Origin of the sequence: Pseudomonas sp. rhizo66 (assembly GCF_031931925.1) — a bacterium.
Taxonomy (GTDB): Bacteria; Pseudomonadota; Gammaproteobacteria; order Pseudomonadales; family Pseudomonadaceae; genus Aquipseudomonas.
In genome coordinates this window covers 1-192,598 of record NZ_JAUJWZ010000015.1, presented here as the reverse complement: position 1 = coordinate 192,598, position 192,598 = coordinate 1, and the positions used below count along the sequence as shown (strand labels likewise).

Here is a 192,598-nt window from a genome sequence, read left to right as displayed (position 1 = left end):
CTATCGAATCACGCAAAAAGCCCCTTCTATATAGACGTAACCGCAACGAATGCGCAGTATATTGCCCAATATCAAAATAAAACCCTGCTGTTCTTACCTTGGACGATGCCACGCAATGAATGACCAGCCACGTTCCCTCGCCTCAATGCTGTTTCCGGTTGGCCTGCTATTAATAGCCATGGCATCGATCCAGTCAGGCGCCTCACTGGCCAAAAGCATGTTCCCCATCGTTGGCGCTCAGGGAACCACAACGCTGCGTCTAATCTTCGCCAGTGTGATCATGCTGTTGATACTTCGTCCCTGGCGCGCCAGGCTGACCGCCAAATCCCTGCGCACGGTCATCGTTTACGGCATGGCACTGGGCGGCATGAACTTCCTCTTCTATATGTCATTGCGCACTGTGCCGCTGGGGATCGCCGTTGCCCTCGAATTTACCGGGCCATTGGCTGTAGCCATTTATGCCTCCCGCCGCGCCATCGACTTTCTCTGGATCGCCCTCGCCGCCGCGGGATTGATGTTGCTGATTCCAACAGGCGCCACCAGCGCCGGAATCGATCTGGTCGGCGCTGGGTATGCACTGGGAGCTGGTGTCTGCTGGGCGCTATATATACTGTTCGGCCAGAAGGCCGGGGCCGATAACGGTGTGACGACCGCAGCACTAGGCGTAATGATCGCGGCATTGTTCGTGGCCCCTATTGGCATCGTGCATGCCGGCGCAGCGCTTTTGACCCCCTCCCTGATTCCGATTGCCATTGGCGTCGCCATTCTGTCTACCGCCCTGCCCTACACACTGGAAATGGTCGCCCTCACCCGCATGCCGGCACGTACATTCGGCACACTGATGAGTATCGAACCGGCTTTCGGGGCCTTGTCTGGCCTGTTGTTTCTGCATGAATTCCTCACGCTGTCACAATGGATGGCGATCCTGTGCATTATTCTGGCGTCCGTAGGCGCAACCATGACCATGGGTAGCGGCGCGAACCCCGCAATCGCGGCTGATTGAAAGAGGTTTTGACGAAGGTCTGGCAATTGGCGCGCATTTAGGCCATGTTTAGACCCGTAACCCAATGCCAGACATGGATTTTTTCGGACAGGGATTTCAAAACGCTTAGAGCGCAAGCGAACACAGGCAAACCCGAGCGTTAGACTCGTGGCCGCTATAAGGACGGTAATGAAACGAATTTTGATACTGATCGCCATACTGGCTATTGCGGGTTGTGCGGCGACTTCGGAAACCAAGGTAAAACGCGGAAAAAAAGGGCTGCACATCAACTGCTCAGGGCTATCGTCCTCCTGGGACAAGTGCTACGCCAGCGCCGCCAGTGCTTGTTTGCCGAAAGGCTACAAGGTCATCGCCAAATCCGGTGACACCGTGGAAGAGCCCGGCGATTACCCGTTCGGTCTCAATCCTGCGGGTTACACCAGTCGCAGCATGATTGTCATCTGCAAATAGATCAGCGTGGCCCGGCGATCTGCCGGCCAATCTCTTCATGGCTGGACTTCAGCACCGCTTGCTGGACGTCCGGCGTGACCAACATACGCGCCACCACCAATGCCCCGACGCATTGCGACAACACTGACCACGCCAGGGTCTCGCTCTCAAGTATCTGTGCCCAGCGCTCTTGCAGCCGACAAATCCATAACTCGGCCTGTTCGCGTACCTGAACATCCGATCGGGCAATTTCTGCACCCAGCGCCGGCAACGCGCAACCGGCCTCAGGTTGCTCAACGTGAGCCAAGCTCAGATAGTGCTTGAGACAGCGCTCCAGTCGCTCACGATCCGGCGCGCCCTCGCCCCCCAGTCGCTCAAGGCTTTGGCCCAACTCGCGCTCGACGATGGCAGTGAACAATGCATCTTTCGACGAGAAGTGGCTGTAGAACGCCGCTCCGCTCAATCCGATAGCCTTCATCAAGCCATCGACGCCCACCGTGGAAAACCCCGAACGCTTGGCCGACAGCGCGCTGCTCTGCAATAACTTTTCCCGGGTTTCCAGTTTGTGGCTGGCGGAATAACGCATGTGTTTGCCCTCGAATCGACTGCCTTGACGTGGTCTGGATCCTAGCATAACGTTCGTTCACTTAACGATCGTTTAATAAAGGGATCTACCCATGAATAACAAGAAGGTCGTGTTGGTGGTCGGTGCTGGCGATGCCACGGGCGGAGCGATTGCCAAGCGTTTCGCCAAAGAGGGATTCATCGCCTGCGTCACCCGGCGCAGCGCCGACAAACTGCAACCGCTGGTGGATTCAATCAAAGCTGAAGGCGGAGAGGCCCACGGCTTTGCCTGCGATGCGCGCAAGGAAGAAGAGGTCATCGCCCTGATTGAAGACATCGAGACTCGACTCGGTCCGATCGAAGCTTTTGTGTTCAACATCGGCGCAAATGTGCCGTGCAGCATCCTCGAAGAAACCGCGCGCAAATATTTCAAGATCTGGGAGATGGCCTGTTTCTCTGGTTTTCTCAATGCCCGCGAAGTGGCCAAACGCATGGTCACGCGCCAGCGCGGCACGATTCTATTCACCGGCGCCACTGCCGGACTTCGCGGCGCTTCCGGCTTCGCCGCTTTCGCTGGTGCCAAACACGGCATCCGCGCCCTGGCGCAAAGCATGGCGCGGGAACTTGGGCCGATGAACATTCATGTCGCCCACGTGGTAGTCGATGGTGCGATCGACACCGATTTCATTCGCAACAGTTTCCCCGAGAAGTACGCGACCAAAGATCAGGACGGCATCCTCAACCCCGAGCACATTGCCGAAAACTACTGGTATCTGCACAGTCAGCCACGGGATGCCTGGACCTTCGAACTGGACCTGCGCCCGTGGAACGAACGCTGGTAAGCCCCCGCCATAACAATAACGACAGAGACGCGAAAATGACTAAAAGCGTGGAGTTCTATTTCGACCTCGGCAGCCCTGCCACCTATCTGGCCTACACCCAATTGCCGAAGATTTGTGCCGAGACCAGCAGTGAGCTGATTTACATCCCGATGCTGCTCGGTGGCGTATTCAAGGCAACCGGCAACGCATCTCCGGCGATGATTCCGGCGAAGGGTCGGTATATGTTCGAGGATCTGGATCGCTACGCGAAACGCTACGGGGTGCCGCTGAGATTCAATCCGCATTTCCCGATCAACACACTGATGCTGATGCGTGCGGTCACTGGGATCCAATTGCGTCAACCAGAACGCTTTCAGGCCTTTATCGATTGCCTGTTCACGGCGCTGTGGGTGGAAGGACGTAGTCTCGACGAGCCGGAGACAGTCGCTGCCGTGCTGAGCGACCACGGCTTCGATCAGCTTGAAGTGCTAGCACTGAGCAACGATGAGTCAGTCAAAGCCGTACTCAAAGACAATACCGAAACCGCGGTTAAACGCGGCGTGTTTGGCGCACCCAGCATGTTTATCGGCAAGCAACTGTTCTTCGGACAAGACCGACTCGATTTCGTTGAAGAAGCCCTGCGCCAGCGCTAAGCGATCATTCAGGCGCTGGTAACAGCGCCTGAATTGCAACCGGTCAGATGGCGGCGGTGCGGGTGTTCAGCCATTCCAGCGCCGCGCCCTCAAGCAACGGGCTCAACCGCTCACGCACTTGCGCATGGTAGGCGTTGAACCACTGCTTCTCTTCCTCGGTGAGCAGATCCGGTAGCAGGCAACGCGTGTCGATCGGGCACAGCGTCAAGGTCTCAAACTTGAGGAATTCTCCGAATTCGCTGCTGCCCGCCTCGCGGTTCATCGCCAGGTTCTCGATGCGCACACCCCAACGGCCCGGACGGTAAGTGCCCGGCTCGATCGAAGTGATCATCCCCGGCTGCATGGCCGTCTGCGGCGCAGGCGCTGCCTGATAGGCAATCACTTGCGGGCCTTCATGGACGTTAAGGAAGTAGCCAACGCCGTGACCGGTGCCGTGGCCGTAATCGACGCTATCGGCCCAGATCGGCGCACGGGCAATGGCGTCCAGCAGCGGCGATAGAATGCCTTTCGGGAACTGCGCGCGCGACAGGGCAATCACGCCCTTGAGCACGCGCGTGCAATCGCGTTTCTGCTCTTCGCTCGGCGTACCGACCGGCACCATCCGCGTGATATCCGTCGTGCCACCCAGGTATTGACCGCCGGAGTCGATCAGCAGCAAACCGTCGCCTTCGATCACCGCGTGCTCTTCTTCGGTGGCGTGGTAATGCGGCATCGCACCGTTGGCGTTGAACGCGGCAATGGTGTTGAAACTCAGCGAGACATAATCCGGACGACGTTCGCGGGCTGCGGTGAGCTTTTCGTCGATGGTCAACTCGGTAATGCGCTCGCGCCCCCAAGCCGATTCCAGCCAGGCGAAGAATTCGCAAAGCGCCGCACCGTCCTGCTCCATCGCTTGGCGAATATGTTCGGCGTCCGCTTCGCTTTTCTGCGACTTGGCCAATGTGGTCGGGTTCAGGCCTTCGACCAGTTTCACAGTGCTGTCGAGGTTATCCAGCAAACCGCTGGTCACTCGCGCCGGATCCACCAACAGACTTGCGCCACTCGGCACGGCACGCAGGGCATCAGCGACTTCGCGGTAATCACGCAGCGTCACGCCATCCTTCTCCAGCACCGCACGCAAATCCGCGTCAACCTTGCTCAGCGCCACGAACAATGTTGCCTGCTGCTGATCGATCAAGGCAAACGAAACAAACACAGGGTTGAACGACACATCGCCGCCGCGCAGGTTGAACAGCCAGGCAATGTCGTCGAGGGTGGCGATGAAATGCCAGTCGGCACCGCGCTCTTGCAGGGTTTCGCGCAGTTTGGCCAGTTTCTCGCCACGGCTGACTGTCGCCTGCGGTGGCAGATGCTGATAGATCGGAGCATTCGGCAGGCTCGGGCGATCGCGCCAGACTTCCTGCAGCAGATCGATGTCGGTACGCAGGCGCGCGCCGCGTGCTTCGAGCTTGCTGCTCAGGGTACGCGCCGATGCCACGGCCATCACCGCACCGTCAACCGCGACCACACCACCTTCCGGTGTCTGCTCGGCCAGCCAGTCCAGCGGGCTCGGCTGACCCGGTTGCAGTTTGACCAGTTCGATGCCACTGCCCTTGAGTTCCTTGGTCGCTTGCTCCCAATAACGGCTGTCGGCCCAGACACCGGCGAAATCAGCGGTGACGATCAGCGTCCCGACCGAACCATGGAAGCCCGACAACCACTGCCGACCCTGCCAGTAACCCGGCAGGTATTCCGACAAATGCGGGTCGGCGGACGGCACCAACAGCGCATGAATGCCTTCGCGGCGCATCAGTTCACGGGTGTGCGCCAGGCGCTGGGGCACCGATCCTTCGGTCGAGGTCTGGGTACTCATCATGTCTCCTGCTAATCACTTCATCGTTATTGTTCGTAGCCGTGAGTCGGCTGGTTTAAAGCCCTGTCGCCCAGAATGCCGGAGCACTGGCGCAGGCGGTCTTGATCAGTTGAACGGCCTTGTCGACATCTTCGACGGTGGTGAAACGGCCGAGGCTCAGGCGAATGGTGCGACCGGCCAGATGCGCGTCATGCCCCAGCGCCAACAGCACGTGGGATGGCGTGTTACTGGCCGAGTTACAGGCCGAGGTCGCGGAAAACGCGATCGAATGGCTCAATGCCGCGCTGTTGAATTCGCCTTCGCCGAAGGTCAGGCTCAAGGTGTGCGCAATACGTTGAGTGGCGCAGCCGTTCAAGCGCACGCCCGGCAAGCTGAGCAGTTGTTCGAGCAAGCGTTCGCGCAGTGCGACGATGGTTTTTTTCTCGGCATCGAATGCCTCGGCGGCCAAAGCAAACGCTGCGCCCATCCCGGCAATCTGGTGCGTCGCCAATGTCCCGGAGCGCAAGCCACCTTCGTGTCCGCCGCCGTGAATCTGCGCCTGCAACCGCTGCTGCGCCCGTGGGCCGACATACAACGCGCCGATGCCTTTGGGGCCGTAAAGTTTGTGCGCGGAAAACGACATCAGATCCACTGGCCATTGCGCCAGATCGATCGCAACCTTGCCGGCCCCCTGCGCCGCATCGACATGGAACAACGCCTCGCGACTGCGCACCACGGCACCAATCGCTTGAACATCGTTGACGGTGCCCAGCTCGTTGTTGACCAGCATCAGCGACACTAGAAAAGTGTCATCACGCATGGCTTCACTGACCGCTTGCGGCGTGATCAGGCCGTTGGAATCCGGCACCAGATAGGTCACGGCGATGCCGGCGTCCTGCAATTGGCGGGCGCTATCGAGGATGGCTTTGTGTTCGATCTGACTGGTAATGATGTGGCCGCCGGAAACCCCGCGCGCCTGCGCCACGCCTTTGAGGGCGAGGTTATTGGACTCGGTGGCGCCGGAGGTCCAGACAATCTGCTCAGCCTGGGCGCCGACCAGTTCGGCGACCTGTCGGCGGGCCTGCTCGACCGTCTGCCGGGCCTGCTGGCCGAACGCGTGGGAGCTGGAAGCCGGGTTGCCAAAGTTACCGTGAAAGCCCAGACACTCGATCATCACCTGGATGACCCGCTCGTCAACCGGGGTGGTGGCGGCGTAATCGAAATACAACGGACGTGTGTTCATAAAAGACTCGCAGAGCGTGTTCCGGGATCAGGAGGCTCGTGTCTGCAAACGGTACGGCGCAGCCTTGTGAGCTGCGCGTCGGTTCGAGAGCGCCATCAATACCTGATCGGATGCCGTTAAAGAAGAACAACTTCATTTAAAAGTGCGTAGGAACGCTCCTGAAGTCGAGCTTAACAGGCATCCGGCCTGCGGTTGAAGCGATGCGTCAGGTAAAGCTTTCGAGAAGTAACGGGTACAGCGAAATCACCAGCAGCGCCGCCATGCCCCAGTTGAACACGCGTAACCAGCGCGGATCCTTCAGCACATTACGCAACAACGTACCGCAGGCTGCCCAGACGCCGACGCTCGGCAGGTTGATGATGGCGAATACCGCGGCAATCACCACGACATTGCTGAAATAGCCCTGCATCGGCGTGTAAGTGCTGATGGCGCCGATGGCCATGATCCACGCTTTGGGGTTGACCCACTGAAACGCGGCAGCGCCGAGGTAGCTGATCGGCTTCGCCTCGCCTTCGGCACTGTCACCGACAGGTCCCGAGTGCGCGATTTTCCACGCCAGATACAACAGATACGCCGCGCCGACATAGCGCAGAACCGTATAAAGAATCGGATAGGTCTGAAACACCGCACCAAGGCCAAAGCCCACGGCCACAACCAGAACAAAGAAGCCGCAGGTAATCCCGAGCATATGCGGGATGGTGCGGTTAAAGCCGAAATTCACCCCCGATGCCAGCAACATGGTGTTGTTCGGCCCCGGCGTAATCGAGGTGACAAGGGCAAACAGGGCAAAGCCCAACAGCAGATCAAGCGAGAGGTTCATGGCAGGCAGTCCATCCGGGTCATTCAGGTGTTGACCCTATCCCACGCAGCCCGGCAAACCCACGGACAGTTGGGTAAAACTTCTACCAGTACAGTTTGTTTTCAGCTTGGGCGACCGTGCAGCTGTACGGCACGTTCAGCACTCATTTCCGCTTTCTTGTCGAACTGCGACTGACCGAGCAATTGCGCTTTTTTAGCGTGGTATTCGTCGAAGGACAAGCCGCTGCGGTTCAGTGCTTCCATCGCCAATTCGCGGGATTCTTCATCGGTATAAGGGCGCAGTTCCGGCGAAACGTGTCCGGCACAACCGGCGAGTACGGAGACAGCGAGCAACAGAGAGACAGTCAGTAAACGATTCATGGGAGCGTCCTGGCGAGCAATGGGGAGTCGATGGACAAAGGCTACGCCCCGGCTCGCTCGCGCAAAAATCAACGCTCTCAATAGTGGCTATCAGGAATTCGACACAAGCTGCCGCATATCTCCCAACGATCTATAAATATCAATTAACGTTCTTTTACGGAATAAAAAACTGCGTTTATAACTCCATCCATGCGGTGAGCACTGTTGCTCCAGCCACTGTTACTCAGCCGATACTGATTCAACAAAGCGCCCTGTCACTCACAGCGGCGACCACCAAGCTAACGCTCAACCCCTGCAAACCGGGGCTTTCAGGAATGGGTACAGCACTTGCTCTGACCCGATGACTTACTCACTGCTCGCTGAGCAACTGTTGAAAAAAGAACTGATCATGTCGCGCCCCCTGAAAGTCGTCGCCCTCTCCGGCGGCACCTGACGTCCGTCCCGTACCGAACTGCTGAAAATCGCCTGAGCGGATCGAGGAATACGCGGACTTGGGCATCTTGCGACCGCCACTGGCGCAACCTGCGCACGCAAACCCTGCACGACCCGCTTGACTACAAACTCCATGAGTTGGGCGACTGGGCGCTGAATCAGTCGCTGCCGGTGCCGACTTTCTATTCCTGACCTGCTTGCATTTGAACTAAAAAGAAGGACGAGCCCATGCAACTGCTGACCCTACCGCCCTCACCCACGCTCGCCACGTCGATCCGCGCCACCGCGCAAGTGTTCGAAGACCCGAAGTCCCAGGCCCTGCTCGCGCATTTGCAACAGGTCGCGCCGAGTGAAGCCAGTGTGCTGATCATCGGCGAGACCGGCACTGGCAAAGAGCTGGTGGCGCGGCATATTCATAACCTCAGCAACCGCCGGCATCGGCCGTTTATTGCGGTCAATTGCGGGGCGTTTTCCGAGTCGCTGGTGGAAGCGGAATTGTTCGGTCATGAAAAAGGTGCGTTCACCGGCGCGCTGAACGCCAAGGCCGGGTGGTTCGAGGAAGCGGATGGCGGCACGTTGTTTCTCGATGAGATCGGCGATCTGCCGATGGCGATTCAGGTGAAGTTGTTGCGGGTTTTGCAGGAGCGCGAAGTGGTGCGGCTCGGCTCGCGCAAAAGCATTGCCATCGATGTACGGGTGCTGGCAGCGACCAACGTGCAGCTGGAAAAAGCCATCAATGCCGGCCATTTTCGCGAGGATCTGTATTACCGCCTCAACGTGGTCAATCTGCAACTGAACCCGTTGCGCGAGCGGCCCGGCGATATCCTGCCGCTGACCCGCCATTTCATCGAGACCTACAGCCAGCGCCTCGGTTATGGCCGGGTCAGCATCAGCCCCGGCGCCGAGCAGAAACTGCGTGCCTACAGTTGGCCGGGCAACATTCGTGAACTGGAAAACGTCATCCATCACACCCTGCTGATCTGCCGCAACGGCGTGATCGAACGCGATGATTTGCGCCTGTCGAACCTGCGCATCGATCGCCCGGACGGTCATCACAGCAGCGCCGATGACTCACCGGAAGCGTTGCTCGCACAGGCCTTTGAAAAACTGTTCGCGCAACAGGCCGGCGCGTTGCAAGAAAAAGTCGAAGACGCCCTGCTGCGCGCGGCGTATCGCTTTTGCCATTACAACCAGGTACACACTGCGGCGCTGCTCGGCCTGAGCCGCAACGTTACGCGCACGCGTTTGATCAAGATCGGCGAACTGGCGGTGAACAAGCGGCGACTTACCGAGAATCTGCAGGGCGATCGCTTGATCCAGTTGTCGATCTAGCCGACCAGGTGGCAGTGCAGCGCATCGTCGTGGCTGCGGGCGATGCTGCTCAGCACCTGAAACGAATTAAAGGTGATGGTTTTCGCCTGATGGGTGTGAATCAGTTGCCAGAAGTCCTGCTCGCCGCTTTCGAAGCTGCGAAACGCCGCCTCCCCCGCCTCGCGGGAACGCCATTGGAGAAAACCCAGCACGCGCCGGCCGTCATCACTGGCCTGCACACTGGCGCTGACAAAACCGTCGTAGCGCTGAGCCAGACGCTCGGTTTGCCTCGCTAGAGCAGTCACCAGCGCCGGTTGTTGGCGTGGTTCGATTTCAAATTCGATCAATTGGGTAAAACTGCGGTTATTCATGGAAAGCCCCCACTCATCGTAAGACGAGCCTTGCGACTCGAAGGCCTGCAGGGTAAAACCTCTAGTTAAGTCAAGGTCAAGAGCTATCTGCAGATGATCAGCAAAGAAAATGTGCACAAGCAGTTAACGGTCGGCGAAGTCGCGGCGCGCAGCGGTGTCGCCGTCACTGCCCTGCACTTTTATGAAGCCAAAGGCTTGATCAAGAGCCAGCGCAATGCTGGCAACCAGCGGCGCTATCCGCGCGAAGTACTGCGCCGGGTGGCGTTGATCAAAGTCGCGCAGCGACTGGGGATTCCGTTGGCGGAAATTGGTGAGGCGCTGAAAACTCTCCCGGATGATCGGGCGCCCACTGCGGCCGACTGGAAAATCCTCTCGCAGCAATGGCGCCGTGAGCTGGATGAACGGATCGAGCAATTGACGCTGCTGCGTGACCGGCTCAATGGCTGCATTGGTTGCGGCTGTTTGTCGATGGAAGCCTGCCCGCTGCGCAATCAGGGGGATGTGCTGGGCGAACAGGGCCCGGGGCCGCACTTTCCCAAAAATTGACTGCTCGTCGGGCAGAAATCTGCTCGGCAAGGACAGTTCTATAGTGAATCTTCCACAAAACCGGTGGAGTCCTGTCCCACAGAACAACAATTCAGGGAGAACGTCATGAGCGTCAAACCCATTCCCGAGGGGTATCACAGCATTACCCCGTATCTCGGCATTCACAAAGCCGCCGAGGCCATCGATTTCTATAAAAAAGCCTTCGGCGCCACCGAAGTCATGCGCCTGGCCATGCCCGACGGCGGCATCGGCCACGCCGAACTGCGCATCGGCGACAGCGCGATCATGCTCGGCTCACCCTGTGATCAAGGGCCTCTAAGCAGTCCCGACAAAGCCGTGTCGGTTGGTTTGCATTTGTATGTGACCGATGTCGACAAATCGTTTCAACGGGCGCTGGAGGCCGGGGCGACGACGGTGTCCGAGGTCAAGGATCAGTTTTACGGGGATCGCAGCGGGACATTGAAGGATCCGTATGGGCATCTGTGGTTTCTTGCCTCGCGCAAGGAGGATCTGACTGAAGAGCAGATCAAGCAGCGGGCGATGGAAATGTTTCAACAGGGTTGAGCATTTCATGGCCTGGACTGGCCTGCTCGCGAATGCGATGGATCAGACAACGGGTGAAGTGACTGAACCAGCGCTTTCGCGAGCAGACTCGCTCCCACAAGGGATTTGTGCTGATCGGGGAATTGGGAAACATTTGCTTTCATATCACCTTTCGGGATTTACCTCGCTCATCCGTCCTATAGAGATGCAGGCCGTTCGCGTAGGCAAAAGCCACGTTCGGCCTTTCGGGGTCTGCCGTGCTGCGAAGCCCGTAGCCACGCGCCCTTTCATCGCTATCAAGACGCGCAATCATGTCGAAGAAATCCCGCTCCAAACTGTGGTTCCTCGTTCATAGCTGGCTAGCCTTACCGATCTGGTTCTTTGTCCTGATCGTCTGTGTCACCGGCACCCTGGCGGTGGTCAGCCAGGAAATCGTCTGGCTGGCCAACCCGCAAATGCGTGCCAGCCAGCCAGCGGACGATGCGCCGTTGCTCAGCTATGACCAGATCATGGCGGCGATCAAGCAAGCCGAACCGCAGACCCTCGTTGAAAGCATCAGTCGCCCCGACGAATCACACTTCGCCCTGGACGTTGCGGTCAGTTATCCGGACGGCCGTTCGCAGACGGTCTACGTCAACCCTTACACCGGGGTGATTCAGGGCCCTGCGCCGACTTTCGATTTCAAGGCTTTCACCCGCGCCCTGCACGGCTGGTGGCTGGTGCCGTTCACCAACGGTTTCAGTTGGGGCTGGTATCTGGTGTCGTTTCTCGGCGTGCCGATGCTGGTGTCACTGATCACCGGCCTGGTGGTTTACAAGCGCTTCTGGAAAGGTTTTCTGCGTCCGACCCTGCGCGTGCGCCATGGCGCGCGGATTTTCTGGGGTGACTTCCACCGCTTGTGCGGTATCTGGTCAATCTGGTTCATTGCGGTGATTTCCATCACCGGGATCTGGTTTCTGATTCGGGCAATCCTGTTCGACAACCAGATCGCCATTTCCAGCGAGCCGATCATTCCGGCCATGTCCCGCGAAAGCGTGCCGATTTCTGCCGCCGGCACGCCACCACCACGGATCAGCCTGGACCGTGCCGTCGAGCTTGCGCAAGAGAAGATTCCGGGGCTGGAAGCCAGTTTCGTCAGCCTGCCGGGCAATGCCTACAGCCACATGAGCGTCGGTGGGCGCGGCTGGTATCCGCTGATGTTCCAGACCGCCACGCTCAACCCGTACAACGGCGACATCGCCGCGTCACGATTGCTGTCCGATCGCTCGTCGCTGGAGTTCGTCACCGAGTCCATGCGGCCACTGCACACCGGCGATTTCGGCGGCGTCTGGATCAAGCTGATCTGGTTCTTCTTCGGTTTGATACTGAGCATGATGATCCTCAGCGGCTTGTTGATCTGGACCAAACGCACTGCACTGGCCACCGCCAATGCATTGAAGCGCGAAGACAAGAAAACCCGCCTCAAGGCACAACCGGCCATGAGCCGTGAAACCTCGGAGGCCAGCCTGTGAGCAAATCCACTACCAAGGCTCAACCCTCTCGACTCGCGCGTCTCTGGCATAAATGGCGCTTCCACATCAACGTCCTGCTGCTGTTGATTCCGCTGGGTTTCATGCCCAAGTACTTCGCCGACGCCTCGCTGTTTCGCGGTGACAGCGGCCTGGGTCAGCACGAAATCGGCACTATCCAGGTCGGCCCATGGAGCCTGCGCCTGGCCGAATTGCGCAACGAGGCGCCGGTGCTCACCGGCCCGGCCGGCTACATGAAGGACTTCAGCGCCGCCCTGTGCGATGCCTGCGTCGAACAGGTCAAAGCTACCTATCTGCGCATCGGCAAGCCACGCAGCCTGCGCGCCGCCGGCAGCATTTTCTTCGGCACGCCTTACCGCATGGGCACGCAAATGCCGTTCCCGGAGAAGACCAGACCCGACGCCGAACTGTGGATCACCATGGAAGGCTGGGACGGCAGCATGCATCAGGCTTCGATCCCTCTGAGTCAGGCCTCCCCCGCCACCTTCGCCTGGCTGAATAAACAAGGAGTCAAACCATGACGTGCTCTCAACGCCCTTCCCGCCTGTGCCTGAAGGTTGCACTGCTGGTGCTGTGCGCCGGTTTCAGTGCCAGTGCGCTGGCTCACAACCCGATGTGTGAATGCAAAGCCATCGACGCCGAACAGATCAAATGCACCGGCGGGTTCTCCGACGGCAGCGGCGCGCCGGGGGTGACCCTTGATGTGATCGGTTACGACGAAACCATTCTGGTGCCGGGCAAGCTCGGCGCCGATTCCACACTGACGTTCAAGAAACCCGGCAGTGAGTTTTACGTGCTGTTCGACGCAGGTCCGGGTCACGTGGTGGAAATCGATCAAGCGGATATCGAAGCCCCATGAGTACGCCGACCCGACAAATCGTACGTCCGGCAGGTGCCGGTCATGAAACCCTCAATGTGCTGCTGTTATGCCTGTTGATTCTGGCGGTCGCAGGTGCCGTGGTCGCGTGGCGCGGGGTTTCCCATGAGCCAGAGCCAGTGGCGACCAACCAGCTCGACGCACGCCGCGACCTCAGTGCTGCCGAGCAAGGCATCTATGCCGACCTGCGGGTGACCCTCGATGAAATCCGCTTGCTGCGCGAAGAACAGCAAGCCTTGCCGACACCGCAGAACCTGGCCGACGAAGGGTTTGCGCCGTTTGCCCAGGACGCAAGTTCGATCAGCCGGGGTGGTCATGCCTGGCAATTGCTCGCGGACACCGCGTATGTCGGTCAGAGCCAGAATCCGACCGTCGCTGGTTCGTTTGTGATGCTGCTGAGTGCCGACGACAAGGCTGCGCCAGACATCTGGCTCAATCGTGATGCCGCCGCTCGAGCCCCAGCGCAACTCAGTGCGGCAGCACTGTCCGCTGCTGGCTGGAAACAGATCGTCGCGCAATACGATGCCGGGGTTACCCGCGAACATCGCCATTGATTCCTCGCCCTCCTCCGAGAGAAGACCGCTTGCCCATGTCTATTTCATCGCCTCGCCGTCCGTTGTTACGTTTGTTTCTCGTGGGCCTGTGTGCCTGCCTGCTGAGTCCACTGGCCAGCGCCGATCAGGGCAAACGCCTGCGCATCGGCATCACCCTGCACCCTTACTACAGCTATGTGGCGAACATCGTCGGCGACAAGGCCGAGGTGGTGCCGCTGATCCCGGCCGGCTTCAATCCGCATGCCTACGAGCCACGGGCCGAGGACATCAAACGCATCAGCGGGCTGGATGTGATCGTGCTCAACGGCGTCGGCCATGACGACTTTGCCGATCGCATGATCGCCGCCAGCGAAACGCCGAACATCAAGACCATCGAAGCCAACGAAAACGTGCCGTTGCTCGCCGCCACCGGGGTTGCCGCGCGCGGTGCCGGCAAAGTGGTGAACCCGCATACGTTCCTGTCGATCAGCGCTTCCATCGCTCAGGTCAACAACATTGCCCGCGAGCTGGGCAAACTCGATCCGGACAACGCCAAGACCTACACCCAGAACGCCCGCGCCTACGGCAAACGCCTGCGGCAGATGCGCGCCGATGCCCTGGCCAAGCTGACTCAAGCGCCGAACGCCGAACTGCGCGTGGCCACGGTGCACGCCGCTTACGACTATTTGCTGCGTGAGTTCGGCCTGGAAGTGACCGCTGTGGTCGAACCGGCCCATGGTATCGAACCGAGTCCAAGCCAGTTGAAGAAGACCATCGACCAACTGCGTGAACTGGACGTGAAAGTGATCTTCTCGGAGATGGATTTCCCGTCCACTTATGTCGAGACCATTCAGCGTGAGTCCGGCGTCAAGCTGTATCCGCTGTCGCACATTTCCTACGGCGAATACACCGCCGACAAGTACGAAAAGGAAATGACCGGCAACCTCAACACCGTGGTGCGGGCGATTCAGGAGTCTGGCGCATGACTTCCAGAGAAAACCTTTCCTGCGAAAACACCGAATCCCCTGTGGGAGCGACGCTGGGCCAGCCAACATCTTTACCGAATGACACACCGCATTCGCGAGCAGGCTCGCTCCCACAAGGATTGGGACCGACTCTGGATTTTGCGGAAGTCTCTCTGACGCTCGGTCGCACGACAATCCTCGACAACGTCACCTTCCAGGTGCAGCCCGGCAGCGTGCACGCCCTGGTCGGCCCCAACGGCGGCGGCAAGAGTTCGCTGATCAAGACCCTGCTCGGGCAAATGCCGCATCAGGGCCAGCTCAGCCTGCAATGGCCCGGCGAACCCGGCACCATCGGTTATGTACCGCAGGCACTGGAATTCGATCGCGGCCTGCCGATGACCGTCGACGATTTCATGGCCGCCATGTGCCAGCGACGCCCGGCGTTTCTCGGCTTGAGCAAGCGTTATGCCGGCGCCATTGGTGAAGCACTGGAACGCGTCGGCATGCAGGACAAACGCAAACGCCGCATGGGCGCGCTGTCCGGCGGTGAGCGGCAGCGGGTGCTGCTCGCCCAGGGCTTGATTCCGGCGCCGCAACTGCTGGTGCTGGATGAACCGATGTCGGCCCTCGATGAAGCCGGGATTCAAGTCTTTGAACGACTGCTTGGCGACTGGCGTGCAGCGGGCATCACCGTGCTGTGGATCGAGCACGATCTGGAAGCAGTCGGGCGTCTGGCCAGCCGCGTCACCGGTCTTAACCGCCGCGTGCTGTTCGATGCCTCACCGCAAGAGGCGCTGACTCCGGAACGCCTGCTGACGCTGTTCTCGACCCATCCACGGAGCGCTGCCTGATGAGTTACGAAGCCTTTCGTTTGATGGTTCAAGGCTGGGCCTCGTCCGGGTATCTGCCGGAAGCGCTGGCCTACGGTTTCGTGGTCAATGCGTTGCTTGCCGGCTTGTTGATCGGTCCGGTGCTAGGCGGCCTCGGCACGCTGGTGGTGGTCAAGCGCTTCGCGTTCTTCTCCGAAGCGGTGGGCCACGCGGCGCTGACCGGCGTGGCCATCGGCATTCTGCTCGGCGAACCTTACACCGGGCCGTATGGCAGCCTGTTCGGCTACTGTCTGCTGTTCGGCATCCTGCTTAACTACCTGCGCAACCGCACCGGCCTGGCGCCGGATACCTTGATCGGCGTGTTCCTCTCGGTGTCGCTGGCACTGGGTGCGAGTCTGCTGCTGATTCTCGCGGGCAAGATCAATGTGCACATTCTCGAGAACGTGTTGTTCGGTTCAGTGCTGACCGTCAATGGCAACGATCTGGCGGTATTGGCCATCGTCGGTTCACTGGTCATGGCCCTGGCCTTGCCGCTGTACAACCGCATCATGCTCGCCAGTTTCAACCCGCAACTGGCGGCGGTGCGCGGGGTGGCGGTGAAGACCCTGGATTATCTGTTCGTGATTCTGGTGACGTTGATCACCGTGGCGGCGGTGAAAGTCATTGGTGCGATTCTGGTCGGCGCGCTGCTGGTGATTCCAGCGGCAGCGGCACGTTTGCTCAGCCAGTCGCTCAAGGGCTTTTTCTGGTGCTCGGTGCTGATTGCCACCGTCAGCACGCTGTGCGGGATCCTTGCGCCAATCGTGTTTGACCTGCCGATTCCATCCGGCGCCGCGATCATTCTGGTCGCCGGCATTGCCTTCGCCCTCGCTGCCATTGCGCGCGGGGTTGTCCCGAGTCTGAAAGGGAATCTTGGATAAATGACTTTTTCACTGCGCAAACTGACCTTGGCCATGACCCTGTGCGGCGTGGTCTGCATGCCGGTGATGGCCGCCGAAAACGCTAAACCGCTGCGAGTGCTGGCCTCGTTGCCAATCACTTATGGCTTGGGCGAAGTACTGCTCAAAGGCACTGACGTCCAGCTCGAGCGTGCGGCACCGGCGAACTTGCCGGGCAGCCGACAGAGCGCTTATTTCACCGGTCGCGGTGCCCCGGCGCTGAGCAAGTTGGCAACGGGCGCCGATGCGGTGATTGGCGTGCGCTCGCTGTGGGCCGATGATCCGCTGTACCCGATCGCCCGCCGCAGCAATATCCGCATCGTTGAAGTCGACGCGGCGCGCCCGGTCGACGGCGCCCTGCCGGGCATTGCCGTGCAACCGGATCTGCAGATTGATGGTCTGAACAGCCAGCCATGGCTGGCGAGCAACAACATGGGGCGCATGGCGGATGTGATGGCGGCGGATCTGGTGCGCCTGGCACCGGGCGCCAAACCTGTGATCGAGGCGAACCTGGCGACGCTGAAGCAGCGCTTGTTGAAACTCAGCGCCGACAGCGAGGCGCGGTTGGCCAGTGCCGACAATCTGAGCGTGATGAGTTTGAGCGATCACTTTGGTTATCTGATCGGCAGTCTGAATCTGGAGCTGATTGGCCAGGACCCACGCCCTGATGCGGAGTGGACGCCGGAGGATCTGAAACAACTGACGGCGACGCTCAAGGACAATGATGTGGCGGTGGTGCTGCATCATCGTCAGCCATCGGAGCCGGTGAAAGCGGCAATTGCCGAGTCAGGCAGTCGTCTGGTGGTGTTGAGTACCGATGCGGCGGATCCGGTGACGGAGCTGGAAGGCAATGTGGATTTGCTGCTCAAGGGCTTGAAGGGCTGAAGATCAAAAGATCGCAGCCTTCGGCAGCTCCTACAGGATGTAAATGCTGCACTGTAGGAGCCGCCGAAGGCTGCGATCTTTTTTGCTGGCATGAAAAAACCCGCTGACTGTCACCAGTCCAGCGGGTTTGTATTTGCCCGGCCGCTTATTGCGCGGCGGCCTGGGCTTCCATCTTCTGACGCAGGCTCAGCGGACGCATGTCGGTCCAGACTTCTTCGATGTAGGCCAGGCATTCCTTTTTCAGGCCGCTCTTGCCCACGGTGCGCCAGCCTTGCGGCACGGCTTTGTAGTCCGGCCAGATCGAGTATTGCTCTTCGTGGTTGACCACGACCTGAAAGAGGATGTCCTCGCGGTCGAATACTGACGTCATGCTGGTTCTCCATCGTTGTAAGGGTGGGCTGCACGCGGGGTGCAGCCGGGTATGTAGAAAGAACGTTTGGCGCGGCGAAAAATTTACAGCGCAGCGCTGGCAGCGGCCAAAGCACGGCCAAAGATTTCCGCCACACGATCGATTTCGGCGGCAGTGATGACCAGTGGCGGCAGGAAACGCACCACCGCGCCATGCCGACCACCCAACTCCAGAATCAGCCCGCGCTTGAGGCATTCGCGCTGGACCAGCGGCGCCAGTCGCGCAAACGCCGGCGGATGACCAAGCGCATCCGGCGTGCCGTTCGGCTCGACCAGTTCAACCCCGAGCATCAGGCCACGACCGCGAATATCGCCCAGTTGCGGGAAGTCCCGTTGCAGGATGCGCAGGTGTTCGCTCAGGCGTTCACCCATGGCAGCGGCGTGTTCGCAGACCTTGTGTTCAACCAGATAACGCATTACCGCAGACCCCGCCGCCATGGCCATCTGATTGCCACGGAAGGTGCCGGCATGCGCGCCCGGCTGCCAGGTGTCGAGCCAGTCGCGATAAACCACCACGGCCAACGGCAGGCTGCCGCCGATGGCTTTGGACAACACCACCACATCCGGGGTGATGCCGGCGTGTTCGAAGGCAAACATTTTGCCGGTGCGGGCGAAACCGCTCTGGATCTCATCGACGATCAGCGCCACACCGGCCTTCTCGGTGATCCGGCGCAAGCCGCGTAGCCACTCGATGTCCGCCGGAATCACGCCGCCCTCGCCCTGCACCGCTTCGACGATCACCGCTGCGGGCAATTGCACGCCGGCCTCGGGGTCGTTGAGCAGGTTATCCAGGTAGCAAAGGTTGGCTTTCACCCCCGCCGCACCGCCGAGACCGAACGGGCAACGGTAGTCATACGGGAACGGCATGAACTGCACGCCATTGCTGAGCAACGCACCCAGCGGCTTTTTCGGTCCCAGGCTGCCCATCAGGCTGAGCGCGCCCTGGCTCATGCCGTGGTAACCGCCGGAAAACGACAACACGGTGCTGCGCCCGGTCGCCGTGCGCACCAGCTTCAACGCCGCTTCCACGGCATCGGTACCGGTCGGGCCGCAGAACTGGATTTTCGCCTCCACCGCCAGGGCGGGTGGCAGCAGGCCGAACAGATCCTGGACGAACTGATCCTTGACCGGCGTGGTCAGGTCGAGGGTGTGCAGCGGTAACTCATCGGCCAACACCTGCTGGATCGCTTCGATCACCACCGGGTGGTTATGCCCCAGCGCCAACGTGCCGGCACCGGCCAGACAGTCAATGAAGGTGCGCCCTTCGACGTCTTCGACATACAGGCCTTTGGCGCGTTTCAGGGCCAGCGGAATGCGCCGTGGGTAGCTGCGGGCGTTGGATTCCTGTTGGGCCTGCCGGGCCAGCAATGGCGATTCATTGAACTGGTACAACGTTTCGGCCGGCGCCGAAGTGACCCGAGCCGACGACTCTTCGATAAGGCTGGTGGCGACTGACATCTCTCGACCCCTCAATACGCTATGGATAGTGACCAAAACAGCACACCGGACAGGTGCGCATTCCGATCACGGGGCGCACTTGCAGGTTTTCCTGTTCTGGAAACGCTTAAGGGTCCTGAGGATTTAGCCTGTGATCGAGTTGTCAGACCGGCGCAGCCAGCAACTTGTGCATGGGCAGTGTCTGCACACCTTGGTATTCAAAGGGCGGCGCAGACTCGCGATAGTCCAGACGGCGGTAAAAAGCGCGGCCGGTGCGCGTACTGTTGAGGTTCGCGTGAAGCACTCCGCGAACCCGCAACCAACCCTCCAGATCGTGCATCAGTGCCCGGCCGACGCCGCGACGAAAAGACTCCGGCTGCACGTAACACAGGGAAATGTCGCCGCTGGCCTGCGCCATGCCGGCACCGACTGGTTTGCCCGCCAGTAAAGCCATGCATAAATAGAAGTGGGGATCGGCGAGCCGGGCGCTGATGAAGTCGGCGGATTGCTGAGCGATCCAGGTGCTGACCCGTGGCGGATCGTTGCGGTGGTCGAGTGCACAACCGATGCGGATCGAACGTTCGATGATGCGGCTGATGATGCCGGCGTCGGCCAGTGTGGCCGGACGAATGCAGATGGGTGCTTCCATGGCGCAGTTCCCTCAATCCATTGAGTCAAAGCTGCGTTGACCTTACCCCTAGCCCTGCCGGATAGCGAACGTCGAGAAGTTACATTTGATGTGTCTGGCGCGATTTCCTGTAGGAGCTGCCGAAGGCTGCGATCTTTTGATCTTGATCTTAAAAAACAAAATCAAAAGATCGCAGCCTTCGGCAACTCCTACACAGGCTGTGCTGGAATCAGACAGGTTGCAGCGGCATCGTCAGTTCGACGCGCAGGCCATCCGGGCGGCTGTCGAAATGCAGGGCGCAGTCGCAGCGCTGAACGATCGCCTGGACAATCGCCAGACCGAGGCCGCACCCGGTGCTTTGGCCGTTGCGCCAGAAGCGTTGGGTCAGGTGCTGCAGATCCTCCGGCGCAATTCCCGGGCCATGATCACGCACGACAAAACGTACGCGGTTGCCAATGGTTTCCAAGCTCAGCTCAACCGCACAGTCCTCGGGGGTGTGGCGCAATGCGTTGTCGAGCAAGTTGCGCAGCGCCGCAATCGACAGCACCGACGGCATGTGCAGCGGCGCTGCAGAAAGCCCGGCCGGCAGTTGCAGTTTGATCCGCAGGCGCTCGCCACCCGTGGCGTCCTGGATCGCCAGGCGTGCCACTTGCTCGGCGCTGCACTGCGAACCGTCGTCGAACGACAGACTGCCCTCGACCCGCGCCAGCAACAACAATTGCTCAAGGGTGCGATGCAAGCGATCGGCGCCCTCCTCGGCCCGCGCCAGCGACTGATCGCGGGCGCTGCCATCGGTCATGCGCGCAACTTGCAGGTGGGTCTTGATTGCCGTCAGCGGGCTGCGCAGTTCATGCGCCGCATCACCGGTCAGGCGCCGCTCACGCTCGATGGTCTTGCCGATGCGCTGGAACAACTGGTTCTGCGTTTCGAGCAGCGGCTTCAATTCGCTGGGGAAGGTCTGGATCTGCAGCGGTTCAAGCGAGTCGGCATTGCGCCGCATCAGCGCCTCACGCAGACGGTTGAGCGGCGCCAGCCCCTGACCGATGCCTAGCCACAACAGGCACAGACAACCCAGCAACGCCACACCCACCGGCACCGACGCCGCCAGCAGGATCGACATGTTCAGGGCTTCGCGTTCGATCTGCCGGTCGGCCGTGGTAATGCGCACATCGCCCCGGGCCAGGGTGAAACTGCGCCATGGTGCACCGTCGATCATCTGGTCATGGAAGCCCATTTTTTCGGCTTCCAGTGCTTGTTCGGGGTTGTTATGACTGCGCGCGAGAATTTCTCCGCGCAACGAACTGACCTGACAGGCCATGCCGCCGGGGATATTCAGTTGTTCGGCACTGAAATGCGTGCCCTCGCCTTTGCTCGGCAGCGTCGGCAGCTGTTCCAGCAGCCCGGCGACCATGCGCGCCGACGCCACCAGACGCTGGTCGAGGGAAAACATCATCTGATTGCGCAGGTCACTGAGCATCCAGGCCGCCGCCAGCGCCCAGATCAGCGCAAACGCAGCGCCGAGGGTCAGGCTCAGGCGCAGTCGCAGGCTCATCACTTGTCTCGATCTCCGCCGTCGGCCGGGCCGAGGCGATAGCCCAGGCCGCGCACGGTTTCGACGATGCCTTTGCCCAGTTTGCTGCGCAGGTGATGGATGTGCACATTCAGCGCGTTGCTTTCCAGTTCATCGTTGAAGCCGTAGACACTGTCCTTCAATTGCTCGGTGGACAGCACCCGGCCACGATTGTGCAGCAGCGCCTGCAACAGCGATTGCTCCCGGCGCGACAGGTCCACCGGTTGCCCGGCCAACATGGTTTCGCGGCTGCTCGGGTCGTATGTCAATGCGCCGTGCTCGATCAGGTTGACACTGCGCCCGGCGACCCGGCGCAACAGGGTTTGCAGACGGGCGAACAGCTCGCGCAGATCGAACGGTTTGAGCAGGTAATCGTCAGCCCCGGCCTGCAAGCCGTCAACGCGGTCGGTGACCGAGTCGCGCGCGGTCAGAATCAGCACCGGAATTTCCAGGCCGCTTTGACGCAGTTGTTGTAGCAACTTGAGGCCATCTTCGTCGGGCAGGCCGAGATCTAGCACCATCACGTCAAATTCGGCAACCTTGAGCATCGCCCGCGCTTTCGATGCGGTGTTGACGTGCTCAACGGTCAATCCCTGAGCCGTAAGACCGGCAACAATGCCGCTGGCGATCAGCTCATCGTCTTCGCAAACCAGTACGTGCATGGTGAGTCCCGTAGAAAAAAGCCGATTAGGCAGTTGGCCGATTAAGCTGACATTATGCCCCGAACGTCACAGCAACAAGGGCGTGGCGGTTAATCATCGGTTAATCGCCGCCGCCCATTGTGCACCTCACTTGCACAGGGACAAGGCTTCTCCATGCGTCATTTTTTTCTATTGTTTGCACTGCTGATTTCAAGTCTGGCCCAGGCTGGAAACAATCCATTTGAGACAAAACCGGACTTTCTGCCGGTCGACCAGGCATTCGTGCTCACCTCCGAACGCCTGGAATCCGGTGAGACCCAGCTGTTCTGGCAAATCACCGACGGCTATTACCTGTATCAGAAACGCCTGAAATTCGAAGGGCTGAGCGCAGAGCAACAGCCCGCGCTGCCTGAAGGCGAATCCCACAGCGACGAGTTTTTCGGCGAGCAACCGGTCTATCGCCAAGGGCTGGAAGTGAAAATCCCGGCGGCAGCCACAGGCCAGATCAAGGTCAGCTATCAGGGCTGTGCCGATGCCGGTCTGTGCTATCCACCGCAAACCCGGGTCATTGATCTGGGTGGCAAAGCGGCGGTGGCCGCCAGCGCTGAAGCGCCGGATCAGGCATTGGCCAGCAGCCTGCAACAACGCGCGTTGGGCTGGAGCCTACTGGTATTTTTTGGTCTCGGTCTGTTGCTGGCGTTCACACCTTGCACGTTGCCGATGCTGCCGATTCTGGCCGGCATGGTCGTTGGCAGTGGCGCCACTCCGCGTCGCGGTTTCGCGTTGGCCGGCAGTTATGTGATCTGCATGGCGTTGGTGTATGCGGCGATGGGGGTCATTGCTGCGCTGCTCGGCGCAAACCTGCAGGCATGGTTGCAGAATCCGTGGCTGCTCGGCACGTTCGCCGCGGTCTTCGTGGTGCTGGCCTTGCCGATGTTCGGCTTCTTCGAACTGCAACTGCCGGTGGCTCTACGTGATCGTCTTGAGCACGCCTCGCGCAGCCGCAGTGGCGGCAGCCTGATCGGCGCCGGGGCGCTCGGTGCCTTGTCCGGCCTGCTGGTCGGGCCGTGCATGACCGCGCCGCTGGCCGGTGCATTGCTGTATATCGCGCAGACCGGCAACGCGCTGCACGGTGGCTTGATTCTGTTTTCGCTGGGCATCGGCATCGGTGTGCCGCTGCTGTTGCTGGTGACCGTGGGCAATCGCTTCCTGCCCAAACCGGGCGCGTGGATGAATCTGCTCAAAGGCGTGTTCGGTTTCCTCTTCCTCGCCACCGCGCTGCTGATGCTGCGCCCGGTACTGGATACGTCGTTGTGGCTGGGCCTGTGCGGTGCACTGCTGTTGATCGCTGCGTTCTGTGCCTGGAAACAGTCCGAAGGTTTTGGCCGCGTTGCCCAGTTGTTCGGCGCCAGCTCGTTGTTGCTTGGGCTGTGGGGCAGTTTGCTGGTGATTGGTGCGGCGGGCGGCAGCGATGATCCGTATCAACCGTTGCAGGTCTACAGTGCCGGCCACGCCAGCACAGCGGCGCCATCGGCTCACGACGCATTCACCACGATCAAGGAACCGGCTGCACTGCAGCGCGAACTCGATGCCGCCAAGGCTCAAGGCCAGTGGGTGTTGCTCGATTACTACGCGGACTGGTGCGTGTCGTGCAAGGTCATGGAGAAGCAAGTGTTCGGCAAAGACAAGGTCATGCAAGCACTGAGTGACGTGCGCCTGCTGCGCCTCGATGTCACCGCTGACAATGCCGCCAGCCGCGAACTGCTGAGCCGCTACAAAGTACCGGGGCCGCCAACTTTCATCTGGATCGGTGCTGATGGCGAAGAGCGCCGCAGCCAGCGCATCACCGGCGAAGTCGATGCCGAGACGTTCCTGCAACGCTGGGCCACCACCCGGGACGCCAACTAATGCTGACGCTAACCCTCGGTACCTTTGCCATCGCGCTCAACCATCTGCTGCTGATCAGTGCCCTGGCGCTGGCGACTTTTGTCGGCTGGCGAGTGGCCAAGCGGGGTGGCGATAACCCCGAGTCGGCATTGTTCAGCCTGTTTCTGCTGGGCATGCTCGCGGCACGAGTTGCCTTTGTGCTGCTGTACTGGTCGCACTATCGTAATGACCTGTGGCAGATCATCGACTTGCGTGACGGTGGTTTCCTCGCCTGGCCGGGGGTGATCGTGCTGTTGCTCGCAGCGCTGTATCGCGGCTGGCGTCGTCCGGGCCTGCGTCGCCCGCTGGGCTTTGGCGTGGCCAGCGGCGTGGCGTTCTGGTTGTTGGCGACACTGTCATTGAACCTCTACGAACAAGGCACGCGACTGCCGGACATTACCCTGCGCAATGCGGCCGGGGAAACCATCCAGCTCCGTGACTATCAGGGCGGCCCGCTGGTGATCAACCTGTGGGCGACCTGGTGCCCACCGTGCCGCCGCGAGATGCCGGTGCTGGAAAACGCCCAGATGCAACGCCCGGACCTGACCTTCCTGTTCGTCAATCAGGCCGAAAGCATGCAAAGCGTGGCGACGTTTCTCGAAACCCAGGGCCTGAGCCTCAACAACGTGCTGTTTGACCGCAGCGGCCGCCTCGGTCAGGCCGTCGGCTCCATGGCCTTGCCGACTACGCTGTTCTATAGCCCTGACGGTCGCCTACTGACCAGCCACCTGGGCGAGCTGTCCAACGCCAGCCTGGCGCGTGCGCTGGAAAACTTCGCCACTCCGATCCCGAATTCGAACCCGGCCACTGCACCGGCCACCTCTGCAAGGAAATTGCCATGCCCCGCCTCCGCCACCTGCTGACGCTGACTCTGGGTACCGCCCTGCTGCACTTGCCGTCGGTGCAGGCTGCTGAAGAATTGCCTGCGGCGATCAAACAGATCGAAGCCAAAGGCGCAAAAATCGTCGGCCAGTTCGACGCCCCCGATGGCCTGCGCGGGTATGCGGCGCAGTATCAGAATCGCGGCATGGCGTTGTACCTGACCCCGGATGGCAAGCATGTTCTGTTGGGTAATCTGTACGACGCCGATGGCAAGGACCTGAGCAGCGAGCCACTGCAAAAACTGGTTTACGCGCCGATGGCCAAAGAAGTCTGGGCCAAATTCGAAGCGAGCAACTGGATTCAGGACGGCAACAAGGATGCACCGCGCACCGTGTACCTGTTCAGCGATCCGAACTGCCCGTACTGCAACATGTTCTGGGAACAGGCACGGCCATGGGTCAAGGCCGGCAAGGTGCAACTGCGGCACATCATGGTCGGCATCATCCGCGAGGACAGCCCGGGCAAATCGGCGGCATTGCTGGCCGCGAAAGATCCGGCCAAGGCCCTGGAAGATCACGAAAAGGCTGGCAAGGGCAGCTCGCTCAAAGCCTTGAAAGACATTCCGGTGGCCGTGCAGACCAAACTGGCGGCGAACATGCAGTTGATGGAAGACCTCGACTTGCAAGCCACGCCGGCGATTTTCTACATGGATGACAAGGGCGAACTGCAACAGCAGCAAGGCGCGCCTTCGCCGGACAAGTTGGCGAAGATTCTCGGGCCTAAATAAGCAAGATCAAAAGATCGCAGCCTGCGGCAGCTCCTACATGGGAACGCGCTTTCTGTAGGAGCTGCCGCAGGCTGCGATCCTTTCAATGCCGCTCAGCCAAAAAGGCGAGCAACGCTTCAGTGACAAACTCGGGATTCTCCAGATTGGAGATATGCCCCGCTTCCGGCACCAACACCCACGGGCAACCGATCAACTCAGCCATTTCCTGGGCTTCCGACGGTGGACGTGGTTTGTCCTGATCGCCACACAGCACCAGCGTGGTCGCTGCGTTGAACTCGCCCAGCCGTGGCAACAAGTCGTCACGCCCAAAGGTTATACGCCCCATCGGTACGATGCTTTCGCGCAGTCGATCCGAGGAGTACGCCGCCAGTTTCGCGCGGAAATCCTGATACAGCGCCGACTGCGGATCGATCCCCGGACGGAAGAAAATCGGCACGACGATATCCAGTAGTTGCTCGGAGATTTCGCCGGTTTCCTCAATTTGCTTGAACAGCGAGAAGTAATACTGACGGGTGGGTTCAGGTTCGACGCCAACGTAGGTGTCCATCAATACCAGACCGTTGATCCGTTGCGGTGCCGACAACGCCAGACGCACGCCCCACATGCCGCCGACCGACAGGCCAATCAGGGTGACGCGGTCGATATCCAGATGATCGAGCAGAGCCTGCGCCTGACGGGCGATGTCGTCCAGGGATGTCGTGCCTTCAGGCAACCGTCCCGACTCACCGTGGCCCCACAGATCCAGCGCAATCACCCGATAGTGCGGCGACAGCGCGGCGATCTGCGGCGCCCACATGGCCTGATCCCATAGATAACTCCCGGCCAGCAGTACCGCCGGACCGGTGCCTTGATCAATGTAATGCAGCGCTTGTCCGTCCACCGTAAAAAAAGGCATCGACCACCCCCGCGACAAAAAAGAGAACCGGCAGACTGAGCTGCCGGTTGCTGATCGTCAACCCTGGAAATGTACGCGGGTGTGCCGGTTGAATGGTGTTGAACGCACTGACGCCATCGCTGGCAAGCCAGCTCCCACAGGGATCAACGTCGTTCACAAAGTTTGTGTAAAGCGCCGAAACTGTGGGAGCTGCGGTGCGACGATGCGACTTGCCAGCGATGAGGCCGGTACGGGCACTAGAGAATCAAAGGCCCTCCAGCTCCGCCATCAGATCATTCAACCGATCAACCTTCTCCTCGGTGATATCACTCGCCGCCAGTCCATCAATGTACTCGGCCAGTTCCGCCACCGTGCTGCACTCGAACATCGCCCGCAGCGGCACATCCCGTTGCAGGGTTTTCTGCACGCGCGAGGCGATCTGCGTGGCCAGCAACGAATGCCCGCCCAACTCGAAGAAGTTGTCGCGCACACCGACCTGTTCGACCTTCAACACTTCGGCCCAAATGTCAGCCAACGTCTGCTCAAGATCATTGCGCGGCGCCAGATAATCCTCGCTCTGCAACTGCCCGATCTCCAGCGCCGGCAAGGCTTTGCGATCGAGTTTGCCGTTGGCATTCAGCGGCATCTGCTCAAGCCACAGCCAGTGCAGCGGCACCATGTACTCCGGCAGTTCGGCACGCAGGCGCTGCTTGATCCGCTCCAGGCGTTCGCTCGGATTCAGCGCGGAGTCTGCCGCGACCAGATAACCCACCAAGTGTTTACCGTTGACGCCTTCCTGCACGCCGACCGCGCCGTCGCGCACTTCTGGTTGCTCATGCAGACGCGCCTCGATTTCACCCAGCTCGATGCGATAACCACGGATCTTCACCTGATGGTCAACCCGGCCAACGTATTCCAGCACGCCGTCACTGCGACGTCGCGCCAGGTCACCGGTGCGATACAGACGCTCGCCCGGCGCACCGAACGGGTTCGGCACAAACACCGGCGCGGTGCGCAGCGGATCGCTGACATAACCGCGACCGACACCCGTGCCCGCTACACACAACTCACCCACCGCGCCCAACGGCACCAGTTCCAGCGCGCCATCGACCAGGTACAGCAAGTTGTTGTCGGTCGGCGTGCCGATCGGCAAGTAACTGCCGCGCGTTGAAGCCATGTCGACACGGAAAAACGCCACGTCATCCGAGCATTCCGCCGGGCCATAGGCGTTGACCAGACCAATGTCCGGGTAACGCAGCAGCCATTGGTGCGCCAGTTCCGGCGGCATGGCTTCACCGGTCGGCAACATCCAGCGCAAGCCATCAAGGCTCAGGCGCTCCGAGGCGAGCATGCCCTGAATCAGCGACGGCACACTCTCCAGCACAGTGATGCCCTGGGCCTGCACATGCACCAGCAACCCCTGCGGATCGTGGGCGATGGTATTCGGCACGATGTCCACCCGCGCACCGAACAGCGGCGCGGCAAGGAACTGCCAGACCGAGATATCGAAGCTTTGCGAAGCGGTCTGCGCAATCACGTCGGCCTCGCTGAGGTTCAGATACGGCACCTTGCTCAACTGGTTATTGAGCATGCCGCGCTGCTCGACCATCACGCCTTTCGGCAGGCCGGTGGAGCCCGAGGTGTAAATCACGTAAGCGAGGTTGTCCGGGCCGCTGTAAATGCCCAGGTCCTGCGCCGATATCGCCGCCGCCTGAATCTCTTCCCACACCAGCAAGCGTGGGCGATTGGCGCAGCTGAATTCATCCAGCAAGGTCTGCGCCTGTGCGTGGCACGCTGCGCTGCAGACCAGCACCGGCGTGTGGCTCAGTTCGATGATGCGTTGCAGACGCTGACTCGGCAGACCCGGATCCAGTGGCAGATAACCCGCGCCAGCCTTGAAGCTGCCGATGATCATGCCGAGCAGGTCAAGGTTACGTTCGCCGAGCAAGGCCACCGGTTGATCCATCTGCACACCGGCGGCGACCAGTGCATGACCGAGGCGGTTGGCATTCTGGTTCAACTCGGCATAGCTCTGCTGCTGATCCAGGCAACTGGCGGCGATACGCTGCGGATGCGCGGCAACCTGCGCTTCAAACAGCGCGACGTAGCTCTGCTCCAGCGGATAATCGTGGGCACTCTGGTTGCAACCGTGGAGCAGGAAGTCCTGTTCCTCGACGCCCAGCAGCGGCAGATCAGCCATGTCGCCATGGAAGCCATCGACCAGCGCCAGCAGCAGACGCTTGAACTCTCCGAGCATGCGCTCGATGGTCGATTCGTCAAAGTAACGCTGGTCATAAGACAGGTGCAGACCGAGGTCATCGCCCGGGTAGCACACCGCCGTCAGCGGGAAGTTGGTGTGGGTTCGGCCGGAGTCCGAGGTCGCATTGAGGCTCTGCGCGCGATCGAGTACCGAGACTTCCACCGGAGCGTTTTCGAACACGAACAGGCTGTCGAACAGTGGCTGGCCTTTCGGCAATTCGCTTTGTTCCTGGATGTTCACCAACGGCAGGTATTCGTACTCACGCAGTTGCATGTTGCTGTCGAGCAAAGCGCTGAGCCACTCACGCACGCTGCTGCGCTGATCGTCCTCAGGCATTTTCACCCGCAGGGCGATGCTGTTGATGAACAGGCCGACGGTGCGTTGCATCTCCGGCATGTCCACCGGACGCCCGGCCACGGTGACGCCGAACAGCACGTCACGATCGCCGCTCATGCGCCGCAGTACCAGCGCCCATGCCGCTTGGGCGAAGGTGTTGATGGTCAGTTGATGGGCCTGCGCCAGTTCCCGCAGCCGCGCGCCGTCCTCGACATTGAGGCGGGTGTAGCGGTCGCCGACGATCATGCCGCCGCTTTCACCGGCATGTTCGCGCAGGAACGGCCGGTCGCTCGGAATAGGCGTGGTGCGCTCAAACCCTTGCAGGTTCTGCTGCCACCACTGCCGTGCTTCGGCGAGGCTCTGGCGTTGCAGCCAACCGATATAGTCGCGGTAACGCGGCGGCACGCTCAATTGCGCTTCGCGACCTTCACCAAGGGCGGTGTAGATTTCAAAGAAGTCGTTCATCAGCAACGAGCGGCACCAGGCATCGATGAGAATGTGGTGGTTGCTCATCATGAACCAGTAACGCGCCGCGCCGACCTTGATCAGGCGCAGGTGGAACGGTGCCTGATTGAGCAGATCGAAGCCGGCTTCGCGCTCGCTTTTCAGCAGGGCTTGCAGCTTGGGTTCCTGCTCGGCTTCGGTGATGGCGCTCCAGTCCAGATACTCGATCGGCGTACGGCCCGGGGTATGGATTACTTGCAGCATGTCTTCGCCGACGTTCCAGCAGAACGACGCGCGCAGCGCTTCGTGACGGGCGACCACCGCTTGCCAGGCCTGAGCGAAACGCTGCGGGTCGAGTTCGCTGTTGATGCGGTAGCGATCCTGCATGTAGTACAGACCGGTGCCCGGTTCGAGCAAGGTATGCAGCAACATGCCTTCCTGCATCGGCGTCAGCGGATAGACGTCTTCGATGTGTGCGGCGGGCACCGGCAAGGCATCGAGTTGTGCCTGAGTCAGTCTGGCCAGCGGGAAGTCCGACGGCGTCAGGCCACCGGCCTCGTCTTGCAGGCAATGGGCGATCAGGCTTTGCAGCTCACCGAGGTAAGCGTCGGCCAGATCGTTGATGGTCTGCGCGTCATACCGCTCGGCGCTGAAGGTCCAGCGCAGCAGCAGTTCACCACCGTAAACCTGACTGTCGATGCTCAACTCGTTGGGCAACGGCGCCTGCGGATCGTGGGCGGCGCCGACCGCTTCCTCCAGCGGACGGAACAGCGCATCGCTGCCGAAGCTCTGGTCGAACTGGCCGAGGTAGTTGAAGGTGACCGGCGCCTGCGGCAGCGCGGCCATGCTGCGCTGGCTGAGGTCATCGGCGAGATAACGCAGCACTCCGTAGCCGAGGCCTTTGTGCGGCACCGCGCGCAGTTGCTCTTTGATCGCCTTGATCGAAGCGCCCTGCCCGGCGGCTTCTTCGATGTTGTGCGGGGTCAGACGCAGTGGGTAAGCGCTGGTGAACCAACCGACGGTGCGGGTCAGATCGATCTCGTCGAACAGGGTTTCGCGACCGTGGCCTTCCAGTTGAATCAGCGCCGACGGTTGACCGCTCCAGCGACAGAGTACGCGGGCCAATGCGGTCAGCAACAGGTCGTTTACCTGAGTGCGATAAGCGCTCGGAGCTTGTTGCAGCAGCTGCCGGGTTTGCTCGGCATCAAGGCGTACGCTGACGGTTTGCGCGTGGCGATTCTGCTGGCCGCCCTGGGGATTTTCGCAAGGCAGATCAGCGCTCGGGCCGGCCAGTCGGGTCTGCCACCAGTCGAGTTCTTCGCGCAGGGATTCGCTGCCGGCGTAGGCCTGCAAGCGTGCCGCCCAGTCCTTGAAGGCACTGGTTTTCGCCGGCAGTTTTACCGCTTGTTCGGCGTCGAGTTGGCGATACACGGTTTGCAGATCGTCGAGCAATACGCGCCACGAGACGCCGTCGACCACCAAGTGATGGATCGCGATAAACAGACGTTGCTGACCTTCAGGGCCATCGACCAGCAAGGCGCGAACCAGCGGGCCATTTTGCAGATCGAGGCTGCGTTGCGCGTCGGCAAACAGCGCCTCGCACTTGTCCATCGAGGTAACCCGCGCCTGCCACAACACCGCCGCATCGGACACCGGTTGGTGCGTCGCTTGCCACGCGCCGTTGACTTCGCTGAAGCGCAGACGCAAGGCGTCATGCTGCTCGATCACCGCCAGCAGCGCCTGCTCCAGACGATGCGGTTCAAGGGTTGCGGTCGGCTCCAGCAATAACGCCTGATTCCAGTGCTGGCGTTGAGGAATATCGGTGTCGAAGAACCAATGCTGAATCGGTGTCAGGGCCGATTCACCCACCACCAGACCTTGCTCGGCCGTCACCTGCTCGCTACGGCTGGCCACAGCGGCCAGTGTCTGCACAGTCTGGTGCTGGAACAGATCACGCGGGCTGAAATGAATGCCCTGCTGACGCGCACGGCTGACCACTTGAATCGACAGAATCGAGTCGCCGCCCAGCTCAAAGAAGTTGTCGTTGAGGCCAACCTGTTCGACGTTGAGCACTTCGCACCAGATCTGCGCCAGTGTCTGTTCCAGTTCGTTACTTGGCGCGACGTAGTCCTGACGATTGAGCTCCGGATCCGGCGCCGGCAAGGCGCGGCGGTCGAGTTTGCCGTTGGCGGTCAGCGGCATGCTTGCCAGCAGAATCAGGTGCGTCGGCACCATGTAATCCGGCAATTGTGCCTTGAGGTGCGCCTTGAGCGCGTCGCGCAGTTCTGCTTGATTGGCTTCGCTTTGCTCGGCAACTTCAGTGACTAAATAGCCAACGAGTTGTTTGCCGCTTGGTGCATCCAGAGCGAGCACCACGGCTTCGCGGATCGAGTCATGATCGAGCAGACGGGTTTCGATTTCGCCGAGTTCGATACGGAAACCACGGATCTTCACCTGATGGTCGATCCGGCCCAGGTATTCCACCAAACCATCGGCACGCTGGCGCACCAGATCGCCAGTGCGGTACATGCGCCCGCCATCGATGGCAAACGGGTCAGCGACAAAACGTTCGGCGGTAATGCCTGGACGGTCGTGATAAGCCTGGGCCAGACCGGCACCGCCAACGAACAATTCACCGGTTGCACCTTGCGGCACCAGCGCCAGATCGGCGTCGAGAATGTACGCCACGCGCGCGCCGATCACACTGCCGATCGGCACACTGCCGGCACCCTCCTCCAGCACCTCCGGCGCCAGACTGGCCAGGGGCATGACCACGGTTTCGGTCGGGCCGTAAGCGTTGAAAAACATTGCCGGTTGGAACGCCGCGCGAATCCGCTGCAGGTGTTCACCGGTCAGCGCTTCGCCGCCGGTGATGATCATCCGCACCGGCAAGATCTGGTTTTGCGTCGAGAGGAACTGCGCCAACTGGCTGCCGTAGCTCGGGGTGAAACCGAGGACGTTGATTTTATGCGTGCGGATCAAGGCGCAGATTTCTTCCGCGTCCCACTGACCTTGCGCACGCAATACAACCTGCGCGCCACTGAGCAGCGGCACCAACAGACGCTCGGTGGCCGCATCGAAGTTGATCGAATAGAAATGCAGCTCGCAGTCGTCCGGGCGCATGCCGAAACGCTCGATCACGGCTTGGCAATGCATGGCGATTTCGCCGTGGGAGACCACCACGCCCTTCGGTTTACCGGTCGAACCCGAGGTATAAATCAGGTAGGCCTGATGCTGCGGCAGACTGATAAACGGCAGCTCAGTGGACGGGTAAGCGACGAGTGCCGCGCTGTCATCTTCCAGGCACCAGCACGCCACATCTCGCGGCAGATCGCCAAGGGCCTTGAACATCGCGCGATCACTGAGCAGCAGGCCGATGCGGCTGTCTTCGATCATGTAATGCAGACGGTCGAGCGGGTACTCCGGGTCCAGCGGCACATACGCACCGCCAGCCTTGAGAATCGCCAGCAGGCCGATGACCATTTCCAGCGAGCGCTCCAGTGCCAGACCGACACGCACTTGCGGGCCGACACCGCGCTCACGCAAGGCCCAGGCCAACCGATTGGCGCGGGCGTCGAGTTCGGCGTAGCTCAGGGTTTGCCCGGCGAAGGTCAGCGCAGGTGCATCTTTGCGCGCCAGCGCCTGTTCGGCGAACAAGTGATGGATGCACTGATCGAGACGATGCTCGCCCGGCTCGATGCCGAGGCTGTCGAGCAGGCGCTGTTGCTCGGGTTGGTCGAGCAGCGGCAATTCGCTGAGGCGTTGTTGCGGGTCGGCGATCAGCGCTTCCAGCAAGTTGCGCCAATGCTTGGCCATGCGGGCAATGGTCGGTTCATCGAACAGATCCGTGCTGTAGGTCAGGCAGCAACCAAGGCGATGATCAAGGTCGGTGACTTCCAGGTTGAGGTCGAACTTGGTCGCCCGCGCATCGTTGGCCAGATACTCGACGGTCATGCCGGCAAGCATGCGGCTCTGCTGGAATTCCCAGCGCTGCACGTTGCACATCACCTGGAACAGCGGGTTGTAGGCGGCGCTGCGCGGCGGCTGCAAGGCTTCCACCAGATGATCGAACGGCAGGTCTTGGTGCGACTGGCCCTCGATCACGGTGTGACGCACCTGCTCGAACAACTCACCGACCGACATCATGCCGTCGAGCTGGCAACGCAGCACCTGAGTGTTGAGGAATGCACCGATCAGCCCTTCACTTTCCGGGCGGATGCGGTTGGCCACCGGCGCACCGATGCGCAGATCGTTCTGGCCGCTGTAGCGGTAGAGCAACGTGGCCAGCGCCGCAGTCATGGTCATGAACAGAGTCAGGCCGTTTTGCGCATTGAACGCACGCACCCGTGCGGCGAGGTCATCGCTGAGGTCGAAGCGGAACAGTTCGCCCTGATGGCTTTGCACTGGGGGACGCGGACGGTCGCCGGGCAATTCCAGCAGTGGATGCTCACGACCGAGTTGCGCCGTCCAGTAGTCGAGTTGGCGCTGACGCTCGCCGGATTCCAGCCAGTTGCGCTGCCAGACGCTGTAGTCGAGGTACTGCACCGGCAGCGGCTCAAGCGGCGAATCGCGGTCATCGACAAACGATTCGTACAGCGCACTGAGTTCGCGGGCGAAGATGTCCATCGCCCAGCCTTCAGTGACGATGTGGTGCAGGGTCAGGACGAAGTAATGTTCTTGCTCGGCAGTTTTCACAAGGCAGGCGCGCAGCAGCGGACCGGTTTCCAGGTCGAACGGCAGATGCGCCTCTTCATCGGCCAGTTGCTGAACCTTTTGCTCACGCACATCGGTGGCAAGTTTTGAGAAATCCTTCCAGCCCATGCGCACGCCGGTTTCGCCATGCACCTGCTGACGGGCGACGCCGTCGACACTCGGGAACGTGGTGCGCAGGGTTTCATGGCGCAGGATCAGCGCTTGCAACGCTGACTCGAAACGCTCGACATGCAGCACGCCACGCAGGCGCGCCATGCCGCCAACGTTGTACGCCGGACTGTCCGGCTCCATCTGCCAGAGGAACCACATGCGCTGTTGCGAGTACGACAGCGGCACCGGTTGGCTGCGATCAACCTTGGCGATTGGCGGTTGTTTATTGGTGCGACCACTGGCCTGGATCAGGCGGATCTGTTCGGCAAAATCAGCCAGTTCGCTGTGTTCGAACAATGCACGCAGCGGCAGTTCGACGTCGCAGGCCTGACGGGTGCGCGAGATGATTTGCGTGGCCAGCAAGGAATGACCGCCGAGGGCGAAGAAGTCATCGCGCAGGCCGACCCGAGTCAAGCCCAGCACTTCGCGCCAGATCGCGGCGATCTGCTGTTCCAGTTCTGTCACCGGTTCGACGTGTTCACGCACTTGCCATTGCGGCTCGGGCAAGGCGCGGCGGTCGAGTTTGCCGCTCGGGCTGAGGGGCATTGCGTCCAGACGCATGAGTTGCGCCGGGACCATGTATTCCGGCAGTTCGGCGGCCAGAGCAGTTTTCAGGCGAGTGATTTGCTCGTCGTGATCTTCACTGGCATCGGTTGCGGTGAAGTAGCCGATCAGTTGTGCACCGGCAGCGGTTTCGCGTACCAGCACCACGGCTTGGGCGACGCCGTTCTGCGCGAGCAAACGCGATTCGATTTCTTCCGGTTCGACGCGGAAGCCACGCAGCTTGACCTGCTGATCGAGGCGACCGAGGTATTCGATCACGCCATCGGCGGTCCAGCGCGCGCGGTCGCCAGTGCGGTACAAACGAGCGCCCTGCTCGCCCAACGGATCGACCACAAAACGCTCGGCCGTCAGGGCAGGACGACCGAGGTAACCCCGGGCCAGACCGATACCGCTGATGCACAGTTCACCCGGCACACCGGCCGGCACTGGATTGAGATCAGCATCGAGCACACGGCAAATCACGTTACCCAGCGGCCGGCCAATCGGCGAGCGTTCGCCATCGGCAGCGCTGCAATGCCAGTGGGTAACGTTGATCGCGGTTTCGGTCGGGCCATAACGGTTGTGCAATTGCACGGCCGGCAATTGCGCGAGTACGCGGTTGCGCAGTTCGGCCGGCAGCGCTTCACCGCCGCAGAACACCCGGCGCAGGCTGGTGCATTCGGCGCTCAGCGGTTCATCGATGAACAGCGAGAGCAGCGGCGGCACGAAGTGCAGCGTGGTCACGCCGTATTCCTGAACCAGTTGGGCGATGCGATGCGGATCACGGTGTTCGCCGGGGCCGGCGATCAACAGACGCGCGCCGGTGATCAATGGCCAGAAGCACTCCCACACCGACACGTCGAAGCTGATCGGCGCCTTTTGCATCAGCACATCGGTTTCATTGAGGCGGTAAGTATTCTGCATCCATTGCAGACGTTCGGCCAGTGCCGCATGGGTGTTGCCGACACCTTTCGGTTGGCCGGTGGAGCCCGAGGTGTAAATCACGTAGGCGAGGTTGTCACCGTGCAGGTGCAGACCCGGTGCCTGACTCGGCCAGTTTTCCAGGTGCAAGGCGTCCATGGCGATGACGCTGACACCGGCGCAGGCCGGCAAGCGACCGAGCAATTCGGTCTGGGTCAGGAGCAATTCGACGCCGCTGTCGCTGAGCATGTAGGCCAGACGATCGGCCGGGTAATCCGGGTCCAGCGGCACATAAGCACCGCCCGCCTTGATGATCGCCAACAGACCGATCAGCAGTTGCGGTGAACGCTCGGCAGCGATGGCCACGCAAACATCCGGGCCGACGCCTTTGTCGCGCAGGTAATGCGCGAGGCGGTTGGCTTGCGTGTGCAATTCGGCGAAGTCGAGACTGCCGCCGTCCCACACCAGCGCGGTGCGTTCCGGGTTCAGACGCGCCTGTTCGTTGAGCTGTTCTGGCAGCCATTGTTGCGCCGGGGTGCACGGCGCAACGCCCCAGTGTTGTTGCTGTTCGTGCTCAGTGGCGGTCAGCAGTTGCAGATCGCCAATGGCTTGCTCCGGACGTTCGCAGACCTCGCGCAACAAGTGGCTGAAATGCTCGGCCAGCCGCTCGATGGTCGCCGCATCGAACAGTTCGCTGGCGTAGTCGAACGACAGCGTCAGACGCCCGTTGCGGTCCTCTTCGCTGTGCAGTTGCAGGTCGAACTTGGCTTCGCGGCTGTGCCACGGCAGCTCTTCGGCGAGCAGCCCCGGCAGACGCTTGAGCGCACTCAAATCGCGCTGCTGGTGGTTGAACATGACCTGGAACAAGCCGTATTCGCGGGCTTGCGGGAAGGCTTCGAGGAGCTGTTCGAACGGCAGATCCTGATTCGCCTGGGCACCGAGTGCAGCGTCGCGGGTCTGGGCCAGCAGCGCAACGAATGACAAGCGCGAATCGATCTGCGCGCGCAACACTTGCGTGTTGATAAAGAAGCCGATCAGGCCCTGGGTTTCCAGGCGTGGACGGTTGGCGTTCGGTACACCGATACGAATGTCGCGCTGTCCGCTGTAGCGATGCAGCAGGCTCTGAAACGCCGAGAGCAGCAGCATGAACGGCGTCGATTGGTGAGCTTGCGCCGTGTTGCGGATCGCATCGCTCACGCTCGCGCCCAGACGCACGGTGTGGCGTGCGGCGCTGCGATTTTTTTGCGCCGAACGCGGGTGATCGGTGGCCAGTTCCAGGGTCGGATGCTCGTCACCCAGTTGCGCTTTCCAGTACGTCAGTTGTCGCTCGCCCTCGCCTTGCGCCAACCATTGACGCTGCCAACTGCCGTAGTCGGCGTAATGGGTTGGCAGCGGCGCGAGGTTGGCGCTCGCACCTTGCGAAGCGGCGGCGTACAACCGCGAGAATTCGTCGATCAATACGTTCAGTGACCAGCCGTCGGCGATGATGTGATGCAGGGTCACCAACAGTTGGTGATCCTCGTCATCGAGACGCACCAGTGTCACCCGCAGCAGCGGGCCTTTTTGCAAATCGAATCGGGTGTGTGCTTCGTCTTCGCGGATCTGCTGGGCGCGGAGTTCACGCGCATGGGCCGGCATGTCGCTGATGTCGATCAGTTGCAGGTTGAATTCGGCGGCGGCTGCGACTTGTTGCAGGGCCACGCCGTCGCGTTCGAAGAAGCGTGTACGCAGGGATTCATGGCGCTCGATCAGTTGCTGGAAGCTGGCACGCAAGGCGTCTTCGTCGAGTTCACCGCGCAGACGCAGGGCACCGGGAATGTTGTAGGCGCTGCTCTGCGGGTCGAGTTGCCAGGTGATCCACAGACGGTTTTGCGCCAGCGATTGCGGCAGCGGCTCGCTGCGCGACAGTGCGGTGATTGCACCTTGGGCGTTGCCGCCATCCTGTTGCTGTTGGGCCACGGCAGCCGCAAACGCGGACAAGGTCGGCGCCTCGAAGAGCAGACGCAGGTTCAGCTCAAGGCTGAGTTCTTCGCGAACCCGGGCGATGACTTGCGTGGCGGCGATCGAGTTACCGCCGAGCAGGAAGAAGTGGTCGTCGGCGTTGACCTGTTTGACGTTGAGTTGTTCGGCCCAGATTTTCGCGATCAAGGCTTCAAGCTCCGAGGCGCTGGTGACTGCGTCCTGGCTTTCAGCGGTGCTCGACGGGAACACTGCGTAGCTGTCGAGGCTGCCATCGGCCAGACGATTGCGGCACGCCGAACGCTGTAATTTGCCGCTGGAGGTTTTGGGCAGTGCGCCCGGATTAAGCAACACCACGACGCTTGGCGCTTCCTGATATGCCTCAGCCACGGCTTGGCGGATGGCTTTGATCAACGCCTGCGGCGCAAGGATTTTCTGCACGCTGCGGCTGATTTCTGCGGCGATGCCGATACCCTCCTCGCCATCCTGATTGACCGCGAACGCCGCGACGCGGCCCTTGCGCACCACTTCCACTTCGTTCTCGATCGTTTTCTCGATGTCCTGCGGATAGAGGTTATGGCCGCGCACGATGAGCATGTCTTTCAGGCGGCCAGTGATAAACAGTTCAGCGCCGCGCATGAAGCCAAGGTCACCGGTGCGTAGCCAGGTGCGCCCGGCGTGCTGGACGAAGGTCTTGGCGCTGGCTTCAGGGTTGCGCCAGTAGCCGTTGGCGATGCTCGGGCCGGCGGCCCAGACTTCACCAACGGCGTTATCGGCAAGTTCGACCAGCGTGTTCGGTTCAACGATCAGCACGGCGTGTTCCGGCTGGCTGATGCCGCAACTCATGATCGGGCTGCCATCGCCCGGTTCGGCGCGGTTTTGCGCAAAGGCTTGATCGTTCACGCGCAACACCGGAATACCGGTGCCGCGCGGGGTGCCGGCGACGAATAGCGTGGCCTCGGCCAGACCGTACGAGGCCATGAAACTGCCCTCACTGAAACCGCATGCGGCGAACTTCTCGGCGAAGCGCTCAAGGGTGTCGAGACGGATCGGCTCGGAGCCGGAATAGGCCACGCGCCAGCGGCTCAGGTCGAGACGCTCCAGCGCCGACTCGCTGACCCGTTCGCTGCACAAGCGATAGGCGAAGTCCGGCCCGCCGCTGATGGTGCCGCCGTATTCGCTGATCGCTTCCAGCCAGCGCAATGGCCGGGCAAGGAAGTAGGCCGGCGACATCAGGATGCACGGCACACCGCTGAAAATCGGCTGCAGCAGACCGCCGATCAAACCCATGTCGTGATACAGCGGCAGCCAACTGACGATTACGTCGTCCGGGTTCACGTCGATGCCGAACCCGTGACGGATCAGCTGTTCGTTGGCGACCAGATTGCCATGGCTGACCTGCACGCCTTTGGGCAGCGCAGTGGAACCGGAAGTGTATTGCAGGAAGGCGATGTGGTCTTGCGGCAGGCTCGGTTCAACCCAGTTTTGCGCCAGTGAATTGTCGAGCGCGTCGACACACAACAACGGCGGCGCGCCCTCGATCTGCTGCAAGGCGTCGCGCAGGTCAGCGCTGGTCAGCAACAGACGCGGTTCGGCGTCGGCGATGATCGACAGCAAACGCTCCTGATGGTGACGGCGCGCGGATTCCGGCGGATAGGCCGGCACCGCGATCACCCCTGCGTACAGGCAGCCAAAAAACGCCGCGACGTAATCCGGGCCACTTGGGAACAGCAGCACCGCGCGATCACCGAATTCAGCGTCAGCCTGCAGTGCAGCGGCGATCATGCGTGCGCGTTGATCCAGCTCGCGATAACTGAGTACCACAGCCTGCTCCGGGTTTTCGGCGAGAAAACGCAAGGCCAGTCGATCCGGCGTCAGGGCCGCGCGGCGCTGGAGGGCTTGGACCAGGGTGCTGGGGAGTTCGAACGCGTCGGTCATGGGTTTTCCTGCCTGAATTCGGCTTGCTAATGGAATCGGGTTGCTGCGTCACGCCCCGCGAAGGGCATGCAGGGCGCGGTCTGTGCCGACCGCGCAAGGCTTGGGAATGCTGTCTGGCCGGGGCTCGATACCCGGAACCATTCACCAATGAGAACGGATGACGTCTTGAAATAATTAGTCGACGGGCAGGAGCGCCAATAGCGCCGGGGTGCGGCGGCGTGTCGCAGTTCTCAGAATGCACCTTTGTAGCGCATTACTTCTCTTTCTCAATTGACAATCATTATCATTCAACATAATTTGTCGCTCGATGTGTAGGACGCCCCCCTCCCCCAAGGCGTCCCACGACCCTATTTGGCAGCAAGGTGATTTCCATGACGGAACAAGTATCCACAAGCAGGTGCGATTCACCGCTACTTCAGGCATTCGTCGACAATCGACTGATTCTGGTCAAGATTGCAGCCCGTATTACCGGCTGCCGCTCGCGCGCCGAGGACGTGGTGCAGGATGCGTTTTTCCGCCTGCAATCGGCGCCACCGATCACGTCGTCGATCAAGGCTCAACTGAGCTATCTGTTCCAGATCGTGCGCAACCTCGCCATCGATCATTACCGCAAACAGGCGCTTGAGCAGAAGTACTCCGGCCCTGAAGAGGAAGGGCTGAACGTGGTCATCCAGGGTGCTTCGCCGGAAACCTCGCACATCAATTTCTCGACCCTGGAAAACATCGCCGACGCGCTGACCGAACTGCCCAACCGCACGCGCTATGCGTTCGAGATGTACCGGCTGCACGGCGTGCCGCAAAAGGACATCGCCAAGGAACTGGGCGTTTCGCCAACGCTGGTCAACTTCATGATTCGCGATGCGCTGGTGCACTGCCGCAAGGTGTCGGGCAGTCGTCGAGAGGCGGTGGCCGTGGGTCGTCGCTGAGACCGCGTCGACAGATAAAAAAGATCGCAGCCTTCGGCAGCTCCTACATGGAAATGCATTCCTCTGTATGAGCTGCCGAAGGCTGCGATCTTTTGCCTTTAAATCACCTCAAGCCAATTTGCACCGATCAAAAAACCGCTCACGTCCCAGTATCATCAGCGCCGCGCGCTTGTGCGGGAAATCGAACTCTTTCTCGCAGTGGAAGCACTGGTTGTGCATATGCCCGATCATCTTCGCGTTGTCGGCCCGAGGCTCGGCAACCACCCGCTGAGTGCGCGGATCATCGAGAAACAGGTAATGCACCAGCGCCGATAACCAGCTCGCCACTTTGTGCGGGCCGCGATGATCTTCTTCGCCGACCAGCATGTGAATGCCGCGGTCGTAATTGTCGGCATCGTAGAACGGCGCGATGCGATCTTCCTTGGCCCAGTAGGCTTCGAAATAGGCAAACGGCTGATCATCGAAACAGCCAATCAGCGTCAGCGTGTGCGGGTCGGCAGCGAGTTTGCTCAGGTACTCGCGGTGTTTCTCGAGGCTGCCCTCTTCTTGCCAGAAACTGGCAACGCGCGGGCTGTTCTGCCAGCGGTTGAAGCGCGACAGGTCTTCTTCGATCTCTACAGTGCGCAGGGAAATCCACGCACCAAGACGCGCATCGAAACGCCGATACACTTCACCGCGCGGTTTGACCGGACGCAGTGGATGACGCTTGCCCTCGTTGATGACCATTTGCTGCGGATAGCTGCCCGCCAGGGAGTTGCCGAGCCACGGTTGCGGCAACTGCCAGAACAGCGTGCGCTCGCAGCGATATTCGCCGGCCACTCCGGTGCTCACCAGCAAGCCACTGAGCAAGGCTTCGGTCGGCGGCTGATCCAGATGCCAAGTCAATTGCTGGCACGCCGGATCCCGTGCGAACAGCCAGTAACAGGCCGCCCACAACGCCTGCCCGGGCGGCAGCGCAAAGCGTTCATCGATCTGGATCGGTCCCTTTGCCTCCCGATCGAGGCGCAAGCGGATCAGCGGTTGACCGTCCAGGCTCAGGCTCAGGCGGCTTTCACTGACATCAGCGATCAATTGACTGCCCGAAGGCAAGGCCAGGGCAGTCAGGTCATTCAGATTGGACATGGGTCGGGCTCACGATAATCGTCGACAGTTCAACGATGGGACGTGAGCCGGGAAGGAAAATTTAGGCTTTGCCCAGAAATCGCTGCCTCAGTGGTGAGGCACCGGCACCACGGCAATCTTGTACGGATCGAAAATCTTCAGCATTTCACCGTTGTCGCGCAAACCCTGCAGCAACTTGCCAAACGCCGCGCCGGTGATCGGCGCGGTCGGGCGCAGAATCGCGTAATGGTGATAGACCTGATCGATGCGCTGCGACACCAGCAATTCGTCGCGCACCTTCTCGTTACGCAACAGGTAATCGAACAGATAGGAACGTGTCACCAGGGCAACATCGGCGCGCCGGCGCAGCACCATCAGCAAGTTGCTGTCGTGGGAATAGGTCAGCGTCGCGTTGTAATTCTGTGCGAGGTATTTGGGGTCGGCGTTGAAGTTGGCGAACTCGTAGTGGTAACCGCTGAACAATGCCAGGCGTTTGCCGGTGAGGTCGGCGAAATAGTTCTGCTGCCGACCGTCTTCGCGTTGCGCGACGAAAATCTCCGCATCCTCAAGGCCCATGTCGACATCCGTGTGGGGAATTTCCTTCCAGCCCCAATCGGGGTTCTCGAAAATTGCCATGTCGATCCGGCCCTGCTTGAAATCACCGAAACGCCGAGGAATCGAGGTCGGTACGAGGACGAACTGATAGTCGCTTTGCAGACGATTGAGGGCTTCGACCAACTGCGGCAGAAGACCTGTGTCGGCACCGTTTTCCGGGCGAACGGTGTAAGGCGGAAAATGCGCCGCGCCGACCCGGACCAATTGCGCTGCCTGAGCGGGCAATACCAAAAATGCAGCCAGCGCTACGAGCATCAACCCCGCGGCCGTCCGAATTGGCGAAGACTTCAAAACACCCCACTCCCCGAAAAAATACCGATCAATGCATTCAAGCTAGGCGGTTTCGCCCAGTTAGCCAGTTTCCCGGCCGGATAGAAAGTGCTTCAACGCGCTTCAAGGACCAGAATCAACGCCTCATCGGCCAACTGATCGAGGCTCAAACTGCCGCCGGCACGGAACCAGGTGGTCGTCCACGACAGTGCGCCAGTGAGGAAACGTCGGGTAATAAATACGTCGCCACGGATAAACCCCGCGTCTTTGGCCTCACCCAGCACTTGCAGCCAGATGTCTTCGTAAACATCGCGCAATGCCAGCACCTTGGCCTGACCGTCTTCGGACAGTGAACGCCACTCATAAACCAGCACCGCCATGGCTTCACCGCTGCCGCCCATGATCGACTGCAATTCGCAGCGAATCAGCGCCAGCACGCGCTCGCGCACATCGGTCGCGTCAGCAAGCGCTGCACGCATCAACGCGGTGTTGTAGCGGATGGTCTCTTCCATCACCGCACGGAGGATTTCATCCTTGCTTTTGAAGTGATGAAAAATGCTTCCCGACTGGATGCCGACGGCACCGGCCAGATCGCGCACCGTGGTGCGTTCGTAGCCTTTGTTACGGAACAGGTGAGCGGCCACTTGCAGCAATTTGCCGCGGGCGCTGTCGGGGTCGGTCAACTGGCCTTCGTCGACCAAATCGCGCATGACCCTCAGGGCTTTTTGCTCGTCCACCCGTTCTCTCCTACAGTCGATCAGTCTGTTGCCCCCTGAAACTGCAGGGTTGCGCGCAATTTAAGCCGCCAGCGGCAACCAAGCAAGCGCTTGGGCAGAAGATAGTTTCAACTGTTTACAAACCAAGCGCTTGCTTGGTAGCCTCCAGACACTTCTGTCGCAGGTTGCTGAGTCGGAGATAAAAAATGCCCACCACCGTTCGCATCGGATGCGCCAGTGCATTCTGGGGAGACACCTCGACCGCCGCCGCGCAGTTAGTGGACGGCGGCAAGCTTGATTATCTGGTGTTCGATTACCTGGCCGAGATCACGATGTCGATCATGGCCGGGGCACGCATGAAGGACCCGCAAGCGGGTTTTGCCAGCGACTTCATCGACGTATTGACACCACTGCTGCCACAACTGGCCGAGCAGAACATCCGCGTGATCAGCAATGCCGGCGGGATCAATCCGCAAGCCTGCGCCGCCGCCCTGCAAGCGGCGTGCGACAAGGCCGGCGTCGCGCTGAAAATCGCCGTTTTACTCGGCGATGACCTGCAACCACGGTTCAAACAGCTCAGCGGCATCACCGAAATGTTCAGCGGCGCCGCGCTGCCGCCGATGTGCGTGTCAACCAACGCCTACCTTGGCGCGCCGGGCATTGTCGAAGCGCTGCGCCTGGGCGCTGACATTGTCATCACCGGGCGCGTGGTCGACAGCGCCGTGGTCAGCGCGGCGCTGGTGCACGAATTCGGCTGGTCGTGGCACGACTACGACAAACTCGCCCAGGCCGCGCTCGCCGGGCACATCATCGAATGCGGCGCGCAATGCACCGGCGGCAATTTCACCGATTGGCGCGAGGTGCCGGATTACGAACACATCGGCTTCCCGATCGTTGAGGTCAGCGCCGACAGCCAATTCATCGTCAGCAAGCCTGAAGGCAGCGGCGGACTGGTCACTACGCTGACCGTCGGCGAGCAAATGCTGTATGAAATCGGCGATCCCCAGGCCTATCTATTGCCCGATGTGGTCTGCGATTTCACCGAGGTCAAACTTCAGCAACAAGGCAAGCATGCCGTGCACGTCCACGGCGCCAAAGGCCTGCCGCCGAGCGATAAATACAAGGTCAGCGCCACCTATCCGGATGGTTTTCGTTGCACTGCCAGTTGCCTGATCGCCGGCATCGATGCGGTGGACAAGGCGCGACGCGTCAGTCAGGCGATCATCGACAAGACCTCGGAGATGTTCAGCCAGCGCGGCTTGGCGCCTTACAGCGAAACCAACATCGAACTGCTCGGTAGCGAAGCCACCTACGGCCCTCATGGTCAACGCCACGACAGCCGCGAAGTGGTGATCAAACTCGCTGTGCGCCACCCGAACAAACAGGCACTGCTGCTGTTCTCCCGGGAAATCGCCCAGGCTGCCACCGGCATGGCGCCGGGGCTGACCGGCATCGTCGGCGGGCGGCCAACGGTGTACCCGCTGATTCGTCTGTTTTCATTCCTGATCGATAAAAGCGCCTGCACCGTGCAGATCGATATGGCCGGTGAACGTTATCCATGCGCCCTGCCCTCGCTCAGCTCACTCGACAGCGCGGACTTGCCCCTGCCCCAGCAACCGCCCAAACCACTGGGCCGCGCCGATGCCAGCGTAGCGCTGGTGAAACTGGCCGTGGCGCGCTCCGGTGACAAGGGCAATCACAGCAACATCGGCGTGATGCCGCGCAAACCCGAATACCTGCCGTGGATCGCCGAAGCGCTGACCCCGGCCGTCGTGGTCGACTGGATGAGCCACGTGCTCGACCCGATCCACGGCCGGGTCGAACGCTGGTATTTGCCTGGCACCCACAGCCTCAACTTCCTTCTGGAAAACGCCCTTGGCGGCGGTGGCGTGGCCAGTCTGCGCATCGATCCGCAAGGCAAAGCCTTCGCCCAGCAACTGTTGGAAATCCAGATCCCGGTGCCGCAGAGCATCGCCGAACAGCTCGACTAGAGGATTGTTTGCATGGCTTACGCGTCGATTTTCAACGCCGAACTGTTCCACGGCCAGACCATCATCGTCACCGGGGGCGGCAGTGGCATTGGTCGCTGCACCGCCCATGAACTGGCAGCCCTCGGCGCCAATGTGCTGCTGGTCGGGCGCAAGCCGGAGAAACTGCAAAAGGTCGCCGCCGAAATCACCGAGGACGGTGGCCGGGCGCACTGGAAGGCTTGCGACATCCGCGATGAAGAAGCAGTGAAACAACTGATCAAGGAGCTGATCGCTGAGCACGGGCCGATCCACGGCCTGGTCAACAATGCTGGCGGCCAGTTCCCGTCGCCCCTGGCTTCGATCAATCAGAAAGGCTTCGAAACCGTGCTGCGCACCAACCTGGTCGGCGGTTTTCTGATGGCGCGGGAAGTGTTCAATCAGTCGATGAGCAAACACGGCGGCAACATCGTCAACATGCTCGCCGACATGTGGGGCGGCATGCCCGGCATGGGTCACTCCGGCGCCGCGCGTTCGGGCATGGACAACCTCACCAAGACCGCTGCGTTCGAATGGGGTTATGCCGGCGTGCGGGTCAACGCAGTGGCGCCGGGCTGGATTGCCTCCAGCGGCATGGACACTTATGAGGGGGCGTTCAAAGCGGTGATTCCGACCCTGCGCGAACACGTGCCGCTCAAGCGCATCGGCACCGAGTCGGAAGTCAGTGCGGCGATTGTGTTTTTGCTGAGCCCGGCCGCCGCGTTTATCAGCGGCAGCACTTTGAGAATCGATGGTGCGGCCAGCCTCGGCAGCCGTGCATGGCCGTTGCACAAGGCCAGCCACAGCGAGTCGTTCAACGGCTTCCATCGCGCGTATTTACCCGAAGTGCTGAAGGACAAGGAGTAAGCCATGCCGCAGATCCAGTCCCGGCTCGACCCGCACAGTGAGGACTTCGCCCGCAACCGGGCAGCCATGCTCGCGGCAATCGAACACGTACAGCAGCTCGAAAAAAACCTGCTGAACAAAGCCGCCGAGGCCAAAGCCAGGTTCGAAAAACGCGGACAGCTGTTGCCCCGTGAACGCCTGAACCTGTTGCTCGATCCCGGCGCGCCGTTTCTCGAACTGGCCAGCCTCGCCGGCTACAAGTTGCACGACGACAAGGACGGCAGCGCGGCCGGTGGCGGCTTGATCGCCGGCATCGGGTATGTGTCCGGCATCCGCGCGATGGTGGTCGCCAACAACAGCGCAATCAAGGGCGGGACGATCTCGCCCAGCGGCCTGAAAAAATCCCTGCGCCTGCAACAGATCGCCCAGGAAAACAAACTCCCGGTGATCACCCTCGCCGAAAGCGGCGGTGCCAATCTCAATTACGCCGCCGAGATTTTTGTCGAAGGCGCGCGCAGTTTTGCCAATCAGGCGCGGATGTCGGCAATGGGTTTGCCGCAGATTACCGTGGTACATGGTTCGGCCACGGCCGGTGGCGCTTATCAGCCGGGGTTGTCGGATTACGTGGTGGTGGTGCGCGGCAAGGCCAAGCTGTTTCTCGCCGGTCCGCCCCTGCTGAAAGCGGCCACCGGCGAAGTCGCCACCGATGAAGAACTCGGTGGCGCCGAGATGCACGCGCAAGTCGCCGGCACGGCTGAATACCTCGCTGAAAACGATGCCGACGGCGTGCGTCAGGTCCGTGAAATCCTCCGTATGCTGCCGTGGAACGAGCAACTGCCGTGGCTGCCGGAGCCGCAATACAAAGAGCCGCTCTACCCCATCGACGAGTTGCTCGGGCTGATCCCCGACGATCCGAAAAAGCCTTACGACGTGCGCGAAATCATCGCGCGCATCGCCGACGAATCGTGTTTCGTCGAATTCAAGGGCGAGTTCGATCAGCAAACCATTTGCGGCCAATTGAAGATTCAGGGCCGCGCCTGCGGTTTCATCGGCAACAACGGCCCGATCACGCCCAACGGTGCGAGCAAAGCGGCGCAGTTCATTCAACTGTGCGACCAGAGCCAGACACCGCTACTGTTCTTTCACAACACCACGGGCTTCATGGTCGGCACCGAATCCGAGCAACAAGGCGTGATCAAACACGGCTCGAAACTGATTCAAGCGGTGGCCAATGCGCGGGTGCCTAAACTGACCATCGTGGTCGGCGGTTCTTACGGTGCCGGTAACTATGCGATGTGCGGCCGCGGTCTCGATCCGCGCTTCATCTTCGCCTGGCCGAACAGTCGCACGGCGGTCATGGGCGGTGCGCAGGCCGGCAAGGTATTGCGCATCGTCACCGAAGCCAAGCAGCTCAAGGACGGCCTGACTCCGGACCCGAAAATGCTCGACATGCTCGAACAGGTCACCGCGCAGAAACTCGACAGCCAGTCCACCGCGCTCTATGGCAGCGCCAACCTGTGGGACGACGGGCTGATCGACCCGCGCGACACGCGCACCCTGCTCGGTTACCTGCTGGACATCTGCCACGAGGCCGACATTCGCACGTTACAACCCAACAGCTTCGGCGTCAGCCGCTTCTGACCGCCACGGACCCTACGGAGAACAATAACAATGATCTTCACCCCGGAACACGAAGCCCTGCGCCGTACCGTCCGCCAATTTGTCGAGCACGAGATCAATCCGCACGTCGACGAATGGGAAAAGGCCGGTCGCTTTCCGATCCACGAGATTTTCCGCAAGGCCGGCGACCTCGGCTTGCTGGGGATTTCCAAACCGGAAAAATTCGGCGGCATGGGTCTCGATTACAGCTATTCGATTGTCGCTGCCGAAGAGTTCGGCACCATCCATTGCGGCGGCATTCCGATGTCGATCGGCGTGCAGACCGACATGTGCACGCCGGCCCTCGCCCGCTTCGGCTCCGATGAATTGCGCGAAGAATTCCTGCGCCCGGCGATCACTGGCGAGCAGGTTGGCTGCATCGGCGTCTCTGAAGTCGGTGCCGGCTCCGATGTCGCCGGGCTGAAAACCACCGCGCGCAAGGACGGCGACGACTATGTGATCAACGGCAGCAAGATGTGGATCACCAACTCGCCGAGCGCCGATTTCATCTGTCTGCTGGCCAACACCTCGGACGACAAACCGCACATCAACAAGTCGCTGATCATGGTGCCGATGAACACGCCGGGGATCAGCCTCAGTTCGCACCTGGACAAGCTCGGCATGCGCAGCTCGGAAACCGCCCAGGTATTTTTCGACAACGTGCGTGTGCCGCAGCGCAACCGCATCGGTCATGAAGGCGCCGGGTTCATGATGCAGATGCTGCAATTCCAGGAAGAACGCCTGTTCGGTGCGGCAAACATGATCAAGGGTCTGGAATACTGCGTCGACAGCACCATCGAGTACTGCAAGGAGCGCAAAACCTTCGGCAATGCGCTGATCGACAATCAGGTCATCCACTTCCGCCTCGCCGAACTGCAGACCGAAATCGAATGCCTGCGCGCACTGGTCTATCAGGCCACCGAGCAATACGTGAAAGGCCAGGACGTCACGCGGCTGGCGTCGATGGCCAAGCTCAAGGCCGGGCGCCTCGGCCGTGAAGTCAGCGACAGCTGCCTGCAATATTGGGGCGGCATGGGTTTCATGTGGGACAACCCGGTGGCGCGCGCCTACCGCGATGTGCGGCTGGTATCGATTGGCGGCGGCGCCGACGAGATCATGTTGGGGATCATCTGCAAACTGATGGGCATCCTGCCGGGGAAAAAGAAATGAGCAGCCTGCCGCAATGCCAGACGCTATTGCTGGAACTGCATGGCGGCGTGCTGCACATCACCCTGCATCGGCCGGACAGTCGCAATGCGATGAGCCTGCAGATGGTCAGCGAACTGCGCGCGGTGCTGGCGGCTGTGCGCGATGATCGCGCTGTTCGGGCATTGGTGCTCAGCGGTGCCGGCGGGCATTTCTGTGCCGGCGGCGATATCAAGGACATGGCCAGCGCTCGCGCTCAAGGCGCCGAGGCTTATCGAGATTTGAATCGCGCATTCGGCGCCCTGCTGGAAGAAGCACAGTGCACGCCGCAAGTGCTGATCAGCGTGCTGCAAGGCGCGGTGCTTGGCGGTGGTTTCGGGCTGGCCTGTGTCAGCGACATCGCGATTGCCGATCATCAGGCGCAATTCGGTTTGCCGGAAACCAGTCTCGGCTTGCTGCCGGCGCAGATTGCGCCGTTTGTGGTGCAGCGCATCGGCCTCACCGAAACCCGTCGACTGGCACTGACCGCCGCACGTTTCGACGGGCATCAGGCACGGCGTCTGGGGCTGGTGCATTTTGTCGAGCAGGATGCGCAGGCACTTGCCGAGCGGCTCGATGAGGTGTTGCAGCATGTGCTGTGTTGCGCGCCGGAGGCGAATGCGATGACCAAGAAATTGCTCTTGGCGAGCGCCGGGCAGCCTTCAAGCGAATTGCTCGATGAGGCAGCGCAGTGGTTCAGCGAAGCGGTGACTGGCGCCGAAGGGATCGAGGGCACCATGGCTTTTGTGCAAAAGCGTAAACCGCGGTGGGCCAGCTAAAAGCTTCGCGAGCAGGCTCGCTCCCACAGGTTTTGTGAACGATGCAAATTCCTGTGGGAGCGAGCCTGCTCGCGAAGAGGCCAGCCAACCCACCGCCAAATACTCAGGAAGATCACTATGCCCGCCATCCACAAAATCCTGATCGCCAACCGCGGTGAAATCGCCTGCCGCATCCAGCGCACCGCTCAGGCTTTGGGTTACCGCACCGTCGCCGTTTTCAGCGACGCCGACGCCGATGCCCTGCACGTGCAAATGGCCGATCAAGCCGTGCGTATCGGCCCGGCGCCGGTGCAGCAGTCGTATCTGAACATCCCGGCGATCCTCGACGCCGCTCGCCGCAGCGGCGCCGACGCGATCCATCCCGGCTACGGTTTTCTCTCGGAAAACGCCGAGTTCGCCCGCGCCTGCGAACAAGCCGGGCTGATCTTCATCGGCCCCAGCGTCGAAGCCATCGAATTGATGGGCAGCAAACGCCGCTCAAAAATCGCTATGCTCGAAGCCGGCGTGCCGTGCATTGCCGGCTATCAGGGCGCGGAACAGGACGACGCCACCCTGCTGCGTGAAGCCGAGCGTATCGGCTACCCACTGATGATCAAGGCCAGTGCCGGCGGTGGCGGGCGCGGCATGCGTCTGCTGCACAACGCCGCTGATTTGCCGGCGCAACTGCGTACCGCGCGCTCCGAAGCATTGAACGCTTTCGGCAGCGACGAATTGATTCTTGAACAGGCGCTGATCGAACCGCGGCATGTCGAAGTGCAGCTGTTCGGCGACCGGCACGGCAACCTGATCTACCTCGGCGAACGCGACTGTTCGATCCAGCGCCGCCATCAGAAAGTCATCGAGGAAGCGCCCTGCCCGGTGATGACCGCCGAGTTGCGCCAAGCCATGGGTGAAGCAGCATTACAGGCCGGGCGTGCAGTGAACTATGTCGGCGCCGGCACCGTTGAGTTTCTGCTCGATGCGCGCGGACAGTTCTACTTTCTGGAGATGAACACGCGCCTGCAAGTCGAGCACCCGGTGACTGAACTGATTACCGGGCTGGATCTGGTCGCTTGGCAATTGCTGGTTGCCGAGGGACAGCCGTTGCCGCTGACTCAAGAACAAGTCCAGCTCACCGGCCATGCCATGGAGGTGCGGCTTTACGCCGAAGATCCCGCCCACGACTTCCTCCCGCAAACCGGTCGAGTAGAAGCCTGGGAGCCGGCGCTGCAGCACGGTGCGCGAATCGATCATGGTTTGCTTGAAGGGCAATCGGTCAGCCCGTTCTATGACCCGATGCTCGGTAAGCTGATCGCCTTCGGCGCCACTCGCGAGGAAGCGCGCCGCAAACTGCTGCGCGCGGTACAGGACACGGTGTTATTGGGCGTACAGAGCAATCAGCGCCTGCTCGCCAGCCTGCTGCAACACCCGCAATTCATCAGCGGTGAATTCAGTACCGCCTTCATCGCTCGGCACTTCAGTGATCACCCTTGTTTGCACCGCTACATTCCGGATGCCGAGCAGTTGGCGATCGCAACGGTGCTTTTCTATCAAACCAGCGCCCGCAACCACCGTGCGCCACTTAACGGCTGGCGCAATAACGCCAATGTGCCGCTGCATTATCGCCTCGATCTTGATGATCAGACCTGGGCCGTGCAACTGCTCGCTGAGGCACACGGCGTATTCAACGTGCAGGTCGCCGAACGCACACTCGAATTGAAGCTCATCGACCATGATGCGCAGTCAGTGACGCTGGAAATCGACGGTTTACGCCAGCGTCACGCCTATCGGCTCGATGCCGGGCACCTCTGGTTGTTCAGCCATCCCGGCAGTTTGTGCCTCGATAATCGAACTCATGCCGTGATCGGCAGTCAGACCAGCGCCAGTTCAGGCACTCTGAAAGCGCCGATGGACGGTGCCATCGTCGACGTACTGGTCAGCGAAGGCAGTGCGGTCAGCAAAGGTCAGTTGCTGGTGGTGCTGGAGGCAATGAAAATGGAGCATCCGCTCACGGCCGGCATCGACGGCGTGCTCACGCGGGTGCAGGTCAAGGTCGGCGATCAGGTAAAAAATCGTCAGGTTCTGTTGCAGGTCGAGTAGTCGCCCACACACCCCTGCGGGTTTTGACTACGCTCTGAGTTATCAGAACGCGGAAATCAGGAACCCTGCGATGCCCCACTGGCTGGTCATAGATCTGGAAGCCACCACCGATGAGGGTGGCTGGCCGGTCACCGAAATGGAAATTATCGAGATCGGCGCCACCCTGGTTGATCGCGCCGGGCGCGAGCAGGATCACTTCCAGCGCTTCGTCAAACCGACGCGACGGCCGTTGCTGACGCCTTTCTGTCGTGAACTGACGCACATCACTCAGGCCAATATCGACTCGGCACAGCCGTTGACTGAAGTCTGGCCGGCGTTCGAACGCTGGCTCGCGCAACATCAGGCACGTCTTGAAGGCTGGGCCAGTTGGGGCGATTACGACCGCAAGCAATTGCTCCAGGAATGGCAGCGCCTGCACATCGACAGCGGCTTGAGCCGAGTGCCACACATGAACCTCAAACAACGCTTCGCCAAGGCTCGACGCCTGGAACGGCCGCTGGGCCTCAACGGCGCGCTGCAGCTGGCCGGCATGCAGTTCAGCGGCCAGCAGCATCGGGCGCTGGAAGATGCGCGCAACACCGCGCGGTTATTGCCACTGGTCTTGCCACTCTAGGGTCAATTCGAGAACTCAGCGGACAGATGCCGGGCAGGTGACGGCGCGAAAAGCCTTGTGCATACTGGCCGCCTCCAATTTCTAACCCTTTTCGAGGAATCGCCCATGTTTAAAGTCAACGAGTACTTCGACGGCACCGTCAAGTCGATCGCCTTTGGCACCGCTGAGGGTCCGGCGACCATCGGCGTCATGGCCCCGGGCGAATACGAATTCGGCACCGCTCAGCGTGAAATCATGCACGTGGTTTCCGGCGCACTGACCGTCAAACTGCCCGACAGCAGCGATTGGGAAACCTTCGCCGCCGGCAGCCAGTTCAACGTCCCGGCCAACAGCAAGTTCCAGCTGAAGGTTGCGGTCGACACCGCTTACCTGTGCGAATACCGCGGCTAAAGCAACGGTTTCACTGCACCAACAAAAATGCCCGTGTCCAAGGACACGGGCATTTTTCGTTTCAGTGGCCGATTACTCGAGAATCTCCACCGGCATGCCGACTTCAAGTCGGCCATTGCTGTCATTGACCAGATTCTGCCCGAACATTGCGCCATCAGCTTCGGCACGGTATTTCTGCAAAGTGGCCAGCGGCTCGCGATCGGCACTGCGCTCACCGGTTTGCGGGTCGATGGTGGTGAGGATGCAACGTGCGCACGACTTGACCACGCGAAACTCGACGTCACCGATGCGAATGCGCTTCCAACTGTCTTCTGCATAGGCAGCACTGTTTTCAATCACCAGATTCGGCCGAAAACGCAACATTTCCAATGGTCGTCCGACCTTTTGCGAAAGGTCCTGCAGAGAGGCCTCGCCGATCAACAACAGCGGAAATCCGTCAGCGAACGCGACCTGATCGTCATCTTTGCCGAAGCCCGCCTGAGTGGACCGGGCGCGATCCAGCGGCACCTGCACCAGCCGGGTCGGCTTGCCGATGAAATCACTGACCCAGCGCGCCGCCTCATCACCGGCATCCGGCACGCGCAAGGTGTCACGCCAGATCGTCACGCCACGCAGTTCGGCGTTGTCGCCCGGCAAGGCGATGTCGATGGAGGACCGTTCAGGTGCGCTCAGGGTCAGACCGCCCTGTGCATTCCACAGGGCCGACAATTGACTCATCTTCGCTTCGGCGCGCTGGGTCAGGAAGCGGCCGCTGGCTTCGTCCACGAGCATCCAGCGTCGATCGCCATCAAGCCCCAGCTTGTCGAGATCAACGCTTTGCAGCACATCGACCTTGCCGGATTTCAACGGGTAACGATAAAGCGCGCTCAGACGCAACATGGCCAGCTCCCTGGAGAATAAAAACGCCACCCTATACGAGCTTTATCCGCGAATCAAAGCCAGAATTTGCGCACTGCATATCCCATGTGGGGGTGATGATCAGGCGGGTACTTCGTCGAGCATCAGGCGCTGGCGCACCACGTCGACCAATTTGTCCGGCTGGAACTTGGAGAGGAAGTTGTCGCAGCCGACCTTCTTCACCATCGAGTCATTGAAGCTGCCAGACAGCGAAGTGTGCAGTACCACGTACAAACCACGCAGACGCGGATCGTTACGAATTTCGGTAGTCAGACGATAGCCGTCCATCTCCGGCATTTCCGCATCGGTGAAGATCATCAGCAGCTTGTCGGTCATGTTCACCCCGGTATCGGCCCAGGCCTTGAGCATGTTCAGCGCCTTCAGGCCATCGCTGGCGATGTGCATTTTCACCCCGAGCTGGCCAAGGGTGTCGCGCAACTGCGAGAGCGCCACGTTGGAGTCGTCCACCAGCAGCACCTCACGACCACGGGCGCGCTCCAGTACCGGATCATCGAGTTTTTCACGCGAGACCTTGGCGTTGTACGGGACGATTTCGGCGAGGACTTTCTCGACGTCGATGATTTCCACCAGTTGATCGTCAACCTTGCTGATCGCGGTCAGATAGTGCTGACGCCCGGCGCTGGTCGGTGGCGGCAGGATGGCTTCCCAGTTCATGTTGACGATGCGGTCCACACCGCCCACCAGGAAGGCCTGCACCGAGCGGTTGTATTCGGTAACGATGATGGTGCTGTTCGGCCCCGGTACCAACGGACGCATACCGATCGCCTGCGACAGGTCAATGACTGGCAAGGTCTGACCGCGCAGATTGACCACACCGCACACAAACGGATGACGCTGCGGCATCAAGGTCAGTTTTGGCAGCTGCAGTACTTCCTGAACCTTGAACACGTTGATTGCGAACAACTGCCGCCCGGCCAACCGAAACATGAGAATTTCCAGGCGATTCTCACCCACCAGTTGCGTGCGTTGGTCTACCGTGTCGAGAATGCCGGCCATCAATGACTCCTGGGCTTGTTCTGATGAATTCACTATGTGAGGTTATCGGCGGCAAATGGCAGTTCTTGATTGCCATACCCGACCCTCTCAAAAATGCCATGAACAGGCATTGATGTCACATTAACATCATGCTTTACTGGCCCGGTGATTTTCATCTGCTACATTCTCTTCGGCGCGACCTCGGTTTGCACGTTAGGTTCCCGCGCCTAAGGGATTCCCCTAGTATCAATCAGGCCCAACCTGATATTCGCAATATCCAATAGCCATTAATGTGACGCCATTCTCATTGCATGAACGGAGTCAGGCTATTGTGTGCGATCGCAGTTCAGTGGAAACAAGCCCCCTGGAACCTCTCAGTCTGTGCACTTGCACGGCTGGGCGCGATCTCCCGACGATTCACGATCGTCGTCACACACGGCATTCCCTCATCAGACATGACGTTGTGGAGATAAGCATGCCAATGGACCGCAAAGAGTGGGTACAACGCTTCCCCGAATTCCTTGTCGAGGCCGAGCAACTCCTGGCCAAGTCCGAAGAATGCCTCAGCCATCTGCAACTGATCAGCAACGACAAGGACGCCATCGAGTGCATCCTCAGCACTCTCCTCAAGCTCGCACGCCGGGCTGAAGCCCTGGCGCTGGAGGCGATTTCCGAATTTTCCCTGCACATTTACAGCCTGCTCAACCTCAATCAGGATCATGTCGACCTTCACGAACAGGCCCTGCAAGCCTTGCAGGATTGCTTCACGTTGATGGCCTGGCAGCTTGAACTGGTCGATCAGCAGACCGGGCAACTGAGTCTTGATGACAGTGAGCAGATTTCACTGATCGAAGCATTCGCCTTCCAGGTCGGCCAAAGTCGGCTTCAGCCGCCGTTGACCGGCAAACGTTTGCCCCAATTGCCCTATTCGGGGCGGGCCTGAGCAACCCACTGGGTCCAAGCAGGGACTGGGTACACACTCTGAATGTCGTAATTGAACAGTTCATACCTGCCAACGACAATCGAATTAAATAATCAGCTCTGACAGCCACGAATAATTTCCGCCGGCCTCAGGGTTTGCCTGTGTGTCAAGACGCACAACTTCAGGCAACACCGACATCCTGTCGAACACAATAAATTGACTTTTCCATTATGGAACTTGCGTCCAATGTCATGTATTTCCTGACCCAATGGACATATATAGCAAGCGCGACCAACGGTATCTTAAGTGGTATTATGCCGCGCACTAGTTGCTTTCAAATTAATGGCACAGTGATTTCATAAGTCGCTGTGCACTGAAGTTGGCGGTCAACACATTCACTGAACCGCGTTGAAATCAATAACATAATTGACAGCATTTTCAGACAGAGATCCGCCAGCCTCCGGCCGGTCTGCCCGCAGCGAACATCCATTGGCTCCATCCGTTATGTACGCCAGTCTCAAGTCAATCACTACATGGCCACCCTCCCGGGAAAATGCTCGCCGGTTCACACTCATACTCTGTGTTGCGGCAACGCTCGGCAGTCTGCTGACCTACGCTCTTTCAACACCACTTTGCCTGGGATTGCTGCTGCTCGATATCGCGGCTACTGCGTGTGTCTGGGTGCAATATCGACTGTCACGCAAATCGATCAAATTCCAGCCACAGGAACTCGCTGACCGCTTGCTGGAAGTCCAGGAAAACGAGCGCCATCGCCTCAGCCGCGAACTGCACGATGATATCGGCCAACTGCTGACGGCCGCCAAACTGCAGAGCGAATGGCTCAAGCGACGCATGCCGGACGACCTGCAGGAACAATGCACGGCGTTGTGCGACACGCTCGAAGAAACCCTCAACAAAGTGCGCGACGTTTCAGCCATTCTCAATCCACGCCAATTGACCAGCCTGGGACTTGAAGCCAGCCTGCGGGCGCACCTGCTCAAGACATTGGCCAACACCAGCGTGCACTGGAGCCTCGACTGCCAGCAACGGCTCAATGGCATTCCGGAAGAAATGGCGGTTGCCGCCTTCCGTATCACCCAAGAGGCTGTTACCAATATCCTGCGTCACGCACAGGCGAAAAACCTGGTGATACGCGTGCAACGTCTGCCCAAAGGCCTGACATTGCTGATCAGCGATGACGGCCTGGGTTTCGCCCCGGCGGCCAACCCGGGTCGTGAAGGACAACGAGGCATGGCCGGGATGGCCGAACGAATCGAGCAACTGGGTGGCACCCTGAACGTTATCAGCGAACCGGGCAAAGGCACTCAAATCGAAGCACTCTTCCCCTGGGCGCCACGCGCACTCGAGCGGGCCAGTACGAATAAGGTTATGCGTTGACTTGCAACTTACTTCTGGTGGATGACCACTCGCTGATCAGGGCCGGCGTGCGCGCTCTGGTGCTGGATATTCCCGGTTACGCGGTGATTGGCGAGGCCAATGACGGTTCGCAGTTGCTCGAGATGGTCGAGCAACTGGATCCGGATATCGTGTTGCTGGATATCTCCATGAAAGAAACCGGTGGCCTGGAAGCCCTGCAACGGCTCAAGCGGGTGCGCCCGCAGAGCAAGGTGCTGATCCTGTCGATGCACACCGATCCGGCGCTGATCATGCAGGCACTGGAATCCGGTGCCCACGGCTACCTGCTCAAGGACACCACGGCCACCGAACTCGAACATGCACTAGAAGCCTTGCGCAACAATGAGCGCTACCTGAGTCCGGCCATCGCCCATACCGTGATCAATCAAGCCCTGACCCGCAATCAGAAGCAGCCGCCGGAGACTGCCGACTCGCACAATCTGACAGCGCGCCAACTGGAAATCCTGCGCTTGATCGTGCGCGGAAAATCCACCCGGGAAATCGCCAATGGCCTCGGGTTGAGCATCAAGACTGTCGAGACCCACCGCTCACAAATCATGAAGCGTCTGCAGATCTATGACGTGGCGGGCCTGGTACTGTTCGCCGTGCGCGAACAGATCATCAGTCTGGACGACTGACCAACCCCGCGCTGCTCAACAATGGTGAATGCTCCGGCAAATGCACACGCAACGCTGCGGGACGTGCCTCGAATCGCATGCTGTCACCTTCCAGCGGTTCGCCATCAAGATTGATGCACAGCCCCTCGGCCACCTTGATTTCGACCCATGGCAAACGGGTGCGAACAAACATGTTGTCGATTCCGAAACCATCGCTGAGCAGCGTCTTCAAGGTGCCCACCAATTCCTGTGGCGCCGGCAGAATGCTGATATCCAGCAAGCCATCATCGGCCAGCGCCTCCGGGCACAATACGTGCCCACCGCCGGCTTGCCGGCCATTGCCGATGCCCAGCGCCAACAACTCGCCACGCCAGTGAAAATCCGGTCCCTGAAGTTCGCCATAAGCGGCATGCAGCTCACTGAATCGTGACAAGCCAGTGAATAGGTAAGCGGCACCGCCAAGTACTTTTTTCAGGTCCTCGGAAGTATTGGCCGTGACCTGGCTGCCAAAACCACCCGTGGCCATGTTGAGAAAAATCTGTCCGCCCACTTCGCCCAGATCGATTGCACGCGGGGGCACATCGAGCAGCTCAAGGGCTTCGGCAGGCTCCAGTGGCACGCCAGCGGCGCGGGAAAAATCGTTGGCAGTGCCCAGGGGCAAGAGTACCAGGCTGGCTTTGCCAGGATGTGCAGCGAGCGCTTCGGCGATGTCGCGCAAGGTGCCATCGCCGCCGCCGGCAATGATTTTCGTGTAGCCGTCAGCCAAGGCTTGTTCGACCCAGCGCTGCGCATCCCCCGCCTCCCAGGTCAGACGCACGGCCAGCTCCCAGCCTTGCTTGCGCTTGTCCTCGACGGCGGTGCGTACCGCCTCGTTGAGTGCCTGCTTGCCATGCAGAATCAACAGCGCGCGGCGTTCACTCATTTCATCACTCCCAAATCGTTCGGTTGAGACATCTTGACCACTGGCGCACGCAAAAAAGCCGTCAGACCCGTAATAAATTCAGCGCTCCGAGCCTCGACGTCCTACACGACGGTATTTTTTCTTACAAAACATGCGGAATCGGCTTAATTGACCCGGTTCGAGCATTGGGTCACCGTGTGCTGGCGGTATCGATCTTAAATCCAACACACAAGGACGTGCATGTAATGAGTGGATACACCCCATGGGCTCTTGCCGGTTCGAGAGCTGGAAAAGGTTGCAAGCAAACAGTTGAAACAATCGGCGGATGCTTCCATGCCTGGTCATGAAGCAAGAATACCCGTAAGTCCGGTTGGGCCCTTTGTAGAAAGTCGCGCGAATCACAAGTCCGATTTCAAAAACAGCGCCAGAACCACTGGAGAAGTTGATATGGAACCCCGTGTTACCGAGCTGGAAACCCATCTCAAATACCTTCGACGGGACATGGACGAAGTTCGCAGTGATGTCAGAACGATCAAACACCGGCTTGCCTACTCGGCGGGTGCAACAGCAGTGTTGCTCGGTCTGCTGGGTTGGGTGGCCAACAGCCGATTCGACCAGCTTGTGACATTGGTCAGCAATTAACTGAACAGTCATTGCAGGCGCCGTCCAGCGCGACGACGCCTGCATTTGCGGGGCCGCAATCAGTCCAGCAGGTCACTCAGCGGAATAAAGACCACTGAGTCTCCTTCGCTCAGCGTGCGACCTTCCAGCACTTCCACCAATCCGTCTGCCCACGCGGCGCTACGCAGTACGCCTGAGCTCTGGTTGCGGTAGACAGTTGCCCGTCCTTGCTCGAGGCGGCCACGCAGGTATTCACGCCGATTGCCGGCCACCGGCCAGTTGAAACCTGCTGGCACGGTGAACTTCAACGGCTCGACGTCCCGAACGCCCTGACGACGTAACAGATAGGGCCGAGTGAGCAGCGCAAAGGTCACCAGGGTCGACGCAGGATTGCCTGGCAAGCCAATCACCGGCACGTTGCGGAAATGGCCGAACGTCAGCGGCTTTCCAGGTTTGATCGCCAGTTTCCAAAGGGCAAGCTCGCCTTCTTCACGCAACGCGATACCCAAAAAATCCGCCTCACCCACCGACACGCCACCGGTGGAAAGAATCAGATCAACATCCTGCAACTCACCCAGACACGCACGGGTTGTGGCCAGATCGTCCGGAAGAATACCGGCGTCGATCACCTCACAGCCCAGACGTTGCAGCCAACTGCACAGCAACACCCGATTGCTGTTGTATATCTGACCCGGGCCCAGTGGCTGGCCCGGTTCGACCAATTCATCGCCAGTGGAAATCACCGCAACGCGAACCTTGCGCACGACCTTCAGCCCGGCACAACCCAACGAAGCGGCCAGCCCCTGCTCTATCGGACCCAATCGGGTTCCGGCTGGCAGAATCAGCTCACCGACAGTGGTTTCCTGACCTTGCGGGCGGATGTTCTGCCCGGCCTTCATTGGCTCAAGGAAACGCACCCTTTCATCGGTTTGAACCTCAGCATTTTCCTGCATTTCCACGCAATCCGCGCCAGCAGGCACCGGCGCCCCGGTAAAAATCCGTGCACAGGTGCCCGGTTTCAGCGGTTCCGGGGATTGTCCGGCGAACACCTTCTGGCTGACTGGCATCGGTTCGCCCGTCCAGTCGGCGAGATTCAGCGCATAGCCGTCCATGGCACTATTCGGCCAGGGCGGTAGATCCAGCGTCGAAGTCAGGTCTTCACCCAGCACACGCCCCTGAACCTGAGCCAGCGGCAAATATTCATGCTCGACAATTGGCGAGGCCTCGGCCAACTCAAGCAGACGCGCCAGCGCCAGCTCCACCGGCATCAGCGCGCCGGTCTTGCCCGGCTTACCCACGGGATTCACAAGGCGCCGCCTGCTTCAGATGAGTGACGAAGTTGCACGGGCGATGACGCGCGTCCAACTGCTCGCCCAGAATGCCGTCCCAACCGGTGCGTACGGCATTGGTCGAACCCGGCAGGCAGCACACCAGCGTACCGTTGGCCAGACCGGCCAGCGCCCGGGACTGCACCGTCGAGGTGCCGATATCGGCCACCGAGATTTGCCGGAACAACTCTCCAAACCCGTCTACCTGTTTGTCGAGCAGGCAGGCAACCGCTTCCGGTGTGCTGTCGCGGCCGGTAAAACCGGTACCGCCGGTAATCAGCACGACCTGCACAACATCGTCGGCAATCCAGGTGGCGACTTGCGCGCGAATTTTGTAGAGGTCATCTTTGAGCAAGACCCGCTCTGCCAAACGGTGGCCCGCCGCCGTCAAGCGGTCAACGAAGACCTGGCCTGAGGTGTCGGTTTCCAGGGTTCGGGTGTCACTGACTGTCAGCACCGCAATATTGAGCGGCACGAAAGGTACATCAGCCTTGGCTTTCATAGGCTCGTCCAGTTGTAGGAAAAACAGCCCGGTGTTATATCACAGCGCCCCATTTTTTCGCCGCCCCTCTGGAGAGCTGCCATGACCCACGATTCGCAATTGCCGCCCTGCTCCATTCTGCTTTTGGCAGGCGGGCGCGGCCAACGCATGGGCGGTCAGGACAAAGGCCTGGTCGAGTGGCTGGGCGAGCCGTTGATCGCGCATTTGCAGCGTAAGGTACGTGGGCTGACTGACGACCTGATTATCTCCTGCAACCGCAATCGCGAGCGCTACGCGCCGTTTGCCGATCAACTGGTGGTCGATGACGAATGCGATTTTCCGGGACCATTGGCTGGTATTCGTGCAGGTCTGAAAGCTGCACGCCATAGTCACCTGCTGGTTTTACCCTGCGACGTACCGCGAATTGATGCAGCGCTGCTGCACGACATGCGCAAGACCGCCAATCAGTATCCTGAAAAACCTTTAATGTTGCGCCATGACGAGCATTGGGAACCGTTGCTGTGTGTGATTCCGGTGGCCCTCCTAGCAGCCTTCGAAGATGCCTGGAATGCCGGTGAGCGCAGTCCCGGCCGGGTCATGCGCAAACTTGGCGCCACGGCGCTGCCGTGCCCGGACAACGATCCGCGTCTGGCCAACCTGAACACCCCCGAACTGTTAAATTCCCACAACACTGTGTCAGACTGACACCACTCAAGGAACTCTCACGCCTTGTATACGTCTCAAGCTCAGTAACCAAAAGAATTCCCATTCGGAGACACACTCATGACTCAACGGACCCTCGCCACTTTCATGCTCGCACTGGGCCTTGCCACCCTCGCCGGTTGCTCGTCGCCTACAGTGATCACCTTGAATGACGGTCGCGAAATCCAGGCCGTCGACACCCCGAAATACGATGACGATTCGGGCTTCTACGAGTTCAAACAGCTGGACGGCAAAGAAACCCGCATCAACAAGGATCAGGTTCGTACCGTTAAAGAGCTGTAAGCTCTGGATCGACCCCGGATACAGAAAAGCCCGCATTGATTGCGGGCTTTTTCATGGGCGCTCGAAAAGTGAAGTCGGTATCACCACTGCAGCGTGATACGGCTCTCGAATTCGCGCTCTTCACCGGTCACCGGGTCGATAAACCGCAGACCTTGCGCCAGCAGCTTCAGCGGATTGGCGTAATCATCCTCGACGTCTTTCAACACATCCGGATAAAACGGATCGTTGCAGATGCTCGCCCCCAGCGCAGTCATGTGGACGCGCAGTTGATGTTTCTTGCCGGTCACCGGAAACAAGCCATAACGCCACAGATCGCCATGTTTTTCCCGAACTTCCACCGCCGTTTCGGTATTGCTGGCGCCCGCGCCTTCCTGCATGCGGAAAAACGGTTCGCCATCGACCAGACGGCTCTTGTGCACCAGGGGGAAACTCAGATCGGGCAGTGCCGGAGCGATGGCCTCATAACGCTTGTCGATCTGCCGCGTGGGGAACAGCGACTGATAAGCCGATCGGGTTTGCGGATTGGCCGAGAAAATGACCAGTCCCGCCGTATGCCGGTCGATGCGGTGCAGCGGCACCAGGTGAGGATTGTTCAAGCGACGAATCAGCCTGCGCAACAGGGTTTGCTCAACGTATTCGCCGGCGGGCGTCACCGGCAGAAAATGCGGTTTGTCGGCCACCACCAGATGTTCGTCTGCATACAGAATCGACTCCACCACCGGGATCGGCTTCTCGTCCGGCACTTCGCGAAAATAATGAATCCGCAGACCTTCCTTGTAAGGCAGATCCACCGGGATCGGCTGGCCATGGCCGTCCAGCACGCGCCCCCGAGCGATGCGGTCCAGCCATTGCTCGCGGTCAATGGCGCTGAAATGCTCGCACAGACAATCGAGTACGGTCAGCCATTTACCGGGCGGCAGATAAAGTGTGCTCGCCTGATTCTGAGCAGCAGAAAATGTAGATGTGGACATACGAAAATCGGACCCTCAATGCAGGGAGGCATTATCCAGCACTGAGGGAAACCAACCTAGCGCAGAATGTTCAGGCCGGAATTGTTTTCAGCGCTGCGGCGTCAGTGAATTCCTTGAGCCAGCGCAATACATCGACTGCCTCCCAGCGGCCCGGATCGTACAAGGCGTAGAGCAGCCCCTGATAACCGACCACATCCAGTTGCTTGTGATAACCGGCACGCTGAAACAAGGCCTCGATTTCGGCAAAGCAGGTATTGAAATGCAGTTTGTTGAAGGGCGTCTTGCCTTCCGTGACCAGCCCGTCCAGGCGCAATTCGAGAACCGCCTCGCGCACCACGTCAACCGACATCCGGTTCACGCTGTTCTTCAACTGTTCGACATTGACCACGGTTCATCCCTCTGACGCATTTACTGTATGAACATACAGTAACCGAACAAAGCGCAAAATGCCAAGGAATGGATGGCAGCGGCGACCGGCGGGATAAACCGGAAAATGCGGATTAACCCAGAAACGCGACGACTTCATCAGCGCTGAATGGCCAGCCCAGCTCAGCCCCGGTGTCGATGCGGCGCAACACCGGGATTCGCAGGCTGTAAGCCGCATACCAAGCTTCATCCTCAGCAATATCGACCAGTTCGACCAACAAACCATGCTCGACAAGAGGCATCAGCTCGGCCTCGGCGACTTCACACAAGTGGCATCCAAGGGTGCCGAACAACTGACATTCAGGAGGCATGATTGATCAACCAAAAAATGAGTGGACCTATTCTAGGCCGCACCTGAAAACCCGTCGAGCCAGCGCCGCCCAAAGGCTCCAGCGCCTCAACAAAGGTTCACAGGCAAAATCCTGACGCAAATCAGTCCGCACAAAAACCAATTACGCGATCCTCCCGGTCTTTTTGCCTCTACGCTTGAAAAGCCTGATCTGACCTCGGAGTGTCCAGTGTTTGCCAATCTGTTGATCATCCTCGCCTCGTCCCTCGTGGTGATTGCCCTGTTCCGTCGCCTGCGATTGCCACCGGTTCTGGGTTATCTGTGCGTGGGATTGCTGGTCGGGCCGAGTGCCTTCGACTGGGTCAACGAGAGCCAACATCTGCCTGATGTGGCCGAATTGGGCGTGGTGTTTCTGTTGTTTTCACTGGGTCTGGAGTTCTCCCTGTCGAAGATGATCGCCCTGCGCCAAGTGGTGTTCCGCCTCGGCAGCCAGCAGGTGCTGATCAGCACTGCGCTGCTGGGTCTGCTGCTGATGCTGTTGGGCATGCCGATGACGCCGGCGCTATTGCTCGGCGCCGGGCTTTCGCTGTCATCAACGGCCATCGTGACCAAAGAGTTGGGCAGCCTCGGCGAGGTGTTCAGCAGTCATGGCCAGAATGCTGTCGGCGTTTTGCTGTTTCAGGACGTTATCGCGGTATTGCTGCTGACGTTGGTGCCGGTGTTTGCCGGGAGCAGCGAACAAGTCTGGTACTGGGCGTTGCCACTGACGCTGGCAAAAACCGTGGTGCTGTTTGTCGGTCTGCTGCTGGCCAGTCGCTGGTTGCTGCCGCGGCTGTTTCATGAAGTGGCCGCATCACGCTCGGCAGAATTGTTTGTGCTACTGGCGCTGGTGATTGTGCTGTTGACCGCCTGGCTGACCCACCTGTTGGGTCTGTCCCCTGCCCTCGGTGCGTTCCTCGCCGGCATGTTGCTCGGCGAAAGCCATTATCGACACCAGATCGAGGCGGATATCCGGCCGTTCCGCGACATCCTGCTCGGAGTGTTTTTCGTCAGCATCGGCATGCTCATCGACCTGCAACTGTTCGTCAGTCACAGCCTGCTGATCCTCGGGCTCACCGTCGGCTTGATGGTGATCAAGGGCATTGTCGTGGCCTTGCTGGTGAAGTGGCGCGGCAGTGACAGCGAAACGGCATGGCGCAGCGGTGTGGCGCTGGCCCAGGGCGGCGAGTTCTGCTTCGCCTTGATGGCACAGATGCAGCAACACAGCATGATGCCCGAAGCGCTGGGCGACCTGCTGCTCGCGGCGACATTCTGCTCGATGCTGCTGACACCACTGCTATTGCGCGGCGCACCACGCATCGCGGCAGTCCTGCACCGTAAACCCAATCAGGAGGCGCAGATAGAAGAGATCAGCGCCCTCAACGCCGACCTCAATCAGCACGTGGTGATTTGCGGCTACGGCCGCGTCGGCCAATCCATCGGTCGTTTCATGCGCAACGCCAAGCAGCCTTTTATCGCGCTGGACAATGACCCGGTGCGGGTACAGGAAGCCGCCAGTGGAGAAAGCGAAGTGCACTACGGCGACTCGTCGCGCGGCGATCTGCTGACTGCCGTTGGCCTGCTGCGCGCCAGATTGCTGGTGGTGGCCGTGGATCAGAGTGACATTGCCCTGCGGATCCTCAAGGAAGCACGTCGGCTCAACGCCCACGTACCGATACTGGTACGCACCCGCGACGACAGCCAATGGGCCGAACTGAAAGCTGCCGGCGCCACCGAAGTGGTGCCGGAGCTATTGGAATCGAGCCTGATGCTCGCCTCTCACGCCTTGATCATGCTCGGTCTGCCGGCGCATAAGGTGCAGGAAAAAGTCGATCAGGTGCGCATCGACCGCTATCGCCTGCTCCACGGCTTTTATCCCGGTAGCGACGATGCCGAGACTTAATCCTGGCTCACCGCGCCGATCTTGTGCAGCGACAGGTCGGCGCCGTAATACTCTTGTTCCTGACTCAGGCGCAGCCCGTGCAGCGCCTTGATTACGCCGTACACCGCGAAGCCACCGATCAGCGCCACGGCAACACCCAGCGTGGTGCCGATCAACTGGCTGATCAAGCTGACGCCGCCAATACCGCCGAGCGCAGTCTGGCCGAAAATCCCGCAGGCAATCCCGCCCCACACGCCGCACAAACCATGCAATGGCCACACACCCAAGACATCGTCGATGCGCCATTTCACCTGCGCAGCGGTGAAGCACCAGACAAACAGTGCGCCGGCGATCGCGCCAGTCACCAGCGCGCCGACCGGATGCATCAGATCCGACCCGGCACAGATCGCCACCAAGCCGGCCAATGGACCGTTGTGCAGAAAGCCTGGGTCATTGCGCCCGACAATCAGCGCCGCCATGGTGCCGCCGACCATCGCCATCAACGAGTTGACCGCCACCAGACCGCTGACGCCTTGCAGCGTCTGCGCGCTCATCACGTTGAAGCCGAACCAGCCGACAATCAGAATCCACGACCCCAACGCCAGAAAGGGAATGCTCGACGGTGCAAACGCCACCAGACGCCCCTCGCGGTAACGACCATTACGCGGCCCCAGCAGCAATACCGCCGCCAGCGCCAGCCACCCGCCCATGGCATGCACCACCACGGAACCGGCAAAGTCATGGAACGCGGCACCGAACTGCGCCGTCAGCCACGCTTGCAAACCGTAGTTGCCGTTCCAGACCATGCCTTCGAAAAACGGATAGATGAACGCGACGATCAGCGCCGTGGCGCACAACTGCGGTACGAAACGCGCGCGCTCGGCAATACCGCCGGAGATGATCGCCGGGATCGCGGCCGCAAAAGTCAGCAGGAAGAAAAACTTCACCAGTCCATAACCGTGATCGGCACTCAACACCGCCGCCGGCTGCATGAACGTCACGCCGTAGGAGATCCAATAGCCTATAAAGAAATAGGCCAGGGTCGAGACAGCGAAATCACTGAGAATTTTCGACAGCGCGTTGACCTGGTTTTTCTGGCGAACAGTACCGACTTCGAGAAAGGCGAAACCGGCATGCATCGCCAGCACCATCACCGCACCGATCAGAATGAACAAGGTATTGGAGCTGTGAACCAGGGTGTCCACAGCGCTTTGCAGATTTTCCATGAGCAGGCAGACCTAAAGGCGAAAAAGGCACCAAAGCGGTTCATGCGCACATTTCATGCACCAAGTTGCGACCGCGCAGTCACGGACCCCAAGGTCCGGCGAACTGCTTTGGCGCACAAGGTCGATGTCCTGACACGAACCGGGCTTGTTTGGGATAAGGTTTCTCAAGGCGCACGCCCGGCAACAGCGCACAACAGCCGGGCAACGCACCACGACACAGCAAAAGTTGTACCAGTCATTTGTACTGAACCTTCGCGCAAGGCTCATACTCGAACGCTTCAGACGTCACTTACGGAGATCCACCCATGGCCAGCATCAAGGCAAAGACTGCTCAAGAAATCCTGATGAACGACTTCCAGACTTTGGTCGCCGACACCGAACGCTTGCTCGAGCACACCGCTACCCTGGCCGGCGATCAGGCCGATGAGCTGCGCGGGCAGATTCACGACAGCCTGCTGCGCGCCCGCGAGACCCTGAAATTGACCGAAGAAACCCTGCGTGATCGCGGTCAGGCGGCAGTCACCGCCACCGAGGATTACGTGTCGGCCAACCCATGGCAGTCCGTCGGTATTGCTGCCGGTGTCGGCTTCCTGATCGGCCTGCTGGCTACCCGGCGCTGATTATGTCGATCGGTGAATCCGGCCCGACTGCGGGCACCGCCTCTTCCACGCGACGCCTGGGCGCCGCCGTTCTCGGTCTGCTGCACAGCCATGTCGAATTGTTCGGCATCGAATTGCAGGAGCAGAAATCACGCACGGTCAGTCTGTTGCTGTTCGCAGGCCTGGCCCTGGTCTTTGCCCTGTTGCTGCTGGTGGGGTTATCGACATTGGTGATGATCGTGTTCTGGGATACCTATCGCCTCGCTGCGATCATCGGCCTGTGCGTGTTCTATACCCTGGCGTCGATCTTCTGTGCGCTGCGCCTCAAGGCGGCGATTTTCGATGAATCATCGCCTTTCCACGGCACGCTCGAAGAGTTGGCCAACGACCGGGAGCGCCTACTGCCATGAGCCTGCCTGAACTGCCACACAACAGCTCGCGTCGGGAAATGCGCAAGGCGTTGATCCGTCTGCGCATGGAAATGCATCGCCAGGAAATCCGCCATGAAGCCGGGCAAGTGCTGCAGCCTCTGCAGCGCATGCGCGGTATGTCGCAAAACCTGCAAGGCGGTTTCGGCATCAAACACGCGCCTTTGTGGGGCGTGGCTGCCGTGACGCTATTGGGTTTCATCACCGGCAAAGGCGCGAAAAGCGGCGGCGTCGGTGGTCTGACCCGCTTGATCCGCCTCGGCACCAGCCTCGGGCCGCTGATCAAACTGGTGATGCAGAGCTCGGCGAAACGCTGAATAGATACATCTGGCTACATTCTTGCACTGTCGGCGGGATGAACCTCTTGATCCAGAGGTTCAATCCCGCTCGCCTACCCGGTTGGCGGGGTTCATCAGAACAAGAACCACTAAGGAGGCCCCGTGATCGACGGGCAACCGCTCGCCTGCTTTCAGCCTTTCATCGATACCGCCACGGGACGCATTGCCGGCGTCGAAGCGCTGGGGCGCATGCGCCAGGCCGACGGTCAACTGAACTCGGTCGGGCCATTGTTCGCCGACCCGCGCACACCCGCCATTGCCCTGCGCCGCCTTGATCGGCAGATCCGCGATAACGCCCTGAGCCGCCTGCATGAAGCGCCGGCAGACTGGTTTCTCAGCCTGAACATGTCGCCGCGCTGGATCAGTCGCCTGCGCGCCGATCAAGCCCTGCCCAGCCTCAAACAATTGGCGCGCTATGGTATCGATCCGCAACGCATCGTCTTCGAGATCACCGAACTGGGTGGCAACGGTCAACGTCTGGCCGAAGTCGTCGCGCGCTATCGCGAGGCCGGAGCAAGAATCGCCATCGACGACTTTGGCGCCGGCTACTCGCAGCTGGACCGAGTGCTGGCGCTGCAACCGGACATTCTCAAACTCGATATGCGCCTGTTCCAGGCTGCGGCACTGGGTGGGCCGAGTAGCGACGTGGTCAAGGCCCTCGCGCAGATGGCCGAGAAGACCGGCTGCTGGATCATTGCCGAAGGCGTCGAGACCGAAGCGCAGTTGAATTTCGCCCTGGAATGCGGATCGCGCTATGTGCAGGGATTCCTGTTCGCGCGGGCACAGGAGGCATTTTTCCCCACTGACGCGTTTGTGCAACGCTTCGCCGAACTGCGCCAGCGCTATGTCCGGCAGAAACTCGCTGAGCGCGGGCGGCTGATGCAGATGCGTCAGCAACTCGCTGACCTGATGTCGATCCTGCAAGCCTGGGCTCAGTCACACGCACCGTTGAGCGCATTGCCGCAACTGGACGCCTTCCCCTGGCTGCTGAGGTTTTACCAATGCGATCGCCACGGCACGCAGTTGACGCCCAATCTGGAATGGCGGCAGCACGGCTGGGTCGCCGACAACCGTTATCTGGGGCACAACTGGTCGTGGCGCCCGTACTTCTATCATTTACTCTCCGAAGGTTGGGAGGAGCGGCGGTTAACGCTCTCCAATACCTACCGCGATGCCACCAGCAATCAGTATTGCCTGACGGCCGGACAGTTTTTCGACAACGGTGAGCGTTTGCTGTTGATCGACATTGACGCGGCGGGGCTGTAGTTCCGCTTGCAGGGGCGGGCGTGAACCGGGAAGCTAGGGACCAAAGCCCCCAGTCACCTGACGGAGAGAACCAGCCTTGGATTGGCACACCCTGCTCAACCGCGAACGCCTCGGCAAGCCGCTGCACAGCCCGCAAGAACTTGGCCGCAGCCCTTTCCACAAAGACCACGACCGCATCATTTTCTCCGGCGCCTTCCGCCGCCTCGGGCGCAAGACTCAAGTGCACCCGGTCACCAGCAACGACCACATTCACACGCGCCTGACCCATTCGCTGGAGGTAAGTTGCGTCGGCCGCTCGTTGGGCATGCGGGTCGGTGAAACCCTGCGCAGTGCCTTGCCCGAATGGTGCGACCCGGCCGACCTCGGCATGGTGGTGCAATCGGCTTGTCTGGCCCACGACATTGGTAATCCGCCATTCGGTCATTCCGGTGAAGATGCCATTCGCCACTGGTTCCAGCAGGCAGCCGGGCGTGGCTGGCTCGACGGCATGAGCGAAGCCGAACGCGCGGACTTCCTCAACTTCGAAGGCAATGCCCAGGGCTTCCGCGTACTGACTCAGCTTGAATACCATCAGTTCGATGGCGGCACACGGCTGACCTACGCGACCCTTGGCACCTATCTGAAATACCCATGGACCGCACGCCACGCAGATTCACTGGGCTACAAGAAACACAAATTCGGTTGCTATCAGAGCGAACTGCCGTTGCTTGAGCAGATCGCCCATAAACTCGGCCTGCCGCAAATCGAAGACCAGCGCTGGGCGCGTCACCCGCTGGTGTACCTGATGGAGGCGGCTGACGACATCTGCTACGCGCTGATCGATCTCGAAGACGGCCTCGAAATGGAGTTGCTGGAGTACGCCGAAGTCGAATCGCTGCTGCTCGGGCTGGTCGGCGATGATCTGCCGGAGACCTATCGTCAGCTCGGCCCGCAGGATTCGCGGCGGCGCAAACTGGCGATTTTGCGCGGCAAGGCCATCGAACATTTGACCAACGCCGCCGCACGGGCTTTTGTCGAGCAACAGGACGCACTGCTTGCCGGCACACTGCCCGGCGATCTGGTCGAGCATATGCACGGCCCGGCCAAGCGTTGCGTGCTGAATGCCAAGGACATCGCGCGCAAGAAAATCTTTCAGGACAAACGCAAAACCCTGCATGAAATCGGCGCCTATACGACGCTTGAGATTCTGCTCAACTCGTTCTGCGGTGCAGCACTGGAACAGCACAACGGTCGTACGCCGTCGTTCAAAAGCCGACGTATTCTCGATCTGCTGGGCAATAACGCACCGGATCCTCAAGGTTCGTTACACGCGTCGTTTTTGCGCATGATCGATTTCATTGCCGGCATGACCGACAGCTATGCCAGCGACATGGCGCTGGAAATGACCGGCCGTTCAAGTCACTGATCCCGTCGCAGGCAGGCGGTCATGACGTTGGTCGCCCGCCTGCATTCCCTCGGTCAAAATTGCCCGGCGAGCCGTTAATAAACGACTGACAGGGCCATTGTTACCCATTGAGCAGTCAGCAACTTTAAACATTTATAAAAAGCCATTGACAGCCAGTACTTGCAAATCAATCAAGGCAAACTATAAGCCCGCTCGAATCCCGCACTTCCTTACGTCAAACCTAGTTTGGTAGTAGTCCGTTTCCTCATTAATTGTAGGAATAATCCGATAAGGTGACTGGAGCCACGTCACTTCATGCGAGTGCTCATTCAACTGAGCTAAGGTGCGCGCTTTATTCGTGCTTGCATGGGATTTGATTATGAACTCCGTTTTTATTGTCGACGATCACCCGGTCATCCGTCTCGCTGTTCGAATGTTGCTGGAGCATGAAGGTTACAAGGTCGTCGGTGAAACCGATAACGGGGTCGATGCCATGCAAATGGTGCGTGAGTGCATGCCTGACCTGGTCATTCTCGATGTGAGTATCCCCAAGCTCGACGGCCTGGAAGTCCTGGCCCGCTTCAACGCCATGGGTTCGCCGCTGAAGATCCTGATCCTGACGGCGCAGTGTCCGACGCTCTTCGGCATTCGCTGCATGCAATCCGGCGCATCGGGTTATGTCTGCAAACAGGAAGACTTGAGCGAACTGGTCAGTGCAATCAAAGCGGTACTGTCCGGTTACAACTATTTCCCCAGCCAGGCATTAAACCCGGTGCGTAGTGACGACGTTCGTTTTGCCGAGCTGGAACTGTTCAAATCCGTTAATGATCGCGAATTGATGGTCTTGCAACTGTTTGCCCAAGGGCGCACTAACAAGGAAATCGCCAAGGGCATGTTTCTCAGCAATAAAACTGTCAGCACCTACAAAAAACGCCTGATGCAAAAACTCAAAGCCAAGTCCCTTGTAGAACTTATCGAGATGGCCAAACGAAACGCACTCGTGTGAGAGCCCGCATGCCCAGCCGTTTAAAGGACTATTTAATTGCGTTGAGCGCAGGTCTTTACCTGAGCGCCAACGTGTTTGCCATGCCCGGCACCTCACCAGACTATGCCTTGCTCAGCCGGTCGGCGGACGAACCGGTGCCGGTCACGCTCGAACACTCCCAACGGCAGTGGCTGCTGACACGTAACGAACTGGTTCTGGGTACCTCCGCGCCCGACTACCCGCCTTTTGACATGACCACCAGTGGCAAGGATTACGAAGGCCTGACGGCCGACTACGCCGGACTCATCGGCCAGGCCACCGGTGTGCCGATCCGGGTGCAGCGCTTTCCCTCTCGGGACGCGGCGATTCGCGCACTGATCGACGGTCAGATCGACCTGCTCGGCACCGCAAACGGGTTTGAAGCGGGCAACGAGAACCTGGCGCTGTCGACACCCTATGCCATTGACCTGCCGGTGCTGGTCACCCGCGAAGATGAAACCCGCTCGCTCACCGACGGCCTCGCCGGGCTGCGGTTGAGCATGGTCTATCACTACTTGCCATTGCCCGAAGTCAAGGCGCTGTACCCCAAGGCGCTCATCACCTGCTACCCCTCCTATCAGAATGCAATCAACGCCGTGGCGTTCGATCAGGCCGATGTGTTCCTCGGCGACACCCTTTCAACTCACTACATGATCAACAAGGGTTACCTGAACAACGTGCGCATGGCCAATTTCGGCAAGCAGGAAGCCCAGGGGTTCAGCTTCGCCGTGAGCCGCAACAACCCGCAACTGTTGACCATCGTCGACAGCGTGCTCAAGGCTGTGCCGGCCATTGAGCGTGACAACATTGCCAAGCGCTGGAGCGCTGGCAGCGATCTGCTGCTCACCGACCGGAAACTGCAACTGAGCCAGCGCGAAGAAGCGTGGCTCAAACAGCATCCGGTCGTCAGCGTGGTGGTGAATGAAGCGTTCGCGCCGCTGACATTCTTTGACAACTACGGCAATTTTCGCGGTATCAGTGCCGACCTGCTCGAGCTGATCCGCCTGCGCACCGGCTTGCGTTTCGAGATTCGCCGCAGCCGCAACGACGCGGAAATGATCCAGCAGATCGACCGCCATCAAGCCGATCTGATCGCTGCATTACTGCCGACGGATGAGCGCGAAAAAACCCTCAGCTTCAGTCGTCCTTACCTAGAAAATTCCTACGTTCTGTTGACTCGCAAAAGCGCCGATGGCCCGACCAACCTGGGCCAGCTCAAAGACAAGCGGCTGGCGATTGCCCAGGGCAATCCGATGGTGGAGTATCTGCGTCGGGATTACCCGCGCATTCACTTGATCGAAACGGCCGATACATTCAGCGCGGTGTCGCAGCTCGCTGAGGGCCATGTCGACGGTGCTGTTAACTCGCTGGTGATTGCCAACTACTTCATTTCCTCGCGAATCTTCAATCAGGCGCTGCAGATCACCACCACCATCGGCACGGGCCAGGCGGCGTTTTCCCTGGCGACCGCGCGGGACAACACAGAACTGACGTCGATCATCAACAAGGCGTTGTTGAGCATCGCACCCGACGAACTGGGGGTGATCAATGGGCGCTGGCGCGGTTACTCCACTGTCTCGCAGAACATCTGGCACAACTACCAACGCCTGTTCTATCAAGTGATCATCGGCGCCTGCCTGTTACTGCTGTTGCTGTTGGCGTGGAACGCCTATATGCGCCATCAGATCAAACAACGCCAGGCCGCCGAGCGTGCGCTGAACGACCAGTTCGAATTCATGCGTTCGCTGGTCGACGGCACACCCCATCCGATCTACGTGCGCGACCGCCAGGGCCTGTTGCAAAGTTGCAACGAGAGCTATCTCGAAGTATTCAACGCCCGGCGCGAGGACGTCATCGGCAAAAGCGTCATCGAGGGTTCCCTGAGCAACGCCTTCGAAGCCCAGGCCTTTCAGGCCGATTACCAGCGCGTCGTCGCCGAAGGCACGCCGATGGTCGTCGACCGGCCTCTGCACATCGGCAACCGGCGCCTGACGATCTATCACTGGATACTGCCGTACCGCGACTCCTGCGGCGAGGTGAAAGGCATCATCGGCGGCTGGATCGACATCAGCGAGCGCCGTCAGCTGTTCGACGAATTACGTACGGCCAAAGAACGCGCAGATGAGGCAAACCGGGCGAAAAGTACCTTTCTGGCGACCATGAGCCACGAGATCCGCACGCCGATGAACGCGGTGATCGGCATGCTCGAGTTGACGCTCAAGCGCATGGATCTGCAGCATCCGGATCGCTCATCCATCGACACCGCCTACCATTCAGCCAAGGATCTGCTGGGTTTGATCGGCGATATTCTCGACATCGCACGGATCGAATCCGGGCGCCTGAGCCTTTGCCCGGAACGGGTCAATCTTGCCGATACCGTGGCGTCAGTCGCCAGGATCTTCGACGGCCTCGCCCGGCAGAAAAACCTCTCCCTGCAAGTCATCTTCAACCCACCGGATCTGGCGGTCGATGTGCATCTGGACCCACTGCGGTTCAAGCAGGTGCTGTCGAATCTGATCAGCAATGCGATCAAATTCACCGAGCAGGGACATGTGCGGATCACCCTCGACCTCATGAACACCGATGTACCTGCACGCGCCCTGATGCAACTGACCGTACAGGACAGCGGCGTCGGTATCAGTGCCGAGGATCAGCAACGCTTGTTCGAACCCTTTGCCCAAGCGGAAAACAGCAGCCAGCAAGGCAGAGGCGGGGCCGGTCTGGGATTGGTGATCAGCCGTAACCTGTGCGAAATGATGGGCGGGCAACTGCAATTGAGCAGCCAGCCCGGCATCGGCACCCAGGTCTGCGTCTCGCTGGCACTGGAAACCCTGCCGATACAGGTCAGCACGGTCAAAAGTGAACCCGCGATCAAGACCTCACAGACGCCTCTGCGCGTGCTGGTGGTGGATGACCATCCAGCCAACCGTTTGTTGATGTGTCAGCAATTGGAGTTTCTCGGCCATCACTTCAGCATTGCCGAGAACGGCTGCAGCGGCCTGGAACTATGGAAGGCCGGCCACTTCGATCTGGTGATTGCCGACTGCAACATGCCGTTGATGAATGGCTATGAACTGACCCGCGCCATTCGTCAGCAGGAACTGCAGGCGCGCTGCCCGCCGTGCATCGTGCTGGGTTTCACGGCCAATGCGCAGCCCGAGGAAATCCAGCGCTGCAAACAGGCCGGCATGAACGACTGCCTGTTCAAACCCCTGAGTCTGAGCCTGCTCAGCCAGTGGGTCGATGGCATCACGCCGACGTCAGCAGCGCCGGTATTCAACCTGCAAAACATGAATATGCTGACCGGTGGCAATCCTGCACAGAATCGCCGCCTGCTGGCTGAACTGCTCAAAAGCAGCCGTCTCGACCGAGAGGAACTGCTCGCGCTGTCGCCTGAACAGGATCGCGCGGCGCTGGCGGTGGTCGCTCACAAGATCAAAGGCGCGGCGCGTATCGCTCAGGCATCGCGCGTGATCGAATGTTGCGATGCCCTCGAACAGGCCTGCACCGAGGCCATGGCGACCGACGAAGTCGCTCGTCGTTGCGAGGCGAGCAGCCGGGCGATGCTCGAACTGGAGCAGGCATTACAGCAACAATTGGCGGTGTCGGATCGAAGCACAATGAGCTTGCCTTAACTATGCTTGGCGCTGAGCAGTGAGTTAACCATCATGGAGAGCCCGAAATGCCCAGCCCACTGCGCCCGGAGCAACGCCGGTTTCCGCTGCATGTGCACATCAGCGTCATGTTCACCTTCCTGTTGCTGCTCACCGGGGTCGTGCTCGGGCTGTTCAATTACCATCAGACCACGCAGATCATCCTCTCGAGCAGCGAAAAGCTGTTCGAACGGATCGAACAGGACGTGCGGCTGGACATGTCCGCGACCTATCAGCCAATCCGCCACCTGCTGCGTTTGCTGGCGGACAACCCCGCCACTCAGGGCACACGCCTTGAGCAACGCCTGCCCTTGCTCCGGCCGTTCAGCCAGTCGCTCAGCGACAATCCCAACCTGGCGTCGCTGTACCTGGGTTATGCCAATGGCGACTTTTTCATGGTGCGCCCGCTGCGCAGCGCGGCGCTCAAGACACTGCTCAAGGCCCCTGAAGCGGCGGCGTACCAGGTCTGGAGTATCGAGCATGACCCGCAGGGCACGCTGCACTCGCAATCGCTGTTCTTCGATCAGGCTCTGACGCTGGTCAGCCGTCAGGACAACCCCGACGACAGTTACGATCCGCGTAGCCGTGCGTGGTTCAACGATGCCCGTCAACAAGACGAACAGATCACCACCGAGCCCTACGTGTTTTTCTCCACGCACAATGTCGGCACGACGCTGGCCCGCCGCAGTGGCGAGAACGCCGTGATCGGCGCGGACCTGACGCTGGTCGCCCTGTCCGCCGCGCTGAGCAAACATGTCGTCACACCGTCCACCGACATCGCCCTGTTCGATGCCGAAGGCAATGCCGTGGCCTACCCCGACAGCCAGCGCCTGATCGTCGACGGCAGCACCACGCACCTGGCCAAAGCGGCGGATCTGAGTCCGGGCTTGCACGCGCTGCTGTCAGGCCCGAACACCGGCAATCGCCTGAAAGCCGAGGGGCGGCAGTGGATTGTCGCCCGCAGCAGCATTCAGGAAGGAGGGCCGAATGGCTTGCAATTGGCGCTGCTGGTGCCGGAAGACGAGTTATTGGTCGATGCCTACCGCCTGCGCTGGCAAGGCGCGTTGATCACCCTCGCGACCCTGTTGCTGTGCCTGCCGCTGGGCTGGGTAATCTCGCGGGTGCTGGTCAAGCCGCTGCATGCGCTGGTCAAGGAAGCCGACGCAATTCGCAGCTTCGATTTCAATTTTCCGCTGGCACGCCGTTCGCCGGTGCTTGAGGTCGACCAGTTGAGCGTGTCGATGGCACGGATGAAAGACACCCTGGCGAGTTTCTTCCGGATCACTGACACCCTCGGCGCCGAAACCCGTTTCGCCTCCCTGCTGCAGCGGGTGCTGTTCGAAACGGTGCAGATTGCTCAGGCACAGGCGGGGCTGATCTATCTGCGTGAAAGCGACAGCAGCCGCATGGAGCCTTACGGGCTGGTGATCGATGGCGCGCCACAGACCCTGAAGGCGTTCGACATTCAGGGCCACGACCTGCAACAGAGCAAAGCTCCGGCATGGTTCAGACAATTGGTCAGCGCCAACAACGTGGTGAGCAACTTCGGCTTCGAGCAGGCCGGCGATCTGCAGAAAGTCCTGCTGGCGATGCAATCACCGCGTGTCCACCTGATCGGCATCCGCCTGCACAACCGCCACGACGAAACCATCGGCCTGCTGATTCTGCTGGTGAACGACAGCGGCACAGCGGCCGATCTGGAGAAACTGCGCCCTGATCGCATCGCGTTCCTGCAAGCCGTCTCCGGTGCGGCGGCGGTGAGCATCGAGAGCCAGCGCCTGCAAGCCCGCCAGAAGCAATTGCTCGATGCCTTCATTCAATTGCTCGCCGGCGCGATTGACGCCAAGAGCCCGTACACCGGCGGCCATTGTCAGCGCGTGCCAGAGCTGACGCTGATGCTCGCCCAGGCGGCAGCGGCCAGTCAGGCACCGGCGTTCAGTGCCTACCAACCGAGCGAGGATGAATGGGAAGCCCTGCATATCGCGGCGTGGCTGCACGACTGCGGCAAGGTGACGACGCCGGAATACGTGGTCGATAAGGCGACCAAACTGGAAACCATCAACGACCGCATCCACGAGATCCGCACGCGTTTCGAAGTGCTCAAGCGTGATGCCTGGATCACCTATTGGCAGGCACGCGTCCTGGGCGGCGATGAGACAGCATTGGCCGAACTGCGCGACGCCACGCTGACGGCGCTGGACGACGATTTTGCGTTCGTCGCGCGCTGCAATCTGGGCAGTGAAGCGATGGCTGAAGCGGATTTGCGACGGCTTGATCATCTGGCGCAACGGACCTGGCTGCGCACCCTTGATGACCGCCTGGGCGTATCCTGGGAAGAGAACCGGCGTCAGGCGCGCACGCCGGCGCCGAGTTTGCCGGTCAGTGAAAAGCTATTGGCGGACAAGCCCGAACACCTGCTCGAACGCGACCCGAACGAGTTGATCCCCGAAGACAATCCATGGGGCTTCAAACTGGATGTGCCGCGCTACAAATACAATCGCGGCGAGCTCTACAACCTGAGCATCAGCCGCGGCACCCTGACCCGCGAGGAGCGTTACGTGATCAACCACCACATGGTGCAGACGATCATGATGCTCAGCCACCTGCCCTTCCCCGGCCACCTCGACAGCATTGCCGAAATCGCCGGCGGTCATCATGAAAAAATGGACGGCACCGGTTACCCGAAACGCCTGACGCGTGAGGACATGAGCCTGCCGGCGCGGATGATGGCGATTGCCGATATCTTTGAGGCGCTGACCGCGGCCGACCGCCCATACAAGAAAGCCAAAACCCTGAGCGAGGCCCTGGCGATCATGGCCACCATGTGCCGCGAGTCGCACATCGATGCGCCGCTGTTTGGATTGTTCATCAACGAAGGCGTTTACCTGCAGTACGCCGAGCGCTTTCTCGATCCTGTGCAGATCGACAGCGTGGATCCGGCCAGCCTGTTGCAAAAGGCTGGCCTCACTGCGTGATCAGCAGTCGGTCAGACGCAGGAAAATCGCCGCCAGTTGCTCGATACCGGCCTGATCCTGCACGCCGAAACGCGAAAGTTTCGGGCTGTCGAGGTCGAGTACACCGATCAGGCGACCGTCCTTGACCAACGGCACGACCAGCTCGCTGTTCGAGGCGCTGTCACAGGCGATATGCCCCGGGAAAGCATGCACGTCTTCAACCCGCTGGGTTTGCAGAGTGGCCGCCGCCGCGCCACACACACCACGGCCAAACGGAATGCGCACGCAGGCGATCTGGCCCTGGAACGGGCCGAGCACCAGCTCCTCGTTGCGATTGAGGTAGAAACCCGCCCAGTTCAGATCATCGAGCTGGTTGAACAGGAACGCCGAAAACTGGGCGGCGTTGGCGATGAAGTCACGCTCGTCCGCCAGCAGCGATTCCAGTTGCGCGGCCAACATGCCATAGCCTTCGAGGCCCTGGCCGCTTTGTTGCAAATCAATCATGCCTTGTGCTCCAACAATTTCAGTCCCACCCAATAACGGGCGAATTGGTACGCGCAACGTCCATTGCGATTACCGCGGCCGGTGGCCCAACGCACGGCGAGGATGTCCAGTTCTTCGTCACGCTGCCAGCTCAGACCGGCCTTGGCCGCCAATTGGCCGATCCAGTGCTCGACGACGTTGAGGAAGTGTTCTTGGGTAAACGGATAGAACGACAGCCACAGACCGAAACGGTCCGACAGCGCGATCTTGTCTTCAACGGCTTCGCTGGGGTGCAGTTCGCCGTCGACGCGTTTCCAGTTTTCGTTATCGCTCTCCTTTTCCGGCACCAGGTGGCGGCGGTTGGAGGTGGCGTACAGCAAGACGTTGTCCGGGGCCTGCTCGAGCGAGCCGTCGAGTACGCTTTTGAGGACGCGATAATCGCCTTCACCGGATTCGAACGACAAGTCATCGCAAAACAGCACGAAGCGTTGTGGCAGTTTGCCGATCTGCTCGACCACCCGTGGCAGATCCGCCAGATGATCGCGCTCGATCTCGATCAGGCGCAGGCCGGCGGCGGCGTGTTCCGCCAGCAAGGCCCGCACCAGCGAAGACTTGCCGGTACCGCGCGAACCCCAGAGCAACGCGTGGTTGGCCGGCATGCCATCAAGAAACTGTTGGGTGTTGCGCCCCAGTTGTTCGAGCTGACGGTCAACACCGATCAGGTCAGACAGGCGCATGTCGAGGCTGACTTCCAGCGGCAGCAGATAGCCGCTGCGCCCGTCGCGCTGCCAACGCGCCGCCAGACAAGTGCCCCAGTCGATCGCCGGCCGTGGTGCCGGCAACAACGGTTCGATCCGCGCCAGAACCGACTCGGCGCGTTCAAGAAAAGCATTCAATCGGGAATCCACGTCTTCTCCTCGGGCACGTTCACAGTGATGATGGCGATACTGCGACGACACACAGATAAAAATCACCCTACCAAGCCTTGTTACAAGGCGATTCGGGAACCTCGGTATCCATACATGATCGACTATGCTTGAGCAGCGAAGGGAAACGGAAGTGGTTCAACACCCCATGGATATCAAATTCACCCACCGGCTGTCTTACAAGCAAGCCAGGCTTACCGTGCTGGTCGGGTTCATTCTGGGCACGCTGCTCAGCCTGCTGCAAATCGGCATCGATTATGCCAGTGAAGACGCCTCCATCAACCGTGAAATCCTGTCATTGCTGGAAATCAGCCATAACCCGGCCTCACGGATCGCCTACAACATCGACGCCGAACTGGCGCAGGAACTGACTCTGGGCCTGTTGCGCTCACCGGCGATCATTTCTGCGCAACTGATCGACAACAACAATACGGTGCTGGCCAGCGTCAAACGTCCGGAACTGCAAAGCGGCTATCGAGTGATCAGCGACTTCCTGTTCGGCGCCAAGCGCCAGTTCGAAGACCGTCTGTATCTGGATCATCTGCCCAATGAATCGCTGGGCGTGTTGAGCCTCGAGGTCGACACCTATGCCTTCGGCAGCCGCTTCCTGCGCCGCGCCGAGGTGACCCTGCTCAACGGGTTCGCGCGCAGCCTGATTCTCACCGGCATCCTGTTGGCGCTGTTCTACGTGATGCTGACCAAACCGCTGGTGCGGGTGATCCGCGAACTCAGCGGGCGCGACCCGCGCAGCGCCGAGCCAACCACGCTGGAATGCCCGTCCGGCCATGGCAATGATGAAATCGGCGTGCTGGTCAAAGTCGCCAATCAACAATTCGAGAACATTGCCACCGAGATCCAGCAGCGACGCAACGCCGAAAACCGCCTGACCGACTACCTCGGGCAACTGGAAAACATCGTCTCGGCGCGCACTGCCGAACTCAAGGCAATCAACGCCCGGCTCAGTCAGTCCAACCAGGAACTCGAAGTCGCGCGCAGCACCGCCCTGGAAATGGCCGAGGCCCGCTCGGCGTTCCTCGCCAACATGAGCCACGAGATCCGCACGCCGCTCAACGGCTTGTTAGGGATGATCGCGCTGTCACTCGACGGCCCGTTGAATGCCGAACAGCAGCAACAACTGTCGATCGCCCACGACTCGGGCAAAGTGCTGGTCGAATTGCTCAACGATATTCTCGACCTGTCGAAATTCGATGCGGGGCAACTGGAGCTTGAGCACATTCCGTTCGACCTGGGCTCGTTGATCGAAGACACCGCCAACCTGCTGTCGCAGAACGCCGCGCCGAGCGTCGAGCTGACCTGCCTGATCGATCCGCACTTCCCGGCTTTGGTGCTGGGCGATCCCACCCGCGTGCGGCAGATCGTCAGCAACCTGTTGTCCAACGCCCTGAAGTTCACCCGGTTCGGTCGGGTGGATGTGCGCTTGTCGACCTACAAGGAAGGCGTGCGCATTGAGGTCTGCGACACCGGCATCGGCATCGCCCAGGATGCGCAGTTGAAGATCTTCCAGCCGTTCACTCAGGCGGGCGCCGGCATTACTCGTCAGTACGGCGGCACCGGACTGGGGCTGGCGCTGACCTACAACCTTTGCGAAGCCATGCAGGGGCGCCTGACCATCAGTTCCGAGACCGGGTTCGGCAGTCAGTTCTGTGCCGAGCTGCCACTGCCGTGTCATACCCGCGCACTGGTGCCGGCACCGCTGCCCGGCAAAATCCTCGCCATCACCGCTGCCAGCAGTGGACTGGCGGAACTGTTGCAGAGCCTGCTGCCGGTCTGGGGACTGACGTATGAGCAGCGCACCATCGACGACTCGCTGCTGGGCCTGACGCCGGACGTGGTGATCACCGATTGTCCGGAGTGTCTGTTCGGCTTGCGCCCGACGCTCGGTGCGCCGATTTTGCTGGTAACCGCCTACGGCAGTTTCCTGCCCAGCGAAGAAGCGGCCGCGCTGGCGCCCTTGCAGCAACAGGCACGACCGTTGGCGCGTAATGCGCTCTACCAGAACCTGCGGCGCACCCTGCAACCGGATGTGGTCGCCATTAACGATGCACAGCTCGAAACATCCCCCTCGGTAAGGCGCGGGCGGGTGTTGCTGGTCGAGGACAATCCGGTCAATCAACTGGTGGCCAAAGGCATGCTCGGCAAACTGGGCTGCGAGGTCATCGTCGCCGCCCATGGTGCCGAAGCGCTGGATCAGTTGGAGTATCACGAATTCGATCTGGTGCTGATGGACTGCAACATGCCGGTGATGGACGGTTACGAAGCCAGCCGGCAGATCCGTCAGAGCGGGCGCTGGCCGCAGCTGCCGATTGTCGCCCTGACCGCCAATGCGATGTCCGAGGAGCGCGAACGCTGCCGCGCAGCCGGCATGAGCGACTATCTGGCCAAGCCGTTCCGTCGCGAAGAACTGGCGGCCCTGCTCGATCAGTGGATCCCGACTACGACAGCGCCTTGATCTGCCCCAACAAGTGATCAAGGCCGTCACGCAATTCATTGAGGCGATCCAGATCCACCCCGCTGTCGCACAGCAGTCGGGCCTTGAGCGGCCCGACCTGCTCGCGCAAGGCCTGGCCTGCCGATGTCAGGCTCAGGTGCACTTCGCGCTCGTCACGCGTTGAACGCTGGCGCTGCACCCATTGCAACTGCTCCAGGCGCTTGAGCAACGGTGTCAGCGTGCCAGAGTCGAGTGCCAGGCGCTCGCCCAACGCCTTGACCGTCGGATGCTCCGGCGCTGAGTCCTGCCATTCCCACAACACCAGCATCGCCAGATATTGCGGGTACGTCAGGCCGAGCTGATCGAGCATCGGCTTGTAGGCACGAATCACCGCCCGGGAGGCGGCGTAGAGCTTGAAGCACAACTGGTTGTCGAGCTTCAGCGAATCGACCGGCAAGCTGTTCATTTGAGCAGGGCTTCGATCTCGCCGCTCAGCTCCTGCGGCTTGGTGGTCGGGGCAAAACGCTTGACCAGTTTTCCGTCCTTGCCAATCAGGAACTTGGTGAAGTTCCACTTGATGCCCTGGGAGCCAAGCAGGCCCGGCGCGCGTTTTTTCAGCTGTACGAATAGCGGATGCGCATCGGCACCGTTAACGTCGATCTTCTTGAACAGAGGGAAGCTGACACCAAAGTTCAGCTCGCAGAACTCGCTGATTGCCCCTTCGTTACCCGGCTCCTGCTTGCCGAACTGATTGCACGGGAAGCCCAGAACCACCAGGCCCTGATCCTTGTAGGTCTGCCACAGTTCTTCGAGGCCTTTGTATTGCGGGGTGAAACCGCATTTGCTGGCGGTGTTGACCACCAGCACCGCTTTGCCGGCGAAATCGGCCAGGGTCTTTTGCTCACCTTTGATCGTGGTGCATGGGATATTCAGCAGGTTGTCGCTCATGGTCGGCACTCTGAAATCAGGAAGAAGAGGAAAACATAGCGAGCAATTGAATTGCGTGCAATTTAATTATCGAAAAACAAGGCGACCCGAAGGTCGCCTTCATTCGTTTATGCGCGTGGAACCAGGTCCAGGCACACCGAATTGATGCAATAGCGCAGGCCGGTCGGCGGCGGGCCGTCGGGGAATACGTGACCCAGATGCGCATCACAGCGCGCGCACTTCACTTCCGTACGGATCATGCCGTGGCTGGTGTCACGGATTTCAGTCATCGCGCTTTCACCAATTGGCGCGTAGAAGCTCGGCCAGCCGCAGCCGGAGTCGAATTTGGTCGTGGAATCGAACAGCGGCTCATTACAGCAGACGCAGTGGTAGACACCGGCGGTCTTGGTGTCGTTGTATTTGCCGGAGAACGGGCGCTCGGTCGCACTCAGACGACAAACGTTGTATTGCTCGGGGTCGAGCATCGCCCGCCATTCTTCCAGGGTTTTTTCCAACTTTTCCATCATCACACCTCAGCGGCTGAAAAAGCCCGATCTGTACCTTTTCCACGGATCGGGCGGCACGTATGATTGCGCCTCGTCACGCACCAGTCTGGCAGCCAGACCGGGCGCATTCAAACGGATTATGGGAGCCACGGCTCAAGACGTCCGCCTGTGTGAAGACGCAGGAATCCCAGTACGGTTGTCCACCCGCCGCCTGGATCGTTCATTTTCGGGATCACATCGCCATGCAGTTCAGCAAATCGAACAAGCTCGCCAACGTCTGCTACGATATTCGCGGCCCGGTGCTCAAGCACGCCAAACGACTGGAAGAGGAAGGCCAGCGCATCCTCAAGCTGAACATCGGCAACCCGGCGCCGTTTGGTTTCGAAGCACCGGACGAAATTCTTCAGGATGTGATCCGCAACCTGCCGACCGCGCAAGGCTACAGCGACTCCAAAGGCCTGTTCAGCGCGCGCAAGGCGGTGATGCAGTACTACCAGCAGAAGAATGTTGAAGGTGTCGGCATCGAAGACATCTACCTGGGCAACGGCGTTTCCGAACTGATCGTGATGTCGCTACAGGCGCTGCTCAACAACGGCGACGAAGTGCTCGTGCCGGCCCCGGACTATCCGCTGTGGACTGCTGCTGTCAGCCTCGCCGGCGGTAACGCCGTGCATTACCTGTGCGACGAAGGGGCCGACTGGTTCCCCGATCTGGCCGACATCAAGGCCAAGATCACCCCGAACACCAAAGCGATGGTGATCATCAACCCGAACAACCCGACCGGCGCGGTGTATTCGAAGGAAGTGTTGCTGGGCATGCTGGAAATCGCCCGTGCGCACAACCTGGTGGTGTTCTCCGACGAAATCTACGACAAGATCCTGTACGACGATGCCGTGCACATCTGCACCGCGTCACTGGCCCCGGACCTGCTGTGCCTGACCTTCAACGGCCTGTCGAAGTCGTACCGTGTGGCGGGTTTCCGCTCCGGCTGGATCGCCATTTCCGGGCCCAAGCACAATGCCCAGAGCTACATCGAAGGCATCGACATGCTGGCCAACATGCGCCTGTGCGCCAACGTGCCGAGCCAGCATGCGATCCAGACCGCATTGGGCGGCTACCAGAGCATCAACGACCTGGTGCTGCCACAGGGTCGTCTGCTGGAACAACGCAACCGCACCTGGGAATTGCTCAACGACATTCCGGGCGTGAGCTGCGTCAAGCCGATGGGCGCGCTGTATGCGTTCCCGAAAATCGATCCGAAGGTCTGCCCGATCCACAACGACGAGAAATTTGTCCTCGACCTGCTGCTCTCCGAGAAGCTGCTGGTCGTCCAGGGCACGGCGTTCAACTGGCCGTGGCCGGATCACTTCCGCGTGGTCACCCTGCCCCGCGTCGACGATCTGGAAATGGCCATCGGCCGTATTGGCAACTTCCTCAAGTCCTACCGCCAGTAACTGGCCAGCAGTGCGCAACGGCCAAACGTTGCGCACTGTCTGATTCAGCAACACTTCTGCGTTCCGCGTCCGTGCACGCCTTCTACACTTGCGATTCGTACCGTTTACCTGCGTCCAGCGTAATGGCGACGGGTCGCGGCTGGTCGTCATCCCTATCGTTATCTGTCGTGGGAAATGTGCCGGGCACCGAAGAATCCGCTGTAGGACACAGTTTGAAATAGTCACTCAGTTGAATAGCCCGGTGCGGCACCTTATATACCCCGCAGTACGCTACATCTTTAGCTTGAGGAGATTTCTACAACCATGATGCGCATCCTGCTGTTTTTGGCCACTAACCTGGCGGTCGTGCTGATAGCCAGCATCACCCTGAGCCTTTTCGGCTTCAACGGGTTCATGGCGGCCAACGGGGTTGATCTCGACCTTAGTCAGCTGCTGGTTTTCTGTGCAGTCTTTGGTTTCGCCGGCTCGCTGTTCTCGCTGTTCATCTCCAAGTGGATGGCGAAGATGAGCACTGGCACCCAGATCATCAGCCAGCCACGTACCCGGCATGAGCAATGGCTGCTGCAAACCGTCGAGCAACTGTCCCGCGAAGCCGGGATCAAGATGCCCGAAGTCGGTATTTTCCCGGCCTACGAAGCAAACGCCTTCGCCACCGGCTGGAACAAGAACGACGCGCTGGTCGCGGTCAGTCAGGGCCTGCTCGAGCGCTTTTCGCCCGATGAAGTGAAAGCCGTGCTGGCCCACGAAATCGGTCACGTCGCCAACGGCGACATGGTCACGCTGGCGCTGATTCAGGGCGTGGTGAACACCTTCGTGATGTTCTTTGCGCGGATCATCGGCAACTTCGTCGACAAGGTCATTTTCAAGAACGAAGAAGGCCAGGGCATCGCCTACTACGTGGCGACCATCTTCGCTGAACTGGTACTGGGCATCCTGGCCAGTGCGATCGTCATGTGGTTCTCGCGCAAGCGCGAATTCCGTGCCGACGAAGCTGGCGCCCGCCTGGCTGGCACCAGCGCGATGATCGGCGCACTGCAACGTCTGCGCGCCGAACAGGGCCTGCCGGTGCACATGCCGGACACCCTCAACGCCTTTGGCATCAACGGTGGCATCAAACAAGGCTTTGCCCGCATGTTCATGAGCCACCCGCCGCTGGAAGAGCGTATCGACGCCCTGCGTCGTCGCGGTTGATACAACCGGCGTAATCATGAAAAAGGCCCTGCAGTGATGCGGGGCCTTTTTTTGCCTTGATTAATTGGTTGTTCCTGATGCCCCCATCGCTGGCAAGCCAGCTCCCACAGTGAGCGGCGGTGTATTGGAAATAGAGAGAACACAACACAACTCTGTGGGAGCTGGCTTGCCAGCGATGAGGCCGGCACTATTGGCACAGAACTATTGGCTGGAAACCCGGTAAACCCGCTCCTCAAGCCGCGTCACACCCGCCTGCAAGAATTTCCAGCTCTCCCCCAGCACATCCTGCTGTTCCAGCACCTGCACCTGCCAGGCACCACTCAGCAACCGCTGCACCTCATCATCCCCCACCGCGAACGGCGGCCCCGGCATCTGCGCCTGATCGTAATCCAGCGTAATCAACAACCCGTGCATACCCTGCGGCAGAATCTGCTGAAGATGCGCCGCATAGCGCTCACGCATCGGCGCCGGCAAGGCGATCAGCGCGGCGCGGTCATAAAAAGCGGCGCAAGCGGCCACATCGCTGGCCGTCAGCGCAAAGAAATCGCCGCACCACAATTCGATGGTGTCACCACGGTAAACCTTGAATGCGCCCCTCTCACTGATCTGCGGCTGAATCTGATGCTCACTGAAAAAGTCCTCGATGGCCTTTTCCGATAGCTCGATACCGAGCACCTGATGACCGCACCCGGCCAGCCACGCCAGATCAAGACTTTTCCCGCACAGAGGCACGAGCACCCGCGCGGTTGTCGGCAGCCCCAACCCGGGCCAATGCCGCTGTAAATTCGGGTTTACCTCAGGCAGATGGAAACCAATCTGCCCCGAAGCCCACTTTTTGTGCCAAAACTCCGGCTGCATGCATCACTCCCAATAATTCGATCAAAAAGCGTTAAAACTTATATTAGATTTAGATCAATAATCTGACCGAAGATGAAGCCATCTTAACGCTCAGGAACCCATCATGTTGCCCAGCCTGTTCATTTCCCATGGTTCACCCATGCTGGCACTGGAGCCCGGCGCCAGCGGCCCGGCTCTGGCACGCCTGGCCGCCGAATTACCGAAACCCAAAGCCATTGTCATCGTCTCCGCACACTGGGAAAGCCACGAACTGCTGGTCAGCAGCCATGCGCAACCGGAAACCTGGCACGACTTCGGCGGATTCCCCCGGGCGCTGTTTGAAGTGCAATACCCGGCGCCAGGTGCTCCGCAACTGGCTGCCGAAATCGCCGAATTGTTGCAAGCCGCGCATTTGCCGGCACATCTCGACCCGCAACGTCCCTTCGATCATGGTGTTTGGGTGCCGTTGTCGCTGATGTATCCGCAGGCGGATATTCCGGTGGTGCAAGTCTCACTGCCGAGTCGCGGCGGCCCGGCGCTGCAAACCCGTGTCGGGCAAGCGCTGGCGAATTTGCGCGATCAGGGCATTTTGCTGATCGGCTCCGGCAGCATCACCCACAACCTGCGCGAACTGGATTGGCACGCTGGCCCTGAAATTGTTGAGCCGTGGGCGCGGGATTTCCGTGACTGGGTGATCGAGAAACTGGCGGCCGACGATGAGGCGGCGCTGCATGACTATCGCCGGCAGGCGCCGAATGCGCTGCGCAGCCATCCGAGTGATGAGCATTTGTTGCCGCTGTATTTTGCCCGGGGTGCGGGCGGTGAGTTCAGCGTGGAGCATAAAGGCTTCACGATGGGTGCGTTAGGGATGGACATCTATCGCTTTGGTTAAAAGCAAAAGATCGCAGCCTTCGGCAGCTCCTACATTTGGAATGCGTTCCCTCTGTAGGAGCTGCCGAAGGCTGCGATCTTTTGATCTTTCAGGCAGACAAAAAAAATCCCCGAACCAGTCGGGGATTTTTTATGTTCGATCAATCAGCCCAAGGGCAGATCAATCTTCGCGGTAGCGACGCAGTTTCAGCTGCTTACCGGCAACGCGAGTGTCCTTCAGTTTGGTCAGGAGTTTGTCCAGACCATCTTCCGGCAGCTCGACGAGGCTGAAGCTGTCACGCACCTGGATGCGACCGATCGCTTCACGGGCCAGACCGCCTTCGTTGAGGATGGCGCCCAGCAGGTTCTTCGCAGCGATACCATCACGCGCGCCCAGCGCGGTACGGCAACGAGCACGGCCTTCGCCCAAAGGCATTGGCGCGCGACGCTCGCGGTCACCACGATCAGGACGATCACCGGAACGCTCAGGACGGTCGCCACGCGGTGCGTTGTTCGGCACCAGTGGACGTTCCTTCTCGATCGCCGCCAGGTTCAGCGCTTGACCGTTGGTGGCTTTGCGCAGCAATGCAGCAGCCAAAGCACGCGGCGTGCAGCCGATGTCTGCAGTCAGACGATCGAGCAACTCACCGTGAGTCGATTCGGCATCAGCGACCAGCGGCGACAGGCTGTTGGTCAGTTTCTTGATGCGCGCATCGAGAACGGCCTGAGCGTCCGGCAGACGGACTTCAGCGACTTTCTGACCGGTGACACGCTCGATCACTTGCAGCATGCGGCGCTCACGTGGAGTCACCAGCAGCAGTGCACGGCCTTCGCGACCGGCACGGCCGGTACGGCCGATACGGTGAACGTAGGATTCCGGATCGTAAGGCATGTCAACGTTGAACACGTGAGTGATGCGCGGAACGTCCAGACCACGGGCAGCAACGTCGGTCGCAACAACGATGTCCAGACGGCCATCTTTCAGCGAATCGATAACGCGCTCACGCTGGTTCTGGGCGATGTCACCGTTCAGCGCCGCAGCTTTGTAGCCTTTGGCGTCGAGGGCACTGGCCAGATCCAGGGTCGCTTGCTTGGTGCGTACGAACATGATCAGAGCGTCGAAATCTTCCACTTCCAGCAAGCTGAGAACGGCCGAAGTCTTCTGGTCAGCGTGAACCAACAGGTGAGCCTGTTCGATCGCGGTAACGGTCTGGGTCTTGCTCTGGATCTTCACGTGCTTCGGATCGCGCAGGTGGCGCTCAGCGATGGCACGGATCGACTGCGGCAGGGTCGCCGAGAACAATACGGTCTGACGGGTTTCCGGCATGGCCTTGAAGATGACTTCGAGGTCGTCCATGAAACCGAGTTTGAGCATTTCGTCTGCTTCGTCCAGAACCAGGTGGTTCACGGTGGCGAGGACTTTTTCGTCGCGACGCAGGTGGTCGCACAGACGGCCCGGAGTGGCGACAACGATCTGTGCGCCATTACGGATTGCTTTCAATTGTGGGCCCATCGGCGCGCCGCCGTAGACAGCCACAACAGTTACGCCCGGCATTTGCTTGGCGTAGGTTTCGAAAGCGGTTGCAACTTGTAGCGCCAACTCACGAGTTGGGGCCAGGATCAGAGCTTGCGGCTCGCGCTTGGACGGATCAATGCGGTGCAGGATAGGCAGGGCAAAGGCAGCGGTTTTACCGGTACCGGTTTGCGCCTGACCAATCATATCGTGACCGGCGAGGATGATCGGGATCGACTGCTGCTGAATGGCCGAAGGCTCTTCATAGCCGGTAGCGACTACTGCAGCGACAATATTGGGATGAAGTTCAAGAGCGGCGAAGCCGCCGATTTCCTGGGTCATGGGTCTGCCTCTAAGTGCATCCGCAAAGACCCATGCTCCAAAGCTGCACATGCCGTGTTGAGACTCAAGAGTCGCCCTGGCAGCTTTGTCGGCGGGGATTTGCGAAAACGTATGAATGAAAAAGAATCGTCAAGGAAGAGCCCGCAGTGCGGACGTGCAGCCGAAGCTGGCTTCGGGGAATTGCGCTACCTAAACGCGGCCCGGTTAAAGGCCGGCGCGCACTATACCGGAATTTGCCCGAAAAGGGAGCTTTTTTTATCGGTTCAATGCGTGTGTCACCGCTGTGTAACGGGGTTTTGCGGATAATCGCGCCAAGGTCTATTTTGCAAGGGCCCGGCCCTGCGGGCGATGACGCTTAAACGATTCACTGATGTGCGGCATACCGTCGCTGCACCCGCCCTTCCCGCCCGAGGATTTCGCCATGAATCAGCCCTGCCCCGGCCGCGTCAGCCATGAACGTCGCGGTCATGTCCACTTGATTGGTCTCGATCGAGCGGCCAAACGCAATGCGTTCGACCTCGACCTGCTCAACGAGCTGAGCCTGGCCTACGGTGAATTCGAGGCCGACAGCGAGGCACGGGTGGCCGTGGTATTCGGCCATGGCGAGCACTTTACCGCGGGGCTGGATCTGGTCAATGCCAGCACCGCCCTAGCCGAAGGCTGGCAGGTTCCGACCGGCGGTTGCGATCCGTGGGGTGTTTTCGTCGGGCCACGGGTGAGCAAACCGGTGATTGTCGCCGCGCAGGGCTATTGCCTGACCATTGGCATCGAGCTGATGCTGGCAGCGGATATCAACCTGTGTGCGAGCAATACCCGCTTCGCACAAATGGAAGTGCAGCGTGGGATCTTTCCTTTTGGGGGCGCGACTTTACGTTTTCATCAGGTGGCGGGATGGGGCAATGCGATGCGCTGGTTGCTCACCGGCGATGAGTTTGATGCCCACGATGCGTTGCACTTGGGATTGGTGCAGGAAGTGATGGCCAGTGAAGACCTGTTGCCAAGAGCGATTGAATTGGCGGAACGAATTGCCCGGCAGGCGCCGCTGGGGGTGCAGGCGACGTTGATGTCGGCGCGCCAGGCAAGGTATGAGGGTGAGACGGCGGCGGCGCAGGGATTGCCGGCGCTGGTGAAGAAGTTGTTGGCCAGTGAGGATGCCAAGGAGGGGGTGCGGTCGTTGGTGGAGCGGCGGCCTGGCATATTCAAGGGGATCTGAGAATTATGGCGCCTGTCGGGGCGCCATCGCTGGCAAGCCAGCTCCCACAATGACCGAGTCGTTCAGACATTTTGCGTACGGCACGAACCCTGTGGGAGCTGGCTTGCCAGCGAAGGGGCCATCACAGATGCCTCAGGTCGCCGGGCGAATGCTGTTGATCAACGACTGCAACGAATACCCCAACCGTGGCGCCAGTGCCTCGGCCCGGGCGGTCAGCGCCTGCATGTCCAGCGCCTGATCGAGGTTCGCCGGCACAATCAGAATCACATTGCCCTCCTTCACCGGCAGCTCCCAGTAATGCCGATGATAGAGCCCTCGCAACAACGCGGCCCCCAACGGTTTGCCGTCATCGGTGGCCCACTGATTGATCACCAGCCAGCCCCCCGGATTCAAACGCTTCTGGCAGTCGCCGAGAAAACTCCAGGCCAGATGCCCGACGCCCGGACCGACATCGGTATACAGGTCGACAAAAATCAGATCCGCCGGCTCCGCCGTCGGCAGCAACTCCAGCGCATCGCCAACACGGATGTATAGCCGTGGATCATCGTCCAGCCCAAGGTATTCGATGGCCAAACGCGGCACATCCGGACGCAGTTCAATGGCCTCGACGTCTTCCAGCGGCAGAAACTTGAGGCAGGCCTGGGTCAATGTACCGGCGCCGAGCCCGAGAAACAGCGCGCTTTCCGGCTGCTCATGGCACAACGCACCGATCAGCATCGCCCGCGTGTAATCGTATTCGAGCCAGCTCGGGTCTGCGGTGAACACGCAGCTCTGCTCGATCGCATCGCCGAACTCCAGAAAGCGGTAATCGGCCACTTCCAGCACGCGAATCACGCCGAACTCATCCTGTACTTCGGCGAGCAGATGCTCGACGCGCTCCTCAGTCATTTCGTCTCCTGATGGTCACCGGGCGCGGTGACGCGATGGCACCGCTGTGGCGCCGTGGCAAAGCGGCGATTGTCGGCGATGGGGCAGGAGCAGGTCACGCACTAATTGCTGCTACCATGGGCTTCCCGTGCGTAGAACCAATTAGAGACCGTGATGAGCCAACCGTGGAGCCCTGACAGCTGGCGCGCCCTGCCGATCCAGCAACAACCCCAATACCCTGACGCTGCGCATCTGCGCCAGGTCGAGCAAACCCTGGCCAGTTATCCGCCACTGGTGTTTGCCGGTGAGGCGCGCGAGCTGCGCCGGCAGTTTGCCGAAGTGACCCAGGGCCGGGCATTCCTGCTGCAGGGCGGCGATTGCGCGGAAAGCTTTGCCGAATTCTCTGCGGCAAAGATTCGCGACACCTTCAAAGTGTTGCTGCAAATGGCGATCGTCATGACCTTCGCCGCCGGCTGCCCGGTGGTCAAGGTCGGGCGCATGGCCGGTCAGTTCGCCAAGCCACGCTCGGCCAACGATGAAACCATCGGTGGCGTGACGCTGCCGGCCTACCGGGGCGACATCGTCAACGGCATCGGCTTCGACGAAAAGAGCCGCGTGCCGGATCCGGAGCGCCTGCTGCAGTCCTATCACCAGTCCACCGCGACGCTGAACCTGCTGCGCGCCTTCGCCCAGGGCGGTTTTGCCGACCTGCATCAGGTGCACAAGTGGAACCTGGACTTCATCGCCAACTCGGCGCTGGCAGAAAAATACAGTCACCTCGCCGATCGCATCGATGAAACCCTGGCGTTCATGCGCGCCTGCGGCATGGACAGCTCGCCGCAACTGCGCGAAACCAGTTTCTTCACCGCCCACGAAGCGCTGCTGCTGAACTACGAAGAAGCCTTCGTGCGTCGCGACAGCCTGACCAACGATTACTACGATTGCTCGGCGCACATGCTGTGGATCGGCGACCGCACTCGTCAGCTCGACGGCGCGCATGTCGAATTCCTGCGCGGGGTAAACAACCCGATTGGCGTGAAAGTCGGCCCGAGCATGGACCCCGATGACCTGATCCGTCTGATCGACGTACTCAACCCGGACAACGATCCGGGGCGCCTCAACCTGATTGCGCGGATGGGCGCAAACAAGGTCGGCGATCACCTGCCGGCGCTGATCCGCGCGGTGCAGCGCGAAGGCAAGCAAGTGCTGTGGAGCTCCGACCCGATGCACGGCAACACCATCAAGGCGAGCAGCGGCTACAAGACCCGTGACTTCGCGCAGATCCTTGGCGAGGTGAAGCAGTTCTTCCAGGTGCACGAGGCGGAAGGCAGCTATGCCGGCGGCATTCACATCGAGATGACCGGGCAGAATGTCACTGAGTGCATCGGTGGCGCGCGGCCGATTACTGAAGACGGGTTGTCGGACCGCTATCACACGCATTGTGATCCACGGATGAATGCCGATCAGTCGCTGGAGCTGGCGTTTCTGATTGCCGAAACCCTGAAGCAGGTTCGCCGCTAAGATTCGACATCTTTATCGCTTTAACTGGTCTCATCGCTGGCAAGCCAGGCTCCCACAGTGATCGCGTCGATCACAAAATATATGTACGACGCACACACTGTGGGAGCCTGGCTTGCCAGCGATGGCGTCAGGTCAGTCGCCCCCAATCTGCGCCAATGCCACCCGCAACCGCGCCGCACTCTCACGCTGACAATTGAGCTGCACCCGATCAAGCCCCAACCAGTCCGCCATCTGCCGCAAATTCAGCGCCAGCGCCAGCATCCCCTGCTCATCCAGCCCCGGCTCTTCCTCATGCAGCGCATGCACCGCCAACCGCCCTGCCGCCCGTTCGGCGCGCAAATCGACCCGCGCGGCAATCCGCTCGTTGTGCAAGAACGGCAAGACGTAATAGCCGTAAACCCGTTTGTCCTGGGGCGTATAAATCTCCAGCCGGTAACGGAAATCGAATAAACGCTCGGTGCGATTGCGCTCCCAGATCAACGAATCGAATGGCGACAACAGCGCACTGGCCATGACCTTGCGCGGGACGCTCGGCGCCGGCAGGCAATAGGCGATTTGCCGCCAACCGGCGACCTCGCACATCTGCAATTGCCCCGCCTCGACCAGCTCCGCCAGACGTGAACGCGCATCCGCCGGATTCAAGCGAAAGTAATCACGCAGGTCTTTCTCAGTGCCGACGCCCAACGCCTGCGCCGCATGCAACAGCAAACCACGCTGCGCTTCAGCCTCATCCGGCAATGCTTGTTGCAGAATCGAGGAAGGAATCACCCGCTCAGGCAAATCATACAAACGCTCAAAACCACGCCGCCCGGCAACCGTTACTTCACCCGCCGCGAACAGCCACTCCAGCGCATGCTTTTCCGCGCTCCAGTCCCACCACGGCCCGGCCTTGTCTTCACGGGTTGAAAGACTGCCGGCGCCCAACGCGCCCTGCTCTTCGACCGAACTCAAGACCCGACGAACCACGTCCTGCTGCTCGCGACCGAATCTGGCCAGTTGCTGATAAATATCTTCGCCACGCCTGGCTCGCTGCATGCGCCAGCCCAGCAACGGATACATCGACATCGGAAGCAACGAGGCTTCGTGCCCCCAGTATTCGAACAGCGTGCGACGACTCCCCGAACTCCAGGCAGCCTGGTCGAGCAATTCAGAGGGATAGGAACCCAAGCGGGAAAACAGCGGCAGGTAGTGCGAGCGCACCACAGCATTGACAGAGTCGATTTGCAGCAGGCCCAGCCGTTCGATCAGCCGGTTGACGTGCGGCGCCTTGACGGTCGGCGGCTGGCGCCCGTTGAACCCTTGGGCAGCCAGCGCCAGTCGTCGCGCCTGTTTGAGGGAAAAGGCCAGAGTCGCGGGCATGAGCATCTCCTTGTCTGCTCGCAACCTACCTCACTGGAAGTTGGTTTGTGTAGCGCTCTGCTCATCATTTATGCATCGGGTCATCCCAGAACGGCCGCACGGCCTCGTGCTCGACGTCGGCACGACTGACGCCGATGTCCTTCAACGCCTCGTCGCTCAGACTGGCGAGCAACTCGCGTTCACGGTGCAGTTCGTACCAGCGGCTAAACTTGTGCAGCAGGTCGGAAACGATATGGCCGTGGCCGGAAAATTTTGCGTCATCTACATACTCTCTTTGACCTTTCATCGTGTTGCCTCCTTTTGTGGATGGCTCAAGTCTCGCGCCGGCGCTAAGATCAATCCAACGAATGTTTCTGATGGCATGCATCACGGAGATTCATCAATTGTCGGCCTACCCCAGTATCGATACCGATGTCCTGCGCACCTTCGTCGCCATCGCTGATCAGGGCGGTTTCACCCGCGCCGGCGAAATGGTCAACCGCACACAGTCGGCGGTGAGCATGCAGATGAAGCGTCTGGAAGAGGACGTGTTGCAGCGGCAGTTGTTCGAGCGCGACGGACGCCAGGTGCGCCTGACTGCTGAAGGCCAGGTGCTGCTCGGTTACGCGCGGCGCATCCTCAAGCTGCACAGTGAAGTGTTCAACACCTTGCGCGAGCCGCACATGGTCGGCACCGTACGCATCGGTACGCCGGACGATTACGTGATGCGTTTTCTGCCAGGGATTCTGTCGCGGTTTGCGCAGTTCTATCCGCTGATCCAGATCGAAGTGCATTGCGAATCGACCAAACAACTGTTGCAGCGCACGGACCTCGACTTGTCGATCGTCACCCGCGAGCCGGGTAACGAAATCGGCCAATTGCTGCGCAAGGAGCGGTTTGTCTGGGCCGAGGCGCAAAACTTCAGCGCCCACGAACAGACGCCGTTGCCCCTGGCGATGTTCAACAGTGATTGTTTCTGCCGTTTGTGGGCGTGTAATGCGCTGGATGCGATGGGCCGCGACTACCGCATCGCTTACAACAGCACCAGCCTCTCGGCGTTGATGGCCGTGGTGAGCGCGGGTCTGGCGATCACTGCGCAACTGGAAAGCCTGATCACCCCGGACATGCGCATTCTCGGCGCCGCCGAAGATTTGCCGCTGCTGCCCGAGGCCAGCATCATGCTGATCCGCAACCTGAACAATCCGTCGCCGATCACCGAGTGCCTGGCCGAGCACATCGTCGAAGGCTTCAAACTTTAAACGCGAGCATCACCGCACACAGCACCAGGAAACCGCAGAACAGCCCGCGCAGGCGTTTTTCCGGCATGGCGTGGGCGACTTTCACCCCCCAACTGATGCTCGCCAGACCACCGATGGCCAACGGCAGGCCGATCATCCAGTCCACTTCCTGGTGCGCCGCGTAGGTCACCAGTGTCACGCCGGTGCTCGGTAAGGCCAGCGCCAGCGACAAGCCCTGAGCGACCACTTGCGTGGTGCCGAACAGGCTGGTCAGCACCGGCGTCGCGACCACCGCACCGCCGACACCGAACAATCCGCCCATGGTCCCGGACGCCGCGCCAAGCACGCCGAGCCATGGCCAGGAATAACGCATTTCGGAAGTCGCAGCAGGTGGCTTGCCGAACATCTTCAGCAGGTTGTACGCCGAGAGCACCACCAGGAACGCGACGAAACCAATGCGCATGGTTTGCGCATCGATGCCCACCGCCCAGATCGAACCGATCCACGCAAAGCAAAAGCCCATCACCGCCAAGGGCAGCGCATGCCGCAGTTCGATGCGATTGCGTTGGTGATAGCGCCACAGCGCCAGCATCACGTTGGGTACCACCATGACCAGCGCCGTGCCTTGGGCAATCTGCTGATCAAGACCAAACCAAACGCCGAGCAACGGGATAGCAATCAAGCCGCCACCGATACCGAATATGCCGCCGAGTGTGCCAAGGGCGGCGCCGAACAGCAGGTACAACAAAAACTCCATCACAGCCGAATTCCTCTCGCGTCAGGCGCTTCATCCTACGCAGTCACGGCTGGCGGGGAAACGCACAGCAACGCACAATGGCTATGCCGATTTCGCACAAGCGTTGAGCCGATATGAATCCCAATCAATTAACCGAGCAACTCGGACTTTTTCTCGATGTGCTGGAGAGTGGCAGTTTTTCCGACGCCTCGCGCCGTCATCCGTTGACACCTTCGGCCGTCGCGCGACGCATCGACAGCCTGGAAAGCGCCGTCGGCAGCCAGTTGTTTATACGCAGCACTCACGCTGTACGAGCGACACCCGCCGGTCTGGCGTTTGCCGAACGTGCCCGGCGCATAGTCGCCGAGTTGCAACTGGCGCGGGCTGAAGCCGTGTCCCTGAGTAGCGCGCCGGAAGGCTTGATCCGCATTGATGCACCCGCCGCGTTCGGGCGCCGGCATCTGGCGCCGGTGATCGCGGACTTTCTCGTCCTCTACCCGGGATTGGATGTGCAATTGCACTTGATCGACAGTTTCGTCGACATGGGCGGCTCGAACCTGGGCAAAGTCGATCTGGTGCTGCGGGCCGGGCAAATGGCTGACACGCGATTGGTGGCCACGCCTTTGGCGAGCATGGTGCGCATCGCCTGCGCCAGTCCTGACTATCTGAAACGCCGGGGCGTGCCCGGCAGCCCGGCGCAACTTGGCGAACATGATGGCCTGGACTGGGAAGGCCTCGCCCCACCCTTCGCCTGGCGGTTCGAGCATGACGGCCAGATGCATTTGCACCGTCCGGCACGCATTCGCATGAGCGCCAACAATGCCGAAGCGTTGGTGTGTGGGGCTTTGGCGGGCTTAGGGGTTGCGCACTTGCCGACCTGGCTGGCGAGCGAATACCTGCTGCGCGGGGAACTCGTCCCGCTGTTCTGCGAAAACGGCCTGCCGGCGCCGGAATCCACCGGCATCTACGCTCTGCGCATGGAACAGCAAACCAACTCGCGCAGCCGCTTGTTGCTTGAATACCTCAAGACTCGTTTCAGTCCGGTGCCGCCATGGGATCTGGCGTTGCAACGGGATCTGGGACGCCATTAGATCCGGAGAATTATCTGGCGCATTAAAGATTCGGGCGCTAGATTCATGACCATCACCGAACAAGGCTTTGACATGACTTCCGAACGCGACAACTGCGACGACCTGCTGCTGGATAACCAGGCCTGCTTCGCCCTGCATTCCACTTCGCTGATGATGACCAAGGTCTACAAACCGCTGCTGCAAGCCTTGAACCTGACCTATCCGCAGTACCTGGCGATGATGGTGTTGTGGGAGAAGGATGGTTTGACCGTTGGAGAAATCAGCACACGGTTGCTGACCGATCCCGGCTCGCTGACGCCACTGCTCAAGCGCCTGGAAGGCGAAGGTTTGCTCAGCCGCACCCGCAGCCGCGAGGATGAGCGTGTGGTGATCGTCGAATTGACCGAGCAAGGCCGAGCGTTGAAAGCAACAGCCCAGACCGTTCCCCAATGCATCCTTGGCGCCAGCGGTTTTTCTCTGGAACGCCTGCAAAACCTGCAAGCGGAGCTGCAGGCACTGCGCGGTCATTTGCAGGAAAGCCTGATCTGACCTTCACACAGTCCCCTGTGGGAGCGAGCCTGCTCGCGAATGCGATCTGTCAGCCAACCTGTTTGTTGAGTGGGACATCCCATTCGCGAGCAGGCTCGCTCCCACATGGATTTCATCGCCAGCAAAATATTTTCAACACCTGACCTACCGCCCCCATCCGCTCTAACCCAAGCCTTACAGCCCCTTCTCATCCCCGCGTCTTCGTAAAAACCCAGCTTCTTCAAAAATTTATCTTGCGCGCTAAATATTGGCGCGATACATTCATCTCGCACTTACTTAGCGCGCAAACAATTAGCGCGAACAGACACACTCAACGAGGCTCACACCATGCAAACTCTCTACACCGCAATCGCAACCTCCACTGGCGGCCGTGACGGTCGTGCGATCTCCAGCGACAACGTTCTCGACGTCAAACTCGCTACCCCGAAAGAACTCGGCGGTGCCGGTGGCGCGGCGACCAACCCTGAGCAGTTGTTCGCTGCCGGCTACTCGGCCTGCTTCATCGGCGCGCTGAAATTTGTCGCCAGCCAGACCAAACGCAAAATCCCTGACGACGCCTCGATCACCGCCCACGTCGGTATCGGCCAGATCCCTGGCGGCTTCGGTCTGGACATCGACCTGCACATCAGCCTGCCAGGCCTGGAACAAGCCGATGCGCAAGCGCTGGTCGATGCGGCTCACCAGGTCTGCCCGTACTCCAACGCCACCCGTGGCAACGTCGATGTGCGTCTGCACGTCACCGTCTAACCACTGACGCCCCAGGCCCGAACAGGAAATGAACATGAACACTTTCAGCAAAGTCTTGACCGGTACCCTTCTCGCCCTGTCCATCCACAGCGCTTTCGCCGGTGATGTCGAACACAACACGCAGGCTTTTCTCGATGTGCTGAATGCCGGCAGCGGCAAGCCGATCGAGCAGCTGTCGCCGAAAGATGCCCGAGCCGTGCTGGTCGGCGCGCAGTCCGGGGTCAAGCTGACGCTGCCCAAAGCCGACGTCAGCGAGAAGACCATTCAGGTCGATGGCCAACCGTTGAGCCTGACCATCGTCCGGCCGGCCGGGGTCAAGAGCGAGCTGCCGGTGTTCATGTTCTTCCACGGCGGCGGCTGGGTCTTGGGCGATTTCCCGACTCACGAACGACTGGTGCGTGATCTGGTGGTCGGTTCAGGGGCGGCGGCGGTGTTCGTCAACTACACGCCTTCCCCGGAAGCGCATTACCCGGTGGCGATCAACCAGGCCTACGCTGCGACCAAATGGGTGGCAGAGCACGGTAAAGAGATCAATGTCGACGGCAAACGCTTGGCCGTCGCCGGCAACAGCGTCGGCGGTAACATGGCCGCGGTTGTCGCGCTGATGGCCAAAGACAAAGGCACCCCGGCGATCAAATTCCAGGTGCTGCTGTGGCCGGTGACCGATGCCAACTTTGATACCGGTTCCTACAACCAGTACGCCGAAGGGCATTTCCTCACGCGCAACATGATGCAGTGGTTCTGGGACAACTACACCACCGACGCCAAACAGCGCAACGAGATCTACGCCTCGCCACTGCGGGCAACCACTGCGCAACTGAAGGGCCTGCCGCCCGCGCTGGTGCAGACCGCCGGCGCCGATGTGTTGCGCGATGAAGGTGAAGCTTACGCACGCAAACTCGACGAGGCCGGAGTGCCGGTAACGTCAGTTCGCTACAACGGCATGATTCACGACTACGGTTTGCTCAACGTGGTCAGTCAGGTGCCGGCGGTGCGTTCGGCGATGCTGCAGGCGTCTGAAGAACTGAAGCAACACTTGAAGTAACCACAATCCCATTGTGGGAGCGAGCCTGCTCGCGAAAGCGGTGTGTCATCCGGTGAAGTGCTGGCTGACAGAACGCATTCGCGAGCAGGCTCGCTCCCACAGGGGATAGGTGTGAAACTCAAATCGCAGGCACAAAAAAGCCCGACTCAATGGTCGGGCTTTTTCTTTGCGCAAAAACCGATGCTTATTTAGCACGGCCTTTGTACGAACCGCCTTCGCGGGTATCGATCTCGATCATGTCGCCGATTTCGATGAAGTCAGCAACCGACAGTTCGGTACCGTTCTTCAGTTTGGCAGGCTTCATCACCTTGCCGGAAGTGTCACCGCGAGCGGAACCTTCGGTGTAGTCAACCTGACGCACGATAGTGGTCGGCAGCTCTACGGAAACCAGACGCTCTTCGAAGAACACGGCTTCGCAAACGTCGGTCATGCCTTCTTCAACGAAAGGCAGAACGCTTTCGATGTCTTCGGCGTTCAGCTCGTACATGGTGTAGTCAGTGGTGTCCATGAACGTGTAGGTGTCACCGCTGATGAACGACAGGGTGGCTTCTTTACGATCCAGGATCACGTCGTCCAGTTTGTCGTCCGCACCGTAAACGGTTTCGGTCTTGTAACCGGTCAGCAGGTTCTTCAGCTTGGTCTTCATGATCGCGCTGTTACGGCCCGACTTGGTGAATTCAGCTTTCTGAACCAGCCAAGGATCGTTGTCGATACGGATCACGGTACCGGGTTTGAGTTCTTTACCAGTTTTCATTGCGAATATCCGAATTTGGATGGGATTTACAAAAATCTAGGCCGCGTATCATATCCAATTTAGGTAAAACTGTACCAGCGCTGCGGCAAGATCGGCCTGCAAGCCTTGTTCCAGACACCACGCTTCGGCATTTTCCTGCAGTTCCGGCCAATGATTGCGGGCTGCAAGCCAGTGTTCGCCGATCGGCTGGCCGGCGCTCCAGGCTCGCCAGAGACCGTTGATCGCCTCGGCAGCAGCCGGTGACAGGCCTTTTGTGTAGAGCGCGAGGAAGGCGTCGAGCTTGTCCAGATGGATGTCTTCGTCCTGCTGATAGATGTGCCAGAGCATCGGCCGCCCCGCCCACTGCGCCCTTACGAACGAGTCTTCACCGCGCACCGCGTTGAAATCGCAGCACCAGAGCAAGTGGTCGTATTGATCCTGACGGACGAACGGCAACACCTGCACAGTCAATGACTGCCGCACATTGATCTCGCCCACCGTCAGGGCTTCTACTCCGAGCCAGCGCGCCACATCACCGAGAATCCGCCCTTCTGGCACCAACAGGTGGGTTGGCGCCTCGTCGGCAGCCAGTACATCCAGCCAACTGGCGAGCCCGGCGTTCTCGTAGGCGAACAACGAAATCAGCTGCGCATCCGCTGCGCGATCAACCCCGAGACCTTGCAGGAATTGCCGTTGCGCCTCGGCATCCTGTTGAAACTGCCGACGCTGCTCAAGCAAGCCGCGCTCACGCAACAGCCCGCCGGTGCCTGACTGGAATCCGGGAAAGAAAAAGAACTTCTGCACCGATTTGTATTTGACCGACGGCAAGCCGTGACAGCCAGTGACCCAGTCTTCGGCGCTGAGATAGTCGAGGTTCATCCACAGCGGCGGCTGTTCCCGCGCGGCCATTGCGTCCATGTAATCACTGGGCAACTGACAGGCAAACGCGGCGATCACCACATCCGCCGCCTCTGTGTGCAACCACTCGGCAGGCCAATGCCGCACTTCGACGCTTTGTTGCCATTGCTGTGCGGCGCTGCTATCGATCTCGGGGCAAATGCGTTCGAAGGCGCGCAGATCATCGACCCACAAGCGCACCGTCAAACCGTGCTCGGCGGCCAATTGCCGGGCCAGACGCCAGGTCACGCCGATGTCGCCAAAATTGTCGACCACGGTGCAGAAAATATCCCAGCGGGGTTTCAACTCCGACATTCAAGACTCCCGTTGGCAAAAGAAGCGATTGTCCGCATAAATCACCTCGCGCAGAAGAGCCGACGGCGATTAATCTTCGTGCGACAATCGCCACTTGCCCGCAATCATCCGCCAGGAGGCAGCCATGCCCTATCGCCCCAATCCGCGTCGCCCGTTGCCTGTTCAGCTTAGCGCGCTGCATTTGACCGGCAGCATTGCCTTGGGTCTGTGGCTGGGCTTTGTCGCCATTGCGCTGACCTGCTGGCTGCTGTCGCACTTTCTGTTCAAGGAGCAATTGGCACCGGTTGCGCAAGCGGTGCAGCAACTGGCCAATCCACCGGCCGTGCAGGTGCAACCGGACATTCCGCCGCCGAGCCCGCAGTTCCAGCAGTACGAAGAAAACCTGCGCAAGAACGAACAACAGGCGCGTCTGGATCAGGCACGCGGCAGCACGCGTAACCTGTCCAATCCGAAGTGCCAGTTCTGGCTACAGCAGGATCAGACAGCTCCCAGCGAGAAAAGCCGCGCCAACGTTTTGCAATTCTGCGATTGATCATGAACAAGCACATCGTCCACCAACTGATTCTCGACAAACTACGCATCGACCTCGACATCGCCGAACGCGCCGCGCAAACCGCCTACGAAACCGCGACACACGAAGAGAACATCGCCGAAAACAAGTACGACACGCTGGGTCTGGAAGCGTCGTATCTGGCGGCCGGGCAAGCGAAACGGGTCGAGGAAATCCGTCAGTCACTGGCGCTGTGCCAGAACCTGACGCTGCGTGCCTACGATGAAAATCGTGGCATCGAGGTCGGCGCCCTGCTCGGTCTGGAAGATGAAAAGGGTCGCGAGCAATGGCTGTTTCTGGCGCCGGATGCGGCAGGGCTGAAAGTCGATGTGGTCGGTCAACCGATTACCGTCATCACTCCGCGCTCGCCGCTGGGCAAAAGTCTGCTGGGCAAGTGTGAAGGTGATGAGGTGGAGATTCTGGTGGCGGGCACCCGGCAACAGTTTGCTGTCACCGAGGTGCTTTGAGACAACTGATCAGTGAACGGGTAGCTCGACGCCGTCGAACAGCTCTTCCAGTTCCTGCTTGTTGTGGCACTGAATGGCTTTGGCCATGACTTCACGAGTCAGGTGCGGGGCGAACTTCTCGATGAAGTCGCACATGAAACCGCGCAGGAAAGTGCCGCGACGGAAACCGATCTTGGTCACGCTCGATTCGAACAGTTCGCTGGCGTCCAGCACCACCAGGTCGTTGTCGAGCTTGGTGTCGACCGCCATTTTAGCGACGATGCCCACGCCCAACCCCAGACGCACGTAAGTCTTGATCACGTCGGCGTCGGCGGCGGTGAATACCACTTTCGGCGTCAGACCGCGATGGCTGAAGGCTTCGTCGAGTTTCGAACGGCCGGTGAAACCGAACACGTAAGTCACGATCGGGTATTCGGCCAACGCTTCCAGGGTCAGCTTCGGCAGTTTGGTCAGCGGGTGCCCCTGCGGCACGACCACGCAACGGTTCCAGCGGTAGCACGGCATCATCACCAGATCGCCGAACAGCTCCAGCGCTTCAGTGGCGATGGCAAAATCCACCGTGCCGTCAGCGGCCATTTCGGCGATCTGCATCGGCGAACCCTGGTGCATGTGCAGCGCAACGTCCGGGTATTGCTTGATGAAATTGCTGATCACCGGCGGCAACGCATAACGTGCCTGAGTGTGGGTGGTGGCGATCGACAGGGTGCCTTTTTTCTCGTTGGAGAATTCCTGGGCGATCTGCTTGATGCTTTCGACCTTGCGCAGAATCTCACCGGCAGTGGTGATGATGCGCTCGCCGGCTGGGGTCACGCGGGTCAGATGCTTGCCGCTGCGGGCAAACACTTCTACACCGAGTTCGTCTTCCAGCAGGCGGATTTGTTTACTGATGCCCGGTTGCGAGGTGTAAAGGCTTTGGGCTGTAGCGGAAACGTTGAGGTCGTGGTGCGCCACTTCCCAGATGTAGCGCAATTGTTGAAGCTTCATATGTATCCCTCAAAGCAGGTAGACGCCACGGGCATCAGCGACGGTATATAACTATATTAATGGTTTGAATAATAAATCTAGAACTTTTTTATCAAAGCGCCATTGTTCCTGCTTCAGCGATCCCCCCGCCGCCGACGCTCCACTAACGGCACCAGATAAACCGGCACCTTGGCCAATTGCAGGACCCGCGCCGCCGTGCGTCCCAACGGCGTTTCCGCGCCCACCCCGTGACTGTGACTGCCTACGATCAGCAGATCGACAGAGAGTTTCTGCACCTGGTCGAGAATCACCTGCGACGGATCGCCCTGCAGCACGCGCACCGCGCGAATGCGCTGCAGATCCTGCTCGCCTTCGTCTCCCAGTTCTTCGCGAAAACTTTCCAGTACCCGCTGCTCGATATTGGCGATGACAGTTTTCAGACCCTGGCTGTGAAATTCGTTCAATGCCTGCTCGTCGAGATAGCTCTGCAACACCGATTCGGCAAACAGCCCCATCGGCTCCACCGCGTGCACCACGTACAGATCGGCATCGAACGTTCGCGCCAACGCCAGGGCATGCTGCATCACTAACGGTGCGTACAGACCGAGGTCAGTGGCATACAGCATCGAACGAATCATATGACCTCCTCGCGTGCCAACATGGCGGAGATTTGATTCAGCTTAGCAGTGCCTTGGCGAGTACGACGGTGCGACGCAACGTCTTGAACCAAAGGGCTTTAGACCGACGGTTCGTTGCTGATGCCATGCGGCACGTGGCCAGTGGCAACGACTTCGCGGGCGAGTTCGCAGTGGCCGGCCTGATCGTCGAAAAACACGTCGGCGGCAAACGCTTCGAGGAACGCCGATTTGGTCAGGCCGCCGAGGAACAGTGATTCGTCAAGGCGAATGTCCCACTCGCGCAAGGTACGGATCACCCGCTCATGGGCCGGTGCCGAGCGCGCAGTGACCAGCGCCGTGCGGATCGGGCAATCGTCATCGGGAAACTCACGCTGCAACAGATTGAGCGCCGCCAGAAAGCCCTTGAACGGCCCACCGCGTAACGGCTCGCGGGCCGATTCACGCTCTTTGGCCTGGAACGCTTCCAGCCCGCCGGATTGATAGACGCGCTCCGACTCGTCGGAAAAAATCACCGCGTCACCGTCGAAGGCGATGCGCAATTCGTCGCTGGCCGCACGGCTGGCGCCACCGGACAGAATCGTCGCCGCAGCGAAACCGGCGTCCAGCGCCGCGCGTACATCTTCGGCATGGGTCGAAAGAAACAGGTCGCAACCAAAGGCTTTCAGATACGGATACGGACTGCGCCCGCCAACAAACGCCGCGCGGGAAATCGCCAGACCGTAATGGTGAATCGAGTTGAATACGCGCAGCCCGGTATCGGCGCTGTTGCGCGAGACCAGAATCACCTCGACCCGCGCACGGCCGAGACGACTGTTCAGGCTCAGGAGTTTTTCCACCAGCGGGAAGGCATCGCCGGGGGCCAGAATCTCGTCTTCGTGTTCGATCTGATATTGCCGATAGGCTTCAACGCCGCTCGACAGGTAGACCTTGTGGCTCTCGCTCAGGTCGAACAAGGCGCGCGACGAAATCGCCAGCACCAGTTTGTCATCGATGTTCTTGGCCATGCGTTCCCCCGCCCTTCACAAAAAAAACCGACCTAAACGTTGCGTCGGTCGATAAAACGCAGATTGCGATACAGCGCTTCAATGCGTGGCAGCTCACAGCCCGCCGCTTTCGCTGCCGCCAATGGCCGAGCGTAGATTGCTTCCAGCTCCAGCGGTCGTTTATGTAAAAAGTCGTGGTACATGCTCGGCCAGTAGTCGGGCATTTTCTCGGTCATCATGAACAGATAGTCGGCGTATCCCGGCGGTATCTCCTGGCCGCAGGCCTTGGCGCCCTGCACCACTTCGGCCATCAACGCTTGGATCAACACGCGGCTATCGGCATCCGCCATCAGCGGCGTGGTGCTGGCGCCGAGCAGTACCGAGAGTCCGTTGTAGGGGATGTTCCAGACCAGTTTCTGCCAGCGCGCCTGGTGCAGATTCGGCATCGCCTGGGAATCGATTCCGGCGGCGTGGAACAGCCCGGCACCCTCCTCGACAATCGCCATGCGTACGCCATCATCCATGGTCGGGCCGCTGTGATAGCCAATATTGACCGCGCCCAAGGCTTGGTGGGTTACTTGTCCAGGCCCATCGCGATGCACGCAGATCAGGCACAAGCCGCCCAACAGATGCAGGGAATCGGGGAGCACGTCACGCAAGCTGTCCTCGACGTCGAGACCGTTTTGCAGCACCAGCACTTTCGCATCGGGTTTGGCCGCTTGAATGATCGACGGTGCCAGACCGACGTTGCTGGTGGTTTTCGCTCCCACCAACAGCCAGTCGCACTTGGGCATGTCTTCGGCAGCAGAATAGGCCTGTGCCGGATTCAGCGTCAGCGGGCCATGCACCGCGCTGTTGATCTGCAAACCGCGCTCGGCAACAGCCGAAAACTCGCTGCGCAACAGAAAGTGCACATCGAAGCCGGCACGCGCCAGCATCACACCGTAGAAACCACCAATTGCGCCGGTGCCAATAATCCCCACTACCGGTTTAATCACTGCCCCCATCATGGCAACTCCTCTGCAATTCGACCCAGTGCCTGCGCCAGCGCGGCATTCAGCGCATCGGCCGTCAGGCGCGTGTGCAATGCCCCAAAGAACTCGCCGTCGCGCACCACAAACAGCGCCGGCAAATGAAAGACCTGATAGCGCTGCACCAACCCGCCGTTGTCGCCGGCATCGATCCAGCACAACTGATCGATTGCCAGATCGAGTCCCGGCAACACCTCGCGGGCATAACGGCAACTGGCGCAGCCGACGCTGGTGAAAATCACCAGCGAAACGCCGCTCATCGCCAACAGCCGTTGATCGGCGTCGAAATCGGTCAGTTCGGATTCGACCACTATACTGGGGGAAACAATGTCAAATGGCCGACACAGGGAGTCTGTGCTCATGGGACGTTTCATTCCTCATCCGGACGAGGTGCCGGTTGAATTAACCTTGCTCAAGCCTGAGTGTATTTCCAGGCAACAGCTGCACACTATCAGCCTCGGCGGCATCGCTTGCAATTACCACCGTGCCTGGCGCCATGGCACGGCGCTGCAAGTGCGCATGCCGACACTCAACGCCGACATCTGTTATCCGGGCTATGTGGCGTGGTGCCTGCGGCGCAAAAAAGGCTATCTGGTAGGGATCGCCTTCACCGATGAGCAGACCCTGTTCAGTGCGCGAATGGGTGAGCAAGTGTGTCAGATCGAGCGTTACTGTCGCATGAACGAAACCCATGATGACCTGCAGGATATTCAGGCGCTGGCCCTGCAATGGGTCGAGCAGCACGCCGACGAGTTCTCCCACGACAGCGTGCGCAAGGCTTTCGCCCAGCCAGTGCTGGACTGACGCTCTTCTTCAAACCGTTACTTGCCCATTGTCGAGCAGGCGCTTTACGCGCTAAGGTTCCGCTCCCCGACGCGCTTAAATCTGCTGTGCTCCGCCGCGCGGGGATCGCTGGCGGCCGGCACCCGTGACCTGACGAGTAAACGATGGCTGATTTACCGATCAACGACCTAAACGTCGCCTCTAACGAGACCCTGATCACTCCCGATCAGCTCAAGCGTGATATCCCTCTGAGCGATGCTGCCCTGCGCACCGTCACCAAGGGCCGCGAAGTCATTCGCAACATTCTTGATGGCACCGACCACCGTCTGTTCGTAGTGATCGGCCCGTGCTCGATCCACGATATCAAGGCTGCCCACGAATACGCTGATCGCCTGAAGGTGCTGGCGGAGGAAGTCTCCGACACCCTGTATCTGGTCATGCGTGTGTATTTCGAGAAGCCACGGACCACCGTCGGCTGGAAAGGCCTGATCAACGACCCGTACCTGGACGACTCGTTCAAGATCCAGGACGGTCTGCACATTGGTCGTCAGTTGCTGCTGGATCTGGCCGAAAAAGGCCTGCCGACCGCGACTGAAGCCCTCGACCCGATCTCCCCGCAGTATCTGCAGGACCTGATCAGCTGGTCGGCCATCGGCGCACGCACCACCGAATCGCAGACGCACCGGGAAATGGCTTCTGGCCTGTCCTCGGCGGTTGGCTTCAAGAACGGCACCGACGGCGGTCTGACTGTGGCGATCAACGCCTTGCAGTCGGTGTCCAGTCCGCACCGTTTCCTCGGCATCAACCAGGAAGGTGGCGTGTCGATCGTCACCACCAAGGGCAATGCCTACGGTCACGTGGTGCTGCGCGGTGGTAATGGCAAGCCGAACTACGATTCGGTCAGCGTTGCCCTGTGCGAACAGGCGCTGAACAAAGCGAAGATCAAGCCGAACATCATGGTCGATTGCAGCCACGCCAACTCCAACAAGGATCCGGCCCTGCAACCGCTGGTGATGGAGAACGTCGCCAACCAGATCCTCGAAGGCAACCAGTCGATCATCGGCCTGATGGTCGAAAGTCACCTGAACTGGGGTTGCCAGGCGATTCCGAAAGACCTCGCCGACCTGCAATACGGCGTGTCGATCACCGATGCCTGCATCGACTGGTCTGCCACCGAGAACACCTTGCGCAGCATGCACGCCAAGCTCAAGGATGTTCTGCCGAAACGCCAGCGCAGCTGATTCGCGTTTTACAGGCATAAAAAAACGCCGGGCAATGCCCGGCGTTTTTGTGTGTGTGCGATTCAGATCTTGGCGGCGCGACGCTGATGGCGTTCCATGTAGCGCTCGACGTAGGAGCACGACGGGATCACCGTGTAGCCCATTTCTTCAGCGTACTGCAGCGCGCTTTCGGTCAGCGCTGCGGCAATGCCACGGCCACGCAGGGCGTTGGGCACGAAGGTGCGATAGATATCCAGGGTCTGTTTCCCCAGATCCATATAGGTCAGGTAGGCACGATGACCGTCCACATTGGTCTCGAACTGATGACCAGCCTGGTCATGGTGGATGGACAACGCCTCGCTCATCACTACTCCTCGCGGGTCTTGAATTCTGACCCCTACCTTACCGATGTTTTTCCGGCGAAGGAACATCTACGCCACCCCGTGCCTGCTGGACACCGAGAAGAGCCACACCGATCTCGCGCAACCTGACACCTGATAAATAGTAGGCACCATTGGCAAAAATGCTCAAGGTGCGCTCGTCATCAAGCGAGTTGACGGGGGTTGCTCCGATGGACGCAGGGCGGGCCCGGGAGAAGATCTTCCCGGGCGGCTCACCTGAACATTGCCGGATGTTGAGACTTAAGACGTGCAGCCTTTTATAAAGTCACCTCAACATGCAGAAAGATACGCGAAGCAGTGCGCAGAATCGGAACAAAAGTATGGACGTATTCATCTAGACAGACTTTAGCCAAGACTGCAAAAACAGCACGGGGCAACGGGAACTTTTTCTCATTAACTCGCTCAGCTCGGGGCTTGCAGCTGAACATTTTTTAAACAGCGCAGTTAAAAGTTGCTCGAAAAAGAATCAACGCCTACAATTTTTTTTGCTTCTTGCCTTACGTCAGTTTACTTACTACAAGTAATGGGTAGTATGTACGCCGGCTATTTCCTCAATCGTGAGGAGACAGCCACTTAATTTGAAAGTCCTTGAAGGGGAACACGATGAACAACGTTCTGAAATTCTCTGCTCTGGCTCTGGCCGCAGTTCTGGCTACCGGTTGCAGCAGCGCATCGAAAGAAACCGAAGCACGTCTGACCGCTACTGAAGACGCAGCTGCTCGCTCCCAGGCTCGTGCAGACGAAGCTTACCGTAAAGCTGATGAAGCTCTGGCTGCTGCTCAAAAAGCACAACAGACTGCTGACGAAGCTAACGAGCGTGCTCTGCGCATGCTGGACAAAGCTAGCCGCAAGTAATAATCCTTCGGGGTTGTTATCGAGCCGACCCGATTTTTCGGGTCGGCTTTTTTATGCCTGAAGCTTTTCCCCGGGCAATAAAAAACCCGCCGACGCTGTACGCATCGACGGGCCTTTAACCTCGACTTACTGCTGCAAGTCGATCGGTGTACTCGAAACCATAGGGGCCGAGGTAGTCGGCGTGCCGATTTCCGTTGGCAGGCCATCTTCGGCCGCGACCACGTCACGCACCACATCCCAGTTCACGCGCAGATTGCTGGTGACGTCTTCACGCTTGAGCATCGCGTTGATCACCGCAGTGTGCTTATCGACCACCGACGGGTTGCCCTTATCGTCGATCGGCGTGTGCGCTTCCAGATAAACCTTGCCGCCACTGCTGCCGAACTTGTAGGCATCGTTGAGGATACGCACCGACGTGCCGACCGGCACCATGCTGGCCATTTCCAGCACGTTGTTGTTGAACATGCGGAAGCAGCCATGGCTGGTGCGCATGCCGATACCGAACTTCTTGTTCGAACCGTGGATCAGGTAGCCCGGCGTGCCCAGAGTGAACTTGAACGGGCCCAATGGGTTGTCAGGGCCGGCCGGCACGACGTTTGGCAGCGGATCACCATCCGCGGCGTGTTCAGCCTTGATCGACGCAGGAGGCGTCCATGTCGGGTTTGGCGTCTTGGCAATGATCGAAGTATGCGCGATCGGCGAACCCCAACCCTCACGACCGATACCCAGCGGGAACGTGTACACCACGTTGCGGCCTTTCGGGAAATAGTAGAGGCGGTATTCGGCCAGGTTGATGACGATACCTTCGCGCGGGCCCGGCGGCAGAATGAAACGGGTCGGCAAGACGATTTCGGTGCCGGCACCCGGCAACCAGGCATCGACGCCAGGGTTGGCCGCGACCATCTCCGAGTAGCCCAGATCGTACTTCGTGCCCAGGTCGGCGAAGGTGTCTTCGTACTTGGCTTTGATCACCTGCACCTGGCCGATGATGTCTTCACCGGGTGGTGGCAGGGGAAACTCCAATGCAGCAACGGGACCGGCCACACACAGGGCGGCAAGTGACAGGCAGCGGGTGACGGCAGGAAAGCGCGGCAACATCCGGAAAATCCTTCGCATGATCAACAAGGGTATAAGGGCGCGATTGTACACCGCACTTTGAATATTCGGGGAGACGCGCCGATAGGCAGACAAAAGTCTTCATACAGGAGCTGACGCAGGCTGCGATGTTCTGCCCCTAGAGCTCGAAACGCAGCTCCGGCCAGATCGGCGAGGTGCCGCGCTTCTGCGATTCAAGAATCGCCCGGCACAGCGAACACAGGCGCTGATCCTGAAACACCCGGCGATCAACGCTCGACCAGCGCGGTTGCGCCGGGAGCAGACTGCCGCACAGGGTGCGATCGGCCGAGCCACCGAGTTCGAGCTGACGCGTCACCAGATGCACCCGCACTTCCTGGCAGGCGAACAGATCCAGCTGTTCGTCAGGCTCGATCAGTTGGTAGGCAAACAGGGACCAGGCAGGACGCGGCATCGGGGGCTCCAAATAAGGGGGCGCCACATTAGCCGAAAGCCTGCCACTAGAAAAGCCTCATAACAGCGGTTTTAGCGTCGGCCAGACATTTTCCAGCAACTTGCCCTGAGCCCCGGCCGCCGGGTGCAGACCATCAGCCTGCATCAGGTCCGGATGACCACCGACGCCGTCGAGGAAAAACGGCACCAGCGGGATCTTTTTATCGTCGGCAAGTTTGCCGTAGACCTCCGCGAAGGCGTCGGTGTAGCGCTTGCCGTAATTGGGCGGCAGTTGCATGCCGAGCAACAACACCTTGGCCCCGCTCTGACGCGAGCTGTCGATCATCGAGGCAAGATTTTGTTGCAATTGAGTTGGCGGCATTCCGCGTAAGCCGTCGTTGCCGCCCAGTTCGAGGATCACCAGCTCAGGTTTATGCTCTGCAAGCAGCGCCGGCAGCCGTGCCTGGCCTCCGGCACTGGTGTCGCCACTGATCGAGGCATTGACCACTTTGTCGTCGAAACCCTCTTCTTTGAGCCGTTGTTCGAGCAACGACACCCACCCCAAGCGGGTATCCAGGCCGAAACCGGCGCTGATACTATCGCCAACGATCAGGACAGTACCCGCCGCTGCGTTCTGGGCCATGCACATCAAGGCCAGGCCAGCACTCAAAAACCACACACGCATCGGATTCTCCATGGGCGCAAGCATTCTCACCGCGAAGAACCTCAGCAAAGTGGTTCCCAGCGCGGAAGGTGAACTGACTATCCTGCACGAACTCAGCCTGGAACTGAACAAGGGCGACAGCCTGGCCATCGTCGGCGCGTCCGGTTCCGGCAAATCCACCCTCCTCGGCCTGCTCGCCGGTCTCGATTTGCCGAGCAGTGGCGAAGTCATTCTCGCCGGCCAGGGCCTGAGTAATCTTGATGAAGACCAGCGTGCACGCATTCGTGCCGAGCATGTCGGTTTCGTCTTTCAGTCCTTTCAGTTGCTCGACAGCCTCAACGCCCTGGAGAACGTCATGCTGCCGCTGGAACTCGACGGCCGCAAAGATGCCCGTGAACGTGCGACCGAATTGCTTCAGCGCGTCGGTCTCGGCCAGCGCCTGACCCACTCGCCGCGCCAGCTCTCCGGTGGCGAGCAGCAACGTGTGGCCATTGCCCGCGCCTTCGCTGCCGAGCCTGACGTGCTGTTTGCCGACGAACCGACCGGCAACCTCGACAGCCACACCGGCGAGCGCATCAGCGATTTGCTCTTCGAACTGAACAAGGAACGCGGCACCACCCTGGTGCTGGTGACCCACGACGAACGCCTGGCCCATCGCTGCCGGCGCCTCATCCGTCTTGAAGCCGGGCTGTTGGTCGCCCCCCTGGAGCCTTGATGGCACGTTTGCCGCTGTTGCGTCTGTTCAGTCTCGCGCTACGCCAACTGATGCGCGATGCCCGCGCCGGGGAACTGCGCGTGTTGTTCTTTGCGCTGGTCGTGGCGGTGGCGGCAAGCACCGCCATCGGTTACTTCGGCGCCCGCCTGAACGGCGCCATGATGCTGCGCGCGACCGAATTTCTCGGCGCCGATCTGGTGCTTGAGGGCAGCTCGCCGGCTCGCGAGGAACAGATCCGCAGTGGCACCGAGTTGCTTCTGAAGCATGCGCAAGTGGTGGAGTTTTCCAGCGTCATCGCCACCGACAACGGCATCCAGCTGTCGAGCATCAAAGCCGTCGACCGTGCCTATCCGTTGCGCGGCGAACTGAAGAGCGCGCCAGCCCCGTTCGCCACCGAAGAATCCGGCGGCGAACCGCTACCCGGTGAAGCCTGGGTCGAGGCACGCTTGCTGACGGCGCTGGATCTGAAGATCGGCGACAGCATCGATGTCGGCATGAAGACATTGAAAATGACCCGCGTGCTGACGTATGAACCGGATCGCGCCGGCAACTTCTACAGCCTCACACCGAGGGTCATGATCAACCTCGACGACCTCGCCGCCACCGGCGTCGTACAACCCGGCAGCCGCGTGAGTTATCGCGAACTGTGGCGCGGTGAACCGCAGGCGCTGGAAACCTATCGACAACTGATCAAACCCGGGCTCGCCGCCAACCAGCGGATTCAGGACGCCCGCGATGGCAACCGACAGATTGGCGGTGCATTGGGTAAGGCCGAACGCTACCTGAACATGGCCAGTCTGGTCGCCGTATTGTTGGCCGGTGTCGCGGTGGCGTTGTCGGCCAATCGTTTCGCCAGTCGCCGCTTCGACGCCAGTGCCTTGCTGCGTTGCCTCGGTCTGTCGCGTCGGGAAACCATGGTGCTGTTCAGCTTGCAGCTGACCGTGCTGGGGCTGCTCGCCGCGCTCAGCGGGGCTTTGCTCGGCTGGCTGGCGCAGTTGGGGTTGTTCGCGCTGCTGTATGAATTGTTACCGAGCGATGTTCCACCGGGTGGCCTGTTTCCTGCCATCGCCGGGATCGGCACCGGACTGGTCGCATTGGCCGGTTTCGCCTTGCCGCCTCTGGCCGCATTGGGCCGCGTGCCGCCGCTGCGCGTGCTACGCCGGGACATGCTGCCGATACCGTCGAGCACCTGGATGGTTTATGGCGCAGCCTTGGGTGCGCTCGGTTTGATCATGTGGCGCCTGAGTCTCGATCTGCTGCTGACATTCGCCCTGCTCGGCGGTGGCGTGGTCGCCGCGTTGCTTTTGGGCGGCTTGTTGCTGTTGCTGCTGCAAAGCCTGCGGCGGATGCTCGCCCGTGCCTCGCTGCCATGGCGCTTGGGCCTGGGGCAACTGCTGCGCCACCCCTTGGCAGCGGCCGGTCAGTCGCTGGCGTTCGGCCTGATTCTGTTGTCGATGGCCTTGATCGCCCTGCTGCGCGGCGAACTGCTCGACACCTGGCAAAACCAGTTGCCGAAAAACGCGCCGAACTACTTCGCCCTGAATATTCTGCCGGCAGATAAACAGGCGTTCACCGATCACCTGATCAAGGTCTCCGCGCAAGCCGCACCTCTTTATCCGGTCGTACCCGGCCGATTGATCAGCATCAACGGCGAAGCCGTGCAGCAAATCGTCAGCAAGGATTCGGCGGGCGACCGTGCCGTGCAGCGCGACTTGAGCCTGACCTGGGCAGCGGATTTGCCGGCGGGCAACAAGCTCACTGCCGGTGAGTGGTGGAAAGATCAGCCAACCGACGATGTTCCCGGCGTATCGGTGGAAGGCAAAGTCGCTGAAAGCCTCAAGCTCAAACTCGGCGATCACATGGTGTTCAGTGTCGGCGGGGTCAACCGTGAAGCGAAAGTCACCAGCCTGCGCGAGATCAACTGGGATAACTTCCAGCCAAACTTCTTCATGATCTTCCAGCCCGGCACATTGAAGGATCTGCCGGCGACTTACCTGACCAGCTTCTATCTGGCGCCCGGTCATGATCAGCAGATCGTTGAACTGTCACGCACCTTCCCGGCGGTGACCATTCTTCAGGTCGAGGCGTTGCTGGAACAACTGCGCAGCATCCTCGCCCAAGTCACCTTGGCGGTCGAATATGTGTTGTTGTTTGTTTTGGCAGCGGGCATGGCCGTGCTGTTTTCCGGTTTGCAGGCGACGCTGGATGAACGGATTCGCCAAGGTGCGCTGCTGCGTGCATTGGGTGCGGAGCGGCAGTTGCTGATCAAGGCGCGGCGCATCGAATTCGGCCTGCTCGGTGCAGTGAGTGGTTTGCTCGCAGCCATCGGTTCGGAAGTGGTGAGTCTGGTGTTGTATCGCTACGCGTTCGATCTGCCGTGGCATCCGCATCCGTGGTTGTTGGTGCTGCCATTGATTGGCGCGGCGTTGATTGGTGGTGCCGGCGTATTCGGCACGCGTCGGGCACTCAACGCAAGCCCACTGACAGTGTTGCGCGAGGGTTGATAGACTCAAGCGGTCTTAATCACAAGAAGTTGCCATGAGCCGTTATCGCCCTCCCCGCACCGCCGGCACCGCGCTGATCACTCCCGAAGGTGAAGCGCGGATGCGCGCCGAATTCCATGAGCTGTGGCATGTGCGCCGCCCGCAGGTGACGCAATCAGTCAGTGAGGCGGCGGCGCAGGGCGATCGCTCGGAAAACGCCGAGTACACCTATGGCAAGAAAATGCTGCGCGAGATCGACAGTCGCGTGCGCTTTCTGACCAAACGTCTCGAAGCTCTGAAAGTCGTCAGCGAAAAACCCAGCGACCCGAACAAGGTCTACTTCGGCGCCTGGGTGACCATCGAGGACGAAGACGGCAAGCAATCGCGCTACCGCATCGTCGGCCCGGATGAACTGGATCTGAAACTGGGTCTGATCAGCATCGACTCGCCCCTGGCCCGCGCGTTGATCGGCAAGGCGCTGGACGCAGAAGTCAGGGTGCAGACACCCACCGGTGAGCAGTTCGTTTACATCGTCGCCATCGACTATCCGTAAAGCCTGTCAGCGGCGGGTGATCAGCCCCTGACGTGCAACGCGGGTCAGTTGCTTGATCATCTCCGGCGCATCTTCGGCAGTCGGTGCCTGAATCACCGCCAGATCGAAACTGTCACTGGCAAAACGTGCCAGCGACTCGCCGTCTTCGACAAACTGGATCAGAAACGCGGCAGGGCCGCCGCTGCGACGTGGCCAACCATCGAGATAACGCAACAGCGTCGGCTGATGTTTGCCGCCAAGGAGGATTTTCGGGTTGCGTTGAGTGATATGCGCAGTGATCGGCGCTGGACGTGCTGGAGGGTGTAGTGCATTCATCGTGTCGTGTCTCTGCCTCAAAAGTCTGCATGGCAGGTGAGAGGCAACACCGAACCAGCGCTTTAGCGGTATTTCGAAGCCTCGTTTCGGCTTCTGACGGCAACTGTTGAAGTCACCTGGCGCCCCGCAAGTAGCTGTTTAAATCGGCGCATGGGCAACATCCTAGAGAACGTGACCGATCAGTGTCAAGAATCAGCTGCAACAAAAAAGGCCCGCACAATGCGGGCCTATTGCCTGAGCCAGAGCCTTCAACCGGCGATGGCGCGATCCACCGAGAGCTTGCCGGCGCCTTCGATCAGGACGGCAAGGCTGCCACCGAGCAGCGCCAGAGCGAACTCGTAACCGTTGTTGGCCATAAACAGACCGTTACTGATGTGTACGGTGAAGATAGCTACCAGCGACAGGAAGGTCAGACCCAATGCCGCCGGGCGCACCAGCAGGCCGATGATCAACGCCAGGCCAGCGAAGAATTCAGTTCCGCCCGCCAGCGTCGCCATCAGGTAGCCTGGGTGCAGACCGATGCTGTCCATGTATTGCGCGGTGCCAGCCAGACCATAACCACCGAACAGACCGAAAAGTTTTTGCGAACCGTGGGCCGCGAAGATCACGCCGACGGCGATGCGCAGGAGGGTCAGACCGTAGCCAGCGCGGGTGAACAGTACTTTGTTGATCAGAGAGCTCATGGGGCATTCCTTGTTTTTGCGAGAAGTTGTGTGTGTTGGTTGGCCGCTATATTAATCAGTAAATTTCATGTTAAAAGCGCAAATATTCCGCCATAACAATCAGTTTATTAGATCATTTCCGTGAGACGACTTTTTGCACCCCGGGCTCCAACGACTCCCGCTCCCGGTCGAACGCCAAGTAATACTTGTTCACGCTATTAACATAGCTGACCGGCCCCATTCCTACCTGCTCCATGGCGATGCGCTCGACCTGGAAGAACCACTGATTGGGATTCAGCCCCCGCCGTCGGGCTTCAGCGCGCATGCCCTGCACGCGTTCGGGGCCGATGTTGTAGGCCGCCAACGTGAACGCCATGCGTTCACGTTCATTGAGCTTGGGGCTGTTGAAGAACTTGCGGCGGATCATGGCCAGGTACTTGGCCCCGGCCTGCACATTCGAATCGAGATTCTGAATGTTATTCACGCCGACACGCTGAGCAGCGGACGGGGTGATCTGCATCAGCCCGGTCGGACCACTGCCGCTGCGGGCATTGGGTTGCAGGCTTGATTCCTTGAACGCCAGTGCGGCCAGATTCAACCAGTCCATGTTCTGCGCGTCGGCATGCTTCTGCAGGGTCGGGCGCAGCTTTTCCAGGCGCTGGCGATCAGCCTTGGCCAAGGGATAGTGGACTTGATAGAGACGCCGATAGATGCGCAGAAACGCGGCGTCTTCATTGGATGGCTTCTTGTAACCGCCGAGAAAGCGGTCGATGCTTGCGCGCAACATCGAGGCGTCGCGGCGTACGAACCAGTACTCCTCGCCCGGCTCGCTGATCATCAGTTGCCGGTCAAAACGCAGCTTCGGCAAGATCTTGCCCCAGCGCTCGGCAATGGGTTGCTCGACGATGGTCAGGTGGAAAATCCCGCCCTGCACCATCTCCAGCACATCTTCGACCGCCAGGGTCGGATCGACCCATTCGATCTTGATCGGCGCCAGTTTGTGCAACGCCAGTTTCTGATTGAGCTGACTGACCGCCTCCCCCGCCGCACTGCCAGTGGGCAACGCCAGGGTTTTGCCGGACAGCTGCTCGACCTTGGTGTAGCGCCGCTCGCCCTTGATCCCGACCAGCACCAGCGGCACATTGCTGGCGATCGGTTCGCTACTGGCCACGGCGTAGCCCGATTGCAGATCGAGCAGTTCGCCCGGCGCGACCAGATCACCCTCGCCACGCTGCAAAGCGCCGAGCAATTGATCCTTGGCTTTGGGAATGATCTTGAGGGTGATTTCCTGGCCGTCGCGGGCGTAGCCATTGAGGTATTGCTCGAAGGCGCGCAGACGATGGTATTCGACGCCAATGGCCTGGCCCTGCACTTCGCCGGAGCTGTTGCGGCTCTGGTTGACCAGCACGCGCAACACGCGGCTGCTGCGAATCTCGGATAAATCCCGCACTTTGGCGGCTGGCACGGCTTGCAGCGGCCCGGGCAGGCGCGCGACCGCCGTCATCGGCAATAGCAGCGAGCCACACAACAGGAGCAAAACCGAGGGACGAACCATCCACTCTCCGAAAAGAATACGGGGCGATTTCATCGTTAAAAGATCGAAATCACCGACGAAAACAGAGCGCCATGAGCGCTGGCAACGTGCGAGAGACTGGCACAGTAATGGCACTTCTACCAAACCGGTCTGCGTCGCGGCATCAACAGACAGCTATAAGTCGTTGTAGTTCTTGGCTTTTCTTATGAATCTACAGCTCTGGTATGCTTTCCGGCCTTCGGCCCGAGGTAGCAACCATGCAACTCATCGATATCGGCGTCAACCTGACCAACCCCAGTTTCGCCGACAAACACCAGGCCGTGCTTGATCGCGCCTATGCCGCCGGGGTCTGCCAACTGGTGCTGACCGGCACCAGCGTCGAGGGCAGCGAGCAAGCCCTGGAGCTGTGCCAGCAACTCGATGAAAGCGGCCAGCGACTGTTCGCCACTGCCGGCATCCACCCGCATTCGGCCCGTGACTGGAACGCCGACAGCGCGCGCCGCCTGCGCAGTTTGCTGAAGGAATCCAATGTGGTCGCGGTGGGTGAATGCGGGCTGGATTTCAACCGGGATTTCTCGCCGCGCCCACAGCAGGAAAAAGTCCTCGAAGAACATCTGGCGCTGGCCGTTGAACTGCAACTGCCGGTGTTTCTGCACGAGCGTGACGCGAGCCAGCGCCTGCTGGAAATCCTCAAGGACTTCCGCGATCAACTGCCCGCCGCTGTGGTGCACTGCTTCACCGGCGAGCAAAAAGCCCTGTTCAGCTACCTCGATCTGGATCTGCACATTGGTATCACCGGCTGGATCTGCGACGAGCGCCGGGGCACGCATTTGCATCCACTGGTGAAAGAGATCAAGCGTGGGCGCTTGATGCTGGAAAGCGATGCGCCGTACCTGCTGCCGCGCACGCTCCGACCAAAACCGAAAAACGGCCGCAATGAGCCGGCATATCTGACTGAAGTGCTGCGTGAAGTGGCGTTGCATCGCGGCGAAACCGAGGAAGATCTGGCGGCGCACACCACCGCGTGTGCCCGAACGTTCTACAACCTCCCGGCATTGGCGTAAGCCGCAAAAGATCGCAGCCTTCGGCAGCTCCTACAGGGTGTACGCCCATCCGAATGTAGGAGCTGCCGAAGGCTGCGATCTTTTGATCTCTTGACCCACATCAAATAGAGTCTTCTGCATAGCGGCACAATGCTGGCACCTTGCCAAAACTGTTTCCGCTATCAGAGAAGACCTCCATGGGTGCCTGGCTTAGCAATATCTCGCTGAAATACAAATTCTGGGCGGTCAATGCGGTCGCCTTCGTCACCACCCTGCTGCTGGTGCTGTACGCCGTGCAGCTCGAACAACAGGCGCGCAGTCACGCGTCGCAGGTTTCCGCACAGGCCCAGGCGCAATTGCTCAAGGCCTGGCCGGCCGGGCAGCCGCTGCCGAAGGCGGATCACGTGCTGACCTTCAAACGCGGTGAAGCTCCGCGCCTGAACGATCAACCCTTGCTGGAAATCACGGAAAGCAACGGCTGGAACGACATCAATCACATGCCGCTGTTCGGCGATAACCCGCTGATGGGCGCCGAAGTGTTCGGTCGCGCCGATGGCCAGCAGGTTGCGGTGATTGCCTACGGCCCGAGTCTGAGTCAGGTGTTCAGCGAGCGTTTCGCCAATTATGCGGTGGCGGTGTTTATCCTGATGTTCGCCATGCTGTGCGCCTCGCAACTGTTGATCCGCTTCTTGCTCAGCCAGCTCAATACGCTGAAAGACGTGATGCTCCACGTCGAGAAAAGCGGCGATCTCTCGGCCCGAGTGCCGCTGGTCGGCAAAGACGAAGTCGGGCAGATGGCCAATGCGTTCAACGCGATGCAGGCCGGTTATCAACGTGTCGTCACCACAGTGGCTAACACGGCGCGGCAACTGGATGTCGGCGCAGCGCGGCTGGCATCGAGCATGAACGAAGTGCGCCACGGCATGCTCGGCCAGCAGAGCGAAACCGATCAGGCCGCCACCGCGATCAACGAGATGACCGCCACGGTTTATCACATTGCCCAACATGCCGGCGCCACTCGCGATTTGTCGCAGACCGCCGATGGTCTCGCCGGCAGCGGTCAGCAAGTGGTCGCGCGGGTGCAGCATTCGATTGCCGGGTTATCCAGCGGTGTGCAGCAGACCGCCGAGATGATTCAACGGCTGGCCGAGGACAGCCAGAAGATCAACGGCGTGGTCAGCGTGATTCACAGCATTGCCGAGCAGACCAACCTGTTGGCACTGAACGCTGCCATCGAAGCCGCCCGCGCCGGTGAGATGGGCCGAGGTTTTGCGGTGGTGGCCGATGAGGTGCGTAACCTGGCCAAACGCGTGCAGACCTCGACCGACGAGATCACCACGATGGTCTCGGCCTTGCAGGCTGGGACCCGCGATGCGGTGGATTTCATGCAGGAGAGTTCGTACAAGGCTGACGACTGCGTGCAGCAAGCACAGGAGGCTGGCGAGGCGCTGGCGGAAATCACCGGTGCCGTGGCGCAGATGCGTGAAAGCAATACGCAGATTGCCGTGGCGGCGGAGCAGCAAAGCCAGGTTGCCGAGGAAATGAACCGGGCGGTGGTGAGTATTCGCGATGTGACCGAGAACACTGTGCAGCAGACGGTGGATTCGGCCACAACCAGTAATGAGTTGGCGACGCTGGCTGGGGAGCTCAACAAAGCAATTGGGCAGTTGAAACTCTGAAGATCAAAAGATCGCAGCCTTCGGCAGCTCCTACAGATGTACGCATTTCAATGTAGGAGCTGCCGAAGGCTACGATCTTTTTTGTCCATCATCCCTATGATGCCAATAGCCAACCTTGATTCGCCGCCCTCTGCGCCCGGGCCTATTCTTCAACCATGAGTTCAACATGGATCGAGGAGTAGCAAACATGGGCAAACGTCACCCCAACCTTCCCGCGTGGCAATGGCGCGCGTACCCGGGCAATCATCAGCACCCGACCAATCTGGTGCTGCACCTGATTGCCGTGCCGTTGTTCATCGTCGCGTTTCTGCTGATCGTCTCCGGGCTGTTCAGCCTGAGTCTGGCCAGCGTCGCCATCGGCGTGATCGGCATCATCGCGGCGCTGGGTTTGCAGCGCCACGGCCACAGCCTGGAGGCGCAAGCCTCCGAGCCGTTCAGTGATCGTAAAGACGCGGTGTCGCGTTTGCTGGTCGAGCAGTTCCTGACCTTTCCGCGCTTCTTGCTCGGTGGCGGCTGGTGGCGCGCCTGGCGTGAGCGCCACCGTCGGCATTGAGTCAGGCGAAGATCGTGACGGTCTGGCGACTCATCGCAATCAACTCGCCTTTTGCGCTCCACAGCTTGGCGGCCACATGGCCGTAACCGTCGGCGGCGTATTCGATATCGGCGAGGTACTGGCACCAGTCCAGCGTGCTCAAATCGTGTAGCGGCTGCACGAATTCGATGGTCCAGGTCAACGTGCTGCCGGGGGCAGGCTTCTTCAGATACGGCAACAGCGCGGGTGGCCAAGCATCCACCAAGGCCAGCAGATGCGTCTCGTTGACCGGTTCTTCTTTGACATCTCCGCGTAACCGCACCCAGCCGCCCATCAGCCGCGATTGCGTGCCGGTGAACGGCATCCCACCGACACTCCAGCGCATTGCCAGATGACGCATGAACTCCGGGGTCACGCCTTTGATATAGGGTAATTCCTGGCATTCGTCCCAGTGCTTCATTGATGGCGCCGGATACGCTTCGACTGCCACCTCGGAGGGCCGCGAAGCACCGAAGCTGCCCTGAACGATCGTCACCACCTGACCATTCTGCATCGCCCGACCCATGACCTGACTGACGGCTTTGCCTTCGCGCAGCACATCCACTTCGAAACTCACCGGCACTTCGGGCTCGACAGGGCCGACAAAAGTGATCGCCAGCGAACGCACCGGGCGATCTGCCGGTACTTTCGCGCGCATGGCTTCGTATTGCAGCGCGGCCACCAGACCACCGAAACTGGCACGGCCCTGGCCCCATTCGGCAGGGATCGTCAGTTCCGGTTGGCGGCGGACCGCCTCGAGCAGATCGCTAAAGCGCATGACAACCTCAGAAAACAAGAAAGGGATGCGGGGATCTTAAACAGACCTGCAGAGCCCCGCAGCGTCTATTCCGGTCAAATGGGCTGACAGAAAGGCCTTAACGTATTTCAAATTTAGTCACAAAAACCCGTAGGAGCGCCGAAGGCTGCGATCTTTTGATTTTGATTTTTAACAACAAGATCAAAAGATCGCAGCCTTCGGCAGCTCCTACAGGGGATATCGCGGGGCTCAGGTTATTTGAAGCAGGCTGAACTGAGTTTTTCCAGCACGCGATCAGCCTTGGCTTCGGCGTTGATCATGGTGGCCTGCCAGGTCGCCACACAAGGTTGAAGATCGGCCTCCTGCTCGGCTCTCGCCAACCACTGCCAGCAATCGTGCCAGTCACCCAACGCGCCTTGGGCAGACTTGAGACGCGCCAGCGCCGCCTCAGGCAGGCGATCCAGTTCGGGATAGGCTTCGATGCCGTAGCGCACGCGTTTGATCAGCAAGCGCAGGCGATGGCGGTCGTGGGCCGGGTCGTGCAGCGCCTCGTCGAGTTTCTGCCATTGCTTGCCCAAGCGTTTTTCGATGCGTTTATCCAAACCTTTGAGCAAGCCCTGACGCTGGGAAGCGCGCAGGAATCGCGGGAACGCGTCGAGAATCATCAGCAGCGAGGCCACTTCGGTACTCGCCGCCAGCGCCGGATAGGCCTCGGCCATTTGCGCCATGCGCCGTTGCGCAGCTGCCGGTTGATCATGCGCGTGCAGGTACGCCGCCAACACCTCGCGATCACGCCACGGGGTGGTCAATTGGCCGACGGCCGAGGCGGCATCTTCCAGTTGTTCGACCCCGGGCAAACCACGCAAGGGCCGCAACAGGCTGCGCAAACGCCGCACCGTGGTGCGCAGATCATGCAACGCCTCGGGGTCGGTGCGAGCCGTCAATCGCGCCTGACGGGCCAGCAGCCGCACCTCCAGGCTCAGGACATGAGCCACCAACCGGTCAATCATAGGTTTACTCCGTAAACAGTTAGAAGCTGCAAGCTGCAGGCTGCAAGTTGTGTGATCGCCTACTACTTGTAGCTTGTAGCTGAAATCTTGCCGCTGCTTTTATCGTCCGGCGCGGGATTCGCGAATATAGAAGCGCGCTTTCTCGGCTTTCTTGCTGCAGCCTTCGAACCCTTCGAACTGCTGCTGGGTCTTGGCGGCGGTCAGCAGCGACAACGCTTTGGAGTAGCTAACGGTGCCGGCAAAGCCTTCGGCCTTGGCCAGATCCAGCTCATGCCAGGCCGCGTCGAGCTGGCTGCCGCAGCTGTCGCGGTAAGCGGTTTTACCGGCGCAACCGGCCAATGCCAAAGCCATCAACGGCACACAGATCCAGGCTTTCATCACTCACACCTCAAATAGGTCAACAGTCGTGCAGGTAAGACGGTAAGGCTGCGAAAAAGTGCCTTGCCGGCGGGTGAAACCGCGCAACTGAGAAGGATAGCGCTGAAGGGCCATGCAGTAGCGAAAAAACGACGTCACTGGCGCACTCAACGACTTCGGCGATTGAGCCTGCCCGGCGATGGGTGCATTGTGGAACCTTGTCGGGAGGACGCTGGATGAAAAAACGTGTTGCGCTGGTGCTGGGTTCCGGTGGCGCCCGGGGCTATGCCCATATCGGGGTCATTGAAGAGATCGAGAAACGCGGTTACGAAATCGCCTGTATTGCTGGCTGTTCGATGGGCGCCGTGGTTGGCGGGATCTATGCCGCCGGCAAACTCGACGTTTACAAGAACTGGATCGAAAGCCTCGATTACCTCGATGTCTTGCGCCTGGTCGACGTGAGTTTTCGTCTCGGCGCGATTCGCGGCGAAAAGGTCTTCGGGCAGATCCGCAAGATCGTCGGCGAGGTCAACATCGAAGACTTGCGTATCCCCTACACCGCCGTCGCCGCCGACCTCACCAATCAACAGGAGATCTGGTTTCAGGAAGGCTGCCTGCATCAGGCCATGCGCGCCTCGGCGGCGATTCCCAGCCTGTTCACTCCGGTGATGCAGGGCAATCGCATGCTGGTCGACGGCGGCATTCTCAACCCGTTGCCAATCGTGCCGGTGGTGTCGAGTCACTGCGATCTGATCATTGCGGTCAACCTCAACTCGACCAACCAGCGTCACTACAAATTGCCGGTGATCCAGCGCCCCGCCGCGTTCCGCTCACGCTTCGACAACCTGATCCGATCGCTGGGGTCGAAGATGCCGTTCCGCCGTACACAGGCCGAGCAATTATTGCGTCTCGAACAGGAGGCGCTGCGCGCCGAAGCGGCGGACATCAATCCCTGGCTGGAAGGCGTCGAGCCGGAGAGCCAGCAACCGGCCGCCGCACCAGAGCGTGAAGGCGCGCCGAAATCGGCGACCGGGTCATTCATCATCGATAACGTCGGGCCGGCCTCGTTGCTGGATTTGATCAACCAGAGTTTCGAGGTGATGCAGACCTCGTTGGCGCAGTACAAGATTGCCGGGTATCCGCCGGACATCCTGATCAACGTGCCGAAGCGCGTGTGCCGGTTTTTCGAGTTTTACAAGGCGCCGGAGTTGATCGCGTTGGGACGGGAGATTGCGCGGGATACGCTGGATCGGTACGACAGTGAGCAGCAGCAATAAAGATCAAAAGATCGCAGCCTTCGGCAGCTCCTACAGGGGAACGCATTCCAATGTAGGAGCTGCCGAAGGCTGCGATCTTTTAGCTATCCCGCAGATTCCAACAGCCGATAACCAACCCCGGCTTCAGTCACGATAAACCGCGGCCGCGTCGGATCGTCCGCCAGTTTCTGGCGCAAATGCCCCACCACAATCCGCAGATAATGGCTGTCCTCGGTATGGGTCGGCCCCCAGATATCCTTGAGCAGTTGCTGCTGGGTAATCACCCGCCCCGGATGCCGCGCGAGTTGCGCCAGCACCGCGTATTCCTTGCGGGTCAGCGCCACTTCGACACCGTCGAGCAACACTCGCCGATAGGCCAGATCCACCGTCAGCGGGCCGAAGCTCAGCGCCGCCTGCTGCGCCTCCCCTGCCGGAGCCTGACGCAACAAGGCGCGGACTCGGGCGAGAAACTCCTGAATGCCGAACGGCTTGGTCACGTAGTCATTGGCGCCGCCATCCAGCGCCTGGACTTTCTGCCCTTCGCTGGCGCGCACCGACAACACCAGCACCGGCGCCGTGGCCCACTCGCGAAACTCGCGCAGCACTTGCTGACCATCCATGTCCGGCAAGCCGAGGTCGAGCACCAGCAAGTCCGGTTTGTTCAGCGCCGCTTGCGCCAGCCCTTCGGCACCGTTACCGGCCTCAAGCACTTTATAGCCCTGTGAGGTAAGGCTGATGCGCAGGAATTTGCGGATCTGCGGTTCGTCGTCGATGACCAAAATGGTCGCGGTCTGGCTCATGAATTCACATCAACACAAAAGAATGGCAAGAGAGTAGCGCAGTCCGCATCAGGCTTCATGGTCCAGCCCCGGTTGCGTCTGCAACGGCAAGTGCAAGGTGATGCAGGTGCCGCGTCCGTCGATGCCGTCAGCGACGCTGATACGCCCACCGTGCGCACCGACCATGCCCTGACAGATTGCCAGGCCGAGGCCGGTGCCCTGGCCGCCACGATCACCCCGGGCAGCGGTGTAGAACATGTCGAAAATCTTCGCCCGTTCCTCCTCGGGAATCCCCGGCCCCTCGTCGCTGACCGAGAAGAAAATCTCCTGGTCATTCGCGCCCGCACTCAGTTGCAAACGACCGTGCGCGGGTGAGAAACGTGCGGCGTTTTCCAATACATTGACCAGTGCTTGCTCGATCAGCGCCGCATGCACGAACAACAGCGGCAACTCGGCCGGCACATCGGTGCTGACCTGCAATGGCGCCAGCACCGCGCGCAGACGATTGAGCGAACTGCCGACGATATCGGCGGGCGACACCCAATCTCGCGCCAGTTTCAGCGCGCCGTGGCCGAGGCGGGTCATGTCGAGCAGATTCTGGATGTAGCGATCCAGGCGTTCGGCTTCATCGCGAGTGCCTTCGAGCAGTTCACGCCGATCCTCCAGCGGGATCGCTTCGCCGAGGGCCAACAGGCTATCGATGCTGCCGCGCATGGCGGTCAGCGGCGTGCGCAAATCGTGGGACACGGAGGCCAGCAAGGCACTGCGCAGTTGTTCGGTTTCACCGTGCAGGCGCGCGGCTTCCAGGTCATCAGCCAACTGCGCGCGCGCCAGCGCTTGGGCGAGCGGCTGACTCAACGCGGTGAGCAAACGCCGACGTTGACCGCTCAAGGTCTGGCCTTCCTTGGCGCAAACACCGAGCAAGGCCAGCGGCCCGTCCTCGACCGAAAGCGGCCACCACCACCAGCGTCCGAACGGCAATGTGCCGGTGCCCATGCCTGCCGGTTGATCGTGTTGCCAGGCCCAATCGGCGGCGGCGCGTTCGGACTCGGTAAATTCCAGCGGGCCACCGGTCTCGACTTTCCAGCCGCCCTGGCCGTCGCGGTTGAGCAGGCACAACTGCAGATCGCTCCAGCCATTGAGGTGCTGCGCGGCGGCGCTGACCACCGCTTGGCGATCGGTTGCGGCGGTGAGTTTGCGCGACAGGTCGAGCAATTCGGTGGTCTCTTCCTGGGTGTCGCGCAAGGCCTGCAATTGCCGACGCTGACGCGCCGCGAGGTTGCCGGTGAGCGCCGCCATCAGCAGGAAAAACAACAGCGTCAGGACGTCTTCTTCGCGCTGGATGGCGAAGGAAAAATTCGGCGGGATGAACAGAAAGTCATAGGTCAGAAACGACAGCGCGGCACAGGCCAGCGCCGGGCCGAGACTGCTGCGCACCGCCACCAACAGCACCGCCGCAAGGAACACCAGCGAGATGTTCGGCAGCGGCAGCACGCTCGACACTGCCCACGCCAGGGCGGTGGCCAATACGGTGGCGACCAGCGCCAAGGCATAGTCGAACCACACCAGGGTCAGCGCGTTGCGCGGGCGCGGTTGATGCTGTTGCTGATCGCTGTCGAGGACGTTGATCTCCAGCCCGTGAGCCTGACGCAGCAGGCGCGCCGCGAGGCCACCGCCAAACAGACGCCGGCGTAGACGTGGCCGGGACTGCCCAACCAGCACCAGACTCGCACGGCGTTCGGCGGCATGCTGGATCAGGGTTTTCGCCACCTCACCGGCGCGCAGCAACACCACTTCACCGCCCAGGCGCTCGGCCAATTGCTGAGCGCTTTGCAGGCGCAGGCGCGATTGCTCATCGCGCACGCTGCCGTTATCGACATGCACCAGACTCCACGGCAAATGCCGGCGCTGGGCGACGCGGCTGGCATGGCGCACCAGGCGTTCGGCCTGCGCATCGCCATCGACGCCGACCAGCAGGCGTCCACGCACCGCCGGGGCCGCCTGACCAAGTTGGCGATAGCCTTGGGCGAGATCGTTATCGACCTGCGCGGCGGCGGTTTGCATCGCCAATTCACGCAACGCGGTGAGGTTGGTCTGGGTGAAAAACGCATCGATCGCCGCGCGGGCCTGCTCCGGCACGTAGACTTTGCCTTCGCGCAGACGCTCGAGCAATTCACGTGGCGGCAGGTCGATCAGCAGCAGTTCGTAGGCTTCTTGCAGGACCCAGTCCGGCAGGGTTTCGCGCACTTGCACACCGGTGATGCCGCGCACCTGATCATTGAGACTTTCCAGGTGCTGGACGTTGACCGTGGTGAACACGTCGATGCCGGCGGCGAGCAGTTCCTGAATGTCTTGCCAGCGTTTCGTGTGGCGACTGCCGGGGGCGTTGCTGTGGGCCAGCTCATCGACCAGCACCAGTTTCGGTTTGGCCGCGAGAATGCCGTCGAGGTCCATTTCTTCGAGCATCACGCCACGGTATTCCGAGCGCACCAACGGTTGCTGCGGCAAGCCGCCGAGCAGCGCTTCGGTTTCGGCGCGGCCATGGGTTTCGACGACGCCAGCGATGACTTTCACGCCTTGGCGCAATTGCGTGTGGGCGGCCTGGAGCATGGCGTAGGTCTTGCCGACTCCGGGAGCGGCGCCGAGGAAAACCTTGAGCCGGCCACGGCCGTCACGGGGCAGGTCTGCTAACAGCGCGTCGGCGCGGCCGGAGTCGCTCATGCTTGATGTTCTCTCTTGCTGATGGTTATGCGGTGTTCTTTCGGCCCTATTCGCGAGCAGGCTCGCTCCCACAAGGAGTATGCATTCCACTGTGGGAGCGAGCCTGCTCGCGAATGGCCGCGCCGCTGATTCAGAGTTTTTCCAGTGCCATATTCAGCTCAAGCACATTCACCACCGGCGGCCCCACCAGCGGCTGTTCGATATGCGCATCGAGCAGTTGCTGAAGAGTCGATACCGGCACATTTCGCGCTGCCGAGACACGCGCCAGTTGATAGGCAATTGCCGCCGGTGGCAAGTGTGGATCGAGGCCACTGCCGGAGGTGGTCAGCAAGGCCAATGGCACCGGGCCTTGCCCCGGAACCTGCAATTTATTGGCATCGTCGATCACGCGGGTTGCCAGTGCGGGATTGCTCGGGGCCAGGTTGCTCGCGCTGCTGGAAACCGTAGCAAACGCGCCGGCCGATGGCCGTGGATGGAACCACGCATCGCCGACAAAATCCTGGGCGATCAGCGACGAGCCGCGGACCTTGCCGTCGGCGTCGTGCACCAGGCTGCCGTTGGCTTGGGCGGGAAATGCGACTTGCGCGACACCGGTCACCACCAGTGGATAGGCGACGCCGGTGACCAGGGTCATCAGCACCAGCAGGCTCAGGGCCGGACGTATCATTGTGGACATTGCAAGATCCTCGAATTCGTTGGGCAAACTTTTGCGGGGTGTCAGGGAGAGCTTTTCCCCCTCACCCCAGCCCTCTCCCCCAAGGGGGCGAGGGGGAAAGGGAGCCGATCTTTGTGCAGTTCAAACCTGAGTTCGACTCGGGATTTCAGGTCGGTACAGCTTCCGTAAACACCTAGGTCAGTCCCCTCTCCTCCAAAGTCGCCAAGGGGATAGGGAGCCGATTTGTGTGCTTTTCAAAACCTGAGTTCGGCTCGGTATTTCAAGTCGATGGAGCTCTCGTAAACACCTCGGTCAGTCCCCTCTCCCTCTGGGAGAGGGTTAGGGTGAGGGGCTGTAATATCAGCCTCACACCAGATGCAGCGCCGTGAGCAGCATGTCGATCGCCTTGATCCCCACGAACGGCACCAGAATCCCGCCCAAGCCATAGATCAACAGGTTGCGCCGCAGCAACGCTGCCGCACTCGCCGCCTGCACGCGTACACCGCGCAGCGCCAGCGGAATCAGCACGACGATGATCAAGGCGTTGAACACAATCGCCGAGAGAATCGCGCTCTGCGGACTGGTCAGCTGCATGATGTTCAGCACGCCCAGTTGCGGATAAATCGAGGCGAACAGCGCCGGCAGAATCGCGAAGTATTTGGCGACGTCGTTGGCGATGGAAAACGTCGTCAGCGCACCACGGGTCACCAGCAATTCCTTGCCGATCTGCACCACGTCGAGCAGCTTGGTCGGGTCGCTGTCGAGGTCGACCATGTTCGCCGCTTCGCGGGCGGCCTGGGTGCCGTCGTTCATCGCCATGCCGACGTCAGCCTGGGCCAGCGCCGGAGCATCGTTGGCGCCGTCACCGCACATCGCGACCAGACGACCGTCATTCTGCTCATGACGAATGCGCGCGAGTTTTTTCTCCGGGGTGGCTTCGGCGAGGACGTCATCAACGCCTGCTTCAGCAGCGATCGCGGCAGCCGTCAGCGGGTTGTCGCCGGTGACCATCACCGTACGAATGCCCAGTTTGCGCAGTTCGGCGAAGCGCTCGCGGATGCCCGGCTTGACCACGTCCTTGAGGTGGATCGCGCCCAGCAATTTGCCGTCGGCACAGACCAGCAATGGCGTGCCGCCGCTCTGGGCGATCTTGTCGATTTCCCGCGACAGTGCCGGGGCCAGATCCGAGCGTTTTTGGCCGAGGAAACTCAGCAGCGAATCCACTGCACCTTTGCGGTAGACACGGCCCTGATAGTCGACGCCGGACAAACGGGTTTCAGCGCTGAACGGTACAGCGGTCAAGGTCTCCAGCGCCGGCTCAGGCTGCGGGTGCAGACCGCGCAGGTATTCGACGATGGATTTACCTTCAGCGGTTTCGTCAGCCAAAGAGGCAAACAACGCCCCTTCGGCCAGCTCGCGACCACTCACACCCGGCGCGGCATACACCGCGCTGCAACGACGGTTACCGAAAGTGATGGTGCCGGTCTTGTCCAGCAACAGCACATGCACGTCGCCCGCTGCTTCTACCGCACGGCCAGACTTGGCGATCACGTTCAGACGCACCAGACGATCCATCCCGGCAATACCGATGGCCGACAGCAGACCGCCAATGGTGGTCGGAATCAGCGTGACCAGCAGCGCCACCAGAAACACCAGCGGCAGGCTGCCATTGGCGAAGTGGGCGAACGGTTGCAGCGTCACGACCACCAGCAGAAAGATCAGGGTCAAACCGATCAGCAGGATATCGAGCGCCACTTCATTCGGGGTTTTCTGGCGCTTGGCGCCTTCAACCAACGCGATCATGCGGTCGAGGGTCGACTCACCGGGGTTGGCGGTGATCTTGACCAGCAACCAGTCGGACACCAGGCGTGTGTTACCGGTAACGGCGGAACGGTCGCCGCCGGATTCGCGGATCACCGGTGCAGACTCACCAGTGATCGCCGCTTCGTTGACCGCCGCGATGCCCTCGATGACTTCGCCGTCACCGGGGATCATCTCCCCGGCTTCGACGCGCACCACATCGCCTTTACGCAGGCTCGTAGCCGGGACCACCTGAAAACTGCCGTTGGCCTGTTTGCGTCGTGCGCTGAGGCCTTCGCTGCCAGCCTTGAGGCTGTCGGCGCGGGCCTTGCCGCGACCTTCGGCCAAGGCTTCGGCGAAGTTGGCAAACAGCACGGTGAACCACAGCCACAGGGCGATTTGCGCGGCGACGAAGGTCGGCACGTCGGCGTCGGGAATGAAGCACAGCACTGTGGTGAAAATCGCCGTCAGCTCAACCACCAGCATCACCGGCGAACGCTTCAGTTGCCGCGGGTCGAGCTTGACGAAGGCTTGCACCAGCGCCGGCCGCCACAGGGCCGAGATCGCGGTTTTCGCTTGTTCCGGCGCCTTGGCGGCAGCGGGTTTGATTGCGGGCATATTCATCATTGACTCCTTAGAAGCCCATGCTCAGATGTTCAGCGATAGGGCCCAACGCGAGGGTCGGCAGAAAGGTCAGGCCGCCCACCAGCAAAATGGTCACGGTCAGCAGGGTCACGAACAGCGGGCCATGAGTCGGAAAGCTGTTCTGGCCGATCGGTGCGGTTTTCTTCATCGCCAGACTGCCGGCCAAGGCCAGTACCGGAAGGATGTAACCGAAGCGACCGATCAACATGCCCAGGCCCAGCATCAGGTTATGGAAAGGCGTGTTGGCGCTCAGGCCACCGAACGCCGAGCCGTTGTTGGCACTCGCCGAGGTGTACGCGTAAAGCAACTGGCTGAAACCGTGCGGGCCAGGGTTGCTGATGGTCGCCGCAGCACTGGGAACCGCGGCGGCAATCGCACCGAGCACCAACACACCAACCGGCATGACCAGCAAGGTCACCACCAACAATTGCACTTCCCGCGCCTGCAGTTTCTTGCCGAGGTATTCCGGCGTACGGCCAATCATCAGACCGGCAAGGAACACCGCGATCAGCACGTTGAGCAACATGCCGTAGAGCCCGGCACCGACACCGCCGAAGATCACTTCGCCGACCATCATGTTGACCAGCGCGACCATGCCGCTGAGCGGATTGAGGCTGTCGTGCATGCCGTTGACCGAGCCGTTCGAGGCCGCTGTCGTCGTCACCGACCACAGCACCGTGGCGGTGGTGCCGAAGCGGGCTTCTTTACCTTCCAGCGGTGCAGTCTGTTCAACTGCCGCGTTGTTCAAGGTCGGGTTCGGTTGGTATTCAGCCCACAGCGAAGTCGCGCCGCCGATCAGGAACAGCGCGAGCATGCAGGCGATGATCGCGCGGCTCTGACGCAGGTCCTTGACGTAGTGGCCGAAGGTGAACACCAGCGCCACCGGGATCAGAATGATCGAGCCGACTTCGAACAGGTTGCTCCACGCGGTCGGGTTCTCGAACGGATGCGCCGAGTTGACGCCGAAAAAGCCACCGCCGTTGGTGCCCAGTTGCTTGATCGCAATCTGACTGGCGGCCGGGCCGAGCGGGATCACTTGATCGACGCCCTGCATGGTCACCGCGTTCACATACTGCGCGAAGGTTTGCGGCACGCCCTGCCAGACCAGATACAGCGCCAGCAACAGGCACAGCGGCAGCAATCCGTAGAGGGTGGCGCGGGTCATGTCGACCCAGAAGTTGCCGAGGGTTTTCGTCGATTTGCGGCCAATGCCACGGCACAGCGCAACCAGTACGGCCAGGCCGGTGGCAGCGCTGACGAAGTTCTGCACGGTGAGGCCGACCATCTGGCTCAGGTAGCTGAGGGTCGCTTCACCGCTGTAGGACTGCCAGTTGGTGTTGGTCATGAAACTGACCGCGGTGTTGAACGCTTGCGTCCATTCCTGGCCCGGCAGATTTTGCGGGTTCAGCGGCAAGTGATCCTGGAACAACAGAATCGCGAACAGCAGGAGGAAACCGGCGAGGTTGAACGCCAGCAGCGCCAGCGTGTACTTCTGCCAGCTCTGCTCGGCGTTAGGATCAACCCCGGCGACGCGATAACAGCCGCGCTCGACCGGCCCGAGAATCGGCGTCAGCCAGGTGCGCTGACCTTCCATCACCTTGTAGTAGAAGCGCCCAAGGAACGGCGCCGGCAGCAAGACCAGCGCAAAAAACGCGAGGATCAGCCAATAGTCATAACTGTGCATAGCCGCTCCTAGTTCCGATCCGCGCGCAACAGCGCAACCAACAGATAAATGAACAGCCCCACTGCCAACAGCAGTGACACCCCGTCCAGAACGCTCATGGAAGATCTCCGTGTTACGGCGTATTGCCGCGTGTGGAGGCATTGTCGGAAAGGAGGCTGTAAAGGAACGAGAGCGAGGGGTCTGGCTGGGCATAAAGAAAGCGTAAAGAGTGGGTTTATGCGGGCGTTACAGCAGTTTTTTGCGCCGTCAGGCCGGGCCTCTTCGCGAGCAGGCTCGCTCCCACAATTTGAAATGCATTCCCCTGTGGGAGCGAGCTTGCTCGCGAAGACGGCATAACGAGCAACATCGCACTCAACTGGCGCACAAAAAGCAGCTATCCCACCGCGAACATCCCCGATACGACAGCTTTCAACTCATTACGACTTGTTTCAGCGTACTGGCACGCCCACTGCAAACGCCCTCCCCCGAGCTTTCCAAACCGTTCAGGGAGCAAACGCATGAACACACAACTCAAACCCACGCTGGGCACCTTGCATCTGTGGGGTATCGCCGTCGGGCTGGTGATTTCCGGGGAATACTTCGGCTGGAGCTACGGCTGGGGCGTGGCCGGGACGCTGGGTTTCCTGGTGACCTCGTTCATGGTCGCGACCATGTACACCTGCTTCATTTTCAGTTTCACCGAACTCACCACGGCGATTCCCCATGCCGGCGGACCGTTTGCCTACAGCCGTCGCGCCTTTGGCGAAAAAGGTGGATTGATTGCAGGCTTGGCCACGCTGATCGAATTCGTCTTCGCCCCGCCGGCCATTGCCTTGGCGATTGGCGCGTACCTCAATGTGCAGTTTCCGGCGCTTGACCCGAAACACGCGGCGGTCGGTGCGTACATCGTGTTTATGGGGCTGAATATTCTTGGCGTGAAGCTGGCGGCGACGTTCGAGCTGATCGTCTGCGTGCTGGCGGTGGCTGAGTTGCTGGTGTTCATGGGCGTGGTCGCGCCGGCGTTCAGCTTCAGCAACTTCGCCCTCAACGGCTGGGCGGGGTCGGATGTGTTTGGTGCGCCGGCGATTGCCGGGATGTTCGCAGCCATTCCGTTTGCCATCTGGTTCTTCCTCGCCATCGAAGGCGCGGCGATGGCTGCCGAAGAAGCCAAGGATCCGAAACGGACGATTCCCAAGGCTTATATCAGCGGCATTCTGACCCTGGTGCTGTTGGCCATGGGCGTGATGTTCTTTGCCGGCGGTGTCGGCGACTGGCGCACCCTGGCCAACATCAACGACCCACTGCCACAGGCGATGAAAACCGTGGTGGGTGACAACTCCGGCTGGCTGCACATGCTGGTGTGGATCGGCCTGTTCGGTCTGGTCGCCAGTTTCCACGGCATCATCCTCGGCTACTCGCGGCAGTTCTTCGCCCTCGCCCGTGCCGGTTACCTGCCCGCCTCGCTGGCGAAACTCTCGCGCTTCCAGACGCCGCATCGCGCCATCATTGTCGGCGGCATCATCGGCATTGCCGCAATTTACAGCGATGGTCTGATCAACCTGGGTGGCATGACCCTGACCGCCGCGATGATTACCATGGCCGTGTTCGGCGCGATCGTGATGTACATCATGAGCATGCTCAGCCTGTTCAAACTGCGCAAATCGGAACCGAATCTGGAACGCACCTTTCGCGCGCCGTGCTATCCGTTGATTCCGCTGATTGCACTGGTGCTGGCGGTGGTGTGCCTGGTGGCGATGGCGTGGTTCAACGCGTTGATCGGCTTGATCTTCCTCGGCTTCATGGCGGTCGGTTTCGGCTACTTCCTGCTGACCGGGCAACTACGTGCCAACGCACCGGCCGATGCGATGCTCACAGGCCTGTAACGACCCGTCTCCTGTAGGAGCTGACGAGTGAAACGAGGCTGCGATCTTCGCTTTTCAAGATCAACAGATCGCAGCCTTCGGCAGCTCCTACAGGGATTTCGGGTGAACCGGGTACAAGCGGCCTAGAATGGAACCACTGCGAGTTCACTTCGCTCAAAAGTGGTATGCAGTGTTGTACGGCGAAATCCTCGCCCGTCGACCTGCCCTTAAGGAGAGCCGTTATGCCTTGGTATGCCTGGTTGATTCTGGTGGTTGCAATCGGCTCGATCGTTGGTGGGTTGATGATGTTGCGCGACACCGCCAACAAGGTCGATCTGACCGATGAAGAACGCAAGCGCGTTGCGCAACGCAATGCCGAAGCGGACGCCAAAGACGCCCAAGACCGTTGAACACAACCCCGCCTGACCCGCGGGGTTTGTGCTTTTTATAGCCATTGGACCTATCTGCACGCTTTTAAGAAGTAGAAGTACAGTCACCATCTAATTTTCCTTGGTTAAGATGGAGACATTGTTGCGGAGAGTTTCAAATGCGTTATTCGCAGGACCATAAAGCCCAGACTCATCAGCGCATCATCAAGGAGGCTTCGGCACGCTTTCGCAAGGACGGAATCGGCGCCACAGGCCTGCAACCCCTGATGAAAGCGCTGGGTCTGACCCATGGCGGTTTCTACTCGCATTTCAAGTCCAAGGACGAGTTGGTGGAGAAGGCGCTGCAAGAGGCCGGCCACCAGGTCGAAGGGTTATGTGCAGAGATTTTTGCCCAGGACAACCCGCTCGACGTGTTCATCGAGACGTACCTGTCCGAATGGCATCAAACGTCGCCCCATGAAGGCTGTCCGTTACTGACCATTTCTTCGGAGCTGGGCCTGCGCGGCCAACCAAGTCCCACCAGTGATGTGGTCCTCAATGCTCGGCTGGAGCAGATCGAGAACAGCCTCGAAGGCGAGAACAGCGCTGATCGCGCCATCGTCATCATGTCGACACTGGTCGGCGCGCTGCTGCTGTCACGCAGCGTCGCGGATGCCGAGTTTGCACAACGCATCCTCGATGTCACCCGCGACCACCTCAAGAAACGCGACTAAACCTGCCAGCGCTTGAACAGCACGCTGGCATTCACCCCGCCAAACCCGAAACCGTTGGACAGTGCATATTCGATCGACATTGGCCGCGCCTGGCCATGAACAATGTCCACGCCTGCGCTCGCCGGATCGGGGTTGTCGAAATTAAGCGTCGGCGGGACTACCTGATCACGAATAGCCAACAGCGTGAAAATGGCTTCAAGCCCGCCGGCGGCGCCGAGCAAATGACCGGTGGCCGACTTGGTCGAGGTCACAGCGATTTTATTCTGCGTGCCGAACAACGCTTTGATCGCCGCTAATTCGCCGAGATCGCCCACCGGCGTCGAGGTCGCATGAGCGTTGAGGTGTTGCACCTGTTCCGGCTCGATACCCGCCTGGGCCAGTGCCAGCGTCATAGCCCGCCGCGCACCACTGCCATCTTCAGGCCCGGCCGTCAGGTGATAGGCGTCGGCGCTGGTGCCATAACCGACCAGTTCCGCCAACGGCTTCGCGCCACGCGCCAAGGCATGTTCCAGAGATTCGATCACCAACAGCCCCGCGCCCTCGCCCATCACGAAACCGTCGCGACCGCTGTCGAACGGCCGTGACGCGCGCTCCGGGGTGTCGTTGTAACCGCTCGACAGTGCCCGCGCCGCCGCAAAACCGGCCAGACTGACGCGGTCGATGCAGGCTTCCGCGCCGCCGCACACGGCAATATCCGCTTCACCGGCGCGGATCAATCGCGCCGCATCGCCAATCGCTTGAACACCTGCAGCGCACGCCGTCACCGGTGCGCCCAAAGGACCTTTGAGGCCATGCTGAATGGACACGTGCCCGGCCGCGAGATTGACCAGAAACGACGGAATGGTAAACGGTGACAAACGCCGAGGACCGCGACTGTCGGTGGTGCGCACGGCGTCGGCAATCGCACCGAAACCGCCAACACCAGAGCCGATAATCGTCGCGGTACGTTCCTGGCTGTTGCTCTCCGACGGATGCCAGCCAGCCTGCTCCAACGCCTGCCGGGCAGCTTCCATGGCGAACAGAATGAAGCGGTCCATTTTCTTCTGTTCCTTGGGCGGCGTGGCGCGATCCGGATCGAAACCGGCTTCGGCGTCCTCTTCCTGCGTCGGTACCGTGCCACCAACTCGCGTAGGCAAATCAGCGACCACTGCCTCAGGCAAGTTACGCAGGCCGGAGCGCCCGGCCAGCAAACGCTGCCAGACGACTTCGAGATCGCTGCCCAAGGGTGAAACCAGGCCCATGCCCGTAACGACTATTCGACGCGAATCCATACCGTGGTGACCTCTGATCAATTCAATTGCCGGACTTGTAGCGTTGCGCTGCAGCACTGCGGGAAAGGTTCGGCGCCATGACATGACGAGCCGCAACAAAGGCGTGCCATTCGCTTGCGTCAGGCAGCGAAGGAATGGTAATCAACTCGCCCTGATCCAGCCCCGCCAGAGCCGCATCGACCATCTCGCCCGCGTCCATGACCATTTCTGCCGGAATGCCACTGGCGTCAATACCGGAGCGCTCCCAGATTTCGGTGCGAGTCACACCCGGCAGCACGGCCTGGATCCGCACGCCGGTGCCTTCGAGTTCAGTGTTCAGCGATTGGGTGAGGCTCAGTACATAGGCTTTGCTGGCGCTGTAGGTAGCGTTGAAGCGTTCCGGAAACAGCGCAACCACCGAGGCGATATTAATGATCGTGCCACGACCGGCCTTGGCGAAACTGGCAGCAGCCGCCGATGCCAGTCGGGTGACGGCGGTGATGTTCAGCTGAATCAACCGCTCCAACTGGTCCATATCGGCGTTGGCCAGTAATCCATCTGCCGCGACACCGGCGTTATTGACTAGCAAGCTGATGCTGGAATCGCTGCGCAGGCGTTGCTCGAGTTTGAGCACATCGTCCTTCAGCGTCAGATCGGCCTTGAGTACTTCGACCTGAATGCCATGGGCTTCACGCAACTTACTCGCAGCGCTTTCCAGACGATCCTTGTCACGGGCCACCAGCAGCAGATCAAAACCACGCGCCGCCAGGCGCTGAGCGTAAATCGCACCGATACCCGACGAAGCGCCAGTGACGAGAGCAGTGCCTTTGGATTGTGCGGAATTCATTTGAATGCTCCAGGAATGCTTGATGGAAACGTGTCATTGAGTCATGTCAGCTCAACGATCCGGCAAATTATTATAGGCATAATCCCCAAACAATATGATAGCCATAATTTTCAGTCCTCCGATGAGTAACGTCTTCACCGCAATTACGTGCCGTGCACTGCATCAAACAAAAAAGGCCGGTCAATGACCGGCCCCTTGGCCTTGAACAATCAGCTTAGTTGACTTCCAGCTTGTCGCGATTGCGATCCAGGATCGCCTTGCCAATACCCTTCACTTCCAGCAATTCATCCACGGAGGAAAACGGACCATTTGTTTCACGATATGCAACAATCGCTTTGGCCTTGGCCTCACCGACTCCGGCCAGCTCTTTTTGCAGCGTTGCCGCGTCAGCACCGTTGAGATCGACTTTTGCACCTTGTAAAGGCGCCGCTGCATCCTTCACCATCGGCGCCTTGGCAGACTCAGTTGGCGCAACAGGTGCGGCAATAGCCGCAATCGAGGCGCTGGTGAGGAAGGCAAAAATCAGAGAATAGAAGTAACCGGTACGCATTAGTGACGCTCCATCATCGTTTGAGAAAGCAGCTTTTCCAAAGCTGCTCTCCAAACGTAGGTCATGATGGAGCTATGTCAAAAATGCGTGCGTTACAGGATGTGAAACAATCAAGGCTCGAGACGGCGCTGCTGGTAGATCCAGTCGACGATTTCGCCGTCGGGGGTGTAACCGCTGACGGTTTCACGCAGAAGTTGGCGGACTCGGGTGTAGTCATCGTTTTCTACAGCGACGAGCAACTCGTTTAGCTTGACCTTCAATGCCTCCCAAGGGAGATGATCTTCATTGGCTGTCATGATCATCGGGTGCGATGTAGCTGCCACGTTATCGCCTATCAGCAGCTCCTCATAGAGCTTTTCTCCCGGTCGCAAGCCAGTGAACTCGATGGAAATATCGCCTTGCGGGTTGCGGTCGGAGCGAATGCTCAAGCCGGACAGATGAATCATTTTCTCCGCCAACTCGACAATCCGTACTGGCTCGCCCATATCGAGAACGAATACATCACCGCCCTGCCCCATCGAGCCGGCCTGAATGACTAGCTGCGCCGCCTCGGGAATGGTCATGAAGTAACGAGTAATCTTCGGATGAGTCACCGTCATAGGTCCGCCGGATTTGATCTGGCTGTGAAACAATGGAATCACAGAGCCGGATGAACCCAGTACATTGCCGAACCGCACCATGGTAAAGCGAGTTTTGTTGACCCTGGAGATATTCGCCTTGTCGCCGAACAAAACGGGAGCAACCTCGCGGCTCAATGCCTGAAGCGTCAATTCGGCCAGGCGTTTGGTGCTTCCCATGACATTCGTAGGACGTACAGCCTTATCAGTGGAAATCAGCACGAAATTCGACACGCCCGACTGCAGCGCCGCCTGTGCAGTATTGAGCGTGCCGATCACGTTGTTCAGCACGCCTTCGGCAATATTGTGCTCAACCATAGGCACATGCTTATAAGCCGCCGCATGATAGACCGTGTCTACCTGCCATGTTTTCATAACATCAAGCAACTTGTCCTGGTTGCGGATCGACCCCAGGATCGGCAGCAACCGCACTGGTGCCGATTGCCGAGAAACACGCTGCTCAAGCTCAGACAAAATGCTGTATAGATTGAATTCGCTGTGCTCGAACAGGATAAGTATTGTCGGTCTCAGGGCGAAAATCTGCCGACACAACTCAGCACCAATCGACCCTCCGGCGCCGGTAACCATTACAGTTTTGCCTTTGACACAACGCTGCAAAAGTTCCGGCTGCGCGGGGACAGCATCCCGCCCCAGTAAATCAGCGATATCGACTTCCTGAATGTCCTCCACCTTGACCCGACCGCTGGCCAGATCGGTAAAGTTGGGCACACTGCGAACATGCAGTGGGTAACCCTCCAGAAAATTGAGAATCTCCCGGCGACGGGCACGTGTTGAAGACGGCAGGGCCAAAAGAATTTCCTGAGCCCCGGTTTCATCGATCATCTGTTGAATGTGTTTGGGCTTGTAAACCTGAAGTCCGGAAATCGAACGATCGGAAATACCGGGATCGTCGTCTATAAACGCCACAGGGCGCAGGACCCGCCCCATGCGCAAAGCTGCCAATAACTGATTGCCAGCCACTCCGGCGCCATAAATAGCAACCTTGGTTAGACCGTCATCGCGATTTGTAAAGGGAACGTGCTGCGAAGCGGAAAACCAGTCCCCCATAAAGTACTGGCGCATACACAGGCGCAAGCCGCCGATGATGACGAGACTCAACCACCAGTAATTGAAGATGATGGAGCGTGGGACCACAGCTTGGTGGTTGCTGTACCAATAGACGACGAGAGCCAGAATCAAGGACGACAGACTCACCGCCTTGATGATTGCAATGAGCGCGTCGTTGCCAAAATAGCGCATGACTGCGCGGTACATGCCAAACCGGATGAACAGCGGAATGGCCACAATGGGAGCGCAGACGAACAGCCACAGGTGCACTTTGAACGGATTGACCATATCGTCGATGCCCAGACGGACGATAAACGCGAGCCAAAGCGCAAGCCAAACTAGGCCTACATCAGTCAACACCTGAATCAATCGCTTCTGGCGACGCGGTAATTTCAGTAAGAATTCGCGCATTCTGTTCATACTCCCCTGTACCAATCTGGCCTACTCCTTTGGGTTGAATCGGCGGTTGACATTGTACGGAGGTAAAGAACCACGTTACAGAAAAAAGAATAGGGTTGAAAATTAAAATTATCCGATACCACAAGGTTTGAGCCAGGCAGAGCTGCTCTCCTCCTCGTTTATCCGCAAAAAAGTCCGCCCCCGATCCTAGAGCCCTGCTGCGGCAGCCGACATCAGTCGCTATACTGGCCAGCGCCATTCCAGGCCGAGGATGTCGAGGCGTAACTGCAACCAACGAAGTATAACGCACGCCGCTGCTCCTCAAACATCGAGACGCCACTCGTAAAAAAATCAAAATATAGGGAAGTGAGCAACGGTTATGCACACCGAGTTCAAGACAAAAGCAAAAACCGTTTTTAAATGGGCTGCCCTCGGCGCAGCGCTAACGCTGGCGTTTACTTGGGTTCTCTTGAGAAGCCCGATTTTAATGCCCAAGTTAAACATAGAAGTCGAAAACTTCCCTGCTGAGAAATCGCAGCTTTATTATAAAAAGCTGACACCCTACAGCGAGCAGAACTCAGTCTTTAAAAAAATCGATCCATCGAGGACACGTTTTCAGTTCCAACTGCCGTTTTATGATGACGAACTTCGGTGGGATCCGCTCGAAAATGCCGAAGCCTTTGATTTGAAATCGGTTAGCATCAGTCTATTGGCGTATCGCATGAACATTTCGATGGATGACGTCAATCCATCCTTTCAACTGCAGAAGACCTTCAGAAACAACCTTTATTTCTTTTCTGCTCCGCCAGGATCGACAGATCCTCAGATCACCATCCACATAAATAGCGCGCACTTGGAAAAGGTTCGTGCCTATATCGCTTTCATGCTGGCGGCATTGCTCTCTCTCGCGACAATCGGCTGGATTGTCTGGCATCCGATTATCATGGCGTACTTTCAGAAAGAAAGTAGCTGGGCAACACGTTTAAAAGCCGTGGTGAAAAATGATAACTTTTCAGTTATTGAATTCAGTACTTTTTTGAGCATCGGGATAATTTTGAATCTAATCCCCCTCACCAATTTTTTCCTGTCGGTCGATGATGAAGTTGGCGCCTTTCGTACCGATCCCTCGGTCTGGATCGCTGATGGACGATGGACCGCATTCCTTGTAGAGAAATTTATATTCCCCCTGCCGGTCCTGCCGTTTGTGCCTAACCTGTTCTTCTATGTATGCCTAGCAGCTTCTTACATGCTGATTTTACGCTCGCACAATCTGACGTTCACAAAGCTTACGGCACTGACTTATTGTGTTTTTGTTGCACACCCGGTCTGGTGGTTCATTGCAGAGTTTTACTCCAACCTACCGTCCACCGGTCTAGGAGTACTCTGTCTCTCCATTAGCCTTTACATCGTTTCTAGAATTGATTTGTCTGCCGGAGCAAATAAAACAAAACTTCTTGCGTTCGCTTGTGCAAGCTTGTTACTGGCGGCGGCAATCGGTGCTTATCAGTCCCTGGTGATGTTCTATCTGGCTATTGGCATGGGCATTATCATATTTGCTGCCAAAACCAACACGACCCCGCTGTCAAATGGGCTGCGGCCTCTGTTCAAGCGAATAGCCCTCATTGCAGCGGTATTCCTTTGCGGCCTGGTTCTTTATGCTTTCATAAATAAAATTGCAAAACATTTTTACCCGACAAATCCAGGTTACCTGGACAGCTTTCTAAAGCTGGATGCACTGCTGGAAAACCCCTTATTTATCACCAAGCTGACCGTTTATGAAATGTTTAAAATTTATACCGGATCAGAACAGACTTTCGGCGTCGACTTTTTCATCTCTGCAATAATGCTCTGCCTTGCTACGTTACTTCTGATCACACAGAAAACATGGAAAGCCTCCGCGCGGATGATGTTGTTTATTGCAGCTCTACTTATCTCGCCGTTTCTGCTTCACTTTGTTACGGGCGGAAACAATCTTCCATTGCGCTCGATGCTGGCAGTTTCCTTCATCAGTTGGTTTAGCGTCATGGTTGTTCTCGAATACAAAGGCCGAATTCGAGTACTTGGCCTGGTTTTAAGCGCCTTACTGGTGTTTCAGATCGTAACCATTAATGGGCAATACTCAGCTAGCACCCTGCTAGCAACTAACCATGATCGATTAACGGCCGAAGAAATTTATAAACAAATAGCCGAATCCAACCCCCAATTCGACCGAAATGCCAGAGCACATATCGATATATTTGGAAAACTGTCATTTAACAGTCGATACCCGTCTCCTGACTCATCGACGATGAGCGCTTCATTTTTTGACTGGGATGATGGCAATGGAAATCGAATGATCAAATATATGCAGTTGGTTGGATTCCGTAATGTTTTCCCTCTGCAACCGAGCGATCGGATAGCACTGACGCCGAAGTTCAAGAATATGCCGGTCTGGCCCGCGCCTGGTTCTGTTCGCCTGGATAACGGTGTCTACCTGATCAAACTGTCAGAAAAACCCGACCCGACCCATGCGCAATACCATTAAGCGATCAACGTCCTTCGCGAGTGGAGCGCCCTGGGAGCTCCATTCTGTGCAACAGATCTGGATCTCGATACGTTGAACAACAGGCACTTTGAATCATTGCACGCCACCTACGAACGGCGTGGATTGGCCCGACATGCGCGGCAACATCTGTAGTAACATTTCACCCATCATCAAGTGCTCCGCCATATATTTCTGGATAAATCATGGAAGTGAATCAAATCGTTCCGTTGTTTTCTGCAGCCGCGGCGAACGCAGGCATCGACTTCTCCGAACCCCTGATGCGGGTAGTCAATCGACACTGGTACATCATGGGCGAGGAGGTCAAAGCCTTTGAGCGCGAATTTTCCGACTATGTAGGCGTTGAGACTTGCATCTCTGTCGCGAATGGCTCCGAAGCATTGGAGATCGCTTTACTTGCGCTTGGCGTAGGCCCGGGTGATCGTGTCGTTACCGTGGCCAACGCCGGTTTCTACAGCAGCACGGCCATTCGCGCCGTGGGCGCCGAGCCGGTGTATGTCGATGTAAACGAACATTCGCTGACCATGTGCCCCGCCGCTCTGGAAAAAGCGCTTTCCCGGCCGGCCAAAGTCGTGATCGTCACCCACCTTTATGGTCAACTGGCTGAAATCGAAACGCTTGCAAAAATGGCGAAGGCGGCAGGTGCGGCGGTGCTGGAAGATTGCGCTCAATCTCATGGTGCAAGATCATCCGGCGGCCAATGTGGCTCCTTCGGCGATCTAGCCTGCTTCAGCTTTTATCCGACAAAAAATCTCGGGGCTTTGGGCGATGGCGGGGCAATCGTCACGTCCTCCGCCGAAATTGCCGAACGATTACGTACGCTGCGCCAGTACGGCTGGTCGACCAAATATCACGTCACCACAGCCCTTGGCCGCAACAGCCGTCTCGATGAAATGCAGGCTGCGATTCTTCGCGTCAAGTTGCCTCTGCTGGACCAATGGAATGAACAACGCCGGCATATCGCTCGCCGTTATACCGAGGGTCTCAAAGGCCTTCCGCTGACACTTCCGGTCAGTCTGGAAAGCGATTTCGTCGCACACTTGTTCGTCTTGCGTGTAGCGGAAAGAGAGTCCTTCACCCAGTACCTGAAAGGGCATGGCGTCAGCACCGATGTTCATTACCCGGTTCCCGATCACTGGCAGACGGCCTACACGCTTACCGAGCAATTCGACCTGCCGGTCACCGAGACTGCGTGCTCTCGCCTCGTGTCCCTGCCTTGTTTCCCAGGGCTGACAGAATCTCAGGTAGACCGCGTCATTGAAGTGGTCAAAAACTACTTCAAGCAGAGGGCTTAACGTGCTGTCGCTCGTCATTCCGGTCTACCGCAACGAAGAATCACTCCCTTCACTGTTGAAGGCTGTCGACAACTTGAATGTCGAGCTTCACGGAGCACTGGAAGTGGTGTTTGTTGTTGATGGAAGCCCGGATCGCTCGTATGAAATTCTTCGGGAAAGCCTGCCGCTGCAAAATTTTGCGTCGCAGTTGATTCTATTGTCGAAGAACTTCGGCTCCTTCATGGCGATCAGAACCGGTTTGCAGCACGGTAAGGGCACAACGTTCGCCGTCATGGCCGCCGACCTGCAGGAACCTCCGAGCCTGGTTCTGACCATGAATCGAGTCCTGAATACCGAACCAGTCGATGTTGTAGTAGGCGTGCGGGAAAGCCGTGAGGATCCTTTCCTGACAAAGCTCGCTTCGAAAACGTTCTGGGGACTCTATAAACGCTACGTGATTCCGGAAATGCCGGCTGGCGGCGTCGACATGTTCGGCTGCAATCTGGAGTTTCGCGACAATCTGCTGAAGCTTGAAGAGCGGCATAGCTCGCTGATCGCCCAGATCTTCTGGCTCGGCTTCCGCCGTCAGATTGTCCACTATTCCCGAGTGGCCAGAGAGCATGGGAAATCTGCCTGGACGCTTCGCAAGAAAGTCAATTACCTGATGGACAGCGTTTTCTCGTTTACCGACCTACCGATCCGGTTATTGATCCGGGTTGGGGCTGCGGGGTCGGCGCTTTCTGCAGCCTATGGATTCAGTGTCGTGCTGGCCAAGCTGGGCGGCCTGATCGACGTGCCCGGATACGCCATGACCCTTTTTACCATCACGCTGCTGGGCAGTCTCAATTTGCTGGGGCTGGGCGTAATCGGTTCTTATGCCTGGCGTACGTATGAAAATACCAAAGGGCGCCCGCTGGCTATCCCTATGAAAGTTGCCGAGTTTGGAGCCAATAAATGAGTGATTCACGGGATTTTTTCGTTCATGACCGTGCGATTTGTGAATCGGCCACTATTGGCGCCGGCTCGCGAGTCTGGGCGTTTGCCCACGTGCTGCCGAACGCCCGGATCGGCGCCGAGTGCAATATCTGCGATAACGTGTTCGTGGAGAACGACGTCATCATCGGTGATCGCGTGACGCTGAAATGCGGCGTGCAAGTCTGGGACGGCATCACCATCGAGGACGATGTCTTCGTCGGACCTAATGTCACATTCACCAACGACAAGTTCCCACGCAGCAAAGTCTATCCGGAAGCATTCGCCCGAACCATTATCCGTAAAGGTGCCTCCCTCGGCGCCAACTCGACAATTCTGCCGGGCATTACCATTGGCACTTCGGCCATGATTGGTGCAGGCGCAGTGGTCACTAAGTCAGTTCCGCCCAATGCCATAGTGGTCGGCAACCCGGCAAAAATCATCGGTTATGTCGATGCCAAGCCTACCGATGGCGCCCTGGTAGAAAACCCGGTGAAAGTCGGCAAATCGGATGTCTACCCTTGTGGCGTTACTTTGCACCGCATGATGGAAGCCGTCGACATGCGCGGCAGCCTGAGCGTTGGCGAATGCGGCAAGGATGTGCCGTTCGAGGTGAAGCGTTACTTCCTGGTGACCAACGTTCCGACGGCAGAAACCCGTGGCGAGCACGCCCACCGGCAATGTCACCAGTTTCTGGTAGCGGTCAAAGGCACAGTGCACGTCGTTGCCGACAATGGTATACATCGTCAGGAATTCGTTCTGGACAACCACACTCTGGGGCTGTTTTTGCCAGCGATGACCTGGGGAATTCAGTACAAGTATTCGGCAGACGCCGTCCTGCTTGTATTCGCCTCGGAACACTACATGGCAGACGATTACATCCGTGACTATGATCAATTCCTGAACGAGAAGAAACAGCAGGCAGTTTCGTAAGAATGAATCTGAAAAAGCCGCTGGAGATCAAGTTTGTCCGGTTCCTCCTGACCGGAGGGCTCAACACCGGACTGACTTACGTTCTGTATCTCGTTCTATTGAGTTTTCTACCCTACATCTGGAGCTACTCAATCAGCTACATCTGCGGGATTTTTCTGGCATTCATGCTCAGTCGTTTCTTCGTATTCAAAGAGCATCAAGGGCTAAAATCCGCGCTTTTGTTCCCGTTCGTGTACGTGGCGCAATACGCTTTGGGCGTATTGATTGTCTGGCTGTGGGTCAAGAAGCTGTCGCTTCCCCAATATCTGGCCCCACTGGCAGCCATCGCACTGACGCTGCCGATGACTTATGTGTTAAGCAAACTGGTGTTTGTGAAAAGCAACACACCAGCCCACTGAACACGTTCTTGACGATCAACAGGCATAAAAAAACCCGGCAATCCGGGTTTTTTTATGCCTGTTGATCAGGCTGCTCGTTCAAGCACTACGGGTGCCGAGAACTTCTTTTTAAACTGCATCGCCGGCTTCTCGATGTACCGCCAAGAGAACCACGCCAGCCCCATGGAGATCACGCTGGCGGCAATTGCCAACCACCAGCCATTGATCGACTTGTGGGAGATCGAAACCAGCGCTTGCTGGATCGGGAAGGCAAAGAGATAGGTGCCGTAAGAGAGATCGCCAAGCTTGCGCATGCCATCAACGAAGACCGGACGACGATAAGCCAGATACATCAGCAAGTACGGCAACGCAATGAACAGTGCCAGATTGGTGTAACCGAATCGTGAGCCAATCAAAAGGATAACCAGACACATTGCCGCGATACCGCCCTTGAACGGCACGATATCCTTGTACTTCCAGAGGAAGGTACCGACCAGGAACATCAAGCCGAAGCGCAGAACAGGCAGTACCTCAGTCGTACCGAAAAACGTGATCGGCGCGATGGGACCATGGAAAAACAACCAGACAAAGAACGCCGAAATCAACGCCATTACTGGTACAACCAGCGAGAAGGTTCGACGCCCAACGAAGAAGATCGCAGCCAGCGCCACGTAGCAAAACGCTTCGATCGGGATCGTCCACAGCGAACCATTCACCGTTTGCGGATAGGTTACATCCAGGAAGACACCAGGCAGTAGGAAGACTGTCTGATACGGAATCGAATTGGTCAGATAACGATAGGTGCCGGAGCTCTGGAAATACTCACCAAGCGGCAGTGCTGTGAAAATCGGTCCCAATATCAAGGCGGAAACGAACGAGGTGACCGCCAGTGCCGGAATAATGCGCAAGGCGCGTGCCTGCCAGTATTCCGAGAACGTACGGCGCTCCAGAGAACCGGCAATCAAAAAACCACTGATCGCAAAAAAAGCACTAACTGCCAGGCTTCCAGGCTCATAGCCCATAAACAGGGAATTCCACGTTGCAGCGGATTTCCCCGTGAGCGCAAAACTGTGGGAAATCAAGACGATCAGGGCTGCGCACAATCTGAGCAAGTCAAAATTGTTAGCACGCAGCTTTACCATGTCGCCAAGTGTTGTTGCTGGCTTTTTAATATTGGTCATACGCGAACTCGTTTTGTTACCTTTATTCGGCGCGCGCATATTACCACGTAAGTACAACGAGATTATGGCCATTACGAAGCCAGTACCTCGCTACTCAAGCCGGCTCCGCTCTGCCCGCCTGGTACTTGAAGGCAAGAAGCACCAAAGGTACATAAGCAAGAACAAGTCCTATTACACCGTCCAATTGAAATCGGGCGACGCATACGGCAATCGGCAACAACCACAGCAAATTGATCAAACCCACTGCAACAGTGACAGGCCAATGTTTGCCATATCGACGTGAAGCAAACTGATAGGCATGACTGCGGTGGGCCTCATAGACCTTCTCGCCACGCAGCAAGCGGCGCAGCAGTGTAAACGTGGCGTCGACGATGAAAACTCCCAACAGGATCAACCACCCCCAAAAGAGCTGGAACGAGAGCCAACTGGCCTCAAGCGCGAGAATGCCCAGAATCAGACCGAGAAACCCGCTGCCGGCATCGCCCATAAAGATCCGTGCCGCCGGGAAGTTCCAGACCAAGAAGCCACCCGCAGCGGCCGCTAGCAATAGAGGCGCACTAATCAACGGCGCATCGGTACCCAACGCGTACAGCAGGCATGCACCCAGGCACACCGTGACCGCCTCGATACCGGCTATTCCGTCGATACCGTCCATGAAGTTGTAGAGGTTGAGCGTCCAGACGAGAAAAAAAGCCGCCCATGCCGACCCCGCCCATCCTAGATTGATCACCTGACCGAATACATGCAGCGGTGGAAAGCCTCCCAGCCAGTAAAGTGCCCATGCAGCGGCGGCAAAATGTCCCAGTAGTCGCCAGCGTGCAGCGATGTGGCCATGATCATCCATAAAACCAATGATCGCGACCAACGCTCCCGCCCCCACCGACGACAAGAAAAGCCCCGTCGGGATTATCCCCACCATGAACAACAGAGAAAGTGCCCCCAGAAAGGTGACAACGATCGCCACTCCTCCGCCCCTTGGGGTTGGAATGCTGTGAGAACTCCGATCGTTAGGCACATCGATAAGGCTTGTGGACAAGGCATAACGGCGCAAGAGCGCGGTTAAAATGAAGGCACTGGCAAAAACCACTGGCACAAGCCAAACGCTACTCATAAGCCAAGCGGCTCCTTTGCAAATCTCTATTTCGCCGTTGCGTTAAAAATAATCTGTCCCTTGCCGCTGAAGACCCAACTGCGCGGCAAGGGAAGCAAGCTGCTCAGTTTTTGTGCAGGTCGACTATTTCGTGAAGTGGGCGCTTGGTCAACTTTCTCTTGATTTTCTGACGCACACCATACGGAACCGAACGGCTGAGTCGCTGCATGCCAGGCTTGCGGTACAACGTCCACAGAGCGAGCAGCACAATTTCCCGGGTGGTCAACGGTACTTCGTACTCGGCCGCAGCAGTGCCCGTGACAGGGAGTTCAAGGAAACCGGGCTGTTGCTGACGCGGAACAACGTTGTTCACCAGTTGCAAATAATCGACGTCATAGAAATCAGGATTCACCAAACTTTGCGCATGCGAAGGTGCCTGGATCAAGTCCCCCGCCACCGACGACTGCACAAATGTGCTCATTGCTTCCAGAAGCTCTACAGGCTCCATGCCAAATGGGTACACGAGTGTATGTTCACGACTGGCCAGGCGCTCGGGGAACGCACCGATATCCGGCGCGATGATAGGCAGCCCTGACGCCAGCGCATAGCTTAGTGTGTAGCTGTAGGTTTCCGGCCATTGCGCAGGAAACAGGATCAAGTCGAGATCATGCTCCGCGATCAACCGTGCGAGCTCCGCTGGGTCGTACTGCCCGCTGGTGAAAACACCGTTCAATTCCCGGTAGGCGAAGCCAAGCAACTTGAAGTCGAAGGGAGCGTTTACCGCCTTCGCTTTCGCAGCCAGTTGCTCAAGATAATCCGCGCCCTTTTCCTTGCCCAGCGCACCCAGCACACCTACGGTATAGCGCGGTTTTGGGACGATCGGTGCCACCGAAGAGCTTACCGGTCGCTTGTCCTCGATATGCAATGCCACGATCGGATGCTGTAAAGCGTAGTACTGCTGGTAAAGCGCTAGTGTGTACTCCGATGGGAAAACGACTGTTTCCGCGCTTTCGATAAACCCTCTCAATTGTTCGCGCCATGCGGCTGCCGAAACCCCCTCCGGAAGAGGGAACGCTGGATTGAGCAAATCATCGGAATACTGGCCCGGATAAACGCCCGTATCGTTGGTCAATGTCGGGTTGCCGCCAAGCCAATAGAAGTCGTGAACCGTCAATGCGTATTCAGTACCCAGTTGCGCCGGAAGATCGAACAGTGCCGGATGCAATCCAAGGGAGTGATGGAAATGGACGAATCCGACACCGCAGCCTTTGAGCAAGGCAACCAGCATCGGAAGCTCTTCTGGAAGATGGAATACCAGCTCGTCTGCGCCGGGGAATGTGCCCATGTACAGAGTAACGGCGCCCATGCCTTTGCGAGGTTTGAGGATGAGGTTGTAGGCATTCGCCTGAAGCGCTTCGCTCAGCTCTTCGACATGCTGTTTGACTCCGCCCCCGGCCTCATGGGAAACCTGCAGGACCTTGGGACGATCGAGTGTAGAAAGCAACTGGACCAAACGGTTGACACGCACCAGCTTGACCGGATCCTCGGCAATGAACATCTGAATATCCAGGTGATAGTCCGGATGCAGTTCGACAATCGCTTTGAAGGCGTTTTCGATCAATGCTTGCTTGGTCGAGGAAAAACTGACGCCGCCTTCATGGAATGCGTAAAGGTTCGGAGTAATGACGTTGAACCAGCCGGCCTTGAGCGCGCGCTGGCACAAATCATTTTCTTCGCCATAACCACGACCGAATTTTTCCTCATTCAACAAGCCCACGACGTCCAGGCAATCGCGGCGCACGTACATGCAGAACCCGACACCGGTAGGTGCCTTCACATTTGGCAGTCGAGCCCCGGTAAACACTTTGTCGATCTGATGGACATCCAACCCGAAGGCCTGTTCGTTTTCGTACAGGAAGGCCGGAAAACTGCAAATGGTTGCGTTATTCGAGAACGGGGTAACCGTACCGATATTCGGCGCAATGTAGGCCTCTGCGGTCAGCCGTTCCAGCCAGTTTTGCGGAACGATCACATCGCTGTTTAGGAACACGATGTCGGCTTCTCCGGCCTGGCGCATCCCACGGTTAACGGTTTTGACGAATCCTAGGTTGTTCGGATTCTCTAAAACAGTCAACACATCGGGCCATTGCGATTCGAGTTCGAGCAGCATGTCCTGCATACCGGCATCCGGACTGCAGTCATTGATCGCGATGACCTTTGCACCCGCCATAGAGAGAATGCCCGGCATGGCTGCTTCGATGCAGCGCCTGGTCATCTCGATGCCTTTATAGACCGGCAAGATCACCGTCACGGAGCGGATACGGGCAATTGGCGCTTCGACGATGTAACTCTTGCCTACGGGAACCGGAGCCTTGACCTCCTGGTTACGCAGGTAGACGGTGGCCGCGCGTTTACAGATTTCGACATTATTGCGCAAAGCCTTTTTGCCGTTGCGCAGTGAACGAACGACAAATCGAATCGGCTTGGTGATGAACCAGGAGTTCGAATGAATCACATCATTGTAGGCCGCCTGACTCTCGGCCAAACGAACAGACAAGCGATAGCGTTCCGACTGCAGATTCTCTAGCTCGGATCGAAGTTCGGAGTGAAGCCGCTGATTATCAGCCTGAATTCTTCCAACTTCACGCTGGGAATCAGCCTGAATTCTTCCAACTTCACGCTGGGAATCAGCCTGAACTCTTTCAACTTCACGCCCAGCGGCTTCCAACGCTTGCGCTTGTGTCGCCAAGGCGGACTGGGTTTTGTTGAAAGCCATCAACAAGTTGTCAACGACAACCTGTCGATCCTCTTCCCAAGAGTGAAATTCACTTGGCTCGCGGCCACTGATGGCGCTCTGCACAGCCGCCTCTAATGACAGGAATTGACGAACATCTTCTTCGTCGATCCCATAGCCAGCTGCCGCTGACGCTGCAAACACGAATTCTTTGTACGTTGCCGTGGCGAAGTCAGCGCTTGGGCTGAAACGTGTCACCGAACCGAGCAATTGACGCAATGCCCTGAACAACAGGAATTCGATCCGCAAACCGACGGTCAACGACCACTCTTTATCTATCAGGTGGGGGGCGCCCTGTTGGTCGATCAGAATATTCTGTGGTACGGCATCGAAAAGTTGTCCCGGCAATAAATCATCAGCGCCCGACTGGCCGCTGGAGATATTTTTCAATATGGCCACATAGCCTTTCAGGAACTCGCCGACCTGAGCATAAGTCCAGCCTTGCGCATTGACGATTTCGATCAACTTCGTTGAGAGAACATGCCCTTTGATGTATGGCTCGGACGCTGTCAGCTTGAAGTCGACGATGACGTCTGCGGCAGGCTCTGCTGCAATATTGGTCAACTTCTCGTAGTGAACGCGAATTGAGTGATCGGCGCCTTTTTTGAACGACGAACTCTTGCAGAATTCCGCCCGACGATCACTGCTGAAATGAACGGCCAGGGTTCCATCGTCGAGGGTTTTGCGTGCCACGGGCGAAGCACCGATGAGGAAGGAATTGGACATATCCATGCCCAAACCATTCTTGCAGATCTGCGGCCATGCCAGTTCAAGCGAAAACGTACACAGCTCAGGCAGTTGCGGATCGCGCTGGGCGCTTTGCCAGGCAAAAGCCGCAGCATCGAAATCAGGGTCGACAAACCCTTCTTCCGTGACAATCGAAACCGGCAGTTTGTAATCTGGAAATGGAGCAAAAAATTCGTTGGACGCAAAGCCGGCACCAGACAGCAGCGAGGCTAGCGCCTGTTTGCCGTAAGTTTGTGGCGTAGCGCTGTTATAGCGTCCCTCGACACCAAACATCGGCGTCACAACATGGTCTTCCGGTGCGCCTGCGAAATATTTGAGACCCAGCTGGTTCTCGATCGCAATGATCAACAAGCCGTCGGGCTTCAATAGCGAGCGGACTTTCTTGAGCATGTTCGCGCCCGGATTCTCACCCGAGACAAATAGATTGGAGTACTCAAAAACACCAATCAGCGTGATGACATCGAATTTCTTGTCAACCTGGAAGTTTTCGAATGTTTCGGCCAACACCGACACGTTCGGCAAGTCTCTGGTACGAGACCGGGCAATGCTTGCACGGCGCGCACTGCCTTCCAGCGCAAGCACGTTACCGCCCTGCTCGCCCAGATAGCGGGTAATCGCGCCACAGCCTGCGCCGATTTCGAGGACGTCACCTTTAAGATCGGCATCAAACACCCGCAGCAAATTTGCCCGGGTGCTGGACAGGTAATACAGCGACGGCCAATCCGTGCACCAGGCACGCAGCTCATCGGAAAAAACACTGACATCCAACGCCTTCTCAATCAAGTACTTGATGCGCAGCTCGGTGGTATCGCCGTCACTGTAATTGATACTCGCGTAATCCGGCCGCGACCAGATCTTGAGTTCTTCGTTAAGTTGATAGCCCGCTTGCGTCAATAAAGTATTCAATTTGCAACCTTTTTGGCACGAATGCTCGAATCTAGATTTACAAGCCCAAAAAACTTGTCTGTCGGCCGCACCTGAAGGTGCACGGAATCGTAACGACGATCCCTTGGGGTCACTTCTTCACCTTCTTTGGTCGAAACGCCAAGGGAAATGAAGTAATCACCCGGAGCCAGTTCACAGGCAATAGACAACTCGACTTCGACGATTTCACCCTTGCGACCAAACGCACGGAAATCCGGAGAATCGAGGGTTTCACTGTTCACGCCGTAAACGGTCACTCCTTCCTTGGTCTTGATGGTCATGCCGAGAATAGGACAAACCAGATCGGTATCAAACCTGACGAACACGGCCAACTTGAGCTTCGATCCGGTGTCGACTGCAACGGGATACTCTTGGCCATCCGCATTTAAATGAAAGTCGATGATCGTTGCAGCACGATCGCCCCAACGATACTCGTTGGGGTTGTAGTTAGGGTGCGTATCAAATACGTCCATCCCGCCCTCAGGCGTGTGGTACGTTTCGAGCACGTCGACTGTAGGCTCTAGCTCAGTTACAACTGAACTCTGAGTTTTGCCGAACAGCAGATCCAGATAGCGATTGACTACCTTGCGTGGCTCGCCTTGCTCTAACTGCACGCCGTCATTCAACAGGAATGCCTTGTCGCAGTGAGTCACGATTTGTTCACTTGAATGCGTCACGAGGAGGATGCTGGTGCCATTCTCCTTCAACTTTTTCAAGCGATCGAAACAGCGTGCCTGGAACTTCGCATCGCCAACGGCCAATGCTTCATCAACAATGAGAATGTCTGGCTCGACCTGCGCTTGAACGGAAAACGCCAAGCGCACGAGCATCCCACTGGAATAAGTTTTTACTGGCTGATTGATAAACTCGCCGATGTCGGCAAACTCGATGATTGCATCATACTTTTCATCGATTTCCTCTTTGCTCAAACCGAGGATCGTTGCGTTCAGGTAGACGTTTTCGCGGCCGGTGAACTCAGGATTGAATCCCGAGCCCAACTCAAGTAACGCGGCGATCCGGCCGTGGGTTTCCACGGTACCGCCGGTAGGGTTCAGGGTCCCGCAGAGGATCTGCAACAGCGTGGACTTGCCACTGCCATTTTTGCCGACAATCCCGACGGTCTCGCCTTTACGGATCTCGAACGACACATCGTGTAGTGCCCAGAACTCCCGGCAATATTTCTTTTTGCCGCGGCTAAACATCTGCAGCAGGCGGTCACGTGGCTTGTCATAAATCTCATAGCATTTGCTGAGATTCTGAACCTTGATGGCAATCTCAGATGACATCAGCAAATCCTTTTCGAGTTTTCTGGAACCAGGCGAAACCCAGCCAGGCGACCACCAACGAGCCTGCGAAATAGATACTAAGAACAGTGAAATCAGGCATCCGCCCCCAAAATAGCACTTCGCGTGCGTATTCAATGGTTGGCGTGAGCGGGTTCAACATCAGCAAATGTTGATACTTTTCGGGCAAGGCACTCGCCGGGTAGAAAATTGGCGAGAGAAACATCAGTACGGTGGTCAGGATCCCGATGAATTGTGCGACGTCACGTAAGTAAACCCCGAGCGATGCCAGAGCCCAGGTCAATCCCATGATCAACAGCACCAGAGGCAACATGATAATCGGGAAAAAGAAGACCGTCAGATGCGGTGTACCAAACAGAAAGAAATAAGCGATCAGCCACACGATCAGACTGATCACCATATGAAACAGTGCAGAGCCCACTGTTACCCACGGCAGGATTTCCAGTGGGAAGACCACCTTCTTGACGTAGTTGGCGTTTGAGAGAATCAACGTCGGACTGCGATTGAAACACTCGGCAAACAGGTTGAACACGATCAGCCCCGCGAACAGGATGAGTGCGAATTCTGTCTTGGAATCACTGCCGCCACTCCAGCGGGCCTTGAAAACGACACTGAAGACGAACGTATACACAACAAGCATGAACACCGGATTGAAGAACGACCACAGAATCCCCATGAAAGACCCGCGATAGCGCCCGACAACCTCTCGCTGCACCAGAGCTCTTATCATGCCGCGATTGCGCCACAAACTACCGAGCATTTCCCTCGGCGAAATCGAAAAATTACGCATTAAGCACACACCTAAAAAAACGCAGGGAGATGAACCTCATCAAAAATTCTCTCATTCAAATACTGCCAACGTGCCCTAAGGAAACTTGTAAAGCATCCTTCAGGCACGAATATCTTCATATTCTATTAATGACCGCGGCCAGAATCAGTCCCAGACTCCCCCACATAGTCTGTCGATAGACGCCGGACCGTTTCAACCATAAGAATCGAGCCGTGCCTCGGGATTTTCGGGCTTTCTGAAAAAGATCCAGAGTCGATTTATTCTCTTCACTCAACCGTGCGCGAATCGATTCAAGGGCAGCGATATTTCTCTGGTTCCATCCTTTGAAACGCCCGCTGAACATCATGCGCACTCTTGCCAAACGCGCACGTACGCCCATGTCGGAACCGATCAGATTGGTATCGTGCTGCCTGTAGAGGATGGTCGGGGTATGATCATAGACAACTTGTCCACCCGCACCGGTCACCAACAGGTAGGCCCACCAGTCATGGGACACTATATCAAGATGCGCCCCAGCCTCCTGAAATAGAGTTCGCGCCGAACGATTGAAGACCATGGTGTTGCCACCAGCAAGGCTCTGCACCAATGCATTGGCAAAACTGGCCGGCCGTGCGAACAATGGCGAATAGCCGATCACAGCTCCCGCATCGTCAATCAATTCAGTACGCGCGCAATACAACGCTGGAATATCCATCGGCAGATGCTGCAGCGACTTGAGAGCGATCTCAAGTTTGGCGTCTTGCCAGATATCATCCTGATCGGCCCATGCGTAAAAATCGGACTGAGCGTGGGCAACACAGGCCAGCGACAGAAAGTTCGCAGCGAAACCTCGCTTTGGACCTTGCCGGACAGTCAGCTTGCCTTCACCCCAAGCCCCGGCGTATTGGCGCAAAATATCCAGAGTTGCATCGGTTGAGCCATCATCCGATACGACGACATCCCAATTCTGAAAACTTTGACGAGCAATGGAATCCAGTTGTTGAGACAGAAAACGCTCACCGTTGTAAGTACACATAAGGATTGTGACGCGCGAAGCGTGCGAACCTTTACCCGGCTCACGGGGAGGTAAATCGCCTGTCTGAACAGCTTGCGGAAGAGGGACTACCACCGAGCACTCCATTGCGTTAAGGATAAAATAATGACGGGGTTGATTCGCCCGCCATCAAACTGCGCACTATCATTGGGGCAAGCCTTACATGCTCTTCTCATGGGCCGCTCCGACTGCGCAAAATTTGCCATTATAACAATGAGTCAAAGCCACTTAATAGCCCGGTGATATCACTACAGGAAATACGGTCGGGCATTCACAGCACCGGAAAATAGAAACCCCATCCGCCTGGATTGAACTTCAATAACCCGGCAAAGCTGCATTGGTTTGGGGTGCGTAGGGTATCAAGCGCCCTGCATTGGCAAAAGGGGTGGCATTCTGCCAATTGGCACTTGCAGATCGACGGCCACTACTCCCCGACACCTTCAACCCCATTCGAAAACAGCACGCGAATTGATCAATGATCGAGGTAATGCATCGCTGTGACCTTCAAGGCCTTGTCGACACTGAAAGGAGGCGACCACTGCAACAGCAAGCGGGTTTTATTGATGTCGACCTGCAGTGAACCGCAAAGTCTTTGCGCCATGTCCCCTTTACCCACCAATTGTGCAGCAGCTCGCAGCAGCATTTGCGGCAGAGGCAACAACAAGGCCCGCCTATCCAGAGCCGCCGCCATACGCCGCAGCAAGCGAGTGGTAGACAAGTCTTCGCCATCGCTGACCAGAAACGTCTGATTCGCCGCTGCGGGGTGCGCAATACAGGTAACAATCAGATCCACGAGATTGCCCAGAGCTACCAGACTGCGCTGATTTCGCAACGCCCCCAATGGCAACGGCAAGCCCTTGCGCAACCAGCTCATCATGCTGAGGAAGTTGGCTTTTACGCCCGGGCCATACACCAGCGGCGGACGGATGATGACAATCTCCATGCCGGTCTCACGACCGATTTCACGCAAGCGCTCTTCCGCCTCGCATTTGGAAACACCATAGGGATCAACGGGTGCGGGCTGATCGTCAGCCTTGAAGGGCATTCCGGGCAATGTCGCTTCACCGTTGACCTTGATCGAACTGATGAAGAGAAAACGCCTGACACCCGCCTCGGCCGCTTTGCGCGCCAGACGCGTTGTGCCTTGGACGTTGACCTCACGAAATTTTGCCAGAGGGTCTGCGGCAGTATCACTCATCACATGGACGCGGGCTGCACAGTGAACCACCGTATCAATCTGCATCAACGCTGGCAGTTCAACGCTGGCGCTCAAATCGAACGACACCACATCGCACAAACCGCTCAACCGGCTTTCACCGCGCACGGCGGCAACAGGCGCATACGCCTTGTCCAGCAACATGCGAAAAACCACTGCCTCACCGACAAACCCGGTGGCACCCGTAACCAATACCCGGCGCTTCGTCATTCAGCTTTTTTCCCAATGACCGCAGTGGCCCAACAAATACAGAAGAAAAACACCTTATCCCTCGTTCGACGCCGGCAATGCCGGGCACTCAGGGACAATCTCAGCAACTGTCTGCGCCCTAACGGCAACCAGCGACGCACGAACGCATCGTCCGCGACACCCACCAGTTTGGCGATCAATCGCACCTGGGAGAACCACCAACCATCGTGAATCGTCTTGTATCGATTAATCAATGAACCGAGGCCGGTATTCGCCCCCACCTGATTTTGCTCGTGCTGGCGATATTGCATGGATGACAGCGGATCAATGAACCAGCGAAAACCGTGGCTGCGGCTGTAGGCGTAGCAATACCAGTCATGCAGGCTAACCTGCTGCAACTCGTCCCAATTGGCGAGCATCGACACCTTCAACTGCGTCACCAGTCGACGACTCATGACATAAGTACAACCCGGACCGGCGGCTTCGAACAAATAATCCCACGCAACTTGCGGCTGCCCTTTATCTACCAGACAAGCCCGCCCGTCCGCCCAGAAGGCCGTGACGCTGCTGGAGTAGGCGTCAACCTGGCGCAACTTGATCGCCTGGATCGCGCGATCAAGCTTGTCGAGATTCCAGACATCATCCTGGTCAGCGAATGCGATGAAGTCATATTCATCGACAGGCACATCGCGAATCAGCCTGAAGAAATTACGCGACGCCCCCCCAAAGCTGCCGGCTTCAGGCAGGACGATCACTTGAGCATGGCGCGCGGCATAATCCGCGCACCATGCTTCGGTACCGTCAGAGGAAGGGTCGATACTGACATAGACAGTTACATCGACAGTTGACTGGCCAAGGATCGAGTCCAACTGCTCCTCGATCCAACGCATGCCGTTGAAAGCCGCCAGCAACACTGCAACCTTGGGACGTTCTACTGGCATGCCAATCCTGATTAGACCGGTTAAACACTACTGTTCGAAAAAGGCTCTTCGATCAGCGTGAAGGCGTGTCCAAAAGCTTCTGCAAGTATTGGCCGTAACCAGTCTTCTTAAGTGCATCAGCTTGAGCGGCCAGTTGTTCGGCGGTAATCCAGCCGTTGTGATAGGCAATTTCTTCCAGGCAGGCGACTTTCAAGCCCTGACGCTGCTCAATGGTGTGAACGAAGTGACTTGCTTCTAGCAGGGAATCATGGGTTCCGGTATCCAGCCAGGCGAAACCACGACCCAGCATTTCTACATTCAGCGACTTCTGCTCAAGGTAGGCACGATTGACGTCGGTGATCTCCAGTTCTCCACGCTCCGAAGGCTTGATGTTCTTGGCAATCTGAACCACCTGATTGTCATAAAAATACAGGCCCGTCACGGCATAGCTGGATTTTGGCGTTAGCGGTTTTTCTTCGATGCTCAGCGCGCGACCGGAGCCGTCGAACTCCACAACACCAAAACGCTCCGGATCGGAAACGTGGTAACCGAATACCGTTGCACCCTGCTGCTGGTTGGTGGCCGAACGAAGATTGTCGGAGAAGTGCTGGCCGTAAAAGATGTTATCGCCCAGTATCAGACAGCAAGGATCGCTGCCGATGAACTCTTCTCCGATGATAAAGGCCTGCGCCAAGCCATCGGGACTTGGCTGCTCGGCATAAGTCAATTTGATGCCATACAGACTTCCATCCCCCAGAAGCTTGCGGAAACAAGGCAAGTCTTCAGGGGTAGAGATAATCAGAATTTCGCGCATACCTGCCAACATCAGCACCGACAGCGGATAAAAGATCATCGGCTTGTCGTAGATTGGCAGCATCTGCTTGGAAACCCCGAGGGTCAGCGGGTGCAAGCGAGTGCCCGAACCACCAGCGAGGATGATGCCTTTACGATTTGTCGTGGTCATTTGTTCAGAACTTCCCTAAGCATTCGGGTTACACCACTTTGCCAGTCCGGCAAGTGTAGAGAAAAATTGTCGCGCAGCTTCTGAGTACTCAAGCGCGAGTTCAGAGGGCGTTGCGCAGGTGTCGGATAAGCAGTTGTTTCGATCGGATTGACCGTCGTCACAGCCAACTCCTCGCCTTGAGCTTTTGCGAAGTCAATGACATGACTGGCATATCCATGCCAGGAAACTTCGCCCGCAGCAGCCAAGTGATAGAGGCCGGCCAACTCTGGACGCTTGATAACTAGCTGTATAGCCAACGCCGTAACATCAGCGATCAGATCAGCCCCGGTCGGCACTCCGATCTGATCTGCGATAACGCTCAACGTTTCGCGATCTTTCGCCAACCGCAGCATGGTCTTGGCGAAGTTGTTGCCGCGGGCACCGTAAACCCAGCTGGTACGGAAGATTAGATACTTGCAACCCGACGCGATAATTGCCTGCTCGCCGGCGAGCTTGCTGGCGCCGTAATGGTTCACCGGCGCAACAGGGTCTGTCTCTTGCCATGGCGTTACGCCTTCGCCACTGAAAACATAATCCGTTGAGTAGTGAACCAGCCATGCGCCCAGCGATGCGGCTTCTTCTGCCATCACGCCACTCGCAAGGCCGTTTACGCGATCCGCCAACTCGGTTTCCGATTCAGCTTTGTCGACCGCCGTATAGGCAGCGGCATTTACAATAACGTCGGGCTTTATCTGACGAATCGTTGCACGCAGGGATTCAAGATTCGACAGATCACCGCTGAGGCCATCAACAAGGTGACGATCAAGAGCGACGAGTTCGCCAAGCGGAGCAAGGGAACGTTGCAGCTCCCAGCCCACCTGCCCGTTCTTTCCTAGAAGTAGGATCTTCATGCTTTATTCGAGCGATCCGCGTAGTTCTGATCAATCCACTGCTGGTAGCTACCGCTCTTCACGTGCTCCACCCACTCAGTGTTATTCAGATACCATTCGACGGTCTTGCGAATACCGGTTTCAAAAGTCTCTTCCGGAGTCCAACCCAGCTCACGCTGGATCTTGCTCGCATCGATGGCATAACGCACGTCATGACCAGGGCGATCCTGAACATAGGTGATCAGGCTGGCATGAGGACGATGGACAGAATCAGGGCGCAACTCATCGAGCAACGCACACAGGGTATGCACCACTTCGATGTTTTGTTTTTCGTTATGACCGCCGATGTTGTAAGTCTCACCGATCACGCCTTCGGTGACGACTTTGTACAACGCGCGCGCGTGATCTTCGACATACAGCCAGTCACGAACCTGGTTGCCTTTGCCATAAACCGGCAGAGGCTTGCCTTCCAGCGCATTGAGAATGATCAGCGGGATCAGCTTCTCCGGGAAGTGGCATGGACCGTAGTTGTTCGAGCAGTTGGTAACCAACGCAGGCAAGCCATAAGTTCGCGCCCAGGCACGAACCAAGTGGTCAGAGCTGGCCTTGCTGGCCGAATATGGCGAGCTTGGCTGGTAAGGCGTAGTTTCGGTGAAGAGATCTTCCGGACCTTCGAGGTCTCCGTAAACTTCGTCAGTCGAAATGTGATGGAAACGGAAGTTCACTTTGCGCGCATCATCCAAAGCAGCCCAGTAATGGCGTGCGGCTTCAAGCAACGTGTAAGTGCCGATAATATTGGTCTGAATGAACTCAGACGGGCCGGAGATGGAGCGGTCGACGTGGGACTCTGCCGCCAGATGCATGATTGCATCAGGCTGGTGCTCACGCAAAACACGATCGATTTCATCACGATTACAGATGTCGACACGCTCGAAGGCGTAACGCGAATTCTGGCTGACTTCTACCAACGATTCCAGATTGCCAGCGTAAGTCAGCTTATCGACATTGACCACCGCATCGGAAGTGTTGGAGATGATGTGACGTATGACTGCCGAGCCAATGAAGCCGGCGCCGCCGGTAACTAGAATTTTCACGCGAAACGATACCCTTGAGCTGCGGACAGCGCTGCAAGCGAGCGCGGTCTAATCCATGAATGCAGAAGCAACTATCAGTTGGCATCCGTCAGAGTCAGTCTGAATCGACATGCGTTAAGGCACGATCGAACAAGGGCTGCATTTTACAGCTTAATGATGGTTTTACTAATGGATAAAGACAGACTGTGGCGCAATTTCGACAGACGCCGTGCGCCTGTCGTTTTCAGACCAGTCGCTTGCGTGCAAGTCTTGACGAACGCCCCAGGAACCAGCCCAGCACAGGGCCGATCAGCATTCCAAGCAACAGCGCCAACACCACAACCAGAGACACTGGCAACTGCGGGCCGGAAAAACCAAGAAACAAAAGCGAAACCGACTGCTGATTCTCAAGCACAAAAGCCAGAACGATCAGAACCATCAGCAGAAGAAATACGCCAAGCAGTATGCGTTTCAAGTTACGCATTCACGCCCCCTCGAATTTTAATAGCGAAGATCAAACCCCCTCCTCCTCTTCCTCGTTCACCCGATCACGCAACTCTTTGCCCGGCTTGAAATGCGGAACAAACTTGCCGTCCAAACTGACCGACTGGCCGGTCTTCGGATTGCGACCCACACGCGGCGCACGATAATGCAGGGAGAAGCTGCCAAACCCACGGATCTCGATACGATCACCGGTGGCCAGACACTGGGACATTTGTTCAAGCATGGTCTTGATGGCCAGCTCCACATCCTTGGATGAGAGTAGCCCTTGATGGGTGACAATTCGTTCGATCAACTCCGACTTCGTCATATTTTTCCCTTCTTTTTCAAGCAGCTAGATCAGCGCTTGAAAGGTTTTAGCACGCCCGGAAGATTTTGAACAGCCCAGGGATTGACATATCTTCCTTGGCGTCGAAACGCCCATTTTCAGGGCATCAAAGCAACAAACTGAGCAATGCATGCTTATCGACAGATCACCAGCATGGTGCGCGTGACGTAGCCCGCCGGATTGAAGCCAAAAGGAAACTCATCTTCGTCCTTGGCATCATCCGATCGCGTGACCACCTTGTATCCCGCCCCCTTGCACTCCTTTGCCGCGCGCTTCTGACATTTCTCCCAGCCAGAGCCCAATCCGGAGCAGTCGACCTCTATACCACTGACACCACGCACGGCATGGGTCTTGGCACTGGTCGTACAGCCAGCCAGAACCAGTACAGCCATGAGGACAATAAACTTGTTCATCCACTTCCTTATGCCAGGCAACTGCCCGACGACTACACACTTAAGACCAAGCTTAGTCGTGAATAGGCGATTGATCCGATTAAAGAAACAGACCACCCGGAAGCAAGATTGGTTTCACTAAAAACCCCACACAAGCCGTGAGCACTAAATCGCAGGCACAAAAAAGGGCGACCGAAGTCGCCCTTTTTCATGATCAAGCAGAACTTAGTTCTGTTTGGCCATTGCTTGACGCAGCAGTGCAGCCATAGTGGTATCGGCAGGAGCAGCAGCTTCACCTTCTTTCAGGCTCTGGATAGCTTCTTTCTCTTCAGCATCGTCTTTCGATTTGATCGACAGCTGAATTACACGGCTCTTACGATCAACGCTGATGATCTTGGCTTCTACTTCCTGGCCTTCTTTCAGAACGTTGCGCGCGTCTTCAACGCGGTCACGGCTGATTTCGGAGGCTTTCAGAGTCGCTTCGATATCGTCGGCCAGAACGATGATGGCGCCTTTGGCGTCAACTTCTTTCACGGTGCCAGTAACGATTGCGCCTTTGTCGTTAACCGAGACGTACTCGGAGAACGGATCGCTTTCCAGTTGCTTGATACCCAGGGAGATACGCTCGCGCTCTGGGTCAACCGACAGGATAACGGTGTCCAGCTCGTCGCCCTTCTTGAAACGACGTACGGCTTCTTCGCCCACTTCGTTCCAGGAGATGTCGGACAGGTGAACCAGACCGTCGATGCCGCCGTCCAGACCAATGAAGATACCGAAATCGGTGATCGACTTGATGGTGCCGGAGATTTTATCGCCCTTGTTGAACTGGCCAGAGAAATCTTCCCATGGGTTAGATTTGCACTGCTTGATGCCCAGGGAGATACGACGACGCTCTTCGTCGATGTCCAGAACCATAACTTCCACTTCGTCGCCGACTTGTACGACTTTCGAAGGGTGGATGTTCTTGTTGGTCCAGTCCATTTCCGAAACGTGTACCAGACCTTCAACGCCTTCTTCCAGCTCAGCGAAGCAGCCGTAGTCGGTCAGGTTGGTTACACGAGCGGTAACGCGAGTGCTTTCTGGGTAACGGGCTTTGATAGCAACCCATGGATCTTCGCCCAGTTGCTTCAGGCCCAGGGAAACACGGTTGCGTTCGCGATCGTATTTCAGAACCTTAACGTCGATTTCGTCACCAACGTTGACGATCTCGGAAGGATGCTTGATGCGCTTCCAGGCCATGTCGGTGATGTGCAGCAGGCCGTCCACGCCACCCAGATCGACGAATGCGCCGTAATCGGTGAGGTTTTTGACGATACCTTTGACTTGCTGGCCTTCCTGCAGGGATTCCAGCAGAGCTTCACGCTCGGCGGAGTTCTCGGCTTCCAGGACGCTGCGACGGGAAACGACAACGTTGTTGCGCTTCTGGTCCAGCTTGATGACCTTGAATTCCAGCTCTTTGCCTTCCAGGTGCGTGGTGTCGCGCACTGGACGGACGTCAACCAGGGAACCTGGCAGGAACGCACGGATGCCGTTAACGTCGACAGTGAAGCCGCCTTTAACCTTACCGTTGATAACGCCCTTGACCACTTCCTCAGCTGCGAAGGCTGCTTCCAGAACGATCCAGCATTCAGCGCGCTTGGCTTTTTCACGGGACAGCTTGGTTTCACCGAAACCGTCTTCAACCGAGTCCAGCGCAACGTGAACTTCGTCACCGACATTGATAGTCAGATCGCCAGCGTCGTTGTAGAACTGCTCAAGCGGGATGAGTGCTTCAGACTTCAGGCCAGCGTGAACGGTTACCCAGCGAGCTTGGTAATCGATATCAACGATAACACCGGTGATGATGGAGCCTGCCTGAAGGTTCAGGGTTTTTAGGCTTTCTTCAAAGAGTTCCGCAAAGCTTTCGCTCATTTTAATTCCTGTAAATGAGGGCGAAGGATACGCCCATCTCCACACCCCAGACGGTGTGGGTTAGTTTCATATAAAAGAAGCGCTGCAGGACTATGACTGGTCCCCTGCGGCCTTCTTGGTCACCCGGCGATATCGCGAATGGCGATTTCGCTCATGATGCGTTCAAGCACCTGATCGATGGACAACTCCGTGGAATCCAGCTGTATGGCGTCAGCCGCCGGCTTAAGCGGGGCTACCGCTCGCTGGGTGTCACGCTCGTCGCGAGCACGGATCTCATCTAGCAGACTCGACAGACTAACACCCTCGACTTTGCCCTTCAACTGCAAATATCGACGGCGAGCTCTCTCCTCGGCACTGGCGGTCAGGAAAATCTTCAGCGGTGCATCCGGAAAAACCACCGTGCCCATGTCGCGGCCGTCGGCTACCAGGCCCGGCGCTTCCTGAAAAGCACGCTGGCGCTGCAGCAGCGCCTCGCGCACGGCCGGCAATGCCGCCACTTGCGAAGCACCGGAGCCGACGCTTTCGGTACGGATGACATCGCTGACTTCGTCACCTTCCAGAATGATCCGTTGCAACTGACCGTCGGTCGCCGCAATGAACTGAACATCCAGATGAGCAGCGAGTTTCTTCAGCAGCTCTTCATTGGTGAGGTCGACACCATGGTTACGTGCAGCAAATGCCAGCAAGCGGTACAACGCACCGGAATCCAGCAGGTTCCAGCCCAGACGCTTGGCCAGAATCCCGGCTACGGTGCCTTTGCCCGAGCCGCTTGGCCCATCAATGGTGATGACCGGTGCAATGTTTTTCACGACTGAGCCTCTTGTGCCACACGAATACCCACCTGCCCGCACAGCGCGAGGAAGTTCGGGAACGACGTCGCGACGTTGGCGCAATCATGGATGCGGATTGGCGCAGTAGCGCGCAACGAGGCAACGCTGAACGCCATCGCGATACGGTGATCGCCATGACCATGCACTTCGCCGCCGCCAATCTGGCCGCCGTCGATGATGATGCCGTCCGGGGTTGGCTGGCATTTCACGCCCAGCGCCAACAGGCCGTCCGCCATCACTTGAATACGATCCGATTCCTTGACCCGCAGCTCTTCAGCGCCAGTCAGCACGGTACGCCCTTCGGCGCAGGCAGCCGCCACGAACAGCACCGGGAATTCGTCGATGGCCAGCGGAACCAGCGCTTCGGGAATCTCGATACCTTTGAGTTTAGCTGCCCGCACGCGCAGGTCGGCCACAGGCTCGCCGCCGACTTCACGCTGGTTCTCCAGAGTGATGTCCGCGCCCATCAAACGCAGGATGTCGATCACGCCGGTACGGGTCGGGTTAATGCCGACATGCTCAAGCACCAGCTCCGAACCTTCAGCGATCGATGCAGCGACGAGGAAGAACGCCGACGACGAGATGTCACCCGGCACTTCGATATGGGTCGCGGCCAGCTTGCCACCGGACTCGACCGACGCCGTGGCGCCATCAACGCTCACCGGATAACCGAAGCCACGCAGCATGCGCTCGGTGTGGTCGCGAGTCGGAGCCGGCTCGGTCACCGTGGTCTTGCCTTCAGCGTACAGACCAGCAAGCAGCAGGCAGGATTTCACCTGAGCACTGGCCATCGGCATGGTGTAGGTCAGGCCTTTAAGCTTGTGACCACCGCGAATGGTCATCGGCGGACGACCTTCGGCAGCGGTCTCGATCACGGCGCCCATTTCACGCAGCGGATTGGCCACACGATTCATTGGACGCTTGGACAGCGACGCATCGCCAGTCAAAACACTGTCGAAGTTCTGCGCAGCCAACAGGCCGGACAGCAGACGCATCGAAGTGCCGGAGTTGCCCAGATAGATCGGGCCCGGCGCCGGTTTCAGACCGTGCAGGCCGACACCATGGATGGTTACGCGGCCGTGGTGCGGGCCTTCGATGACCACGCCCATGTCGCGAAATGCCTGCAAGGTCGCCAGGGCGTCTTCGCCCTCAAGGAAACCTTCCACTTCGGTGACGCCTTCGGCCAGCGAGCCGAGCATGATCGAGCGGTGGGAAATCGATTTATCACCCGGTACGCGAATCCGACCGGACAGGCGGCCACCAGGTTGAGCCAGGAAGATCAGATCGTTGGAATTCATAGCGTCCACATAGGCCCTGCGGGCCAGGATTTTACTGAAATGCTCGCGGGCAACCCGGGCGCGCGTGAAAACGCCCAACAATTGGTGCCCATCCCCTGCATCGACCGCGTCGCGCAAGGCGTCGAGGTCGCTGCGAAATGTATCGAGTGTGCGCAGGACAGCCTCGCGGTTGGCGAGGAAGATGTCGTGCCACATCACCGGGTCGCTTCCGGCGATTCTTGTGAAATCGCGGAAACCGCCCGCAGCGTAACGGAAGATCTCAAGATTTTCATTGCGCTTGGCCAACGAGTCGACCAGACCAAAGGCCAGCAGGTGCGGCAAATGGCTGGTCGCGGCCAGCACCTCATCGTGACGCTCGACCTGCATGTGCTCGACGTCGGCGCCCAATTCGCGCCACAGACGATCGACCACGGCCAATGCGGCCGGATCGGTTTGCTCAAGCGGCGTAAGGATCACTTTGTGGCGACGGAACAGTTCTGCATTGGAGGCTTCCACCCCGCTCTGCTCGGAACCGGCAATCGGATGGCCTGGCACGAAACGCGCCGGCATACCACCGAACGCTTCGGTTGCCGCGCGTACCACGTTGCCTTTGGCGCTGCCGACATCAGTCAGAATCGCCTGTCCAAGATCCATACCCGCCAGACGCGCGAGCACTTTTTCCATGGCCAGGATCGGCACGGCCAGTTGAATCACGTCAGCGCCCTGGCATGCAGCTGCCAAGTCGTCTTCACAACGATCGACCACACCCAACTCGACCGCCAGCTTGCGCGATTGCGGGTCGAGATCGACCCCGACCACTTCGCGGCAGACGCCGCTTTCACGCAAGCCTTTGGCAAACGAACCACCGATCAACCCCAGACCGACCACCACCAGGCGCCCGATCATAGGTGCAGCAGATTGCAGTGCAGTGACATCACCCACGAGCCAGAACCTTGCGCAGCGCTTCGAGGAAGCGGCTGTTTTCCGCCGGCAGACCGATGGTCACCCGCAGGTGGTTCGGCATGCCGTAGTTGGCCACCGGACGCACGATCACGCCTTCGCGCAGCAAGCCCTGAAATACCGGAGCGGCTACTTGACCGAGGTCGACGCAGATGAAGTTACCCTTGGATTCGATCCAGCTCAGGCCCAACTCACGGAAACCGGCTTGCAACTGCTGCATGCCCGCCTCGTTGAGCTGACGGCTTTGCGCCAGATACTCGTCGTCCTTCAGTGCCGCACAGGCCGCCGCCAAGGCGAGGCTGTTGACGTTGAACGGTTGACGCACACGGTTCAGCACATCCGCCACCACCGGGGTGGACAGGCCATAACCAACACGCAATGCCGCCAGACCATAAGCCTTGGAGAACGTGCGCGAAACCAGCAGGTTCGGGTAAGCGGCGAGGAAATCCAGACCGTCCGGCAGATCACTGCCTTCGGCGTACTCGATGTAAGCCTCGTCGAGCACCACCAGCACATGCTCCGGAACATCCTGCAGGAACTCGTCCAGCGCCTCTGCGCCGAACCAGGTACCGGTCGGGTTATTCGGGTTGGCGATAAACACGACGCGGGTATTGGCATCAATGGCCGCAAGCATCGCAGGCAGGTCGTGCCCCCAATCCTTCGCCGGAACCACTTTGGCCTGCGCGCCGACCGCCTGAGTGGCGATCGGATACACCGCAAACGCGTGCTCACTGAACACCGCATTCAGGCCCGGCGCCAGATAGGCGCGCGCGACCAACTCAAGAATGTCGTTGGAGCCATTGCCCAGGGTGACCTGGTTCAGCTCGACGCGGCACTGCTCGGCCAGCAGCGATTTCAGCGCGAAACCGTTGCCGTCCGGGTAACGGGTCAGCTCGGCCAGTTCTTCACGGATCGCCGCCAAGGCTTTCGGACTGGCGCCCAGCGGGTTTTCGTTGCTCGCCAGTTTGACGATTTTTGCCGGATCCAGATCCAGCTCGCGCGCCAGTTCGTCCACAGGCTTGCCCGGAACGTACGGCGAAAGTTGTTGCACGCCCGGCTGTGCCAGAGCGAGGAAGTTACCACTCATTTGCTACCGCCCTTAGAGAACTGCTTTCGGGTAGGAACCCAGCACTTTGAGTGCCACTGCTTCCTGACTGATCTTTTCCAGCACACCCTTGATCAACGGATCACGGTGGTGGCCGACGAAGTCGATGAAGAACACGTAGGTCCATTTGCCGCTGCGCGACGGACGGGTTTCGATCCGGGTCAGGTCGATCCCGTTGTCATGGAACGGCACCAGCAGCTCGTGGAGCGCACCTGGCTTGTTGCTCATCGAAACGATGATCGAAGTCTTGTCGTCACCAGTCGGCGGCACTTCCTGGTTACCGATCATCAGGAAGCGCGTCGAGTTGTCCGGACGATCTTCGATCTTCTCGGCCAGACGGGTCAGGCCATACAGACCAGCCGCCATATCGCCGGCAATCGCCGCCGAGTTCCACTCGCCTTTAACCCGTTTGGCCGCTTCGGCGTTGCTCGATACCGCAACGCGCTCGACATTCGGGTAATGCGCGTCCAGCCACTTGCGGCACTGGGCCAGCGACTGCGCATGGGAATAGATGCGGCTGATGCTGTCAGTCTTGGTGTTTTCACCGACCAACAGGTGATGGTGAATACGCAGCTCGACTTCGCCACAGATGACCATGTCGTGCTCAAGAAAGCTGTCCAGCGTGTGGTTGACCGCGCCTTCGGTGGAGTTTTCCACCGGCACCACGCCGAAATTCACCGCACCGGCCGCCACTTCACGGAACACTTCGTCGATCGCCGCCATCGGCTTGCTGATCACCGCGTGACCGAAGTGCTTCATCGCTGCAGCCTGGGTGAAGGTGCCTTCAGGGCCGAGATACGCCACTTTCAGCGGCTGCTCCAGCGCCAGGCACGACGACATGATTTCGCGGAACAACCGCGCCATCTCTTCGTTGCCCAGCGGCCCCTGGTTGCGCTCCATCACCCGTTTGAGCACCTGAGCTTCGCGCTCAGGACGATAGAACACCGGCACTTCGCCTTCGGCCAGCGAGGCCATCTTTACTCGCGCGACTTCCTGGGCGCAACGCGCACGCTCACTGATCAGCTCGAGGACTTTGGTGTCCAGAGCGTCAATGCGAACGCGCAGTGCCTTGAGTTCTTGCTCGGACATCAGCCGTGTTCCTTCTCGAATTCAGCCATGTACGCCACCAGCGCGTTAACGGCGGTGATGTCGACGGCGTTGTAGATGGAGGCGCGCATGCCGCCCACAGAGCGGTGGCCCTTGAGATTGAGCAGACCACGCGCATCGGCGCCGGCGAGGAATGGCTTGTCCAGACGATCATCAGCCAGACGGAACGGCACGTTCATCCACGAGCGGTCCGACTTGTTGATCGGGTTGCTGTAGAGGCCGCTGGCATCGATGAAGTCGTACAGCGTGCGCTGCTTGACGTCATTCAGTTTGGCGATCGCTTCGACACCGCCCTGCTCTTTCAGCCACTGGAACACCAGACCGGACAAATACCAGGCCAACGTCGGCGGGGTGTTGTACATCGAGCCGTTATCGGCCGCGACCTTGTAGTCGAGCATGGTCGGGCACAGCGCGCGCGCCTTGCCCAGCAAGTCTTCGCGAATGATGTTGACGACGATGCCGCTCGGGCCGATGTTTTTCTGTGCACCGGCGTAGATCATGCCGAAACGCGAGATATCAACCGGACGCGAGAGGATGTCCGAAGACATGTCCGCCACCAGCGGCACGTCACCGGTTTCAGGGATCCACTGGAATTCCAGACCGCCGATGGTTTCGTTCGGTGCGTAGTGGACGTAAGCGGCGTCTTTCGACAGATTCCACTCGTTCTGGCCCGGGATGGCGAAATAGTCGTAAGGCTTGGCGGTGGCGGCAACGTTGACGTGACCGTAGCGCGAGGCCTCTTCGATGGCTTTCTGCGACCAGATACCGGTGTCGATATAGTCGGCCGAGCCGTTTTCCGGCAGCAGGTTCAGCGGAATCTGCGCGAATTGCTGGCTGGCGCCACCCTGCAGAAACAGCACTTTGTAGTTCGACGGGATATTCAGCAGGTCACGCAGATCCTGTTCGGCCTGGGTGGCGATGGACACGAACTCATCACTGCGATGGCTCATTTCCATGACCGACAGACCCTTGCCGTGCCAATCAAGGAGTTCCCCTTGGGCGCGCTGCAGGACAGCTTCAGGAAGCGCCGCAGGACCGGCGCAGAAGTTATAGGCTCGCTTGCTCACATCCAATCTCGCTCTGACTTGGTGATACACAAAAAATCTGTAAATCTGATAGGTCTACCTCTGTAGGAGCTGCCGAAGGCTGCGATCTTTTGATCCTGTTTTTTACCTTCAAGATCAAAAGATCGCAGCCTTCGGCAGCTCCTACAGGGGAAATTCATACCGGACAAATAACAAGGGGGCGAATTCTCATCCGCCCCCTCGTTTGTCCGCTTATTCTTGCGGTTCTTCGTCTGCTGCGGCGTCGAGTTGCTGGTCTTCGACGGCATCGTCGTTCACGACAGTGCCTTCGAATTCCTCGCCCTCTTCACCCTCAAGCTCTTCACCTTCAACTTCCGAAGGCTCCTGAACCCGCTCCAGCCCGACCAGGGTTTCGTCCTTGGCCAGCTTGATCAGCGTGACGCCCTGAGTGTTACGGCCCAGGCTCGACACTTCGTCGACACGGGTACGTACCAGGGTGCCCTGATCGGAGATCAGCATGATCTCTTCACCGTCCTGCACCTGAACCGCGCCGACCAGACGGCCGTTACGCTCGTTGCTGACCATGGCAATAACGCCCTGACCGCCACGCTTGTACTCAGGGAACTCGGTGATCGCCGTGCGCTTGCCGTAGCCGCGCTCGGAAGCGGTGAGAATTTCGCTGCCTTTTTCCGGAATCAGCATGGAGATCAGCTTCTGCCCTTCTGGCAGACGCATGCCACGCACACCGCGGGCGGTACGGCCCATGGCGCGAACTTCGGACTCTTTAAAGCGAGTCACTTTGCCGCCGTCGGAGAACAGCATGATTTCCTGCTCGCCATCGGTGATGGCAGCGGAGATCAGGATGTCGCCTTCGTCCAGCTCCAGCGCGATCAGACCGACGCTGCGCTGACGGCTGAAGGCCACCAGCGGAGTCTTCTTCACGGTACCGTTGGCGGTCGACATGAAGATGAACGGGGCCTTCTTGCGGTCGGCAGCCTTGATACGGGCGCGGCGCTCTTCGTCGGTCTCGTTGCTGTTTTCGATTTCTTCTACATCCGCCTCGGCGCCTTCGGCTTCTTCTTCATCAGCCTGACGCTTCATGGCTTCGAGATCGACCGGCAGCATGGTGGTGATGTACTCGCCTTCGCTCAATGGCAGAAGGTTGACCAGCGGACGGCCACGGGCGGCGCGGGACGCTTCCGGAATCTCGTAGGTCTTGAGCCAGTACACCTTGCCCTTGCTGGAGAACAGCAGCAGCGTGGTGTGGCTGTTGGCAACCAGCAGGTGAGCGATGTAGTCCTCATCCTTGACGCCGGTCGCCGACTTGCCTTTACCGCCACGACGCTGAGCCTGGTACGCAGCCAATGGCTGGGTCTTGGCGTAGCCACCGTGGGAGATGGTCACGACGCGCTCTTCTTCCGGGATCATGTCACCCAGGGTCAGGTCGAGACGGGCATCGAGAATTTCGGTACGACGCTGATCGCCGTATTCGGCGCGGATCACTTCCAGCTCTTCGCGGATCACTTCCATCAGGCGCACGGCGCTGTTGAGGATGCGGATCAGCTCGCCGATCTGGTTGAGGATCTCTTGATACTCGGCCAGCAGTTTTTCGTGTTCCAGACCGGTCAGACGGTGCAGACGCAGTTCCAGAATGGCTTGCGCCTGTTCTGGCGACAGGAAGTATTTACCTTCACGCAGACCGTATTGCGGATCGAGGTTTTCCGGACGGCACGAATCGGCACCGGCACGTTCAACCATCGCCACTACAGCCGAGGATTCCCACGGCGTGCTGACCAGCGCTTCTTTCGCTTCCGACGGTGTCGGCGAAGCCTTGATCAGGGCGATCACCGGGTCGATGTTCGACAGGGCAACGGCCTGGCCTTCGAGGATGTGACCACGCTCGCGGGCCTTGCGCAGTTCGAACACGGTACGGCGGGTAACCACTTCGCGACGGTGACGGACGAAGGCTTCCAGCAGATCCTTGAGGTTGAGGATGCGTGGACGGCCGTCGATCAGCGCAACGATGTTGATGCCGAAGACCGATTGCAGCTGGGTCTGGGCGTAGAGGTTGTTGAGGATCACCTCAGGCACTTCGCCGCGACGCAGTTCGATCACGACGCGCATACCGTCCTTGTCGGACTCGTCGCGCAGTTCGGTGATGCCTTCCAGCTTCTTCTCTTTGACCAGCTCGGCGATCTTCTCGATCAGACGCGCCTTGTTCAGCTGGTACGGCAGCTCGGTGATGACAATCTGCTGACGACCACCGACCTTGTCGATGTCTTCAATGATCGAGCGGGCGCGCATGTAAATACGCCCGCGACCGGTACGGTAGGCTTCAATGATGCCGGCACGACCGTTGATGATCGCGGCGGTCGGGAAGTCCGGACCGGGGATGTATTGCATCAGTTCATCGACGGTCAGCTCAGGGTTGTCGATGAGCGCCAGGCAACCGTCGATGACTTCACCGAGGTTGTGCGGCGGAATGTTGGTCGCCATGCCCACGGCGATACCGCTGGAGCCGTTGACCAGCAGGTTGGGGATACGGGTCGGCATGACCGCCGGGATCATTTCGGTGCCGTCGTAGTTCGGCACCCAGTCCACGGTTTCCTTGTGCAGGTCAGCCAGCAGTTCGTGCGCCAGCTTGGTCATGCGCACTTCGGTGTATCGCATGGCCGCAGCGTTGTCGCCGTCGACCGAACCGAAGTTGCCCTGACCGTCTACCAGCAGGTAGCGCAGGGAGAAAGGCTGGGCCATACGGACGATGGTGTCGTACACCGCGGTATCACCGTGCGGGTGATACTTACCGATCACGTCGCCGACAACACGGGCAGATTTCTTGTACGGCTTGTTGAAGTCGTTGCCCAGCTCGCTCATCGCGAACAGTACGCGACGGTGCACGGGCTTGAGGCCATCGCGCGCATCCGGCAGTGCACGGCCGACGATCACGCTCATCGCGTAGTCGAGGTAGGACTGTTTCAGCTCGTCTTCGATATTGACCGGGAGGATTTCTTTGGCCAGTTCGCCCATGAGAAGCCTGATTCCTTTTTCTGGTGAAACTTCGTCATATCCATATGGGACCAACGAAGCTCGTCGGGGCAGGCCGAGTGCCATGCACCGACTTACGACAAATCAACATTGGATCGCGGATTTGCGCAGTAAAGACAGCTCCGTGGAGCTGCCTCGGAAAACGCCGGATGTTATCACAAGAGCCGCCACGCACCTATCCCCCTGATGCGCATGGAGCATAGTTAGTTGACCGGTGACAGGCTTAACGGGGACGAGAGAGGCTCAGAGCTTCGTTGAATGCAGAATTGAGGCTTGGTTTAGCGATGTTTATTGACATTTAGGGCCCCAAACACCTGTAGGAGCTGCCGAAGGCTGCGATCTTTTGATCCTGACCTGTAAAAAGCAAGATCAAAAGATCGCAGCCTTCGGCAGCTCCTACATTGAGTATCACCGCATCAATGCAGGCGTTTGCGGCACATCAACTGGGCCATTTTCACGGTATCCGGACGCTCAACGATGCCTTTCTCGGTGACGATCGCGTCGATCAGGTCCGCCGGCGTCACATCAAATACCGGATTGAACGCTTCAACGTCCGCGCCGAGACGCTTGCCACCCACTTCGAGGAGCTCGGCGCCATCACGCTCCTCGATCGGGATGTCGTCACCGCTGGCCAGATTCATGTCGATGGTCGAACTTGGCGCCACCACCATGAAACGCACGCCGTGGTGCATGGCATTGACCGCCAGTTGATAGGTGCCGATCTTGTTGGCGACGTCACCATTGGCCGTGATGCGGTCCGCGCCAACGATCACCCAGGTCACGCCTTTGGTTTTCATGATATGCGCCGCAGCGGAGTCGGCATTCAGCGTCACCGGGATGCCTTCATTGGCCAACTCCCACGCAGTCAGGCGCGAGCCCTGCAGCCATGGACGGGTTTCGTCGGCATAAACGCGCTCGACCATGCCTTCCAGATAAGCCGCGCGAATCACCCCCAGCGCGGTACCGAACCCGCCGGTCGCCAGCGCGCCAGTATTGCAGTGGGTCAGAATCGCCTGGGCATTGCCCTGATGCTTGCGGATCAGGTCAACGCCGAGCTGGGCCATGGTCAGGTTGGCTTCACGGTCGCTTTCATGAATAGCGAGGGCTTCGGCTTCCAGCGCCGCCAGCGGGTCGGCGTTTTCTTTCAAGCGATCCAGACGATCGTGCATACGGCCGAGTGCCCAGAACAGATTGACTGCCGTCGGACGGGAATCGGCGAGCAAGGCGAAATCTTCTTCCAGCGCCGCCGACCAGTCGCCACCTTCGGCGATCCGCGCACGGGCCGCGAGGACGATGCCATAAGCGGCACTGATGCCGATGGCCGGCGCGCCACGCACCACCATCGAACGAATCGCCTCAGCCACGTCGGCGGCGCTGGTGTAGGCAATCCAGGTCTCTTCGAACGGCAAAATACGCTGATCCAGCAGGTGGAGCGCGCCATCTCGCCAATCGATGGCCTTTACTTTCTCCGCAGCCAACAGTCGATCGCGCATCCCTCACCCCGCACTCATGAACAAAAGCCGCCGATTATAGCGATCCCCCCGCGAAGACGCTCGGGTATACTTCGCCATCCTTTACAAAAGCACTGGAACCGACCCTCGATGCCGAAACCTGCCATTGCGCTCGACTTATTATTGCTGCCGACCTGGCTGGTACCCGTCGAACCTGCAGGCGTCGTGCTCAAGGAACATGGCCTGGGCATCCGCGACGGTCGCATCGTGTTTATCGGCCCGCGCGCTGAAGCGCTGAAGTGTAACGCCACTGAAACCCGCGAATTGCCGGACATGCTGCTCGCCCCCGGCCTGATCAATGCGCACGGCCATGCGGCGATGACGCTGTTCCGTGGGCTGGCCGATGATCTGCCGCTGATGACCTGGCTGGAAAACCACATCTGGCCGGCCGAAGCCAAGTGGGTCGATGAAGATTTCGTCCGTGATGGCACCGACCTGGCCATCGCCGAGCAGATCAAGGGTGGCATCACCTGTTTCTCGGACATGTATTTCTTCCCGAAAGTCGCCAGCGAGCGCGTACACAACAGCGGCATTCGCGCACAGATCGCCATTCCGATCCTTGATTTCCCGATTCCGGGCGCCAGCAGCGCCGATGAAGCCATTCGTCAGGGCGTTGAATTGTTCGGCGATCTGAAGCACCACGAACGCATCAAGATCACCTTCGGCCCCCATGCACCGTACACCGTCGGCGACGAGAACCTTGAGAAAATCCGCGTGATTGCCGAGGAACTCGACGCGTCGATCCACATGCATGTCCATGAGACGGCTTTCGAAGTCCAGCAAGCGCTGGAACAGCGCGGCGAACGTCCGCTCGCTCGCCTCGGTCGTTTGGGCCTGCTCGGCCCGCGCTTCCAGGCGGTGCACATGACTCAGATCAGCGATGACGACCTGGCGTTGCTGGTAGAAAGCAACACCAGCGTGATCCACTGCCCGGAATCGAACCTCAAACTGGCCAGCGGTTTCTGCCCGGTCGAGCGTTTGTGGCAGGCTGGCGTCAATGTCGCGGTCGGCACCGATGGCGCGGCAAGCAACAATGATCTCGACCTGCTCGGCGAAACCCGCACCGCCGCGCTGCTGGCCAAAGCCGTCGCCAGCTCAGCCACGGCGCTGGACGCCCATCAGGCGCTGCGCATGGCCACACTGAATGGCGCGCGGGCATTGGGGATCGAAGCGCAAGTCGGCTCGCTGGAAATCGGCAAAGCTGCGGACATCGTCGCTTTCGACCTGTCCGGTCTGGCGCAGCAACCGGTGTATGACCCGGTTTCGCAGCTTATATATGCCACCGGTCGCGATTGTGTGAAACACCTGTGGGTCGCCGGCAAGCAACTGCTGGACGACCGGCGCCTGACCCGACTCGACGAAGAACAGCTTGGCGCTACCGCCCGGGCCTGGGGCCAACGCATCAGCGGCCGCACCGAATCGTAAACACTCTGGCGCAAACGCCGGGGCTACAGCACTTTTAAAGTTTTAGAGGAATGAACATGAGCAACGTCGACCACGCCGAAATCGCCAAATTCGAAGCCCTGGCCCATCGCTGGTGGGACCGCGAAAGCGAATTCAAACCGCTGCACGACATCAACCCGCTGCGGGTCAACTGGATTGACGAGCGGGTCAATCTGGCCGGCAAGAAAGTCCTCGATGTCGGTTGCGGCGGCGGCATCCTCAGCGAAGCCATGGCCCAGCGAGGCGCCACTGTAATGGGCATCGACATGGGCGAAGCGCCATTGGCGGTCGCGCAACTGCATCAGCTGGAATCCGGCGTCAGCGTCGAGTACCGCCAGATCACCGCCGAAGCCCTCGCCGAAGAAATGCCGGAGCAGTTCGACGTGGTCACCTGCCTGGAAATGCTTGAGCACGTGCCGGATCCGTCGTCGGTGATCCGCGCCTGTTTCCGCATGGTCAAGCCGGGCGGCCAGGTGTTCTTCTCGACCATCAACCGCAACCCGAAGGCCTACCTGTTCGCCATCGTCGGCGCCGAATACATCATGAAGTTGCTGCCGCGCGGTACCCACGACTTCAAGAAATTCATCCGCCCGTCCGAGCTGGGTGCCTGGAGCCGCATGGCCGGCCTGACCGTCAAGGACATCATCGGCCTGACCTACAACCCGCTGACCAAGCACTACAAGCTGGCCAACGACGTTGACGTCAACTACATGATCCAGACCCTGCGCGAGGAATAAGCTGATGGCGATCAGAGCAGTTCTCTTCGACATGGACGGCACCCTGCTCGACACGGCGCCGGACTTCATCGCCATCTGCCAGGCCATGCGCGCGGACCGCGGCTTGCCACCGATGAACGACAAGCACATCCGCGACGAGATCTCCGGTGGCGCCAAGGCCATGGTTGCGGTGACGTTCTCGATGGACCCGGAATCGCCGGGCTTCGAAGAACTTCGCCTGGAGTTCCTCGAGCGCTATCTGGTCGGCTGCGCCGTGCACAGCAAGCTGTTCGACGGCATGGGCGAACTGCTGGCCGATATCGAAAAGGCCAATCTGATCTGGGGCGTGGTGACCAACAAGCCACTGCGCTTCGCCGAGCCGATCATGCAGCAACTGGGATTGGCTAAGCGTTCGGCCTTGCTGATCTGCCCGGATCACGTGAAGAACAGCAAGCCGGATCCGGAACCGTTGATCCTCGCCTGCAAAATGCTTGATCTGGATCCGTCGACGGTTCTGTTTGTCGGTGATGATCTGCGTGATATCGAATCGGGGCGCGATGCCGGTACGAAAACGGCGGCGGTGACGTTTGGTTATATCCACCCGGACGACAACCCGCGGCATTGGGGTGCGGACGTGGTGGTGGATCATCCGTCGGAGTTGCGCAAGGTGCTCGATAGCGCGCTTTGCAGTTGCTGAGACCTGACGCAGAGCGTCATTGGCTGCATTTCCACGCAGAGCGTGGGAACGATCTGACTTGATGAGGTTTTTATGTTTGATTATTCCGCTCGTCCCGAATTACTCAAGGATCGGGTCATTCTGGTCACCGGTGCCGGTCGTGGCATTGGCGCGGCGGCCGCGAAAACCTACGCCGCCCATGGTGCAACCGTGTTGCTGCTGGGCAAGACCGAAGCCAATCTGACGCAGGTTTACGACGAGATCGAAGCCGCGGGCTACCCGCAACCGGCGGTGATTCCATTCAACCTCGAAACCGCCCTGCCCCATCAGTACGATGAGCTGGCGGCGATGATCGAGAACGAGTTCGGCCACCTCGACGGTTTGCTGCACAACGCTTCGATCATCGGCCCACGCACGCCGATCGAGCAGTTGTCCGGCGAAAACTTCATGCGCGTCATGCAGGTCAACGTCAACGCCATGTTCATGCTGACCCAAACCCTGCTGCCGCTGCTCAAGCTGTCGCAAGATGCTTCTGTGGTGTTCACCTCCAGCAGCGTCGGTCGCAAGGGTCGTGCGTACTGGGGCGCTTATGGCGTGTCGAAGTTCGCCACCGAAGGCCTGATGCAAACCCTGGCCGATGAACTCGACGGCGTCGCCCCGGTACGCTCCAACAGCATCAACCCGGGCGGCACGCGTACCAGCATGCGCGCGCAGGCGTATCCGGGGGAGAACCCGCTGAACAATCCGACACCGGAGGAGATCATGCCGGTCTACCTGTACCTGATGGGGCCGGACAGCACGGGCATCAATGGCCAGGCCTTCAACGCGCAGTAACTGCCATACGTCGCTTTTGTTGCCGCGGCAGATTCCTGTCGCGGCATGTATTTGCCGCTGACGACAGTCATATTCCAGTCAAAATTCCAGCACACTCTCCCCCCTTGATCTGCCAACTTATTGATTCCAAACGGTTTAAATAAAAGCGAACCGAATGGCACGACTTTCGCTCTAAATTCCTTCAAAGCATGCCGTGTGAAGGCAGTGGGGCAAGGCCGATTTCGATAGCTGACTAATCGTCTTCAGGCAGACTAAACTTACGCCAAATGTCCTACGGGACTGATGGATCAGTATGACGCGCAGCCCATAGCCGCTCTCACCCAGCCTGTAAGACAGACTTACTGCTTTAGGGGCTCACGCCATATGAAATCACCCTCCCAGACCAATGCAATTGACTTTGACAGTGCCAAATTGCAACGCCTGGGCTTTGGCCAACTGCCTCCCCTCCTGGAGCGACCGGCCAGCCTGGCGCAACTGCGCCAGCAAATGAGCCTGCAACTGCAAACCAGCCTCGAACCGCAACGCATCCTCGGTCTGTTTTTCCGCGAAGTTCAGCGTCTTGTGCCGCTGGACGCGCTCAGCTACGTACACCAGGGCAGCGACTTGCGCCTGGAGTTCGGCACTCGCGGCCACCACTCGATCAGCTATACCCTGAGCCACGAAGGCGAGCATATGGGGGAGCTGGTGTTCCGTCGCAATCAGCGCTTCAACGACAAGGAACAAGGCCAGCTGGAATCGCTGTTGTCGTCCTTGCTGTACCCGATGCGCAATGCCCTGCTTTATCGCGAGGCGACTCAGAGTGCCCTGCGCGATCCGCTGACCGGCGCCGGCAACCGCATCGCCATGGAGCAGACCCTGCAGCGGGAAATCGATATGTCCCGCCGGCATCAACAACCGTTGTCGCTGCTGATGCTCGATATCGACCACTTCAAACGGGTCAACGACAGCCATGGCCACAGCGCCGGCGATGACGTGCTTAGAGCCATTGCAGCGACGATCAAGACACAGCTGCGCAACGTCGACATGGTGTTCCGTTACGGTGGCGAAGAGTTTCTGGTGCTGCTGTCCAATACCAGCCGGGAAGCGGCCGCAATGGTCGGCGAACGGCTGCGTTATGCGACGCAGGCGGCCGAATACTATGCAGATGGGCAGTTGATTGAATTGACGGTGAGCCTGGGCTGTTCGACGTTATTGCCGGGCGAATCGGTCGACAGCTTGCTGCGTCGCGCCGACAGTGCGTTGTATGTGGCCAAGCGCGAGGGTCGTAACCGCCTGGCGATGGCGGGCTAAGCTGTTCAACCAAGACAAAACAGTGTGGGAGCGAGCCTGCTCGCGAAAGCGGTGAATCAGTCAAAGCAATGCTGACTGACATGACCCCTTCGCGAGCAGGCTCGCTCCCACATTGGTTTTGCGTGAAGCTGAAATCAGCTCTCGACTACAGCTCTGCGCTCTCGGTTGACCAACAAGCGTTCCGACGTCTCCAGTTGCATGCAACGTTCCAGAAACAGATACATGTAGTCGTAACTCTTGCAGACGGCCTGACGCAGCTCGGCCTGCAACGACTTGCTCGGGTTCATCCCGGCCAGGGTGCAGATGATTTCCAGCGCTTCCCAAGGGTGGGCATCGTCGTACTGGGCATGCATCTTCAGCCACTTCATCGCGCGCTTGCGATCCTCTTCAGGAAACGCTGCGGCGTATACGCCTGTGGAGCAGACCAGCGCCGACCACTCCCCGGTCGCGCCTTCGATGGCATAGTTGGTGGCGGCGATGGCCACAATCAACGAATCGGCTGAGCTGGTGTGCCAGCACCAATGACTCAAGGCGTGCAACTCGGGCGGCACATGCTGGGCCTGAAGGTCTTCCAGACTGACACCATGTGCGCGACTCCAGTGCACCCAATAATCCGCATGATTGAGTTCAACGCGGATATTGCGCATCAGCCAGCGCCGCGCCATGTCTTCGCCCGGATGCCGGGCAAATTTGGTTTTGGTGAGATTCTGCGCCATGTACAACGCAAACTGCTCAACCACCGGCCAGCCCCCGATCAGGTACTGACGCATGGTTCTGGCGCTGAGCTTGTTATCACGCATGCGCAGGTAAAGTTCATGTTCGACAACCCGGCGCTTGCTCTCGCTGCAATCCGCAATGAGCTGTTGTGCCCAGGCAGGATAACTTGCAGCTTCCATGAGTGGTCCGGTTCGGTTGAAAGTGTCGATCACTGTTCGGCTCCTTTTGATTTGTGATTGTAAGGATCGGCGAGAGACTTCAACGGAACGTGCCAGGCGCTTTGAATAACAGCGGTTGCGGTCTGGCGGGCCGACTTTGCAAACTGTCGCAGGTAAACAACTGTGGGCGTTCTATAACATAACCCTGAGCATAATCCACACCGATTTCAAGCAAGGCCTGCTCGATCTGGGTTGTTTCAACAAACTCGGCAATTGTCTTCTTACCCATGACATGCCCGATGTGATTGATCACTTCGACCATTGCGCGGTTAATCGGGTCGTCCAGCATATCCTTTACGAAACTCCCGTCGATCTTCAGGAAGTCTACAGGCAAATGTTTCAGATAAGCGAATGAAGACATTCCGGCACAAAAGTCATCTAAGGAGAAATAGCAACCTAAGCCCTTGAGTTCATTGATAAATCTTATTGCACTACCCAAATTTGAAATTGCACTGGTTTCTGTAATTTCAAAACAAATCATTTCAGGCGGTATTGCGTAGTTAACAAACTGTTCTCGCAGAAAGTGCAAAAACGCGTCATCTCCTATAGTAATGCCTGACAGATTAATCGCACACATTGCTAATGGCTGTTGATGTTCTTGCGCAATACATTGAGCAATAACCTTAAATACGTTCTGAACTACCCAACGATCCAATTGACTCATCAAACCATAACGCTCGGCCGCGGGAATGAAACTGTCCGGCAAAATCATACGCCCGGCTTCATCATGCAGACGCAGGAGAATCTCCACGTGCCCGCCCTTGTTGCTACCCGGCTTGAGTGGTGTGATTTCCTGGGCGTAGAGGCAAAAGCGGTTTTCTTCCAGCGCCATGTGCAGACGTTGCACCCAGGCCATCTCACCGAAGCGCAGCGACAGCTCGGAATCGTCAGCGTGGTAGACCTGCACACGGTTGCGACCCTTTTCCTTGGCCATGTAACAGGCCATATCGGCGGCGCGCAATGAGGCTTCGAGGGTGGTCGGGATTTGTGCGATATGCACCAGACCAATGCTCACTGTGGTCAGGAACGGCCGCCCTTTCCAGACAAAATGCAGGTTCTGCACTGTATGGCGCAGCGCTTCGGCGATTTTCTCCGCCGCCTCCGGCGCGCAGTTCTCCAGCAATATGCCGAACTCATCACCGCCGAGTCGCGCCAGCGTATCGCCCTCGCGCAGTCCCGATTGCAACAGCGTGCAAATGTGTCGCAACAGCTCATCACCGGCGGCGTGGCCACAGGTGTCGTTGACCAGTTTGAATTGATCGAGATCGAGGAACATCAGCGCATGCCGCCCGGCATGGCGCGTGAGTTTGTGCAGCGCCTGTTCCAGGCGATATTCGAACTCGCGACGGTTGGCCAGCCCGGTCAGCGCGTCGTGGGTGGCCTGCCACGACAGATTGGCGATGTATTGCCGCTCTTGGGTCATGTCGTGTAACACCAGCACCGTGCCACTGACCTTGCCGGCATTGCGGATCGGCGCGCCAACCAGCGTCACTGACAACGTAGTGCCATCGAGGCGCTGGATCAGTTTCGAATGCTCGCTGCCGCCACTGAGCTTGCCACTGAGGATGTGCTCGATCAGGGTCAGCCCCTCGGACTGGGCGTTGTCGTCGAGCAGATTGAACAACGCCGCCAGCGGCAGGCCCGCCGCCTGTTCGGCCTTCCAGTGGGTCATGGCTTCGGCGGCCGGGTTCATGTAATCGATGGCGCCACTGACGTCGGTGGTGATGACGCCATCACCGATCGAATGCAAGGTGACGTGCGCCCGATCCTTCTCCAGTTGCAACGCCTCGGCAAAGGCATGACGCTGCCTGAGCAATTTGTGCGTGCGCCACAGGGCCAGCACGATCAGCCCCAGTGCCGTGGCCAGATTGGTTAACAGCAGCAGCCGCAGAATCATCCGCGAGCCTTCGCCTAACGCATCGCTGAAGGCTTTCGCGGCCGGGGTCACGCCATTGTTGATGGCAAAAATCCGCGCCTTCCAGCGCTGGATATCGGCGCTGCTGGCACTGTTCTGCGCAATGCTGCGGTGCATCTCCTGCGCCACATCATGCAGCTCGACCAGATAAGCGTCACCGACCGTCCAGCGGTCAATTGCGGTTTCCAGATAACTGAAATGGCGGAAGTTGAGGTACAGCCAGATCAGGCTGGAAACGTCGTCCGGGTGGTTGCCCCCCTTGAGAATGCCTTCGCGCGCCGCGGCCAGATCCGGTGGCTGATGATCCAGCGCCAGGCGCAACTGGTGCCCGCCTTGCGGCACGGAAATCGCGTCTCGATATTTAAGAAAGATCGCCTCGTCGCGGCTGTCAGCGTAGAGATTAAGATAATAAATCGCGTCTTTCTGGCCCTTGGACCAGAGGCTTTCACCGGCGACGTAACCGCGAACCGCCGAGAGCACGTAAAGACTCACGCCGCCCAATAACGCTTGAAACAACACGACGGCAATAAATGGCCAGACGATGCCCAACAACCGTGGCGTTCCGAGAGTCCGCTTTTGCTTCATGAGATCCCTTGCGCAATTACTGCCAGATGAACACCGGAAAATCCCGCTCCTGACAGCTCAGCCTAGGCCAATTTTCGCCAAGTCAAAGGGACAGTCTGTCCGTCCTCTGGGTCGATTGTGCAAAGGGTGGGTCTGTGCGCGCGTTCCGAGAGTTTTTATTCAATGCAATTCAAGCACTAAGCACAGAAACCGGGACGAAACTCAAGGGCGCTGGATCTGCTGCAGGTGACCATAAAGCTTGGCGTACAGACCGCCGTCGGCAATCAACTGCTGATGATCGCCGTCTTCAGCGACCTGACCACCATCGAACACCAGCACGCGATCGGCCTGTTTCACCGCCGACAGTCGGTGGGCAATGATCAGCGTGGTACGGCCATTGAGGAAGCGCGCCATGGCCTGATGCAGGTTGTACTCGGTGGCGGCGTCGAGGGCCGAGGTGGCTTCGTCGAGGATGACGACTTTCGGCTCGGCGAGGATCATCCGCGCGATGGCCAGCCGTTGCCGCTGTCCGCCCGACAGACGCACGCCGGAGCGGCCAACGATACTGTCCAGGCCATTGGGCAAGGCGCGGATGGTCGCTTCGAGCTGAGCGATTTCCAGCGCCTGCCAGCACGCCTCGTCACTGCGGGTGCGGCCCATGGTCAGGTTGGCGCGCACCGTGTCGTTAAACAGCGCCGGGTGCTGCAACACCACCGCGACGTTTTCGCGAACCGTTTCCAGGCCAATTTCCTGCTGGGTCGAGCCGCCGAAGCGAATGGTCCCGGACAGTGGTGTATAGAGCCCGAGCAGCAACTGTACGAGGGTGCTTTTACCGCCGCCACTGGCGCCGACAATCGCGACTTTTTCACCGGGGGCAATCGACAGATTCAACTGATCCAGCACCAGTTCATCGCCGTAGCCGAAGCTCAGGCCCTGCACCTGAATGCCAACGGTGTCACGGCCCTTGAACGGATCAACACCGCCGGGGTATTGCGGCTCATCGGCGCGTGCCAGCAGTTCGTTGATCCGCGCCAGCGCCCCGCCCGCCGCGTAATAGGCGTATTGCAGGTTGAGCAGTTGTTCGACCGGGCCGATCATGAACCACAGGTAACTGAACACCGCGAGCATCTGGCCGATCGACAGGTCGGAGAACAACACCGTGAGCATCGCCGCGGCGCGGAAGATGTCGATGCCGAACTGGAACAGCAAACCGCTGGCACGGTTGGAAGCGTCGGTTTTCCACTGCGAATTGACCGCGTAGTTGCGCACCTCCTGGGCGCGCAGGCCGAGTCGCCCGAGGAAGAACCCCTGACGGTTGCCGGCACGGATTTCCTGAATCGCATCGAGGGTTTCGCTCAACGCCTGGGTGAAGCGCGAGGTGCTGTCGTTCTCGAGTTTCTTCAGGTGTTTGACGCGTTTGCCCAACTGCACCGTGGCGTAGATCACCAGCGGGTTGAACAGCAGAATCAGCAGCGCCAGTTTCCAGTGCATCCACATCAGGATGCTCGCAGTGCCGACCAGCGTCAGCATCGCCACCAGAAAGCGGCTGAGGGTTTCGCCGACGAATTTGTCGAGGGTATCCAGGTCGGTGACCAGGTGCGTCGTCACCGTGCCGCTACCGAGGCTTTCGTATTCACCGAGGGAAATGCGTTTGAGGCGCTCGATCAAGCGCACGCGAATGCGATAAACGATGTCTTTGGCCAAACGCGCAAACAGGCGCGACTGCAACACGCCAAAGCACAGCGAGCTGCAACGCAGGGTCAGGGTGACCACCAGCATCAGGCCGATGTAACCCGCCGCTTGCTGCCACATGCTCGGCAGCACATGGTTCATGAGCTTCAGTGCGGCATCGCCATGGCCGAGCAGGACTTCGTCCACCAGCAGCGGTAGCAACAACGGAATCGGCACGCTGCACAGCGTCGCCAGCACGGCCACACCGTTGGCGATCCACAGGGATTTTTTGTGCGTCAGTGCCAGTCGCCGGACTTCTGCCCAGCTCAGCCGGTCGACACGCTTTACGGCTGGCGTGTCATCGGCCAGATCAGACACAGGCCGCACGCTCCAGCCAGCGGCCGAGCAATGGCGACAGCTCGCTGAGCGGTTGGTAGCCGTTGGTCAGCAGCGCCAATTGACCGTTTCGCTCGGCGAGCAGGGTCGGGAAGCCGGCGATGCCCAGATCCTGCACCCAACTGAAATCGGCCTGAGTCGCTTTGTGCTGGTCGGCATGATCGAACAACGCAGCGAATTCGATACGCGGCACGCCAGCCTGCTCTGCCAGTTCAACCAAAATACTGGCCTGGGTGACATCGCGACCTTCAACGTAAAACGCCTGCTGGATCAGTCCGACCAGCTTCCACGCGCAATCCGGTGCCAGGCTGCGCGCGGTGACGATTGCCCGACAGGCCGGTTCGGTGTCATAGACGAAACCGTCAGGCAACGCTCCTTCAAACTTGAACGGTTGACCCGTGGCCTCGGTGACCGCTTGCCAGTGTTCAAGAATGTAGCGACGCGTGGTCGGCTCCAGCGCCGAACCACTGCCGGTGCGCAGACCACCGACCACCAGATGCAACTCGACCCCGGCTGCTTGCGCCTGCTCGACCAATGCCTTGGCCACCGGAGCAAAACCCCAGCACCAGGAACACATCGGATCCATCACATAGAGCAGGCGCGCAGACATGGTTAAGCCTCGGTGGATGCTTGCTTGTAGTTGTAGCCGATCGGGTGCGGCTGATTGCGCGCCTTGGCCAGCTCGATCTGTTTCTGCCGATCGATGGCGCTGCGGCGGGTTTTCTCGCTCAGTGTGTCCCAGCAATGCGGGCAGCTGATGCCGGCCACGTAATGCTCGGAAGCGCGATCCTCGACGCTGACCGGGGTGCGGCAGGCATGACATTGATCGTAGTCGCCTTCGCTGAGGTCGTGGCGCACGGTCACGCGGTTGTCGAACACGAAGCAGTCGCCCTGCCACTTGGTTTCTTCCTGCGGTACCTCTTCGAGGTACTTCAGGATGCCACCCTTAAGGTGGTAAACCTCTTCGAAGCCCTCGCCGAGCATGTAGCTCGAGGCCTTCTCGCAGCGAATGCCACCGGTGCAGAACATCGCGACCTTCTTGTGCACGGCCGGATCGAAGTGTTCTTTGATGTAATCGGGAAATTCGCGAAAACTGGTGGTTTTCGGATCGATGGCGCCTTCGAAGGTACCGATCGACACTTCGTAGTCGTTGCGCGTGTCGATCAACAGCACTTCCGGGTCGCTGATCAACGCGTTCCAGTCTTGCGGATCAACGTAAGTGCCGACCTTTTTGTTCGGGTCAACGCCTTCGACACCGAGGGTGACGATCTCTTTCTTCAGCTTGACCTTGGTGCGATAGAACGGCTGCTCGTCGCAGTACGATTCCTTGTGGTCGATGTCGACCATGCGCGGATCGTTCTTGAGCCAGGCGAGCAGGCCGTCGATGCCTTCGCGCGTGCCGGACACCGTGCCGTTGATGCCTTCTTCGGCGATCAGCAGGGTGCCTTTGATCTGGTTGTCGACCATCGCTTGCAGCAGGGGCTCGCGCAGGTCAACGTAATCTTCGAGGGTGACGAACTTATACAGTGCCGCCACGACAATCGGTTGTGTCATGGGTATTTCTCCAGGTGGCTACCCTCGCAAAGGGTGAACCGGATTCAAAAAAAAACGCGCCGGGTGAGCGGCGCGTTGCGGATTCTAGCAAAAAACCGAAGCTTAATGCTTGCTGCCGCCAGCACAGGTCGGCGACGCCGGGGCGGCGCCAATCTCTGCCCATTCCTGCGGGGTGTAGGTGTGCAGCGCCAACGCATGGAACTCGCCCATCAGCTCGCCGAGCGTGCCGTAGACTTTCTGGTGGCGCTTGACCCGGTTCAGGCCGTCGAACTGCGCGCTGACCACCACTGCCTTGAAGTGGGTCTGCAACCCGCGACTGTGCATGTGGCTTTCATCCAGCACCTGCAGGTGTTCAGGCTGAAGCAGGGCCAGCGTCGATTCGATGCGTTGTTGCATGGTCATCACGAACTCCGCTTACTTCTTCTTGGCCGGCGCAGCAGCGCCTTTCGGGTCCAGCTCTTTGGTCATGTCGTCGAGCAGCTTGTTGACGACAGGCACGGCGCTTTCCAGTTTGGCCTGGGTCATCTGGGCCGATTGCTGGGTCAGCTGCGGCATTTTTTCCAGGACTTTCTTGCCCAGTGGCGACTTGTAGAACGCAACAAGGTCTTTCAGCTCGGATTCGCTGAAGTTGCTGGTGTAGAGCTTGACCATGTCAGGCTTGAGCTTGTTCCAGCCGATGGCCTGGTCCAGCGCGGCGTTGGCCTTGGCCTGGTAGGTTTCCAGTACGGCTTTCTTGGCTTCCGGGGCTTTGGTCTGTTCGAAACGCTGAGCGAACATTTGCTGCACTTGCATGTACACCGGAGTGCCCAGCTTGTCAGCGTGCGCCAGGGTCAGGAAAGCTTCAGCACTGGCGTTGTGGCTGGCGGTATCGGCAAGCACCTGGCCGCTGGCGCAAACCAGTGCAACCGCGGTGCAGATGGCACGAAGACGAGTCATCGAGTTTCCTTTTCAGCTAGGCGAGGTAAAACCCCAAGGGCGACCATTCTGCGCCTAAAAAACCTCGTGGCTCAACCCCCGAGCCTTGCCGCGCTTGATTGGCGCAGTTTACCGGTCAACAATCGGATCGATGGAACCACCTGGGCCTGACCGGGCCTAAACTGCGCAAACAGACCAACAGGAGTGTGCACGATGAGCCGTATCGAAACCGACAGCCTGGGCCAGATCGAAGTCCCGGACGACGCCTACTGGGGTGCTCAGACGCAACGCTCGCTGATCAACTTCGCCATTGGTCAGGAACGCATGCCGCTGCCGGTCCTGCATGCCCTGGCCCTGATCAAGAAAGCCGCCGCCCGGGTCAACGACCGCAACGGCGATCTGCCCGCCGACATTGCCCGCCTGATCGAACAGGCTGCCGACGAAGTCCTCGACGGCCAGCACGACGACCAGTTTCCGCTGGTGGTCTGGCAGACCGGCAGCGGCACCCAGAGCAACATGAACGTCAACGAAGTGATCGCCGGTCGCGCCAATGAGCTGGCCGGCAACCCGCGCGGCGGCAAGACGCCAGTGCACCCGAACGATCACGTCAACCGCTCGCAAAGCTCCAACGACTGCTTCCCGACCGCTATGAGCATCGCCACTGCACAAGCGGTGCAGGAACAACTGCTGCCGGCGATCGCCGAGCTGTCCGGTGGTCTCGCCGAACTGGCGGCGCGACACATGAAACTGGTGAAGACCGGTCGCACGCACATGATGGATGCGACGCCGATCACCTTTGGCCAGGAGCTGTCCGGATTCATAGCGCAGCTGGATTACGCCGAACGCGCGATCCGCGCCGCATTGCCGGCGGTGTGTGAACTGGCTCAGGGCGGCACCGCGGTCGGCACCGGGCTGAATTCGCCGCACGGTTTTGGTGAGGCGATTGCCGCAGAGCTGGCGGCGCTGTCCGGTCTGCCATTCGTCACTGCGCCGAACAAGTTTGCCGCCCTCGCCGGCCACGAACCGCTGACCAGCCTGTCCGGCGCGTTGAAAACCCTCGCCGTAGCGCTGATGAAAATCGCCAACGACCTGCGTCTGCTTGGCTCAGGCCCCCGCGCAGGTTTTGCCGAAGTGCGGCTGCCGGCGAATGAGCCGGGCAGTTCGATCATGCCGGGCAAGGTCAATCCGACCCAGTGCGAAGCGCTGTCGATGCTCGCCTGTCAGGTATTGGGCAACGACGTGACCATCGGCATCGCCGCCAGTCAGGGTCACTTGCAGTTGAACGTGTTCAAACCGGTGATCATCCACAACCTGCTGCAATCGATCCGCCTGCTTGCCGATGGTTGCAGCAACTTCCAGCAGCACTGCATCGCCGGGCTGGAACCGGATGCCGAGGTCATGGCCCGACATCTTGAACGTGGGCTGATGCTGGTGACGGCACTGAATCCACACATCGGTTATGACAAGTCGGCGGAGATCGCCAAGAAGGCTTACAGCGAGGGTTTGACCTTGCGTGAGGCGGCGTTGGCGTTGGGCTATCTGACCGATGAAGAGTTCGATGCCTGGGTGCGGCCGGAGAACATGATCGAGGCTGGCGCCAAGGGTTAAAAGCAAAAGATCGCAGCCTGCGGCAACTCCTACAGGGTGGAATGCATTCCAATGCAGGAGCTGCCGCAGGCTGCGATCTTTTGATCTTCAGGCCATACGCATCCGCCGCGCCTTCAACCCGGCAATCAACGACGGCCCCAACGCCACCAGCGCCGAGCCCAGCACCACCAGCACCGCCCCGCCATACCCGAGCCCGTTGATTTGCTCGGCATGCACGTACTCAGGCCAGATCCGCGCCGCAATTGCCACCGCAGCAAAGGTCACCAACGGCGTGATCGCCAACGTCGCACTGACCCGCGACGCCTCCCAATGCGCCAGCGCTTCAGCGAACGCGCCATAGGCAATCAAGGTGTTCATGCAGCATGCCAGCAGCAGCCAGCCCTGCAGCGGACTCAGGTTCAGCGCTTCGAGCGGATGCACCCACGGCGTCAGCAACAGTGCGCAGAAGAGGTAGATCACCATCATCACCTGCAACGAATTCCACACCGTCAGCAATTGCTTCTGGCCCAGTGCATAGAAGGTCCACACCGTCGACGCCAACAGCACCAGCAACACCCCGGCGGTGTAATCCGACAACGAAGTCAGCAGCTCAGCCAGCCGTTGATTGAAGAACAGCACAAAACCGATCAACAACACCGCCAGACCAATCCCCTGCCCGATGCTGAAACGCTCCTTGAACACAAACAGACTGGCGATCAGCAACATGATCGGCCCCATCTGCACGACCAATTGCGCGGTACCGGGGCTGAGCAGGTTGAGGCCCATCAGGTACAACACATAGTTGCCGACCAGCCCGAGCACGGCCATCAGCACCAGCCAGCCGCCCTTGGGGCCCAGCACTTTGCGACTGGGCAGACGCTTCACCGCCGCCAGATAGATGAACAGACAGCCTCCGGACACCAGCAGACGAAACCAGGTCACCGTGACCGGGTCCATCACCAGCAGCACCTGTTTGAGCTTGATCGGCAGGATGCCCCAGAGAAACGCGGTCAGCAGCGCCAGGAACAGACCGTAGACCCAGCGACCGGATGAAATGTGCATGGAAACCCCAAAGCCTGCTGACAAGTGCGCTCATTCTAGGCGCGCTGCCCGGCGCAACACAGGGACAGTTGGGGCCAGGCCGCGAATGAAACTGTGCAGGTCGCAGCAGTAAATTGACGCCGCGCCGTTGATCGGCCGGGCGGGCGTGCCAAGTGCTTCAGGCATAAGCTCATTGAATGCCTTTCAGCGTTTCAGCCAAGGAGACCGATCATGTTAGGAATGCGCGCTCAGGATCCAGCCCCGGCTACGCACTTTCGCAGCGACCGGCTGTGCCGGGTCAATGGCGAACTGTATTTCAATACTCGGGAGAATACCCAAGAGGGGCCGTTCGACAGCCCCGAGAAGGCTGAGCTGGAAATAAAGGCTTATATCGCGCGGATGCAACTTCTAGATTCCAACCGCTAAGCGGTGTTGATCCAATCGCTGGCAAGCCAGCTCCCACAGGAT

Annotated in this window: 174 protein-coding genes and 1 pseudogene; 81 read left to right on the top strand and 94 right to left on the bottom strand. The window is 59.1% G+C overall.

Annotated features, from left to right (window positions below):
* Window positions 1-115: 115 nt before the first annotated feature.
* Together rhtA and QZR14_RS18960 are read left to right on the top strand one after the other, a co-directional pair.
* Entirely contained in the window at window positions 116-1,003 is an 888-nt protein-coding gene (gene rhtA, locus QZR14_RS18965; RefSeq protein ID WP_311997388.1) for a threonine/homoserine exporter RhtA, read from the top strand.
* A gap of 168 nt (window positions 1,004-1,171) precedes the next feature.
* Complete coding sequence (locus tag QZR14_RS18960; protein ID WP_123452866.1) at window positions 1,172-1,453, top strand: hypothetical protein; 282 nt, start codon at window positions 1,172-1,174, stop codon at window positions 1,451-1,453.
* 1 nt (window position 1,454) lies between these two features.
* Here QZR14_RS18960 and QZR14_RS18955 read toward each other — a convergent pair whose 3' ends face one another.
* Window positions 1,455-2,018 (bottom strand): TetR/AcrR family transcriptional regulator, encoded by a 564-nt coding sequence (locus tag QZR14_RS18955; RefSeq protein WP_250606147.1) that lies wholly within the window; start codon window positions 2,016-2,018, stop codon window positions 1,455-1,457.
* A gap of 91 nt (window positions 2,019-2,109) precedes the next feature.
* On the opposite strand from QZR14_RS18955, the gene QZR14_RS18950 reads away from it, so the two are divergent.
* Both QZR14_RS18950 and QZR14_RS18945 read left to right on the top strand, forming a co-directional pair.
* Window positions 2,110-2,838: an SDR family oxidoreductase gene (locus QZR14_RS18950; protein ID WP_311997387.1), complete on the top strand. Its 729-nt coding sequence runs from the start codon at window positions 2,110-2,112 to the stop codon at window positions 2,836-2,838.
* A 35-nt stretch (window positions 2,839-2,873) separates the two neighbouring features.
* Window positions 2,874-3,470, top strand: a complete 597-nt coding sequence (locus QZR14_RS18945) for a 2-hydroxychromene-2-carboxylate isomerase (protein WP_311997392.1) — start codon at window positions 2,874-2,876, stop codon at window positions 3,468-3,470.
* 43 nt (window positions 3,471-3,513) lie between these two features.
* On the opposite strand, the gene QZR14_RS18940 is transcribed toward QZR14_RS18945, so the two are convergent.
* From QZR14_RS18940 to QZR14_RS18925, 4 genes are all read right to left on the bottom strand, one after another.
* Window positions 3,514-5,322: an aminopeptidase P family protein gene (locus QZR14_RS18940; protein ID WP_311997386.1), complete on the bottom strand. Its 1,809-nt coding sequence runs from the start codon at window positions 5,320-5,322 to the stop codon at window positions 3,514-3,516.
* A gap of 55 nt (window positions 5,323-5,377) precedes the next feature.
* Entirely contained in the window at window positions 5,378-6,544 is a 1,167-nt protein-coding gene (locus tag QZR14_RS18935; protein WP_311997385.1) for an aminotransferase class V-fold PLP-dependent enzyme, read from the bottom strand.
* A 205-nt stretch (window positions 6,545-6,749) separates the two neighbouring features.
* Entirely contained in the window at window positions 6,750-7,364 is a 615-nt protein-coding gene (locus QZR14_RS18930; protein WP_250606143.1) for a LysE family translocator, read from the bottom strand.
* A 101-nt stretch (window positions 7,365-7,465) separates the two neighbouring features.
* Window positions 7,466-7,723: a hypothetical protein gene (locus QZR14_RS18925; RefSeq protein WP_093434993.1), complete on the bottom strand. Its 258-nt coding sequence runs from the start codon at window positions 7,721-7,723 to the stop codon at window positions 7,466-7,468.
* Between the two features lie 504 nt (window positions 7,724-8,227).
* Between QZR14_RS18925 and QZR14_RS18920 the strand changes: the two are divergent.
* Window positions 8,228-8,347 (top strand): annotated as a pseudogene (locus QZR14_RS18920) (acyl-CoA dehydrogenase family protein); the annotation flags it as partial.
* Between the two features lie 36 nt (window positions 8,348-8,383).
* A complete protein-coding gene (locus tag QZR14_RS18915) occupies window positions 8,384-9,487 on the top strand; it encodes a sigma-54 interaction domain-containing protein (protein ID WP_311997384.1) in 1,104 nt (367 codons plus the stop codon).
* On the opposite strand, the gene QZR14_RS18910 is transcribed toward QZR14_RS18915, so the two are convergent.
* On the bottom strand, window positions 9,484-9,837 hold the full coding sequence (locus QZR14_RS18910) for an antibiotic biosynthesis monooxygenase (RefSeq protein WP_311997383.1): 354 nt from the start codon (window positions 9,835-9,837) through the stop codon (window positions 9,484-9,486). The genes QZR14_RS18915 and QZR14_RS18910 overlap by 4 nt on opposite strands.
* 93 nt (window positions 9,838-9,930) lie before the next feature.
* Here QZR14_RS18910 and soxR point away from each other — a divergent pair, with 93 nt between their 5' ends.
* From soxR to QZR14_RS18860, 10 genes are all read left to right on the top strand, one after another.
* The gene (gene soxR / locus QZR14_RS18905) at window positions 9,931-10,383 is read left to right on the top strand and encodes a redox-sensitive transcriptional activator SoxR (protein WP_250606140.1); all 453 of its coding nucleotides are present in this window, start codon (window positions 9,931-9,933) and stop codon (window positions 10,381-10,383) included.
* 105 nt (window positions 10,384-10,488) lie between these two features.
* Window positions 10,489-10,947 (top strand): VOC family protein, encoded by a 459-nt coding sequence (locus tag QZR14_RS18900; protein WP_311997382.1) that lies wholly within the window; start codon window positions 10,489-10,491, stop codon window positions 10,945-10,947.
* 290 nt (window positions 10,948-11,237) lie between these two features.
* Window positions 11,238-12,437, top strand: coding sequence for a PepSY-associated TM helix domain-containing protein (locus QZR14_RS18895; RefSeq protein ID WP_311997381.1), 1,200 nt, complete (start codon window positions 11,238-11,240; stop codon window positions 12,435-12,437).
* The gene (locus tag QZR14_RS18890; RefSeq protein ID WP_250606138.1) at window positions 12,434-12,976 is read left to right on the top strand and encodes a thiamine pyrophosphate-binding protein; all 543 of its coding nucleotides are present in this window, start codon (window positions 12,434-12,436) and stop codon (window positions 12,974-12,976) included. Before QZR14_RS18895 ends, QZR14_RS18890 begins: the two co-directional genes overlap by 4 nt.
* Window positions 12,973-13,314 (top strand): hypothetical protein, encoded by a 342-nt coding sequence (locus QZR14_RS18885; RefSeq protein WP_250606137.1) that lies wholly within the window; start codon window positions 12,973-12,975, stop codon window positions 13,312-13,314. Before QZR14_RS18890 ends, QZR14_RS18885 begins: the two co-directional genes overlap by 4 nt.
* On the top strand, window positions 13,311-13,886 hold the full coding sequence (locus tag QZR14_RS18880; RefSeq protein ID WP_311997380.1) for a DUF6162 family protein: 576 nt from the start codon (window positions 13,311-13,313) through the stop codon (window positions 13,884-13,886). The genes QZR14_RS18885 and QZR14_RS18880 overlap by 4 nt, the downstream gene beginning before the upstream one ends.
* 35 nt (window positions 13,887-13,921) lie before the next feature.
* A complete protein-coding gene (locus QZR14_RS18875) occupies window positions 13,922-14,851 on the top strand; it encodes a metal ABC transporter substrate-binding protein (RefSeq protein ID WP_311997379.1) in 930 nt (309 codons plus the stop codon).
* On the top strand, window positions 14,848-15,681 hold the full coding sequence (locus QZR14_RS18870; protein ID WP_311997378.1) for a metal ABC transporter ATP-binding protein: 834 nt from the start codon (window positions 14,848-14,850) through the stop codon (window positions 15,679-15,681). The genes QZR14_RS18875 and QZR14_RS18870 overlap by 4 nt, the downstream gene beginning before the upstream one ends.
* A complete protein-coding gene (locus tag QZR14_RS18865) occupies window positions 15,681-16,580 on the top strand; it encodes a metal ABC transporter permease (RefSeq protein ID WP_007917717.1) in 900 nt (299 codons plus the stop codon). The genes QZR14_RS18870 and QZR14_RS18865 overlap by 1 nt, the downstream gene beginning before the upstream one ends.
* Window positions 16,581-17,483, top strand: a complete 903-nt coding sequence (locus QZR14_RS18860; protein ID WP_311997377.1) for a metal ABC transporter substrate-binding protein — start codon at window positions 16,581-16,583, stop codon at window positions 17,481-17,483.
* A gap of 145 nt (window positions 17,484-17,628) precedes the next feature.
* On the opposite strand, the gene QZR14_RS18855 is transcribed toward QZR14_RS18860, so the two are convergent.
* From QZR14_RS18855 to QZR14_RS18835, 5 genes are all read right to left on the bottom strand, one after another.
* On the bottom strand, window positions 17,629-17,853 hold the full coding sequence (locus QZR14_RS18855) for an MbtH family protein (RefSeq protein WP_038364139.1): 225 nt from the start codon (window positions 17,851-17,853) through the stop codon (window positions 17,629-17,631).
* 83 nt (window positions 17,854-17,936) lie between these two features.
* Window positions 17,937-19,349, bottom strand: a complete 1,413-nt coding sequence (locus QZR14_RS18850) for an aspartate aminotransferase family protein (protein WP_250606132.1) — start codon at window positions 19,347-19,349, stop codon at window positions 17,937-17,939.
* Between the two features lie 142 nt (window positions 19,350-19,491).
* Window positions 19,492-19,977 (bottom strand): GNAT family N-acetyltransferase, encoded by a 486-nt coding sequence (locus QZR14_RS18845; protein WP_311997376.1) that lies wholly within the window; start codon window positions 19,975-19,977, stop codon window positions 19,492-19,494.
* 208 nt (window positions 19,978-20,185) lie between these two features.
* Entirely contained in the window at window positions 20,186-21,508 is a 1,323-nt protein-coding gene (locus QZR14_RS18840; protein ID WP_250606130.1) for an ATP-binding protein, read from the bottom strand.
* Complete coding sequence (locus tag QZR14_RS18835) at window positions 21,508-22,188, bottom strand: response regulator (protein WP_250606129.1); 681 nt, start codon at window positions 22,186-22,188, stop codon at window positions 21,508-21,510. Before QZR14_RS18835 ends, QZR14_RS18840 begins: the two co-directional genes overlap by 1 nt.
* Window positions 22,189-22,341: 153 nt before the next feature.
* Here QZR14_RS18835 and dsbD point away from each other — a divergent pair, with 153 nt between their 5' ends.
* From dsbD to dsbG, 3 genes are read left to right on the top strand one after another with little or no spacing between them, the layout of a single operon-like run.
* Window positions 22,342-24,075 carry a protein-disulfide reductase DsbD gene (gene dsbD / locus QZR14_RS18830; RefSeq protein ID WP_250606128.1) on the top strand — a complete coding sequence of 578 codons (1,734 nt, stop codon included), beginning with the start codon at window positions 22,342-22,344 and terminating at the stop codon, window positions 24,073-24,075.
* On the top strand, window positions 24,075-24,956 hold the full coding sequence (locus QZR14_RS18825; protein ID WP_250606127.1) for a TlpA disulfide reductase family protein: 882 nt from the start codon (window positions 24,075-24,077) through the stop codon (window positions 24,954-24,956). The genes dsbD and QZR14_RS18825 overlap by 1 nt, the downstream gene beginning before the upstream one ends.
* A complete protein-coding gene (dsbG, locus tag QZR14_RS18820; protein WP_141127405.1) occupies window positions 24,932-25,702 on the top strand; it encodes a thiol:disulfide interchange protein DsbG in 771 nt (256 codons plus the stop codon). The genes QZR14_RS18825 and dsbG overlap by 25 nt, the downstream gene beginning before the upstream one ends.
* Before the next feature lie 82 nt (window positions 25,703-25,784).
* Here dsbG and QZR14_RS18815 read toward each other — a convergent pair whose 3' ends face one another.
* Window positions 25,785-26,597: an alpha/beta fold hydrolase gene (locus tag QZR14_RS18815; protein WP_311997375.1), complete on the bottom strand. Its 813-nt coding sequence runs from the start codon at window positions 26,595-26,597 to the stop codon at window positions 25,785-25,787.
* A 244-nt stretch (window positions 26,598-26,841) separates the two neighbouring features.
* On the bottom strand, window positions 26,842-39,840 hold the full coding sequence (locus QZR14_RS18810) for a non-ribosomal peptide synthetase (protein WP_311997374.1): 12,999 nt from the start codon (window positions 39,838-39,840) through the stop codon (window positions 26,842-26,844).
* Between the two features lie 371 nt (window positions 39,841-40,211).
* On the opposite strand from QZR14_RS18810, the gene QZR14_RS18805 reads away from it, so the two are divergent.
* Window positions 40,212-40,766 (top strand): RNA polymerase factor sigma-70, encoded by a 555-nt coding sequence (locus QZR14_RS18805; RefSeq protein ID WP_250606124.1) that lies wholly within the window; start codon window positions 40,212-40,214, stop codon window positions 40,764-40,766.
* 108 nt (window positions 40,767-40,874) lie between these two features.
* On the opposite strand, the gene QZR14_RS18800 is transcribed toward QZR14_RS18805, so the two are convergent.
* The 3 genes from QZR14_RS18800 to QZR14_RS18790 all read right to left on the bottom strand — a co-directional run bounded on the left by QZR14_RS18800 (window position 40,875) and on the right by QZR14_RS18790 (window position 43,489).
* Window positions 40,875-41,888 carry a GNAT family N-acetyltransferase gene (locus QZR14_RS18800; protein WP_250606123.1) on the bottom strand — a complete coding sequence of 338 codons (1,014 nt, stop codon included), beginning with the start codon at window positions 41,886-41,888 and terminating at the stop codon, window positions 40,875-40,877.
* A gap of 87 nt (window positions 41,889-41,975) precedes the next feature.
* Window positions 41,976-42,773 (bottom strand): substrate-binding periplasmic protein, encoded by a 798-nt coding sequence (locus QZR14_RS18795; protein ID WP_311997373.1) that lies wholly within the window; start codon window positions 42,771-42,773, stop codon window positions 41,976-41,978.
* Between the two features lie 92 nt (window positions 42,774-42,865).
* Entirely contained in the window at window positions 42,866-43,489 is a 624-nt protein-coding gene (locus QZR14_RS18790) for a TetR/AcrR family transcriptional regulator (protein WP_123595323.1), read from the bottom strand.
* Between the two features lie 185 nt (window positions 43,490-43,674).
* Between QZR14_RS18790 and QZR14_RS18785 the strand changes: the two genes are divergently transcribed.
* The 8 genes from QZR14_RS18785 to ppnP all read left to right on the top strand — a co-directional run bounded on the left by QZR14_RS18785 (window position 43,675) and on the right by ppnP (window position 53,025).
* Window positions 43,675-45,459 (top strand): acyclic terpene utilization AtuA family protein, encoded by a 1,785-nt coding sequence (locus tag QZR14_RS18785; protein WP_311997372.1) that lies wholly within the window; start codon window positions 43,675-43,677, stop codon window positions 45,457-45,459.
* 12 nt (window positions 45,460-45,471) lie between these two features.
* A complete protein-coding gene (locus tag QZR14_RS18780) occupies window positions 45,472-46,341 on the top strand; it encodes an SDR family oxidoreductase (RefSeq protein WP_311997371.1) in 870 nt (289 codons plus the stop codon).
* A gap of 3 nt (window positions 46,342-46,344) precedes the next feature.
* On the top strand, window positions 46,345-47,961 hold the full coding sequence (gene atuC, locus QZR14_RS18775) for a geranyl-CoA carboxylase subunit beta (protein WP_311997370.1): 1,617 nt from the start codon (window positions 46,345-46,347) through the stop codon (window positions 47,959-47,961).
* A 30-nt stretch (window positions 47,962-47,991) separates the two neighbouring features.
* Window positions 47,992-49,149, top strand: coding sequence for a citronellyl-CoA dehydrogenase (atuD, locus tag QZR14_RS18770; protein WP_007908685.1), 1,158 nt, complete (start codon window positions 47,992-47,994; stop codon window positions 49,147-49,149).
* Window positions 49,146-49,943 carry an enoyl-CoA hydratase/isomerase family protein gene (locus tag QZR14_RS18765; protein WP_311997369.1) on the top strand — a complete coding sequence of 266 codons (798 nt, stop codon included), beginning with the start codon at window positions 49,146-49,148 and terminating at the stop codon, window positions 49,941-49,943. The genes atuD and QZR14_RS18765 overlap by 4 nt, the downstream gene beginning before the upstream one ends.
* Before the next feature lie 117 nt (window positions 49,944-50,060).
* Entirely contained in the window at window positions 50,061-52,022 is a 1,962-nt protein-coding gene (locus QZR14_RS18760) for an acetyl/propionyl/methylcrotonyl-CoA carboxylase subunit alpha (RefSeq protein ID WP_311997368.1), read from the top strand.
* Window positions 52,023-52,092: 70 nt separating this feature from the next.
* A complete protein-coding gene (locus QZR14_RS18755; protein ID WP_311997367.1) occupies window positions 52,093-52,635 on the top strand; it encodes an exonuclease domain-containing protein in 543 nt (180 codons plus the stop codon).
* A 105-nt stretch (window positions 52,636-52,740) separates the two neighbouring features.
* Window positions 52,741-53,025 carry a pyrimidine/purine nucleoside phosphorylase gene (ppnP, locus tag QZR14_RS18750; RefSeq protein ID WP_003226701.1) on the top strand — a complete coding sequence of 95 codons (285 nt, stop codon included), beginning with the start codon at window positions 52,741-52,743 and terminating at the stop codon, window positions 53,023-53,025.
* Between the two features lie 72 nt (window positions 53,026-53,097).
* Here ppnP and QZR14_RS18745 read toward each other — a convergent pair whose 3' ends face one another.
* Both QZR14_RS18745 and QZR14_RS18740 read right to left on the bottom strand, forming a co-directional pair.
* A complete protein-coding gene (locus tag QZR14_RS18745) occupies window positions 53,098-53,904 on the bottom strand; it encodes an MOSC domain-containing protein (protein WP_311997366.1) in 807 nt (268 codons plus the stop codon).
* Between the two features lie 99 nt (window positions 53,905-54,003).
* Entirely contained in the window at window positions 54,004-54,939 is a 936-nt protein-coding gene (locus QZR14_RS18740; protein ID WP_064391361.1) for a chemotaxis protein CheV, read from the bottom strand.
* Window positions 54,940-55,393: 454 nt separating this feature from the next.
* Between QZR14_RS18740 and QZR14_RS18735 the strand changes: the two genes are divergently transcribed.
* The 3 genes from QZR14_RS18735 to QZR14_RS18725 all read left to right on the top strand — a co-directional run bounded on the left by QZR14_RS18735 (window position 55,394) and on the right by QZR14_RS18725 (window position 57,894).
* Window positions 55,394-55,861 (top strand): hypothetical protein, encoded by a 468-nt coding sequence (locus tag QZR14_RS18735; protein WP_250606114.1) that lies wholly within the window; start codon window positions 55,394-55,396, stop codon window positions 55,859-55,861.
* A 483-nt stretch (window positions 55,862-56,344) separates the two neighbouring features.
* Complete coding sequence (locus QZR14_RS18730; protein ID WP_250606158.1) at window positions 56,345-57,238, top strand: sensor histidine kinase; 894 nt, start codon at window positions 56,345-56,347, stop codon at window positions 57,236-57,238.
* A complete protein-coding gene (locus tag QZR14_RS18725) occupies window positions 57,235-57,894 on the top strand; it encodes a response regulator (RefSeq protein WP_250606113.1) in 660 nt (219 codons plus the stop codon). Before QZR14_RS18730 ends, QZR14_RS18725 begins: the two co-directional genes overlap by 4 nt.
* Here the strand turns inward: QZR14_RS18725 and yegS are convergent.
* The gene (yegS, locus tag QZR14_RS18720; protein WP_311997365.1) at window positions 57,878-58,795 is read right to left on the bottom strand and encodes a lipid kinase YegS; all 918 of its coding nucleotides are present in this window, start codon (window positions 58,793-58,795) and stop codon (window positions 57,878-57,880) included. The genes QZR14_RS18725 and yegS overlap by 17 nt on opposite strands.
* A gap of 312 nt (window positions 58,796-59,107) precedes the next feature.
* Between yegS and QZR14_RS18715 the strand changes: the two genes are divergently transcribed.
* Entirely contained in the window at window positions 59,108-59,416 is a 309-nt protein-coding gene (locus tag QZR14_RS18715; protein WP_311997391.1) for a hypothetical protein, read from the top strand.
* A 59-nt stretch (window positions 59,417-59,475) separates the two neighbouring features.
* On the opposite strand, the gene QZR14_RS18710 is transcribed toward QZR14_RS18715, so the two are convergent.
* Together QZR14_RS18710 and moaB are read right to left on the bottom strand one after the other, a co-directional pair.
* Entirely contained in the window at window positions 59,476-60,702 is a 1,227-nt protein-coding gene (locus tag QZR14_RS18710; protein ID WP_311997364.1) for a molybdopterin molybdotransferase MoeA, read from the bottom strand.
* On the bottom strand, window positions 60,686-61,225 hold the full coding sequence (moaB, locus tag QZR14_RS18705) for a molybdenum cofactor biosynthesis protein B (protein ID WP_093435105.1): 540 nt from the start codon (window positions 61,223-61,225) through the stop codon (window positions 60,686-60,688). The genes QZR14_RS18710 and moaB overlap by 17 nt, the downstream gene beginning before the upstream one ends.
* Window positions 61,226-61,306: 81 nt before the next feature.
* Here moaB and mobA point away from each other — a divergent pair, with 81 nt between their 5' ends.
* Together mobA and QZR14_RS18695 are read left to right on the top strand one after the other, a co-directional pair.
* Window positions 61,307-61,909 (top strand): molybdenum cofactor guanylyltransferase MobA, encoded by a 603-nt coding sequence (gene mobA, locus QZR14_RS18700; RefSeq protein WP_311997363.1) that lies wholly within the window; start codon window positions 61,307-61,309, stop codon window positions 61,907-61,909.
* Window positions 61,910-61,987: 78 nt separating this feature from the next.
* Window positions 61,988-62,209 carry a YgdI/YgdR family lipoprotein gene (locus QZR14_RS18695; RefSeq protein WP_007908660.1) on the top strand — a complete coding sequence of 74 codons (222 nt, stop codon included), beginning with the start codon at window positions 61,988-61,990 and terminating at the stop codon, window positions 62,207-62,209.
* Between the two features lie 80 nt (window positions 62,210-62,289).
* On the opposite strand, the gene QZR14_RS18690 is transcribed toward QZR14_RS18695, so the two are convergent.
* From QZR14_RS18690 to QZR14_RS18680, 3 genes are all read right to left on the bottom strand, one after another.
* Window positions 62,290-63,180 carry a pseudouridine synthase gene (locus QZR14_RS18690; RefSeq protein ID WP_250606108.1) on the bottom strand — a complete coding sequence of 297 codons (891 nt, stop codon included), beginning with the start codon at window positions 63,178-63,180 and terminating at the stop codon, window positions 62,290-62,292.
* 70 nt (window positions 63,181-63,250) lie between these two features.
* On the bottom strand, window positions 63,251-63,568 hold the full coding sequence (locus tag QZR14_RS18685; protein ID WP_093435111.1) for a transcriptional regulator: 318 nt from the start codon (window positions 63,566-63,568) through the stop codon (window positions 63,251-63,253).
* Between the two features lie 112 nt (window positions 63,569-63,680).
* Window positions 63,681-63,917 (bottom strand): glutaredoxin family protein, encoded by a 237-nt coding sequence (locus QZR14_RS18680; RefSeq protein ID WP_250606107.1) that lies wholly within the window; start codon window positions 63,915-63,917, stop codon window positions 63,681-63,683.
* Between the two features lie 207 nt (window positions 63,918-64,124).
* Between QZR14_RS18680 and QZR14_RS18675 the strand changes: the two genes are divergently transcribed.
* Window positions 64,125-65,837 (top strand): cation:proton antiporter, encoded by a 1,713-nt coding sequence (locus QZR14_RS18675; protein WP_311997362.1) that lies wholly within the window; start codon window positions 64,125-64,127, stop codon window positions 65,835-65,837.
* Here the strand turns inward: QZR14_RS18675 and QZR14_RS18670 are convergent.
* Window positions 65,834-67,042, bottom strand: a complete 1,209-nt coding sequence (locus tag QZR14_RS18670) for an ammonium transporter (protein ID WP_311997361.1) — start codon at window positions 67,040-67,042, stop codon at window positions 65,834-65,836. The genes QZR14_RS18675 and QZR14_RS18670 overlap by 4 nt on opposite strands.
* A gap of 305 nt (window positions 67,043-67,347) precedes the next feature.
* Here QZR14_RS18670 and QZR14_RS18665 point away from each other — a divergent pair, with 305 nt between their 5' ends.
* The 8 genes from QZR14_RS18665 (at window position 67,348) to QZR14_RS18630 (ending at window position 78,709) form a co-directional block, all read left to right on the top strand.
* Window positions 67,348-67,662 (top strand): DUF883 family protein, encoded by a 315-nt coding sequence (locus QZR14_RS18665; protein WP_038364228.1) that lies wholly within the window; start codon window positions 67,348-67,350, stop codon window positions 67,660-67,662.
* 2 nt (window positions 67,663-67,664) lie between these two features.
* Complete coding sequence (locus QZR14_RS18660; RefSeq protein WP_007908652.1) at window positions 67,665-68,051, top strand: phage holin family protein; 387 nt, start codon at window positions 67,665-67,667, stop codon at window positions 68,049-68,051.
* Window positions 68,048-68,386, top strand: a complete 339-nt coding sequence (locus QZR14_RS18655) for a hypothetical protein (protein WP_093435122.1) — start codon at window positions 68,048-68,050, stop codon at window positions 68,384-68,386. The genes QZR14_RS18660 and QZR14_RS18655 overlap by 4 nt, the downstream gene beginning before the upstream one ends.
* Before the next feature lie 123 nt (window positions 68,387-68,509).
* Window positions 68,510-69,673 carry an EAL domain-containing protein gene (locus QZR14_RS18650; RefSeq protein ID WP_311997360.1) on the top strand — a complete coding sequence of 388 codons (1,164 nt, stop codon included), beginning with the start codon at window positions 68,510-68,512 and terminating at the stop codon, window positions 69,671-69,673.
* Window positions 69,674-69,749: 76 nt separating this feature from the next.
* Entirely contained in the window at window positions 69,750-71,078 is a 1,329-nt protein-coding gene (locus tag QZR14_RS18645) for a deoxyguanosinetriphosphate triphosphohydrolase (protein ID WP_250606103.1), read from the top strand.
* Between the two features lie 358 nt (window positions 71,079-71,436).
* Window positions 71,437-72,063 (top strand): response regulator transcription factor, encoded by a 627-nt coding sequence (locus QZR14_RS18640; protein ID WP_034155223.1) that lies wholly within the window; start codon window positions 71,437-71,439, stop codon window positions 72,061-72,063.
* 8 nt (window positions 72,064-72,071) lie between these two features.
* Window positions 72,072-75,716, top strand: coding sequence for a transporter substrate-binding domain-containing protein (locus QZR14_RS18635; RefSeq protein ID WP_311997359.1), 3,645 nt, complete (start codon window positions 72,072-72,074; stop codon window positions 75,714-75,716).
* Window positions 75,717-75,763: 47 nt separating this feature from the next.
* The gene (locus tag QZR14_RS18630; RefSeq protein ID WP_311997358.1) at window positions 75,764-78,709 is read left to right on the top strand and encodes an HD domain-containing phosphohydrolase; all 2,946 of its coding nucleotides are present in this window, start codon (window positions 75,764-75,766) and stop codon (window positions 78,707-78,709) included.
* Here the strand turns inward: QZR14_RS18630 and QZR14_RS18625 are convergent, their stop codons facing one another.
* Complete coding sequence (locus tag QZR14_RS18625; RefSeq protein ID WP_311997357.1) at window positions 78,710-79,192, bottom strand: GAF domain-containing protein; 483 nt, start codon at window positions 79,190-79,192, stop codon at window positions 78,710-78,712.
* Window positions 79,189-80,079 (bottom strand): ATP-binding protein, encoded by an 891-nt coding sequence (locus tag QZR14_RS18620; protein ID WP_250606099.1) that lies wholly within the window; start codon window positions 80,077-80,079, stop codon window positions 79,189-79,191. Before QZR14_RS18620 ends, QZR14_RS18625 begins: the two co-directional genes overlap by 4 nt.
* Before the next feature lie 166 nt (window positions 80,080-80,245).
* Here QZR14_RS18620 and QZR14_RS18615 point away from each other — a divergent pair, with 166 nt between their 5' ends.
* Window positions 80,246-82,567 (top strand): hybrid sensor histidine kinase/response regulator, encoded by a 2,322-nt coding sequence (locus tag QZR14_RS18615; protein WP_250606098.1) that lies wholly within the window; start codon window positions 80,246-80,248, stop codon window positions 82,565-82,567.
* Here QZR14_RS18615 and QZR14_RS18610 read toward each other — a convergent pair.
* From QZR14_RS18610 to msrB, 3 genes are all read right to left on the bottom strand, one after another.
* Window positions 82,551-83,012, bottom strand: coding sequence for a MarR family winged helix-turn-helix transcriptional regulator (locus QZR14_RS18610; RefSeq protein WP_250606097.1), 462 nt, complete (start codon window positions 83,010-83,012; stop codon window positions 82,551-82,553). The two genes, QZR14_RS18615 and QZR14_RS18610, sit on opposite strands and share 17 nt — an antisense overlap.
* Window positions 83,009-83,494, bottom strand: coding sequence for a glutathione peroxidase (locus QZR14_RS18605; RefSeq protein WP_007908624.1), 486 nt, complete (start codon window positions 83,492-83,494; stop codon window positions 83,009-83,011). Before QZR14_RS18605 ends, QZR14_RS18610 begins: the two co-directional genes overlap by 4 nt.
* 107 nt (window positions 83,495-83,601) lie before the next feature.
* Window positions 83,602-83,997 (bottom strand): peptide-methionine (R)-S-oxide reductase MsrB, encoded by a 396-nt coding sequence (msrB, locus tag QZR14_RS18600; protein WP_250606096.1) that lies wholly within the window; start codon window positions 83,995-83,997, stop codon window positions 83,602-83,604.
* 224 nt (window positions 83,998-84,221) lie between these two features.
* On the opposite strand from msrB, the gene QZR14_RS18595 reads away from it, so the two are divergent.
* Both QZR14_RS18595 and htpX read left to right on the top strand, forming a co-directional pair.
* Entirely contained in the window at window positions 84,222-85,433 is a 1,212-nt protein-coding gene (locus QZR14_RS18595; protein ID WP_007908620.1) for a pyridoxal phosphate-dependent aminotransferase, read from the top strand.
* A 303-nt stretch (window positions 85,434-85,736) separates the two neighbouring features.
* Complete coding sequence (htpX, locus tag QZR14_RS18590) at window positions 85,737-86,624, top strand: protease HtpX (protein ID WP_007908619.1); 888 nt, start codon at window positions 85,737-85,739, stop codon at window positions 86,622-86,624.
* Between the two features lie 201 nt (window positions 86,625-86,825).
* Here htpX and QZR14_RS18585 read toward each other — a convergent pair whose 3' ends face one another.
* Window positions 86,826-87,482 (bottom strand): thiopurine S-methyltransferase, encoded by a 657-nt coding sequence (locus tag QZR14_RS18585; RefSeq protein ID WP_250606095.1) that lies wholly within the window; start codon window positions 87,480-87,482, stop codon window positions 86,826-86,828.
* A gap of 103 nt (window positions 87,483-87,585) precedes the next feature.
* Here QZR14_RS18585 and QZR14_RS18580 point away from each other — a divergent pair, with 103 nt between their 5' ends.
* Window positions 87,586-88,353 (top strand): DODA-type extradiol aromatic ring-opening family dioxygenase, encoded by a 768-nt coding sequence (locus QZR14_RS18580; protein WP_311997356.1) that lies wholly within the window; start codon window positions 87,586-87,588, stop codon window positions 88,351-88,353.
* 159 nt (window positions 88,354-88,512) lie between these two features.
* Here QZR14_RS18580 and QZR14_RS18575 read toward each other — a convergent pair whose 3' ends face one another.
* Window positions 88,513-90,186, bottom strand: a complete 1,674-nt coding sequence (locus tag QZR14_RS18575; RefSeq protein ID WP_007964821.1) for a DEAD/DEAH box helicase — start codon at window positions 90,184-90,186, stop codon at window positions 88,513-88,515.
* Window positions 90,187-90,607: 421 nt separating this feature from the next.
* Between QZR14_RS18575 and QZR14_RS18570 the strand changes: the two genes are divergently transcribed.
* Window positions 90,608-91,399, top strand: coding sequence for a crotonase/enoyl-CoA hydratase family protein (locus QZR14_RS18570; RefSeq protein WP_250606092.1), 792 nt, complete (start codon window positions 90,608-90,610; stop codon window positions 91,397-91,399).
* A gap of 132 nt (window positions 91,400-91,531) precedes the next feature.
* Here QZR14_RS18570 and QZR14_RS18565 read toward each other — a convergent pair whose 3' ends face one another.
* Entirely contained in the window at window positions 91,532-92,287 is a 756-nt protein-coding gene (locus QZR14_RS18565; protein WP_311997355.1) for a spermidine synthase, read from the bottom strand.
* Between the two features lie 153 nt (window positions 92,288-92,440).
* Between QZR14_RS18565 and QZR14_RS18560 the strand changes: the two genes are divergently transcribed.
* Complete coding sequence (locus tag QZR14_RS18560) at window positions 92,441-93,787, top strand: class II 3-deoxy-7-phosphoheptulonate synthase (RefSeq protein ID WP_095182202.1); 1,347 nt, start codon at window positions 92,441-92,443, stop codon at window positions 93,785-93,787.
* A 132-nt stretch (window positions 93,788-93,919) separates the two neighbouring features.
* Here the strand turns inward: QZR14_RS18560 and QZR14_RS18555 are convergent, their stop codons facing one another.
* Together QZR14_RS18555 and QZR14_RS18550 are read right to left on the bottom strand one after the other, a co-directional pair.
* A complete protein-coding gene (locus QZR14_RS18555) occupies window positions 93,920-95,146 on the bottom strand; it encodes a winged helix-turn-helix domain-containing protein (protein WP_311997354.1) in 1,227 nt (408 codons plus the stop codon).
* Between the two features lie 64 nt (window positions 95,147-95,210).
* Window positions 95,211-95,432 (bottom strand): DUF1127 domain-containing protein, encoded by a 222-nt coding sequence (locus tag QZR14_RS18550; RefSeq protein ID WP_123453015.1) that lies wholly within the window; start codon window positions 95,430-95,432, stop codon window positions 95,211-95,213.
* Window positions 95,433-95,529: 97 nt separating this feature from the next.
* On the opposite strand from QZR14_RS18550, the gene QZR14_RS18545 reads away from it, so the two are divergent.
* Window positions 95,530-96,384: a LysR substrate-binding domain-containing protein gene (locus tag QZR14_RS18545; RefSeq protein WP_026000633.1), complete on the top strand. Its 855-nt coding sequence runs from the start codon at window positions 95,530-95,532 to the stop codon at window positions 96,382-96,384.
* Here QZR14_RS18545 and QZR14_RS18540 read toward each other — a convergent pair.
* Entirely contained in the window at window positions 96,374-97,123 is a 750-nt protein-coding gene (locus tag QZR14_RS18540; protein ID WP_311997353.1) for a sulfite exporter TauE/SafE family protein, read from the bottom strand. The two genes, QZR14_RS18545 and QZR14_RS18540, sit on opposite strands and share 11 nt — an antisense overlap.
* A gap of 110 nt (window positions 97,124-97,233) precedes the next feature.
* Between QZR14_RS18540 and QZR14_RS18535 the strand changes: the two genes are divergently transcribed.
* The 4 genes from QZR14_RS18535 (at window position 97,234) to QZR14_RS18520 (ending at window position 100,510) form a co-directional block, all read left to right on the top strand.
* Complete coding sequence (locus QZR14_RS18535; protein ID WP_311997352.1) at window positions 97,234-98,190, top strand: LysR family transcriptional regulator; 957 nt, start codon at window positions 97,234-97,236, stop codon at window positions 98,188-98,190.
* A gap of 45 nt (window positions 98,191-98,235) precedes the next feature.
* Window positions 98,236-98,718: a MarR family winged helix-turn-helix transcriptional regulator gene (locus QZR14_RS18530; protein WP_442967412.1), complete on the top strand. Its 483-nt coding sequence runs from the start codon at window positions 98,236-98,238 to the stop codon at window positions 98,716-98,718.
* 327 nt (window positions 98,719-99,045) lie between these two features.
* On the top strand, window positions 99,046-99,465 hold the full coding sequence (locus QZR14_RS18525; protein ID WP_077573935.1) for an organic hydroperoxide resistance protein: 420 nt from the start codon (window positions 99,046-99,048) through the stop codon (window positions 99,463-99,465).
* Window positions 99,466-99,499: 34 nt separating this feature from the next.
* Entirely contained in the window at window positions 99,500-100,510 is a 1,011-nt protein-coding gene (locus QZR14_RS18520; protein WP_311997351.1) for an alpha/beta hydrolase, read from the top strand.
* Window positions 100,511-100,694: 184 nt separating this feature from the next.
* On the opposite strand, the gene QZR14_RS18515 is transcribed toward QZR14_RS18520, so the two are convergent.
* Both QZR14_RS18515 and earP read right to left on the bottom strand, forming a co-directional pair.
* Entirely contained in the window at window positions 100,695-101,264 is a 570-nt protein-coding gene (locus QZR14_RS18515; protein WP_003226785.1) for an elongation factor P, read from the bottom strand.
* Window positions 101,265-101,312: 48 nt separating this feature from the next.
* Window positions 101,313-102,455: an elongation factor P maturation arginine rhamnosyltransferase EarP gene (earP, locus tag QZR14_RS18510; RefSeq protein ID WP_250606084.1), complete on the bottom strand. Its 1,143-nt coding sequence runs from the start codon at window positions 102,453-102,455 to the stop codon at window positions 101,313-101,315.
* A 124-nt stretch (window positions 102,456-102,579) separates the two neighbouring features.
* On the opposite strand from earP, the gene QZR14_RS18505 reads away from it, so the two are divergent.
* On the top strand, window positions 102,580-102,987 hold the full coding sequence (locus QZR14_RS18505; protein WP_250606083.1) for a hypothetical protein: 408 nt from the start codon (window positions 102,580-102,582) through the stop codon (window positions 102,985-102,987).
* A 2-nt stretch (window positions 102,988-102,989) separates the two neighbouring features.
* Entirely contained in the window at window positions 102,990-103,472 is a 483-nt protein-coding gene (locus QZR14_RS18500; RefSeq protein ID WP_095120480.1) for a GreA/GreB family elongation factor, read from the top strand.
* A gap of 9 nt (window positions 103,473-103,481) precedes the next feature.
* On the opposite strand, the gene cysB is transcribed toward QZR14_RS18500, so the two are convergent.
* From cysB to QZR14_RS18475, 5 genes are all read right to left on the bottom strand, one after another.
* Entirely contained in the window at window positions 103,482-104,456 is a 975-nt protein-coding gene (cysB, locus tag QZR14_RS18495; RefSeq protein WP_003183769.1) for an HTH-type transcriptional regulator CysB, read from the bottom strand.
* A 113-nt stretch (window positions 104,457-104,569) separates the two neighbouring features.
* Window positions 104,570-105,073: a universal stress protein gene (locus tag QZR14_RS18490; RefSeq protein WP_250606082.1), complete on the bottom strand. Its 504-nt coding sequence runs from the start codon at window positions 105,071-105,073 to the stop codon at window positions 104,570-104,572.
* 98 nt (window positions 105,074-105,171) lie between these two features.
* Complete coding sequence (locus QZR14_RS18485; RefSeq protein ID WP_122844743.1) at window positions 105,172-106,077, bottom strand: 5'-nucleotidase; 906 nt, start codon at window positions 106,075-106,077, stop codon at window positions 105,172-105,174.
* A 32-nt stretch (window positions 106,078-106,109) separates the two neighbouring features.
* Window positions 106,110-107,066 (bottom strand): putative 2-dehydropantoate 2-reductase, encoded by a 957-nt coding sequence (locus QZR14_RS18480; RefSeq protein ID WP_311997350.1) that lies wholly within the window; start codon window positions 107,064-107,066, stop codon window positions 106,110-106,112.
* The gene (locus tag QZR14_RS18475) at window positions 107,063-107,449 is read right to left on the bottom strand and encodes a thioredoxin family protein (protein WP_250606080.1); all 387 of its coding nucleotides are present in this window, start codon (window positions 107,447-107,449) and stop codon (window positions 107,063-107,065) included. Before QZR14_RS18475 ends, QZR14_RS18480 begins: the two co-directional genes overlap by 4 nt.
* Between QZR14_RS18475 and QZR14_RS18470 the strand changes: the two genes are divergently transcribed.
* A complete protein-coding gene (locus QZR14_RS18470; protein WP_250606079.1) occupies window positions 107,448-107,891 on the top strand; it encodes a PilZ domain-containing protein in 444 nt (147 codons plus the stop codon). The two genes, QZR14_RS18475 and QZR14_RS18470, sit on opposite strands and share 2 nt — an antisense overlap.
* Window positions 107,892-108,034: 143 nt before the next feature.
* On the top strand, window positions 108,035-109,111 hold the full coding sequence (locus QZR14_RS18465; protein WP_003226802.1) for a 3-deoxy-7-phosphoheptulonate synthase: 1,077 nt from the start codon (window positions 108,035-108,037) through the stop codon (window positions 109,109-109,111).
* 62 nt (window positions 109,112-109,173) lie between these two features.
* On the opposite strand, the gene QZR14_RS18460 is transcribed toward QZR14_RS18465, so the two are convergent.
* The gene (locus tag QZR14_RS18460) at window positions 109,174-109,455 is read right to left on the bottom strand and encodes a GNAT family N-acetyltransferase (RefSeq protein ID WP_003226804.1); all 282 of its coding nucleotides are present in this window, start codon (window positions 109,453-109,455) and stop codon (window positions 109,174-109,176) included.
* Window positions 109,456-110,094: 639 nt separating this feature from the next.
* On the opposite strand from QZR14_RS18460, the gene oprI reads away from it, so the two are divergent.
* Window positions 110,095-110,346, top strand: a complete 252-nt coding sequence (oprI, locus tag QZR14_RS18455) for an outer membrane lipoprotei OprI (RefSeq protein WP_003199355.1) — start codon at window positions 110,095-110,097, stop codon at window positions 110,344-110,346.
* 126 nt (window positions 110,347-110,472) lie between these two features.
* On the opposite strand, the gene QZR14_RS18450 is transcribed toward oprI, so the two are convergent.
* The 3 genes from QZR14_RS18450 to QZR14_RS18440 form a co-directional block, all read right to left on the bottom strand.
* Window positions 110,473-111,444 (bottom strand): L,D-transpeptidase family protein, encoded by a 972-nt coding sequence (locus QZR14_RS18450; protein ID WP_194934000.1) that lies wholly within the window; start codon window positions 111,442-111,444, stop codon window positions 110,473-110,475.
* 136 nt (window positions 111,445-111,580) lie between these two features.
* The gene (locus tag QZR14_RS18445) at window positions 111,581-111,874 is read right to left on the bottom strand and encodes a hypothetical protein (protein ID WP_003226812.1); all 294 of its coding nucleotides are present in this window, start codon (window positions 111,872-111,874) and stop codon (window positions 111,581-111,583) included.
* Window positions 111,875-111,931: 57 nt separating this feature from the next.
* Window positions 111,932-112,537 carry an arylesterase gene (locus tag QZR14_RS18440; RefSeq protein ID WP_250606078.1) on the bottom strand — a complete coding sequence of 202 codons (606 nt, stop codon included), beginning with the start codon at window positions 112,535-112,537 and terminating at the stop codon, window positions 111,932-111,934.
* Between the two features lie 10 nt (window positions 112,538-112,547).
* Between QZR14_RS18440 and QZR14_RS18435 the strand changes: the two genes are divergently transcribed.
* From QZR14_RS18435 to greB, 3 genes are read left to right on the top strand one after another with little or no spacing between them, the layout of a single operon-like run.
* Entirely contained in the window at window positions 112,548-113,231 is a 684-nt protein-coding gene (locus QZR14_RS18435) for an ABC transporter ATP-binding protein (RefSeq protein ID WP_007908572.1), read from the top strand.
* Complete coding sequence (locus QZR14_RS18430) at window positions 113,231-115,735, top strand: ABC transporter permease (protein ID WP_311997349.1); 2,505 nt, start codon at window positions 113,231-113,233, stop codon at window positions 115,733-115,735. The genes QZR14_RS18435 and QZR14_RS18430 overlap by 1 nt, the downstream gene beginning before the upstream one ends.
* A 34-nt stretch (window positions 115,736-115,769) precedes the next feature.
* Entirely contained in the window at window positions 115,770-116,267 is a 498-nt protein-coding gene (gene greB / locus QZR14_RS18425) for a transcription elongation factor GreB (protein WP_003226818.1), read from the top strand.
* A gap of 6 nt (window positions 116,268-116,273) precedes the next feature.
* Here greB and QZR14_RS18420 read toward each other — a convergent pair whose 3' ends face one another.
* The 3 genes from QZR14_RS18420 to QZR14_RS18410 all read right to left on the bottom strand — a co-directional run bounded on the left by QZR14_RS18420 (window position 116,274) and on the right by QZR14_RS18410 (window position 118,799).
* Window positions 116,274-116,582, bottom strand: a complete 309-nt coding sequence (locus QZR14_RS18420; RefSeq protein WP_250606076.1) for a class I SAM-dependent methyltransferase — start codon at window positions 116,580-116,582, stop codon at window positions 116,274-116,276.
* A gap of 248 nt (window positions 116,583-116,830) precedes the next feature.
* Window positions 116,831-117,265: a DoxX family protein gene (locus tag QZR14_RS18415; RefSeq protein WP_158959291.1), complete on the bottom strand. Its 435-nt coding sequence runs from the start codon at window positions 117,263-117,265 to the stop codon at window positions 116,831-116,833.
* Between the two features lie 112 nt (window positions 117,266-117,377).
* Entirely contained in the window at window positions 117,378-118,799 is a 1,422-nt protein-coding gene (locus tag QZR14_RS18410) for a transglycosylase SLT domain-containing protein (protein ID WP_311997348.1), read from the bottom strand.
* Window positions 118,800-119,035: 236 nt separating this feature from the next.
* Here QZR14_RS18410 and QZR14_RS18405 point away from each other — a divergent pair, with 236 nt between their 5' ends.
* The 3 genes from QZR14_RS18405 to QZR14_RS18395 all read left to right on the top strand — a co-directional run bounded on the left by QZR14_RS18405 (window position 119,036) and on the right by QZR14_RS18395 (window position 122,053).
* On the top strand, window positions 119,036-119,842 hold the full coding sequence (locus QZR14_RS18405) for a TatD family hydrolase (RefSeq protein ID WP_311997347.1): 807 nt from the start codon (window positions 119,036-119,038) through the stop codon (window positions 119,840-119,842).
* A 176-nt stretch (window positions 119,843-120,018) separates the two neighbouring features.
* Window positions 120,019-121,500, top strand: coding sequence for a methyl-accepting chemotaxis protein (locus tag QZR14_RS18400; protein WP_311997346.1), 1,482 nt, complete (start codon window positions 120,019-120,021; stop codon window positions 121,498-121,500).
* A 187-nt stretch (window positions 121,501-121,687) separates the two neighbouring features.
* Window positions 121,688-122,053, top strand: coding sequence for a terminase (locus QZR14_RS18395; RefSeq protein WP_311997345.1), 366 nt, complete (start codon window positions 121,688-121,690; stop codon window positions 122,051-122,053).
* Window position 122,054: 1 nt separating this feature from the next.
* Here QZR14_RS18395 and QZR14_RS18390 read toward each other — a convergent pair whose 3' ends face one another.
* From QZR14_RS18390 to QZR14_RS18380, 3 genes are all read right to left on the bottom strand, one after another.
* Window positions 122,055-122,849 carry an acyl-CoA thioesterase gene (locus tag QZR14_RS18390; protein ID WP_311997344.1) on the bottom strand — a complete coding sequence of 265 codons (795 nt, stop codon included), beginning with the start codon at window positions 122,847-122,849 and terminating at the stop codon, window positions 122,055-122,057.
* Between the two features lie 233 nt (window positions 122,850-123,082).
* The gene (locus tag QZR14_RS18385) at window positions 123,083-123,838 is read right to left on the bottom strand and encodes a CHAD domain-containing protein (protein WP_311997343.1); all 756 of its coding nucleotides are present in this window, start codon (window positions 123,836-123,838) and stop codon (window positions 123,083-123,085) included.
* A 99-nt stretch (window positions 123,839-123,937) separates the two neighbouring features.
* On the bottom strand, window positions 123,938-124,216 hold the full coding sequence (locus QZR14_RS18380; RefSeq protein ID WP_007908543.1) for a hypothetical protein: 279 nt from the start codon (window positions 124,214-124,216) through the stop codon (window positions 123,938-123,940).
* A gap of 215 nt (window positions 124,217-124,431) precedes the next feature.
* Between QZR14_RS18380 and QZR14_RS18375 the strand changes: the two genes are divergently transcribed.
* Window positions 124,432-125,472, top strand: coding sequence for a patatin-like phospholipase family protein (locus QZR14_RS18375; RefSeq protein WP_311997342.1), 1,041 nt, complete (start codon window positions 124,432-124,434; stop codon window positions 125,470-125,472).
* An 83-nt stretch (window positions 125,473-125,555) separates the two neighbouring features.
* Here the strand turns inward: QZR14_RS18375 and QZR14_RS18370 are convergent, their stop codons facing one another.
* The 6 genes from QZR14_RS18370 to kdpF form a co-directional block, all read right to left on the bottom strand.
* A complete protein-coding gene (locus QZR14_RS18370) occupies window positions 125,556-126,251 on the bottom strand; it encodes a response regulator (protein ID WP_311997341.1) in 696 nt (231 codons plus the stop codon).
* Between the two features lie 48 nt (window positions 126,252-126,299).
* Window positions 126,300-128,951, bottom strand: a complete 2,652-nt coding sequence (locus QZR14_RS18365; RefSeq protein ID WP_311997340.1) for a sensor histidine kinase KdpD — start codon at window positions 128,949-128,951, stop codon at window positions 126,300-126,302.
* Window positions 128,952-129,081: 130 nt separating this feature from the next.
* Window positions 129,082-129,627, bottom strand: a complete 546-nt coding sequence (gene kdpC / locus QZR14_RS18360) for a potassium-transporting ATPase subunit KdpC (RefSeq protein WP_311997339.1) — start codon at window positions 129,625-129,627, stop codon at window positions 129,082-129,084.
* Window positions 129,628-129,972: 345 nt separating this feature from the next.
* The gene (gene kdpB, locus QZR14_RS18355) at window positions 129,973-132,030 is read right to left on the bottom strand and encodes a potassium-transporting ATPase subunit KdpB (protein ID WP_311997338.1); all 2,058 of its coding nucleotides are present in this window, start codon (window positions 132,028-132,030) and stop codon (window positions 129,973-129,975) included.
* A 10-nt stretch (window positions 132,031-132,040) separates the two neighbouring features.
* Window positions 132,041-133,735 (bottom strand): potassium-transporting ATPase subunit KdpA, encoded by a 1,695-nt coding sequence (gene kdpA, locus QZR14_RS18350; RefSeq protein ID WP_311997337.1) that lies wholly within the window; start codon window positions 133,733-133,735, stop codon window positions 132,041-132,043.
* An 8-nt stretch (window positions 133,736-133,743) separates the two neighbouring features.
* Entirely contained in the window at window positions 133,744-133,833 is a 90-nt protein-coding gene (gene kdpF, locus QZR14_RS18345) for a K(+)-transporting ATPase subunit F (protein WP_007899818.1), read from the bottom strand.
* 399 nt (window positions 133,834-134,232) lie between these two features.
* Between kdpF and eat the strand changes: the two genes are divergently transcribed.
* The 3 genes from eat to QZR14_RS18330 all read left to right on the top strand — a co-directional run bounded on the left by eat (window position 134,233) and on the right by QZR14_RS18330 (window position 136,678).
* On the top strand, window positions 134,233-135,597 hold the full coding sequence (eat, locus tag QZR14_RS18340; RefSeq protein ID WP_103305696.1) for an ethanolamine permease: 1,365 nt from the start codon (window positions 134,233-134,235) through the stop codon (window positions 135,595-135,597).
* A gap of 221 nt (window positions 135,598-135,818) precedes the next feature.
* Window positions 135,819-135,986 (top strand): DUF2897 family protein, encoded by a 168-nt coding sequence (locus tag QZR14_RS18335; protein WP_095120497.1) that lies wholly within the window; start codon window positions 135,819-135,821, stop codon window positions 135,984-135,986.
* 137 nt (window positions 135,987-136,123) lie between these two features.
* A complete protein-coding gene (locus tag QZR14_RS18330) occupies window positions 136,124-136,678 on the top strand; it encodes a TetR/AcrR family transcriptional regulator (protein ID WP_311997336.1) in 555 nt (184 codons plus the stop codon).
* Here QZR14_RS18330 and fabF read toward each other — a convergent pair.
* The 5 genes from fabF to QZR14_RS18305 all read right to left on the bottom strand — a co-directional run bounded on the left by fabF (window position 136,675) and on the right by QZR14_RS18305 (window position 141,719).
* A complete protein-coding gene (gene fabF / locus QZR14_RS18325; protein ID WP_311997335.1) occupies window positions 136,675-137,949 on the bottom strand; it encodes a beta-ketoacyl-ACP synthase II in 1,275 nt (424 codons plus the stop codon). The two genes, QZR14_RS18330 and fabF, sit on opposite strands and share 4 nt — an antisense overlap.
* 22 nt (window positions 137,950-137,971) lie before the next feature.
* A complete protein-coding gene (locus QZR14_RS18320) occupies window positions 137,972-138,775 on the bottom strand; it encodes an SDR family NAD(P)-dependent oxidoreductase (RefSeq protein WP_311997334.1) in 804 nt (267 codons plus the stop codon).
* 214 nt (window positions 138,776-138,989) lie between these two features.
* The gene (locus tag QZR14_RS18315) at window positions 138,990-139,325 is read right to left on the bottom strand and encodes a ComEA family DNA-binding protein (protein ID WP_311997333.1); all 336 of its coding nucleotides are present in this window, start codon (window positions 139,323-139,325) and stop codon (window positions 138,990-138,992) included.
* Window positions 139,326-139,435: 110 nt separating this feature from the next.
* Complete coding sequence (locus tag QZR14_RS18310) at window positions 139,436-141,430, bottom strand: polysaccharide biosynthesis protein (protein WP_311997332.1); 1,995 nt, start codon at window positions 141,428-141,430, stop codon at window positions 139,436-139,438.
* On the bottom strand, window positions 141,360-141,719 hold the full coding sequence (locus tag QZR14_RS18305; RefSeq protein ID WP_311997331.1) for a hypothetical protein: 360 nt from the start codon (window positions 141,717-141,719) through the stop codon (window positions 141,360-141,362). The genes QZR14_RS18310 and QZR14_RS18305 overlap by 71 nt, the downstream gene beginning before the upstream one ends.
* Before the next feature lie 69 nt (window positions 141,720-141,788).
* On the opposite strand from QZR14_RS18305, the gene QZR14_RS18300 reads away from it, so the two are divergent.
* From QZR14_RS18300 to QZR14_RS18280, 5 genes are all read left to right on the top strand, one after another.
* Window positions 141,789-143,933, top strand: coding sequence for a glucosyltransferase domain-containing protein (locus QZR14_RS18300; protein ID WP_311997330.1), 2,145 nt, complete (start codon window positions 141,789-141,791; stop codon window positions 143,931-143,933).
* A gap of 203 nt (window positions 143,934-144,136) precedes the next feature.
* Window positions 144,137-145,246: a DegT/DnrJ/EryC1/StrS family aminotransferase gene (locus QZR14_RS18295; protein ID WP_311997329.1), complete on the top strand. Its 1,110-nt coding sequence runs from the start codon at window positions 144,137-144,139 to the stop codon at window positions 145,244-145,246.
* 1 nt (window position 145,247) lies between these two features.
* On the top strand, window positions 145,248-146,183 hold the full coding sequence (locus QZR14_RS18290) for a glycosyltransferase family 2 protein (RefSeq protein ID WP_311997328.1): 936 nt from the start codon (window positions 145,248-145,250) through the stop codon (window positions 146,181-146,183).
* Complete coding sequence (locus tag QZR14_RS18285; RefSeq protein WP_311997327.1) at window positions 146,180-147,130, top strand: WxcM-like domain-containing protein; 951 nt, start codon at window positions 146,180-146,182, stop codon at window positions 147,128-147,130. Before QZR14_RS18290 ends, QZR14_RS18285 begins: the two co-directional genes overlap by 4 nt.
* Before the next feature lie 2 nt (window positions 147,131-147,132).
* Complete coding sequence (locus QZR14_RS18280; protein ID WP_311997326.1) at window positions 147,133-147,528, top strand: GtrA family protein; 396 nt, start codon at window positions 147,133-147,135, stop codon at window positions 147,526-147,528.
* Window positions 147,529-147,593: 65 nt separating this feature from the next.
* On the opposite strand, the gene QZR14_RS18275 is transcribed toward QZR14_RS18280, so the two are convergent.
* From QZR14_RS18275 to mtnA, 22 genes are all read right to left on the bottom strand, one after another.
* Window positions 147,594-148,688, bottom strand: a complete 1,095-nt coding sequence (locus tag QZR14_RS18275) for an acyltransferase family protein (RefSeq protein ID WP_311997325.1) — start codon at window positions 148,686-148,688, stop codon at window positions 147,594-147,596.
* A 94-nt stretch (window positions 148,689-148,782) separates the two neighbouring features.
* Window positions 148,783-149,799, bottom strand: coding sequence for an MraY family glycosyltransferase (locus QZR14_RS18270; protein WP_311997324.1), 1,017 nt, complete (start codon window positions 149,797-149,799; stop codon window positions 148,783-148,785).
* Between the two features lie 103 nt (window positions 149,800-149,902).
* Window positions 149,903-154,225, bottom strand: a complete 4,323-nt coding sequence (locus QZR14_RS18265) for a glycosyltransferase (protein WP_311997323.1) — start codon at window positions 154,223-154,225, stop codon at window positions 149,903-149,905.
* Window positions 154,222-155,532 carry an ABC transporter ATP-binding protein gene (locus QZR14_RS18260; RefSeq protein WP_442967414.1) on the bottom strand — a complete coding sequence of 437 codons (1,311 nt, stop codon included), beginning with the start codon at window positions 155,530-155,532 and terminating at the stop codon, window positions 154,222-154,224. Before QZR14_RS18260 ends, QZR14_RS18265 begins: the two co-directional genes overlap by 4 nt.
* Window positions 155,519-156,337, bottom strand: coding sequence for an ABC transporter permease (locus QZR14_RS18255; RefSeq protein ID WP_311997321.1), 819 nt, complete (start codon window positions 156,335-156,337; stop codon window positions 155,519-155,521). The genes QZR14_RS18260 and QZR14_RS18255 overlap by 14 nt, the downstream gene beginning before the upstream one ends.
* Before the next feature lie 115 nt (window positions 156,338-156,452).
* Window positions 156,453-157,445, bottom strand: coding sequence for a glycosyltransferase family 2 protein (locus QZR14_RS18250; protein ID WP_311997320.1), 993 nt, complete (start codon window positions 157,443-157,445; stop codon window positions 156,453-156,455).
* A gap of 397 nt (window positions 157,446-157,842) precedes the next feature.
* On the bottom strand, window positions 157,843-158,796 hold the full coding sequence (locus tag QZR14_RS18245; RefSeq protein WP_311997319.1) for a UDP-glucose 4-epimerase family protein: 954 nt from the start codon (window positions 158,794-158,796) through the stop codon (window positions 157,843-157,845).
* Window positions 158,793-159,716 (bottom strand): glycosyltransferase, encoded by a 924-nt coding sequence (locus QZR14_RS18240; protein WP_311997318.1) that lies wholly within the window; start codon window positions 159,714-159,716, stop codon window positions 158,793-158,795. The genes QZR14_RS18245 and QZR14_RS18240 overlap by 4 nt, the downstream gene beginning before the upstream one ends.
* 52 nt (window positions 159,717-159,768) lie before the next feature.
* A complete protein-coding gene (gene rfbA / locus QZR14_RS18235; protein ID WP_311997317.1) occupies window positions 159,769-160,659 on the bottom strand; it encodes a glucose-1-phosphate thymidylyltransferase RfbA in 891 nt (296 codons plus the stop codon).
* Window positions 160,656-161,549 carry a dTDP-4-dehydrorhamnose reductase gene (gene rfbD, locus QZR14_RS18230; RefSeq protein ID WP_311997316.1) on the bottom strand — a complete coding sequence of 298 codons (894 nt, stop codon included), beginning with the start codon at window positions 161,547-161,549 and terminating at the stop codon, window positions 160,656-160,658. The genes rfbA and rfbD overlap by 4 nt, the downstream gene beginning before the upstream one ends.
* The gene (rfbB, locus tag QZR14_RS18225; RefSeq protein ID WP_311997315.1) at window positions 161,546-162,622 is read right to left on the bottom strand and encodes a dTDP-glucose 4,6-dehydratase; all 1,077 of its coding nucleotides are present in this window, start codon (window positions 162,620-162,622) and stop codon (window positions 161,546-161,548) included. The genes rfbD and rfbB overlap by 4 nt, the downstream gene beginning before the upstream one ends.
* A gap of 223 nt (window positions 162,623-162,845) precedes the next feature.
* Window positions 162,846-163,085 carry a lipopolysaccharide assembly protein LapA domain-containing protein gene (locus tag QZR14_RS18220; RefSeq protein ID WP_311997314.1) on the bottom strand — a complete coding sequence of 80 codons (240 nt, stop codon included), beginning with the start codon at window positions 163,083-163,085 and terminating at the stop codon, window positions 162,846-162,848.
* A gap of 30 nt (window positions 163,086-163,115) precedes the next feature.
* Window positions 163,116-163,412 carry an integration host factor subunit beta gene (ihfB, locus tag QZR14_RS18215; protein WP_003189779.1) on the bottom strand — a complete coding sequence of 99 codons (297 nt, stop codon included), beginning with the start codon at window positions 163,410-163,412 and terminating at the stop codon, window positions 163,116-163,118.
* A 152-nt stretch (window positions 163,413-163,564) separates the two neighbouring features.
* Window positions 163,565-163,843, bottom strand: coding sequence for a hypothetical protein (locus QZR14_RS18210; protein WP_250606031.1), 279 nt, complete (start codon window positions 163,841-163,843; stop codon window positions 163,565-163,567).
* A 204-nt stretch (window positions 163,844-164,047) separates the two neighbouring features.
* Window positions 164,048-165,733: a 30S ribosomal protein S1 gene (rpsA, locus tag QZR14_RS18205; RefSeq protein WP_093435292.1), complete on the bottom strand. Its 1,686-nt coding sequence runs from the start codon at window positions 165,731-165,733 to the stop codon at window positions 164,048-164,050.
* 119 nt (window positions 165,734-165,852) lie between these two features.
* Entirely contained in the window at window positions 165,853-166,542 is a 690-nt protein-coding gene (gene cmk, locus QZR14_RS18200; RefSeq protein ID WP_250606030.1) for a (d)CMP kinase, read from the bottom strand.
* A complete protein-coding gene (locus tag QZR14_RS18195) occupies window positions 166,539-168,746 on the bottom strand; it encodes a bifunctional prephenate dehydrogenase/3-phosphoshikimate 1-carboxyvinyltransferase (protein WP_311997389.1) in 2,208 nt (735 codons plus the stop codon). The genes cmk and QZR14_RS18195 overlap by 4 nt, the downstream gene beginning before the upstream one ends.
* A 28-nt stretch (window positions 168,747-168,774) precedes the next feature.
* Entirely contained in the window at window positions 168,775-169,887 is a 1,113-nt protein-coding gene (hisC, locus tag QZR14_RS18190) for a histidinol-phosphate transaminase (RefSeq protein WP_311997313.1), read from the bottom strand.
* Between the two features lie 12 nt (window positions 169,888-169,899).
* Window positions 169,900-170,994 carry a prephenate dehydratase gene (gene pheA / locus QZR14_RS18185; protein WP_016770924.1) on the bottom strand — a complete coding sequence of 365 codons (1,095 nt, stop codon included), beginning with the start codon at window positions 170,992-170,994 and terminating at the stop codon, window positions 169,900-169,902.
* The gene (gene serC / locus QZR14_RS18180; RefSeq protein WP_311997312.1) at window positions 170,994-172,079 is read right to left on the bottom strand and encodes a 3-phosphoserine/phosphohydroxythreonine transaminase; all 1,086 of its coding nucleotides are present in this window, start codon (window positions 172,077-172,079) and stop codon (window positions 170,994-170,996) included. The genes pheA and serC overlap by 1 nt, the downstream gene beginning before the upstream one ends.
* Window positions 172,080-172,289: 210 nt before the next feature.
* Entirely contained in the window at window positions 172,290-175,064 is a 2,775-nt protein-coding gene (gene gyrA / locus QZR14_RS18175) for a DNA gyrase subunit A (RefSeq protein WP_311997311.1), read from the bottom strand.
* A gap of 434 nt (window positions 175,065-175,498) precedes the next feature.
* Window positions 175,499-176,575: an S-methyl-5-thioribose-1-phosphate isomerase gene (gene mtnA, locus QZR14_RS18170; protein WP_311997310.1), complete on the bottom strand. Its 1,077-nt coding sequence runs from the start codon at window positions 176,573-176,575 to the stop codon at window positions 175,499-175,501.
* Window positions 176,576-176,683: 108 nt separating this feature from the next.
* Here mtnA and QZR14_RS18165 point away from each other — a divergent pair, with 108 nt between their 5' ends.
* The 5 genes from QZR14_RS18165 (at window position 176,684) to QZR14_RS18145 (ending at window position 181,552) form a co-directional block, all read left to right on the top strand.
* A complete protein-coding gene (locus tag QZR14_RS18165) occupies window positions 176,684-178,018 on the top strand; it encodes a TRZ/ATZ family hydrolase (protein ID WP_311997309.1) in 1,335 nt (444 codons plus the stop codon).
* A 56-nt stretch (window positions 178,019-178,074) separates the two neighbouring features.
* Window positions 178,075-178,773, top strand: a complete 699-nt coding sequence (gene ubiG / locus QZR14_RS18160) for a bifunctional 2-polyprenyl-6-hydroxyphenol methylase/3-demethylubiquinol 3-O-methyltransferase UbiG (protein ID WP_025113081.1) — start codon at window positions 178,075-178,077, stop codon at window positions 178,771-178,773.
* A 4-nt stretch (window positions 178,774-178,777) separates the two neighbouring features.
* A complete protein-coding gene (gene mupP / locus QZR14_RS18155; protein WP_250606024.1) occupies window positions 178,778-179,449 on the top strand; it encodes an N-acetylmuramic acid 6-phosphate phosphatase MupP in 672 nt (223 codons plus the stop codon).
* A gap of 72 nt (window positions 179,450-179,521) precedes the next feature.
* Window positions 179,522-180,262: a YciK family oxidoreductase gene (locus tag QZR14_RS18150; RefSeq protein ID WP_311997308.1), complete on the top strand. Its 741-nt coding sequence runs from the start codon at window positions 179,522-179,524 to the stop codon at window positions 180,260-180,262.
* 363 nt (window positions 180,263-180,625) lie between these two features.
* The gene (locus QZR14_RS18145) at window positions 180,626-181,552 is read left to right on the top strand and encodes a GGDEF domain-containing protein (RefSeq protein ID WP_311997307.1); all 927 of its coding nucleotides are present in this window, start codon (window positions 180,626-180,628) and stop codon (window positions 181,550-181,552) included.
* A gap of 134 nt (window positions 181,553-181,686) precedes the next feature.
* On the opposite strand, the gene QZR14_RS18140 is transcribed toward QZR14_RS18145, so the two are convergent.
* The 7 genes from QZR14_RS18140 to QZR14_RS18110 form a co-directional block, all read right to left on the bottom strand.
* Complete coding sequence (locus tag QZR14_RS18140) at window positions 181,687-182,448, bottom strand: TenA family transcriptional regulator (protein WP_442967411.1); 762 nt, start codon at window positions 182,446-182,448, stop codon at window positions 181,687-181,689.
* 79 nt (window positions 182,449-182,527) lie between these two features.
* Window positions 182,528-184,987: an EAL domain-containing protein gene (locus tag QZR14_RS18135; protein ID WP_311997305.1), complete on the bottom strand. Its 2,460-nt coding sequence runs from the start codon at window positions 184,985-184,987 to the stop codon at window positions 182,528-182,530.
* A 201-nt stretch (window positions 184,988-185,188) separates the two neighbouring features.
* Entirely contained in the window at window positions 185,189-187,015 is a 1,827-nt protein-coding gene (locus tag QZR14_RS18130; protein WP_311997304.1) for an ABC transporter ATP-binding protein, read from the bottom strand.
* Window positions 187,008-187,643, bottom strand: a complete 636-nt coding sequence (locus QZR14_RS18125; RefSeq protein ID WP_311997303.1) for a DsbA family protein — start codon at window positions 187,641-187,643, stop codon at window positions 187,008-187,010. The genes QZR14_RS18130 and QZR14_RS18125 overlap by 8 nt, the downstream gene beginning before the upstream one ends.
* 2 nt (window positions 187,644-187,645) lie before the next feature.
* On the bottom strand, window positions 187,646-188,587 hold the full coding sequence (gene trhO / locus QZR14_RS18120) for an oxygen-dependent tRNA uridine(34) hydroxylase TrhO (RefSeq protein ID WP_123453140.1): 942 nt from the start codon (window positions 188,585-188,587) through the stop codon (window positions 187,646-187,648).
* Between the two features lie 102 nt (window positions 188,588-188,689).
* Entirely contained in the window at window positions 188,690-188,989 is a 300-nt protein-coding gene (locus QZR14_RS18115; RefSeq protein ID WP_007908388.1) for a BolA family protein, read from the bottom strand.
* Between the two features lie 12 nt (window positions 188,990-189,001).
* Window positions 189,002-189,523 (bottom strand): DUF2059 domain-containing protein, encoded by a 522-nt coding sequence (locus QZR14_RS18110; protein ID WP_095120531.1) that lies wholly within the window; start codon window positions 189,521-189,523, stop codon window positions 189,002-189,004.
* A gap of 192 nt (window positions 189,524-189,715) precedes the next feature.
* Here QZR14_RS18110 and QZR14_RS18105 point away from each other — a divergent pair, with 192 nt between their 5' ends.
* Window positions 189,716-191,110, top strand: coding sequence for a class II fumarate hydratase (locus tag QZR14_RS18105; RefSeq protein WP_007908383.1), 1,395 nt, complete (start codon window positions 189,716-189,718; stop codon window positions 191,108-191,110).
* Between the two features lie 87 nt (window positions 191,111-191,197).
* On the opposite strand, the gene QZR14_RS18100 is transcribed toward QZR14_RS18105, so the two are convergent.
* Window positions 191,198-192,151, bottom strand: a complete 954-nt coding sequence (locus QZR14_RS18100) for a DMT family transporter (RefSeq protein ID WP_250606016.1) — start codon at window positions 192,149-192,151, stop codon at window positions 191,198-191,200.
* A 210-nt stretch (window positions 192,152-192,361) separates the two neighbouring features.
* Between QZR14_RS18100 and QZR14_RS18095 the strand changes: the two genes are divergently transcribed.
* Window positions 192,362-192,556, top strand: coding sequence for a DUF6316 family protein (locus tag QZR14_RS18095; protein ID WP_311997302.1), 195 nt, complete (start codon window positions 192,362-192,364; stop codon window positions 192,554-192,556).
* Window positions 192,557-192,598: the final 42 nt, after the last annotated feature.

Bases quoted from the DNA above. Each gene is read 5' to 3' on its own strand.
- rhtA (WP_311997388.1), top strand. From the start codon at position 116: ATGAATGACCAGCCACGTTCCCTCGCCTCAATGCTGTTTCCGGTTGGC.
- QZR14_RS18960 (WP_123452866.1), top strand. From the start codon at position 1,172: ATGAAACGAATTTTGATACTGATCGCCATACTGGCTATTGCGGGTTGT.
- QZR14_RS18955 (WP_250606147.1), bottom strand. From the start codon at position 2,018: ATGCGTTATTCCGCCAGCCACAAACTGGAAACCCGGGAAAAGTTATTG.
- QZR14_RS18950 (WP_311997387.1), top strand. From the start codon at position 2,110: ATGAATAACAAGAAGGTCGTGTTGGTGGTCGGTGCTGGCGATGCCACG.
- QZR14_RS18945 (WP_311997392.1), top strand. From the start codon at position 2,874: ATGACTAAAAGCGTGGAGTTCTATTTCGACCTCGGCAGCCCTGCCACC.
- QZR14_RS18940 (WP_311997386.1), bottom strand. From the start codon at position 5,322: ATGAGTACCCAGACCTCGACCGAAGGATCGGTGCCCCAGCGCCTGGCG.
- QZR14_RS18935 (WP_311997385.1), bottom strand. From the start codon at position 6,544: ATGAACACACGTCCGTTGTATTTCGATTACGCCGCCACCACCCCGGTT.
- QZR14_RS18930 (WP_250606143.1), bottom strand. From the start codon at position 7,364: ATGAACCTCTCGCTTGATCTGCTGTTGGGCTTTGCCCTGTTTGCCCTT.
- QZR14_RS18925 (WP_093434993.1), bottom strand. From the start codon at position 7,723: ATGAATCGTTTACTGACTGTCTCTCTGTTGCTCGCTGTCTCCGTACTC.
- QZR14_RS18915 (WP_311997384.1), top strand. From the start codon at position 8,384: ATGCAACTGCTGACCCTACCGCCCTCACCCACGCTCGCCACGTCGATC.
- QZR14_RS18910 (WP_311997383.1), bottom strand. From the start codon at position 9,837: ATGAATAACCGCAGTTTTACCCAATTGATCGAATTTGAAATCGAACCA.
- soxR (WP_250606140.1), top strand. From the start codon at position 9,931: ATGATCAGCAAAGAAAATGTGCACAAGCAGTTAACGGTCGGCGAAGTC.
- QZR14_RS18900 (WP_311997382.1), top strand. From the start codon at position 10,489: ATGAGCGTCAAACCCATTCCCGAGGGGTATCACAGCATTACCCCGTAT.
- QZR14_RS18895 (WP_311997381.1), top strand. From the start codon at position 11,238: ATGTCGAAGAAATCCCGCTCCAAACTGTGGTTCCTCGTTCATAGCTGG.
- QZR14_RS18885 (WP_250606137.1), top strand. From the start codon at position 12,973: ATGACGTGCTCTCAACGCCCTTCCCGCCTGTGCCTGAAGGTTGCACTG.
- QZR14_RS18880 (WP_311997380.1), top strand. From the start codon at position 13,311: ATGAGTACGCCGACCCGACAAATCGTACGTCCGGCAGGTGCCGGTCAT.
- QZR14_RS18875 (WP_311997379.1), top strand. From the start codon at position 13,922: ATGTCTATTTCATCGCCTCGCCGTCCGTTGTTACGTTTGTTTCTCGTG.
- QZR14_RS18870 (WP_311997378.1), top strand. From the start codon at position 14,848: ATGACTTCCAGAGAAAACCTTTCCTGCGAAAACACCGAATCCCCTGTG.
- QZR14_RS18865 (WP_007917717.1), top strand. From the start codon at position 15,681: ATGAGTTACGAAGCCTTTCGTTTGATGGTTCAAGGCTGGGCCTCGTCC.
- QZR14_RS18860 (WP_311997377.1), top strand. From the start codon at position 16,581: ATGACTTTTTCACTGCGCAAACTGACCTTGGCCATGACCCTGTGCGGC.
- QZR14_RS18855 (WP_038364139.1), bottom strand. From the start codon at position 17,853: ATGACGTCAGTATTCGACCGCGAGGACATCCTCTTTCAGGTCGTGGTC.
- QZR14_RS18850 (WP_250606132.1), bottom strand. From the start codon at position 19,349: ATGTCAGTCGCCACCAGCCTTATCGAAGAGTCGTCGGCTCGGGTCACT.
- QZR14_RS18845 (WP_311997376.1), bottom strand. From the start codon at position 19,977: ATGGAAGCACCCATCTGCATTCGTCCGGCCACACTGGCCGACGCCGGC.
- QZR14_RS18840 (WP_250606130.1), bottom strand. From the start codon at position 21,508: ATGAGCCTGCGACTGCGCCTGAGCCTGACCCTCGGCGCTGCGTTTGCG.
- QZR14_RS18835 (WP_250606129.1), bottom strand. From the start codon at position 22,188: ATGCACGTACTGGTTTGCGAAGACGATGAGCTGATCGCCAGCGGCATT.
- dsbD (WP_250606128.1), top strand. From the start codon at position 22,342: ATGCGTCATTTTTTTCTATTGTTTGCACTGCTGATTTCAAGTCTGGCC.
- QZR14_RS18825 (WP_250606127.1), top strand. From the start codon at position 24,075: ATGCTGACGCTAACCCTCGGTACCTTTGCCATCGCGCTCAACCATCTG.
- dsbG (WP_141127405.1), top strand. From the start codon at position 24,932: ATGCCCCGCCTCCGCCACCTGCTGACGCTGACTCTGGGTACCGCCCTG.
- QZR14_RS18815 (WP_311997375.1), bottom strand. From the start codon at position 26,597: ATGCCTTTTTTTACGGTGGACGGACAAGCGCTGCATTACATTGATCAA.
- QZR14_RS18810 (WP_311997374.1), bottom strand. From the start codon at position 39,840: ATGACCGACGCGTTCGAACTCCCCAGCACCCTGGTCCAAGCCCTCCAG.
- QZR14_RS18805 (WP_250606124.1), top strand. From the start codon at position 40,212: ATGACGGAACAAGTATCCACAAGCAGGTGCGATTCACCGCTACTTCAG.
- QZR14_RS18800 (WP_250606123.1), bottom strand. From the start codon at position 41,888: ATGTCCAATCTGAATGACCTGACTGCCCTGGCCTTGCCTTCGGGCAGT.
- QZR14_RS18785 (WP_311997372.1), top strand. From the start codon at position 43,675: ATGCCCACCACCGTTCGCATCGGATGCGCCAGTGCATTCTGGGGAGAC.
- QZR14_RS18780 (WP_311997371.1), top strand. From the start codon at position 45,472: ATGGCTTACGCGTCGATTTTCAACGCCGAACTGTTCCACGGCCAGACC.
- atuC (WP_311997370.1), top strand. From the start codon at position 46,345: ATGCCGCAGATCCAGTCCCGGCTCGACCCGCACAGTGAGGACTTCGCC.
- atuD (WP_007908685.1), top strand. From the start codon at position 47,992: ATGATCTTCACCCCGGAACACGAAGCCCTGCGCCGTACCGTCCGCCAA.
- QZR14_RS18765 (WP_311997369.1), top strand. From the start codon at position 49,146: ATGAGCAGCCTGCCGCAATGCCAGACGCTATTGCTGGAACTGCATGGC.
- QZR14_RS18760 (WP_311997368.1), top strand. From the start codon at position 50,061: ATGCCCGCCATCCACAAAATCCTGATCGCCAACCGCGGTGAAATCGCC.
- QZR14_RS18755 (WP_311997367.1), top strand. From the start codon at position 52,093: ATGCCCCACTGGCTGGTCATAGATCTGGAAGCCACCACCGATGAGGGT.
- ppnP (WP_003226701.1), top strand. From the start codon at position 52,741: ATGTTTAAAGTCAACGAGTACTTCGACGGCACCGTCAAGTCGATCGCC.
- QZR14_RS18745 (WP_311997366.1), bottom strand. From the start codon at position 53,904: ATGTTGCGTCTGAGCGCGCTTTATCGTTACCCGTTGAAATCCGGCAAG.
- QZR14_RS18740 (WP_064391361.1), bottom strand. From the start codon at position 54,939: ATGGCCGGCATTCTCGACACGGTAGACCAACGCACGCAACTGGTGGGT.
- QZR14_RS18735 (WP_250606114.1), top strand. From the start codon at position 55,394: ATGCCAATGGACCGCAAAGAGTGGGTACAACGCTTCCCCGAATTCCTT.
- QZR14_RS18730 (WP_250606158.1), top strand. From the start codon at position 56,345: ATGTACGCCAGTCTCAAGTCAATCACTACATGGCCACCCTCCCGGGAA.
- yegS (WP_311997365.1), bottom strand. From the start codon at position 58,795: ATGAGTGAACGCCGCGCGCTGTTGATTCTGCATGGCAAGCAGGCACTC.
- QZR14_RS18715 (WP_311997391.1), top strand. From the start codon at position 59,108: ATGCCTGGTCATGAAGCAAGAATACCCGTAAGTCCGGTTGGGCCCTTT.
- moaB (WP_093435105.1), bottom strand. From the start codon at position 61,225: ATGAAAGCCAAGGCTGATGTACCTTTCGTGCCGCTCAATATTGCGGTG.
- mobA (WP_311997363.1), top strand. From the start codon at position 61,307: ATGACCCACGATTCGCAATTGCCGCCCTGCTCCATTCTGCTTTTGGCA.
- QZR14_RS18695 (WP_007908660.1), top strand. From the start codon at position 61,988: ATGACTCAACGGACCCTCGCCACTTTCATGCTCGCACTGGGCCTTGCC.
- QZR14_RS18690 (WP_250606108.1), bottom strand. From the start codon at position 63,180: ATGTCCACATCTACATTTTCTGCTGCTCAGAATCAGGCGAGCACACTT.
- QZR14_RS18680 (WP_250606107.1), bottom strand. From the start codon at position 63,917: ATGCCTCCTGAATGTCAGTTGTTCGGCACCCTTGGATGCCACTTGTGT.
- QZR14_RS18670 (WP_311997361.1), bottom strand. From the start codon at position 67,042: ATGGAAAATCTGCAAAGCGCTGTGGACACCCTGGTTCACAGCTCCAAT.
- QZR14_RS18665 (WP_038364228.1), top strand. From the start codon at position 67,348: ATGGCCAGCATCAAGGCAAAGACTGCTCAAGAAATCCTGATGAACGAC.
- QZR14_RS18660 (WP_007908652.1), top strand. From the start codon at position 67,665: ATGTCGATCGGTGAATCCGGCCCGACTGCGGGCACCGCCTCTTCCACG.
- QZR14_RS18655 (WP_093435122.1), top strand. From the start codon at position 68,048: ATGAGCCTGCCTGAACTGCCACACAACAGCTCGCGTCGGGAAATGCGC.
- QZR14_RS18640 (WP_034155223.1), top strand. From the start codon at position 71,437: ATGAACTCCGTTTTTATTGTCGACGATCACCCGGTCATCCGTCTCGCT.
- QZR14_RS18635 (WP_311997359.1), top strand. From the start codon at position 72,072: ATGCCCAGCCGTTTAAAGGACTATTTAATTGCGTTGAGCGCAGGTCTT.
- QZR14_RS18630 (WP_311997358.1), top strand. From the start codon at position 75,764: ATGCCCAGCCCACTGCGCCCGGAGCAACGCCGGTTTCCGCTGCATGTG.
- QZR14_RS18625 (WP_311997357.1), bottom strand. From the start codon at position 79,192: ATGATTGATTTGCAACAAAGCGGCCAGGGCCTCGAAGGCTATGGCATG.
- QZR14_RS18615 (WP_250606098.1), top strand. From the start codon at position 80,246: ATGGATATCAAATTCACCCACCGGCTGTCTTACAAGCAAGCCAGGCTT.
- QZR14_RS18610 (WP_250606097.1), bottom strand. From the start codon at position 83,012: ATGAACAGCTTGCCGGTCGATTCGCTGAAGCTCGACAACCAGTTGTGC.
- QZR14_RS18605 (WP_007908624.1), bottom strand. From the start codon at position 83,494: ATGAGCGACAACCTGCTGAATATCCCATGCACCACGATCAAAGGTGAG.
- msrB (WP_250606096.1), bottom strand. From the start codon at position 83,997: ATGGAAAAGTTGGAAAAAACCCTGGAAGAATGGCGGGCGATGCTCGAC.
- QZR14_RS18595 (WP_007908620.1), top strand. From the start codon at position 84,222: ATGCAGTTCAGCAAATCGAACAAGCTCGCCAACGTCTGCTACGATATT.
- htpX (WP_007908619.1), top strand. From the start codon at position 85,737: ATGATGCGCATCCTGCTGTTTTTGGCCACTAACCTGGCGGTCGTGCTG.
- QZR14_RS18585 (WP_250606095.1), bottom strand. From the start codon at position 87,482: ATGCAGCCGGAGTTTTGGCACAAAAAGTGGGCTTCGGGGCAGATTGGT.
- QZR14_RS18580 (WP_311997356.1), top strand. From the start codon at position 87,586: ATGTTGCCCAGCCTGTTCATTTCCCATGGTTCACCCATGCTGGCACTG.
- QZR14_RS18575 (WP_007964821.1), bottom strand. From the start codon at position 90,186: ATGACCCAGGAAATCGGCGGCTTCGCCGCTCTTGAACTTCATCCCAAT.
- QZR14_RS18570 (WP_250606092.1), top strand. From the start codon at position 90,608: ATGAATCAGCCCTGCCCCGGCCGCGTCAGCCATGAACGTCGCGGTCAT.
- QZR14_RS18565 (WP_311997355.1), bottom strand. From the start codon at position 92,287: ATGACTGAGGAGCGCGTCGAGCATCTGCTCGCCGAAGTACAGGATGAG.
- QZR14_RS18560 (WP_095182202.1), top strand. From the start codon at position 92,441: ATGAGCCAACCGTGGAGCCCTGACAGCTGGCGCGCCCTGCCGATCCAG.
- QZR14_RS18555 (WP_311997354.1), bottom strand. From the start codon at position 95,146: ATGCCCGCGACTCTGGCCTTTTCCCTCAAACAGGCGCGACGACTGGCG.
- QZR14_RS18550 (WP_123453015.1), bottom strand. From the start codon at position 95,432: ATGAAAGGTCAAAGAGAGTATGTAGATGACGCAAAATTTTCCGGCCAC.
- QZR14_RS18535 (WP_311997352.1), top strand. From the start codon at position 97,234: ATGAATCCCAATCAATTAACCGAGCAACTCGGACTTTTTCTCGATGTG.
- QZR14_RS18530 (WP_442967412.1), top strand. From the start codon at position 98,236: ATGACCATCACCGAACAAGGCTTTGACATGACTTCCGAACGCGACAAC.
- QZR14_RS18525 (WP_077573935.1), top strand. From the start codon at position 99,046: ATGCAAACTCTCTACACCGCAATCGCAACCTCCACTGGCGGCCGTGAC.
- QZR14_RS18520 (WP_311997351.1), top strand. From the start codon at position 99,500: ATGAACACTTTCAGCAAAGTCTTGACCGGTACCCTTCTCGCCCTGTCC.
- QZR14_RS18515 (WP_003226785.1), bottom strand. From the start codon at position 101,264: ATGAAAACTGGTAAAGAACTCAAACCCGGTACCGTGATCCGTATCGAC.
- earP (WP_250606084.1), bottom strand. From the start codon at position 102,455: ATGTCGGAGTTGAAACCCCGCTGGGATATTTTCTGCACCGTGGTCGAC.
- QZR14_RS18505 (WP_250606083.1), top strand. From the start codon at position 102,580: ATGCCCTATCGCCCCAATCCGCGTCGCCCGTTGCCTGTTCAGCTTAGC.
- QZR14_RS18500 (WP_095120480.1), top strand. From the start codon at position 102,990: ATGAACAAGCACATCGTCCACCAACTGATTCTCGACAAACTACGCATC.
- cysB (WP_003183769.1), bottom strand. From the start codon at position 104,456: ATGAAGCTTCAACAATTGCGCTACATCTGGGAAGTGGCGCACCACGAC.
- QZR14_RS18490 (WP_250606082.1), bottom strand. From the start codon at position 105,073: ATGATTCGTTCGATGCTGTATGCCACTGACCTCGGTCTGTACGCACCG.
- QZR14_RS18485 (WP_122844743.1), bottom strand. From the start codon at position 106,077: ATGGCCAAGAACATCGATGACAAACTGGTGCTGGCGATTTCGTCGCGC.
- QZR14_RS18480 (WP_311997350.1), bottom strand. From the start codon at position 107,066: ATGATGGGGGCAGTGATTAAACCGGTAGTGGGGATTATTGGCACCGGC.
- QZR14_RS18470 (WP_250606079.1), top strand. From the start codon at position 107,448: ATGGGACGTTTCATTCCTCATCCGGACGAGGTGCCGGTTGAATTAACC.
- QZR14_RS18475 (WP_250606080.1), bottom strand. From the start codon at position 107,449: ATGAGCACAGACTCCCTGTGTCGGCCATTTGACATTGTTTCCCCCAGT.
- QZR14_RS18465 (WP_003226802.1), top strand. From the start codon at position 108,035: ATGGCTGATTTACCGATCAACGACCTAAACGTCGCCTCTAACGAGACC.
- QZR14_RS18460 (WP_003226804.1), bottom strand. From the start codon at position 109,455: ATGAGCGAGGCGTTGTCCATCCACCATGACCAGGCTGGTCATCAGTTC.
- oprI (WP_003199355.1), top strand. From the start codon at position 110,095: ATGAACAACGTTCTGAAATTCTCTGCTCTGGCTCTGGCCGCAGTTCTG.
- QZR14_RS18450 (WP_194934000.1), bottom strand. From the start codon at position 111,444: ATGTTGCCGCGCTTTCCTGCCGTCACCCGCTGCCTGTCACTTGCCGCC.
- QZR14_RS18445 (WP_003226812.1), bottom strand. From the start codon at position 111,874: ATGCCGCGTCCTGCCTGGTCCCTGTTTGCCTACCAACTGATCGAGCCT.
- QZR14_RS18440 (WP_250606078.1), bottom strand. From the start codon at position 112,537: ATGCGTGTGTGGTTTTTGAGTGCTGGCCTGGCCTTGATGTGCATGGCC.
- QZR14_RS18435 (WP_007908572.1), top strand. From the start codon at position 112,548: ATGGGCGCAAGCATTCTCACCGCGAAGAACCTCAGCAAAGTGGTTCCC.
- QZR14_RS18430 (WP_311997349.1), top strand. From the start codon at position 113,231: ATGGCACGTTTGCCGCTGTTGCGTCTGTTCAGTCTCGCGCTACGCCAA.
- greB (WP_003226818.1), top strand. From the start codon at position 115,770: ATGAGCCGTTATCGCCCTCCCCGCACCGCCGGCACCGCGCTGATCACT.
- QZR14_RS18420 (WP_250606076.1), bottom strand. From the start codon at position 116,582: ATGAATGCACTACACCCTCCAGCACGTCCAGCGCCGATCACTGCGCAT.
- QZR14_RS18415 (WP_158959291.1), bottom strand. From the start codon at position 117,265: ATGAGCTCTCTGATCAACAAAGTACTGTTCACCCGCGCTGGCTACGGT.
- QZR14_RS18410 (WP_311997348.1), bottom strand. From the start codon at position 118,799: ATGGTTCGTCCCTCGGTTTTGCTCCTGTTGTGTGGCTCGCTGCTATTG.
- QZR14_RS18405 (WP_311997347.1), top strand. From the start codon at position 119,036: ATGCAACTCATCGATATCGGCGTCAACCTGACCAACCCCAGTTTCGCC.
- QZR14_RS18400 (WP_311997346.1), top strand. From the start codon at position 120,019: ATGGGTGCCTGGCTTAGCAATATCTCGCTGAAATACAAATTCTGGGCG.
- QZR14_RS18395 (WP_311997345.1), top strand. From the start codon at position 121,688: ATGGGCAAACGTCACCCCAACCTTCCCGCGTGGCAATGGCGCGCGTAC.
- QZR14_RS18390 (WP_311997344.1), bottom strand. From the start codon at position 122,849: ATGCGCTTTAGCGATCTGCTCGAGGCGGTCCGCCGCCAACCGGAACTG.
- QZR14_RS18385 (WP_311997343.1), bottom strand. From the start codon at position 123,838: ATGATTGACCGGTTGGTGGCTCATGTCCTGAGCCTGGAGGTGCGGCTG.
- QZR14_RS18380 (WP_007908543.1), bottom strand. From the start codon at position 124,216: ATGAAAGCCTGGATCTGTGTGCCGTTGATGGCTTTGGCATTGGCCGGT.
- QZR14_RS18375 (WP_311997342.1), top strand. From the start codon at position 124,432: ATGAAAAAACGTGTTGCGCTGGTGCTGGGTTCCGGTGGCGCCCGGGGC.
- QZR14_RS18370 (WP_311997341.1), bottom strand. From the start codon at position 126,251: ATGAGCCAGACCGCGACCATTTTGGTCATCGACGACGAACCGCAGATC.
- QZR14_RS18365 (WP_311997340.1), bottom strand. From the start codon at position 128,951: ATGAGCGACTCCGGCCGCGCCGACGCGCTGTTAGCAGACCTGCCCCGT.
- kdpC (WP_311997339.1), bottom strand. From the start codon at position 129,627: ATGTCCACAATGATACGTCCGGCCCTGAGCCTGCTGGTGCTGATGACC.
- kdpB (WP_311997338.1), bottom strand. From the start codon at position 132,030: ATGAATATGCCCGCAATCAAACCCGCTGCCGCCAAGGCGCCGGAACAA.
- kdpA (WP_311997337.1), bottom strand. From the start codon at position 133,735: ATGCACAGTTATGACTATTGGCTGATCCTCGCGTTTTTTGCGCTGGTC.
- kdpF (WP_007899818.1), bottom strand. From the start codon at position 133,833: ATGAGCGTTCTGGACGGGGTGTCACTGCTGTTGGCAGTGGGGCTGTTC.
- eat (WP_103305696.1), top strand. From the start codon at position 134,233: ATGAACACACAACTCAAACCCACGCTGGGCACCTTGCATCTGTGGGGT.
- QZR14_RS18335 (WP_095120497.1), top strand. From the start codon at position 135,819: ATGCCTTGGTATGCCTGGTTGATTCTGGTGGTTGCAATCGGCTCGATC.
- QZR14_RS18330 (WP_311997336.1), top strand. From the start codon at position 136,124: ATGCGTTATTCGCAGGACCATAAAGCCCAGACTCATCAGCGCATCATC.
- fabF (WP_311997335.1), bottom strand. From the start codon at position 137,949: ATGGATTCGCGTCGAATAGTCGTTACGGGCATGGGCCTGGTTTCACCC.
- QZR14_RS18320 (WP_311997334.1), bottom strand. From the start codon at position 138,775: ATGAATTCCGCACAATCCAAAGGCACTGCTCTCGTCACTGGCGCTTCG.
- QZR14_RS18315 (WP_311997333.1), bottom strand. From the start codon at position 139,325: ATGCGTACCGGTTACTTCTATTCTCTGATTTTTGCCTTCCTCACCAGC.
- QZR14_RS18310 (WP_311997332.1), bottom strand. From the start codon at position 141,430: ATGAACAGAATGCGCGAATTCTTACTGAAATTACCGCGTCGCCAGAAG.
- QZR14_RS18300 (WP_311997330.1), top strand. From the start codon at position 141,789: ATGCACACCGAGTTCAAGACAAAAGCAAAAACCGTTTTTAAATGGGCT.
- QZR14_RS18295 (WP_311997329.1), top strand. From the start codon at position 144,137: ATGGAAGTGAATCAAATCGTTCCGTTGTTTTCTGCAGCCGCGGCGAAC.
- QZR14_RS18285 (WP_311997327.1), top strand. From the start codon at position 146,180: ATGAGTGATTCACGGGATTTTTTCGTTCATGACCGTGCGATTTGTGAA.
- QZR14_RS18280 (WP_311997326.1), top strand. From the start codon at position 147,133: ATGAATCTGAAAAAGCCGCTGGAGATCAAGTTTGTCCGGTTCCTCCTG.
- QZR14_RS18275 (WP_311997325.1), bottom strand. From the start codon at position 148,688: ATGACCAATATTAAAAAGCCAGCAACAACACTTGGCGACATGGTAAAG.
- QZR14_RS18270 (WP_311997324.1), bottom strand. From the start codon at position 149,799: ATGAGTAGCGTTTGGCTTGTGCCAGTGGTTTTTGCCAGTGCCTTCATT.
- QZR14_RS18255 (WP_311997321.1), bottom strand. From the start codon at position 156,337: ATGCGTAATTTTTCGATTTCGCCGAGGGAAATGCTCGGTAGTTTGTGG.
- QZR14_RS18245 (WP_311997319.1), bottom strand. From the start codon at position 158,796: ATGACGAAGCGCCGGGTATTGGTTACGGGTGCCACCGGGTTTGTCGGT.
- QZR14_RS18240 (WP_311997318.1), bottom strand. From the start codon at position 159,716: ATGCCAGTAGAACGTCCCAAGGTTGCAGTGTTGCTGGCGGCTTTCAAC.
- rfbA (WP_311997317.1), bottom strand. From the start codon at position 160,659: ATGACCACGACAAATCGTAAAGGCATCATCCTCGCTGGTGGTTCGGGC.
- rfbD (WP_311997316.1), bottom strand. From the start codon at position 161,549: ATGAAGATCCTACTTCTAGGAAAGAACGGGCAGGTGGGCTGGGAGCTG.
- QZR14_RS18220 (WP_311997314.1), bottom strand. From the start codon at position 163,085: ATGCGTAACTTGAAACGCATACTGCTTGGCGTATTTCTTCTGCTGATG.
- ihfB (WP_003189779.1), bottom strand. From the start codon at position 163,412: ATGACGAAGTCGGAGTTGATCGAACGAATTGTCACCCATCAAGGGCTA.
- QZR14_RS18210 (WP_250606031.1), bottom strand. From the start codon at position 163,843: ATGAACAAGTTTATTGTCCTCATGGCTGTACTGGTTCTGGCTGGCTGT.
- rpsA (WP_093435292.1), bottom strand. From the start codon at position 165,733: ATGAGCGAAAGCTTTGCGGAACTCTTTGAAGAAAGCCTAAAAACCCTG.
- QZR14_RS18195 (WP_311997389.1), bottom strand. From the start codon at position 168,746: ATGATCGGGCGCCTGGTGGTGGTCGGTCTGGGGTTGATCGGTGGTTCG.
- hisC (WP_311997313.1), bottom strand. From the start codon at position 169,887: ATGAGTGGTAACTTCCTCGCTCTGGCACAGCCGGGCGTGCAACAACTT.
- pheA (WP_016770924.1), bottom strand. From the start codon at position 170,994: ATGTCCGAGCAAGAACTCAAGGCACTGCGCGTTCGCATTGACGCTCTG.
- gyrA (WP_311997311.1), bottom strand. From the start codon at position 175,064: ATGGGCGAACTGGCCAAAGAAATCCTCCCGGTCAATATCGAAGACGAG.
- mtnA (WP_311997310.1), bottom strand. From the start codon at position 176,575: ATGCGCGATCGACTGTTGGCTGCGGAGAAAGTAAAGGCCATCGATTGG.
- QZR14_RS18165 (WP_311997309.1), top strand. From the start codon at position 176,684: ATGCCGAAACCTGCCATTGCGCTCGACTTATTATTGCTGCCGACCTGG.
- ubiG (WP_025113081.1), top strand. From the start codon at position 178,075: ATGAGCAACGTCGACCACGCCGAAATCGCCAAATTCGAAGCCCTGGCC.
- mupP (WP_250606024.1), top strand. From the start codon at position 178,778: ATGGCGATCAGAGCAGTTCTCTTCGACATGGACGGCACCCTGCTCGAC.
- QZR14_RS18150 (WP_311997308.1), top strand. From the start codon at position 179,522: ATGTTTGATTATTCCGCTCGTCCCGAATTACTCAAGGATCGGGTCATT.
- QZR14_RS18145 (WP_311997307.1), top strand. From the start codon at position 180,626: ATGAAATCACCCTCCCAGACCAATGCAATTGACTTTGACAGTGCCAAA.
- QZR14_RS18140 (WP_442967411.1), bottom strand. From the start codon at position 182,448: ATGGAAGCTGCAAGTTATCCTGCCTGGGCACAACAGCTCATTGCGGAT.
- QZR14_RS18135 (WP_311997305.1), bottom strand. From the start codon at position 184,987: ATGAAGCAAAAGCGGACTCTCGGAACGCCACGGTTGTTGGGCATCGTC.
- QZR14_RS18125 (WP_311997303.1), bottom strand. From the start codon at position 187,643: ATGTCTGCGCGCCTGCTCTATGTGATGGATCCGATGTGTTCCTGGTGC.
- trhO (WP_123453140.1), bottom strand. From the start codon at position 188,587: ATGACACAACCGATTGTCGTGGCGGCACTGTATAAGTTCGTCACCCTC.
- QZR14_RS18115 (WP_007908388.1), bottom strand. From the start codon at position 188,989: ATGACCATGCAACAACGCATCGAATCGACGCTGGCCCTGCTTCAGCCT.
- QZR14_RS18110 (WP_095120531.1), bottom strand. From the start codon at position 189,523: ATGACTCGTCTTCGTGCCATCTGCACCGCGGTTGCACTGGTTTGCGCC.
- QZR14_RS18105 (WP_007908383.1), top strand. From the start codon at position 189,716: ATGAGCCGTATCGAAACCGACAGCCTGGGCCAGATCGAAGTCCCGGAC.
- QZR14_RS18100 (WP_250606016.1), bottom strand. From the start codon at position 192,151: ATGCACATTTCATCCGGTCGCTGGGTCTACGGTCTGTTCCTGGCGCTG.
- QZR14_RS18095 (WP_311997302.1), top strand. From the start codon at position 192,362: ATGTTAGGAATGCGCGCTCAGGATCCAGCCCCGGCTACGCACTTTCGC.